This is a genomic window from Halomonas sp. EF61, assembly GCF_040147045.1.
GTDB lineage: Bacteria > Pseudomonadota > Gammaproteobacteria > Pseudomonadales > Halomonadaceae > Halomonas > Halomonas litopenaei.
The window spans coordinates 1-230,686 of record NZ_JAMSHM010000003.1; the positions used below are offsets into that span (position 1 = coordinate 1).

Annotated in this window: 186 protein-coding genes; 129 read left to right on the plus strand and 57 right to left on the minus strand. The window is 63.4% G+C overall.

All coding sequences use genetic code 11. From position 1 onward, the window contains the following. Positions 1–94: 94 nt before the first annotated feature. The 7 genes from purH to dsbD all read right to left on the minus strand — a co-directional run bounded on the left by purH (position 95) and on the right by dsbD (position 8,257). A complete protein-coding gene (purH, locus tag NFI08_RS14945; protein ID WP_045993972.1) occupies positions 95–1,675 on the minus strand; it encodes a bifunctional phosphoribosylaminoimidazolecarboxamide formyltransferase/IMP cyclohydrolase in 1,581 nt (526 codons plus the stop codon). A gap of 78 nt (positions 1,676–1,753) precedes the next feature. Then, a complete protein-coding gene (fis, locus tag NFI08_RS14950) occupies positions 1,754–2,086 on the minus strand; it encodes a DNA-binding transcriptional regulator Fis (RefSeq protein ID WP_045993973.1) in 333 nt (110 codons plus the stop codon). Continuing rightward, on the minus strand, positions 2,083–3,150 hold the full coding sequence (dusB, locus tag NFI08_RS14955; RefSeq protein ID WP_083970531.1) for a tRNA dihydrouridine synthase DusB: 1,068 nt from the start codon (positions 3,148–3,150) through the stop codon (positions 2,083–2,085). The genes fis and dusB overlap by 4 nt, the downstream gene beginning before the upstream one ends. A 145-nt stretch (positions 3,151–3,295) precedes the next feature. Next, positions 3,296–4,213, minus strand: coding sequence for a 50S ribosomal protein L11 methyltransferase (gene prmA, locus NFI08_RS14960; RefSeq protein ID WP_045993974.1), 918 nt, complete (start codon positions 4,211–4,213; stop codon positions 3,296–3,298). An 86-nt stretch (positions 4,214–4,299) separates the two neighbouring features. Further along, positions 4,300–5,640: an acetyl-CoA carboxylase biotin carboxylase subunit gene (accC, locus tag NFI08_RS14965; protein ID WP_349590361.1), complete on the minus strand. Its 1,341-nt coding sequence runs from the start codon at positions 5,638–5,640 to the stop codon at positions 4,300–4,302. 46 nt (positions 5,641–5,686) lie between these two features. Then, the gene (gene accB / locus NFI08_RS14970; protein WP_045993976.1) at positions 5,687–6,157 is read right to left on the minus strand and encodes an acetyl-CoA carboxylase biotin carboxyl carrier protein; all 471 of its coding nucleotides are present in this window, start codon (positions 6,155–6,157) and stop codon (positions 5,687–5,689) included. Positions 6,158–6,337: 180 nt separating this feature from the next. After that, positions 6,338–8,257 (minus strand): protein-disulfide reductase DsbD, encoded by a 1,920-nt coding sequence (gene dsbD, locus NFI08_RS14975; RefSeq protein ID WP_045993977.1) that lies wholly within the window; start codon positions 8,255–8,257, stop codon positions 6,338–6,340. 217 nt (positions 8,258–8,474) lie between these two features. On the opposite strand from dsbD, the gene NFI08_RS14980 reads away from it, so the two are divergent. The 26 genes from NFI08_RS14980 (at position 8,475) to NFI08_RS15105 (ending at position 37,830) form a co-directional block, all read left to right on the plus strand. Beyond that, positions 8,475–9,719, plus strand: coding sequence for a DUF2333 family protein (locus tag NFI08_RS14980; RefSeq protein ID WP_045993978.1), 1,245 nt, complete (start codon positions 8,475–8,477; stop codon positions 9,717–9,719). A gap of 588 nt (positions 9,720–10,307) precedes the next feature. Continuing rightward, positions 10,308–10,490 carry a hypothetical protein gene (locus NFI08_RS14985; protein WP_349590366.1) on the plus strand — a complete coding sequence of 61 codons (183 nt, stop codon included), beginning with the start codon at positions 10,308–10,310 and terminating at the stop codon, positions 10,488–10,490. Between the two features lie 25 nt (positions 10,491–10,515). Then, on the plus strand, positions 10,516–11,688 hold the full coding sequence (locus tag NFI08_RS14990) for a polysaccharide export protein (RefSeq protein ID WP_052704453.1): 1,173 nt from the start codon (positions 10,516–10,518) through the stop codon (positions 11,686–11,688). 3 nt (positions 11,689–11,691) lie between these two features. Continuing rightward, the gene (locus NFI08_RS14995) at positions 11,692–12,132 is read left to right on the plus strand and encodes a low molecular weight protein-tyrosine-phosphatase (RefSeq protein WP_045993980.1); all 441 of its coding nucleotides are present in this window, start codon (positions 11,692–11,694) and stop codon (positions 12,130–12,132) included. Positions 12,133–12,175: 43 nt separating this feature from the next. Then, positions 12,176–14,440 (plus strand): polysaccharide biosynthesis tyrosine autokinase, encoded by a 2,265-nt coding sequence (locus tag NFI08_RS15000; protein WP_124803738.1) that lies wholly within the window; start codon positions 12,176–12,178, stop codon positions 14,438–14,440. A gap of 32 nt (positions 14,441–14,472) precedes the next feature. Next, complete coding sequence (locus tag NFI08_RS15005; RefSeq protein WP_045993982.1) at positions 14,473–16,290, plus strand: ABC transporter ATP-binding protein; 1,818 nt, start codon at positions 14,473–14,475, stop codon at positions 16,288–16,290. A gap of 122 nt (positions 16,291–16,412) precedes the next feature. After that, a complete protein-coding gene (locus NFI08_RS15010) occupies positions 16,413–17,036 on the plus strand; it encodes a NeuD/PglB/VioB family sugar acetyltransferase (protein ID WP_045993983.1) in 624 nt (207 codons plus the stop codon). A 147-nt stretch (positions 17,037–17,183) separates the two neighbouring features. Next, a complete protein-coding gene (gene neuB / locus NFI08_RS15015) occupies positions 17,184–18,248 on the plus strand; it encodes an N-acetylneuraminate synthase (RefSeq protein WP_253028628.1) in 1,065 nt (354 codons plus the stop codon). A gap of 25 nt (positions 18,249–18,273) precedes the next feature. Continuing rightward, positions 18,274–19,491, plus strand: a complete 1,218-nt coding sequence (gene neuC / locus NFI08_RS15020) for a UDP-N-acetylglucosamine 2-epimerase (RefSeq protein ID WP_045993984.1) — start codon at positions 18,274–18,276, stop codon at positions 19,489–19,491. 47 nt (positions 19,492–19,538) lie between these two features. Continuing rightward, positions 19,539–20,252 (plus strand): acylneuraminate cytidylyltransferase family protein, encoded by a 714-nt coding sequence (locus NFI08_RS15025; protein ID WP_204248976.1) that lies wholly within the window; start codon positions 19,539–19,541, stop codon positions 20,250–20,252. A gap of 34 nt (positions 20,253–20,286) precedes the next feature. Further along, on the plus strand, positions 20,287–21,135 hold the full coding sequence (locus NFI08_RS15030) for an SDR family NAD(P)-dependent oxidoreductase (protein WP_349590375.1): 849 nt from the start codon (positions 20,287–20,289) through the stop codon (positions 21,133–21,135). Further along, complete coding sequence (locus NFI08_RS15035; RefSeq protein ID WP_349590378.1) at positions 21,132–22,046, plus strand: Gfo/Idh/MocA family oxidoreductase; 915 nt, start codon at positions 21,132–21,134, stop codon at positions 22,044–22,046. Before NFI08_RS15030 ends, NFI08_RS15035 begins: the two co-directional genes overlap by 4 nt. Then, the gene (locus tag NFI08_RS15040; RefSeq protein ID WP_349590381.1) at positions 22,036–22,899 is read left to right on the plus strand and encodes an SDR family oxidoreductase; all 864 of its coding nucleotides are present in this window, start codon (positions 22,036–22,038) and stop codon (positions 22,897–22,899) included. Before NFI08_RS15035 ends, NFI08_RS15040 begins: the two co-directional genes overlap by 11 nt. A gap of 138 nt (positions 22,900–23,037) precedes the next feature. Then, a complete protein-coding gene (locus NFI08_RS15045) occupies positions 23,038–24,018 on the plus strand; it encodes a polysaccharide deacetylase family protein (protein WP_287165528.1) in 981 nt (326 codons plus the stop codon). Positions 24,019–24,126: 108 nt separating this feature from the next. After that, entirely contained in the window at positions 24,127–25,458 is a 1,332-nt protein-coding gene (locus NFI08_RS15050) for a DUF4910 domain-containing protein (protein WP_287165530.1), read from the plus strand. A gap of 92 nt (positions 25,459–25,550) precedes the next feature. Further along, on the plus strand, positions 25,551–26,549 hold the full coding sequence (locus NFI08_RS15055; RefSeq protein WP_108449008.1) for a hypothetical protein: 999 nt from the start codon (positions 25,551–25,553) through the stop codon (positions 26,547–26,549). An 82-nt stretch (positions 26,550–26,631) separates the two neighbouring features. Further along, complete coding sequence (locus NFI08_RS15060) at positions 26,632–27,840, plus strand: hypothetical protein (RefSeq protein WP_205254675.1); 1,209 nt, start codon at positions 26,632–26,634, stop codon at positions 27,838–27,840. Further along, the gene (locus NFI08_RS15065) at positions 27,837–29,090 is read left to right on the plus strand and encodes a glycosyltransferase family 4 protein (RefSeq protein ID WP_108449009.1); all 1,254 of its coding nucleotides are present in this window, start codon (positions 27,837–27,839) and stop codon (positions 29,088–29,090) included. The genes NFI08_RS15060 and NFI08_RS15065 overlap by 4 nt, the downstream gene beginning before the upstream one ends. Before the next feature lie 2 nt (positions 29,091–29,092). Next, positions 29,093–29,686, plus strand: a complete 594-nt coding sequence (locus tag NFI08_RS15070) for a sugar transferase (protein ID WP_108449026.1) — start codon at positions 29,093–29,095, stop codon at positions 29,684–29,686. Beyond that, on the plus strand, positions 29,683–31,017 hold the full coding sequence (locus NFI08_RS15075) for a lipopolysaccharide biosynthesis protein (protein ID WP_287165532.1): 1,335 nt from the start codon (positions 29,683–29,685) through the stop codon (positions 31,015–31,017). The genes NFI08_RS15070 and NFI08_RS15075 overlap by 4 nt, the downstream gene beginning before the upstream one ends. A 27-nt stretch (positions 31,018–31,044) precedes the next feature. Then, positions 31,045–32,031: an ATP-grasp fold amidoligase family protein gene (locus NFI08_RS15080; protein WP_287165533.1), complete on the plus strand. Its 987-nt coding sequence runs from the start codon at positions 31,045–31,047 to the stop codon at positions 32,029–32,031. After that, positions 32,015–32,962, plus strand: coding sequence for an ATP-grasp fold amidoligase family protein (locus NFI08_RS15085; RefSeq protein WP_287165534.1), 948 nt, complete (start codon positions 32,015–32,017; stop codon positions 32,960–32,962). The genes NFI08_RS15080 and NFI08_RS15085 overlap by 17 nt, the downstream gene beginning before the upstream one ends. A gap of 30 nt (positions 32,963–32,992) precedes the next feature. Further along, entirely contained in the window at positions 32,993–33,916 is a 924-nt protein-coding gene (locus NFI08_RS15090) for a glycosyltransferase family 2 protein (RefSeq protein WP_287165536.1), read from the plus strand. Between the two features lie 132 nt (positions 33,917–34,048). Next, positions 34,049–35,161 (plus strand): glycosyltransferase, encoded by a 1,113-nt coding sequence (locus NFI08_RS15095; protein WP_287165538.1) that lies wholly within the window; start codon positions 34,049–34,051, stop codon positions 35,159–35,161. A gap of 142 nt (positions 35,162–35,303) precedes the next feature. Beyond that, positions 35,304–36,539, plus strand: coding sequence for a glycosyltransferase (locus tag NFI08_RS15100; protein WP_162816465.1), 1,236 nt, complete (start codon positions 35,304–35,306; stop codon positions 36,537–36,539). A 97-nt stretch (positions 36,540–36,636) separates the two neighbouring features. Further along, positions 36,637–37,830, plus strand: coding sequence for a DegT/DnrJ/EryC1/StrS family aminotransferase (locus tag NFI08_RS15105; protein ID WP_287165541.1), 1,194 nt, complete (start codon positions 36,637–36,639; stop codon positions 37,828–37,830). 269 nt (positions 37,831–38,099) lie between these two features. On the opposite strand, the gene tviB is transcribed toward NFI08_RS15105, so the two are convergent. Further along, a complete protein-coding gene (gene tviB / locus NFI08_RS15110; RefSeq protein ID WP_045993356.1) occupies positions 38,100–39,386 on the minus strand; it encodes a Vi polysaccharide biosynthesis UDP-N-acetylglucosamine C-6 dehydrogenase TviB in 1,287 nt (428 codons plus the stop codon). Between the two features lie 36 nt (positions 39,387–39,422). Beyond that, positions 39,423–41,267, minus strand: coding sequence for a polysaccharide biosynthesis protein (locus NFI08_RS15115; RefSeq protein ID WP_287165543.1), 1,845 nt, complete (start codon positions 41,265–41,267; stop codon positions 39,423–39,425). A 735-nt stretch (positions 41,268–42,002) separates the two neighbouring features. Between NFI08_RS15115 and NFI08_RS15120 the strand changes: the two genes are divergently transcribed. Both NFI08_RS15120 and NFI08_RS15125 read left to right on the plus strand, forming a co-directional pair. Beyond that, positions 42,003–43,016: an NAD-dependent epimerase gene (locus NFI08_RS15120; protein ID WP_287165544.1), complete on the plus strand. Its 1,014-nt coding sequence runs from the start codon at positions 42,003–42,005 to the stop codon at positions 43,014–43,016. 3 nt (positions 43,017–43,019) lie between these two features. Further along, positions 43,020–44,294, plus strand: coding sequence for an O-antigen ligase family protein (locus NFI08_RS15125; RefSeq protein WP_287165545.1), 1,275 nt, complete (start codon positions 43,020–43,022; stop codon positions 44,292–44,294). Positions 44,295–44,488: 194 nt separating this feature from the next. Here the strand turns inward: NFI08_RS15125 and ppa are convergent, their stop codons facing one another. Beyond that, a complete protein-coding gene (gene ppa, locus NFI08_RS15130; RefSeq protein ID WP_045993354.1) occupies positions 44,489–45,019 on the minus strand; it encodes an inorganic diphosphatase in 531 nt (176 codons plus the stop codon). Between the two features lie 302 nt (positions 45,020–45,321). Between ppa and NFI08_RS15135 the strand changes: the two genes are divergently transcribed. Then, positions 45,322–47,043, plus strand: a complete 1,722-nt coding sequence (locus tag NFI08_RS15135) for a bifunctional protein-serine/threonine kinase/phosphatase (protein ID WP_045993353.1) — start codon at positions 45,322–45,324, stop codon at positions 47,041–47,043. A 400-nt stretch (positions 47,044–47,443) separates the two neighbouring features. Here NFI08_RS15135 and NFI08_RS15140 read toward each other — a convergent pair whose 3' ends face one another. Continuing rightward, positions 47,444–48,703 (minus strand): 6-phosphofructokinase, encoded by a 1,260-nt coding sequence (locus tag NFI08_RS15140; protein WP_124803704.1) that lies wholly within the window; start codon positions 48,701–48,703, stop codon positions 47,444–47,446. Positions 48,704–49,154: 451 nt separating this feature from the next. Between NFI08_RS15140 and mpl the strand changes: the two genes are divergently transcribed. The 3 genes from mpl to NFI08_RS15155 all read left to right on the plus strand — a co-directional run bounded on the left by mpl (position 49,155) and on the right by NFI08_RS15155 (position 51,915). After that, positions 49,155–50,537 carry a UDP-N-acetylmuramate:L-alanyl-gamma-D-glutamyl-meso-diaminopimelate ligase gene (gene mpl, locus NFI08_RS15145; RefSeq protein WP_349590396.1) on the plus strand — a complete coding sequence of 461 codons (1,383 nt, stop codon included), beginning with the start codon at positions 49,155–49,157 and terminating at the stop codon, positions 50,535–50,537. Beyond that, a complete protein-coding gene (locus NFI08_RS15150) occupies positions 50,530–51,171 on the plus strand; it encodes a flavin prenyltransferase UbiX (protein WP_045994174.1) in 642 nt (213 codons plus the stop codon). Before mpl ends, NFI08_RS15150 begins: the two co-directional genes overlap by 8 nt. A 120-nt stretch (positions 51,172–51,291) precedes the next feature. Next, positions 51,292–51,915, plus strand: a complete 624-nt coding sequence (locus tag NFI08_RS15155) for a LysE family translocator (RefSeq protein ID WP_045994175.1) — start codon at positions 51,292–51,294, stop codon at positions 51,913–51,915. 93 nt (positions 51,916–52,008) lie between these two features. Here the strand turns inward: NFI08_RS15155 and NFI08_RS15160 are convergent, their stop codons facing one another. From NFI08_RS15160 to NFI08_RS15170, 3 genes are read right to left on the minus strand one after another with little or no spacing between them, the layout of a single operon-like run. Beyond that, entirely contained in the window at positions 52,009–53,415 is a 1,407-nt protein-coding gene (locus NFI08_RS15160) for a bifunctional DedA family/phosphatase PAP2 family protein (protein ID WP_108132842.1), read from the minus strand. A gap of 60 nt (positions 53,416–53,475) precedes the next feature. Then, positions 53,476–54,426 carry a diguanylate cyclase domain-containing protein gene (locus tag NFI08_RS15165; protein WP_045994177.1) on the minus strand — a complete coding sequence of 317 codons (951 nt, stop codon included), beginning with the start codon at positions 54,424–54,426 and terminating at the stop codon, positions 53,476–53,478. Next, a complete protein-coding gene (locus NFI08_RS15170; protein WP_045994178.1) occupies positions 54,423–55,286 on the minus strand; it encodes a hypothetical protein in 864 nt (287 codons plus the stop codon). The genes NFI08_RS15165 and NFI08_RS15170 overlap by 4 nt, the downstream gene beginning before the upstream one ends. A 176-nt stretch (positions 55,287–55,462) precedes the next feature. Between NFI08_RS15170 and NFI08_RS15175 the strand changes: the two genes are divergently transcribed. The 17 genes from NFI08_RS15175 to NFI08_RS15255 all read left to right on the plus strand — a co-directional run bounded on the left by NFI08_RS15175 (position 55,463) and on the right by NFI08_RS15255 (position 74,914). Then, entirely contained in the window at positions 55,463–56,701 is a 1,239-nt protein-coding gene (locus NFI08_RS15175; RefSeq protein ID WP_349591292.1) for a glutamate-5-semialdehyde dehydrogenase, read from the plus strand. Positions 56,702–56,748: 47 nt separating this feature from the next. Beyond that, positions 56,749–57,378, plus strand: coding sequence for a nicotinate-nucleotide adenylyltransferase (gene nadD / locus NFI08_RS15180; RefSeq protein ID WP_108448871.1), 630 nt, complete (start codon positions 56,749–56,751; stop codon positions 57,376–57,378). 117 nt (positions 57,379–57,495) lie between these two features. Further along, positions 57,496–57,858 (plus strand): ribosome silencing factor, encoded by a 363-nt coding sequence (rsfS, locus tag NFI08_RS15185; RefSeq protein ID WP_108132840.1) that lies wholly within the window; start codon positions 57,496–57,498, stop codon positions 57,856–57,858. Further along, positions 57,855–58,322: a 23S rRNA (pseudouridine(1915)-N(3))-methyltransferase RlmH gene (gene rlmH / locus NFI08_RS15190; RefSeq protein WP_349590404.1), complete on the plus strand. Its 468-nt coding sequence runs from the start codon at positions 57,855–57,857 to the stop codon at positions 58,320–58,322. The genes rsfS and rlmH overlap by 4 nt, the downstream gene beginning before the upstream one ends. Positions 58,323–58,355: 33 nt before the next feature. Beyond that, entirely contained in the window at positions 58,356–60,242 is a 1,887-nt protein-coding gene (gene mrdA / locus NFI08_RS15195; protein ID WP_108448861.1) for a penicillin-binding protein 2, read from the plus strand. Next, positions 60,242–61,399, plus strand: a complete 1,158-nt coding sequence (rodA, locus tag NFI08_RS15200; protein WP_213227184.1) for a rod shape-determining protein RodA — start codon at positions 60,242–60,244, stop codon at positions 61,397–61,399. Before mrdA ends, rodA begins: the two co-directional genes overlap by 1 nt. A gap of 273 nt (positions 61,400–61,672) precedes the next feature. Further along, positions 61,673–62,725: a lytic murein transglycosylase B gene (gene mltB / locus NFI08_RS15205; protein WP_222569835.1), complete on the plus strand. Its 1,053-nt coding sequence runs from the start codon at positions 61,673–61,675 to the stop codon at positions 62,723–62,725. Then, on the plus strand, positions 62,722–63,750 hold the full coding sequence (locus NFI08_RS15210) for a septal ring lytic transglycosylase RlpA family protein (RefSeq protein WP_502881140.1): 1,029 nt from the start codon (positions 62,722–62,724) through the stop codon (positions 63,748–63,750). The genes mltB and NFI08_RS15210 overlap by 4 nt, the downstream gene beginning before the upstream one ends. Positions 63,751–63,890: 140 nt before the next feature. Next, positions 63,891–65,111, plus strand: a complete 1,221-nt coding sequence (locus NFI08_RS15215) for a D-alanyl-D-alanine carboxypeptidase family protein (RefSeq protein WP_083970391.1) — start codon at positions 63,891–63,893, stop codon at positions 65,109–65,111. A gap of 144 nt (positions 65,112–65,255) precedes the next feature. After that, the gene (locus tag NFI08_RS15220; RefSeq protein ID WP_045992676.1) at positions 65,256–65,564 is read left to right on the plus strand and encodes an HP0495 family protein; all 309 of its coding nucleotides are present in this window, start codon (positions 65,256–65,258) and stop codon (positions 65,562–65,564) included. Further along, entirely contained in the window at positions 65,564–66,235 is a 672-nt protein-coding gene (lipB, locus tag NFI08_RS15225) for a lipoyl(octanoyl) transferase LipB (RefSeq protein ID WP_045992675.1), read from the plus strand. Before NFI08_RS15220 ends, lipB begins: the two co-directional genes overlap by 1 nt. Positions 66,236–66,302: 67 nt before the next feature. Continuing rightward, the gene (gene lipA / locus NFI08_RS15230; protein WP_045992674.1) at positions 66,303–67,304 is read left to right on the plus strand and encodes a lipoyl synthase; all 1,002 of its coding nucleotides are present in this window, start codon (positions 66,303–66,305) and stop codon (positions 67,302–67,304) included. A 212-nt stretch (positions 67,305–67,516) separates the two neighbouring features. Then, positions 67,517–70,240 carry a DUF3141 domain-containing protein gene (locus NFI08_RS15235; RefSeq protein ID WP_502881102.1) on the plus strand — a complete coding sequence of 908 codons (2,724 nt, stop codon included), beginning with the start codon at positions 67,517–67,519 and terminating at the stop codon, positions 70,238–70,240. A gap of 331 nt (positions 70,241–70,571) precedes the next feature. Continuing rightward, complete coding sequence (gene topA / locus NFI08_RS15240) at positions 70,572–73,205, plus strand: type I DNA topoisomerase (protein WP_045992673.1); 2,634 nt, start codon at positions 70,572–70,574, stop codon at positions 73,203–73,205. After that, complete coding sequence (locus tag NFI08_RS15245; protein WP_045992672.1) at positions 73,202–73,669, plus strand: DUF6586 family protein; 468 nt, start codon at positions 73,202–73,204, stop codon at positions 73,667–73,669. The genes topA and NFI08_RS15245 overlap by 4 nt, the downstream gene beginning before the upstream one ends. A gap of 216 nt (positions 73,670–73,885) precedes the next feature. Beyond that, positions 73,886–74,452, plus strand: a complete 567-nt coding sequence (locus tag NFI08_RS15250) for a L,D-transpeptidase family protein (protein WP_349590415.1) — start codon at positions 73,886–73,888, stop codon at positions 74,450–74,452. Between the two features lie 198 nt (positions 74,453–74,650). Next, positions 74,651–74,914 carry an Lpp/OprI family alanine-zipper lipoprotein gene (locus NFI08_RS15255; RefSeq protein WP_045992670.1) on the plus strand — a complete coding sequence of 88 codons (264 nt, stop codon included), beginning with the start codon at positions 74,651–74,653 and terminating at the stop codon, positions 74,912–74,914. Between the two features lie 467 nt (positions 74,915–75,381). Here the strand turns inward: NFI08_RS15255 and NFI08_RS15260 are convergent, their stop codons facing one another. Beyond that, positions 75,382–76,437, minus strand: coding sequence for a L,D-transpeptidase family protein (locus NFI08_RS15260; RefSeq protein WP_045992669.1), 1,056 nt, complete (start codon positions 76,435–76,437; stop codon positions 75,382–75,384). 117 nt (positions 76,438–76,554) lie between these two features. Then, the gene (mfd, locus tag NFI08_RS15265) at positions 76,555–80,004 is read right to left on the minus strand and encodes a transcription-repair coupling factor (protein WP_108448860.1); all 3,450 of its coding nucleotides are present in this window, start codon (positions 80,002–80,004) and stop codon (positions 76,555–76,557) included. A gap of 183 nt (positions 80,005–80,187) precedes the next feature. On the opposite strand from mfd, the gene NFI08_RS15270 reads away from it, so the two are divergent. The 9 genes from NFI08_RS15270 (at position 80,188) to sthA (ending at position 90,023) form a co-directional block, all read left to right on the plus strand. Next, positions 80,188–81,645: a glyceraldehyde-3-phosphate dehydrogenase gene (locus NFI08_RS15270; protein WP_045992667.1), complete on the plus strand. Its 1,458-nt coding sequence runs from the start codon at positions 80,188–80,190 to the stop codon at positions 81,643–81,645. Between the two features lie 294 nt (positions 81,646–81,939). Continuing rightward, a complete protein-coding gene (locus NFI08_RS15275) occupies positions 81,940–83,289 on the plus strand; it encodes a Na(+)-translocating NADH-quinone reductase subunit A (protein ID WP_045992666.1) in 1,350 nt (449 codons plus the stop codon). After that, positions 83,289–84,515, plus strand: a complete 1,227-nt coding sequence (locus NFI08_RS15280) for an NADH:ubiquinone reductase (Na(+)-transporting) subunit B (RefSeq protein WP_045992665.1) — start codon at positions 83,289–83,291, stop codon at positions 84,513–84,515. The genes NFI08_RS15275 and NFI08_RS15280 overlap by 1 nt, the downstream gene beginning before the upstream one ends. Next, the gene (locus NFI08_RS15285; protein ID WP_045992664.1) at positions 84,515–85,333 is read left to right on the plus strand and encodes a Na(+)-translocating NADH-quinone reductase subunit C; all 819 of its coding nucleotides are present in this window, start codon (positions 84,515–84,517) and stop codon (positions 85,331–85,333) included. The genes NFI08_RS15280 and NFI08_RS15285 overlap by 1 nt, the downstream gene beginning before the upstream one ends. A 2-nt stretch (positions 85,334–85,335) precedes the next feature. Further along, complete coding sequence (locus NFI08_RS15290) at positions 85,336–86,004, plus strand: NADH:ubiquinone reductase (Na(+)-transporting) subunit D (protein WP_045992663.1); 669 nt, start codon at positions 85,336–85,338, stop codon at positions 86,002–86,004. Between the two features lies 1 nt (position 86,005). Next, positions 86,006–86,623 (plus strand): NADH:ubiquinone reductase (Na(+)-transporting) subunit E, encoded by a 618-nt coding sequence (gene nqrE, locus NFI08_RS15295; RefSeq protein WP_045992662.1) that lies wholly within the window; start codon positions 86,006–86,008, stop codon positions 86,621–86,623. Positions 86,624–86,686: 63 nt separating this feature from the next. Next, entirely contained in the window at positions 86,687–87,919 is a 1,233-nt protein-coding gene (nqrF, locus tag NFI08_RS15300; RefSeq protein ID WP_045992661.1) for an NADH:ubiquinone reductase (Na(+)-transporting) subunit F, read from the plus strand. Between the two features lie 341 nt (positions 87,920–88,260). Continuing rightward, positions 88,261–88,518, plus strand: a complete 258-nt coding sequence (nqrM, locus tag NFI08_RS15305) for a (Na+)-NQR maturation NqrM (protein WP_045992660.1) — start codon at positions 88,261–88,263, stop codon at positions 88,516–88,518. Positions 88,519–88,631: 113 nt separating this feature from the next. Continuing rightward, positions 88,632–90,023, plus strand: coding sequence for a Si-specific NAD(P)(+) transhydrogenase (gene sthA / locus NFI08_RS15310; protein ID WP_108448859.1), 1,392 nt, complete (start codon positions 88,632–88,634; stop codon positions 90,021–90,023). Positions 90,024–90,116: 93 nt separating this feature from the next. Here the strand turns inward: sthA and NFI08_RS15315 are convergent, their stop codons facing one another. The 7 genes from NFI08_RS15315 to leuS form a co-directional block, all read right to left on the minus strand. After that, positions 90,117–90,539: a DUF488 domain-containing protein gene (locus NFI08_RS15315; protein WP_108132829.1), complete on the minus strand. Its 423-nt coding sequence runs from the start codon at positions 90,537–90,539 to the stop codon at positions 90,117–90,119. Continuing rightward, on the minus strand, positions 90,536–91,480 hold the full coding sequence (locus NFI08_RS15320) for a PA2778 family cysteine peptidase (RefSeq protein WP_240184229.1): 945 nt from the start codon (positions 91,478–91,480) through the stop codon (positions 90,536–90,538). The genes NFI08_RS15315 and NFI08_RS15320 overlap by 4 nt, the downstream gene beginning before the upstream one ends. Positions 91,481–91,493: 13 nt before the next feature. Then, a complete protein-coding gene (locus NFI08_RS15325; protein ID WP_349590427.1) occupies positions 91,494–91,883 on the minus strand; it encodes a PA2779 family protein in 390 nt (129 codons plus the stop codon). A gap of 148 nt (positions 91,884–92,031) precedes the next feature. Continuing rightward, the gene (locus tag NFI08_RS15330) at positions 92,032–93,108 is read right to left on the minus strand and encodes a GGDEF domain-containing protein (RefSeq protein WP_108448857.1); all 1,077 of its coding nucleotides are present in this window, start codon (positions 93,106–93,108) and stop codon (positions 92,032–92,034) included. A 201-nt stretch (positions 93,109–93,309) separates the two neighbouring features. Then, positions 93,310–94,371, minus strand: coding sequence for a DNA polymerase III subunit delta (gene holA, locus NFI08_RS15335; protein WP_045992656.1), 1,062 nt, complete (start codon positions 94,369–94,371; stop codon positions 93,310–93,312). 7 nt (positions 94,372–94,378) lie between these two features. Further along, entirely contained in the window at positions 94,379–94,870 is a 492-nt protein-coding gene (locus tag NFI08_RS15340; RefSeq protein WP_124803682.1) for an LPS-assembly lipoprotein LptE, read from the minus strand. Between the two features lie 109 nt (positions 94,871–94,979). Continuing rightward, positions 94,980–97,556 (minus strand): leucine--tRNA ligase, encoded by a 2,577-nt coding sequence (gene leuS, locus NFI08_RS15345; protein ID WP_349590431.1) that lies wholly within the window; start codon positions 97,554–97,556, stop codon positions 94,980–94,982. 231 nt (positions 97,557–97,787) lie between these two features. Between leuS and NFI08_RS15350 the strand changes: the two genes are divergently transcribed. Next, a complete protein-coding gene (locus NFI08_RS15350) occupies positions 97,788–98,300 on the plus strand; it encodes a zinc ribbon-containing protein (RefSeq protein WP_045992653.1) in 513 nt (170 codons plus the stop codon). Between the two features lie 56 nt (positions 98,301–98,356). Here the strand turns inward: NFI08_RS15350 and NFI08_RS15355 are convergent, their stop codons facing one another. Together NFI08_RS15355 and NFI08_RS15360 are read right to left on the minus strand one after the other, a co-directional pair. Next, positions 98,357–99,673: a hypothetical protein gene (locus tag NFI08_RS15355; RefSeq protein WP_502881141.1), complete on the minus strand. Its 1,317-nt coding sequence runs from the start codon at positions 99,671–99,673 to the stop codon at positions 98,357–98,359. A 39-nt stretch (positions 99,674–99,712) separates the two neighbouring features. After that, on the minus strand, positions 99,713–100,612 hold the full coding sequence (locus tag NFI08_RS15360; protein WP_349590437.1) for a LysR family transcriptional regulator: 900 nt from the start codon (positions 100,610–100,612) through the stop codon (positions 99,713–99,715). A gap of 265 nt (positions 100,613–100,877) precedes the next feature. Between NFI08_RS15360 and leuC the strand changes: the two genes are divergently transcribed. The 5 genes from leuC (at position 100,878) to NFI08_RS15385 (ending at position 106,180) form a co-directional block, all read left to right on the plus strand. Continuing rightward, a complete protein-coding gene (gene leuC, locus NFI08_RS15365) occupies positions 100,878–102,323 on the plus strand; it encodes a 3-isopropylmalate dehydratase large subunit (RefSeq protein WP_349590440.1) in 1,446 nt (481 codons plus the stop codon). Positions 102,324–102,326: 3 nt separating this feature from the next. After that, a complete protein-coding gene (gene leuD / locus NFI08_RS15370) occupies positions 102,327–102,980 on the plus strand; it encodes a 3-isopropylmalate dehydratase small subunit (RefSeq protein ID WP_349590442.1) in 654 nt (217 codons plus the stop codon). A 94-nt stretch (positions 102,981–103,074) separates the two neighbouring features. Next, positions 103,075–104,145, plus strand: a complete 1,071-nt coding sequence (gene leuB, locus NFI08_RS15375; protein ID WP_108132823.1) for a 3-isopropylmalate dehydrogenase — start codon at positions 103,075–103,077, stop codon at positions 104,143–104,145. 127 nt (positions 104,146–104,272) lie between these two features. After that, positions 104,273–105,385, plus strand: coding sequence for an aspartate-semialdehyde dehydrogenase (asd, locus tag NFI08_RS15380; protein ID WP_253028619.1), 1,113 nt, complete (start codon positions 104,273–104,275; stop codon positions 105,383–105,385). A 117-nt stretch (positions 105,386–105,502) separates the two neighbouring features. Further along, positions 105,503–106,180 carry a uracil-DNA glycosylase gene (locus NFI08_RS15385; protein ID WP_349590447.1) on the plus strand — a complete coding sequence of 226 codons (678 nt, stop codon included), beginning with the start codon at positions 105,503–105,505 and terminating at the stop codon, positions 106,178–106,180. 267 nt (positions 106,181–106,447) lie between these two features. Here the strand turns inward: NFI08_RS15385 and NFI08_RS15390 are convergent, their stop codons facing one another. From NFI08_RS15390 to NFI08_RS15400, 3 genes are all read right to left on the minus strand, one after another. Then, positions 106,448–107,998, minus strand: a complete 1,551-nt coding sequence (locus NFI08_RS15390; RefSeq protein ID WP_349590450.1) for a hypothetical protein — start codon at positions 107,996–107,998, stop codon at positions 106,448–106,450. Between the two features lie 761 nt (positions 107,999–108,759). Beyond that, positions 108,760–113,871: an Ig-like domain-containing protein gene (locus NFI08_RS15395; RefSeq protein ID WP_349590453.1), complete on the minus strand. Its 5,112-nt coding sequence runs from the start codon at positions 113,869–113,871 to the stop codon at positions 108,760–108,762. 869 nt (positions 113,872–114,740) lie between these two features. Then, on the minus strand, positions 114,741–122,087 hold the full coding sequence (locus tag NFI08_RS15400; protein WP_349590456.1) for an Ig-like domain-containing protein: 7,347 nt from the start codon (positions 122,085–122,087) through the stop codon (positions 114,741–114,743). Positions 122,088–122,472: 385 nt separating this feature from the next. Here NFI08_RS15400 and NFI08_RS15405 point away from each other — a divergent pair, with 385 nt between their 5' ends. Beyond that, positions 122,473–123,492, plus strand: a complete 1,020-nt coding sequence (locus NFI08_RS15405) for an IS30 family transposase (RefSeq protein WP_349589945.1) — start codon at positions 122,473–122,475, stop codon at positions 123,490–123,492. Between the two features lie 324 nt (positions 123,493–123,816). Here NFI08_RS15405 and NFI08_RS15410 read toward each other — a convergent pair whose 3' ends face one another. Continuing rightward, complete coding sequence (locus NFI08_RS15410; protein ID WP_349590459.1) at positions 123,817–129,135, minus strand: Ig-like domain-containing protein; 5,319 nt, start codon at positions 129,133–129,135, stop codon at positions 123,817–123,819. A gap of 675 nt (positions 129,136–129,810) precedes the next feature. On the opposite strand from NFI08_RS15410, the gene truA reads away from it, so the two are divergent. The 14 genes from truA (at position 129,811) to NFI08_RS15480 (ending at position 144,927) form a co-directional block, all read left to right on the plus strand. Further along, on the plus strand, positions 129,811–130,833 hold the full coding sequence (gene truA, locus NFI08_RS15415; protein WP_108448849.1) for a tRNA pseudouridine(38-40) synthase TruA: 1,023 nt from the start codon (positions 129,811–129,813) through the stop codon (positions 130,831–130,833). Then, positions 130,833–131,471 (plus strand): phosphoribosylanthranilate isomerase, encoded by a 639-nt coding sequence (locus tag NFI08_RS15420; RefSeq protein WP_108448848.1) that lies wholly within the window; start codon positions 130,833–130,835, stop codon positions 131,469–131,471. The genes truA and NFI08_RS15420 overlap by 1 nt, the downstream gene beginning before the upstream one ends. An 81-nt stretch (positions 131,472–131,552) precedes the next feature. Beyond that, complete coding sequence (gene trpB, locus NFI08_RS15425; RefSeq protein ID WP_181248630.1) at positions 131,553–132,767, plus strand: tryptophan synthase subunit beta; 1,215 nt, start codon at positions 131,553–131,555, stop codon at positions 132,765–132,767. Positions 132,768–132,782: 15 nt separating this feature from the next. Beyond that, entirely contained in the window at positions 132,783–133,586 is an 804-nt protein-coding gene (gene trpA / locus NFI08_RS15430; RefSeq protein WP_108448847.1) for a tryptophan synthase subunit alpha, read from the plus strand. Positions 133,587–133,659: 73 nt separating this feature from the next. Beyond that, entirely contained in the window at positions 133,660–134,727 is a 1,068-nt protein-coding gene (accD, locus tag NFI08_RS15435; RefSeq protein ID WP_349590466.1) for an acetyl-CoA carboxylase, carboxyltransferase subunit beta, read from the plus strand. Positions 134,728–134,730: 3 nt separating this feature from the next. Continuing rightward, positions 134,731–136,116, plus strand: a complete 1,386-nt coding sequence (gene folC / locus NFI08_RS15440; protein ID WP_349590469.1) for a bifunctional tetrahydrofolate synthase/dihydrofolate synthase — start codon at positions 134,731–134,733, stop codon at positions 136,114–136,116. Continuing rightward, the gene (locus NFI08_RS15445) at positions 136,113–136,790 is read left to right on the plus strand and encodes an SPOR domain-containing protein (protein WP_108448844.1); all 678 of its coding nucleotides are present in this window, start codon (positions 136,113–136,115) and stop codon (positions 136,788–136,790) included. Before folC ends, NFI08_RS15445 begins: the two co-directional genes overlap by 4 nt. Further along, positions 136,790–137,392, plus strand: a complete 603-nt coding sequence (locus NFI08_RS15450) for a CvpA family protein (protein WP_349590473.1) — start codon at positions 136,790–136,792, stop codon at positions 137,390–137,392. The genes NFI08_RS15445 and NFI08_RS15450 overlap by 1 nt, the downstream gene beginning before the upstream one ends. Before the next feature lie 69 nt (positions 137,393–137,461). Further along, positions 137,462–138,979, plus strand: coding sequence for an amidophosphoribosyltransferase (purF, locus tag NFI08_RS15455; RefSeq protein WP_349590476.1), 1,518 nt, complete (start codon positions 137,462–137,464; stop codon positions 138,977–138,979). Between the two features lie 110 nt (positions 138,980–139,089). Beyond that, positions 139,090–140,280 (plus strand): O-succinylhomoserine sulfhydrylase, encoded by a 1,191-nt coding sequence (locus NFI08_RS15460; RefSeq protein ID WP_239452535.1) that lies wholly within the window; start codon positions 139,090–139,092, stop codon positions 140,278–140,280. A 378-nt stretch (positions 140,281–140,658) separates the two neighbouring features. After that, a complete protein-coding gene (locus NFI08_RS15465; protein WP_045992461.1) occupies positions 140,659–141,243 on the plus strand; it encodes a cytochrome b in 585 nt (194 codons plus the stop codon). A gap of 142 nt (positions 141,244–141,385) precedes the next feature. Further along, on the plus strand, positions 141,386–141,967 hold the full coding sequence (locus NFI08_RS15470; RefSeq protein WP_108448841.1) for a YceI family protein: 582 nt from the start codon (positions 141,386–141,388) through the stop codon (positions 141,965–141,967). Between the two features lie 183 nt (positions 141,968–142,150). Continuing rightward, positions 142,151–143,449, plus strand: a complete 1,299-nt coding sequence (locus NFI08_RS15475) for an MATE family efflux transporter (protein WP_213227284.1) — start codon at positions 142,151–142,153, stop codon at positions 143,447–143,449. 218 nt (positions 143,450–143,667) lie between these two features. After that, entirely contained in the window at positions 143,668–144,927 is a 1,260-nt protein-coding gene (locus tag NFI08_RS15480) for a D-amino acid dehydrogenase (RefSeq protein WP_349590481.1), read from the plus strand. A gap of 513 nt (positions 144,928–145,440) precedes the next feature. Here the strand turns inward: NFI08_RS15480 and NFI08_RS15485 are convergent. Continuing rightward, positions 145,441–146,400: an integron integrase gene (locus tag NFI08_RS15485; RefSeq protein WP_349590484.1), complete on the minus strand. Its 960-nt coding sequence runs from the start codon at positions 146,398–146,400 to the stop codon at positions 145,441–145,443. Between the two features lie 660 nt (positions 146,401–147,060). On the opposite strand from NFI08_RS15485, the gene NFI08_RS15490 reads away from it, so the two are divergent. From NFI08_RS15490 to NFI08_RS15515, 6 genes are all read left to right on the plus strand, one after another. Next, positions 147,061–147,513, plus strand: coding sequence for a hypothetical protein (locus NFI08_RS15490; RefSeq protein ID WP_349590487.1), 453 nt, complete (start codon positions 147,061–147,063; stop codon positions 147,511–147,513). Positions 147,514–147,694: 181 nt separating this feature from the next. Beyond that, positions 147,695–148,069 carry a hypothetical protein gene (locus NFI08_RS15495; RefSeq protein WP_349590490.1) on the plus strand — a complete coding sequence of 125 codons (375 nt, stop codon included), beginning with the start codon at positions 147,695–147,697 and terminating at the stop codon, positions 148,067–148,069. A 125-nt stretch (positions 148,070–148,194) separates the two neighbouring features. Then, positions 148,195–148,560 carry a cupin domain-containing protein gene (locus NFI08_RS15500; protein WP_349590493.1) on the plus strand — a complete coding sequence of 122 codons (366 nt, stop codon included), beginning with the start codon at positions 148,195–148,197 and terminating at the stop codon, positions 148,558–148,560. 117 nt (positions 148,561–148,677) lie between these two features. Then, complete coding sequence (locus NFI08_RS15505) at positions 148,678–149,346, plus strand: hypothetical protein (protein ID WP_349590496.1); 669 nt, start codon at positions 148,678–148,680, stop codon at positions 149,344–149,346. Between the two features lie 111 nt (positions 149,347–149,457). After that, positions 149,458–149,940, plus strand: coding sequence for a DUF6998 domain-containing protein (locus NFI08_RS15510; RefSeq protein WP_349590499.1), 483 nt, complete (start codon positions 149,458–149,460; stop codon positions 149,938–149,940). A 28-nt stretch (positions 149,941–149,968) separates the two neighbouring features. After that, positions 149,969–150,388 carry a GNAT family N-acetyltransferase gene (locus NFI08_RS15515; RefSeq protein ID WP_349590502.1) on the plus strand — a complete coding sequence of 140 codons (420 nt, stop codon included), beginning with the start codon at positions 149,969–149,971 and terminating at the stop codon, positions 150,386–150,388. Between the two features lie 228 nt (positions 150,389–150,616). Here NFI08_RS15515 and NFI08_RS15520 read toward each other — a convergent pair whose 3' ends face one another. Continuing rightward, positions 150,617–151,621 carry an IS481 family transposase gene (locus NFI08_RS15520; protein WP_349590505.1) on the minus strand — a complete coding sequence of 335 codons (1,005 nt, stop codon included), beginning with the start codon at positions 151,619–151,621 and terminating at the stop codon, positions 150,617–150,619. On the opposite strand from NFI08_RS15520, the gene NFI08_RS15525 reads away from it, so the two are divergent. From NFI08_RS15525 to NFI08_RS15560, 8 genes are all read left to right on the plus strand, one after another. Further along, on the plus strand, positions 151,620–152,315 hold the full coding sequence (locus tag NFI08_RS15525; RefSeq protein WP_349590508.1) for a GNAT family N-acetyltransferase: 696 nt from the start codon (positions 151,620–151,622) through the stop codon (positions 152,313–152,315). The two genes, NFI08_RS15520 and NFI08_RS15525, sit on opposite strands and share 2 nt — an antisense overlap. Positions 152,316–152,736: 421 nt before the next feature. Further along, positions 152,737–153,858 carry a Vgb family protein gene (locus NFI08_RS15530; RefSeq protein WP_349590511.1) on the plus strand — a complete coding sequence of 374 codons (1,122 nt, stop codon included), beginning with the start codon at positions 152,737–152,739 and terminating at the stop codon, positions 153,856–153,858. Positions 153,859–154,459: 601 nt separating this feature from the next. Further along, positions 154,460–154,999, plus strand: coding sequence for a macro domain-containing protein (locus NFI08_RS15535; RefSeq protein ID WP_287165622.1), 540 nt, complete (start codon positions 154,460–154,462; stop codon positions 154,997–154,999). Between the two features lie 2 nt (positions 155,000–155,001). Next, positions 155,002–157,182 carry a hypothetical protein gene (locus NFI08_RS15540; RefSeq protein ID WP_349590515.1) on the plus strand — a complete coding sequence of 727 codons (2,181 nt, stop codon included), beginning with the start codon at positions 155,002–155,004 and terminating at the stop codon, positions 157,180–157,182. A 252-nt stretch (positions 157,183–157,434) separates the two neighbouring features. Then, positions 157,435–157,848, plus strand: a complete 414-nt coding sequence (locus NFI08_RS15545) for a hypothetical protein (protein ID WP_349590518.1) — start codon at positions 157,435–157,437, stop codon at positions 157,846–157,848. 257 nt (positions 157,849–158,105) lie between these two features. Beyond that, positions 158,106–161,012, plus strand: coding sequence for an amidohydrolase family protein (locus tag NFI08_RS15550; RefSeq protein ID WP_240184231.1), 2,907 nt, complete (start codon positions 158,106–158,108; stop codon positions 161,010–161,012). Positions 161,013–161,158: 146 nt separating this feature from the next. Beyond that, positions 161,159–161,512: a hypothetical protein gene (locus tag NFI08_RS15555; RefSeq protein ID WP_287165619.1), complete on the plus strand. Its 354-nt coding sequence runs from the start codon at positions 161,159–161,161 to the stop codon at positions 161,510–161,512. 199 nt (positions 161,513–161,711) lie between these two features. Beyond that, complete coding sequence (locus NFI08_RS15560) at positions 161,712–162,062, plus strand: antibiotic biosynthesis monooxygenase family protein (protein ID WP_349590521.1); 351 nt, start codon at positions 161,712–161,714, stop codon at positions 162,060–162,062. A 170-nt stretch (positions 162,063–162,232) separates the two neighbouring features. Here the strand turns inward: NFI08_RS15560 and NFI08_RS15565 are convergent, their stop codons facing one another. From NFI08_RS15565 to NFI08_RS15605, 9 genes are all read right to left on the minus strand, one after another. Continuing rightward, positions 162,233–162,658 (minus strand): putative zinc-binding protein, encoded by a 426-nt coding sequence (locus tag NFI08_RS15565; protein ID WP_108448827.1) that lies wholly within the window; start codon positions 162,656–162,658, stop codon positions 162,233–162,235. Positions 162,659–162,716: 58 nt separating this feature from the next. Further along, complete coding sequence (locus NFI08_RS15570; RefSeq protein ID WP_349590525.1) at positions 162,717–163,979, minus strand: molybdopterin molybdotransferase MoeA; 1,263 nt, start codon at positions 163,977–163,979, stop codon at positions 162,717–162,719. After that, positions 163,976–164,587, minus strand: a complete 612-nt coding sequence (gene moaB / locus NFI08_RS15575) for a molybdenum cofactor biosynthesis protein B (RefSeq protein ID WP_108448825.1) — start codon at positions 164,585–164,587, stop codon at positions 163,976–163,978. Before moaB ends, NFI08_RS15570 begins: the two co-directional genes overlap by 4 nt. A 173-nt stretch (positions 164,588–164,760) precedes the next feature. After that, entirely contained in the window at positions 164,761–165,576 is an 816-nt protein-coding gene (locus NFI08_RS15580; RefSeq protein WP_108448824.1) for a peptidylprolyl isomerase, read from the minus strand. A gap of 11 nt (positions 165,577–165,587) precedes the next feature. Beyond that, positions 165,588–166,265: a respiratory nitrate reductase subunit gamma gene (gene narI, locus NFI08_RS15585; RefSeq protein ID WP_108448823.1), complete on the minus strand. Its 678-nt coding sequence runs from the start codon at positions 166,263–166,265 to the stop codon at positions 165,588–165,590. Next, the gene (gene narJ, locus NFI08_RS15590; RefSeq protein ID WP_045994027.1) at positions 166,262–167,017 is read right to left on the minus strand and encodes a nitrate reductase molybdenum cofactor assembly chaperone; all 756 of its coding nucleotides are present in this window, start codon (positions 167,015–167,017) and stop codon (positions 166,262–166,264) included. Before narJ ends, narI begins: the two co-directional genes overlap by 4 nt. Further along, positions 167,010–168,566 carry a nitrate reductase subunit beta gene (narH, locus tag NFI08_RS15595; RefSeq protein ID WP_108133051.1) on the minus strand — a complete coding sequence of 519 codons (1,557 nt, stop codon included), beginning with the start codon at positions 168,564–168,566 and terminating at the stop codon, positions 167,010–167,012. Before narH ends, narJ begins: the two co-directional genes overlap by 8 nt. Further along, a complete protein-coding gene (locus NFI08_RS15600; RefSeq protein ID WP_286985860.1) occupies positions 168,563–172,330 on the minus strand; it encodes a nitrate reductase subunit alpha in 3,768 nt (1,255 codons plus the stop codon). The genes narH and NFI08_RS15600 overlap by 4 nt, the downstream gene beginning before the upstream one ends. 82 nt (positions 172,331–172,412) lie before the next feature. Further along, positions 172,413–175,124 carry a nitrate/nitrite transporter gene (locus NFI08_RS15605; protein WP_108133053.1) on the minus strand — a complete coding sequence of 904 codons (2,712 nt, stop codon included), beginning with the start codon at positions 175,122–175,124 and terminating at the stop codon, positions 172,413–172,415. Positions 175,125–175,373: 249 nt separating this feature from the next. Between NFI08_RS15605 and NFI08_RS15610 the strand changes: the two genes are divergently transcribed. Both NFI08_RS15610 and narL read left to right on the plus strand, forming a co-directional pair. Beyond that, positions 175,374–177,215, plus strand: coding sequence for a histidine kinase (locus NFI08_RS15610; RefSeq protein ID WP_108448820.1), 1,842 nt, complete (start codon positions 175,374–175,376; stop codon positions 177,213–177,215). Between the two features lie 92 nt (positions 177,216–177,307). Further along, the gene (gene narL / locus NFI08_RS15615; protein ID WP_045994022.1) at positions 177,308–177,952 is read left to right on the plus strand and encodes a two-component system response regulator NarL; all 645 of its coding nucleotides are present in this window, start codon (positions 177,308–177,310) and stop codon (positions 177,950–177,952) included. A 322-nt stretch (positions 177,953–178,274) separates the two neighbouring features. Here narL and NFI08_RS15620 read toward each other — a convergent pair whose 3' ends face one another. Genes NFI08_RS15620 through phhA form a run of 3 tightly spaced genes read right to left on the minus strand, consistent with a single transcriptional unit; the run spans position 178,275 to position 180,776 of the window. Beyond that, entirely contained in the window at positions 178,275–179,465 is a 1,191-nt protein-coding gene (locus tag NFI08_RS15620) for an amino acid aminotransferase (RefSeq protein WP_124804877.1), read from the minus strand. 1 nt (position 179,466) lies between these two features. Continuing rightward, a complete protein-coding gene (locus tag NFI08_RS15625; RefSeq protein ID WP_045994020.1) occupies positions 179,467–179,817 on the minus strand; it encodes a 4a-hydroxytetrahydrobiopterin dehydratase in 351 nt (116 codons plus the stop codon). Positions 179,818–179,855: 38 nt separating this feature from the next. Continuing rightward, on the minus strand, positions 179,856–180,776 hold the full coding sequence (phhA, locus tag NFI08_RS15630; protein WP_124804876.1) for a phenylalanine 4-monooxygenase: 921 nt from the start codon (positions 180,774–180,776) through the stop codon (positions 179,856–179,858). A gap of 284 nt (positions 180,777–181,060) precedes the next feature. Here phhA and NFI08_RS15635 point away from each other — a divergent pair, with 284 nt between their 5' ends. Next, positions 181,061–182,623, plus strand: a complete 1,563-nt coding sequence (locus tag NFI08_RS15635; protein WP_045994019.1) for a sigma-54-dependent transcriptional regulator — start codon at positions 181,061–181,063, stop codon at positions 182,621–182,623. 113 nt (positions 182,624–182,736) lie between these two features. Here NFI08_RS15635 and NFI08_RS15640 read toward each other — a convergent pair whose 3' ends face one another. The 3 genes from NFI08_RS15640 to cfa form a co-directional block, all read right to left on the minus strand. Beyond that, the gene (locus NFI08_RS15640) at positions 182,737–184,695 is read right to left on the minus strand and encodes a RecQ family ATP-dependent DNA helicase (RefSeq protein ID WP_124804875.1); all 1,959 of its coding nucleotides are present in this window, start codon (positions 184,693–184,695) and stop codon (positions 182,737–182,739) included. Positions 184,696–184,801: 106 nt separating this feature from the next. Then, positions 184,802–185,734, minus strand: coding sequence for a GGDEF domain-containing protein (locus tag NFI08_RS15645; protein WP_108448816.1), 933 nt, complete (start codon positions 185,732–185,734; stop codon positions 184,802–184,804). Between the two features lie 332 nt (positions 185,735–186,066). Continuing rightward, on the minus strand, positions 186,067–187,233 hold the full coding sequence (cfa, locus tag NFI08_RS15650) for a cyclopropane fatty acyl phospholipid synthase (protein ID WP_108448815.1): 1,167 nt from the start codon (positions 187,231–187,233) through the stop codon (positions 186,067–186,069). Between the two features lie 215 nt (positions 187,234–187,448). Here cfa and NFI08_RS15655 point away from each other — a divergent pair, with 215 nt between their 5' ends. Beyond that, on the plus strand, positions 187,449–187,751 hold the full coding sequence (locus tag NFI08_RS15655; protein ID WP_045994015.1) for an MTH1187 family thiamine-binding protein: 303 nt from the start codon (positions 187,449–187,451) through the stop codon (positions 187,749–187,751). 91 nt (positions 187,752–187,842) lie between these two features. Here the strand turns inward: NFI08_RS15655 and NFI08_RS15660 are convergent, their stop codons facing one another. Further along, a complete protein-coding gene (locus NFI08_RS15660) occupies positions 187,843–188,733 on the minus strand; it encodes a LysR family transcriptional regulator ArgP (RefSeq protein WP_045994014.1) in 891 nt (296 codons plus the stop codon). Positions 188,734–188,886: 153 nt separating this feature from the next. Between NFI08_RS15660 and NFI08_RS15665 the strand changes: the two genes are divergently transcribed. The 5 genes from NFI08_RS15665 to NFI08_RS15685 all read left to right on the plus strand — a co-directional run bounded on the left by NFI08_RS15665 (position 188,887) and on the right by NFI08_RS15685 (position 194,044). Further along, positions 188,887–189,492: a LysE/ArgO family amino acid transporter gene (locus NFI08_RS15665; RefSeq protein ID WP_108133064.1), complete on the plus strand. Its 606-nt coding sequence runs from the start codon at positions 188,887–188,889 to the stop codon at positions 189,490–189,492. A 216-nt stretch (positions 189,493–189,708) separates the two neighbouring features. Next, positions 189,709–190,797: a 4-hydroxyphenylpyruvate dioxygenase gene (hppD, locus tag NFI08_RS15670; protein ID WP_108448814.1), complete on the plus strand. Its 1,089-nt coding sequence runs from the start codon at positions 189,709–189,711 to the stop codon at positions 190,795–190,797. Between the two features lie 236 nt (positions 190,798–191,033). After that, positions 191,034–192,500, plus strand: a complete 1,467-nt coding sequence (locus tag NFI08_RS15675) for a sodium-dependent transporter (protein WP_108448813.1) — start codon at positions 191,034–191,036, stop codon at positions 192,498–192,500. 201 nt (positions 192,501–192,701) lie between these two features. Continuing rightward, the gene (gene cobA, locus NFI08_RS15680; protein ID WP_108448812.1) at positions 192,702–193,544 is read left to right on the plus strand and encodes a uroporphyrinogen-III C-methyltransferase; all 843 of its coding nucleotides are present in this window, start codon (positions 192,702–192,704) and stop codon (positions 193,542–193,544) included. Positions 193,545–193,723: 179 nt separating this feature from the next. Beyond that, entirely contained in the window at positions 193,724–194,044 is a 321-nt protein-coding gene (locus tag NFI08_RS15685) for a septal ring lytic transglycosylase RlpA family protein (RefSeq protein WP_409360217.1), read from the plus strand. A 134-nt stretch (positions 194,045–194,178) separates the two neighbouring features. Here the strand turns inward: NFI08_RS15685 and NFI08_RS15690 are convergent, their stop codons facing one another. Genes NFI08_RS15690 through NFI08_RS15705 form a run of 4 tightly spaced genes read right to left on the minus strand, consistent with a single transcriptional unit; the run spans position 194,179 to position 198,048 of the window. After that, positions 194,179–195,384 (minus strand): ABC transporter substrate-binding protein, encoded by a 1,206-nt coding sequence (locus tag NFI08_RS15690; RefSeq protein ID WP_253028828.1) that lies wholly within the window; start codon positions 195,382–195,384, stop codon positions 194,179–194,181. Continuing rightward, positions 195,381–196,790, minus strand: coding sequence for a sensor histidine kinase (locus tag NFI08_RS15695; RefSeq protein WP_108448811.1), 1,410 nt, complete (start codon positions 196,788–196,790; stop codon positions 195,381–195,383). Before NFI08_RS15695 ends, NFI08_RS15690 begins: the two co-directional genes overlap by 4 nt. Continuing rightward, a complete protein-coding gene (locus NFI08_RS15700; protein WP_045994009.1) occupies positions 196,787–197,446 on the minus strand; it encodes a response regulator transcription factor in 660 nt (219 codons plus the stop codon). Before NFI08_RS15700 ends, NFI08_RS15695 begins: the two co-directional genes overlap by 4 nt. Beyond that, on the minus strand, positions 197,443–198,048 hold the full coding sequence (locus NFI08_RS15705; RefSeq protein WP_045994008.1) for a helix-turn-helix domain-containing protein: 606 nt from the start codon (positions 198,046–198,048) through the stop codon (positions 197,443–197,445). Before NFI08_RS15705 ends, NFI08_RS15700 begins: the two co-directional genes overlap by 4 nt. Before the next feature lie 252 nt (positions 198,049–198,300). On the opposite strand from NFI08_RS15705, the gene NFI08_RS15710 reads away from it, so the two are divergent. From NFI08_RS15710 to NFI08_RS15720, 3 genes are read left to right on the plus strand one after another with little or no spacing between them, the layout of a single operon-like run. Further along, positions 198,301–199,290 carry a Bug family tripartite tricarboxylate transporter substrate binding protein gene (locus NFI08_RS15710; protein ID WP_045994007.1) on the plus strand — a complete coding sequence of 330 codons (990 nt, stop codon included), beginning with the start codon at positions 198,301–198,303 and terminating at the stop codon, positions 199,288–199,290. Then, on the plus strand, positions 199,287–199,742 hold the full coding sequence (locus tag NFI08_RS15715; protein WP_045994006.1) for a tripartite tricarboxylate transporter TctB family protein: 456 nt from the start codon (positions 199,287–199,289) through the stop codon (positions 199,740–199,742). Before NFI08_RS15710 ends, NFI08_RS15715 begins: the two co-directional genes overlap by 4 nt. Further along, complete coding sequence (locus NFI08_RS15720) at positions 199,742–201,265, plus strand: tripartite tricarboxylate transporter permease (RefSeq protein WP_045994005.1); 1,524 nt, start codon at positions 199,742–199,744, stop codon at positions 201,263–201,265. The genes NFI08_RS15715 and NFI08_RS15720 overlap by 1 nt, the downstream gene beginning before the upstream one ends. Before the next feature lie 154 nt (positions 201,266–201,419). Here the strand turns inward: NFI08_RS15720 and betC are convergent, their stop codons facing one another. From betC to NFI08_RS15740, 4 genes are all read right to left on the minus strand, one after another. Then, on the minus strand, positions 201,420–202,994 hold the full coding sequence (gene betC, locus NFI08_RS15725; RefSeq protein WP_045994004.1) for a choline-sulfatase: 1,575 nt from the start codon (positions 202,992–202,994) through the stop codon (positions 201,420–201,422). A 72-nt stretch (positions 202,995–203,066) separates the two neighbouring features. After that, positions 203,067–204,044, minus strand: coding sequence for a TAXI family TRAP transporter solute-binding subunit (locus NFI08_RS15730; RefSeq protein ID WP_349590547.1), 978 nt, complete (start codon positions 204,042–204,044; stop codon positions 203,067–203,069). Then, positions 204,028–205,983 (minus strand): TRAP transporter permease, encoded by a 1,956-nt coding sequence (locus NFI08_RS15735; protein WP_083970539.1) that lies wholly within the window; start codon positions 205,981–205,983, stop codon positions 204,028–204,030. Before NFI08_RS15735 ends, NFI08_RS15730 begins: the two co-directional genes overlap by 17 nt. Before the next feature lie 29 nt (positions 205,984–206,012). Continuing rightward, the gene (locus tag NFI08_RS15740; RefSeq protein ID WP_045994002.1) at positions 206,013–207,221 is read right to left on the minus strand and encodes an ROK family transcriptional regulator; all 1,209 of its coding nucleotides are present in this window, start codon (positions 207,219–207,221) and stop codon (positions 206,013–206,015) included. Between the two features lie 209 nt (positions 207,222–207,430). Between NFI08_RS15740 and NFI08_RS15745 the strand changes: the two genes are divergently transcribed. Continuing rightward, positions 207,431–208,396 carry a formylglycine-generating enzyme family protein gene (locus NFI08_RS15745; protein ID WP_124804873.1) on the plus strand — a complete coding sequence of 322 codons (966 nt, stop codon included), beginning with the start codon at positions 207,431–207,433 and terminating at the stop codon, positions 208,394–208,396. A 232-nt stretch (positions 208,397–208,628) separates the two neighbouring features. On the opposite strand, the gene pdxR is transcribed toward NFI08_RS15745, so the two are convergent. After that, positions 208,629–210,092: a MocR-like pyridoxine biosynthesis transcription factor PdxR gene (pdxR, locus tag NFI08_RS15750; protein ID WP_045992512.1), complete on the minus strand. Its 1,464-nt coding sequence runs from the start codon at positions 210,090–210,092 to the stop codon at positions 208,629–208,631. A 183-nt stretch (positions 210,093–210,275) separates the two neighbouring features. On the opposite strand from pdxR, the gene NFI08_RS15755 reads away from it, so the two are divergent. From NFI08_RS15755 to NFI08_RS15855, 22 genes are all read left to right on the plus strand, one after another. After that, positions 210,276–210,737 (plus strand): GNAT family N-acetyltransferase, encoded by a 462-nt coding sequence (locus NFI08_RS15755; protein ID WP_045992505.1) that lies wholly within the window; start codon positions 210,276–210,278, stop codon positions 210,735–210,737. A 61-nt stretch (positions 210,738–210,798) separates the two neighbouring features. Next, the gene (locus tag NFI08_RS15760; protein WP_045992504.1) at positions 210,799–211,467 is read left to right on the plus strand and encodes an FMN-binding negative transcriptional regulator; all 669 of its coding nucleotides are present in this window, start codon (positions 210,799–210,801) and stop codon (positions 211,465–211,467) included. A gap of 214 nt (positions 211,468–211,681) precedes the next feature. Next, a complete protein-coding gene (locus NFI08_RS15765; protein WP_286985832.1) occupies positions 211,682–211,942 on the plus strand; it encodes a hypothetical protein in 261 nt (86 codons plus the stop codon). Continuing rightward, positions 211,864–212,250 (plus strand): GNAT family N-acetyltransferase, encoded by a 387-nt coding sequence (locus NFI08_RS15770; protein WP_286985837.1) that lies wholly within the window; start codon positions 211,864–211,866, stop codon positions 212,248–212,250. The genes NFI08_RS15765 and NFI08_RS15770 overlap by 79 nt, the downstream gene beginning before the upstream one ends. Positions 212,251–212,360: 110 nt before the next feature. After that, entirely contained in the window at positions 212,361–213,446 is a 1,086-nt protein-coding gene (locus tag NFI08_RS15775; RefSeq protein ID WP_197037131.1) for an isocitrate/isopropylmalate dehydrogenase family protein, read from the plus strand. A gap of 225 nt (positions 213,447–213,671) precedes the next feature. Beyond that, positions 213,672–213,941, plus strand: coding sequence for a type II toxin-antitoxin system ParD family antitoxin (locus NFI08_RS15780; RefSeq protein WP_083970374.1), 270 nt, complete (start codon positions 213,672–213,674; stop codon positions 213,939–213,941). 5 nt (positions 213,942–213,946) lie between these two features. Next, on the plus strand, positions 213,947–214,264 hold the full coding sequence (locus NFI08_RS22905) for a type II toxin-antitoxin system RelE/ParE family toxin (RefSeq protein WP_083970373.1): 318 nt from the start codon (positions 213,947–213,949) through the stop codon (positions 214,262–214,264). 489 nt (positions 214,265–214,753) lie between these two features. Beyond that, a complete protein-coding gene (gene urtA, locus NFI08_RS15785) occupies positions 214,754–216,109 on the plus strand; it encodes an urea ABC transporter substrate-binding protein (RefSeq protein ID WP_083970372.1) in 1,356 nt (451 codons plus the stop codon). A 101-nt stretch (positions 216,110–216,210) separates the two neighbouring features. Further along, entirely contained in the window at positions 216,211–217,845 is a 1,635-nt protein-coding gene (urtB, locus tag NFI08_RS15790; RefSeq protein WP_286985828.1) for an urea ABC transporter permease subunit UrtB, read from the plus strand. Positions 217,846–217,848: 3 nt separating this feature from the next. Further along, entirely contained in the window at positions 217,849–219,024 is a 1,176-nt protein-coding gene (gene urtC, locus NFI08_RS15795; RefSeq protein WP_286985827.1) for an urea ABC transporter permease subunit UrtC, read from the plus strand. Beyond that, positions 219,021–219,854, plus strand: coding sequence for an urea ABC transporter ATP-binding protein UrtD (urtD, locus tag NFI08_RS15800; RefSeq protein ID WP_045992499.1), 834 nt, complete (start codon positions 219,021–219,023; stop codon positions 219,852–219,854). The genes urtC and urtD overlap by 4 nt, the downstream gene beginning before the upstream one ends. A gap of 139 nt (positions 219,855–219,993) precedes the next feature. Beyond that, entirely contained in the window at positions 219,994–220,692 is a 699-nt protein-coding gene (gene urtE, locus NFI08_RS15805; protein WP_349590558.1) for an urea ABC transporter ATP-binding subunit UrtE, read from the plus strand. Positions 220,693–220,948: 256 nt separating this feature from the next. After that, positions 220,949–221,872 carry an urease accessory protein UreD gene (locus NFI08_RS15810; RefSeq protein WP_286985826.1) on the plus strand — a complete coding sequence of 308 codons (924 nt, stop codon included), beginning with the start codon at positions 220,949–220,951 and terminating at the stop codon, positions 221,870–221,872. Between the two features lie 61 nt (positions 221,873–221,933). Further along, complete coding sequence (ureA, locus tag NFI08_RS15815) at positions 221,934–222,236, plus strand: urease subunit gamma (RefSeq protein WP_045992496.1); 303 nt, start codon at positions 221,934–221,936, stop codon at positions 222,234–222,236. A 74-nt stretch (positions 222,237–222,310) separates the two neighbouring features. After that, positions 222,311–222,664 (plus strand): urease subunit beta, encoded by a 354-nt coding sequence (locus NFI08_RS15820; RefSeq protein ID WP_286985825.1) that lies wholly within the window; start codon positions 222,311–222,313, stop codon positions 222,662–222,664. Then, positions 222,661–224,364 (plus strand): urease subunit alpha, encoded by a 1,704-nt coding sequence (gene ureC, locus NFI08_RS15825; protein ID WP_349590564.1) that lies wholly within the window; start codon positions 222,661–222,663, stop codon positions 224,362–224,364. The genes NFI08_RS15820 and ureC overlap by 4 nt, the downstream gene beginning before the upstream one ends. Positions 224,365–224,419: 55 nt before the next feature. Beyond that, the gene (ureE, locus tag NFI08_RS15830) at positions 224,420–225,067 is read left to right on the plus strand and encodes an urease accessory protein UreE (RefSeq protein ID WP_108448797.1); all 648 of its coding nucleotides are present in this window, start codon (positions 224,420–224,422) and stop codon (positions 225,065–225,067) included. Continuing rightward, on the plus strand, positions 225,067–225,762 hold the full coding sequence (locus NFI08_RS15835) for an urease accessory protein UreF (RefSeq protein ID WP_108448796.1): 696 nt from the start codon (positions 225,067–225,069) through the stop codon (positions 225,760–225,762). Before ureE ends, NFI08_RS15835 begins: the two co-directional genes overlap by 1 nt. Positions 225,763–225,863: 101 nt before the next feature. Beyond that, positions 225,864–226,514, plus strand: coding sequence for an urease accessory protein UreG (gene ureG / locus NFI08_RS15840; RefSeq protein WP_045992492.1), 651 nt, complete (start codon positions 225,864–225,866; stop codon positions 226,512–226,514). A gap of 56 nt (positions 226,515–226,570) precedes the next feature. Beyond that, positions 226,571–227,185 (plus strand): HupE/UreJ family protein, encoded by a 615-nt coding sequence (locus tag NFI08_RS15845; RefSeq protein ID WP_108448795.1) that lies wholly within the window; start codon positions 226,571–226,573, stop codon positions 227,183–227,185. A 169-nt stretch (positions 227,186–227,354) separates the two neighbouring features. After that, complete coding sequence (locus NFI08_RS15850; protein WP_108448794.1) at positions 227,355–228,797, plus strand: phospholipase D-like domain-containing protein; 1,443 nt, start codon at positions 227,355–227,357, stop codon at positions 228,795–228,797. A 189-nt stretch (positions 228,798–228,986) separates the two neighbouring features. Continuing rightward, complete coding sequence (locus NFI08_RS15855) at positions 228,987–229,208, plus strand: LapA family protein (RefSeq protein WP_045992490.1); 222 nt, start codon at positions 228,987–228,989, stop codon at positions 229,206–229,208. Here NFI08_RS15855 and NFI08_RS15860 read toward each other — a convergent pair. After that, the gene (locus NFI08_RS15860; RefSeq protein WP_083970369.1) at positions 229,144–230,127 is read right to left on the minus strand and encodes a YihY/virulence factor BrkB family protein; all 984 of its coding nucleotides are present in this window, start codon (positions 230,125–230,127) and stop codon (positions 229,144–229,146) included. The two genes, NFI08_RS15855 and NFI08_RS15860, sit on opposite strands and share 65 nt — an antisense overlap. 111 nt (positions 230,128–230,238) lie before the next feature. Here NFI08_RS15860 and NFI08_RS15865 point away from each other — a divergent pair, with 111 nt between their 5' ends. After that, positions 230,239–230,637: a DCC1-like thiol-disulfide oxidoreductase family protein gene (locus tag NFI08_RS15865; protein ID WP_286985823.1), complete on the plus strand. Its 399-nt coding sequence runs from the start codon at positions 230,239–230,241 to the stop codon at positions 230,635–230,637. The last annotated feature ends 49 nt before the right edge of the window (positions 230,638–230,686 follow it).

The following is a 230,686-nucleotide window of genomic DNA, read 5'->3' on the forward strand; positions in this document are numbered from 1 at the left end:
TGGCGGGTAGATTGGCGCGTAGATTGGCGGGCGGCTCCTGGATGGGCCAGAACCGGCGGGGCCTGGGGCCCCGCCGTGCCGCCAAGCGACCGCGTCAGTGGCGGAAGTGGCGCATACCGGTAAACACCATGGCGATGCCGGCCTCGTTGGCGGCGTCGATGACCTCCTGGTCACGCATGGAGCCGCCGGGCTGGATCACCGCGGTGATGCCGGCGCTGGCGGCGGCGTCGATGCCGTCACGGAAGGGGAAGAAGGCGTCGCTGGCCATCACCGAGCCGGGCACCGAGAGGCCTTCGTCTGCGGCCTTGATGCCGGCGATGCGGGCCGAGTAGACACGGCTCATCTGGCCGGCGCCGACGCCGATGGTCTGGCCTTCCTTGACGTAGACGATGGCGTTGGACTTGACGAACTTGGCGACCTTCCAGGCGAAGGCCAGGTCACGCATCTCCTGCTCCGAGGGCACGCGCTCGGAGACCACTGTCAGGTCGTCGCGGGTGACCGTGCCCAGGTCGCGGTCCTGGACCAGCAGACCGCCGGTGACGCGCTTGAGGTCGTGGGCCGGTGCCATCTGACCGGGCCAGTTGGCGCTGACGTCGAGCAGGCGCACGTTCTTCTTCTCGGCGACGATGGCCTGGGCCTCGTCGCTGACCCCGGGGGCGATGATCACCTCGACGAACTGACGATCGATGATGGCGCGGGCGGTGTCGGCGTCCAGCGGCACGTTGAAGGCGATGATGCCGCCAAAGGCGCTGGTGGGATCGGTGGCGAAGGCCTTGTCGTAGGCCGCAAGAGCGCTCTCGCCCACGGCCACGCCGCAGGGGTTGGCGTGCTTGACGATGACACAGGCGGTGTCGTCGAAGCTCTTGACGCACTCGAGCGCGGCGTCGGTGTCGGCCACGTTGTTGAACGACAGCGGCTTGCCCTGCAGGGTGACGGCGGTGGAGACGCTGGGTTCGCTGGCGCCTTCTTCCACGTAGAACGCCGCCTGCTGGTGGGGGTTCTCGCCGTAACGCATGGACTGCTTCTTGGTCAGCTGCAGGTTGTAGGTGCGCGGGAAACCGTCCTCTGCGCCCTCGACCCGACGGCCAAGATAGTCGGCGATGGCACCGTCGTAGCCGGCGGTGTGTTCAAAGGCCTTGACCGCCAGGTCGAAGCGGGTGGCCTGGGCCAGCGCGCCGCCGTTGTCACGCATCTCTGCGATCACCCGGTCGTAGTCGTCGGCGTTGACCACGATGCTGGTGTAGGCATGATTCTTGGCGCAGGCGCGCACCATGGTGGGGCCGCCGATGTCGATGTTCTCGATGGCGTCTTCCAGGCTGCAGTCAGGACGCGCCACGGTGGCGGCAAAGGGGTAGAGGTTGACCACCACCATGTCGATGGGCGAGATGTCATGCTCGGCCATGACCTCGTCGTCCTGGCCGCGACGCCCGAGGATGCCGCCGTGGATCCTGGGGTGCAGGGTCTTGACACGGCCATCCATGATCTCGGGAAACCCGGTGTGCTCGGACACCTCGGTGACGGCGATGGCGTTGTCGGCCAGCAGGCGGTAGGTGCCGCCGGTGGACAGCAATTCGACGCCCATGTCGGCGAGGGCGCGGGCGAAGTCGACGATACCGGTCTTGTCCGACACGCTGATCAGGGCGCGACGAACGGCGAGAGAGGAGGGCTGGGCCATGGGGATGTCTCTGTTGCGAAGGGAAGCGAAGGGCGCCTTGGCGCAGAAAAGGGAGCCGTGGGCTCCCTTGGAGTCGGGTCAGATCAGTTCGTAGTGCTTGAGCTTCTTGCGCAGGGTGCCACGGTTGAGTCCGAGCATCTCTGCGGCACGGGTCTGGTTGCCATTGGTGTAGACGAGTACCGACGACAGCAGAGGCGCCTCGACCTCGGCCATCACCATGGCGTGGAGGTCGGTGACGGTGCCGCCGTCGAGATGGTCGAAGTAGCGTTCCATGGCGGCGAACACGGCCTCGCGCAGGGGACGTTCGTCACTGGCCTGCGGTGCGGAGGGTGCCAGGCCGTCGAGGCCACGCTGAGAGGTGTCGAGTTTGGAGGCGGACACCGACTGGTCGATGGGTTGCTGGCTGGTCATGCGGCACGGGTTCCATGGTGTGCCACGGCCCTGGCCACGCGCTCGGGGGCGCTGGCGGGGTCGTGACGAAAGAGTTCGTCGATAAAGTCGCGCTGGGCCTGGGTCGAGGTCAGGCCGTTGAAGGTGGCCTTGAGCTGGCGACGGCCATCATCGTCGAGGCGTCGATCGCTGGACAGGTACCAACCCAGATGCTTGCGCGCGATGCGCACGCCCATATGGTCACCGTAGAAGGCGTGCAGGGCATCGAGATGAGAGCCGAGGACGTCGCGTCGTTCCGCGTCGGAAGGCGCCGGCAGGATTTCGCCATGGCGCAGATAGTGGCTGATCTCGCGGAATATCCAGGGGTTGCCCTGGGCGCCTCGACCCACCATCACCGCATCCGCACCAGTATAGTCGAGTACGCGCCGAGCCTTTTCGGGAGACGTGATATCGCCGTTGGCAAAGACCGGGATGCTGACCCTTGATGCCACCTCGGCGATGGTCTCGTACTCGGCTTCGCCCTGATAGCGTTGCTGGCGATGACGGCCGTGGACGGCCAGCGCCTGGATACCGGCATCTTCTGCCAGCCGGGCGATGCGCACCGCGTTGTTGGACTCGGCGCACCAGCCGGTGCGGATCTTCAGGGTCACCGGCACGTCGACGGCGGCCACCACCGCATCGAGGATCTCCGCCACCAGCGCCTCGTCCCGCAGCAGGGCAGAGCCCGCGGCCTTGTTGCAGACCTTCTTGGCCGGGCAGCCCATGTTGATGTCGATGATCTCGGCGCCCTGTTCGGCGTTGAGTCGGGCGGCGGTGGCCAGCATCTCGGCGTCGCCGCCGGCGATCTGCACCGCCCTGGGGCCGGGTTCGCCCCGGTGGTCCATGCGCAGGCGCGACTTGCGGGTGTGCCACAGGCTGGGATCGGAGGTGACCATCTCGCCCACCACCAGTCCCGCGCCCAGGCGACGACAGAGCGCGCGGAAGGGGCGGTCGGTGACCCCGGCCATGGGCGCAAGGATCACCGGGCCGGCCAGCTGATGCGGGCCAATGCAGGTGGTGATGCCTGAATCTTGCTGTTGCACCATGGGGGATCTGGGATCGTGGTCTGACATGGGAGCTGCCGTCGTTCCGGGCTGCATATCATACGCCTCGAAGCACCGTTGGTGAAGGCGTGTTCGAGACGTTTTAATGCGAAAGGCTGCCCGGTGACAGCCTCTCGTGGCGCGATGTTCAGTCCTTGGCGGGGCGCCGACCGCTAAGCCGCACCCAGCCTTCGCGGACTTCCGGCTCGTCCATGAAAAGTCCCTCGTGGCGGTAGGCGTCGATCACCTCGTCGGCCTGGGCCTCGAGGATGCCAGACAGCGCCAGGCGACCACCGTCGGCGACATGGCCGGCGATGGTCGGGGCCAGTTCCACCAGCGGGCCGGCCAGGATATTGGCCACCACCAGGGCGAAGCGCTCCTCGCCCATCTGCTCCGGGTAGCGCAACGTCAGGCGCGACTCGTCGATGGCGTTGCGCTCGGCGTTGTCACGACTGGCGCTGAGCGCCTGCGGGTCGATGTCGGTGCCGATGGCTCGGGCGGCGCCGAGCTTGAGTGCGGCGATGGCAAGGATGCCGGAGCCACAGCCGACGTCGAGCAGTTCGATGCCGTCGAGTTCGCCGTCGAGCGCCAGCCCATCGAGCCACTCGAGACACAGCGCGGTGGTGGGATGGGTGCCGGTACCGAAGGCCAGGCCCGGGTCCAGATGCAGATTGACCGCGTCATCCTCGGGCGGCTGGTGCCAGCTCGGCACGATCCACAGTCGCTGACCCATGCGCAGGGGCTCGAAGCTGTCCATCCACTCGCGCTCCCAGTCGCGGTCATCGATAAGCTCGTGCTCGATGACCGGGCAGGGCTCGCCGGGCAGGGATTCGGCCCAGGCGGCGGACAGCCGCTCGAGCATGTCCGCCAGGCCGTCGAGGTCATCGTAGAGACCGGTGAGAATGGTCTGGTCCCACAGTGGGGTGGTGCCCCGGTCCGGCTCGAACACCGGATCGTCGTGGGCGTCCTGCAGGGTGATCGCGGTGGCGCCTTCGGCCAGCAGCAGTTCCTCCAGCAGTTCCGCCTGCTGTGGTGGGACCTCGGCCTTGAGTTGAAGCCAGGGCATGGCGGTATTCCTCTTCGGTCTGGTGCAACGTCAACGGGGCGGCCTGGGCCGCCCCGTTGTCACGCTCTTGGTGCAAAGCCGCCGTGCTACTGCGCGAGCTTCTTCTCGAGGTAGTGAATATTGACGCCACCCTGCTGGAAGTAGCCGTCGCGCACCAGGTCCTTGTGCAGGTCGGTGTTGGTCTTGATGCCTTCCACCAGCAGCTCGTCCAGGGCGTTGCGCATGCGCGTCAGCGAGGTCTCGCGGTCGGCGCCCCAGGTGATCAGCTTGCCGATCAGCGAGTCGTAGTGGGGCGGCACCGTGTAGCCGGTGTACAGGTGGGAGTCCATGCGCACGCCGAGACCACCCGGAGGATGGTACAGCGTGACCTTGCCCGGAGAAGGCATGAAGGTGCGAGGATCCTCGGCGTTGATGCGGCACTCGAAGGCGTGGCCGTTGAGCTCGACATCTTCCTGGCGGATCGACAGCGGCAGGCCGGAAGCGATGCGCAGCTGCTCGCGCACGATATCCACGCCGGTGACCATCTCGGTGACCGGGTGCTCCACCTGGACGCGGGTGTTCATCTCGATGAAGAAGAACTCACCGTCCTCGTAGAGGAACTCGAAGGTGCCGGCGCCGCGATAGCCGATTTCCACGCAGGCTTCGCGACAGGCTTCCAGCACCTTGGCGCGGGCGTCCGGATCCAGGCCCGGCGCGGGTGCTTCTTCCAGCACCTTCTGGTGGCGGCGCTGCAGCGAGCAGTCGCGGTCATACAGGTGGATGGTATTGCCCTGGCCGTCGGCCAGCACCTGAACCTCGACGTGACGCGGCTTCTCGAGGAACTTCTCCATGTACACGGTGCCGTCGCCGAAGGCCGAGTGGGCCTCGGTACGGGTCACGGTGACCGCGGAGATCAGGTGGGCTTCGGTGTGCACCACGCGCATGCCACGTCCGCCGCCGCCGGCGGCGGCCTTGATGATCACCGGGTAGCCGATGCGCCGGGCGGTGGCCAGCAGCTCGCCTTCATCGTCGCCCAGCGGCCCGTCGGAGCCTGGCACCGTGGGCACGCCGGCCTTCTTCATCGCTTCGATGGCGCTGACCTTGTCGCCCATCAGGCGAATGGTCTCGGCGCGCGGGCCGATGAAGGTGAAGCCGGAGCGCTCGACCTGCTCGGCAAAGTCGGCATTCTCGGAGAGGAAGCCGTAGCCGGGGTGGATGGCGCTGGCGTCGGTCACCTCGGCCGCGCTGATCAGCGAGGGGATATTGAGGTAGGACTGGGCCGAGGAAGCGGGGCCGATGCACACCGCCTCATCGGCGAGCCGCACGTGCATCAGTTCGCGGTCGGCCTTGGAGTGGACCGCAACCGTCTTGATCCCGAGCTCCTTGCAGGCCCGCAGGATGCGAAGAGCGATCTCGCCGCGGTTGGCGATAAGAACCTTGTCCAACATGGTGGTGTCCGCCGAAAGTGAATGATCAGGGAAGACGCAAGTCTTCTCAGGAGATGACAACCAGGGGCTGGTCGAACTCGACGGGCTCGCCGTCCTCGACCATGAAGGCCTCGATCACGCCGTCACGATCGGCTTCGATCTGGTTCATCATCTTCATCGCTTCGACGATGCAGATGGTGTCACCCTTGCGCACGCTGGCGCCGACTTCCACGAAAGGCTTGGCGCCGGGTGCCGGGGAGCGGTAGAAGGTGCCGACCATCGGCGAGACCACGGCCTGGCCCTGGTAGCTCGGGCCGCTGTCGGCGCTGGGTGCGGGAGCTTCGGCCGGGGCCTGGGCAGGTGCGGCCGCCGGTGCAGCGGGTGCGCCCCAGGGTTGGGCGGCGGGTGCCGGCTGCCAGCTGCCACCCTGCGGATGACGGCTGATGCGGACCGATTCTTCACCTTCCTGGATCTCGATTTCGCTGATGTTGGACTCTTCCAGCAGTTCAATCAGCTTCTTGACCTTACGAATATCCATGACGTTGTCTCGATCGTGTGAAGTGTCTACCGGGCGCTGTAAACCCGGTCCAAGTCGTTAGAGATCGCGGCAAGATGGCGGCTCTTGGCGTCTCTATCGTGTCAGAATTCAGAGTAGTGCGGAGTTTGCCGAAAATTGCGAAGGTTGTCCAGCGAGGCCGAACGCTGTTCGCTGTCACCTTCACCCGCTGGTGGTAGCCGCCTGGGCGCCGTCGAGGGCGCGGCTGACTGCGGCGATATGGCCGGCCAGGGCAGCGGCATCGAGTTCGCCCTGGATACGTGCCTGACGAAGCTCCTGGTCCCCGTCGAAGAACAGAAGACTCGGTGGGCCGAACAGACCCAGATGGTCGAGCACCTCACGACTCACGGCGTTGGTGTCGGTCACATCGACGTCGATCCAGCGGAAGCCGGCGAGGGCCTCGCGTACCCGGGGGTCGGGAAACACCTCGCGCTCCATCACCTTGCAGGAAATGCACCATTCGGCGGTGACGTTGACGAAGGCGGGGGTCGTGGACTCGGCCAGGGCCGCCTGAAGCTGGCCCAGGCTCTCGACGATGCGATCGGGATGGGCCGCCTCGATAGAGCTGCTCGTCGCGCTCATGGGGCCGGCGGCCAGGGGGCGAAGGGGATCGCCACCGCCACGGGCGGCGCCGATGACCAGCGCGATGCCCCACACCAGCAGCACGATACCGGCGCCCTGGCGGACCCGCGGCCAGCCCGGCGTACTCGCCAGATCGAGGGCGCCGAGGGCCAGCGCCGTGCCGATGGCCAGACCCGCCCACAAGAGCAGGGTGAGCGGGGCCGGGATCAAACGCTCGATCAGCCAGACTGCGACGCCCAGCAGCAGCACACCGAAGGCGATCTTGACCCCGTTCATCCAGGTGCCCGAGCGCGGCAGCAGGGTGGTGCCGAAGCCGCCGACCAGCAACAGCGGGACGCCCATGCCCAGCGCCAGGGCCAGCAGCGCCGCGCCACCGATGACGGCGTCACCGGTGGAGGAAATGAATACCAGGGCGCCGGCCAGCGGTGCCGACACGCAGGGCGAGACCACCAGCACCGACAGCGCGCCGGCCAGCGCCAGACCCAGGGGGCCGCTGCGCTGGGCGCGTGCCTGCCAGGCATCGATGCGTGAGCCAAGCCCCGAGGACAGGCGTAGATTGAAGACCCCGAACATGGCCAGTGCGAACAGGGTGAAGAGGGCGGCGAACACGATCAGTACCGGGGCCGACTGCAGGCGCGCCTGAAGGTTCAGCCCCGCGCCGAACAGCCCCATCAGCACGCCGACCAGGGCGTAGGTGGCGGCCATGCCGGCGACGTAGCTTGCCGAGAGCGCAAAGGCGCGGGGGCGGCTGGGGTTCTGACCGACGATGATCGACGACAGGATCGGAATCATCGGCAGCACGCAGGGGGTAAAGGTCAGCCCGAGGCCGGCCACAAAGAACAGTCCGAGCATCAACGGCAGGCTGGCGTCCTGCATCAGGGCGCGGAAGCGGCCGTCTTCGCTGAGCGGAGCTGCATCGACAGAGGCGGTAGGGAGGCTGCCCGCTTGCTGGCTCGTGGGCGGCTGTCCGGCGAGGTCCGCTGCGGTAGCCTGGGCTGTGTTGTCGTTGGCCGTCTGGCCGTCCTCCAGAGCGTCGGCAAAGGCGGCGGGGGGCTCACTCTGGGCGGCGGCCAGCTCAAGGCGTTCCGGGGGGTAGCACAGACCGGCGTCGGCGCAGCCCTGGAACGTCAGGGCGATGTCCAGTGGCCCCTGACGGGTGTCGGCCAGCGGGGCACTGAACACCACCTGATCGTAGAAGACGTTGACGTCGCCGAGAAATTCGTCGGTCTTGGCCTCCCCGGGCGGTAGCGACAGCTCACCCAGGGCGTCCGGTTCGCCTGGCAGTTCCAACGAGAAGCGGTGACGATAGAGATAGTAGCCGTCGGCATTCTGCATGCCGATATAGAGCCGATCGCCGTCGTGCCAGGCGCTGGCGGTAAAGGCCTCGTTCACCGGCAGAAACTCGGCGCTGCTCGACGACGAGGAAAAGAACTGGGCCTGGGCCACCCAGGGGGACAGCAGCAGACAGACGAACAGCAAGAGGCGTGTGGCGAAGAACACGTCGAATCCTTGTTGACGATGGGTGTGGAAGACGGGGCAAGGCGTGGCGGGATTCGCCTGCCGTGTCAGACCCCACTGTGTGACCGTGGAAGCGGGGCGGGGTTCCCGCGGACCCTGCGCTATGATCAGATGCAAGCGTATTCTACCACTGGCGCCGGCGCTTTCCCTCATTGGAGGCAGGGCTGGCCGGCCTTTGATGAACGACAAGGAGAGCGAAATGAGCAGTCGTCGACAGCGCGCCGAAAGGCGTCGTCAGGAGCTCGAGAACCCGCAGTACGGATGGATCTGGAAACCGCTCGCCGTGCTGCTGGTGCTTGCCGTGATGGTGGCGGTGGGGCTGGGGATCTGGTGGAGCCTGGCGCCGTCGCGCTTCGACGTGGAGACTGCCACCCAGGAGCAGCGCATCTCCGCGGCGCCGGCGGCCAGAGGCACCGTTACGGTCGCGACCCTGGCCACCCTGATCGATACCTTGCAGGACAAGCCCGGCGGGTACCTGCGAAATGACCTGATGCCGCCGGGACTGCTGCTCGACAATATGCCGTCCTGGGAAACTGGTGTGCTGGTTCAGGCGAGGCTGATGGCCGCCAGCCTGGCGGACTTCGACCCCGGCGCCGGTGAGTCGGTGAATACTCTGATCGCTGCCCTCGAACAGGACGCCGACGATTGGCTGGCCCCGTCCATGGAGGATCACCTGGCCCAGGCGGGGAACTCGGCCCGCGCCTATCTGGCGCGTTTCGACGATGGGGTCGGCGCGTCCTTCGTCGATCAGGGCCAGGGCCTGGCGCTCTATCTGGACGCGGTGCGCCAGCAGTTGGCCTCGTTGCGGGAGCGGCTGTCATCCACGGTCAGCGACAGCGAGCGCTTGAAGGAACTGGGTATCGAAGTGGCACAGGACAGTCGAGTGCCCTGGTACCGCGTCGACAACGTGTTCCACGAGACCCGCGGTCAGACCTGGGCGCTGGGACACCTGCTCGAGGCGCTCGAGCGTGACCAGGCGGATCTGATCGCAAGCGCGGGCCTCGGCGACAGCTACGCCCGTGCGCTGGCCGAGATCGAGCGTATGCAACGTCAGTTCTGGAGCCCGGTGGTGCTGCGCGGCAGTGGCCTCGGCATCTTCGCCAACTATCCGCTGACCATGGCCCATCATCTGAGCCGGCTCGACGGCGCCCTGGCGTCCCTGATCGATGGCCTGGGTGGCGCCGAAGCGGCCCCGGAAGCCGCGACGCCACCGGTGACCGAGGTGACCCGTAGCACCGACGATGAGGAGGCGGCGGAGTCAGCCGGCGTTGAGCAGAGTGATGAGAAGAGTGATGAGCAGGATGGCCAGCAGAGCGACGAGCAGAGTGACCAGCACAGCGACGAGCAGGGCGCTGAAGCCAATAGTGACGAGCAGGACGCCGACGCCAATAGCGGCGAGCAAGGATCCAACCAGCAGCAGCCTGGCGAGCAAAGCGCCGAGTAGCAAGAGCCGAGTCAAGAGCCCCGAGCCGTGAACGGGGCCCAATGACGGGGTGAGAGAGACCGGTTGCCGATTTTCTCCCTCGTCCTTGCCTGAATTTTCGCAAGCTACCATGCCCTCGTTGCCGGGGGCATTTTTTTCTCAGTTTGCTTCGTTCGCCCGGATACTTTTTGCCGCTCCGCGCTTTGGTAATTGGAGGCCTGGCGTCCCCCTGGCTGACGCGCCATGTCGCCAATGACTAGATGCGTCATCTCGGCGCATGAACCGAGGTTGCTGCAGCGATCACCTCGTCGTATCAGGAATCAGTGATCTGTCGCACTGCAATGGTGCGTCTGCGAAGGGCCCATGGTCGCGCTCTTTGCCCACATTCTCGATCCTGGTTTCTCAGTGCTTTTTTCGCACATTTCCAACCTTATGATTTGGCTAAAGAAACACTTTCTCCACGGTAACTGTCCGCTGGCGCCCCCGACGTGTCCTCAAGGAACACGCAATTACAAGCGGAAACAGTCGCTCTCATGCTTCCGGGATACCGATATGGGGTTTGTCAGCCTGTGTACGCCAGGAATTTCGGACTGCCAGGACGGCGCGGCTATGCAATCGTACTGGCATAAATCGCAGTACCTGGCGGCCATCGAGTCTTCGAGCGTCGACGGGTGCTGCGGGCTGTCGGTGGTCGATCGTCTCGCAGAAGACGCAGCCTCGACGGTGACAATAACCATCTGTCTACGCGCAGGGCTTCAGGGATATGCCATCGATATCACCCTGGGGCGGTAGCGTGTCACACGCTCAGGGGGACGATATGGATAAGGTGAATCAGGCACACCAGTGGACAAGGGTCGTGGACGAGTCGCAACGATCGCCCGGCTGGCTGGCGGGTGCCGTCTTCGCAGTGCTGCTTGCGCTGACCGTGAGTGGTTGTGCCTATGCCCCTGGCGGGCATATCGACTACGAGACCGAGGCGCCGGACATCGATCATCTGGTCGACATCCAGGCCATCACCCCGGCATTGGTGGCGAACTTCCGCCAGAACGTCACCGGCGATATCGCCAGCACCATGCCTTCCTACCTCAAGGCCCAGTTGACGGACTACGAGTACCGTGTCGGGCCGGGTGATGTGCTCAACATCACCGTCTATGACCACCCCGAGCTGACCATCCCGGGGGGCGCCGAGCGCAGCCCCGAAGAGACCGGCAAGACGGTACAGCCCGATGGTCGCATCTATTTCCCCTATGTCGGACGTTTCCGAGTGGCCGGGCGGACGGTGGACCAGATACGCCGAACCCTCACCGGCATGTTGTCGAACTACATCACCGAGCCCCAGGTGGACGTCAACGTCGCCGCCTACCATTCCAAGAAGATCTACGTCAGTGGAGCGGTTGCCACCCCCGGCGCCCAGCCGATCACCACGGTCCCGCTGACCCTGGTCGATGCGGTCAGCCAGGCCGGGGGGCCATCGGAGACGGCCAACTGGCACGAGGTGGTACTCAATCGTGATGGCACCAGGGAGGTGCTGTCGCTGTACGCGCTGATGCGCCATGGTGACCAGACCCAGAACCGCCTGCTGCGCGATGGCGACGTGGTGCATATCCCGACCCTGGAGTCCGAGAACGTCGCGGTGCTGGGGCAGGTCAGGAATCCCGGCAATCTGGTGCTGGGCAACGAACGTATCACCCTGACCACCGCCCTGGCGCGAGCCGGCGGCGTCATCGAGACCACCGCCGAACCGTCGGGGATCTTCGTGATTCGTCCCAAGCCGCCGGGCGATGCCAAGCTTGCCACCGTCTATCAGCTTGATATCAGCAACGCCACCTCGCTGACCATGGGCACCCACTTCCCGCTGCAGCCCCAGGACGTGGTCTACGTGACGGCGGCCCCGCTGGCACGCTGGAACAACGTGATCAGTCTGCTGCTGCCGTCGGCACTGCTGCCCGGCACCATCGCCGACACCACTACCCGCATCGGCGAGATCTGATCGGTGCGTTTTGCCAGTGCGCTGGTGCTGTGTCGAGCGAACCTGTGTCGTAGTCCGCTCGGTGCGGCGCTGCTGCAGAGGCGGCTGCCCGCCATGGAGATTCAGTCTGCCGGGCTTTCTGCGGTGCGCGAAGGTGAAGCCGCGCCCGCAGAGGTGCAAGCGCTGGCCAGGGAAGCCGGGCTCGAGTTGAGCGCCCACCGCGCTCGGGTGGCAACGCCCGAGATGATCGCCAATCACGATCTGGTGCTGGTGATGAGTGCGTCCCAGCGCCAGGCGGTCAGCGAACTTGCGCCCTTTGCCACCGGCAAGACCCTGCTGTTTGCCCACTGGCTCGACGGGATCGATATCCCCGACCCCTACCGCAAGAGCCTGGACGCACACCGTCAGGTATTCGTGATGCTTTCCGATGCCGCCGACGCCTGGCACCGAAGGCTCGCGCCATGACCTCGTATCGCCGCGCTCGAGGCCACCGACAGGACCTGCCGTCATGACCCAAATGTCACGCTTGCCTTCCGCTCCCGGCCGCGAGGATATCGACCTCGGGCGCATCCTGGGGCTATTGCTCCGGCACAAGTGGTGGATCCTCGCCGTCACCCTGCTGTTCGGAGCGGCAGGTTATGTGTCCGCCTTGCTCAAGCCACCCATCTACGAGGGCGACGCCCTGGTGCACGTGGAGCGTCGGGCCTCGGTCAGTCCGCTGGGGGACCTGGCCACGGTGATGGGAGAAGAGGAGAACACCTCGGCAGAGGTGCAGATACTGCGGTCTCGCATGGTGCTGGGGCGGGTGGTTGACCGCCTCGCCCTCGACACCCAGGTGTCGCCACGCCGTCTGCCGCTGGTCGGTGACTATCTGGTGCGTGAAGGGGTGACCCGAGAGGACCTGGCTGAGCTGGGCTGGATGACTGCTCCGCTTGGATGGCTCGAGCGGTTGATGCCCGAGGCATGGGATCTGAGCCATCTGGTGTGGGCAGGGGAGTCGCTGCAACTGGCGCGCCTCGAGGTCGCTGACTCCTATCGCGGCGCGGCCTTCCGCCTGGTGGCAGGCCGCGATGCCGGCTATCAGCTATTTGGTCCTGACGGTGATCTGTTGGGTGTCGGTCGTGTCGGCGATACCGCAAGATTCGACGGAGGCGATGTGGTGTTGAGCGTTCGCGAGATGACCGCAGCGCCAGGTGCAGAGTTCAGCCTGTCCAAGCGCCCCCAGGTGTCGGCCATCGATTCGCTGCTGGCTCGCTTGACGGTCACCGAGCAGGGCAGCGGCTCGAGCGCCAGCACCGGCATGTTGCGCCTGACCCTGACCGGCACCGACATCGATCGGGTGCGCGAGTCGCTGGATGTCCTGGCGGAAACCTTCCTGATGCAGAATGTCGAGCGGCAGTCGGCCCAGGCCGACCAGAGCCTGGCCTTTCTCGATGAGCAGGCGGTGGCATTGAAGGCCTCGCTGTCATCGGCGGAAGATCGGCTCAATGCCTATCGCGTCGAGGTGGACAGTATCGACCTGGACTCCGAGGCGGCCTCGGTGGTCGAGCAGTTGATCTCGGTGGAGGAACAGCTCAACACCCTGGATTTCCAGGAAGCCGAACTGGTCCAGAGGTTCACCCGCAATCACCCCACCTATCAGGCGTTGATGCGCCAGCGCGGCATCCTCAACCAGGAGAAGGCCCGACTGGAGGAGCGTGTCAGCGAGATGCCCGAGTCCCAGCAGGAAATCGTGCGCCTGACCCGGGACGTGGAGGTGACCCAGGCGATCTATGTCAATGTGCTTAATCGTGCGCAAGAGGTGGCGGTCGCCAAGGCCGGCACCATCGGCAATGTGCGGGTCATCGACGATGCGTACGTGGATGACGATCCGGTGGCACCCAACGCCGGCCTGATGATGGCCCTGGCCACCGTTATCGGTGCCTTTCTGGCGGTGGCGGTGGTACTGGTGCGTGGCATGCTCAATCGCGGCATCGAGAGCCCGGACCAGCTCGAGGACCTGGGGCTGCCGGTGTACGCCACGGTGCCGCTTTCCGAGTTTCAGCAGCGCCTGGTCAAGCGGGTCAAGTATCGCAGCGACCGGCGCAGTCAGCCGGTGATCAAGGGCCTGCTGGCCCTGACTCAACCGACCGACATGGCCATCGAGGCGTTGCGTGGCCTGCGCACCAGTCTGCACTTCGCGATGATGGAAGCGCCCAACAACTGCCTGATGATCACCGGCCCCAGCCCCGAGATCGGCAAGAGCTTCATCTCGCTGAATCTGGGCGTGATCTGTGCCCAGGCCGGTCAACGGGTCCTGGTCATCGACGCCGACATGCGCAAGGGACACCTGCACAGCGCCTTCGGCGCCAAGGCCGAAAGTGGCCTGTCGGACCTGTTGTCGGACAAGAGCGAGGTGGCCGAGGTCATCCGCCAGACCGAGGTGGAAGGCCTCGACTATCTGTCGCGAGGCGCATGCCCGCCCAATCCTTCGGAACTGCTGATGCGCGAGCGTTTCACCACGCTGATGGAGCAGTTCAGTCGCGACTACGATCTGGTGATCGTCGATACCCCGCCTGTGCTGGCGGTGACCGACGCCGCCATCGTCGGTAACCGGGTGGGCACCAGCCTGCTGGTGACGCGCTTCAAGCTCAACCCGGTCAAGGAGGTCAGGGTGGCGCTCAGGCGCCTGGAGACCTCCAACGTCAGGGTCAAGGGCTGCATCCTCAACGCCATGGACCCCAGCGCCAGGCATGGTTACGGCTATGGTCACTATGTCTATGCCTACCAGTAAGTACGGCAGCGGCGACAACCAGGGACGGTGAGATGCTGACTGATCTGCGCGAACTCTACGGCCTGCTGACTCACCACCAGCGCCGGCAACTGCTGCGGCTGCAGGTGCTGGTGGTGGCGATGGCGCTGTGCGAGCTGCTCAGCGTCGCCTCCATCGCGCCCTTCATGGCGGTAGTGGGCGATCTGGAGCGTCTTGGCGGGGACGGCGTGATGGGCGAGCTCTATCGGGCCAGCGGTGCCGACTCGCCGGAGCGCTTTCTTCTATGGCTTGGGCTGGGGGTGCTGGGCGCGTTGTCGGTCGCCGCGGTGGTGTCGATGGTGACGGTGTGGCGGCTGGCGGTCTACGGCGCCACCGTCGGGGCGGAGCTGGGTTCCCGACTGTTCGCCCACTACATGCACAAGGACTGGCTGTTCCACGCCGGAGGCAGCAGCAGCTATCTGACCAAGCAGATCGCTCAGGAGTGCCAGCGAGTCATGCTGGGCGTCATCGATCCGTTGATGCAGATGAATGCCAAGGTGGTGCTGGCGCTGTTCATGTCGCTGGCCATCCTGATCTACAACCCCGCGGTGGCGCTGTGCGCCATGGCGTTGTTCTCACTGGCCTACCTGCTGCTCTATCACACCGCCCGGCGTCGCCTGATGAGCAACGGCGAGGCGCTGTCGGCGGCCCAGGGCCAGCGCTTTCGGCTGATGGCCGAGGGATTCGGAGGGATCAAGGATCTGTTGCTGCTGGGGCGTCAGACCCAGCTGACCGAGCGTTTCGACCGGGCCAGTCGACGCTTTGCCCGGGCCCAGGGCACCAATCAGGCGCTCAAGCAGGCGCCGCGCTATGCGATGGAGGTGGTGGCCTTCGCCTCGGTGATCCTGCTGTTGTTCTACCTGCTCAAGACCCACCAGGGCGAGATGGCGTCGATGCTGCCGGTACTGGCGGTGTATGCCCTGGCGGGTTTCAAGCTGCTGCCGGCTTTTCAGCATATCTACGCCAGCGTCTCGAGCATCCGCGGGAACCTGCATGCGCTCGAGGAAATTCGCAATGACCTGCGGGCCAGCCATGCCCATGACCAGGCATGCGCCCTTGAGCATGGCGGTGACCCGGCCCAGGGCGGCTCAGCCTTCAAGGCCCGGCGCGAGATTCGCCTCGAGGGGGTCAGCTTTCGCTATCCCGGCGCACGCTCTCCCGCGGTGGACGACGTCAGCCTGGTGATACCGGCCAATAGCGTGATTGGCCTGGTCGGCGCCTCCGGTTCCGGCAAGTCCACCCTGATCGATCTATTGCTGGGACTGATGCAGCCACAGCGAGGGCGCATCAGCGTGGACGGAAAGGTCATCGATGAGGCCAATCGTCGCCAGTGGCAGGACGCGCTGGGTTTCGTCTCCCAACAGCTCTATCTATGCGATGGCAGCATTCGCGACAACGTGGCCTTCGGTCTGGCCCCCGAGTGCATCGACGACGACCGCGTCGAAAGGGCGCTTCGGCTCGCCCACCTGGCCGAGTTCGTGGCCGAGCTGCCTCAGGGCATCGAGACCCTGGTCGGCGAGCGCGGTGTCCAGCTCTCCGGGGGACAGCGCCAGCGCATCGGCATCGCTCGGGCGCTCTATCACGAGGCCGAGGTGCTGGTGCTGGATGAGGCGACCAGTGCCCTGGACGGCATCACCGAGCGGCTGATCATGGATGCGATCCACGACTTCGCCGGTCGCAAGACCATCGTGCTGGTCGCCCATCGACTGACCACCGTCATGGCCTGCGAGTGCATCTACATGATGGAGCGTGGACGCCTGGTGGATCAGGGCAGCTACCGGGAGCTGATGTCGCGCAACGAGGTGTTCAAGCGAATGGCGCAGAGCGCCTGAGACGGGACTCCGGTAAAGCGCGCAAATGAGGGCACGGGTAAAGCGACGGACGAACCGCTGGCGAAGTGACGGACGGAGCGCTGGTAAAGCGAACGCGCATCGATGAAGGGAGGCGGGCACCGATGAAGCAGTGCTTCGTGATCGGCGGCGGTGGCCATGCGCGGGTGCTGCTGCATGGACTGCGCGGGCTTGGCTGGCAGGTGGCCGGCTACGTGGCACAGGAGCCCTCGTCGGCCATGCCGGTCCCCTGGCTGGGGCAGGACCGTTGTCGACTGGCGTCGCCGGAAGGCCTGCCAGGCGTCGCCTTCCTGGGGGTCGGCATGGTCACCAGCGCGCCCTGGCGGCGCGCTCTGCTCGAGGCCTTCCTGGCGCAGGGATTCGACCTTCCGCCGTTGATCACGCACAACGCCATGGTGCATGACGACGTGAAGCTGGGAGACGGCAGCGTGATACTGGATGGTTCCGTGGTGGTCACCGGCAGTCGTCTGGGACGAGGCTGTCTGATCAACACCCGGGCGGTGGTCGACCATGACTGCGTGTTGGGTGACAACGTCCACGTCGCCTGCGGTGCCACGCTCAGTGGGGGCGTCAGGCTAGGGGCGGACGTGATGATCGGCACCGGAGCCAACCTGATCCAGGGGGTCGAAGTGTGTGCGGGGGCGGTGATCGGCGCCGGCGCCACCGTGGTAGGGGACGTGACGCGCCCTGGAGTGTATCTCGGGACGCCCGCGCGACGACGGCAATGAATGCGCCTGGCCGACACGCATCACCACAAGACGTCACAGCGAAAAGCGCCAGAAGGCGAAAAAATAATTAAAGCAGGTCTACGCAAAAAGCAGGTCTACGCAAACAGGGAAGGCGCTTCTGCCAAGAGGCGCAAGCAGGGGACACGAATGAGTCATTCTGAGGTTGTCGAGACCAGGAGGGTGGCATCGAGCCGCGCCGAGTCACCAGGCGTACAGGTGATCGCCGAAGCCGGCGTCAATCACAATGGGTGCCTGGATACCGCCATGGCGCTGGTGGACGCGGCACGTGAGTGCGGCGCCGATGCCGTCAAGTTTCAGTGGTTCAAGGCGGAGCAACTGGTGACCGCCGACGCCGCCCAGGCAAGCTACCAGCGAAAGGCCTGCCCGGAGGACGGCTCCCAGTACGCCATGCTCAAGCGCCTGGAGCTTGGCCTTGACGATTTTCGGCGATTGGCCCAGTACAGCCGTGACAGTGGCATCGAGTTCCTGGCCAGCCCCTTCGACGAGGACAGCGTCGAGTGGCTGGCTGCGCTGGACGTCGGTTGCTTCAAGGTGGCCTCCGGGGAGTTGACCAATCTGCCGCTGCTTACACGTATCGGCGCCCAGGGCAAACCGGTGCTGTTGTCCACGGGCATGAGTTTCCTGGGGGAAATCGAAGCCGCCTTGGCGACCCTTTCGGCGGCGGGAGCCGGCGACGTTACGGTACTGCACTGCGTCAGTGAATACCCGGCGCCGGTGGATCAGATCAACCTCGCCGCCATGGACACCCTGGCCCAGGCCTTCGGATGCCCGGTCGGCTACTCCGATCATAGCGATGGCATCGATATCGCGCTGGCGGCGGTGGCGCGTGGGGCCGTGGTCATCGAAAAACACCTGACCCTGGATACCTCCATGGCGGGGCCGGACCATGCTGCCTCGCTGGATCCTCAGGCCTTCCTGGCGATGGTGACCGCCATTCGTCGTATCGAGCAGGCCCTCGGCGATGGTCGCAAGCGCCCGGCGCCCTGTGAGCAGCCCCAGCGGGAACTGGTGCGTCGCAGCGTGGTGGCCGGGCGTGACATCGACGCCGGCGAGGTGCTGGCGCACGCCGATTTGCTGCTCAAGCGGCCTGGCAGCGGTCTGCCGGCCGCCGCCCTGCCTCAGTTGATCGGTCGGGTGGCCAGACGCCGTATCGGTCGCGACGCCCTGCTGGACTGGGCGGATCTGACATGATGGCCTGGGCATGAGGGGGACTGGCATGACACCGAGAAAGATCTGGGTCCTGACCAGTTCTCGAGCGGACTATGGGCTGCTCTACTGGTTGCTTCGGGAAATCGACGAAGACCCTGCGCTGGAACTGATGCTGGTGGCCAGCGGATCGCACCTGTCCACCGAGTTCGGCTCCACGGTCAGCGAGATCGAGCGCGACGGCTTTCGTCTGCATCGACGCCTCGAGATCCTGCTGGCGTCGGACTCACGCAACGCCATGACCAAGGCCATGGGGCTGGCGCTGTTGAGCGTCGGCGATGCCCTGGTCGAGGACCGGCCCGACCTGGTGGTCCTGCTGGGCGACCGTTTCGAAATCGTGCCGGTGGCGTTGGCGGCGGTCACCCACGGTATCACCCTGGCCCACCTCCACGGGGGCGAGACCAGTCGTGGCGCCCTGGACGAGTACTATCGTCATGCGGTGACCAAGCTGGCCAACCTGCACTTTCCCGCTACCGAGGTCTACCGTCGGCGGATTCTGCAGATGGGGGAAGACCCCGGCCGAGTGTTTGTCCACGGCGCGCCGGGCATCGATCACCTGTACCGCAGCCGCACGCCGACCAGGGCAGTGCTTGCAAGGGCCCTGGACATGCCACTGGACCGGCCCACCGCGCTGGTCACCTATCACCCGGTGACCGCGGGTACGGGCGAGGACGAGGAAGCGCTGATCGCGGCCTTGTCGCGTTTCGAGGATCTGGACGTGCTGGTGTGCAAGGCCAACGCCGACTGTCATGGACGCAGCATCAACGCGCGGCTGGCGCGCTGGTGTGCCGAGCGCCCCGAGGCCAGGCGTCTGGTCGACAGTCTGGGGCAGCGTCTCTATCACGGCTGTCTCGAGCACATGGATGTGCTGGTGGGCAATTCCTCCAGCGGTCTGATCGAGGCGCCATCCTTCCGTCGGCCGGTGGTCAATGTCGGCAAGCGTCAGGACGGCCGCCTCAAAGCGGGAAACGTGATCAATGTCGAGGCCTCGGAGGAGGCCATCGCCAAGGGCATCGAGACCGCCCTGAGCGAGACCTTCAAGCGTTCGCTGGGCGCCCTGAGCAATCCCTATGACCCCTTCGAGGATGGAGCCGCCTCGCGGCGAATCAAGAACACCTTGAAACGGGTCAATCTGGATGCCGGCATCCGTGAGAAGTGGTTCTTCGACATCGACGAGGTGTCCCCTCTGGGCGGCACCTCTTCTCCGACCAAAGGCCTGATGGGCTGACCTTCTTCCCTTCGACGACGACCCCATCAACCGTTCAGGAAATGATGATGACACCAGTGTCCGAGGCGGCAATGTCGGTGACGGCGGTGATACCGGCGCGGGGCGCCAGCAAGTCGGTGCCGAGAAAGAACCTGAGGCCGCTCGGCGGACGCCCGCTGCTGGTCTGGTCGATCGAGGTGGCACGGCAGGTGATGGCGATCGATCGGGTGATCGTGAGTACCGATGATGACGAGATTGCCCAGGTGGCCCGCCGGCATGGCGCCGAGGTGCATCGTCGGTCGGCGCAACTGGCCACCGACGAGGCGCTGGTGATCGACGCCATCCGCGAACTGTTCGATGAGCTGAACCAGGGCGGCGAGGCTCCCGAGGTGATGGTGCTGCTGGAGCCCACCTGCCCCTTGCGCAGTGCCCAGGATGTGGCCGAGTGCCTGTCGCGTCTGGTGGTGCAGGGGCTGGATTCGGTGGCCACCTTCAAGGCTGCCGAGGTCAATCCTCACCGTACCTGGCGGCTGGATGCGCGGGGCCGGCCCACCGCCTTTATCGACGGCAGCGATCCCTGGCTGCCGCGACAGGCGTTACCCATGGCCTATCAGCTCAATGGTGCCGTCTACGCCTTCCGTCCCGATCGTCTTCCCGAGGATGGCAAGGCGTTGCTGTTCGGGCGTAGTGGCGCGGTGATCATGCCGGCGGAACGTTCGGTCGACATCGACCGCGAGCACGACTTCGTCATCGTCGAAAGCCTGTTGAGGAGAGCCCGTTGAGGACAGCCCGTTGTACAGCCCGTTGGAGAGCCCGTTGAGCCACCCTGTCGAAGCCTTAGTGACTCCCGCAGCCACCGATGTGCGCCCGGCGATCATGATCACCGGGGCTACCGGTGGGGTCGGCATGGCCCTGTGCCGCCACCTGAACCGCCGCTTTCGGGTGATCGCTCTGGGGCGTGACGCCAACGCCCTGGCAGCACTGGCCGCAAGCCTTCCCGGTGTCGAGGTCCACTGCCTGGATCTCGCCGGCGGTGAGATCGCAAGTGATATCGCGTCACTACTGGAGCAATGCGGCGACGTCGGCTATCTGATCAACAATGCCGGCTTCAATCGGCCTGCGCCAGTGGACGCCGACATCGAAGCCGTGCTTCGGCGCTCGCTCGAGGTCAACACCATCGCGCCGGCCATGCTCATGGCGGCGGTGCTGCCCGGCATGCGCCGTCGTGGCTTTGGCCGCATCATCAATATCACCTCCGGCGCACCGCTCAACTGTTTTGCCGGGCATGCCGCCTACAGCGCCTCCAAGGCGGCGCTGAATGCGCTGACGGTGACCGCCGCCAGAGAGCATCAGGACGTGGATATCAAGATCAACCTGATGAGCCCCGGCCCGGTGCGCAGCAAGATGGCCCCCGAGGCACCGATGGCGCCAGAGGTCTGTCTACCGACCCTGGACCATCTACTGGAACTGCCCGCGGATGGCGCCAGCGGGCGCTTCTTCTGGCTGGGTCACGAGATACCGCTGACGCCGTCCCTCGATGGCATCGACTGGCTGGCGGGGACCGCGCCGGCAGGTTTTGCCCGGCTTTGGCCAGAGGCAGACGAGAGCAGCGGTCTCGACAGCAGTGGCGCGGACGTAAGCAGCAGTGACAGGGCGTGCCGATGAGGCGTATTGGCATGCTGGGCATGAGTCCCGGCAACGGTCACCCGTTTTCGTTTTCCGCCATCCTCAATGGCTACCACGATGAGGCCATGGCCGAGGCGGGCTGGCCGGTGATCCATGACTATCTGGCACGGCGACATCGCTCGGAATTCGGCGTCGGTGATCTGCGTGTCACCCACGCCTGGACCCAGGATCGAGACGTCACCGAGCGGCTATGTCGCGCCTGCCATATCGACGAGGCCGTGGCCGAGCCTGGTGACATGCTGGGGCAGGTGGATGCGGTCATCATCGCCCGTGACGATCCGGCGAGCCACCGCGAACTGGCGGCACCCTTTCTCGAGGCGGGCCTGGCGGTGTTCATCGACAAGCCGCTGACCCTGGATCCGCAGGATCTGGCCTATTTTTCCCCCTACCTGGCAGCAGGGCGCCTGATGTCATGTTCCGGCATGCGCTTTGCCAGCGAACTCGACGCCCTGCGTGCGGCGCCGGGGGCGCTGGGCAACTGGCGCCTGGCCAGGGGCGCCATCGTCAAGGACTGGGAGCGCTACGGGGTGCACCTGCTCGACGCCATCCTGCCGTTGACGGCGGCGACGCCGGTGTCCGTCAGAGCGCTTGGGGCAGGCCACCAGTCCTTCGCCATCACCATGAGTGACGGCAGCCTTTTGAGCATCGATACGCTCGGCGAGGTGCCGCCGGTATTTCGCATCGAGGTGTTTGGTGATGCCGGCCAGACCAGTGCCGACATCCGCGACAACTTCGGCATGTTTCGTCGCACCCTGTGGGAGTTCTGGCGGATGCTCGAGCAGGGGCCGGATCGTCATCAATGCCAGACCACACTCGCGGTGATCAAGACGTTGATCGCCGGGCGCCTCGCGGCCGAGCGGGGAGAGGAGGTACGTCTCGATGCGCTCTGACAACGAGGGTGCCGGCCTCGTACCCGCACAGGCGCGCGTCGTGTCGGCGCTGTTCGATCTGAGCGGTCGGGTAGCACTGGTCACCGGGGCCCTGGGCATCCTGGGGCGGCACTTCTGTCGAGGTCTCGCCGAATGCGGCGCCTCGCTGGTGGTTGCGGATCTCGACGCTGCCGAGGCCGAGCGCTTCGCCGCCGAGCTTCAGACCGACCACGGTCAGCCTTGCCTCGGACTTGGCTGTGACGTCAGCGACGAGGCCTCGGTCGAGGCCATGGTGGCGCATGCGGTCAAGACGCTGGGAGGCATCGACATCCTGCACAACAATGCGGCGACCAAGGCGCGAGACCTGGAGGCCTTCTTCGCCCCGGCCGAAGACTACACCCTGGCCCAGTGGCGTGACGTCATGGCGGTCAATCTCGACGGTGTCTTTCTGGTGTCGCGAGCGGTAGGCCGGCAGATGATCGAGCAGGGTCGAGGCGGCAGCATCATCCATACCGGTTCCATCTACGGCGAGATGGGCTGCGATCCGCGTATCTACGAGGGCTCGCAGTACCTGGGGGTGGCCATCAACACGCCTCCGGTCTACGCCGCCTCCAAGGCCGGGGTGTCTGGACTGGCGCGTTATCTCGCCACGCTCTGGGCAGGCCACGGTATCCGCGTCAATACCCTGGTACCGGGCGGCATCGAGAGTGGCCAGAACTCAGCCTTCGTCGAGCGCTATTCGGCCAGGGTGCCGCTGGGGCGCATGGGAACGCCGACCGATCTGGTCGGCGCGCTGATCTTTCTGGCCTCGGATGCCTCCGGCTACGTGACGGGGCAGACGCTTCACGTGGATGGTGGCTTGAGTGCCTGGTAGCACGGCGCCGATGCACGCTGGCCGATGCACGGCATCCGATCAACGCAACCAGCTGAACGGCAGCGAAGGGATTGCCGGAGGTGTGGCAAGGCGGGCCCCATGGCCGCTGCAATATGCGCAGGGAAGGAGTTTCGCTCGATGTTGACCATCGTGATGTACCACTATGTCCGACCGCTGGCCGGGTCGCGCTATCCGCGCCTCAAGGCGCTGGAGCTTGCTGCCTTTCGCGCTCAGCTCGACCATCTCGAGCGGCACTATCGGCCGGTGACGATGGAACAGGTGATCGCCGCCTGGCGCGGCCAGCAGACATTGCCCGAGCAGGCGGTGCTGTTGAGCTTCGACGACGGCTATCGTGATCACCTCGAACATGTGCTGCCGGAACTCGAGCGACGCGGCCTTCAGGGTAGCTTCTTTCCCTGCACCGGTACCCTGCGCGACGGCCTGATCCTCGACGTCAACAAGATCCAGTTCGTGCTGGCCAGCGTCGCTTCCACCGCAGAGTTGCTGCCGGCCCTGGCCAGGGCACTGGACAAGCGTCGCGAGCGTCATGGCCTGGGGACCTACGAGGATATCCATCGCAGGGTCTATCATCGGCTGTCGCGCCAGGGACGCTTCGATGACCCCGATACCCTGTTCTTCAAGCGCCTGCTGCAACGGGAGTTGCCCTTCGCGGTTCGCCATGACGTCATCGATGAGCTGTTTGCGCGCTTCGTCAGCACGGACCAGCGAGCCTTCGCCGAAATGCTCTATCTGAGCGATGCCGAGGTCCGCCAGCTGCACGAGGCCGGCATGCATATCGGCTGCCACGGGGATCAGCACTTCTGGTTCGACAGCCTGACGCCCGAACAACAGGGCAGGGACCTCGAGGTCAGTCTCGCTCATCTTCGAAACCTGGGGGTGCTCGGCGACGACTGGGTGATGTGCTATCCCTACGGTGGCGTCGACGAAGCGCTGCTGGGTCGTCTACGCCAGCTTGGCTGCGCCGCCGGGCTGACCGTGGCTTCGCGACAGGCCGACCCGGCCCGGGACGACCCCTTGCTGCTGCCGCGCCTGGACACCAATGATCTGCCCAGCCAGGCCGCTGCCTGCCCTGGCGACCCGGCGACCGTCCAGGTTTGATAGCTGACCACATCCTCGTCCACCTCCACGTCTTCCCCATTTGCGCCGAGCTTGGCGCGGCCCCGGCGGTTTGCCGCCAGCCTACCTACCATGCACAGGGATCTTGTCATGACAGCGTGCACGCAGAGCACGACGACAGCGTCTGTCGCCGCCGGCGACGCCATGATGGCCATGTTGGCCGACCTCACTCCGCTGAATCGGGTGATCTGCTCGAGCGACTACGACGCCACGGTGGCCTACCTGGCCGAGCGCTGGCCGCTCAGGGAGCATCGTTTCGAGGCCTCTGACGTCCACAATGGCTGGGTGATTCCGCCCAGGTGGGACGTACTGGAGGCGGCCATCTACAAGGATGGCGAGTGTATCTATGATGGTCGCTGGCATCCCATGGCGGTGATGGCGCTGTCACTGCCGTTCCGAGGCACGGTCTCGCGAGAAGAACTCAAGTCCCACCTGCATTTTGATCACCGCTACGACGAGCGCATCCCGTTCCATTTTCGCCAGCTATTTACCAGCTGGCAGCGTGACTGGGGGTTCTGCGTGCCACGTCGTCTTGTCGAGAGTCTTGCGCCTGGTGACTACGAGGTGGTGATCGAGACCCGTGAGGCGCCGGGGTATCTGCGCTGCCTGGACTATCACCTGCCGGGTCAGCTCGAGCAGACCATCGTGCTGGGGGCCAACCTGGATCATCCTGGTGTCGCCAACGATGGTCTGTCCGGTGTGGCGGTGGGGCTCGCCGTGTTCGAGGCGCTTGCCGCGCGACCCAGGCGCTTCAGCTATCGACTGGTGCTGGCCCCCGGCATCATGGGCACCGAGTACTACCTGGGGCGGCTTCCCGCCGCAGAGCGCGCTCGACTGTTCGAGGGTGTGATGCTCGAGATGCTGGGCTCGCCCACCATACTCAATCTGCAGCGCTCACGAGGTGCCGGATCGAACATCGAGCAGGCGTTGTCGCGCGTGCTCAGCGAGGGTGGGCACGACTACCGCGAGGGCGCCTTCGAGAGCCTGCTGCTCAATGACGAGTACCTGTGGGAAGCCTACGGCATCCCCATGGCCTCGCTATCGCGCTATCCCTATCCCGAGTATCACACCGACGCCGATAACCTTGGCTTGATGTCGCCGCAGCGCCTGCTCGAGGCGCGTGACGTGGTGCTCGCCGCCATCGACGATATCGAGTCCTCGCCGCTGATCAAGAAGCGCTTCGAGGGCAACGTCTGCCTGTCGCATCCCCGCCATGACCTCTATGTGGATCCTGGCCAGGTCGCCTTCGGTGACGTGCCGGACGAGTCACGCCGGCGGATGCGCCTGTTGATGGACTCCATCCCGACCTTGACGCGTCCGACCACCGTGCGCCAGCTGGCCAGGGAGGTCGGCCTCGAGGAGAGCGTGGTCCACGACTATCTCAAGCGCTGGCGCGACTGTGGCCTGGTGGAGCTGGTATGAACCGGGCGAGGGAGGAGGTGAGTGGCGAGCGCGCGCATCCGTCGGGTGGGGCAGGAATACCGCTTCAGGAAGGGATCGACACAGGGGGGGCAGTGCCGGCGACGAGCACGCAGGCGTCGTTTGGCCGAAGCGTCTTTATCTGCTGCAAGCCGCTGCAGTTTCTGACCTGTGCCTCGATCGTTCGTCACTATCGAATCGAGCAGGCGCTGGTGCTGCTGGTGGCCGAAAGCATCGCCGAGTATGACGCCTTCTACGCCTTTGTCGAAGCAAGCCACCATCGATCTCTCTTTGACGAGATACGCCGCGTGCCGACCCAGGCCGCGGCACGCGAGGCGCTGGGCGCCTTGCACTACGACAGTCTGTTCATCGACAACGATCGCACCAGCAAGTACCTGCTGCTGGCGCCGCTGAAGACAGGCTGTCTGTGCCTTTACGAGGAGGGGGTCAGCACCTACTTCAGCTCCTATCTCTACGAGATGCCTCTGTCCAGGCGGTTGAAGTGGAGCCTGGTGGCCCTGGTGCGCGGTTGCGGACTGCGTTTCGGAGGCGGCCGCAGGACCGACCTGGTGTTCGTTTCGCGGCCGCGGACCTACGCCCGATTGAATCCACGCCTGGCGCACAAGGCGCGCTATTGCCCGGGGCTCGTCGGCGAGCTGGAGCAAGGCTGGGAGGACTGGCAGGCACTGCTGTCGCCCTGGCTCGACCGGCTGACGTCGGCAACGCCGGCGCTGGTACTGGGTACCTGGGGGGGCGGCGATATCTCCGCCGAGAAGCTTGCCGAGCTCAAGCGACGTCATCCCCTGTTGCTGTTCAAGCCCCATCCCCACGACGGCTGCGCCTGGCTCGATGCTGATATCCAGGTGCTGGAGCAGCCGTGGATTCCCGCCGAGGTGTGGATTCGTCTACTGGCTAGCCGGGTCGACGAACTGGTGGTGTATCACTATTCCTCGTCTTCTGAACTCTACTGCCTGGATCTGCTCGACAGGGTGACCTTCGTCGACCTCAAGGGCGACGTTCATATCCGAAGAGTCTGCGATCTGGCCGTGGGCGATCCCGGTCACGACGACATCGACCATGTGGCGATTGCCTGAGAAGGACGCTGTCCGTCCAGCGCCTGGCCCCCGTGGTAGTCGAACGGCATGCCTGCACGTCAAATGAGTGAGCTTACCGCCGATGGTTCCCATCCCTTATGTCACCTCCGCCTGGGACGTGTACTCCGCCCTGGCGGTGTTCGTGCTCGGTCTGTGGCTTGCCAGAGCGGTGGGGCGAGCCTTCGGGCTGTCTTACATGCTGTGTCTGCCGCTCTATCTCTGGCACACGGCCTTCTGCGTGCTCTACGCCTGGTTCGTCAACGGCGACGGCGGAGATTCCTTGATGTACTACCGGGCGTCGTTGAACGACGGCGTCGAGTTCTCCTTTGGCACCGCCGGGGTGATCGTGTTCACCTCGCTGTTCACCCAGGGGCTGGGGCTGTCGTTTCTGGGGACCTTTCTGGTGTTCAATCTGGCCGGCTATGTCGGGCTGCTGGCCTTCGCCGGCAGTCTCCATCAGGCCATTGCCGAGCGTGCCCTGGGTATTCGTCTGCTGGCGCTGGCCGTACTCTTTCTGCCCTCGATGCACTACTGGGGCTCCGCCATCGGCAAGGATGCGCTGTCGTTTCTGTCCATGGGGCTTTCGCTGTGGGCGGCGCTTGATCTCAGACGCCGTCACCTGCTGATGGTGGTGGCGGTCATGATCATGCTGGTGGTGCGACCGCACATGGCCGGTATACAGCTGATCGCCTTGGCGGCTGCCTTCTGTCTGCAGCCCGGCGTCGTGCTGTGGCAGCGGCTTTTGCTGGGGACTGCGGCGCTTGCCGGGGCGGCGATCATCGTACCCCTGGCGCTGGATTACGCCGGGGTCGGCAGCGGCTCCGATGCCGATCAGGTGATGAGTTACATCGAATTGCGGCAGAGCTACAACCAGACCGGCGGCGGTGCGGTGGACATCGCCTCCATGAGTCTGCCGATGCAGCTTTTCACCTATATGTTCAGGCCTCTGCCCATGGAAGCCAGCAGTGTGTTCCAGCTGGCGTCCTCGGTGGATAACGTCATCCTGCTGTATCTGATGGTGGTCGGTGGCATCGCCGCCATCACCGGGCGCAATGCGCCTCCCGCCAATCGACTGTTTCTGTGGTTTTACCTGCTGCTGGCCTGGACCATCCTGGCGATGACCACTGCCAATCTGGGCATCGCTGCGCGTCAGAAGTGGATGTTTACCCCGGTGCTTATCTATCTGTTGATGTCCGTCATGGGGCGCCCGCGACAGACAACCACCGACGCCGAATCGTCCGGGGGCGCTACGCCGTCTGTCGAAAGCACGCCAAATGGAGTGGCGAGATGATCAAGCGACTGTTGATGGTAGCGAGCTACCCCGAGTCCATCGTCGGGTTTCGCGGTGAGCTGATCAGGGAGATGGTCGCTCGCGGAATCGAGGTCCATGTCGCCGCGCCCGTGGGGGGGAGGGGCGCTACCGGTGACGCCGGCGGTGAGGGTGACGCCGAGCGTTCGGCTGCTTCGTCGCGTCTTAAAGCCAGTCTCGAGGCCCTCGGCGCGACGCTGCACGATATCCCGCTTTCGCGCACCGGCATGAATCCGCTGGCCGATCTGAAGACCCTGGTGGCTCTGATGAGATTGATGCTGCGGGTACGCCCCGATGGGCTTTTTGCCTACACGATCAAGCCGGTGGTCTACGGGGCACTGGCTGCCTGGGTGTTGGGGGTGCGCCAGCGCACCCTGCTGGTCACCGGGCTGGGGTACGCCTTTACCGGCACCCAGGAGGGCGCCCAGGGTGGCGCCCAGGGTGGCAACAAGCGCCGCTTGATCAAGGCGCTGGTGCGGCGGTTGTACCGCGTTGCTCTGGGGCGGGCTCATATGGTGCTGTTCCAGAACCCGGATGATCGTCGCCTGTTCATCGAGGAGGGGATTCTCCTTGATACCACGGCGTCCCGGGTGATCAACGGTTCCGGAGTGGATCTGGCGCATTTTTCGCCGGTGGCTCCAGCGACAGAGCCGGTCAGCTTCCTGCTGATCGCTCGGTTGCTGGGTGACAAGGGGGTGCGCGAGTACGCCGAGGCGGCGACGCGTATCCGCCAGCGCCATCCCCAGGTGCGCTTTCGCCTGGCGGGTTGGCTGGACGACAACCCCGACAGCATCGCGGCGCACGAGCTTCAGACGTGGATCGATGACGGCGCCATCGAGTACCTCGGTCGACTCGATGATGTCCGTCCGGCCATCGCCGAATGCAGCGTCTATGTGCTGCCGTCCTATCGCGAGGGGACCCCGAGAACGGTGCTCGAGGCCATGGCCCTGGGGCGTGCGGTGGTGACCACCGACGCGCCGGGATGCCGCGAGACCGTCGCGCCCGGGGTCAACGGTTATCTGGTGGAGGTGAAAGACGTCGACGCCCTGTGCCTGGCGTTGCAACGCTATCTGGAAACGCCGGCGTTGATCGTCCAGCACGGCCAGGCCTCCCGCGCTCGCGCCGAGGAGCGCTACGACGTGCACCGCGTCAATCACAGCATCCTCGACGCCATGGGGGTCGAGACGGCGTCGTCCTGCCCGGCAGGGCTCGACCCCAGCGTGGTGAGATGATGATGGCCAAGCGTTGTCTGGATGTGCTGGTGGCCGCCTCGTTGCTGGTCCTGCTATTCCCCTTGATGCTCGGCATCTGGGGACTCGTCCGGCTGAGGCTTGGCAAGCCGGCCTTCTTCTTTCAGTGGCGCCCTGGGCTGCATGGCCGTCCCTACCGCTTGATCAAGTTCAGGACCCTCGCCCAGCGCTGTGACGAGCAGGGACGCACGCTGCCCGACGAGCAGCGCATGACGACGCTCGGGGGTTGGCTGCGGGCGTCCAGCCTGGACGAGCTGCCCGAGCTCTGGAACGTGCTGAAAGGCGAGATGAGTCTGGTCGGGCCACGCCCGCTGCTGATGGAGTACCTGCCGCTGTATGACCGGTACCAGGCCCGTCGCCACGAGGTACGACCGGGGATCACCGGATGGGCTCAAGTCAACGGCAGGAATGCGCTTTCCTGGCGCGAGCGCTTCCAGCTTGACGTCTGGTACGTGGACCACCACAGCCTGGCGCTCGATATCAGGATACTGGCCATGACGGTCGTCAAGGTGCTGCGCCGCGAGGGTATCAGTGGCCAAGGAAGCGTCACCATGAAGCCCTTTCGAGGCAATGAATGACGCCCCGGGATACCGACTCGGTGGCCGCGGTCTTGCCGCAACGGGGCTGGCTGACAGCGCTCAGACGTCATCGCTTGCTGTCCCAGGTGTTGCTGGTAGCCGGTGGCACGGCGGGGGCACAGGCGCTGAGTCTGGCCTTTGCGCCACTCATCACCCGTCTGTTCAGCCCTGACGCCTTCGGCCTGGCCGGCTCCTTCAGCGCCCTGGTCAGTGTCGTCGCGCCGCTGGCGGCCCTGACCTACCCGGTCGCCATGGTGTTGCCGCCGCGCGACGAAGACGCCCGGGGGCTGGCCCGACTCAGCATGGGGTTGGCGGTGCTGCTGGCGCTGGCTGCCGTGGCGGCGCTCACTGTGCTGCAACCACTACTGGATCGGCATCTCGATCCGAGGCTTGCCGCCATGCTGATCTGGCTGCTGCCTGTGGCCATGCTGCTGGCGGCCATGCAACAGGTCATGCAGCAGTGGCTGATTCGGCGCCAGCGATTCGGGGTGACGGCCAAGGTGGCGATGATCCATGCCCTGGTCCTCAACCTGGCCAAGGCGACCGGCGGAGTGCTGCATCCGGTCGGGGTGACGCTGGTGCTTGTCACCGCCGCCGCCAGTGGGCTTAACGCCTTGCTGCTGTGGTGGGCAGACCGGCGACTCGGTGATGGTCTGGTCGGCGGGGGCCGGGGCGCCCCATGGCGGGAACTGGCGCGTCGCCACCGTGACTTTCCCTTGTATCGCGCACCCCAGGTGACGCTCAACGCCTTGTCGCAGTCGTTGCCGGTGTTGTTGCTGGCGGCATTCTTCGGTACCGCAGCCGCCGGGCACTACAGCCTGGCGGCCTCGGTACTGGCCGCGCCCATGGTGCTGCTGGCGAAGTCGGTCAACGACGTCTTCTATCCCCATGTGGCCTCGGCGGTCAACCGCGGCGAGCCGATTACCGCGTCACTGGCGAAGACCACCCTGGTGATGGCGGCGGTGGGGCTCGTCCCCTTTGGCGCCATGGTGGTGCTGGGGCCCTGGCTGTTTGCTCTGCTGTTCGGTGACCCCTGGTGGCAGGCGGGCGAGTACGCACGCTGGATGGCGGTCTGGCTGTACTTTGCCTTTCTCAACAAGCCCAGTGTGGCCTCCATCGCCAGTCTGGGCCTGCAGCGTGGTTTTCTGATTTACGAGGTACTCAGCGTGCTCGGCCGTGTGGCCGCGCTGTATGTGGGGTTTCGGGTGTATCACAGCGATCTCGTTGCGGTGGTGGCCTTCTCTCTGGTGGGCGCCATGCTCAATCTGGCGCTGGTCGGTGTGACCCTGTTGCGGGCAAGACGGCGTGACCAGGGATTGATCAAGACGTGAGAGCGCTTCTGTACAAGGGATTATCGTATGACAGGATTTCAGCGAGCCTTCGACAGGACGGAGAAGCTGGGGTGGCGATGCGCTCTGGGGGTGGTCGACCGCCTGTCGCCGCGTCTGGCGACAAGACTGGTGCACCGGCGAGAGTACGGGCAGCGGCTCGAACTCGACGATCCCAGGGATTTCAATGACAAGCTGCAGTGGCTCAAGCTTTACGGTGATCGTCGAGGGCTTTCGCGCTGCGCCGACAAGTACGCCGTCCGACAGTTCGCCGCCGAGCGAGGCTGCGCCGTTGCCCTCAGTCGACTGATCGGCCTCTACGAGAGCGTCGATGCGATCGTCTGGGAGGAACTGCCGGCGCGCTTCGCGCTGAAGTGCACCCACGGTTGCGGCTACAACGTGATCATCGACGACAAGCGCAAGGCGGACGAGCGAGCGGTGAAGCGACGGCTGCAGCGTTGGCTGAAGGAGCGCTACGCCCGACGTTATCTGGAGTATCACTACGACGCCATTCCCCCGAGAGTGCTGGCCGAGGAGTACATCGAGACCGCTACCGGGGGCGTGCCCGTGGACTACAAGGTCTACTGCTTTCATGGCCGCCCTCGCGTGGTGCTGGTATGCACCGACAGGGGAGGCGACATGCGTTTCGACTTCCATGATCCGGCTTGGCATCGGCTCGAGCTGAATGACCGGCAGCATCAGAGCGCCGCTGGCGTGGCCCGTCCTCGAGCGCTCGACGAGATGCTCGAACTGGCCGAGCGGCTGTCGCGGGGTTTTGTCTTCGTCCGGGTCGACTTCTACGAGCGGGAAGGGCAGGCGGTGCTCGGTGAGATGACGTTCACACCCGGGGCGAACGTATCACGGCGCTACAACGCCTACGGACAGCGCTACCTGGGCGACCTGATCGATCTGACGCAGGTGGGCCGGCGCTGCCGACACGACCGCGAAGTAACGGCAGGGCGGTCATTGAGCTTCAATGGAACCGTGCAAGGAGCGGACAATGGCGGTCATGAATGAGTGGATGGGCGCAGCCAAGTCCCGGCTGTGGACGTTGGGGATGTTGGGGCTGGATGCCTTCTCCAACGAGCAGGCGACGCGACTGATGCACCAACGCAAGACCCGGCGTCGCCTTGACCTTCGAACCCCCAGGCGCTTCGACGAGAAGCTTCAGTGGCTCAAGCTGTTTCATCGTGACCCGCTGATGGCCAGGTGCGCCGACAAGCTCGGGCTGCACGATTACGCGAGATCCAGAGGCCAGGGTGCGATTCTCAATGATCTGCTGGGCGTCTATCGCAGTGTCGACGAGATCGACTGGGAAGCCCTGCCAGACGCCTTCGTGCTGAAGTGCAATCACGGCTGCGGCTACAACATCCTGGTGCACGACAAGTCGACCCTGGAAAGGCGCAAGGCCAGCCAGGATCTGTCGCGCTGGATGACCGAACGCTATGGGCGTCGCAAGCTCGAGTATCACTACGATCAGATCGTGCCGCGGATCTTTGCCGAGCGCCTGCTGGACAGCGGGGGGAGGGACGCGCCCCTGGACTACAAGGTCTACTGCTTCAACGGCGAGCCGTTGGTGGTGCTGCTGTGCGCCTCGGACAAGGGGCAGACTCGCTACGCCTATTTCGATCGAGACTGGGGACCGCTTGAGCTGATGGCAGCCAAGGTGCCGATCATTACCGACACCGCTGATCTGGCCCGTCCAGCTTGTCTTGAACCACTGCTCGAGTCCGCCCGCGCCTTGGCCGAGCCTTTTGCGTTCGTGCGTGTGGACTTCTACATCGAGCACGGCCTTCCCGTTCTCGGTGAGATGACCTTTACGCCCTCGGCCAACATGGATAATGGCTACAGCGATGAAGGGCTCGATTATCTTGGCTCGCTGATTCGGCTTCCGCAGGAGCGCTCATCAAGGCGATCCGACGGTGGCAAGGTCGCGGCTCCCAGGTAAGTCAGGGCCGAACCGTCAGGAGGGAAACCTATGCAGGTCTCGGTGGTGATACCGACCTATAATAGCGCCGCTTTCGTCGAGCGAGCCCTGCTGTCCGTGGTAAGCCAGACCGAAGGGTTGAGCCACGAGATCCTGCTGGTGGACGACTGTTCGGATGATCGTGAGGCGCTCTCGCGGCTGGTGCAGCGATACGAAGCCGTCAGGCTGATCGAGAAGCCTGCCAGGTCCAACGCCGCCGTGTCCCGCAACCGGGGACTCGAGGAGAGCCGTGGGGCTTTCGTCTTCTTTCTGGACTCCGATGATGCACTGGCACCAGGGGCACTCAAGCGCCGCATGGCCATGCACCGCGATAGCGGCGCCGGCGTCATCTTTGGTAACTATCTCGCGCGCCTCGCCGACGCCTCCCGCCTGAGCGCGTCGCGACTTCCGGCCTACCGCGGCGGCGACATGCGTCACTACCTGTTCGTGGAGCGTGGAGACGTGCGTTCTTCCACCCTGTCGCTGTGCAAGGCCTTTTGGCAGGGGACGCGCTTCGATGACGCGACGCGCAAGCACCAGGACTGGGTCTTCGCCATTCGTGCCTTTCACCAGGGCGAGCGTCTACTGTTCGACCCGCAGCCGACCGCAGTCATGGACGTGACGCGCCAGGGCCGCATGAGCTCCAGCGCCAATCTGGATGCCAGTCGTTACGTGGTCAAGCGCTACCTGTGTCAGGACCATCATCGCAACGCCTTTTCCCGACGCCAGTGGTTGTCCAGCCTGAGCAGACGAGACCTTACCGCCTGCCGCTTTCAGGTGGAGATATTCACCCCCGGTAACTGGCGCGAGCGGCGGGATCTCGCGCTATTTCGATTGGTCAGTCACCCAGTGCTGATCGGAGCTGCCTCCGCGCTGTTGACGTTGGCGCTGAGGTTGCGACGCCTGGGCTCCAGATCGGGCGCGATGCAGCGTTAAGTCTCCCCTGAGACGCCATCGTGCTCGTTCAAGCCCGCCCGACCATTGGTCATGCTCGAACGAAGAGCAAAGGAAAAGGACGCCATGCAAAGCCCTGTTCGCAGCCCTGTTCGAAGCGCTATTCGAAGTCCTATGCAAAAGATTGCCTTGTTTCTGCCGTCGCTGCGGGGCGGCGGCGCGGAGCGGGTCATGGTGCTGCTCGCCAATGGCTTCGTCGCGGCCGGTCATGAGGTCGACCTGGTGACCGCCAGCGACGAGAACGTCTACCAGGCGGAAATCGCCCCCGGCATTCGCCATTTCAGCTTGGGCGCCTCCAGGGTCGCCAGCAGTCTGTCTGCGCTGGTGCGCTATCTGAAGCGCGAACGGCCCGCCGCCCTGTTGTCGGCGATGGGCCACGCCAACGTGGTGGCGGTAGCGGCGCGGGTGATGGCCCGCCTCGACTGTCGACTGGTGGTGACCGAGCACACCAACTATTTTGCAGTGACCGCCAGAAACACCGGCTTCAATGCCCGGGTGATGCGGCGGCTGATGCGCCATGCCTATCTGCGAGCCGACGCCGTGGTGGCGGTCTCCCAAGGTGTCGCCGATGACCTGGCCAGAGGCCTGGCGCTGGACCCCTCTCGGATCGAGGTCATCTTCAATCCCATCGTCGACAAGCGGCTGGTGCAGCTCGCCGAGTCGTCGGTGGAGGATATCGGCGAAGTCGGCATCGTCGCGGTGGGACGCTTGATCGAACAGAAGGGTTTCGACGTGCTGCTCGATGCTCTGGCACGCCTGCGTCAGCGCCATGAGCACCGAGAGGTGCGACTGACGATTCTCGGCGAAGGACCGCTGCGAGACACGCTGCTTGACCAGGCGCATCGTCTCGGGGTGGCCGACGCCGTATCGCTGCCCGGGTTCGTCGACAATCCTTTTGTGTATATGCGCAAGGCCCGGGTCTTCGCGTTGTCGTCCTACGCAGAGGGGTTGCCTAGCGTGCTGATCCAGGCGATGGCCTGCGGCACTCCGGTGGTAGCGACTGACTGCCCCTCGGGCCCTCAGGAAATTCTCGAGGGCGGGCGCTGGGGGCGGCTGATTCCCATGGGCGACAGCGAAGCGCTTGCAGACGCGCTCGACGAAGTACTGGCGCGTGACGAGCATCCACCGGTTCACCAGCGCGCCGCCGATTTTGGCGCCGAACTGGCCGTCGAGCGCTACCTTGTTCGCCTGAACAGCGGCGTATCGTCGATGGCGTCGCAGGGCTGAGTTCTGGTGCGCCTGCGCAAGGCTCTGTGCTCGGGCCATCCGCGGCAAATCTCGGCCACCGCCATTTCCGTGGCACCTCTGCGTTTTCCCTGAGCGACTGCGTTGTTGTCGCTTTCTTGCCCATCACAGGATGTGTCTGCCCATGTCTGTGCGCGTACTTCATGTCATCACCGGACTCGGTACCGGTGGCGCGGAGCGAAATCTCTACAATCTGCTGGCCGCAGGCGTCAGTGCCCCGGACGAGGTCGCAGTGATCGCCCTGATGGACGAGGGTAGCTACGGGCCACGTATTCGCGAGCTGGGCATCGAGGTCCATGCCCTTGGCATGCGCCAGGGAATTCCCGCGCCCTGGACCCTGCCTCGTCTGGGTGCTCTGGTGCGACGTTTCGCCCCTGACGTCATTCAGGGCTGGATGTACCACGGCAACCTCATGGCCAGCATGGCGGCTCGCCTGTGCCGCCAGCGGCCGGCGGTGAGCTGGAACGTGCGCCAGTGCCTCTACCAGATCGAGCGCCACAAACCATTGACCCGGTGGGCCATTCGCGCCAACCGACGGCTCTCGGGCGGGCCCGGGGCGATCGTCTTCAACAGTCGCCTGTCTCGGCGGCAACATCGCGACTTCGGCTTCCGCGATGACGCAGCACTGGTCATTCCCAACGGCTTCGATACCGCCGCCGTGGCGCCGGATTCGGCCAGCCGGCAACAGGTGCGGAAGCGTCTGGGGTTCACCGATGAACAACGGGTGGTGGGGCATGTGGCCCGATGCCACCCGATCAAGGATCATCCCAATCTGTTGCGGGCCTGCGTCACCGTCGCCGAACGAATGCCTCTGGCACGCTTTCTGGTGGTCGGTCGTGGCGTCGATTTCGATGCGCCGGAGCTGGCCGGCATCGTGCCGGACGAGTACCGCTCGCGCTTCTTGCTGACGGGTGAGCGAGACGACGTGGGTGAGCTGATGCAGGCGATGGATGTGTTCTGTCAGAGTTCATGGCTCGAGGCCTTCCCCAATGCCCTGGCGGAGGCCATGGCCTGCGAACTGAGCTGTGTGGCGACCGATGTCGGTGACAGCGACTACATCCTCGGTACCAGCGGACGCATCGTGCCACCACGAGATAGCCAGGCCCTCGCCCGGGCCTTGCTGGAAGCCTTGAACGAACCTGCCGACAGGCGCCGGGAACGGGGACGAGAGGCAAGAGAGCGCATCGTGAGCGAGTTCGGACTTGATCAGGTGGTTGAGCAGTATCGGCAGTTGTACCAGCGGATCGGCCTTCCGGCGCAGATCGGTAGCCTGCCGTCTGCACCGTCCTCTGAAGCATCGACCGAAACAGTTTCCGAAACAGCTTCCGAACCAGCTTCTGGACCATCGACTCGACCATGAGTCACGCCACGTGCGCTGAGTGGGAGCGAGTTTACGACAGCGTCCCATCTTCGTATCCGGGGATGCCCCGACAAGACCTCCGTAGAGAGAACCCCCTATGCTCAATGGCCCCTTCGCACCCTGGCCCTGCTTCGATGAAGGCGACGCCGAGGCGGTATCGCGCGTGCTGCTGAGTCAACGCGTCAATTACTGGACCGGCGACGAGGGCCGCGAGTTCGAACGCGAATTCGCCGCCTGGACAGGCGCCCACCACGGTGTCGCCGTAGCCAACGGCACCCTGGCGCTGGATCTGGCGCTGCATGCCCTGGATATCGGACCAGGGCACGAGGTGATCGTGACCCCCAGAACCTTCCTGGCGTCGGTGTCGGCCATCGTCAATGCGGGCGCTACCCCGGTGTTTGCCGACATCGAGCGTGACTCTCAGAACCTGTCGGTCGCCAGCGTCGAGGAGTGCCTGAGCCCACGCACCCGCGCCATCGTCGCCGTCCATCTGGCGGGCTGGCCCTGTGACATGGATGCCCTCGGTGAACTGGCGCAGACCTTTGGTCTTTCGATCATCGAGGACTGCGCCCAGGCACACGGTGCGCGCTATCGTGGCCGCAGCGTCGGCACCTTCGGTGATGTGGCGGCCTGGTCATTCTGTCAGGACAAAATCATGACCACCGGCGGGGAAGGGGGCATGGTCACCACCGACGACCCTGGGCTGCACCGGCGTATGTGGGCCTACAAGGACCACGGCAAGAGCTGGGAAGCGGTCCATGAGCGGGCCCACCCGCCGGGGTTCCGCTGGCTGCACGACAGTTTCGGTACCAATTGGCGGATGACCGAGATGCAGGCGGTGCTGGGAAGACGCCAGCTCGCGCGCATGGCACAGTGGAGTCAGCGCCGCCGCGCCAATCTTTACGCCATTCTCGACGCCGCCGATCGCTGTCCGGGACTGCGGGCTCCGCGTCCGCCCGCACACATCGTCCATGCCGGCTACAAGGCCTATGTGTTTGTCCGTCCCGAACGCCTGGCCGAGGGCTGGAGCCGCGACGCCATCATGCAGTGTCTCAATGCCCAGGGGGTGCCCTGTTTCAGTGGTAGCTGCTCCGAGGTCTACCGGGAACGCGCCTTCGACAACACTCCCTGGCGCCCGGCGCGGCCGTTGCCGGTGGCCAGGGAACTGGGAGAGACCAGCCTGATGCTGCTGATCCATCCGACCCTGACCGAGGAACAGATGGACAAGACCTGTCGGGTGCTCGAGGAGGTCATGGCGCGGGCAACGCAGCCTGCACTCTGTCCCGAGTGACGTTGTCGCTGTGGGGCTGTCGACGTCAGTCTGTTGAGCCTGTGGAACGCTGTTGAGCGTGGCCGCGGCTACGCCTCAGGAAAAACCGCAATGGGCAGGGCCTTCGGGTCTTGCCCATTGCGTTTCTGGGGCACCATTTTGGCTGTCTGCCGGGCACCTCTTGCACCTGCGCCGCCTCAGCGATTGGCCAGGCGGCAGCGGAAGGAAGGAAGGAAGGAAGGGAGGCAAGGCGATGGCCGCTGCAGATGTCCCTGGCGTAGTGACAAAGGTTAGAGGCGCAGATCCGCCGCGCCCTTGGGCAGCAGATACTTGAGGTCATACAACACGTGTTCCGGCTTGCCCCAGCCGCGGATTCGCTCGACCCCGATATCACGGAATTCGTGGTGAGCGACGGCGATGATGACGGCGTCGTAGGCGCCGGGTTCCGGTTCGTCGACAGGGCGAAGGCCAAAGGCGGCCACCGCCTCGTCACGGTCCACGTGGGGGTCGAGCACGTCCACCGCCACGTTGAACTCGCGCAGCTCGTCGATGATATCGATGACACGGGTATTGCGCAGGTCCGGGCAGTTCTCCTTGAACGTCAGGCCCATGATCAGTACCCGGGCATCCTGCACATGGATGCGTCGCTTGGCCAGGCACTTGATCAACTGATTGGCCACGTAGGCGCCCATGCCGTCATTGATACGGCGGCCGGACAGGATGACCTCGGGATGGTAGCCAACCTGCTGCGCCTTGTGGGTCAGATAGTAGGGGTCCACGCCGATGCAGTGCCCGCCCACCAGGCCAGGACGGAAGGGCAGGAAGTTCCATTTGGTGCCGGCCGCTTCCAGCACCTCTTCGGTGTCGATGCCCAGACGCTCGAAGATGATGGACAGTTCGTTGATCAAGGCGATGTTGACGTCGCGCTGGGTATTCTCGATGACCTTGGCGGCCTCGGCCACGGTAATCGAGCTGGCTCGGAAGGTGCCGGCGGTGATGACCGAGGCGTATAGCTCATCGACGAAGTTGGCGCTGGCCGGCGTCGAGCCGGAGGTCACCTTGCGGATGTTGGTGACCCGATGCTCGCGATCACCGGGATTGATGCGCTCCGGGCTGTAGCCGGCGAAGAAGTCGCGGTTGTAGCGCAACCCGGACAGCTTCTCGATGACCGGGATGCACTCGTCTTCGGTGGCGCCAGGATAGACCGTCGACTCGAAGATCACGATATCACCTTTGGCAATCACCCTGCCCACCGTGGCACTGGCCCCCAGCAACGGTGTCAGGTCGGGATTGTGCTGGGCGTCGATCGGGGTGGGGACCGTGACGATGTAGACATTGGCGTCGGCCAGCCTGGCCGGCTGATAGGTGAAACTCAGCAGCGGCGCCAGGTTCAGCTCGCCTGGTGTCACTTCTCGTGTGGTATCGATACCGTCGTGCAACTGAGCGATACGCTCGGCACTGATATCGAAGCCCAGAGTGGGGTAGCGCTTGCCGAATTCGACCGCCAGCGGCAGGCCGACATAGCCAAGCCCGATGACCGCGATGCGTGCCTTGTCCAGCGTCAGTGAATGTTCCATGGGGGCCTCGTGTCAGCAGAACCTGGGGGATCGGCGCTAGAGTGGCTTTGCCGCAAGCGCAAGGGGGGCGGGGCTGGGGTCTGCGGCGCCAGCGAGTCGTCGTGTCGGAGAGGGCGGCTGGGCCATGTGCTGGCGCCAGACAAGATCGGCGATACCCCCAGTGGGGCTGTAACCGGTGGGCGGCAGGCGCAGCAGTTCCCTCACGCGCTCGAGTTCAGCGCTGTCCAGTGCCGAGCGCAGCTGCTCCAGATAGGGGGCCAGTTGCGACCAGGACCAGTAGCCTTCGTTGGCGGTCATGATCCGTGGGTGCTCCGAGGGCTGGTCGTTCTGCCCGATCAGCAACTCCTCGTAGAGCTTTTCGCCGGGACGTAGTTGGGTGAAGACGATGTCGATCTCGCCGTTGGGGTTGTCGGCCGTGCGAGGCTCCAGTCCCGACAGCCGAATCATCTGCCTGGCGAGATCGAGAATCTTCACCGGTTGCCCCATGTCTAGCACGAATACGTCTCCCCCCCGGCCCATGGCGCCTGCCTGGATGACCAGTTGCGCCGCCTCGGGGATGGTCATGAAGTAGCGGGTGATCTCGGGATGGGTCACGGTGACCGGGCCACCTTGTTGAATCTGGCGCCGGAACAGGGGAATCACCGAGCCAGAGGAACCCAGCACGTTGCCGAAGCGCACCATGCAGAAGCGGGTGGTCGACGATTGCTCGGCCAGCGCCTGACAGACCAGCTCGGCGAGGCGCTTGCTGGTGCCCATGACGTTGGTGGGGCGCACCGCCTTGTCGCTGGAAATCAGCACAAAGGTCGATACCCCACTGTCGATCGCCGCTCGCGCAGCGGCCAGGGTGCCAAAGGTATTGTTCTTGAGGCTTTCGACCATGTTGTGCTCGACCATGGGCACATGCTTGTAGGCGGCGGCATGGTAGATGGTGTCCACCTTGAAGCCCTGCAGGATGATGCGAAGACGCTTTTGATCCTGAATCGTGCCGAGAAATGGCTTCAGCTCAACAGCAAGGCTCAGGCTATCCAGGAACCCCAGAAGCTCCTGTTCGATCTGGTACAGCGAGTACTCGCAGCTATCGAAGAGCAGCAGTTGGCGTGGACGTTGAGCCAGTATCTGTCGGCACAGTTCCGACCCGATCGAGCCGCCGGCACCGGTCACCATGACCACCTGGTCGCGGATATTGGCGTCCATCAGATCCTGTCGCGGGGGGACCGGGTCACGGCCCAGAAGTTCTTCGACACTGACGTCACGAATATCTTCGATCTTCGCTCTGCCCTGCACCACATCATCCAGGCGTGGAATGGTCTGAATCGTGATATTGAGGGGTTCCAGTGATGCCACTATCTCCTGGCGACGTCTGCGTCTGGCACTGGGAATGGCGAGCAGGATCTTTTCGATGTTGAGGCGCTCGACCAGCTCCGCAATATGACGAGGAGAGTGGACCTCGAGACCTTCGACATGGGTGCCTTCCATGCCGCGCCAGTCATCGACGAAGGCCACCGGAAGGTAGTCACTTCCCTGGCGAAGAGAGGCCACCAGCTTGCAGCCTGCAGAGCCCGCACCATAGATAAGCACCCTGGGCTTGTCCTTCATCAGACGATGCTGGTAGAGGCTTCTCAGCGCAAAACGCGTGCCGCCGGTCAGCAGCAGGCTGAGCAGGAAATAGTCGAACAGGACGCCTGCAGGAAGCGGGGAGAATATCGCGCGGCCAAGCAGGTCAAGCACCAGCGTCGAGGTGGCAACGCCAATGAACAGGGTCACGATAGCGCGGCTTCCGACGTATCTGAGTACGGCGCGATAGAGGCCTAGCTTGATAAAGACGACCAGGGAAATCGCCGTGACAAGTACGTTCAAGGCGTAGGCGGAAGGGGCGCGCATAAAGGCGCCAAAAAGCCCGTTTATGGCCATGGATACGACGAGGCTGGTCTCGATAAGCATGATATCGGCGACGAGCTGAAATATCCTTTTCTTGCGACGAGGGAGTCGCAAGGCGGCTTCGATCATGTTGCCCATGGTAGGGATCCCCTGCTTGGAAAATCGTCCATATTTTAGGAATTTGTTTGGACGACTATGCTGTTTCCTCGTTGTCTGGATTGGCTTTACGATGTGCTATTCCTTTCCTGCATCATATCTACATTGGAATATTTCACCAGCGTCAAAAAACTCCCATTGGTTGATGGTTTTGATAATTGGTCAGCTAGATTTAGAGAAGTCATTTCCATGCGTGAAATTAGTGGTGTGTGTATGGTTTGATGGTATGAAGCGATTCACGTCATGGTGGCGAAATTTTTAGATGCCCAAGGGAAATGTGCTCCTCCTCCATTGAAGTCAATGCAAAGGTGTTGATAATGGCGGGTATGCAGGGGTTTCGTAAGATTTACTGTGCAGGAAGTTAAAAGGTGTGCAGTTGTAGTCTGGTGAAGGGAGGAGAAACGCGGTTGATTGATACGGCAAATGTTATTAGAGACTTTGCCGTAGAGTATTAGATATTGACCAATCGTCGGACTAGTGAAGCCCTGTTGGTGCTCGGTTCAGGGCGTCTCCAGTACGGCGGTCAAACGTGGCGAGAGTGCCGTGGACGGATCTTGCCAGCACCATGGGAGTAGGGAACAGATGAAGGTGCTTGTTACCGGGATGGCAGGGTTCATCGGCTCGACGCTGGCCGTACGTCTGGCCCGTGACGGGCTTGAGGTGGTCGGTGTGGACAACCTCAATGACTACTACGACGTGTCCTTGAAGAAAGCGCGGCTGGCACGTCTCGAAAAGCTGCAGAACGTACGTTTCGTGCGGCTGGATCTGGCCGATCGCGAGGGTGTCGACCGGCTGTTTGCCGACGAGCGGTTCGATCGTGTCGTGCACCTGGCGGCACAGGCGGGGGTAAGGTACTCCTTGACCCATCCCCACGCCTACGTGGATGCCAACCTGGTGGGGCATCTCAATGTGCTCGAAGGATGCCGGCACCAGCAGGTAGAGCACCTGCTCTATGCCTCGTCCAGCTCTGTCTACGGCATGAATCAGGTGGTGCCCTTCGCCACACGCGACAATGTCGACCATCCTGTCAGCCTCTACGCCGCGACCAAGAAGGCCAACGAGCTGATGGCGCACACCTACTCCCACCTCTACGGATTGCCGACCACCGGACTCAGGTTCTTCACCGTCTACGGCCCCTGGGGGCGACCGGACATGGCGATGTTCCTGTTCACCAAGGCGATCCTCGAAGGTCGTCCGATCGACGTCTACAACCACGGGGAGATGTCGCGGGACTTTACCTATGTGGACGACATCGTCGAGGGCATCGTGCGCTTGCTGGAAGTGGTCCCCAGCGCGGACCCCGACGTCGGCGTGGTCGACGACTCACCGGATCGCAGCAGTGCACCCTACGCACTTTACAACATCGGACACGGTAGCCCGGTGGGGCTGATGGACTTTATCCATGCCATCGAGGCGGCACTGGGGCGCAAGGCCGAGTACAACTTCCTGCCGATGCAACCGGGCGATGTTCCTCGGACCTGGGCCGACACCACTGCACTGTATCGCGCTACCGGCTATCAGCCGCGCATCGGGGTCGAGGAGGGCGCGGCTCGATTCGTCGACTGGTATCGCTCCTATCATGGCATCGTCGCCTGAGCCATGCGCACGCCGCCGGGTGTGGCAAGGCACTATCGGGGATGGCCGGCGCAGTCCTCGTCGGCCATCCAGGGGCTGGCACTGTTCGTCTTCCTGTCCAGTCTGCTGACGCTACCCTGGGCGTATCGGTTCACCGGAATGCTGCTGGTGTCACTGGCGGCGATGGCGGTGCTGGTGCGGCGCAGTCTTCCCCGGGACGCCGAGTCCCTTGCATGGGTGGCAATGCTGGCGCTTTTCGGTTGTCAGCTGGTGTTGGACGCGGGGCGTAGCGGGCCGCCCCTGGCGCGTTATAGCGTGCCGTCACTGCCCTGGTGGCCCTGGCTTGGGCTGCTTTTGTTATTGGCATGGCGTGCCAGGCCTCCCTCGCTTTACTGGTGGTGGCGCGGGATTACCCTGGGGGCGGTGCTATCCGGGCTGAAGGCGCTGTATGACCGACTGATCGAGGATGAGCGTCGGGCTGGAGATCTGATCAACGCCATTCCCTTTGGTAATCTCAGCCTGGTGCTCGGGGTGCTCAGCCTGGTGTGGTGGCTCGACAACGTCAGTGAAGGGCGGCGCGGCCTGTTCCTCTGGTGGGCGGCGCTGGGAGCGGTGATGGGTCTGCTTGGCTCGCTGCTGTCCGGCACCCGGGGCGGCTGGCTGACCCTGCCGCTGGTGATGCTGGTGCTGGTCCTGCGTCACGGCCGGCGGGCGCGCCTCTATTGGTCGACGCTTACACCCCGCCGGCGCTTCGCCATCCAGCTGACCGTCACCCTGGCGATCGGCGTGGCGACCCTGGTGGCACTGCCTCGGCTGTGGGCACTGGCCGAGGATATCGTCCTGCTATGGCGCCAGGGGGCCGTCGACACCAACGCGGGCTTGCGCTGGCATCTGTGGGGCATCGCTGGCGATGCGTTCGCTGCCCGCCCCCTCTGGGGCTGGGGAGAGGATGGTCTGGTCGCCTGGCTCGAGACACTGGTCGCGGCGGGCCGGCTGCCGGAAGGCATGGCCGGAATCGGGTTCCAGCTTCACAGTGACGTGCTGGACACCGCCGCTCGACGTGGCCTTGCGGGGGTGGCGCTGCTGCTGCTGTTCTATGGGATTCCGTTGGCGAGTTTTTTGCGTCGCCTCGATCATGGCGATGGCCAGTGTCGTGTGCTCGCCCTGTCCGGCGCGCTGATCGTGGTGATGTATGCGGGGTTCGGCCTGACCCAGACGATGTTTCGTGACCCCCATACCTTCAGCGCCTATCTGGTGATGTGCACCGCCTGCTTTGCCCTGCTGAGATCGCGAGGCTGAACTCCCGGGCGCTCGAGGACCGCAGCAGCAGCCGTTGACACGCAGGCGGAAGAGCGCAGCGTCCAGCCCGCCAGACAGGCACAGCAACAGGCACAGCAAAAAGCCGCCCGAATCCGGGCGGCTTTTTTTGACGCTTCCCCAGGACCAGGCGTGGCCTGGGGAAGCAACCGTCGCTGGCGCGTCTGCGCCGAGGCTCAGGCCTTGGTGTAGGCGGCGGCGGACTTTTCGATGGCCTTGCGGGCGGCCTCGACACCTTCCCAGGATTCCACCTTGACCCACTTGCCCTTCTCGAGATCCTTGTAGTTCTCGAAGAAGTGGGCGATCTGCTGACGCAGCAGCTCGGGCAGATCGGTGACCTCCTGAACATCGTCGTAGAGGCTGGACAGCTTGGGGTGCGGGACGCACACCAGCTTGGCGTCTTCGCCGGCTTCGTCGGTCATGTTGAGGATGCCCACCGGACGGGCGCGGATGACACTGCCGGGTGCGACGGGGTAGGGGGTGACCACCAGGGCGTCCAGGGGGTCGCCGTCGTCTGCCAGGGTGTGCGGAATGAAGCCGTAGTTGGCCGGGTAGAACATCGGCGTCGCCATGAAGCGGTCGACGAGCAGGGCACCCATGTCCTTGTCAATTTCGTACTTCACCGGGGCGTGATTGGCGGGAATCTCGATGGCGACGAAGAGGTCGTTGGGGAGTTCCTTGCCGGCGGGGATGTTGTCGAAGTTCATGCTCGCGTCCTTCGTTGGGCGGATGTCCGCCTGGGCGGCGGAAAAAAATCCGTCGGATTATACGAACCCCGTGACGGGATTACCAATATGGTGGGCGTATCTTGACGCGCTGCAACAAGGCGCGCAAGACAACCATGGGACGAGACGCCGGGGTGAGGTGCCACTAAAGCACAGTAAACAAAGCCAAAGGCGACTTGTCAGGCATATCAGGGATTCGGTGTGTATCATACCGCCGGTGAAGGCGTCGGCCCCCTGGCCCACGTCTTGTCGCGTCATCAACGCTGGAGTCACAGGAGGTGATCTTGGCCACCGCACGTCTCGCTCTGAGTTATGGGCAAGCCTTTGTGGCGCCCGAACGCCATCGGCAGCGCAGTTCGATGTCGGTGCGCCTGCCGGAAGAGGGCGAGCCCAAGGGCGCCTGCGCGCTGATCAGCGATTCAGCCTCAGGCCATGCCCTGGCCAAGCAGGCGGGAGATCTCAGCGTGCGTGGATTTCTCAACGACTACTACGCGACTCCGGCGCACTGGACCATCAAGGCGTCGGCCCAGCGAGTGATGCGTGCGCTCAACGCCTGGTGTCATGGCATGACCCGCCAGATGGAGGACGGCAGCTATGTGTCGTCGTTGTCGACGGTGGTGTTCAAGGACCGTTGTGCGCACCTCTTTCATGTAGGTGACACCCTAGTGTTTCGGCTTCGGGGAGCCGAGTTCGAGCAGTTGAGCCGCGACCACGTCACCGACCTGGGGGGCTATCGCTACCCGGCCAGGGCGCTGGGCATGGATGTCGGCATCGACATCGACTATTCGGAGTGGCCGCTGAAGCAGGGGGACATCTTTCTGTTCACCACCCAGGGGGTGCGTGGGACCCTGATGCCCTCCGACTATGTGCGGCTGATTCGCGAAGATGCCAGTGACCTGGACGCGGCCTGTGAGCGCCTGGCCGAGGCGGCAAGCTCCAGGGCTCGTGAGCGGGGCTACGGCAGTGACCCCTTCTGCTTTCAACTGGTCAGGGTGGATGAACTGCCTGATGCGGCCAGCGACGCTCCCAGTCGGCTGTACGGGGATCTGCCGATTCCCCCCGAGCTTGCGGTGGGTGACCAGATCGACGGACTGGTGGTGGAAGCGGTGATGTCACGCACCGCCCACTCACGGGTCTACCGGGTGCGCGATGTGGATACCGAGCGGGTCTGTGTGCTCAAGGCGCCAAGTCCTGAGCTGTCGAATCGAAACGCCTACCTGGAGCACTTCCTGCTGCAACAGTGGGTGGTGGAGAGGGTTCACTCGCCCTTCGTGGTCAGCGTGGTCGAGCCTTCCCGGTCCCGCCGTCATCTCTATTACCTGATGCGTTACGTCGATGGCATGACCTTGAGCGAGTGGGTCGCGCGCTATCCGCGTGCCAGTCTCGGTCAACGACTCGACATCGCGCTGCAGCTGGGCAAGGCGCTGCAGGCGTTGCATCACCGTGACCTGATTCACCAGCAGGTCCATCCAGACAACGTCTTGATCGATGATCAGGGGCGCGTGGTACTGACCGACTTCAGCGCCTGCCATCTGCGCGATGTCGACGGGCACCGCCGCTCCCGCCGGCTGGTGGCCCAGGTGGGGCTCAATGAACACAGTGCGCCTGAGTATGCCCTTGATGACGAGGTCGGCCGGCGCAGTGACCAGTACGCCCTGGCGTCCACGGTGTACTGGTTGATCAGCGGACGTCTGCCCTACGCGGTGCCGACCCATCAGCTGCGCAGTCATACCGATCTCGAGCAGCTGAGCTATCGCAGCGTGCGTCATTACCGGCCAGACGTCAGCGCGGAGCTCGACGAGGCCTTAAAACGCGCCCTGGACCCGCAGCGATCGCTGCGTTTTCGGCGCCTGTCGGAATTTCTCTATAGCGTGCGGCCCGGTCGCCAGCAGGTGTCTGAAGCCCCCAGTCGTTCGATCCGTGCCTGGAAGGAACCCGCCAACCTGTGGCAGGCCATCGCCGGGTTGTTGCTGGTGTTGTTGATCCTGTCCTGGTGGCTACGCTAGGGCTTGTCTGAAAAGTGCCTGCGCTCGGTAATACGGCGTTAAAAATCGGCTGGTGCGCCAGCCCGGTCAAAATGCTCATTTACACCCTGTAAACTGCGCTGTCTCACCGATTTTTGCCTTGTCTAACCTTCGCTCGTCGACTTTTCGGACAGCGCCTAGGGCTTGTCTGAAAAGTGCCTGCGCTCGTCGGTGTATCGGAGAAGGCCTGGGGCTTTGGTGATCCGTGGCGGGGCCAGCCGGTCTTCCTGACACATCCTGCGGCGTCAAACGAAAAGCCCCGAGGCCAGGCCTCGGGGCTTTTTTAATGCCAGCGTCGCGTCGGCTGCGTCTCGGTCGCGGGGCGTGCGTGATGCAGCGCCGGGCCGCAGCGAGCTGTGGTGCGTCTATGCTACAGACTGAGTTACAGGCTGAATTCCGGCAGACGCTTTTCCACCCGCGCGAGCTTGAGGCGCGCCATCTTCGGCAGGCCGTTCTCGAAGGGAGGGAAGTCCTCGCCCTGGATCAGCGGTGCCAGGTAGGCACGGCCGGCGTCGCTGATGCCGAAGCCATCCTCGCGGATGTACTCGCGCGGCATGAACTTCTCACGGTTGGCCACATCGGCCAGCGGTGCCGCCTCGATCTCCCAGCGGTAGGGGTTGTCGCTGACGCGCTTGATCGCCGGCATCTGGGCGTTGTGCCCCTCGAGCGCCAGTTCCACCGCCTTGACGCCGACCGCGTAGGCCTGCTCGACGTCGGTCTTGGCGCCAAGGTGGCGCGCGGCGCGCTGCAGGTAGTCGGCAACCGCCCAGTGGTACTTGTAGCCCAGGTCCTGCTTGACCATGCCGGCCAGGGTCGGGGCCACGCCGCCGAGCTGGCGGTGTCCGAAGGCGTCGGTGTTACCCGAGTCGGCGAGGAAGGTGCCGTCCTCGTAGCGTGCGCCCTCGGAAACCACGATCACGCAGTAGCCGTAGTTCTTGACCGCGTATTCCACACGCTCCATCACCTGGCGACGGTCGAAGGGAATCTCGGGGAAGATCACCAGGTGGGGTGGCTCACCCTCGCCCTGGCCGGCCAGGCCACCGGCACCGGCGATCCAGCCGGCGTGGCGACCCATGACCTCGAGCACGAACACCTTGGTGGAGGTGGCGCACATGGAGGCGATGTCCATGGAGGCCTCGAGGGTCGAGGTGGCGATGTACTTGGCCACGCTGCCGAAACCGGGGCTGTTGTCGGTGATCGGCAGGTCGTTGTCCACGGTCTTGGGCACGTGGATGGCGGTCAGCGGGTAGCCCATCTTCTCGGACAGCTGCGAGACCTTGAGGCAGGTGTCGGCGCTGTCGCCGCCGCCGTTGTAGAAGAAGTAGCGGATATCGTGAGCCTTGAACACCTCGATCAGGCGCTCGTACTGGGTGCGATGGCTCTCGATGTCCTTGAGCTTGTAGCGACAGGAACCGAAGGCACCGCCGGGCGTGTGGCGCAGGGCGGCGATGGTGTCATCGGACTCCTGGCTTACGTCGATCAGGTCCTCGGTCAGGGCGCCGATGATACCGTTGTGGCCGGCGTAGACCTTGCCGATGCGATCACTGTTCTGGCGGCAGGTCTCGATGACGCCGCAGGCGCTGGCGTTGATCACGGCGGTGACGCCGCCGGACTGGGCGTAGAAGGCGTTGTGCTGGGCCATGGGGCGTGGGGCTCCTGGTTCTGGATCGTGAATACGGTGAAACGAACAACGTCCCCACGCGGCGTGGCGAAGGGAAAGGATCGGTGGGCGCGTCGCGGTCGGCCAGGCCTTCGTCGGGAAGGGCTTCGCGGACTAAAGCCTTCGCGGACTAAAGCCATCGTGTGGCAAGCCATCGCGTGGCAACCATCGCCGGGACAGCGCCGGAACATGGTCGGCGATTCTAGCCCATCGGCCTGGTGCCTGCATCCGACCGGCATGCCCCGGCGCAGCCGAGCGCCGACGTCGAAGTAAAACAGTGGGCGATCGGCAACAGCGACGAGGGCGTGACGCCGCCTCTGGAGGCCTTTGTCGGGGCATGCTAGGCTGCCGCCAACCTTGAGTGCCGTTGTCTGCCGGGGGCGCCGTGCGCGTCGACTCGGGGACGGGGCAGCAGCAGCGCACCGGAGGCGCCATGCATCTTCATATCGTCGGTATCTGCGGCACCTTCATGGGCAGCCTGGCGCTGTTGGCGCGGGAGCTTGGCCACCAGGTCAGCGGCTCGGATGCCAGCGTCTATCCCCCCATGAGCACCCAGCTGGAAACGGCCGGCATCGCCCTGATGCGCGGTTACGCCGCCGACAATCTGACGACGACACCGGACCTGGTGGTGATCGGCAACGCCCTGTCGCGGGGCAACCCTGAAGTCGAGGCGGTGCTCGATCGTGGCCTGCCCTACGTGTCCGGTGCCCAGTGGCTGGCCGAGCACGTGCTGCCGGGGCGCCCGGTGATCGCGGTGGCGGGCACCCACGGCAAGACCACCACGGCCAGCCTGACCGCCTGGCTGCTCGAAAGCGCCGGGCTGGCCCCTGGCTTTCTGATCGGCGGGGTGCCGAGGAACTTTGGCGTATCGGCGCGACTGGGCGGCGAGCAGGCGCCCTTTGTGGTGGAGGCCGACGAGTACGACACCGCCTTCTTCGACAAGCGCTCCAAGTTCGTGCACTACCGCCCGCTGGTCGCCATCCTCAACAACCTCGAGTATGACCACGCGGACATCTTTCCCGACCTGGCTGCCATCGAACGCCAGTTTCATCACCTGGTACGTACGGTGCCCGGGCGTGGCCAGTTGCTGGTGGCGGACGACGCGCCGGCGCTGGACCGGGTGCTGGCCCAGGGCGCATGGACACCGGTGTCGCGCATGGGGCAGCAGCAGGACTCGGCCTGGCGCATCGAGCTAGAGCGTGACGATGCCAGTCGTTTCAGGGTGATCCAGCAGCGGCCGGACGGGGTCGACGAGGACGCAGTGGTCGACTGGGGGTTGACCGGTGACTACAACGCCCGCAATGCCCTGGCCGCCCTGGCCGCCGCCAGCGTGTTCGGCGTGGATCTGGCGCGCGGCGCCGCTGCGCTGTCGCGCTTCGAGACGCCCAAGCGTCGCCAGGAGGTGCGCGGCGAGGTCGGCGGCGTCCAGGTGATCGACGACTTTGCCCATCATCCCACCGCCATCGCGGCGACGCTGTCCGGGCTGCGCGCTTCGACCCAGCGCGGTCGCCTGCTGGCGGTGATCGAGCCGCGTTCCAACACCATGCGTCTGGGTACCCTGCGCGATCGCCTGGCGGACAGCGTGGCCCAGGCCGACCAGGTCTGGTGGTACCAGCCCGAGGGGCTGGACTGGTCGGTGGAGGCGCTGGTCGAGGCCTCGCCGATACCGGCGCACCGTCGTGGTGACATCGATGCGCTGGTCGCCGATCTGGTGGCACAGGCGCGCCCTTATGATCGTATCGTGGTGATGTCCAACGGCGGCTTCGGCGGCATCCATGAGCGCCTGCTCAAGGCGCTGGAGGCCGCTCATGGCTGAAGGCTTCAACCCCCCGGTGACCGTGGCCCTGACCGGCGCCTCCGGTGCCCAGTACGGACTCAGGCTGATCGAGGCGCTGGTGTCGGCGGGACACGAGGTGTGGGTGATGATCTCCAAGGCCGCCCATCTAGTCATCGCCACCGAGACCGAGGTGTCGTTGCCGCCACGCCCGGCGCTGCTGGCCGAGGCGCTCAGCGAGCGGTTCTCGGCGGCCGAGGGCCAGATCCGCTGCTTTGGCCGTGAGGACTGGATGGCCCCGGTGGCGTCGGGCTCCGGCGCCAGCAGTGCCATGGTGATCTGCCCGTGCTCGACGGGAACGCTGTCGGCGGTGGCCTGTGGCGCCAGCAACAATCTGATCGAGCGCGCCGCCGATGTGGCGCTCAAGGAGCGCCGCCGCCTGGTGCTGGTACCCCGGGAGACGCCGTTCTCGGCGATCCATCTGGAGCACATGCTCAGTCTGACCCGCATGGGTGCGGTGGTGTTGCCCGCAGCACCCGGCTTCTATCACCAGCCGCAGAGCATCGATGATCTGATCGACTTCATCGTGGCGCGCATCCTCAATCAGCTGGGTATCGATCATCAGCTGATGCCAAGGTGGGGCGAGGGTTCCTCCGGGTCCACCGTCGGCGACTGAGTGCGTTCCTAGCATCGTCATCACAAGACACCGTCACCACAAGACACCACCATCACATGGCACCATCATCACCTCGCGCCGTCAGACACCTCTCCAGCGCTGCTCGGGATAAGGAAATCCATGCCCAGTCTGTCCGTTCTCTCTGTGTTCGTTCCGACCTTCTTTCTGGTCTCGCTGACGCCAGGCATGTGCATGACCCTGGCCATGGTGCTGGGCATGACCCAGGGGGTGAAGCGGGCGCTGTGGATGATGCTGGGGGAGCTGGTTGGCGTGGGGCTGGTGGCCTTCTCCGCCGGTGCGGGGGTGGCGGCACTGATGCTCAAGCTGCCGGCGCTGTTTGCCTTGTTCAAGTGGCTGGGCGGGGCCTACCTGGTCTATCTGGGGTGGCTGATGTGGCGCTCACGGGGGCGCATGGCGATCCCTGACAATCTTGAGGATACCGCGCCGCCGAAGCGACGGGAGCTGGCCATGCAGGGCTTTGTCACTGCGGTCGCCAACCCCAAGGGCTGGGCCTTTTTCGTGGCATTGCTGCCGCCCTTTATCGATCCGGCGCGGCCGGTGCTGACCCAGTTGGCGGGGTTGATTCTGGTGATCCTGAGTCTCGAGTTCACCTGCCTTCTGCTGTACGCCAGCGGCGGCAAGAGTCTGCGTCACCTGCTCGCACGTGGGGGCAGTGTACGGTTGCTCAACCGCATCGCCGGGACCTTGATGATTGGTGTGGGCCTGTGGCTGGCGCTGGGCTAGGGCCTGGCTGGAAAGTGCCGGCACTCATCGCTGTCTGGACAAGGCCCCGGGCCCGCCTTGCCAGAGGTGTCGGTTCGGGGGCGTGTCACTGTCCTATACCGGCGGCAGCCACAGGATGCGTGCGCTGACCAGGGCCAGCGAGGCAAGCAGCAGCGCCGGTAATGGACACGGCGTCAGGGCCGTCCGGTCCCGCCTGAGCCAGGCCAGTTGAACCATGGCGCAGACCACCAGGCCAAGCAGGGCTCCCCCGACGAGATCGCTCAGCCAGTGCACGCCCAGCACGATGCGTGACAATGCCATGGGCACGACGATGGCGATCGCCACCCAGTAGGGCCAGAAGCGTTGGCGGCGTGGCAGCGTCTGGGCGATAAAGGCGGCCGCCATGCCGTACAGGACCACCGCCGTCGAGGTGTGGGCGCTGGGATAGGACAGAGAGTGGGCGAGATAGTCAGGGGCATCCGGACGAAGGCGGCCGATCACCTCCTTGCCCAGGGTGTTGAGCGTGGCGATGGCCATCAGTCCAGCGCTCACGTGGCCCAGTGCCGCCCAGTGACGGCGGCTGGCCAGCCACACCAGCCAGGGCAGTGCCAATGCCGCCACGCCGAGGGTATCTCCCGCCTCGGCCAGTGTCTCGGACAGCGCCAGAAGTCCGGGTAGCTCGAGCCCGCCGATCAAGGCGTGAAGCCGCGTATCCATCATCAGCGGTCCGTCTGCCTGGAGCACGACCAGCGTCCAGGCGCTCAGCGCGGTCAGTGCACCCAGGAGCAACAGCCAACTGGCCAGGGGAGGCTCTTCCTCGTGGTGGGGGGCCAGGGCCTGCCACAGGCGCCTCCCGCCGGGCAGGTGATGGCTGACCCAGGCGAAGCTACGGTAGAGCAGGCCCTGAGGCGAGGCGTGGTGGCGGACCAGCGAGAACAGCAGCGCCAGCACCGCCACGGTGACGCCGAGCGCTGTCAGCCAGGGGTGCAGGTCGTCCGGCAATGCCAGCCACTGTTGCCAGGTTCGACCCAGCAGATAGCCGGGCAGGATGTAGGCCGGTGCCCACAGCAGGGCGGAGCCAAGATTGGCCCAGGTGAAGGTCGTCGGCGGCATGCGCAGAATGCCCGCCACCAGCGGCACGATGGGGCGGACCGGTCCGACGAATCGCCCCAGCAGCACCGAAAGAGGACCATGACGCTGGAAGAATCGTGCACCCCGGGCCAGCCACTCCGGGTGATGCGACAGCGGCCACATGGCGGTGACCTGCTCACGGTAGCGATAGCCGATGGCGTAGCTGGCGCCGTCTCCCACCACGGCACCGGCAAAGGCACAGGCGATGACCCAGCCAACCGCGATGTCGTAGTGGCCGGCCAGGGAGGCGGCGGCGGTGATCAGAACGACGCCGGGCACCACCACGCCGATCAGGGCAAGCGACTCCACCAGCGCGATGGTAAAGATCAGCAACAGCAGCAGTCCGGGCGAAGGCGCCCACTGAATCAACCAGTCCCCGGCATTTCCCACCCTGTTCTCCTTTGCGTTGGGCCGTCGTGATGTTTCGGCATTCTGCCACAGTCAGGGTGGTCAGGAGCGACCGGGTGGGAGGGGAGTGACGGCCAGTGCCTCGCTGCGGCGAGCCAGTCGCTGCTCGAAATGCTGCCAGGGTTCCTTGGCGTTCAGGGCGCAGAGCCGTGAGCGTAGGGTCAAGGGGCCGATGTCCGACAGGCGAACCTCGGACAGCGCCTGTTCCAGTCGCTTGATCACCAGCATGGCACCGCTTTCGGTGGTGTTGGGCAGTACCAGCCAGAAGGTGTCATGGGATTCTCGTCCCAGAATATCGTGGTCACGGCAGTGAAGGCGTACCGCCTGGCACAGTTGGTCGAGTTGCGTTAGCTGAGTGCGAGAGCCGTACTGCTCACTGGCGATTTCCAGTTGTGGCAGGTGCAGGATCACCACCGCCAGCCGCTGGTCCAGGTGCTGGGCGCGCTCGAACTCCCCGTTCAGGCGCTCGTGCAGGGTGGCGCGATTGATCGCATCGCAGTCGACGTCGCTGGGGTCGGTGGCCCGGTTCAGGTCGCGCTGACGCAGGTATTCCCAGCCGGCCAGGGAGGTGACCGCAAGGAAGGTCAGCAGAAACTTGATTTGATCGAGGCTTGGCGAAGACTGGCCGACCACCATGAGCCAGATAGGCATGACGGCCAGCGCCAGCACCAGAGCAGGGCCGAAGGGCAGTACCAGCAGGATCAGGGTGATAGGTACGCTGATCCAGAAGGCGTCGAACGATGCCTGCAGCACCGTCTGGTCATAAAGGGCGAGGCAGCCGCACAGCAGCAGCAGATAGTTCGAGACGCGCGAGGCTCTTCTGGTATCGAAGACCGTGATCACGGCCATCAGGCAACTCAGGGACGCCGGCAGCAGGATGCTCTCGTATTGCCCCAGCAGATAGTGCCACAGGGCCAGTGACGCCAACAGCAAGGTCCCCATGACATCGGCACAGACACGCCAGGAACGGACCCACTGGGGTGGCTCGATCATGCGTCGTCCTCCACCACCTGGGTGACAGGGCACTGCTTGTCCAGGGCCGCCAGCACCATGGGCAGGTTGTCCAGATTGGCAATCGATACGGTGCGTACCGTGATCGGCACGGCGATGTCTTCCAGCAGTTCCTGGCGTCGTTGCCTGGCCTGCACGGCGTCTCGACTGGTCAGCATCACGGCGACGGTACGTCCGTTGAGACGATAGGCGTTCTCGAACCGCTTGATGCGTGTGCAGATGTCCTGGGCGACCCGCCACAGAGAACGTCCATGGATCTGGATCACCACCAGTTCGGCGTGGACGCCGTCACGGGTGGCGCGGCTGTTTTCCCGAGCCAGGTCGCGTTCCAGCTGGCTGGCCGACCACAGCGGCAGTCCGGGCGCCAGACGGGCTCTCCTGCGCATCAGGCGTTGCGAATGTCCGCCCGGCAGCGCACGTCCGATCGCAAGAAAGCACAGGCACAGCAAGAGCGCGCCAGCCAGGCCCCAATGGTGAAGGCTCATCTGGGTGATCAGGCTCCACCAGCTTATCCCGGCAAGGCTGGCGTTGAGTATCAGCATCCACTGGGGTTGGGGCAGGATCAACAGGAAAGGCCAGGCCCACAGCCAGGCACCGTTGGCGTCGGGCGAGAGTATCACCAGGGCGGCAAGCAGCACGCTGGCCACCACCAGCCAGGCGCGGTAGGCATGGCGGCGGTGGCTGAACTCGATGACGATGCCGGTGATCCCGAGCCATAGCGCGGCCAGACCAAGCAGCGTGGTGTCCAGCGCCCGCGCCGAGGTCGCCGCGCAAAGGGCCAGCAGTGCGGCCGCGGCGAACAGGTTCAGCTTGAACAGGCCGACTTTGTACTTGTTCCGCATGCTGTCTTAATATGATCCTTTCTGTGGTTCACGATCCGCATCACGTCCGCGTTGTCATCCCGGTGCAAGCCTTCTTTCTTTGCCCGGAGACCTCGTTCTACCAGGAGACTCGTTTCACCGTGTCCGACTCATCCGCCAATGCCACCGCCGAGCGCGTCGCCGATATCGACGCCTACATGACCGCCATGGGCCAGGCGGCCCGTGTTGCTGCCACCGATATGCGTCGCCTGCCACCCGCGCGCAAGAACCAGGCGCTCAAGGCGATGGCTCAGGCGCTGGACGCGTCTCGTCAAGAGATCCTGTCGGCCAATCGGCAGGATCTGGCGCGCGGTCGCGACAAGGGGCTCGACGAGGCTCTGCTTGATCGCCTTGCCCTGGATGACGGCCGCATCGACGCCATGATCGAGGGCCTGACCCAGGTCGCTGCCTTGCCCGACCCTGTCGGTGAGATCGATGGCCTGAGCACTCGGCCCAGCGGCATCCAGGTCGGCATGATGCGCGTGCCCCTGGGTGTCATCGGTATCATCTACGAATCTCGCCCCAACGTCACCATGGAAGCCGCCAGCCTGTGCCTGAAATCGGGCAATGCCTGCATTCTGCGCGGGGGCTCCGAGGCCAGCGCGTCCAACCAGGCGCTGGCCCGCTGCATTGCCTCTGGGCTGGCCGAAGCCGGACTGCCCCAGGGCGCCGTGCAACTGGTGGCGACCACCGACCGTGCCGCCGTGGGTCGCTTGATCAGCATGGACGAATTTGTCGATGTGATCATTCCCCGTGGTGGTAAATCGTTGATCGAGCGTATTTCGCGTGAGGCCAGGGTGCCAGTGATCAAGCATCTGGACGGCATCTGTCACGTCTACGTGGACGCCGCCGCCGACCTGGACAAGGCCCGTGCCATCGCGGTCAACGCCAAGACCCATCGCTACGGCGTGTGCAACGCCATGGAAACGCTGTTGGTGAACGCACAGGTGGCGCAGGCCCTGCTGCCGACCCTGGCCGCTGACTACGCGGAAAAGGGCGTCGAGGTGAGGGGGTGTGCCCGCGCCCGGGCGATCGTCGATCACTGGCTCACGGCGAGTGACGAGGACTGGGCCACCGAGTACCTTGCGCCGGTGCTGTCGGTCAGGGTAGTCGATGACATCGACGAGGCCATGGCGCATATCGAGCGCTACAGCTCGCGTCACACCGAGTCCATCGTCACCGAGAACTACAGCCTGGCACACCGCTTTCTGGCAGAGGTCGACTCGAGTTCGGTCATGGTCAACGCCTCGACCCGGTTTGCCGATGGCTTCGAATACGGGCTCGGTGCGGAGATCGGCATCTCCACCGACCGACTGCATGCCCGGGGGCCGGTGGGGCTCGAGGGGCTGACCACGCGCAAGTATGTGGTCTTCGGCGATGGCCAGATTCGACAGTGAGTGGCGCCGTTCGCTTTGACGTCGAGGGCCGTCCTGCGCACATCGGCATGCTTGGCGGCACCTTCGATCCCGTCCATCTAGGCCACCTGCGCACCGCGCTTGAGCTTCGCGCTGCGCTGTCGCTCGATGGCGTGCACATGATCCCCGCGGCTCAGCCTCCGTTGCGCGATCGGCCCCAGGTCACCGCCGAAAAACGGCTCGAGCTGTTGCGCCTGGGAATCGGCGATACCCCGGGGCTGGCGGCGGACCCCTGCGAGCTGGAACGGGAGGGCCCGTCGTTCAGCGTGCAGACGCTCGAGTCCCTGCGTGAGCGCTACGGCCACGAGGCGCGCATCGTCATGGCCCTTGGTCACGACGCCTTTCTCAAGCTGGCGAACTGGCACAACCCGGAAAGGATCTTCGCGCTTGCCCATCTGGTGGTGGTCGAACGCCCCGATCACGAAGCGCCCTTGCCCGAAGCGCTTCAGGCGCTGATCGAGGGGCGCGAGGTCGAGCATGGCGATGCCCTGATGGCCAAGCCCCAGGGCCGACTGCTGCGCCTGTCGCTGCCGTCGCGGATGGCGATCTCGGCCACCTTCGTCAGGCATAGCCTGATGCAGGGAAAGAGCGTGCGCTACCTGCTGCCGCCGGCAGTGGAAGAGCGCATCCAGGCGCAACGCCTGTACCGCGCGGTCTGAGCGCGGCAGCCAAGGCAACACGGTCCGAGAAATTCGATCAGGCGCTGGATTGGCGCTGCCACTCGGCTTCCCAACAGGTACAATGGGAGGTCGATGACTACCCAGTGATGAGGGGCTATGCAGATTGAAGCATTGAAGGCGCTCGTGATCGAGTCGCTTGACGATATCAAGGCCAAGGACGTCGAGGTGCTCGACGTGTCTCGGCTGACCAGCGTGACCGATTGGATGGTGGTGGCGAGCGGGACCTCGACACGACATGTGTCGGCGCTGGCCAACAGCGTCATTACCAACGCCAAGGACAATGGCGTTCAGCCGTTGGGCGTCGAGGGTGAAAACGGGTCGGACTGGGTGCTGGTCGATCTCGGCGGCGTGGTGGTCCACGTGATGATGCCGGACACCCGTGCGCTGTACGACCTGGAGCGACTGTGGTCGGACCTTCCCAGCGATGCACCGGCATCAGAGGAAGAGGCCAAGGCATGAAGGTCCGCCTGTTGGCGGTGGGAACACGCATGCCAGGCTGGGTGACCGACGGTGTCGAAGAGTACCGCAAGCGTCTGCCGCGGGATTTTCGCCTGGAGGTCGAAGAGATCGCCCCGGGCCATCGCGGCAAGAACGCGGATACCGCGCGTGCCGTGGCCCAGGAAGCCGAGCGCATCGAGGCACGCCTCAAGGGTGATGAGCATCTGGTGGCGCTGGAGGTGCTCGGCAAGCCCTGGACCACCGAGCGGCTGGCCGATGAGGCCGATCAGTGGCGTCATGCCGGGCGTGATGTGGTGCTGCTGGTGGGCGGCCCGGATGGCCTGGCCGCGACGCTGTCGGCCCGCGCCCACCAGCGCTGGTCGCTGTCACCCTTGACCCTTCCCCATCCACTGGTGCGGCTGGTGCTGGCCGAGCAGCTCTACCGTGCCTGGACCCTGATGGTGGGACACCCCTACCACCGATGATGGCTCCTGCGTCAGACAAGGATTGCCTCTCGCATGCGTAAGCGTCGCGAAACCCTCAAGAACCCCGAGAACGCGCTGCGCATCTTTCGTGTGCGTGCGACGCTTGCCGGGGTGGTCGTGGTACTGCTGTCCGGCCTGCTGGTGGGGCGGTTGTGCTATCTGCAGATCGTCCAGCACGAGGTCTACAGCACCCGATCCGAGAAGAACCGGGTGAGGGTGGAGCCGCTGCCCCCGACCCGCGGGCTGATCTACGACCGCAACGGCCAATTGCTGGCCGAAAATCGTCCCACCTACAACCTGACCCTGGTGCGTGAGCGGGTCGATGATCTCGATGCCACCCTGGAGCTGCTGGTCGAGCTGCTGGATCTGCCGGACGAAGAGGTGGACGCCTTCAAGGTGCGTTCACGCCAGCGTCAGCGTCCCTACCAGCCGGCTCTGTTGATGAGTGATCTGACCGAGTCGCAGATCGCAAGGCTCGCGGTCAATCGCCACCGCTTGCCGGGAGTGGAGGTGCAGGCCCAGCTGCTGCGCTTCTATCCCGACGCCGAGATCATGTCCCATGCGCTTGGCTACGTGGGCAGGATCAACGCCGAAGAGCTCGAGAGCCTGGATCCGGGCAACTACGCCGGTACCCACTTTATCGGCAAGACCGGGGTGGAACGCTTCTACGAGGATCAGTTGCACGGTCGTGCGGGGCTGAGAAAGGTCGAGACCAACGCCCGGGGGCGGGTGCTGCGTGAGCTGGGGCACACCGACCCCGAGCCGGGGCAGGACCTGACCCTGACCCTGGACATGGACATGCAGCAGCTCGCTGTGGATCTGCTCGATGGCCGGCGTGGCGCCATCGTCGCCATCGCGCCCCAGACCGGCGAAATTCTGGCGATGGCCTCGGTGCCTGGATTCGATACCAACCAGTTTGTCACCGGCATCGACGTCAAGTCCTACCGCGGGCTGCAGAGCGATATCGATCTGCCGCTGTTCGATCGGGCGACCCGGGGCAGCTATCCGGCGGGGTCGACGATCAAGCCGTTCATGGCCATGGCCGGGTTGATCGAAGGGGCCGTTACCCCGGACGAGGTCATCTACGACCCGGGCTACTATCAGCTGCCCAATGACGACCGGCGCTACCGCAACTGGCTGCGCTGGGGGCATGGGCGGGTGAATCTCGAACGCGCCCTGGCGGTGTCCAACAACACCTATTTCTATTCATTGGCCCACGAGCTCGGCATCGATCGTATCGACGAGAACCTGGGGGCCTTTGGCTTCGGCACCCGGGTCGCTGCCGACGTGGCCGGGCAGGGGGATGGTCTGCTGCCATCCAGAGACTGGAAGAAGGCACGCTTCAATCAGCCCTGGTATCCCGGCGAGACGCTGTCGGTGGGTATCGGCCAGGGGTATCTGCAGATCACTCCGCTGCAGTTGGCGGCCGCGACCGCCGTGCTCGCCAATCGCGGCCACTGGGTGCGCCCGCGGCTGGCCAAACGTATCGGCGACCAGCCGGTGCCGGTGGATCTGCCCGACACGCCGCCGGATATCGAGGCCCCCGAGAACTACTGGACCCGGGTCTTCAACGGCATGGAAAAGGTGTTGTCCGGGCGCGAGGGCACGGCACGGCGCACCGGGGCAGGCCTTCAGTATCGCATGGCCGGCAAGTCGGGTACCGCCCAGGTGTTCTCGCTGGGGCAGAACCAGAAGTACAACGCCGCCGAACTGCGCGAGCGTCTGCGCGACCATGCGCTGTTCATGGCCTTTGCGCCGGTGGAGGACCCTCAAATCGCCATTTCGGTCATCGTCGAGAACGCCGGTGGCGGGTCGACCCACGCGGCTGGGCTGGCTCGGGCCATGGCCGATGCCTGGATTCTCGACCACAACGCCGGTCGTCCGCGCACCGACGAGACTGCCGCCGAGGAGGAAGACTGATGGCCATCGATTTTGTGCGCTCGTTGCGCGGCCACCCGGTGCGTCCCCCGGCCAGCGGTATCGCCCGACGCACCTCGTTCTGGCAACGGATGCACGTCGATCCCTGGTTGCTCGGCATGCTGCTGGTGCTGATGGGCAGTGGCCTGGCGGTGCTCTACAGCGCCAGTGGCGAGAACGTTCACGTGGTCACCGCCCAGGCGATTCGCTTCGGCGTGGCCTGGGCGGTCATGCTGGTGCTGGCGCAGTTTTCACCGGCGACGCTGATGCGCTGGGCGTTGCCGGCCTACCTGGCCGGCCTGGTGATGCTGGTGGCGGTGGAGATCCTCGGTGACGTCGGCATGGGCGCTCAGCGCTGGCTGGTGATTCCCGGCGTGGTGCGCTTTCAGCCTTCCGAGATGATGAAGATCGCCATGCCGATGATGGTGGCGGCCTGGCTCAGTCGCCACGAGCTGCCACCCAATTGGCGCGCGCTGGCCGGTTGCGCGCTGCTGATCGCTCTGCCGGTAGGCCTGATCGCGCGCCAGCCGGACCTTGGCACCTCGCTGCTGGTGGCGGCAGCGGCGGTCTTTGTGATCCTGCTGGCGGGGCTGTCCTGGCGCTTTATCGGTGTCATGGTGGCGCTGGCGGGGGCGGCGCTGCCGCTGTTGTGGATGAACATGCACAACTATCAGCGTCAGCGCGTGCTGACCTTTCTCGATCCCGAAAGCGACCCGCTGGGCGCCGGCTGGAACATTATTCAGTCGACCACCGCCATCGGCAGCGGGGGCGTCTGGGGCAAGGGCTGGCTCGAGGGCACCCAGTCGCAGCTCGAGTTCCTGCCGGAGCGGCATACCGACTTTATCGTGGCGGTGCTGGGCGAGGAATTCGGGCTGGTCGGCATGCTGGCTTTCCTGCTGCTGTACCTGCTGATCGTCGCGCGTGGACTGTGGCTGGCGGGCGCCGCCCAGGATACCTTCGGCAGATTGCTGGGAGGCGGCATCATGCTGACCTTCTTTATCTACGTCTTCGTCAATATCGGCATGGTCAGCGGCATTCTGCCGGTGGTCGGCGTACCGCTGCCCCTGGTGAGCTACGGGGGGACGTCCAGCGTGACCTTGATGGCCGGTTTCGGTATTCTCATGGCGGTCAATGCACATCGCCGGTTGCTGCCACGCTAGGCGCTGTCCGAAAAGTCGACGAGCGAAGGTTAGACAAGGCAAAAATCGGTGAGAAAGCGCAGTTTACGGGGTGTAAATGAGCATTTTGATCCGATTTTTAACGCCGTATTGCCGAGCGCAGGCACTTTTCAGACAAGCCCTAGGGGCTGGCGACCAGGCTAACGGGGGCCCGGAGAGAGGCGGCGACAGTGTCCACGGTGGGGCCGGCGAGCGAAGCGCTTGCCGGCTTTGCAGGGGCGGCGGCGCCTGCGGGTTCCCCAAGGGAGAAGATCGATGACAGTACCCCTGGTCCAGGGAAGGAAAGGCCTCGGCGCGGCGTTGTGTGGGCTTCTGGCCTCGCTGTCGCTGGCGGCCCAGGCGCAGGATTTCGCCTCGCCGGAGGTCGACGCGATGATGGATCGGCTCGAGCGCCAGGGCGTCTCGCGCCAGTGGCTGGAGCGCGCCATGGCCAGGGCAGAGTTCCAGCCGTCGGTGCTCGAGGCCATGAGCGGTGCCGCCGAGCATCACCTGACCTGGGAGCGCTATCGTGGCATCTTCCTCGGTGAAGAGCGCATCAACGAGGGCGCGGCCTTTATCGAGGCCCATCGTGACGCCTTCGATCGCGCTGAAGCGCGTTATGGTGTGCCGCCAGAGGTGATCGCCGCGATTATCGGCGTCGAGACCCGTTACGGGCGTATCACCGGTGATCATCGGGTGCTCGATTCGCTGTCCACGCTGGCCTTTCATCATCCCCGGCGCGGTGAGTTCTTCGAGGGGGAGCTCGAGGCCTTTCTCGACATTGCCTACCAGCAGAACGTCGATCCCGGAGCCTTGAAGGGCTCCTACGCCGGTGCCATGGGCTATCCCCAGTTCATTCCCACCAGCTACCAGGCCTATGCGGTCGACTTCAACGACGACGGCCAGCGCAACCTGTGGACCGATCCGGTGGATGCCATCGGCAGCGTGGCCAACTATTTCGCCGAGCACCGCTGGCAGGCGGGTGGCACCCTGTACTGGGAGGCCGAAGGCCCCAGCTCGGTGCCGTCCTCGATTCGCTTCAACCGCACCGATCCGCCCTACGCCCGTGTTGCCGAACTGGAAGCCCAGGGCATCCAGCCGGTGGAGCCGCTGCCGGGGGATGCCAAGGTGGTGCCGCTGGCTTTGGACATGGAAGACGGCAGCACCCACTACCGCCTGGGTGGGGGCAACTTCTACGTGATCACCCGCTACAACCATAGCCACCTCTACGCCATGGCGGTCACGGAACTGTCGGAGGCCATCGCCGAGGTGCGCTCGCTGGGAAAGCCCCAGTGGTGGCATGCCCTGGACACGGAGGTGAGTTCATGACCCTGCGCGCGCCCTTGTTGCCGACCCTGTCGCTGCTGGTGGCCCTGACCGGTTGTGCCGGCGGTGGCGGGACCGCCCCGGAGACCACTCAGCAGGCGGCCGCGACGCCTCAGGATTCGCGGGCGACGGCGGGTGGGCGCTATGCCATGAGCGGCGACGCCTATCCCGAGACGCCGCCGGACGTCAGTCAGGTGCCGGACGCGGTGCCGCGCGACGAGCCACGCTCACGCGCCGGCAACCGCTCGACCTATGAGGTGTGGGGCAAGACCTACCATGTGCTGGATGACCCGAGCGGTTATCAGCGCGAGGGTACCGCTTCCTGGTACGGTCAGAAGTTCCACGGCTACGCGACCTCCAACGGCGAGATCTATGACATGTACAAGATGACGGCGGCGCACAAGTCGCTGCCGTTGCCGACCTTCGCCCGGGTGACCAACCTGGACAACGGGCGGTCGGTGATCGTGCGAGTCAACGATCGTGGTCCCTTCCACGACGACCGCGAGATCGATCTGTCCTACGCAGCGGCCGCACGGCTCGATATTCTCGACCATGGCACGGGCCGGGTGCGGGTCAGCGTGATCGATCCCGATCAGTGGCAGGCCAGTCGCGGCGCGGGTGCGTCGAGCGACTCGGTCAGCGGGGGTGTGGGCGCCGCGCCAGCCAGCGCTGCGGCCAGTACTGGGACCAGAACTACAGCCAGTACTACAGCCCGTACTGCAGCCAATGCGGCGCCCAGCGCGCCGTCCGCCGCGTCGCCGGCAGCAGGCCAGAGCGCCCCGCAGGCGCCCGCGGCCGGGACTCCCGGCATCTATATTCAAGTGGCAGCCCTGGGGTCGGCGGACAGCGCGCAAGACCTCAAGGCGGATCTGGAGACGCGGTTGAATCAGCAGGTGCGTGTGGCCAGCGCCGCCGGTCTGCACAAGGTGCAGGTCGGGCCGCTGGCGAGCCGTGGGCAGGCGGAGCCGGTCCGCGAACGCTTGCGCCAGGCGGGATTCGCGCAGACCTTTGTCGTCGATGCTCGCTAGGTATCGACGAAGTGCAGCCGACGCCTCGCTGATCGCCCGGCCGGTCGATGCCGGCGGTTCCAGTGAGGCCGGCTGTTGGAAGCATTGTGCGGTGGCCCTGATCACCGCTTTCCCTGATTGTTGTAATGAGACATTTCACCATGATCGCTAAGTCATCCTTTACTCGCCGCTGGTTGCCCGTGGCCTTTGTATGTGCGGCCCTGGTGGCGCCCCTGACGAGTGCTCAGCAGCCCGACTCGCCGACACCGGACGTGCCAGAGCCCCAGGTCATGATCCCGGCACCGCCTCAGCTGGCGGCCAAGTCGTGGATCCTGATCGACGCCAACAGCGGACGAGTCCTGGCCGAGCACAATTCTGACCAGCGCCTGCCGCCGGCCAGCCTGACCAAGCTGATGACGGCGTACCTGGTCGAGCGTGAGCTTGATCGGGGCAACATCCAGCCCGACGACATGGTGCCGATCAGCGAGAAGGCCTGGCGTACCGGCGGCTCGAAGATGTTTGTCGAGGTCGGTACTCGTGTCTCCGTCGAGGAACTGCTCCACGGTATCGTCATCGTCTCCGGCAATGACGCCAGCGTCGCCATGTCCGAGTATCTGGCCGGCGGCGAGGACCCCTTTGCCGACCTGATGAACCAGCACGCCACCCAGCTGGGCATGGAGAACACCCACTACGAGAACGCCACCGGGCTGCCGTCGGAGAATCACTACTCCTCGGCTCGGGACCTGATGCGTCTTGCCAGGCACATCATTCTGGACTACCCGGAACACTACGCCATCTACAGCCAGAAGCACTTCACCTACAACGGGATCGAACAGGCCAACCGCAACCGTCTGTTGTGGCGCGACCCCAGCGTCGACGGCCTCAAGACCGGCTGGACCGAAGAGGCCGGCTACTGCCTGGTGTCCTCGGGCCAGCGTGATGACATGCGGTTGATCTCGGTGGTGATGGGGACCAGCTCCGAAGAAGCCCGCGCCCAGGAAACCCAGAAGCTTCTGAGCTATGGCTTCCGCTACTACGAGACGCTGAAACTGTATGACCGTGGCGCCGTACTCAATACGCCGCGGGTGTGGGAAGGCAGCACCAACGAGCTCAAGGTGGGCGTCGACAATGGCGTCTACATGACCGTGCCGCGCAACCGCAATGACGAGCTCACCGCGCGCCTGGACATCGACAGTGGCTTGACCGCGCCCATCGCCGCCGGCCAGCGGGTCGGCACCATGGAGGTGCGCCTCGGGGACGAGGTGGTCGGCGAGCGTGACCTGGTAGCGCTGGAAGCGGTAGAGCAGGGTGGGCTGTTCAAGCGCATGATCGACAAGGTCCAGCGCTTCTTCAGCGACCTGGTCGGCGGCTGGTTCGACTGATCGTCCCTGTGGTGCGGCCCTGGCGTCAATGCGCGCCCTGTGGTCGCCGTGACGCCGGCCGAGGTGAGCCGCCTCGGCCGGCGTCCTTGGTCGTGATGCCAAGGTTGAGTAGAATACTCGGGTATCCATTGTAAGGGGCATCGGATGAACGACAGGACCTTTCGCGATCTGCGCACCCAGGCAGGGCCGGATCCGGCGGATGTCACCATCACCTTTCCCTGCGACTATCCGATCAAGGTGGTCGGAGATGCTGCCGAGGACTTCGCCGCCACCGTCAGCCAGATCGTGCATCGCCATGATCCGACCTTCGAAGGCAGCAGCCTCGAGGTGGTCGACAGTCGCAATGGGCGTTTCCAGTCGGTGCGATTGACCATGCGCGCCACAGGTGAAGCCCAACTCAAGGCGCTGTTCGACGAACTCAAGGCCACAGGCCGCGTGCACATGGTGGTGTGATGGAGGCGATCGACGTCTATCATCTGGGGCTCAAGCCCTATCGGCCAGTGTGGCAGGCGATGCGCGAACTGACCGACACCCGAGATGGCGATACGCCTGACCAGATCTGGGTGGTCCAGCACCCGCCGGTGTTCACCCAGGGCCAGGCAGGCAAGCCCGAGCATCTGTTGATGCCGGGCGAGATCCCGGTGGTGGAGACCGATCGCGGTGGGCAGGTGACCTACCACGGGCCGGGTCAGCTTGTGCTGTACCCGCTGATCGATGTCAAGCGTGCCAGACTGGGGGTCCGAGACCTCGTCAGTGCGCTGGAAGACAGCGTGGTCGATGCCCTGGGCGAGCATGGCATCGAGGCAAGCGCCCGGCCTGACGCGCCTGGCGTGTACGTCGGTGAACGCAAGATTGCCTCACTGGGGTTGAGGATTCGACGGGGTGCCAGTTTTCATGGCATCGCGGTCAATCTCGAGGTCGATCTCACGCCATTTTCGTTTATCAACCCATGTGGCTACGCTGGACTCGAGATGACCCGGCTGGCCGATCTGGTCTCTTCGAGGCTGGACATGGAAGCTGAAGCGCGTCGGCTATTGCGCACGCTGGCGACGCGACTGGGACAACGCGAACTGATCGAGCGCCCCGGCTTGCCGGGAGTGCTCGACGCCCACAATTTTGACTGATCGCACAGGGCACGCCGAAGGCCGTCACAGCAACGTGTCTCCCGAGCGATCCTCACAGGACAGTGAAATGACAGACAGTTCCGCCATCCAGGCGGCGGCCGCCGCCGCCAAGGCCAAGAAGAACGCCCGCAGCGAAAGGGGAGTGAAGCTTCGCGGCGCCGACAAGGTGGCGCGGATCCCGGTCAAGGTGATCCCCACGGAGGAGATTCCGCGCAAGCCGGACTGGCTCAGGGTACGCATGCCGGTGTCCAAGGAAGTCACCCGCATCAAGGAGACCCTGCGACGTCATGGCCTGCACACCGTCTGCGAGGAAGCCTCATGCCCCAACCTGGGCGAGTGCTTCAACGGCGGTACCGCCACCTTCATGATCATGGGCGATATCTGTACCCGCCGCTGCCCGTTCTGTGATGTGGCTCACGGGCGTCCCAACGCCCTGAACGAGCGCGAGCCGCGCGAACTGGCCGAGGCCATCGCCGAGATGCGCCTGAACTATGTGGTGGTGACCTCCGTCGACCGTGACGATCTGCGTGACGGCGGTGCCCAGCACTTCGTCGACTGCATCCGGGAGATTCGTCGTGATAGCCCGAGCATCGAGATCGAGGTGCTGGTGCCGGACTTCCGTGGTCGCATGGAGGTGGCGCTGGACATCCTCGAGACCACGCCGCCCGACGTCTTCAACCACAACCTGGAGACGGTGCCGAGTCTGTATCGCAAGGTGCGGCCGGGGGCCGACTATCAGTGGTCGCTGGACCTGCTCAAGGGCTACAAGGCGCGCCGTCCCGAAGTGATGACCAAGTCTGGCTTGATGCTGGGTGTCGGTGAGACCGACGAGCAGGTCATCGAGGTGATGCGCGACCTGCGTGCCCACGATGTGGACATGCTGACCCTGGGGCAGTACATGCAGCCGTCTCGCAATCACCTGCCGGTGGATCGCTGGGTGCCGCCGTCCACGTTCGACTGGTTCGCCGAGCAGGGGCGTGCCATGGGCTTCACCCACGTGGCTTCCGGCCCGTTGGTGCGTTCGTCCTACCATGCCGATCAGCAGGCACACGGCATCGAAGTGAAGTAGAGCGAAAGCGGTATTTCAGCTACCCACAACGCCCGGCATTGCCGGGCGTTGTGTTTTTGAGCGTACCCGCTCTACAGTGAATCTCCTACGCGATGTGCAGCTCCGAAAGGAGGGGGCTTCGCAGTACCTGCATTATTGCGCTATATTGCACTGCAACAAGTGCGCAGACGCAAGGATCGCCTGCTGCGCATCACGCAACCCTGGGAGCCTATATGAATGCGTTGATGCCAAGCGCCACCGCGCCCCTGTTCGCGCTGGCGGAACCCTTTGCTCCACTGTTCGACCCCTTCGGCTTCGGCCGTGCCGCGGCCGACTACTGGCGTGACAGCGTCGAGCGCAGCATCCTCTACTGGGATGTCATGCGCCAGCGCGGCAACGAATACCTCGAACATATCGAGAAGACCCGCCCCACCGTACTTGGCTTCGATACCGACATCGTGATGGAAGGCGAGACCCTGCCTCGCCCCGTCAACTATGAGCTTTTGCGCGTGCACCCGCCCGAGGGTGTCGAGACCGATGAACTGGCACGCCCCTTCGTGGTGGTCGACCCGCGCGCCGGGCATGGCCCGGGTATCGGTGGCTTCAAGCCCGACAGCGAGATCGGTATCGCACTGCGCGCCGGCCATCCCTGCTACTTCATCGCCTTCATGCCCTATCCCGTCCCGGGGCAGCGGGTCGAGGACGTGGTTGAAGCCGAGGTCACCTTCCTGCGCCACGTCGCGGAGCTGCATCCCGATAGCGAAAAACCGATGGTCGTGGGCAACTGTCAGGCGGGCTGGCAGATCATGATGGCGGCAGCGCTCGAGCCCGAGCTGTTCGGACCGATCCTGATCGCCGGTGCACCGCTGTCCTACTGGGCTGGGGAGCGCGGCAAGGCGCCGATGCGCTATACCGGCGGCATGACCGGCGGCAGCTGGGCCACCCATATGCTCTCGGACATGGGCGATGGCCTGTTCGACGGAGCCTGGCTGGTGCAGAACTTCGAACGCCTCAATCCGGCCAACACCTGGTGGGACAAGCAGTACAACCTGTACGCCCATGTCGATACCGAAGCCGATCGCTATCTTCAGTTCGAGCGCTGGTGGGGCGGCCATGTGGTGCTGGGTGGAGAAGAGATCCAGTACATCGTCGACAACCTGTTTGTCGGCAATCGCCTGTCCACGGCCCAGCTGGTGACGTCCGACGGGCGCCGTATCGATCTTCGCAACGTGCGCTCCCCGGTGGTGGTGTTCTGCTCACAAGGTGATGACATCACGCCGCCGCCCCAGGCACTTGGCTGGGTGCGTGATCTCTACGACGGCGTCGACGACATCATCGCCAACGAGCAGACCATCGTCTACTGCGTCCATGACAAGACCGGCCACCTCGGCATCTTCGTTTCCGGCAGCGTCTCGCGCAAGGAACACGCCGAGTTCACCGCCAATATGGACTACATCGACGTGCTGCCACCGGGGCTCTACGAGACCACGGTGTCCAAGGCCAGCGAGCGGCCCGACGCCGAATTGATCGAGCGGGACTACCTGCTGGAGTTCTCCACCCGGGACCTCGACGACCTGAATCAGGTGGTCAAGCATAGCCCCGAGGACGAGCGGCGTTTCGCCACGGTGGCCAGGGTCTCGGAGATCAATCTGGGGCTCTATCGTCAGTTCCTGCAACCCTGGATTCGTGCCGTGTCGACACCCGAGTCGGCTCGTTGGATGCGCAAGATGCACCCCAATCGCATGGGGTATCGCCTGCTGTCCGATCGTAATCCGATGATGTCGTCGTTGCCGGTGATGGCGGAGTCGGTGCGCAAGCATCGTCATGAACTCGGTGATGACAACATCTTCCGAGTGTATGAGGACATCGGGTCGAGCCTGATCTCGCGGAGTCTGGATGCCTGGCGGGTACTGCGCGATCGCGCCCTCGAGAAGGCTTTCCTTGACCTCTACGGTCAGCCGCTGTTGCAGTCGCTGGTGGGGCTGAAAGGCGCCGTGGAGGGTGAGCGTCAGGTGCCTGGCTCCGAGCCGGAGCGTCGTCGCTTTATCCAGCGTCGCCAGCAGGAAGTGCGCGAGCAGGTGGCGCAAGGCGGCGCCCACGAGGCCGTGATGCGCTCGGTGATCTTCGTGCTGGGTGGTGCTCCTGCTACCGATGGCCGCAATTTCCGCCGCCTGCAGGCGTCGCGCAGCGAGCTTGAGCCGGAGCTGCGGCTGGAAGACTTCAAGCATCTGATGCGCGATCAGTTCTTTATCCTGAAGCAGGATCGTGAGGCTGCGCTGGAGGCCATTCCCGAGCTGCTCAAGGGGCTCGATGCCAGGACGATCGACGGCCATATCGAGCATATCGAGCATGTACTGGCGGCCAGCGGTGAGCTCAGCGAGCACGCCGCCGCTCGTTTCGAACGTATCAAGGCGCTGTTTGGCAAGGCCCGTCCGGCAACGCGTCGTACGGCCCGCCGCAGTAGTGGTGGGGCCAGTGGGGCCAGTGGTAACAGCAGCGCCAAGACGGCGCCGGCTAGCGGCACGTCAGCCAAGCGCGGCACTCGTCAATCTGCAAGCGAATCTTCCCGCGTCGAAGGGCAGGCCCAGGCCGCGCCCAAGGCCGACGCCGAGCCTGCTGATGCGCCTGCGGCAAAGGCTCAGGCGAGGACCGAGGCGAAGCCGGCTGCCGAAGCGAAGCCTGAAACTAAACCTGAGACCAAGCCCGAGTCCAAGCCGGCGGCTGAAACTAAACCTGAGGCCAAGTCCGAGACCAAGTCCGAGGCCAAACCGGCGGCTGACGCTCAAACTGAGGCCAAACCTGAGGTCGAGACCAAGCCTGTGGCTGAGGCCGAGCCCAAGGCTGCCCAGGCCGCCACGCCAGCCTCTCGCGAGGGAGGCAATGACGCCGAGAAGGCGCCTGCAGCGACCCGTCGGCGCAGCACTGGATCGCCCCGAGGGCAGCGGCGCAAGCGCTAGTCAAGCGCCTGACCGCCTTCGATGATCGAGTGTGAGACATCGACCATTCCGCTTGCCCCTGCTTCGTGCAGGGGCAAGTCGGTTCTGAGGGCGGCTTGTCGGCCGTCGAGGTAAGGGCTAGTCTCTTGGCGATGTCAGGTGGACGCCAGGGCGTCAGTCGTGGGGAAACGGCTGGGCATGCGTCTAGCCTGCCTGGGGCTCGAACCGATGTGACTGGCGCGACGTTCGGCGCTGGGTTAGGGTAAGCGCATTTTTCCCGTCCACCATCGGCGGGAGTGGCACATACTGGCGTTCGCCAAGGAGCGCGGCGCCCTGACTACTGTGGAGTACTATGGGCAAGTCTCTGGTCATCGTCGAGTCGCCCGCCAAGGCGAAGACGATCAACAAGTACCTCGGCAACGAGTTCATCGTGAAGTCGAGCGTGGGTCACATCCGTGATCTTCCGACCAGCGGCTCTGGCAAGGCGGCTTCCGATCCCAAGGAGCGGGCTCGCCAGGCGGCCGCGACGCGCAAGATGTCGGCTGAGGAAAAGGCGGTCTACAAGCAGCAGAAGGCGCATAGCCAGCTGATACGACGCATGGGTATCGACCCTGACCATGGCTGGCAGGCCAACTACGAGATCCTGCCGGGCAAGGAAAAGGTCGTGGCCGAGCTCAAGAAGCTGGCGGAGAAAGCCGACACCGTCTATCTCGCGACCGATCTGGACCGCGAAGGGGAAGCCATCGCCTGGCACCTTCGCGAGACCATCGGTGGGGACGAGCAACGCTATCGCCGGGTGGTGTTCAACGAGATCACCAAGAATGCCATCCAGGAAGCCTTCACCGACCCCGGTCAGCTGAACATGCCCAGGGTCGAGGCCCAGCAGGCTCGCCGCTTCCTCGATCGTGTGGTGGGCTTCATGCTGTCGCCGCTGCTGTGGGCCAAGGTAGCCCGCGGGCTCTCGGCCGGTCGTGTCCAGTCGGTGGCCATGCGCCTGATCAGCGAGCGCGAAAGCGAGATTCGCGCCTTCGTGCCCGAGGAATTCTGGGACGTTCATGCCGACCTGGTGACGCCGGACGGCGAGGCCATCCGCTTCGAGCTGGTACGTCAGGATGGCAAGACGTTCAGGCCCACCAGCGAGAGCGAGACCCTCGAGCGCATCGCTGCGCTGCGCAAGGCCAGTCTTGCGATCACCTCGCGGGAAGACAAGCCGACCCGGTCCAAGCCCAACGCCCCCTTCATCACCTCGACGCTGCAGCAGGCCGCCAGTGGCCGGCTGGGGTTCTCGGTGAAGAAGACCATGACCCTGGCCCAGCGGCTCTACGAGGCGGGCTACATCACCTATATGCGTACCGACTCGACCAACCTGTCCCGCGAGGCAGTGGAGAGCGTGCGTGACTATATCGGTGAGGAGTTCGGCGATCGCTACCTGCCCGAAGCCCCTAACCGCTATTCCAGCAAGGAAGGCGCCCAGGAGGCTCACGAAGCCATTCGGCCGTCCGAGGTGTCCCGTCGCTCGACCGACCTGGCGGGCATGGAGCGGGATGCCGAGCGCTTGTACGAACTGATCTGGCGGCAGTTTGTCGCCTGCCAGATGACCCCGGCGGAATACCTGTCGTCGACCCTGAGCGTGGTGGTGGACGGCTACGAGCTCAAGGCCAAGGGCCGGGTGCTCAAGTTCGATGGCTACACCCGAGTGATGACCCCCATGGGGCGCAAGGAAGAGGATCAGGCGCTGCCGGATCTGGGCGAGGGCACCCCGATGCACCTCGACGCGCTGGACCCCAGGCAGCACTTCACCAAGCCGCCGGCCCGTTACACCGAAGCCAGCCTGGTCAAGGAGCTGGAGAAGCGCGGCATCGGTCGCCCCTCGACCTACGCCGCCATCATCTCCACCATCCAGGATCGTGGTTACGTCAAGCTCGAGAACCGACGGTTCTACGCCGAGAAGCTGGGCGACATCGTCACCGAGCGACTCAAGGAGTCGTTCCCCGACCTGATGGACTACTCCTTCACCGCGCGCATGGAGGATAGCCTCGACGAGATCGCCGAGGGCGAGCGTAGCTGGCGTGAGCTGCTCGACGCTTTCTATCAGGAGTTTCGCGGGGAGCTGGCCAAGGCCGAGAGCGACGAGGGGATGCGGCCAAATCAGCCGGTACCCACCGATATCGACTGCCCCACCTGCGGGCGCAAGATGCAGATTCGTACCGCCTCGACCGGTGTCTTCCTCGGCTGCAGCGGCTACAACCTGCCGCCCAAGGAGCGCTGCAAGACCACCATCGACCTGCTGCCGGGTGAAGAAGCTGTCGCCGCCGATGCCGGCGAAGAAGCCGAGACCGATGCCCTGCGTGCCAAGGAACGCTGTCCGGTGTGTTCCACCGCCATGGACAGCTACCTGATCGATGAAGGGCGCAAGCTGCATATCTGCGGTAACAGCCCCGACTGTGACGGCTACAAGATCGAACAGGGCAAGTTCCGCATCAAGGGCTACGACGGCCCGGTCATCGAGTGTGACAAGTGCGGCTCCGAGATGCAGCTCAAGTCCGGGCGCTTCGGCAAGTACTTCGGCTGCACCAGTGACAGCTGCAAGAATACCCGCAAGCTGTTGCGCAACGGTGAAGTAGCTCCGCCCAAGATGGATCCGATTCCGATGCCGGAACTGGCCTGCCAGAAGGTGGAAGACCACTACGTGCTGCGCGATGGCGCCAGCGGGCTGTTCCTGGCCGCCAGCAAGTTTCCCAAGAACCGGGAGACCCGTCCGCCTCTGGTCAAGGAACTGAAGCCTCACGCCGCCGAGCTGCCGGAGAAGTACCACTACCTGCTCGATGCGCCGGACCAGGACCCGGATGGGCGCCCGGCTCAAATTCGTTTCTCGCGCAAGCTCAAGGAGCAGTTCGTGATGACCGACGGCGACAATGGCAAGGCCAGTGGCTGGAAGGCGAGCTGGGACGGTAACAAGTGGGTGGTGGAGGACAAGCGCAAGTGACACCGCGGGCCCGCACCAATCAGTTGTTGTATCAGGCGCAGTTGCTGCTGGACGTGGCGCCGGGTGATGACGAGCACCAGGGCGCCAGAAAGAGGGCCAGCGAGGAGGGCGCCCTGGCGTTGTTCGAGCTGGCGATCGACGCCCTGCTGCGCGACGTCTGCGAGCACGCTCATCTGGCGGAACATGACTGGCGAAGCCTGTTGCTGGGTGATGACCCACCCGCCGTGGCCGAGGTTCATCGGCTACGTGAGCTGGCCCGCGACGGCAGCAGTTGGCTATACCGTGTCATCGGTCATCTCGAGGCGCTGCATGGCGATGAAGGTGCGAGTCGACCTCGCTCGCCGGCATTGTCCGGGGTAATTGCCGTGGACCGGCAGGCGGATCTGGGGCAGGAATTGCAGCATTGCCTCGAGGCGGCCAAGGTCGAGATCGCCGCCTTACGCCAGACCAGTGAGGAATGGTAAAGGCAGAGTGTCGTCGGCCGGCGACGCTTCTGTGCGCCGTCGTTTGATAGCTGCGACAGAGCTCGTTTGCCTGCCGTGAAATCGGCCAGGTTCCGCGTGAAGTTCCGCAGAATCGGGATTACACTGCGTCACAGATGTTTTCGTTTATTCACAGTGAGTTTATCCATGTTCGCCCAGAGTCAACGTCGCCGTTTCATCCAAATGATACTTGGTGCCATGCTGCTACTCCCTCTGGGTGTCAGTGCCAGCATGGACATGGTGGAGGACCAGCTTCGCCGTGCCATTGTCCCGGACTCCTCCAGCGAGATCTGGGTCCTGATCGATAACCAGGAGTCTCGCCTGACGGTGTATCGCGGGGGGGGGGAGCTGGCTCGATACTCACCGATTTCGGTCGGTAGAGGGGGCGCCAAGTCCCAGCGGGTCATGGGCGACAAGACCACGCCAAGAGGCGAGTTCCACGTCAATCGCTTCAACTTCGACAGCAAGTTCGACATCTTCATCGGCCTGGACTATCCGACGCCCACCCACGCCAGGATGGCGCTGGAGACGGGGCTGTACAGTCAGCAGGATTACGACGACTATTTCGACTACTATCGCCGGCATCGTAGCCCGCCCCAGCAGACGATCCTGGGCGGTTATATCGGCATACACGGAGTCGGCGATGGAGACATGGACATCCATCGCAACTTTGACTGGACCAACGGATGTGTCGCCGTGACCAATCATGAAATTCGGGAACTTTCCGGCTTGATTGATGTTGGCACTCGCGTCGTCATCCGCTAGTCTTTAGGGGCGCAAGGGACGTTCAAGACTATGGACAAGCGCCGTTGTGTATTATAAAACAGCGTTTGACTCCTGTGCTTAGCAGCACAAGTCGCTGCAAGAAAGGCCTGCCTTTGCAGGAAGCCTGATGGATACATACCCTGATCGGGTATGTTACTGTCACCAACGCAGTACCAAGGAAGACTCAAGGAGAACACCATGACTCTGAAGACTACCCTGAAGCTGACCGCCGCCGCCGCTTCTCTGGCCGTTCTGGCTGGCTGTGCTTCTTCCAGCGCTCTGGAAGAAGTCCGCATGACCGCTGAGTCCGCTCAGGCCGACGCTGCAGAAGCTCGCAGCATCGCCACTCAGGCTCAGAACACTGCCAACCAGGCACAGCGTGACGCTCAAGCGGCCCTGCAGCTGTCTCAGCAGAACCGCGAAGAGATGAACCGCATGTTCGAGCGCTCCATGCGCAAGTAATCGTTTCGCATCCCGTTCGCGGGATTGACCGACAGGACGTCAGGGTTTCATCGAAATCAGGTCGTCCAGGTCATGAAACGATAGGCTGAGGCCCCACCGAAAGGTGGGGCCTCAGTCGTTTGTGGCGTGTGATCATGGCATGACGATTGATGGTGGGCGGGAGCTGCCAGTCAATCGTCTGACCGCTGCCTGTTCCTTCATCTGATGGCTGCCTGTCTGGCTGCCTGTCCTGTCGCTTGTCTCCTGACGGCTGCCTCTCCTCTGCCTGACGGCTGCCTCTCCTCTGCCTGACGGCTGCCTCTCCTCTGCCTGACCACTGACTGCTGCGGATGCGTCGTTTGAGCTGGATCATGGTGTCGCCACCATGCCGACAAGGCCTCCGCTGGAAATGATGGCGCCAAAAAAAGGCGCCCCTGTCGGGGCGCCGTGCACGTCACGTGCTTGATGTGATGCCTGTGGTCGCCGGTTCAGCCTTCGTGGCTGACCTGTCCCAGCAGGGCAGGCTCGTCGGCGATCAACTCGATATGGTCATAGAGGCTGCCAGGCAGCGGCTTGGGTTCTGCCGGGGTGGTGGTCTGCATGGCGACCGGAAGGCCGCTGGGCGTCTCCATGGCGCTACGCAGGCGCGCAAAGTCGACGTCGTAGTCCTTGTCCTTGACGGCGGCCTCGACCTCCTCGATAGCGGCGGTCATGTCCTCGATCGGCGCGCCTTCTTCCTCGTCGAGGTAGGGGTAGGCCTGGACATAGAGGTGCTCGTCGGACCAGCCGAGCTTGAGCGGTTCGTTGACCAGTCGGACAGGAGTGCCCACCGCGACTTGATCGAACAGATTCTCGACATCGTCGGGCAGCATGCGGATGCAGCCGTGGGTGACGCGCATGCCGACGCCCTCGGGCTTGTTGGTGCCGTGGATCAGGTAGCCGGGGATGCCCAGGCGCATCTTGCGCGTGCCCATGGGGTTGTCGGGTCCGGGCGGCACCACGCCGGGCAAGGGGTCGCCGGCCTCGGCGTGTTCGCGGCGAATGGAGGCAGGAGGATACCAGGACGGATTCTTGACCATCTGGGTGATGGTGGTGGAGCCCAGCGGCGTCTTCCAGTCCATGCGGCCCACGGCGATCGGGTAGGTCTGCACGGTACGCGGCTCGCCTTCCTTGGCCGGCGGGTAGTAGTAGAGGCGCATCTCGGCCACGTTGACCACGATGCCGTTGCGCGGTGCATCGGGCAGGATGAACTGGGCCGGGATGGTCACTTCGGTACCCTCGCCGGGATACCAGATGCTGATGTCGGGGTTGGCTCGGGTGATGGCGTTGAAGCCGATGCCGTGCTCGTGTCCGATATCAATGAGGGTGTCTTCCTCGTCGGCTTCGACGGTGTAGACCTCACCGATCAGGTCGCCTTCTTCGGGCAGCAGGTAGTGGCCCCGGGGCAGGTCGTCGGCCGCCGCCAGAGGTGCCGCCAGCGCGCCCACAACGCCACACAGGGTGGCGAGGCGGACGAGTGGCCGGCGAAGTGAAGTCGAAGTCATTGCAGCAGTCTCGATAATGGGTGAAAGCCGGGGATAACCCGGCCGGAATTTGCGGTGTCCTATGTACATAGATTGCCCGCTAATGCGGCGTTGCGCCAGTCCCTTGCAAGGGATGGCTCAGGCCGCCTGAGTCTTTCGATTGAGTTGGTCCAGCAGCGCCTCGACGGCCTCGAAGCGGGTCTCCTCGACGGCCATGTCGGCCTGGAAGCGCAGGGTCTCGGCGCCCTCCAGTCGATAGCGTTCCGGCGCCCCCTGGATCAGCCCCACCAGCGTCAGTGGATCCACCGCGGTCTGGCCGCCGAACAGCACGCGCCCGCGCTCGGCGCCCGCTTCCAGGCGCACGATACCGAGCCTTTCGGCACGCTGCCTGAGGCGGGTCTGGCGCAGCAGCGTCTTGACCGGGGCGGGCAGCAGTCCGAAGCGATCGATCATCTCCACACGCAGTTCCTTGAGCTCGGCCTCGTTGTCGGCGTTGGCGATGCGCTTGTACATCACCAGACGCTGCTGGACATCGGGGAGATAGTCGTCGGGAATCAGCGCTGGCAGATTTAGGCTGATCTCGACGCCTTCCTGCAGCGGTGCCTCGATATTCGGGGTGCGGCCTTCACGGATGGCCTTCACCGCCCGGTCGAGCATCTCCATATAGAGGCTGTAGCCCACCGCTTCCATCTGGCCGCTCTGTTCGTCGCCCAGCAGTTCGCCGGCGCCGCGGATTTCCATGTCGTGGCTGGCCAGGGTGAAACCAGCGCCCAGGTCCTCGGCCTGGCCGATCGCCTCGAGGCGCTTGACCGCGTCTCGGGTGATCGAGCGAGGCGGCGGCGCCAGCAGGTAGGCGTAGGCCTGGTGGTGGCTGCGGCCTACCCGGCCGCGCAGCTGGTGGAGCTGGGCCAGTCCGAACTTGTCGGCACGCTCGATGATGATGGTGTTGGCGCTGGGCACGTCGATGCCGGTCTCGATGATGGTCGAGCACACCAGCACGTTGAAGCGCTTGTGATAGAAGTCGGACATCACCCGTTCCAGCGAGCGCTCGGGCAGCTGCCCATGGGCCACCGCGACGCGGGCGTCGGGCACCAGTTCGCGGACCTTCTCGGCGGCGCTCTCGATGGTCTTGACCTCGTTGTGCAGGTAGTAGACCTGGCCGCCACGCAGGATCTCGCGCAGGATCGCCTCCTTTATCACAGCTTCTTCCCGCTGCTGGACGAAGGTCTTCACCGACAGGCGTCTGGCCGGTGGGGTGGCGATGATCGACAGGTCGCGGATACCGCTCATGGCCATGTTGAGCGTGCGCGGGATCGGTGTGGCGGTCATGGTCAGTACGTCGACCTCGGCACGCAGCGTCTTGAGCCTTTCCTTCTGGGACACGCCGAAGCGATGTTCTTCATCGATGATGACCAGTCCCAATTCCGGAAAGTCGAGCTTCCGTGACAGCAGCTTGTGGGTGCCGATGACGATATCGACCTTGCCCTCGCGAACGCGCTTGAGGGTGTCTGTCTGACTGCCGCTGCTGGTGAAGCGGGACAGCAGCTCGATATCCACCGCGGTGTCGGCGAAGCGGTCACGGAAGTTCTCGAAATGCTGGCGGGCGAGCAGGGTGGTCGGCACCAGCACCACCACCTGGCGACCGGACTGTACCGCAAGAAAGGCGGCACGCATGGCGACCTCGGTCTTGCCGAAGCCGACGTCGCCGCAGACGACACGGTCCATCGGGCGCGGTGCGGTCATGTCCTGGATCACCGCCTGGATGGTGACCCGCTGATCCGGCGTCTCCTCGAACGGGAAGTTGGCGACGAAGCGAGCGTACTCCTCATCCGGGGCGGCACAGGCGAAGCCTTCACGGGCCTCGCGGCGGGCATAGATGTCGAGCAGCTCGGCGGCGGTATCGCGGATCTTCTCGGCGGCCTTGCGCTTGGCCTTTTCCCACTGTTCCGAGCCCAGTCGATGCAGCGGTGCCAGTTCATCGTCGGCACCGGCGTAGCGGGAAATAAGGTGCAGGCTGTCCACCGGCACGTAGAGCTTGGCGCCGTCGGCGTACTCGAGGCTGACGAATTCGGCCGCCTGGCCGCCGGCTTCCAGCGTTTCCAGCCCGCGGTAGCGGCCGACGCCATGGGACTGGTGGACCACCGGGGCGCCGACCTTGAGTTCGGAAAGATGGCGTACGGCGAGTTCGTTGTCGTCGGTGGCCTTGGCCTGGCGGCGGGTCTGGCGCACGATCTCGCCGAACAGTTCCGTCTCGGTGATCACACTGACCGCGGGGGAGCCGAGCGACAGGCCGCTGGAGAGCTGCCCCTCGGCGATGGCCAGGCGAGAGCTGCCGGCGAGGAAGTCGGAAAATCCGTCCGCGGCGTCCAGTGCACCGGTAGCGGGGGCCAGGGTCTCCTCCAGCGCTTCCCGACGCCCACGGGACTCGGCCACGAACAGCACCCGGCGCTCTGCGTGCTCGTTCAGAAAGCCCCTGAGCGCCGCCAGCGGATCCTTTGCCCTGGCATTGATCGCCACCTGGGGGGCGTCGCTGGCATCCGAGGGATGGGCGTGGGGATGCTCGCTGTCTGCTGTCAGCTCGACCCTGGGGTGGGTCTTGATCAGCCCGAACAGTTCCGCTTCCGGGATGAAGGCACGGTGGGGCGGCAGCAGGGGGCGGGTCGGATCGACGCCGAGATTTTCGTAGCGGCTGGTGATCGCCTGCCAGTGGTGCTCGGCGGCTTCGCGGCAGCCGGACATCAGGGCGACGCGGGTGTCCGCGGGCAGATGGTCGAACAGTGAAGCGGTGGCCTCGAAGAACAACGGCAGATACTGCTCGAGTCCGGGTGAGGGGATGCCCTTCAGCGCATCGACATAAAGCGGGCACTGGCGTGGGTCGACGTCGAACAGGGTCTCGAAGCCTTCACGAAAGCAGGCGATGGCCGAGCGTGACAGCGAATACTCGTGCGCCGGCAGCAGGTCGATCCGCTCGACCTTGTCTAGGCTGCGCTGGGTGTCGGGGTCGAAGCTCCTGAGGGTGTCGATCTCGTCGTCGAACAGGTCGATGCGAAGCGGATGGTCGCTGCCCATGGGAAAGAGATCGATCAGGGCGCCACGCAGGGCGTATTCACCCGGCTCGAAGACGGTCTCCACCGCCCGGTAGCCCGCCCGTGACAGCTGTTCGCGGAAGGTCTCCCGTTGCAGGGTGGCGCCGACCTCCAGGGTCAGCACCCGTCCGGCGATATAGTCCACGGGCGGCAGACGCTGCATCAGGGTATTGATCGGTACCAGCACGATGCCGTGCACACCATCCTGCAGATGCCGGAGGGTGCGCAGCCGCGACGAGACGATGTCCTGATGGGGCGAAAAGCTGTCGTAGGGCAGCGTCTCCCAGTCGGGGAAGGGCAGTACCGGCACGTCGGCATAGAAGGCCAGTTCGTTCTCGAGCCTCAGTGCCTCGGCGGTATCCTGGGTAATCACCAGCAGTGGCGCGTCGGCAGCCAGGCGCGAAAGCGCCAGGGCGCTGGCGCTGCCGGCGGGCGTGGTGAGGTACAGGGTGTCACGGGCGCCCTGGGGATGCGGCGGATCGAGCGGCGAAAAGGTAGGCATAGAGGATGTCGTTTCGCTGGCGTTCAGAGGTCGAGCAGGCATCATACCAGCCCGATCTCGCTCATGTAGTCAAACCGCGATTTGTGTAACGGGCCTACAGGAGGTGCGACCATACAGTCATTGCCCCTTTCAAGGGGGGGGCTGATAATACGCTCGTTTCCCCATCAGACTTAGAGGTCTCTCGTGAGCCAGCAACCCGATATCGTCTTCCAGCAATGGCACGACAACCAGGCCGTGGCCGAGCAGATGATCCCGCTGATCGGCAGCCTGTATCGTCGCAATAACGTGGTCACCACCATGTTCGGACGTTCGCTGTTCAACCGCAGCGTCATCCGCATCCTCAAGGACCATCGTTTCGTCAGGAAGATCGAAGGTACCGAGTTGTCGGTGCAGGATACCTTCCCGCTGGTGCAGGCGATGACCCAGCTGAATCTGGGGCCGGCTCACGTCGATGTGGGCAAGCTGGGTGTGGCATTCAAGAAGCAGGGCGGTGGCGATGCGCTGGCGTTCATGCGCGAGCAGCTGGCCGAAATCGTCGACTGTCACGATCCTGACGCCGGCAATGGCGAGCCCAAGGACGTTGTGCTCTACGGCTTCGGCCGGATCGGCCGGATCCTGGCCCGCGTGCTGATCGAGAAGGCCGGTGGCGGCAACCTGCTGCGCCTCAAGGCCATCGTGGTGCGCGGTCGTGGCGATATCGCCAAGGATCTGGAAAAGCGCGCCAGCCTGCTGCGTCGTGACAGCGTTCACGGTCCCTTCGACGGCACCATCAGCGTGTGCCCGGAGACCCGCACCCTGACCGCCAACGGCAACGTGATCCAGGTCATCTACGCCGATTCGCCGAGCGATGTCGACTACACCGCCTACGGCATCAACAACGCCGTGGTGGTCGACAACACCGGTATCTGGCGCGACGAGGCTGGCCTCGGTCAGCACCTGGAGTGCAAGGGCGTGTCCAAGGCGCTGCTGACCGCCCCGGGCAAGGGCGACCTGAAAAACATCGTCTATGGCATCAATCATGGCGACATCACCCAGGATGATCGCATCATCTCCGCGGCGTCCTGCACCACCAACGCCATCGTGCCGGTATTGAAGGTGATGAACGACGAATACGGCATCGAGCATGGCCACGTCGAGACCGTTCACTCCTACACCAACGATCAGAACCTGATCGACAACTACCACAAGGGTGACCGTCGCGGACGCAGCGCACCGCTGAACATGGTGCTGACCGAGACCGGTGCCGCCAAGGCGGTTTCCAAGGCACTGCCGGAGCTGGGTGGCAAGCTGACCGGCAACGCCATCCGCGTGCCGACGCCCAATGTGTCGATGGCGATCCTCAACCTGTCGCTCGAGCGCGAGACCGACGCCGAGTCGCTCAACGACTACCTGCGCCGCATGTCCATCGACTCGGCCTTCCAGAAGCAGATCGACTTCGTCGACTCGCCGGAGGTGGTCTCCACCGACTTCGTCGGCAACCGTCACGCCGGCATCGTCGACGCCAAGGCGACCATCGCCCAGGGCCGCCACGCGGTGGTCTATGTGTGGTACGACAACGAGTTCGGCTACAGCTGCCAGGTGATTCGTATCCTGCAGCAGATCTCCAACGTGGCCTTCTGTAAGCTGCCGCGTCACGCCTAGTCCGTGCCGAGCGGGGCGAGAGTCTCGCGTTGAGGTAGTTCGAATACCCCTTGCCAACCTTGTTTGGCAAGGGGTTTTTCTGTTTGGGATGGAAGCGGTTTTGCAGAATCACGCAGTTCTGCGACGTTCGATCATGTGGTCAATCCACTGGCTTGTCTTTATAATGCTGGGGATTTTTCGGGGTGGTTCGATGTCGCCTCGGCGTGACTGGTGATGCGTGGCTTATAACAAGAATTCCTCTCATTTCCACCGAACCTCCGTCCATTATCTACGATCCATCAACTGGGCGAGTCTATGATCGAAGTCAAGAAAGGCCTGGATCTCCCCATCACGGGAGCGCCGGAGCAGCGTATCGAGGATGCGCGACCGGTGCGCCACGTGGCGCTCCTGGGGACCGACTATATCGGCATGAAGCCGACCATGGAGGTCAAGGAGGGGGACAAGGTCAAGCTGGGCCAATTACTGTTCACCGACAAGAAGATCGAGGGCGTGCGCTTTACCTCGCCGGCCTCGGGTGAAGTAGTGGCGATCAATCGCGGGGAAAAGCGCAGGCTCCTGTCGGTGGTGATCGAGGTCGACGACAGCGCCGAGGCCGAGTCCTTCACGGCTCATGGCCGCGATGCGCTCGAGTCCCTCGAACGTCAGACCGTGGTCGACCAACTGGTGGAGTCTGGTCTGTGGACCGCGCTGCGCACTCGCCCGTTCTCGCGTACCCCGGCGCCCGACGCCGTACCCACCGACATCTTCGTCACCGCCATCGACACCCAGCCGCTGGCCGCCGATCCGTCGCTGGTCATCAACGAGCAGGCCGAGGCGTTCGAGGACGGCCTCAAGGTGCTGGGACGACTGACCGAGGGCAAGGTGTTCCTGTGCACCGCCACCGATGCCCAGATTCCGGGCACCAAGGTCAAGGGCGTCCACCACGAGAGCTTCGCCGGTCCCCATCCTGCGGGCCTGGTCGGTACCCACATTCACTTCCTGTCCCCGGTGTCGCTGCAGCGTCGCGTCTGGCACATCGGCTATCAGGACGTGATCGCCTTTGGCAAGCTGTTCAGTGAAGGCAAGCTGGATCTGAGCCGAGTGGTCGCCGTTGGCGGCCCGCGTGCCGAGCGTCCGCGTCTGGTGCGTACCCGTGTGGGTGCCAGCACTGACGAGCTGCTGGATCACGAGATCAAGTCTGCCGATGACACCCGCGTCATCAGCGGAGGCGTGTTCTCCGGCTTCACCGCCGAAGGCAGCCTGCGCTACCTGGGCCGCTTCCACAACCAGATCACCCTGCTGGAAGAGGGCAACAAGCGTGCCTTCATGGGCTGGTTGTCGCCGGGTGCCAATCGTCACTCGGTACTGGGTATCTACCTGTCGAGCCTGAAGGGCCTGCGCGACTATGCGCCGACCACCTCGACCAATGGCTCCGAGCGCGCCATGGTGCCGGTGGGTGCGTATGAAAAGGTGATGCCGCTGGACATCATGCCCACGCAGCTCTTGCGTTCGCTGATCGTCGGCGACATCGAGTCGGCGATGGAACTCGGCTGCCTCGAGCTGGATGAAGAAGACCTGGCGCTGTGCACCTACGTGTGCCCCGGCAAGTATGAGTACGGTCCCATCCTGCGTGACAACCTCACCATGATCGAGAAAGAGGCCTGATGATGGGTATTCGACAGACACTCGACAATCTCGAGCCGCACTTTCACAAGGGTGGCAAGTACGAGAAGTTCTATCCGCTGTACGAGGCGGTGGACACTATCTTCTATGCGCCTCCCAGCGTGACCAAGACCACGGCTCACGTGCGTGACGGCATCGACCTCAAGCGCATGATGATCACGGTGTGGTTCTGCACCTTCCCGGCCATGTTCTTCGGCATGTGGAACGCTGGCTGGCAGGCCAACGAGGCCATCGCCGCGGGTTACGACTCCATGGGCGGCTGGCGCGAGATGATCCTGCTGACCTTCGCCGGTGGCCACGATGCCGGCAGCCTGTGGTCCAACTTCGTGCTGGGCGCTACCTACTTCCTCCCGATCTACCTGGTGACCTTCGTCATCGGTGGCTTCTGGGAAGTGCTGTTCGCGATCAAGCGCGGCCACGAGGTCAATGAAGGCTTCTTCGTCACCTCGGTGCTCTACGCCCTGATCCTGCCGGCTACCATCCCGCTGTGGCAGGTGGCGCTCGGCATCACCTTCGGTGTGGTGATCGGCAAGGAAATCTTTGGTGGTACCGGCAAGAACTTCCTCAACCCGGCGCTGACCGGTCGTGCCTTCCTGTACTTCGCCTATCCGGCGCAGATCTCCGGTGATGCCGTGTGGGTCGCCGCCGATGGCTTCACCGGCGCGACGCCGCTGTCTACCGCCTACCAGAGCGGTATGGCCGCACTGCAGGACCAGTACAGCTGGTGGGACGCCTTCCTTGGCTTCATTCCCGGCTCCGTGGGTGAGACCTCGACACTTGCCATCCTGATCGGGGCGGTGGTGCTGATCGGCATGAAGATCGCCTCGTGGCGGATCGTCGCCGGCGTGTTCCTCGGCATGGTAGCGATGAGCTCCATTCTCAACCTGATCGGCTCCGACACCAACGCCATGTTCGCCATGCCCTGGTACTGGCACCTGGTGGTGGGTGGCTTCGCCTTCGGCATGGTGTTCATGGCCACCGATCCCGTATCGGCATCCATGACCAACCCGGGTCGCTTCATCTTCGGCGCCCTGATCGGTGTGATGACGGTACTGATCCGTGTGGTCAACCCGGCCTTCCCCGAGGGCATCATGCTGGCGATCCTGTTCGCCAACCTGTTCGCGCCGCTCATCGATCACTTCTTTGTTCAGGCCAACATCAAGCGTCGCGCCAAGCGCACCGCTGTCGTGGCCGAGGAGACCGCCTGATGGCACAAGGTAACAACTCCATCAAGAAGATCCTGACGGTCGCCTTCTCCCTGTGTATCGTCTGCTCGATCATCGTGTCGACGGCGGCGGTGGGACTCAAGGCGCGCCAGGAGCGCAACCAGGAGCTGGACCGCAAGTCCAACATCCTGGCCGTGGCCGACCTGTACGAACCGGGCATGGACGTCGGCAAGGAGTTCTCCCAGGCGGTGACCGCCAAGGTCGTCGATCTCGACACCGGGGAGTACACCGATGAGGTCGATCCCGAGACCTATGACGGCTTCCAGGCCGCCAAGGATCCGGCCCAGTCGCGCACCCTGTCCGGGGAGAAGGACATCGCCGGTCTCGGCCGTCAGGAGCAGTACTCCACCATCTATCTGGTCGGTGACGAGAACAACCCCGAGCAGATCGTGCTGCCGATTCGTGGCCAGGGCCTGTGGGGCCTGATGCGCGGCTACCTGTCTGTGCAGGGTGACGGCAATACCATCGGCGGGATCACCTTCTATTCCCACGCCGAGACACCTGGCCTGGGTGGCGAGGTCGACAACCCGCGCTGGAAGGCGCAGTGGGAAGGCAAGGAAATCTACGCCTCGAGCGACACCATGGAGCCGGCCATCCAGCTGGTGAAGGGTGGTGCCAGCGAGTCCACCGAGGTCGACGCCCTGTCCGGCGCGTCTCTGACCAGCCGCGGCGTGACCAAGCTGGTGCAATTCTGGCTGAGCGAGGAAGGCTTCGGTCACTACCTGGCGCGCTTCCGCGATGGCGTGGACAGCCAGGCCAGCGCCGACGCCAGCCCCTCTGACGACAGCGAAGGAGCCTGACGATGTCTGCACCGACTCCCAAGGGCGTCATCCTGACGCCGATCTTCAAGAACAACCCCATCGCCCTGCAGATCCTCGGTATCTGTTCGGCGCTGGCGGTGACCTCGAGCCTCAGCGTCTCGCTGGTCATGAGTCTGGCCGTGATCTTCGTGACGGCGTTCTCGAGCATGTTCGTCTCGCTGATCCGCAATCACATTCCGTCCTCCATCCGTATCATCGTGCAGATGACCATTATCGCCTCGTTGGTGATCGTGGTGGACCAGATCCTCAAGGCCTTTGCCTATGAGATGTCCAAGCAGCTGTCGGTATTTGTCGGTCTGATCATCACCAACTGCATCGTGATGGGCCGCGCCGAAGGCTTCGCCATGACCAACACCCCGACGCTGTCGTTCCTCGACGGTGTCGGCAACGGTCTGGGCTACGGCTTCATCCTGATGACCGTCGGCTTCTTCCGCGAGCTGTTCGGCTCCGGCAGCCTGTTCGGCGTGACCATCCTGGAAACCGTGCAGAACGGTGGCTGGTACGTGCCCAACGGCCTGCTGCTGCTGCCGCCGTCCGCCTTCTTCATCATCGGTCTGATCATCTGGGTGCTGCGCAGCCTCAACCCGGAGCAGGTCGAGGACAACGAGTTCGTGATGAAGGAAAACACCCAGCCGAAGGAGGCCGTGTAACATGGAACACTATCTGAGCCTTTTCGTTGCCTCGGTGTTCGTGGAGAACATGGCACTGGCGTTCTTCCTGGGCATGTGTACCTTCATGGCCGTGTCCAAGAAGGTATCCTCGGCCATCGGTCTGGGCATCGCGGTGGTAGCGGTACTGACCATCACCGTGCCGGTGAACAACCTGATCCTCGAGTATCTGCTGGCGGAAGGCGCGCTGTCCTGGACCGGCATCGCCGGTGCCGAGAACATCGACCTGTCGTTCCTGGGTCTGCTGTCCTACATCGGCGTCATCGCCGCACTGGTGCAGATCCTCGAGATGTTCCTCGACAAGTTCGTGCCGGCGCTCTACAACGCCCTCGGCGTGTTCCTGCCGCTGATCACCGTGAACTGCGCCATCCTCGGTGGCACCCTGTTCATGGTCGAGCGCAGCTACAACTTCGGTGAGTCCGTGGTCTATGGCCTGGGCGCCGGTGTCGGCTGGGCGCTGGCGATCACCGCCCTGGCCGGTATCCGCGAGAAACTGAAGTACAGCGATGTGCCCGCTTCCCTGCAGGGACTGGGCATCACCTTCATCACCGTGGGTCTGATGTCCCTGGGCTTCATGTCCTTCTCCGGCATCCAGCTCTGAGTGCCCTGCACCGGGGGCGCTAGCCCTCGGTGCAGGCCCTAACCCTAGCAATAGGAAACCGACATGGTTGATACAACAGTCATCGTGCTCGGCGTCGTCATGTTCACCATCATCGTCATCAGTCTGACGGCGGTGATCCTGGCGGCCCGCTCCAAGCTCGTGAGCTCGGGCGATGTGACCATCGAGATCAATGACGATCCCGAGAACACCCTGACCACCCAGGCCGGCGGCAAGCTGCTCAACACCCTGGCGGCCAATGGCATCTTCCTGTCCTCCGCCTGTGGCGGCGGCGGCTCCTGCGCCCAGTGCAAGTGCCGGGTCGAGGAGGGCGGCGGCTCGATCCTGCCCACCGAGGAAAGCCACTTCACCCTGCGCGAGAAGAAGGTCGGCTGGCGTCTGTCCTGTCAGGTACCGGTCAAGCAGGACATGAAGATCCAGGTCCCCGAGGAAGTGTTCGGCGTCAAGAAGTGGGAATGCGAGGTCATCGAGAACCCCAACGTCGCCACCTTCATCAAGGAGCTGAACCTGAAGCTGCCGGAAGGCGAGGAAGTGGCCTTCCGTGCCGGCGGCTACGTGCAGCTGGTGGCACCTGCCTACGACATCAAGTTCTCCGACTTCGATATCGAGGAAGAGTACCGCGGCGACTGGGAAAAATTCGGTCTGTTCGACGTCTCGCACAAGAACACCGAAGAGGTCATTCGTGCCTACTCCATGGCCAACTATCCGGAAGAGAAGGGTATTCTCAAGTTCAACATCCGGATCGCGACACCTCCGCCCAACTCCAGCCACCCGCCTGGCCTGATGTCCACCTACGTCTTCAGCCTGAAGCCGGGTGACAAGGTCACGGTGATGGGGCCCTTCGGTGAGTTCTTCGCCAAGGACACCGACGCCGAGATGGTCTTCATCGGTGGTGGTGCCGGCATGGCGCCGATGCGCAGCCACATCTTCGACCAGCTGAAGCGTCTGAACAGCGAGCGCAAGATGACCTTCTGGTACGGCGCACGCTCCTGGCGCGAGACCTTCTACAACGAAGAGTACGACAAGCTGGCCGAGGAGCATGAGAACTTCGACTGGCACCTGGCGCTGTCCGACCCCCAGCCGGAAGACAACTGGGAAGGGCCGACCGGGTTCATCCACAACGTGCTCTACGACATGTACCTCAAGGACCATCCGGCTCCCGAGGACTGCGAGTACTACATGTGCGGGCCGCCCATGATGAACGCCTCCGTCATCAAGATGCTGCTGGATCTCGGCGTCGAGCCCGAGAACATCATGCTGGATGACTTCGGCGGCTGATCACGCGCCTGTCCGTGTGCCCAAGGGCACCTTGCGAGCCCCGCCCCGTGCGGGGCTCGTTGGTTTGTACGCCTTGTGATTTTGCCGCGAGAGGAGATCTGGCATAATTGTCGCGCCGACTCGAGAATGCCCCGCTGACTGTCCTGGGAGGACACGGGACCTTGTCGAGTCGGTACCTTCAACGCCTCGGGCGTATGGCGACGGCCATTCGTTGTTCCGCCCAGGGATATCTCTTGTCCAACCGCTGTCCAATGGGAGAAAGGCAGGCGATGGTGTTCGCGACAAAGTGTTCGCGAGAAAGTGACCAGAGCCATCCTGCCCCATCCAGCGAGGAGTCCATCATGACCATCTACCTTATCGTTTTCGGTGCCATGCTGCTGATCATCGGCGCCATGGCGATCGGTGTCATTCTTGGCCGCAAGCCCATCGCCGGCTCCTGCGGCGGGCTCAACCAGCTTGGCCTGAAGGATGGCTGCGAGATCTGCGGCGGCAAGGATGAGGTGTGCGAGGAAGAATCGAAGAAGCGTGCCACCAGTCAGCGCCGCCAATCCGACGAGAATCGCGGACTGGACCTGGGCTACGACGCGACTCGTCGCTGAGCGGCAGCATCGACGCCCCCTGACCATGACGGCGCCTCTCGAGGCGCCGTCCTCATGATAAGCAGTGCCCGGCATCTCACATCCGGGTCGGTTTCCAGGAGAAGGAAGACACGATGGCAGTCCACAACTATGACGTGGTGGTGATCGGCACCGGGCCCGCCGGCGAGAGCGCAGCGATCAATGCGGCCAAGCATGGCAAGCGGGTCGCGGTGGTCGAAAAGCAGGCGCGGGTCGGCGGCAATTGCACCCACTGGGGCACCATCCCTTCCAAGGCGCTGCGTCATCAGGTCCGCCAGATCATGTCGTTCAACACCAACAGCATGTTCCGGGATATCGGCGAGCCGCGCTGGTTCTCGTTCCCCAAGGTGCGTGAACGCTCCCGGGTGACCATCGATCAGCAGGTGTCCATGCGCACCAACTTCTACGCCCGTAATCGCATCGACCTGTATCACGGGATCGCACGCTTCAAGGACGAACACACCCTGATGGTAAGGGGCAGTGGTGAAAACCAGGAAGAACTGGTAGCCGACAAGGTGATCATCGCCACGGGGTCACGGCCCTATCGTCCAGCGGACATCGATTTTCGCCACCCTCGCATTTACTGCTCCGATACCATTCTTGGTCTGCAGCACACCCCGCGTACTCTGATCATCTTCGGCGCCGGCGTCATCGGCTGCGAGTACGCCTCGATCTTCTCCGGGCTCGGACTCAAGGTGGATCTGATCAACAACCGCGGCAGCCTCTTGTCCTTCCTCGATGACGAGATCAGCGATGCGCTGTCCTACCATCTGCGCAAGCATGGTGTGTTGATCCGCCACAACGAGGAGTACGATCGCGTCGAGGGCGATGAGAACGGCGTCACGGTGCATCTGAAGTCGGGCAAGCGGCTGCGTGCCGACGCCTTCCTGTGGGCCAACGGCCGCACCGGCAATACCGACCAGCTGGGCCTCGAGAACATCGGTCTCACCGCCAACGGCCGCGGGCAGCTGCAGGTCGACGAGCACTATCGCACGGCGCTGCCCCACATTTACGCCGCCGGAGACGTGGTCGGCTGGCCGAGCCTCGCCAGCGCCGCCTACGATCAGGGACTGAACGCCTGCGACGAGCTGCTGGACCGGGAATTCCGCTACGTCACCGAGGTGCCCACCGGGATCTACACCATCCCCGAGATCAGCTCCTTTGGTCGCACCGAGCGCGAGTTGACCGAGGCCAAGGTGCCTTACGAGGTCGGCCATGCCTTCTTCAAGGACACCGCCCGCGCCCAGATCACCGGCGATACCGTCGGCATGCTCAAGATCCTGTTCGATCAGGATACTCTGGAGATCTACGGCATCCACTGCTTCGGCGACCAGGCCTCGGAGATCGTCCATATCGGCCAGGCGATCATGCAGCAGGAAGGGGAGGCGAATACGCTGAAGTACTTCGTCAACACCACCTTCAACTATCCGACCATGGCCGAGGCCTACCGGGTGGCCGCCCAGAATGGCCTCAACCGGGTGTTCTGAGCCGGCCAGTACGACCGACAAGAAAGGTGCCCTTGGGCACCTTTCTTGTCTGGGGTCGGACTATTGGCGCCTGCTGGATCCGGTGCCTGAGCTCTAGTGGCCGCTCTCGTGGGCAAAGCAAGGCGGCGAGGAGGGCAGGGCGTCTTCCTGATCTTCCTGGTGCAATGCCTCGAGCAGGCGCTGGCGCAGCTCGGGCAGATGGGTGCTGTCGACATCGCGTGCCGCGGTCACCAGCGTCAAGCGGCCACGCCGGGCCAGGCGCATCAGCGGATACAGCCGGTCGGGGTGGTCGCGTAGCTCGCCGCGATAGCGAATCTCGAAGACCCTGGAACTGATCTCCTCGAGCTGATACTGGCGTCGCAGGGCATTGCTGGGTGAGGCCTCCCGGTACCACTCGGTAAGCGCCAGGGACTCGCGGCTGCGTCCTCTGGGCCACAGGCGGTCGACCAGTACTCGGGCGCCGTCGTCGGGCTCGGGCGCCTGGTAGACGCCCTTGAACACGATGTCGTAGCTCATCGAGCTCCTCCTTGCTGTTCGTTCAGCGCCTCCCTGGCGCTTTGCTGCCAGGGCCCGTCAAGCGAAGCCGCACGCCTGAGCGCTTCTCGAGCCCCTTCGTCATCTCCTTGGGACGCCAGGGTGAGACCCAGGTTCAACCAGGCCGGCGCCAGCGACGGATCCTTGGCGACAGCGCTGCGCCAGGCGTCGATGGCCGCGTCAGGCTGGCCCGCCGCATGGTAGGCGTTGGCCAGCGCGAAGTGCCCCATGGCCTCCTCGGGAAAGCGATCGACCAGGGCTTGCCAGGCCGGCAGGCTTTGCTCTGGCCCCTGGACCCGTTCGAAGTCCGAGGTGGCCTGGATGGCCGCCTCAGGTGCAATCGTCACCGGCAGCTCTCCTGGCGTCAGTGCCACGAAGGCCCAGCGCTCGGAACGTTGCCAGGTGGCGTCGAAACGCCCGAAATCGGTGGCATCCTGACGGGTGACGCCGGTGCGCAGCAATACCTCTTCGCTCTCGAGATCGTAGCCATTGACCACCGCGAAGTGCCACAGCGGGAAGGCCGGCAGCGACAGGTTCTGCAGTACCACCACCGCGCGGCCGGCATCGACCTCTTCGAGCAGCGAGGCGAAGCGTGGCGCCAGAGTAAACGGGATTCGCCCGTGCCGGCGACTGGCGGCCAGCATCTCGGGCTGGAAGCTGCCCTTGCGACTGGGCACGTAGATTTCGGGGATCAGTTGATCGACGCCGACGTCGACCCCTGCATGGTTGAGCACCATGGCCAGTGTGGCCGGGCCGCACTGGTAGTCACGCTGGGGGTGAAAGGGGACGTCTTCGAGGAGCTGGCGTTGGGGCAGCGTAGCGGTGACGCTGTGGTCCAGTTCGGGGGCGCTGGCACAGGCCGTGAGCCACATCACCAACGAAAGAGCGCCCGCCAGGCGGGCGCTCGAGACGAATGAGCGCATCACGCGCATGTCCTTAGCGGGTGAACGGGTAGACGTCGGTCAGACCCAGGATGTCGGTGACCAGCAGGATGACGAAGACCGCGAACAGCACGCCAATGACGCTGGCGCCGGCGGGCATCTGGTCGAGCTGGTCGGCCATCTGCTGAGCTTCGGCGTCGGACAGGGCGGCTACGCGGTCCTCGACCTCACCGGGATCGACGCCCTGGAGTTCGAGTTGCTGGCGTACGTCATCGCGGGCCAGTACCTGATGGATGCGTTCTCGGGCGTTCTGGCTCTGCTGGGAGGCCAGCACGTCGTTGGTCGAGGCCAGCGGGACCGAGGTGGCGGCCCCGGCGCTGGCGGCACCCAGGGTCAGGCACAGCATCAGAACAGTACACAGCAAGCGGCGCAGTCGTGAAGTCATGGGGGCTTCCTTGTTGATGGTGTCGGGAATTGTTCGATCCTTGGTGATGGCGACATGCATCCAGTGGCATCCTGCCCGCCGGATGCGTTGGCGACAACAGGAGTATAACGAAGGTGGTACAGGAATTTCATGCAGGTTGTTGGTTTCTCTAGCCCAGGCGGATGCAATTGCGTCCTTGATGCTTGGCCTGGTAGAGCGCCTGGTCGGCCCGCCGGTACAGGGTGGAGAAGTCGTCATCGGCGTGGCTTGAGACGGCGATGCCGATACTGACCGTAAGGTTGGCGCCGGCCGCCGGTTGGGTCAGGTCGAAGTGCTCGGTTTCGTGGCGAATTCGCTCGCCGACGGTTTCGGCGTTGCGGGCGTCCGCCTGGGGCATCAGCAGGGCGAACTCGTCGCCCCCCAGACGCGCCGCTAGATCGCTGCGCCTGGCCACGCGCTTGAGCATCTCGCCGAAGGACTTCAATACCTTGTCGCCGGTGGGGTGGCCGTAGCCGTCATTGATGCGTTTGAAGTTGTCCAGATCCAGCAGCATCAGCGCCACTGGACTATCCGCCGGGCGCCGAAGGGCCAGCAGGTGGGGGGCCTGGTCGAGCCACTGGCGACGATTGTAGAGCTGGGTGAGGTCGTCGGTCATCGCCAGATAGCGCAGCGCGTTGCTGTGGCGTTCCAGGCGCAGCAGGGCGACAAACAGCACCGTGCCGACCATCAGTACCAGTGCCGTCAGGATGGTGGCCACCAATGCCAGGCGTCGATCGAGCTTGCGCTGGTGCGACTCGGTCTCCATCAGATAGATGGCCAGCTCATCGATGGTCGAAGCGAGCCCCGGCAAGGTGTCGGCGATGTCTGCGGTGGTGTCGGAGAGAGGTGACGGAGCGATCAGGTTGATCGAGTGCTCGGCACGTTGCAGGTAGCCGACCACGCTGTCCCTCTGGGAGGTGGGCAGCCGCGTGGCGGTGCCCGCCAGCGTCCGCAGACGGTGTTGGAGGGTATCGGCCACTTGCGTGAGCTCGTGAGCCCGGGGCGAGTTGTCGATGCCGGCAAACTGCTTGAGTGAAGCGATGCTCGCCACATTTTCCTGAGACCGTGCCGTTTCGATGATGAGGGCGTCGCGGACAACGCCCATGGGCTGGCGCACCTGGCTCAGGTAGCCGAGCAACAGCAGGGCGCTGGCGGTCGAAAGCAAGGTGACGCCGGCGGCCAGAACCAGCGGGAAGACACGGGGCATGATGGGGGCACTCGCGGTCGCTGGCGACCAGACGCGCTGGGCGCCCAAGGGGTAATGATGCAGGTGCTTGCCCTATTCTATGCGCAGAGTACCCGCAGTGCGGGGTCATACCCCCATTGGCCGGGCTGACCTATCCCATCCTGGCGTCACAGGGGTGACGCCAGGCCACATCACGCGAGAGCAAGGAAGACGAATCGTCGGCTACGGCGCCACGCGATAGGACCAGGCCATTTCTGCCAGCAGTCCACGACCGCCAGCGAGGGTCAGCGCCAGGTCCTGAATGCCCTGTTCCAGCGGCAGGTCCGCTGCGCCCTTGATCGACAGGTCCAGGCGTTGGGCGAACATCAGAAGCTTGTGCAGACGCTTGAGTGGCAGGCGACGGATGGCTTCCTGGTAGGCGGGGCGCCGACGGTCGAAGATCGGAGGCTTCTGGGCCTTGCAGGCGTGCTCGAAGCTCTGGCCCTGGTCCAGGTGCTGATGCAGCGACAGCAGGGTGCGAATCTCGCGGGTCAGGGCCCACAGGATGATCGGTGGCTCGGTACCCTCGGCGGCCAGTCCCGCGAGGATACGCAGGACGCGCTCGCGCTCGGCTTTCAGGCAGGCATCGACCAGAGTGAAGACGTCGTAGCGGGCACTGTTCTCGACCCCTCCGGCGACGTCACGGGGGGATACCTGAGCGCCGGGAGGAAGCATCAAGGCCAGCTTCTGCAGTTCCTGGTCGGCGGCCAGAAGGTTGCCCTCGGTGCGTTCACCCAGCAGCCGGGCGGCGTCCAGCGACATCGACAGACCGTGGCGCTGGGCGCGGTCCCTCAGCCAGAAACCCAGGCGGGAAGGGTCGACCGGCCACACCGGAACGAACAGCCCCAGCTTGTCGAGCGCCTTGAACCAGGCGCTCTTCTGCTCGCGGGCGTCGAGCTTGGCGCAGCTGACCAGCAGGATGTTGTCGCTGCCCTGTGCCTGTTCGGCGTACTCCTTGAGTGCCTTGCCGCCTTCCTGCCCCGGCTTGGCGCTGCCCAGACGCAGCTCGATCAACTTGCGCGAGGCGAACAGCGACAGGCTCGCCGCGGACTCGGTGAGGCGGCCCCAGGCGAAGTTGGCCTCGACGTGGAGCACCTCACGTTCCTCGACGCCCGACTCGCGCGCACGTGCCCGGACCTGGTCGCAGGCCTCCATGTGCTGCAGAGGCTCATCACCGGCGACGATGATGACAGGGGGCACGGACTTCGAAAGCGCGTCCGGCAGCTTGTCGGCAAAGACCTTCATGGGTGAATCAGACTTCCTCGATGGCGCGCAGTCGGTCGATCATCTGGCGTACGGCCTCGCGGCGGGCGTTTTCCAGGGCATCGGCGCGTAGCTCATCCTGGGACAGCAGGTTGTCGTCGGTGATCGAGAACTCTTCGAGCACCTCCACCGCCTGGCGATCGGCCAGGTAGGCGCCATCGCTTGCGCGCTGGATCGAGTAGGGAATCCGCAGCACCAGTTGCTGGTCCTGAGAGCCGGTGTCGAGCACGCCGACCTGACGGATGCTGACGTCTTCGCCACCCAGGTTGAGACGCAGCGACGCGGTCTCGTCGACGCGGGTGCCGAGGCTTTCCAGACGCTTGGTCAACTGCTCGGCGAAGGGGGTGTCGGCACCGTCGAGCGCCAGGCTGTCCAGGGACAGCACCTCGCCGCCGACGCCGCGCAGGTGGAAGCCGCAGCCCGCGAGCAGCAGGGCGGCGCCGGAGGCCAGGGTCAGACCAAGGAAGTGACGACGCTGCATGGGAACTCCTTGTCCAGCGTGAGGGAAAAACCGAAGGCACAGCCTTCGGCATCATGTCCTGGTATCACCGACAGTCTGACGCGGCGGGCGAGACGCCCGCCGCGAGCTGTCAGTTGGCGACGATGTTGACCAGCTTGCCCGGCACAACGATCACCTTGCGCAGGGTCTTGCCGTCGGTATGGCGCTGGACGTTGTCGTTGGCCAATGCCAGCGCTTCGACGGCGGCCTTGTCGGCGTCGGCGGGCACCTCGAGGCGCGCGCGCAGCTTGCCGTTGACCTGCACCACCAGCTCGATGCTGTCGCGCGCCAGGGCGCTTTCGTCGAACGCCGGCCAGGTGGCATCGATGACCGCGCCGTCATGGCCCAGTGAGCGCCACAGTGCGTGGCAGGCGTGGGGCGTGATCGGTGCCAGCAGCAGCACGCAGGCCTCGATCGCCTCGCGGCTGACTGCCAGGCCCTGAGGGCTGGTATCGCCGAACTTGGCGATGGCGTTGGTCAGCTCCATCACCGCGGCGATGGCGGTATTGAAGGTGGTGCGGCGGCCGATGTCGTCGCCGGCCTTCTTGATCGTCTCGTGGGTCTTGCGGCGCAGTTCGCGCTGGGCGTCGTCGAGCGAGGCGATGGCGGCGGCATCCAGCGCTGTCGGCGTACCGGCCTCCAGATGCTCGGCGACCAGACGCCACAGCCGCTTGAGGAAGCGGTGGGCGCCCTCGACGCCGGAGTCGGACCACTCCAGTGACTGCTCCGGGGGGGCGGCGAACATCATGAACAGGCGCACGGTGTCGGCACCGAAGCGATCGATCATGGCCTGGGGGTCGACGCCGTTGTTCTTGGACTTCGACATCTTCTCGATGCCGCCCATCTCCACCGGCTGGCCATCGCTGATCAGGGTGGCGCTGAGCGGGCGTCCCTTGTCGTCACGCTTGACCTCGACGTCGGCGGGGTTGAACCACTCCTTGCCGCCGTTGGCCTCGGGGCGGTAGAAGGTCTCGGCGATCACCATGCCCTGGGTCAGCAGGCGCTGGAACGGCTCGTCGGAGTCGACCAGACCGAAGTCGCGCATCAGCTTGTGGAAGAAGCGGGCGTAGAGCAGGTGGAGGATGGCGTGCTCGATGCCACCGATGTACAGATCCACCGGCAGCCAGTAGTTGGCGCGCTCGTCCAGCATGGCCTCCGGGTTGTCGGCGCAGCAGAAGCGCGCGTAGTACCAGGAGGACTCCATGAAGGTGTCGAAGGTGTCGGTCTCGCGGGTCCAGCCATCGCCCAGATCGCTGAACTCCGGCATCTTCTTGAGCGGCGAGCCGGAAGCGTCCACGGTGACCTCCAGCGGCAGCGCCACCGGCAGCTCGTCGTCGGTGAGCGGCACGGTCTGGCCCTCGGGGCCGTACTTGACCGGAATCGGCGCGCCCCAGTAGCGCTGGCGGGCCACGCCCCAGTCGCGCAGGCGGTAGTTGGTCTTGACCTCGCCGTGGCCGTCGCGCTCGAGGCGGCTGGCGATGGCGTCGAAGGCCGCCTGGAAGTCGAGGCCGTCAAACTCGCCGGAGTTGATCAGGCTGCCGTGCTCGACCCAGGCGCCCTGGGACAGGTCCGGGGCCTGGCCATCGGCGTCGGCGATCACCGCGCGGATCGGAAGGTCATACTTGGTGGCGAACTCCCAGTCACGCTGGTCGTGGCCGGGCACCGCCATCACCGCACCGGTGCCGTATTCCATCAGCACGAAGTTGGCGACATATACCGGCACACGGTCGCCGGTCAGCGGGTGGATGGCCTCGAAGCCGGTGGCCATGCCGCGTTTTTCCATGGTCGCAAGCTCGGCTTCCGAGGTGCCGCCGTGGGAGCACTCCTCGAGGAAGGCGGCGAGTTCGGGCTTGTCCTCGGCGGCCTTGATCGCCAGCGGGTGGCCGGCGGCCACCGCCACGTAGGTCACCCCCATCAGGGTGTCGGGACGGGTGGTGTAGACCCTGAGCGGCTCGTCGCCATCGACGTCGAAGGCCAGCTCGACCCCCTTGGACTTGCCGATCCAGTTGCGCTGCATGGTCTTGACCTGCTCGGGCCACTCGACCTTGTCCAGATCCGCCAGCAGCTCATCGGCGTAGTCGGTGATCTTCAAGAACCACAACGGGATTTCCTTGCGCTCCACCGGCGCACCGGAGCGCCAGCCACAGCCGTCGATGACCTGCTCGTTGGCCAGCACGGTCTGATCCACCGGGTCCCAGTTGACGGTGGACATCTTCTTGTAGACCAGGCCTTTTTCCACCAGCTTGGTGAAGAACCACTGTTCCCAGCGGTAATAGTCGCTGTCGCAGGTGGCGAACTCACGATCCCAGTCATAGGCGAAGCCCAGCGCCTTGAGCTGGGCACGCATGTAGTCGATGTTCTCGTAGGTCCACTTGGCCGGCGGTACCTGGTTCTTGATCGCGGCGTTCTCGGCCGGCATGCCGAAGGCGTCCCAGCCCATCGGCTGCATCACGTTCTTGCCCTGCATGCGCTGGAAGCGGCTGACCACGTCGCCGATGGTGTAGTTGCGTACATGCCCCATGTGCAGCTTGCCGCTGGGGTAGGGGAACATCGACAGGCAGTAGAATTTCTCGCGATCCTGATCCTCGATCGCCTTGAAACACTGGTTTTCATTCCAGAACTGCTGGGCGTCGTGTTCGATTTCGTGGGGCTTGTACTGGGCGTCCATCGCGGTCTTCGAGTACCTTGCAATCAAGGCGCGCCCAAGGCGGCGCGCAGGGTATGGGTATCGTCCGGCGGCAGGGTTGTGCAGAATCAAGGTTGATGCGGCCCTGTCACCGGCGCGGCAATGATGCCCGCAAGGATACCCCAGCAGCCCGGGGTCCGGCTATGGTGGGCCGCCAGTGTTCCGTTCGGGTTACCCCGAGCGGTCCTTGTCTGCATCAAGGAGGACACCGTCATGAGTGATCAACATTCTTCGTCCGGCGAACATCGTCTGCGCGACGGCTATGAGCGGGTACTGGCCCGGCTCAAGGAAGGGGCCGAGGACCTCACCTGGGACAATCTGCAGAAGGATCTCGATGACGCCGTGGAGTTCGAGGCGGAGCTCGAGGAGTACACCAAGGACGAACTGGCGCTGCTCAGGGCCTGGGTCGAACGTGATCTCAAGGACATGCGGCGCTACCTGGCTGCCGGCGGCGAGGGCGTGGCCAGCTGGCTCGGCATCGACCTGACCATCCTGTCGCGCAAGGTGGTCGACTCACTTTTGTCGATCGCCGATCGCAGCGTGATCGAGCGCGAGCAGCTCGAGGACGACCTTGAGGCCTCCCGTGCCGACTACACCGCCGGCGAACTGGCGGCGCCGGGACGCATGTCCTGCGTGCACTGCGACGCCGTGGTCGAACTGCACGGGGTCAAGCGCATCGAGCCCTGCCATCAATGCGGCCATCGCTACTTTGGGCGCGTCGGCTGACGTCCGCCGAACGCGCCGTCGGCGCAATATCAGGTGGCTATCGTCTGGCGTGCGGCTCAGGCCGAGACGGCCTGGGCCAGGCAGGCGATCGCCACCAGGACCAGCGCCGACATGACCAGAGCGTAGTGTAGATTGTGCTTCATCATGCGATAGCCACTGATCCCGTAGCGCCCCTGCAGTGACAGGTTAATGCCCGACAGCGGGCCGACGGCGGTGCCCACACCCCAGGATGCCAGGGCGACGAAACCGAACAGGGTCTGGTGGGGGCCATCCAGATCCAGCATCGAGGCCAGCACCGAGATGCCGATGATCGGGTGCAACCCGGCGATGGCGCTGGCAACGATGGCGACATAACTCAGCATGGCGGGCCCCACGCCAAAGTCGGCAAACAGCGTCCAGTCACCGTTGGTGGCGGCGGCGACCAGGATCGAGAGTCCCTTGGTCAGAAGTCCCGCACACAGAAACAGGGTGATTTCGCCGCGCATGCCCGGCAGTCGGTAGTGAAGGTGGCGAATAAGGCGTTCTCGGGTCGCTGTAGCGCCCCTGGCCAGGTTGGCGGCCAGCGCCAGTGTCGGCATCAGGAAGGTGATGATGCTGACGATGGTCAGAGACGGTGTGATGACGTAGTGAAACACCATCACCAGTCCGGCCACGCTGGCCGGCATCAGCAGACTGCGGGGGGACAGTGAAAAGCCGGGGACCTCGCTGACGTCGAAGCGGCGTGACAGTTCGAACACGCTGTAGAGTCCGCCGGCAAAGGCCAGCGGCAGTCCGGCGGCCAGCACCGTGGTGTATTCAAGCGATGGAGCCAGGGAGACCGCCACGCCCATGGCGGCGAAGAACGGCGACCACATGGCGGCGCTGGAAAGCCCTCGGTTGAGCCCCAGTAGCTGAACCTCGAGCAGACGACCGCGGCGCTCCAGGCGATCGCCGACCATGAAGACCGCGGACAGGTTGAGGATGGCCCCGAGCAGCTGCACCCCCAGCCAGGTCCCGGCCAGACCTCGGCGCCCGGTCACCGGTTCGCTGTTCGGTGGCCCCTCCGAGGGGCGCCCGATCAAGGCGATAAAGCTCACCCCTACCAGCATGGCCACCACGAAGGCGTTGCCATCGAGCAAGGTGGTGATGTCGGGGGTGGCGTCGAAGCCCACCACCGCCAACGCCAGAAAGGCAAGCCCCAGCACCGCCAGCACGCCGGCCTGCCACTGATTGCGCCGGGGAATGTCCGGCCACATCAGCAGGCTGGCGGCCCACAAGGGCAGGCTGACGCTCCAGCTCGGCAGCCCGTCGAGGCCCAGGCCCGCGATCTGCGTCAGCAGGCCCGCCAACGTCAGTGCGCCGGCCAGGCGGTGTCGCGGTGGAGGGGGAGGCATGCGAGTCATACAGACGTCCCTGTGGTGGTGCGCTCAAGGCTAGGCGGGGTTTGCCACGGCTTCCTGGTCGAGGCATTCGAGCAGCGAGCGGGCGGCGTTGGACAGGGTGCGGTCGCGGTGCACCAGGTAGCCGAGCGGGCGCTGTATCGCAGGCTCCTCGAGGGCCAGCCGGACCAGTCTTTCGCTGGCGATGTCCCGCTCGACCATGGGGTCGGGCAGTAGACTCCAGCCAAGCCCGGCCGAGGCCATCATCTTGAGGGTTTCCAAATAGTTGGTCGATTGTCCCACCCGCGGCGCCAGACCGTGCCTGGCCAGCCGCTCGAGGATCAGCTGGCGGGTGAAGGTCAGTGGCCCCGGCAACAGGGCGTCATGCTCGCACAGGGTCGCCAGGGTTACGCGGCTCTCCCGCGCGAGCGGATGCTCCGGGGCGGCAACGAAGGTCATGTCGTCGACCCACACTCTGGTGGCGCGAAGCTGAGGGTCGGGGTGGGCCGACAGGGTCACCAGGGCCACCTCGATATCGCCGTCCAGCACGCCCTGGTAGGCCTGCTCGGAGTCGAGAAAGCGCAGGTCGAGGCGCACCTCCGGGTAGCGCTTGACGTAGCTGCCCAGCACCGGCGGCAGCCGGTGCAGGCCGATATGATGGCTGGTGGCCAGGGTCAACTCGCCGCTGACCTCGTCGCTCAGGTTGCTCAGGGCCCGGCGGCTGTCATCGACCATGACCAGGATCTGGCGTGCCCGCGGCAGCAGCAGCCGTCCGGCTTCGGTCAGACTGACGCGGCGGCCGATACGGTCGAACAGGCGGGCGCGCGTCAGCGCCTCCAGGCTGGCGATACGCTTGCTGACGGCCGGCTGGGTGAGGTGCAGCTGCTCCGCCGCGCGGGAGAAGCTGCCGCTGTCGGCCACGGCGAGAAAGGCCTGCAGGCTCTGGGTATCCATGGCAGTGCTCCCGGGGCGGATGACGAGGGAAAGTGGCGACGATTTGCCGGGTAATGATGTATTCCACTTGGGAATCGTTTGAATAAATAACATGAATTGATTTTATTGGCGAGTGGCGCGACACTCGACCTATCCCATCCCCGGGCAAGGCCCGCGGGACCGGCAAACGACCGTTTTCGATCAATCGAGAGGGGCGGCTTCAGAACGACCGACAGGCCCACCGCCAGCGTGGCGCCTGGAGCCAAGCCCCCGGAGGAGACACCGCATGGCAGGCCAGACACTCTACGACAAGTTGTGGCGGCAGCACCTGGTCAAGGAGCGCGATGATGGCACCGCGCTGATCTATATCGATCGTCAACTGCTGCACGAGGTGACCTCGCCCCAGGCCTTTGAAGGTCTGCGTCTGGCCGGGCGCAAGCCGTGGCGGTTGGACGCCAACCTGGCGACCCCGGACCACAACGTGCCGACCACCGTGAAGGAGCGTTCCGAGGGCAACAGCGGGATCAAGGATCCGGTATCACTGATCCAGGTGCAGACGCTTGACGACAACTGCGAGGCCTTCGGTATCGAGGAGTTTCGCATCAATGACCCGCGCCAGGGCATCGTCCACGTGGTCGGCCCCGAGCAGGGTGCGACGCTGCCGGGCATGACCGTGGTGTGTGGCGACTCCCATACCGCTACCCACGGCGCCTTTGCCGCCTTGGCCCATGGCATCGGCACCTCCGAGGTCGAGCACGTGCTGGCCACCCAGTGTCTGCTGGCGCAGAAGATGAAGAACATGCAGGTTCGCGTCGAAGGCGAGCTGGGCGAGGGCGTCACCGCCAAGGACGTTGTATTGGCGATCATCGGCGAGATCGGTACCGCCGGTGGCACCGGCTACGCCATCGAGTTTGGCGGCAGCGCCATCGAGAGCCTGTCGATGGAAGGTCGCATGACGGTGTGCAACATGGCCATCGAGGCCGGAGCCCGGGTCGGCCTGATCGCGGTGGACGACACCACCATCGAGTATCTGGCCGAGCGCCCCTTCGCCCCCAGCGGCGAGCAGTGGGACGCCGCCGTGGCCGACTGGCGCGAGCTGGTCTCCGATGCCGACGCCGTGTTCGACAAGGTGGTGACGCTGGACGCCGCGTCCATCGAGCCTCAGGTCAGCTGGGGCACCAGCCCCGAGATGGTCACCGGTGTCAGCGGTGAGGTCCCGGATCCCGCCGAGGCCGATGACGACACCGCGCGCACCGGCATCACCCGGGCGCTTGAGTACATGGGGCTGTCACCGCGCCAGAAGATCACCGATATCCGCCTCGACAAGGTGTTCATCGGGTCCTGCACCAACTCACGCATCGAGGATCTGCGTGAGGCGGCCAAGGTGGCCCGTGGTCGCAAGGTCGCCGACAGCATCCAGCTGGCGATGGTCGTCCCGGGCTCCGGTCTGGTGAAGCGTCAGGCCGAGGAGGAAGGGCTCCACAAGGTGTTCATCGAGGCCGGCTTCGAGTGGCGTGAGCCCGGCTGCTCCATGTGTCTGGCGATGAACGCCGACAAGCTCGGTGCCGGCGAGCACTGCGCCTCCACCTCCAACCGCAACTTCGAGGGGCGTCAGGGTTACGGTGGTCGCACCCACCTGGTCAGCCCTGCCATGGCCGCCGCTGCCGCCATCGCCGGCCACTTCGTCGATGTGCGCCAGTTTGATTCCACCACCGCTCGCCAGGAGGCCTGAGCCATGCAAAAGTTCGAACGCCTCGAGGGTCTGGTCGCGCCGATGGATCGGGCCAACGTCGACACCGACCTGATCATCCCCAAGCAGTTTCTGAAGTCGATCAAGCGTACCGGTTTCGGCGTCAACCTGTTCGATGAACTGCGCTACCTCGACGAGGGCCAGCCCGGTCAGGACGTCAGTCAGCGCCCGCTGAACACGGATTTCGTACTCAATCAGCCGCGTTATCAGGGGGCCCAGGTGCTGCTGGCACGGCGCAACTTCGGCTGCGGCAGTTCCCGTGAGCACGCGCCCTGGGCGCTGGAGGACTTCGGCTTCCGCGCGGTCATCGCGCCGAGTTTCGCCGATATCTTCTACAACAATGCCTTCAAGAACGGCATCCTGCTGATTACTCTGCCTGAAGAGCAGGTCGACCGGCTGTTCGCCGAGGTCGAGGCCAACGAGGGCTACCGTCTCGATATCGACCTCGAGCACCAGCGTGTGGTGACCCCTGGCGGCGAGATCCTCGAGTTCGAGGTGGACGCCTTCCGCAAGCACTGCCTGCTTGAAGGCCTCGACGATATCGGCATCACCCTCAAGGACGAGGCCGCCATCGCCGATTTCGAGGCGCGTCATCGCACCGCTCGCCCCTGGCTGTTCCGCGAGCCGGCCAAGGCGTAGACCTGTCTCTCATCGACAGCTGGCCCCGCCCGATGGCGGGGCCTACGATTCTCTCGATCTTCATCTTTCTGCCAGCTTTCAGGAACCCCATCTCATGACCCGCAAGATTCTTGTCCTTCCCGGTGACGGCATCGGCCCCGAGATCACCGCCCAGGCCAGCCGCGTGCTCGAGGCGCTCAAGGCCAAGGGGCTCGACGTGGACGTGGAGGAAGCGCTGGTAGGCGGCGGCGCCTATGACGTCCACGGCGAGCCCTTGCCCGAGGAGACCCTGGCCAAGGCGCGTGCGGCGGACGCCATCCTGCTGGGGGCCGTAGGCGGCCCCCAGTGGGACACCATCGAGGACCTTTCCAAGCGACCCGAGAAGGGGCTTCTGGGGCTGCGCAAGGAGCTGGGGCTGTTCGGCAACCTGCGCCCGGCCATCCTGTATCCGCAGCTGGCCGAGGCCTCGACCCTCAAGCCCGAGGTGGTGTCCGGGCTCGATATCATGATCGTGCGCGAGCTGACCGGCGGTATCTACTTCGGCCAGCCCCGCGGCGTCGAGGAGCGTGACGGTGAGCGCGTCGGCTTCAACACCTACGTCTACAGCGAGAGCGAGATCGAGCGCATCGGCCGGGTGGCCTTCGAGATGGCGCGCAAGCGTGACAAGAAGCTTTGCAGCGTCGACAAGGCCAACGTGCTGGAGGTCACCATCCTGTGGCGCGAGGTGATGGAGCGCCTGTCCGCCGAGTACCCGGACGTGGAACTGTCGCACATGTACGTGGACAACGCCGCCATGCAGCTGGTGCGCGCGCCCAAGCAGTTCGACGTGGTGGTGACCGGCAACATGTTCGGCGACATCCTGTCCGACGCCGCCGCCATGTTGACTGGCTCCATCGGTATGCTGCCGTCGGCCTCGCTCAACGAAAGCGGCCAGGGCATGTACGAGCCTTGCCACGGCAGCGCCCCGGATATCGCTGGCCAGGGTGTCGCCAATCCGCTGGCCACCATCCTCTCGGTGGCGATGATGCTGCGCTATTCGCTCAACGAGCCTGCCATGGCCGAGCGCATCGAGGCTGCGGTGGGCAAGGTGCTGGATCAGGGCCTGCGCACCGCCGACATCGCCTATCCGGGCACCCGCCAGGTGTCCACCAGTGAGATGGGGGATGCGGTGCTGGCGGCGCTTTAACGCCTTTGTTAGTGGTGCTGGCGCCCGGCAATCGGGCGTCGCCCATCCTGACTGTGCCGGTGGCATCTGAAAGGTGCTGCCGGTTTCTGTATAATGATTGCCTCACTCGATTTCTGGAGGACTTCACATGTTGAAAGTCGGTTTCGTCGGTTGGCGTGGCATGGTGGGTTCCGTGCTCATGCAGCGGATGGTGGAAGATGGAGATTTCAACGGCATCGAGCCGGTCTTCTTCACCACCTCCCAGGTCGGTCAGGCCGGCCCCGACGTGGGTGTGGACGTGCCTCCGCTGAAGGACGCCTTCGACATCGAGGCGCTCACGGCGCTGGACGTGATCATCACCTGCCAGGGCGGCGACTACACCAAGAAGGTCTATGAAGACCTGCGCGGTGCCGGCTGGAAGGGCTACTGGATCGACGCTGCCAGCACCCTGCGCATGAGCGATGACGCCACCATCGTGCTCGACCCGGTCAACCGCAAGGTGATCGACGCCCAGCTCGACGCCGGTGCGCGCACCTTCGTCGGCGGCAACTGCACCGTCAGCCTGATGCTGATGGGCCTCGGCGGGTTGTTCGAGGCGGACATGATCGAGTGGATGACCTCCATGACGTATCAGGCCGCATCCGGCTCTGGCGCCAAGCACATGCGCGAGCTGCTCAACCAGATGGGCGGCCTGCGTGACAGCGTGGCAAGCGAGCTCAAGGATCCGGCCAGTGCCATCCTCGACATCGACCGCAAGGTCACCGAGGCGATGCGTACTGGCGCCATCCCCACCGACAACTTCGGTGCGCCGCTCGCCGGCAGCCTGCTGCCGTGGATCGATTCCAAGCTGGATAACGGTCAGAGCCGCGAGGAATGGAAGGGCTACGTCGAGACCAACAAGATTCTCGGTCGCCAGGACAGCCCGGTCCCCATCGACGGTCTGTGCGTGCGTATCGGCGCCATGCGCTCTCACAGTCAGGCGTTCACCATCAAGCTCAAGCAGGATGTGCCGCTCGACGAGATCGAGGAGCGTATCGCGAGCCACAATGAGTGGGTCAAGGTCATCCCCAATGACAAGGACGCCACCATCGATGGGCTGACGCCGACCGCTGCCACCGGCACCCTGAGCATCCCGGTGGGTCGTCTGCGCAAGCTGAACATGGGCGGTGAGTACCTCAGCGCCTTCAGCGTCGGTGACCAGCTTTTGTGGGGCGCCGCAGAGCCGCTCAAGCGCATGCTCAAGGTACTGCGCGAGCGCTAAGGCAAAGCACTATCGGATCGTCGGGGCGCCTTTTGGGCGCCCCGACGTCGTTCAGGGCCTCTGATGTGCGGGCCCATCGCGTTCTTTACATGATCGATCAGCAGCGGAGCAGGGCGCTTGGGCCAGACCACCGTTCGTTCATTCGTCAGGCGATTGCGCAGGCGGCCAGATGGGCCGGACGTTGCCAATCCCTGGCGCAAGAAGCCATTGGCCGACAACCTGACGGCCTATCTCGAGCTGATGCTGGAACACACCAGGGAAACGACCACCGCTGGCCCGCCCAGACTGCTGCTGGTGGCCGAAGCACTGGGCTTCAAGGGCGGTGGCGAGACGGGAATCCCGTTGTCGAGCCCGGCACTACTGCGTTCTTGTAAGCATCCCTTTATCGAGACGCTGAGACCGCACCTCGCCCTGGTACCGGAGGGCGGCAGCGAAGCCACCGCCACCATCGCCTGGGAGTGCTTCGCACGTCTTGGGATGACCCCGCTGGTGTGGAACGCCTTTCCCTTTCACCCCCATCAGATAGCGCGGACGCACAGCAACCGCGCGCCACGCGCAGCAGAGCTGAGCGAAGGCATCGACTGGCTCAGGCGGCTGGATCAGCTGGTCACTACTCACTCGACGCCGACGATGGTGGCCGGGGTTGGGCGAAAGGGCACCCTGGCGGCCCAGGCCGCCTTTCCCGAGCGAGAGGTCGTCGCCCTGCGCCACCCTTCCTACGGCGGCAAGGCCGAGTTCGAGCGCGGCCTCAGGCTGCTGATGAGTCGGCTGGATACTGCCGACCCTGCTCGCTAGGCGCTGTCCGAAAAGTCGACGAGCGAAGGTTAGACAAGGCAAAAATCGGTGAGAAAGCGCAGTTTACGGGGTGTAAATGAGCATTTTGATCCGATTTTTAACGCCGTATTACCGAGCGCAGGCACTTTTCAGACAAGCCGTAGGAAGCGTTCCCGACAGCATTACTCGGTCGAGACCGCTCGATTGATCTGCTTGCAGGGCGCGGTCTGACTGCGTGTCAGTCACAATTCGAAAGGTCGATGAGCCTAAGCACCTTTGGTGCACGCCTTAGATATCGGCAGGGATCGTCGTATCCTCCAGCAGAGTGCGCAAATCGTCGTTGATCGCTGGAGCCATCACGCTATCGAGAGAGGCCTGCGCCGCTGTCGGCGAGGGATTCGCATCATCGTCCAAAAAGGGAGTGATGGCGCGGTCAGTGAGTTTGCCAGCGCTCTCGTTGTCATCGAGAAGCTCGGCGATATCGAGTGGCTCGGCTGCGGGAGTGTCCTGGTTTGATCGTCCCTTCACCGGCGAGTCATCGTTGATGCGCACTAGCAGCTCACCCAGGGCGCTGTCGCCGTCGCTGTCGGTGATCCGGTAGCCAAAACTCAGATCCAGATTGTCCTCGATGTTGACTCCACCATGGTCCAGCGGGCGTGACAGGGTGACGCGGTAGGTGCCGTCCTCCACGTCCAGCAGCTCGACGTGAAGTGCTGTCCTGCCATCGGCGTCGAGTCCGGTCAGCTGCTTGCCCTCAGCGCCTGGCTGCCAGTCGATCCTTGTGCCACCGGAACGGATATCAGGAAGGTTGTGGGTTTCCCAGACCACGTCTCCGGCGCCGTCGTCTCCAAAGTCGTAGCCGAGGTTGCCCATGGCGACGGTTGCCTCGCCGGGTATGTCACCGATTCCACCGGGCTCGCCCCCTGGCAGGCCATCCTCATCGAGCAAGGCAAGTGGCGATGCGGTTGCAATGTCGTCATCACTCAAGGGCGTCGTTGGGCGATCGTCAGGTAGCAGTGATGCATTGACGCTGATGCGACCCTCGCTTGCGACGCTATCGCCATCACCATCGGTGGTGACAATCTGAAAGACCAGCTCTGCGTCTGAGGTGACGCTGGGACTGGCGTCCAGGGTGAAACTGCCGTCCGAGTGGACCGTCAGGCTTCCCTTCGGGGTAAAGATGCTTTGATCCAGATCGAACTCGGTGGTGCTGCCGACCAGGATCACCTTGGTGGATTCGACGCCATCGGCGCCACCGCGCTGGCGCCAGAAGCCGGTCACGCTGTCGCCAGCGTCCACGGCGACGGGTGAATCGATGGTAGTTGTCGGGGAGTCATCGTCAACCACGATGCCTACCCGTGCCGAAGCCTGATTGTTCTGCTTGTCGCGAATGGTGTACTGGACCGAAAAGGCCAGATCATCCTCGCTGCCCGTGATGGGATGATCCAGCGGTGCGCGCAAGGCAAGGCGATAGGTCCCGGCATCGATATCGGTAACGGTAAGGTGCAAGACGGTTTGCCCCTCGAGGGTCTTGGCTGCCAGGGTCCTGCCGCTGGGGGAAACGGTGTATTTCAGTGCCTCGCCCCGGGATGTCAGGCTTGGCAAGCCGCTGGATGACCACGAGAAAGGCGCGAAACTTGCCGGCCCCAGGCTGCCAAAGCTGTAGGGGATGGTGCCGGTGACCACCGTCTCGGACCCGCCAAGGTCGCTCGGGCCTTCGAGATTACCGCCGGGAAGCCCATCTTCATCCACCTTGGCGACCGTACTGATATCGTTTTCTTCCTCGAATTGGGGCGACAGGATGGTCGCGACAACGAGACTGTCCAAGCCAGATCGCATGGTAAAAGTCCTTGACGGTAGGTTCTGTAGAGGTTGTTTGCCGGGAAGTCGGTGCTCTGGCGAGTATGGAGGGTATGCTGAAGGAAGGGACCCCGCACCCAGGCATCCATTCTTGTCCTCACAGAGAGGGTAAGGCTATTGATAGAGGAGAGGGATTTAAGCTTACGTGTAATCAATGGCTTGGGATTTTTTTAGTGGAAAAAAAGAAAAAGATGAGTGATTTTCTGCCGATATTGTAAGCGGTTTAAGTAATGGTTGATGTGACAATGTATCAGGAAAAATAGCGTTGATTGCGTACATAGAGTCACGAGTAGAGCAGCAATGAGGGGCTTTAGGTCGCATGCGACCCGGTGCGCTGGCTATTTGCCTTCCACCAGTGAGATCACCAGGCCGACGGGCTCTGCATCAAGGCGCAGTACTGTCTGTCGTCGTTGTCGATGCCGCGCCAGTGTGGCTAGAAAGCTGTCGGGTTGGCGGCATGGCCGGATTCGACGGTTGCCATATGTCGCTCCATTTTACCTGAAGCCTTGCCGGCAGCATTACCGAGAATCCGACGATGGTCTGCATCGTTCAGCCTTCACGCATCGGCAGAAAGGGGGTAGTTCTACAGAACAAGAGGTTCCCGGCATTGCGGAGGCAATGATCGACGGTGGCCAGGTTGTGATAAAGAGAGCAGTGGATCGATAAGCAGAGACGCACCACTCGATGTCGAACCGAGTGGCACGTAGTGATTGCTGGGCTAGTTCATGAACCTGTCTGGTTTACTCCATGTTGAGCTGTCCGTCCTGAATTAGCTGGTTGAGGAAGTTGTCGCTGGACGATCCTGACATGCTGACGTTGGTCAGAGTGATAACCTGGTCGGCACCTGCACCGGAGGCCCCGATGCCACCGTCCGACTTTACCGACAGAACGGTGTTGTCTTCGTCCTGGCTTGCATGCAGGTAGTCAGACACATCCTCCTCGCTGGCGTCGTGGAGCAGATCGGATAGATCCAGAGTATCCGCATCAGCATTTGTCGCGGTATCTCCAAGGGTGAAGTTATTCACCACATCCATGGAGGGATTGGCTGATGTTCCCTCATCTCCCGACTGGAACACGATGGTGTCTGCACCGGCAGCCGCCCAGATTTCACTATCACCATCATCTGTGTTGCTGGTATCAAGGCTACGAGCCGATGCTGTTCTCGTGCTCGATCCGGAAGACGGCAACGCCAACTCAAGGTTTCCGTTGACCCTGTCTCCATCCCCATCGGCCCCTTCAACCGGCAGTGTCAGGGCTCCGCCATTGCCTCCTCCCTGGTCTCCCTTCTCAAGCCAGGAATATTCAAAGTCACCGCTCAGCGAGAATGCATACCAGTCATGTAGCCCCTTGAACTCCAGGGTTTCGAACGGCTCGTCAGTGGTTATCTCGAAGCGAGCAGTACTCGGGATGTTCATGATGCGCAGCGAGCCGTCGTCCAACTCGGTAATATCCAGGCGCGAGGTGATATCGCGGCCTGCTGTGTCGAAGAAGCGAATATCACCTCTGCTCAGGGACAGCACGTTTTCCTGGCCAGCTTCGTAGGGATGCCCACTGGTGGCGTTGCCATCCGGCGCCAGGCCAAAGGCCTTGATCGCGACCATGGGGAATTCCATTCTCTCGGCGCGCATCATGACGTCGCTGAAGAAGGTAACCCCACGATGATCTTCCCAGTTGGGACGATTGCTGGAGAAGGCTAGATCGTCGACAAAATCGATACGAATGATTTCGTTCTCGCCGGTCAGGATGTCGCTACCCACCGCCACGACGCCGTTCGCCTCGGACCTCAGGTAAGAAGCACTGCTCTGACCATCGTCTACCGACCACGCGGATACCACCACGTCCGGCGCGACGTCGCCATTTTCGTAGGCGAGGTAGCGAGACCCGAATCCGGATCCGCCCTGGAACTGGTACGGGACAAGGACCTCTTTGGTAGCGTCGCTAAGGTTGAGACTTGACTGCCCGATGGGGCCGATGCCGTCATCGAAGACGTTGACGGAGTAGCTGGAACCGTCCGCCGCCAGCGTGACCTCGAATGCCACGAAACCACCAGCGGTGGTCGCCTTGAGTGTCAGCCCATTACCACTCAGCTGATAGGTGAGGGTGTCGCCGTTGGAGGTCCTGACCGGCAAGCCACTCGGACTGGTTACCTGGGTACCCGCCACTGCTGAACCGAAGGTCAGCGAGCCGGCACCGTCGGCGCCAAAGAAGTTGATGTCGGCGGTGGCCCCATCGGTCATCTGACCGACCTGAACCGCTGAAGTCCTGGGTGAGTCGTCGTTGACCACGACGACCAGGTTGCCTTGTGCCGTGTCACCGTCGCTGTCCGTGATGGTGTAACTGACGTTGAAGCGCAGGTCGTCCTCGGTGCCTGCGATCGGGTGGTCGAGCGGCTGAGAAAGCACGGCTCGGTACTGACCCGTAGCGGTATTGAGGATGTCGATGGCGATGACGCGGTTGCCGGCTTCATCAAGACCCACCAGGGACAGGGCATTGCTGCTCAGGAAGTAGCGAATATCCTGACCGTCGGATGTCTGCGCAGGCAGACCTGAAGTGTCGGAGCCCCAGGCGAAGCCACCGCCGGCTGCGGGGCCATCGTCGCCAAAGCTGTAACCCAGCAGCCCCGTCACCACTACCGCCGTGCCTGCAACATCGCCATTGCCGCCTGCGTTTCCGCCTGGCAGCCCATCTTCATCGACCACGGCCACCACTGGAGCCGAGCCTTCGGTTTCTGGCGTGGAGGGCTCGGTGCCACCATCGGCGACCGAAACATTGAGGCTGCCGCCGACAGCGCTACCGTCACCGTCAGTGGCGGTGTAGTCGATGGTGGCGTTGCCGACGAAGCCGGGGTTGGGCGTAAAGGTCAGGGTGCCGTCGGGGTTCACCGCGACGGTACCGACACCCGCACCACCCTGGACGGTGGCTTTGGTGATGTCGCCGGGACCATCGGCGCCGAACCGGTCGTTGCCGAGCACATCGACGGTGACGGAACCGTCGTTGTCGGTAATGGCGATGTCGGGGTTGGCCACCGGCGTGTCGTCATCGACGGTAATGCGGATAGTGCCCGAGGCACTGTCACCGACCCTGTCGGTGATGGTGTAGCCGACGCTGAAGTTGATGTCGCTCTCGACACTGGGGTTGGAGTGATCCAGCGGCTTGGCCAGCACCACCTTGTAGTTGCCGTTGGCAACGTCGGTGAGCTGGACGGAGATGACACGGTTACCTGTGTTGTCAAAGCCAACCAGCGAACGCCCATTGCCGCTCAACGACCAGATGACTGGGCTGCCGCCGGAGGTCAGGACGGGGAGGCCGGCGGTGTTCCAGCTAAAGCTGCCGGGGCCGTCGCTGCCAAAGTCATAGCCCAGCGAGCCGGTGGCCGCGATCCGTTCGCCAGCCACGTCACTGATGCCACCGGCGATGCCGCCAGGCAGGCCGTCTTCGTCGAGCACCGCCTTGGGTGGCACGGTATGCGGATCTCCATCGGTTTCTGGCGTAGTGGGGCCGGAGCCACCATCTGTGACCGAAACATTGAGGCTGCCGCCGACAGCGCTGCCGTCACCGTCAGTGGCGGTATAGTCGATGGTGGCGTTGCCGACGAAGCCCGGGTTGGGCGTGAAGGTCAGGGAGCCGTCAGGGTTGACGGTGACAGTACCGACACCCGCGCCACCCTGGACGGTGGCATTGGTGATGCCGCCGGGGCCGTCGGCGCCGAACCGGTCGTTGCCGAGAACGTCGACGGTGACGCTGCCGTCATTGTCGGTGGTGGCGTTGTCGGCGTTGGCCACCGGCGTATCGTCATCGACGGTGATACCGATAGTGCCCGAGGCGCTGTCGCCGACGCTGTCGGTGATGGTGTAGCCGACGCTGAAGTTGATGTCGCTCTCGACACTGGGGTTGGAATGATCCAGCGGCTTGGCCAGCACCACCTTGTAGATGCCGTTGGCAACGTCGGTGAGCTGGACGGAAATGACACGTTCACCCGCGTTGTTGAAGCCGACCAGCGAACGACCATTGCCGCTTAGCGACCAGGTGACCGGGCTGCCGCCGGAGGTGAGGACGGGGAGGCCGGCGGTATTCCAGGTAAAGCTGCCGCGGCCGTCGCTGCCAAAGTCGTAGCCCAGCGAGCCGGTCGCCGCGATCCGTTCGCCAGCCACGTCATTGACGCCACCGGCGATGCCGCCAGGTAAGCCGTCCTCGTCGAGAACCGCTTTTGGCGGGGTGGTGTCGGGATTGCTATCGGTTTCCGGCGTGGTGGGGCCTGTGCCGCCGCCGCCGCCGTCGGCGACCTCGACGCTGAGGTTGCCGGTAACGGTGCTGCCATCGCCATCTGTGGCGGTGTAGTCAATCGTGGCGTTTCCGGTAAAGCCAGGGTGGGGAACAAAGGTCAGGGTGCCGTCAGGGTTGATGGTGGCGGTACCAACATCCGGGCCGCCCTGGACGGTGACACTGGTGAGCTCGCCGGGGCCATCGGCGCCAAAGTCATCGTTGTCCAGTACGTCAACCGTGATGGGCCCGCTGTTGTCGCCTGCGGCGGTATCGTCGCCCGGCACTGGCATGTCGTCATCCACGGTAACGCGGAGGATGCCCTGCGCACTGTCGCCGTCGGCGTCGGTGATGGTGTAGCCGACGCTGAAGTTGATGTCGCTCTCGACATCGGCTCGGGGGTGATCCAGCGGCTTGAACAGGTCGACCCGGTAGGTGCCGGCGGCAAGATCGCTCAGTTGAATCGAGAGGACCTGCTGTCCGCTGGCGCTGGTGCCAAGAAGTGAGCGTCCGTCTGCGCTGAGTGCCCAGCTGACCAGGCTTCCCTGGGAGGTCAGTACAGGCAGGCCGGCGGTGCTCCAGGTGAAGCCCCCTGGGCCGTCATCGCCGAAGTCATAGCGCAGCCGGCCGGTGGCGATGATGCGTTCGCCCGGGAAATCATTGATGCCGCCGGCGATACCGCCGGGAAGGCCATCTTCATCGACCACCGCCTTGGGCGATACGGTGGCAGAATTGCCATCCGTCTCGGGGGTGGTGGGGCCTATACCATTGCCGCCGGAGATGACGATGTGGGCACTTGAACTGAAGCTGTCACCGTCGCCATCCTTGGTGGTGATGTTGAAGTCGAGTGCGCCGCTGGCATCGTTGTCTGCGCTGAAACGCCAGGTACCGTTGGGGTTGACGATCAGGATGCCCTTGCCGGTATCGATCGGTGTGCCGAGCGGATACTCGTTGTCGTCGGCCTGGAGGTTGACGACGGTGTCGGCGACGCCGTCGGCTCCGCCTTGCTGTGACCAGGTGCCGGAGACGGTATCGCCGGCTTCCAGGCTCGAGGGAGCGATAACGGTCGTGGTCGGCGAGTCATCGTCGATATCCAGGCCCAGGCGTGCGGTGGCGCTATCACCATCACCATCGGTGATGGTGTAGTAGACCGAAAAGATCAGGTTGTTTTCGATGGTTTCGTCGGGATGGTCGAGCGGGTGGAGCAGCGAGACGCTGTAGCTGCCTGAGACAAGATCAGTCAGCCTGACTTGAAGTACGGTTGTGCCATCACTGCTGGAGGCGGATAGGATTCGGCCGCTTGGTGAAACCTGGTAGGAAAGAGGGGCACCGCCAGACGTCAATGCGGGGAGGTCGGTGGTTTCCCAGCGAAAGGGGTGGGTCGCGGCTGGGCCGTTGGCGCCGAAATTATAGCCCAGGGTACCGGTTGCCACGGTGTCCTGACCCGCCGCATCCTGGGGGCCGCCTGGAATCCCGTCGGGCAAGCCATCCTCATCCAGCAATGCCAGGGCGGTGACCTGGGTGGTGCTATCTTGCGCAAACAGAGTGGCAGCGGTGGACTGATTCAATGACGAATCGATGTTGAAATTCATTTGGCGATTCCTTGCATGGATTATCGTCAGTTCAGGCGAGGGATCGTTAAACGTATGCAAGAAGAATAGGTGGTGAAACTGTACTCATGGACGGGAGCGAATGTCTCAAAGTTTAGTGCGATACATGTGATAATAAATCGAATTGATGGGTTATTTGAGGGAGGGTTTATCGTATTTTATACTAAAATAATTTTTTTCTTCCTCGGACCTGCCCTGCTGTTTCCATTGAAGCCGATATCTGGGATGGTGCTGCCTGGATTGAGAGTGATCGTAGTGGCGGGCCGGCCTTGTCTTTCGCTTACAAAGCGACAGTTTTGTGCATCGCAGGCTGTTGCGGCGAGGATAGGCGAACGTGCTCAGTGAACGCTAGATGTGATGATTTAGTCGTGGTGCACGGTTCTGATTGCCTCTGTTGGTTTTCTTGTATAGCGAAGCCCTATCCGATAAGTTTAGAAGATATTGTTTTCCGCATGTTCGATATTATGACGAACAAGAATAGCATTGCGAGGCAATATATTTTGAATTTTTTATCTTGTTATTTTCTGAATTGGTGTGAAAGTGTTCCGGTTTTTTATGGGGGTTGGTTGTTCTGTGATCATTGATATGGGGTTGTTTCGAGGGTGTTTGTAAGAAGTTTTATGGTACTTAAGAAAGGGGTTTTTTGAGGTTTTAGTGTCAACTAGTCAGGTGAGTTGATATGGATTTTTTATATGAGTCGTTGGGACGAATGACGAATGACGAACGGCGAAGATATCAGTGAGTGCAGGGATAGCACTTGGTAAAGGCAGGTAGCGTATCGCGCTAGATAAGGCTTCACCCGGACAAGTCCGGGTGAAGACCTCGCGTTCCACCTCGAGAGGTGTTGCAGCTTACTCGACGTCTAACTGACCGTTATTGATCAACTGGTTGATGAAGTCATCGCTGGAGGCTCCCCCCATGCTGGTGTTGGACAGGGTGATAACCTGGTCTGCACCTGCACCGGAGGCCCCGATGCCACCGTTCGACTTTACCGACAGAACGATGTTTTCCCCGTCCTGGCTTGCATGCAGGTAGTCAGACACATCCTCCTCGCTGGCGTCGTGGAGCAGATCGGATAGATCCAGAGTATCCGCATCGGTATTTTTCGCGGTATCTCCAAGGGTGAAGTTATTCACCACATCCATGGATGGATTGGTGGACGTTCCCTCATCTCCCGACTGGAACACGATGGTGTCTGCACCGAAAGCCGCCCAGATTTGCCCATCGCCGCTGTCATCATCGTTGGCAGTAACGTTGCGAGCCGATGCTGCTCTCGCGCTAGCTCCGGAAGTCGGCAGCGCCAACTCAAGGCTTCCATTTACCGGATCTCCATCACCGTCGGTGCCTTCAACCGCAAGTGAAAGATTCTCATCACTTTTTTCCAGCCAAGTAAAGTCGAACTCGCCACTCTGCGTGAACTGGAGTTTGTCACCGAGTCCTTCGAATTCCAACGCCTCGAAAGGCTTATCGGTGGTTAGAACAAGTCTGGCTTCGTGCTGAATTCCGTTGATGGTGAGCGATCCATCCGCGTTCTCTGTAACTGATATATGAGAAGTAATGTCGTTGCCTGAAGAATCCAGGAAGCGCACATCAAAAGCGTCAAGGTCGAGCTTCTCATCTCTGTTCAGTTGATAGGGGTTTCCGCTTGTGTCGTCTCCATCCGGAGCCAACGTGAAAGCCGAAAGCTGGAACTTTGGGCTGTCGGGTTTTACCTGGTAAATCATCTGTTCGAAATGTGTGGCGCCACGGTGATTATCCCAGCTGGCCTCGGTGCCAGAGATTGCCAGGTTGTCGACAAAATCGAAACGAATAATTTCGTCGTCGCCAGTGATGAAGTTGGGGCCTTGGCCGATATGGCCCAGACCATCTATTTGAATGGCGCCAGCCTCACCGTTAGGGCCGGCGTTAGTCCGGAACGTCCAGTTAGACATTAGAACATCGGGGCTACCGTTCTCACCGTCGAAAGTGATGAATCTATGCCCTTGCCCATTTTGAGACTGCTTGTTGCCGTCCACATCAACCGACAAAGAAGAGTCACTTGTTGCCTTGATACCTTCGTCGTTAAGTGTCACCTCATAGCGGGATCCGTCTGCCGTCAGGCTAACTTCGAAAGCCACGAAACCTCTAGTGGTGACAGCCTGTAGCGTCAGACCATCGCCGCTCACTTGATAGGTGAGGGTTTCACCGTTCGAAGTGCGTAAAGGTAGTCCTCCCGGGCTCGTCACCTGGGTGCCCGCCAAGGCTGAACCGAAGGTCAGCGAGCCGGCACCGTCGGCGCCAAAGAAGCTGATGTCGGCGGTGGCCCCATCGGTCAACTCACCGACCTGGACCACTGATGCCTTGGGAGAGTCGTCATCGACAACGACGACCAGGTTGCCTGGCGCCGTGTCACCATCGCTGTCCGTCACGGTGTAGCTGACGCTGAAGCGCAGGTCATCCTCGATACCCGCGATCGGGTGGTCGAGCGGCTGAGAAAGCACGACTCGGTACTGACCCGTCGCGGTATTGAGGATGTCGATGGCGATGACGCGGTTGCCGGCTTCATCAAGACCTACCAGGGACAGGGCATTGCTGCTCAGGAAGTAGCGAATATCCTGACCGTCGGATGTCTGTGCAGGCAGACCCGAAGTGTCGGAGCCCCAGGCGAAGCCACCGCTGGCTGCGGGGCCGTCGTCGCCAAAGCTGTAACCCAGTAGCCCCGTCACCACTACCGCCGTGCCTGCGACATCACCATTGCCACCCGCGTTGCCGCCTGGCAGACCATCCTCATCGACCACGGCGACCACTGGAGCCGAGCCTTCGGTTTCTGGCGTGGTGGGCTCAGTGCCACCGTCGGCGACCGCGACGCTAAGGTTGCCGCTGACAGCGCTGCCGTCGCCATCGGTTGCGGTATAGGCGATGGTGGCGTTGCCGACGAAGCCGGGGTTGGGCGTGAAGGTCAGGGTGCCGTCCGTATTCACTGCGACGGTGCCGACTGCCGCGCCGCCCTGGACGGTGGCGTTGGTAATGCCGCCGGAGCCGTCGGCGCCAAGCTGGTCATTACCGAGCACATCGACGGTGACGGTAACGTCGTTGTCGGTGGTGGCGCTGTCAGCGTTGGCTACCGGCATGTCGTCATCGACCGTGATGTCGATGCTCCCCGAGGCGCTCTTGCCAACGCTGTCGGTGATGGTGTAGCCGACGCTGAAGTTGATGTCGCTCTCGATGTTGGGACTGGAGTGATCCAGCGGTCGGCTCAGTACTACCCGGTAGCTACCGCTGGCGACGTTGGTCAGTTGCACCGAAATGACACTATTGCCGTTGATGTCCGTGCCGAACAGGGAAAGCCTGTTGGCGCTTATCGACCAGTTGACCGGGCTGCCGCCGGAGGTCAGGGCAGGCAGTCCGGCGGTGCTCCAGGCAAAGCTGCCTGGGCCGTCGCTGCCAAAGCTGTAGCCCAGTGAGCCAGTCGCCACGGTACGCTCCCCCGGGACATCACCGACGCCACCGGCAATGCCGCCAGGCAAGCCGTCTTCGTCGACGACAGCATTAGGGGCGTTGGTATTGGGGTCGCCATCGCTATCGGGGGTGGTGGGGTCAGTGCCGCCGTCAGCGACCGACACATTGAGGTTACCGCCGACCGTGCTGCCGTCGCCGTCGGTGGCGATATAGTCGATGGTGGCGTTGCCGACGAAGCCGGGATTGGGCGTGAAGGTCAGGCTGCCGTCCGGGTTGACTGCGACGGTACCGACTGTCGCGCCACCCTGAACGGTGGCACCGGTTAACGCGCCTTGACCATCGGCGCCGAACTGGTCGTTGCCGAGAACGTCGACGGTGACGCTGCCGTCGTTGTCGGTGGTGGCGCTGTCAGTGTTGGCCACTGGCGTGTCGTCATCGACGGTAATGCCGATACTGCCCGAGGCAGTGTCACCGACGCTGTCGGTGATGGTGTAGCCGACGCTGAACTTGATGTCGCTCTCGACACCGGGGTTGGAATGATCCAGCGGCTTGGCCAGTACCACCTTGTAGTTGCCGTTGGCAACGTCGGTGAGCTGGACGGAGATGACACGGTTACCCGTGTTGTCAAAGCCGACCAGAGAACGCCCATTGCCGCTCAGCGACCAGGTGACCGGGCTGCCGCCGGAGGTCAGGGAGGGGAGGCCGGTGGTGTTCCAGCTAAAGCTGCCAGGGCCATCGCTGCCAAAATCGTAGCCCAGTGAGCCGGTGGCTGTAGTCCGTTCGCCGGCCACGTCGTTGATGCCACCGGCGATACCGCCAGGCAGGCCGTCTTCGTCGAGTACCGCCTTGGGGGGGGCAGTATTCGGATCTCCGTCGGTCTCAGGCGTGGTGGGGCCGGTGCCGCCGTCGCCGACCGCCACACTGAGGCTACCGCCGGCCGTGCTGCCGTCACCGTCAGTGGCGGTATAGTCGATGGTGGCGTTGCCGACGAAGCCGGGGTTGGGCGTGAAGGTCAGGGTACCGTCGGGGTTCACCACTACGGTGCCGACAGCCGCGCCGCCCTGGACTGTTGCGTTGCTGATGCCGTCGGAGCCATCGGCGCCGAACTGGTCGTTGCCGAGCACGTCGACAGTGACGGAACCGTCATTGTCGGTGGTAGCGACGTCGGCGTTGGCCACCGGCATGTCGTCATCGACCGTGATATCGATGCTGCCTGAGGCGCTGTCACCTGCACTGTCGGTGATGGTGTAGCCGACGCTGAAGTCGATGTCGCTCTCGATATTGGGGTTGGAGTGATCCAGCGGCTTGGCCAGTATCACCTTGTAGGAGCCGCTGGCGATGTTGGTCAGTTGCACCGAAATGACACTATTGCCGTTGCCATCCAGGCCGAACAGGGAAAGCCCGTTGGCGCTTAGCGACCAGTTGACCGGGCTGCCGCCGGAGGTCAGGGCAGGCAGACCAGTGGTGCTCCAGGCAAAGCTGCCGGGGCCGTCGCTGCCAAAGCTGTAACCCAGTGAGCCAGTCGCCACGGTACGCTCCCCCGGGACGTCACCTATGCCACCGGCGATACCGCCAGGCAGGCCATCTTCGTCGACCACAGCCGTGGGCGCGGAAGTACTGGGGTCGCCATCGCTATCGGGTGTGGTGGGGCCGGTGCCGCCGTCGGCGACTGCGACATTGAGGGTACCGCCGACCGCGCTGCCATCACCGTCGGTGGCGGTATAGTCGATGGTGGCGTTGCCGGCGAAGCCGGGATTGGGGGTGAAAGTCAGGGTGCCGTCGGGGTTGACGGTGACAGTACCGACACCCGCGCCTCCCTGGACGGTGGCTTTGGTGATGTCGCCGGGACCATCGGCGCCGAACCGGTCGTTGCCGAGCACATCGACGGTGACGGAACCGTCGTTGTCGGTAATGGCGATGTCGGGGTTGGCCACCGGCGTGTCGTCATCGACGGTAATGCGGATAGTGCCCGAGGCACTGTCACCGACCCTGTCGGTGATGGTGTAGCCGACGCTGAAGTTGATGTCGCTCTCGACACTGGGGTTGGAGTGATCCAGCGGCTTGGCCAGCACCACCTTGTAGTTGCCGTTGGCAACGTCGGTGAGCTGGACGGAGATGACACGGTTACCTGTGTTGTCAAAGCCAACCAGCGAACGCCCATTGCCGCTCAACGACCAGATGACTGGGCTGCCGCCGGAGGTCAGGACGGGGAGGCCGGCGGTGTTCCAGCTAAAGCTGCCGGGGCCGTCGCTGCCAAAGTCATAGCCCAGCGAGCCGGTGGCCGCGATCCGTTCGCCAGCCACGTCACTGATGCCACCGGCGATGCCGCCAGGCAGGCCGTCTTCGTCGAGCACCGCCTTGGGTGGCACGGTATGCGGATCTCCATCGGTTTCTGGCGTAGTGGGGCCGGAGCCACCATCTGTGACCGAAACATTGAGGCTGCCGCCGACAGCGCTGCCGTCACCGTCAGTGGCGGTATAGTCGATGGTGGCGTTGCCGACGAAGCCCGGGTTGGGCGTGAAGGTCAGGGAGCCGTCAGGGTTGACGGTGACAGTACCGACACCCGCGCCACCCTGGACGGTGGCATTGGTGATGCCGCCGGGGCCGTCGGCGCCGAACCGGTCGTTGCCGAGAACGTCGACGGTGACGCTGCCGTCATTGTCGGTGGTGGCGTTGTCGGCGTTGGCCACCGGCGTATCGTCATCGACGGTGATACCGATAGTGCCCGAGGCGCTGTCGCCGACGCTGTCGGTGATGGTGTAGCCGACGCTGAAGTTGATGTCGCTCTCGACACTGGGGTTGGAATGATCCAGCGGCTTGGCCAGCACCACCTTGTAGATGCCGTTGGCAACGTCGGTGAGCTGGACGGAAATGACACGTTCACCCGCGTTGTTGAAGCCGACCAGCGAACGACCATTGCCGCTTAGCGACCAGGTGACCGGGCTGCCGCCGGAGGTGAGGACGGGGAGGCCGGCGGTATTCCAGGTAAAGCTGCCGCGGCCGTCGCTGCCAAAGTCGTAGCCCAGCGAGCCGGTCGCCGCGATCCGTTCGCCAGCCACGTCATTGACGCCACCGGCGATGCCGCCAGGTAAGCCGTCCTCGTCGAGAACCGCTTTTGGCGGGGTGGTGTCGGGATTGCTATCGGTTTCCGGCGTGGTGGGGCCTGTGCCGCCGCCGCCGCCGTCGGCGACCTCGACGCTGAGGTTGCCGGTAACGGTGCTGCCATCGCCATCTGTGGCGGTGTAGTCAATCGTGGCGTTTCCGGTAAAGCCAGGGTGGGGAACAAAGGTCAGGGTGCCGTCAGGGTTGATGGTGGCGGTACCAACATCCGGGCCGCCCTGGACGGTGACACTGGTGAGCTCGCCGGGGCCATCGGCGCCAAAGTCATCGTTGTCCAGTACGTCAACCGTGATGGGCCCGCTGTTGTCGCCTGCGGCGGTATCGTCGCCCGGCACTGGCATGTCGTCATCCACGGTAACGCGGAGGATGCCCTGCGCACTGTCGCCGTCGGCGTCGGTGATGGTGTAGCCGACGCTGAAGTTGATGTCGCTCTCGACATCGGCTCGGGGGTGATCCAGCGGCTTGAACAGGTCGACCCGGTAGGTGCCGGCGGCAAGATCGCTCAGTTGAATCGAGAGGACCTGCTGTCCGCTGGCGCTGGTGCCAAGAAGTGAGCGTCCGTCTGCGCTGAGTGCCCAGCTGACCAGGCTTCCCTGGGAGGTCAGTACAGGCAGGCCGGCGGTGCTCCAGGTGAAGCCCCCTGGGCCGTCATCGCCGAAGTCATAGCGCAGCCGGCCGGTGGCGATGATGCGTTCGCCCGGGAAATCATTGATGCCGCCGGCGATACCGCCGGGAAGGCCATCTTCATCGACCACCGCCTTGGGCGATACGGTGGCAGAATTGCCATCCGTCTCGGGGGTGGTGGGGCCTATACCATTGCCGCCGGAGATGACGATGTGGGCACTTGAACTGAAGCTGTCACCGTCGCCATCCTTGGTGGTGATGTTGAAGTCGAGTGCGCCGCTGGCATCGTTGTCTGCGCTGAAACGCCAGGTACCGTTGGGGTTGACGATCAGGATGCCCTTGCCGGTATCGATCGGTGTGCCGAGCGGATACTCGTTGTCGTCGGCCTGGAGGTTGACGACGGTGTCGGCGACGCCGTCGGCTCCGCCTTGCTGTGACCAGGTGCCGGAGACGGTATCGCCGGCTTCCAGGCTCGAGGGAGCGATAACGGTCGTGGTCGGCGAGTCATCGTCGATATCCAGGCCCAGGCGTGCGGTGGCGCTATCACCATCACCATCGGTGATGGTGTAGTAGACCGAAAAGATCAGGTTGTTTTCGATGGTTGCGTCGGGATGATCGATCGGGCCGAGCAGCGAGACGCTGTAGCTGCCTGAGGCAAGATCGGTCAGCCTGACCTGAAGAAGGGTGGTGCCATCGCTGGTAGAGGCGGACAGTGTCCGGCCGTTTGCGGAAACCTGATAGGAAAGGGCCTCGCCGCCAGATGTCAATGAAGGAAGGCCGGTGGATTCCCAGCGAAAGGGGTGGGTCGCGGCTGGGCCGTTGGCGCCAAAATTGTAGCCCAGGGTGCCGGTTGCCACGGTGTCCTGACCCGCCGCATCCTGTGGGCCGCCAGGAATGCCATTGGGCAAGCCATCCTCATCCAGCAGCGCCAGGGCGGTGACCTGAGTGATGCTGTCCTGCGCCAGCAGTGTGGCAACGGTGGACTGATTCAATGATGAATCGGTGTTGAAATTCATGAGGTTATTCCTTGCGTGACTGCCGTTGGTGTAGGCGGGGGCTCGTTAAACGTATGCAAGAAGAATGGATGGTGACATTGTCCTCATGGACGAGTGCAAGGAATTTAGGATATAGCGAGTAATAAGAGGAGCTGATGTCAGAAATTTGGGACAATTTATAAAGGAAATATTGTCTCTTTTTTGCTTTAAAGGGTTTTTCCTTACATGGATGTTTTCCAGGTCTGGTGCCGAGGTCGCGATGCGGGATTTTGCTGCCGCTGCTGGGGGCAAGAATAGTGGGAAGCTGGTCCTGAGGCGTACGCGACAAGTGACAGTCATGCGCACCGATGGCTGGGCGGTCTCAATGAGCAAGTGCAACACCTGATCGATCAGGTACGCTATCGCTATGACTCATTGCTACCACCACCTTACTGCTGAAGAACGTGCCACCATCATGCTGATGCGTGAAGGTCACTCGATACGCTCCATCGCCAAGTTCCTTGGGAGAGCTGCCAGCACGATTTCTCGAGAACTGGCTCGGCATGCGGTACCTTCTCATGCTGGCTATGACGCCAGTCTGGCGGGTTTCAGGGCCACGCTGACGCGACATCGAGCACGACGACAATCTAAGTTGCGCCTTGGTACGCCTCTCTTCGATCTGGTGACCTACCTGTTGCGCAAGTACTGGTCTCCTAGGCAGATAGCCATCACACTGAAGCGCATGTATCCAAATGACCCTACACGTCAGGTCTCCCACGAGGCCATCTACAACGCGCTCTATGTGATGCCCCGAGGCTCGCTGAAAAAAGAGCTCATTGCTTGCCTTCGGCAGGGGAAGGGAAAGCGGCGTCCACGCAGTCGTGGCAAGGATCGTCGCCGCCAAATTCCTGACTTGGTCAGTATTCATCTCCGGCCGCCTGAGATCGAAGATCGGTTGATGCCCGGGCATTGGGAAGGCGACCTCATCATGGGGGCCAGCAACCGTTCTGCCGTAGGCACGTTGGTTGAGCGCACGACACGCTTCGTCATCCTGGTGAAAATGGACGGTACGACCGCGACGGATGCGATGGTCGGCTTTAGTGACAAATTGAACCGTGTTCCACGCTCACTACGGCTGTCGATGACCTACGACCAAGGGAGCGAGATGGTCAAGCATGCCGAAATAACCCAACGTACCGGGACAGCCATCTACTTCGCCGATCCACACAGCCCGTGGCAACGTGGGTCTAACGAGAATACCAATGGTCTGCTTCGACAGTATCTGTCCAAAGGAACAGACCTATCGACCTACACCCAGGAGGAGCTCGATGAGATCGCAGACTCACTCAATACCAGGCCTAGAGAGACGTTGAACGCCAAGACGCCTCTGGAGGTATACGCGGAGGTTCTCCAGAAGTCAGTGCCCGGATCTCCGGCACTCCAATAGTGTTGCGCTTGTAGGTTGAGACCGCCCTGCCACCGCGCGCATAGATGAAAATGACCGTTTTGTGTTGGCGGTGAAGGTTAGGTTGTGGAATGCGGGTCTGGTCACCTTTCTCGATTATCTTGTATCCGCCAAGTCGTATGTCCTTCTTTCACCATCTCGACGAACGTACTCCACCAATTTTAGCAGATAGGTGTTTTTAATAAGGCGCGCGGTCGTAGAGGGGGCGACAATAATCAAGTTTGGTAGTAGTTCATGGTGGTAAGAGCTTCACCCGGCCAAGGCCGGGTGAAGTTTCTGCACTACCTAATAGTGAAACGTTGTAGGTTACTCGATATCCAACTGCCCATCCTTGATCAACTGGTTGATGAAGTCATCGCTGGATGCTCCGCCCATGCTGATGTTGGACAGGGTAATGACTTGATCAGCGCCTTCACCAGAGGTGCCGATGCCTCCGTCTGATTTCACTGAAATGACGGTGTTACTTCCCTCCTGGCTGGCGTAGAGGTAGTCGGATATATCGGCTTCGCTGGCATTTTCCAGCAGATCGGATACATCGATCTTGTCGGCTGCTGTGTTGCTGGCAGTGTTGCCCAGCGTAAAGTCCTTGATTTCGTCCTTGGCCGGGGAACCAGAGGTTCCTTCATCACCTGACTGGAAGGCAACTGTGTCAGCGCCAAGTCCAGTCCAGATCTCATCATCCCCTGCGCCACCGACCAGGACGTCGTTACCACCTCCGCCGATGAGTACGTCATTGTTGGCTGCGCCGTTCAGGACATCGTCGCCACCATCCGCTTCATTGGCCCCTGTTAGTGCTGCATAGTTGCCTTGGATGTACTCGATAATTTGCTGCTCGGAAGGGTCCTGGCCAGCGTTTTCGCTCCATTTGAGGAAGTCGAGAAGTCCTTGGTAACTTAGTCCGTCATGTTCGCCGGCAGCAAACTCCTCTCCGGTGTCGCCATTGGTCCACGCCAGTTGGTCGGAGTTGATCCTGTCCCCGAAGATCACGTCTTTGCCTGAGGTGCCATTCAGGATATCGTCGCCGACAGGGATGTTGGTATCAAGATACGATCCAGTCTGAAGCGCGATTTCAAATTCGCTTTGATTGGTTATGTTGACCGGCTGCCCGACTTCGCTGGTAACGCTGCCTCCTTGGAGGTTGACGGTGGCTGTGCCAGTGACGCCGGAGCTGTCGAGCATGGCATTGATCACGTCGCCCTGTGGATTCTGCGTCAGCGCATGAGGATCGATGCCGATGGTTTCCACCGCACTGAACTCTGATAGTTCCTTGAAGGCGTTGACCGCCTCCTGGACCGTCCAGAAATTCGCCTTGTTTTGTGGGCCGCCAATCGATCCGTCGTCTCGGGTAAATACGGTAGGCTCACCGTCAGTCAGCAGGTAGGTCAGGTTTTCAAAGCCATCGGTGGGCTGGTTCTGGAAGAAGCTGATGGCTTTTCTTAGCCCTGCTTCGGTATTGGTGTCATGGGCCAAGGTGATGCTGTCGAGATACTGCCCCCACGGGCCAAGGTCGTCGGCGTCGAAGTCCTGGAAGTCCCGCTTGTCGGCGGTACGGTTGAAATCGATGAGGGTGAGATGGACAGTGCCGTCATGGTCGGCTAGTTTTTCCGCGAAGCTCTTCAGGGCAGCACGGGCGACATTGATGCGTATCTCTCCGGAAGCCATGGGGTACATGCCGCCCATTGACTGAGAGGAATCCAGCACAATGGCGATGTTATAGTCCTGACCATCCTTGACGATCTGACGTATTCCTCCCTGGTCCCCTATCTGGACGTCGTTCCCTGCGCCTGTGGTGTTGATGTCGTTATCATTGTCCCCGACAAACAGTTCATTGATGGTGACGGTGACCTGGCTGGTGGCAACATCGTTGTCACCATCTGTCAGGGTGTAGTCGATGACCGCTTCACCGGAAAAGTCCTTGTTAGGGGTGAACGTCAGGGTGCCATCTGGATTGATGACGACGGTTCCTGTATTGGCCCCACCCTCCACCGTGGCCGAGGTTACGTCGGCACCGTCCGCTCCAGTGCCATCGTTGGCCTTCACGTCGATGACGACAGGTGATTCGGTGGCTGTGAACGCCGAGTCCGGTGCGGCGATGGGTGTATCGTCGTCGATGACGACCTTCAGCACGCCAGCGGCGCTGTCACCGTCGCTGTCGGTAACCGTGTAGCCCACATCAAAGGCGAGGTCATCTTCGCTGCCTGCAACATTGTGTTGAAGAGCCTGCGATAACGTGACCTTGTAGTCGCCGGTTGCCGGATCCAGCATGGCAATGGTGATCACTCGGTTGCCGTCTTCGTCAAGACCCAGAATGGAGCGTCCGTTGCTGCTCAGGAAATAGACCACGTCCTGGCCTTCGGCGGTGGTCGTGGGAAAGCCTGAGGTGTCGGAGCTCCAGCTGAATCCACCGTTGGCAGCAGCACCGTCGACACCGAAGTCGTAGCCCAGGGTGCCGGTAGCAGTGGTCTTTTCTCCCGCCACATCCTGCGGGCCGCCAGCAACGCCGTTGGGCAGGCCGTCTTCATCGACAATGGCCTTGGCTGGATTGGTATTGGGGTCGCCGTCGGTTTCCGGGGTGGTGGGGGTGTCGTCGACATCGTCACTGTCGACCGCCACGGTGAGTTGGCCGTCGGTGGTGTCGCCGTCACCGTCGGTGCCGGTATAGTCGATCACCGCGTTGCCGGTAAAGTCGGGATTAGGCACGAAAGTCAAGGTGCCGTCCGGATTGATGGTGACCGTACCCACGTCTGAACCGCCATCGACGGTGGCGTCGGTGATTGAGCCCGGGCCATCGGCGCCATTGTTATCGTTGCCGAGGACGTCTACGGTCACCGGAGTATCACTGTCTGTGCTGGCGGCGTCGTTGCTGGCGACCGGCATGTCGTCGTCGATGGTCACCTTGAGCACGCCGGAGGCGCTATCGCCGTCGCTGTCAGTGATGGTATAGCCGACGTCGAAATTGATGTCATCCTCGACATCCGGGTTGGAGTGATCCAGCGGCTTGGCCAGTACGACCTTGTAGCTGCCATTGGCGACGTTGGTGAGCTGGACCGAGATCACACGATCGCCATTGCCGTCGAAGCCCACCAGCGAGCGACCGTTACCACTCAGGGTCCAGGTCACCGGGCTGCCGTTGGAGGTGAGGCTCGGCAGATTGGTAGTGCTCCAGCTAAAGCTTCCCTGGCCGTCGTCACCGAAGTCGTAGCCTAGCGAGCCGGTAGCGGCAGTATTTTCGCCGGCCACATCGTTGATGCCGCCAGCAATGCCTCCGGGCAGGCCGTCTTCATCGACAATGGCCACGGCTGGATGGGTATTGGGGTCGCCGTCGGTTTCCGGGGTAGTGGGAGTGTCGTCGACATCACCACTTTCGACGGTCACGGTGAGCTGACCATCGGTGGTGTCGCCGTCACCGTCGGTGCCGGTGTAGTCGATCACCGCGTTGCCGGTAAAGTCGGGATTAGGCACGAAAGTCAGGGTGCCATCCGGGTTGACGGTCACCGTGCCTACTCCTGGACCACCAGTGACGGTGGCGTCGGTGATGGAGCCCGGGCCATCGGCGCCGTTATTGTCGTTGCCGAGGACGTCTACGGTCACCGGAGTATTACTGTCGGTGCTGGCCGCGTCGTCGTTGGCGACCGGCATGTCGTCGTCGACGGTTACCTTGAGTACGCCGGAGGCGCTATCGCCGTCGCTATCGGTGATGGTATAGCCGACGTTGAAGTTGATGTCGTCCTCGACATCAGGGTTGGAGTGATCCAGCGGCTTGGCCAGTACGACCTTGTAGGTGCCATTGGTAACGTCGGTGAGTTGAACCGAGATCACGCGATCGCCATTGCCGTCGAAGCCCACCAGCGAGCGACCGTTACCACTCAGGGTCCAGGTCACCGGGCTGCCGTTGGAGGTGAGGCTCGGCAGATTGGCTGTACTCCAGCTAAAGCTTCCCTGGCCGTCGTCACCGAAGTCATAACCCAGCGAGCCAGTGGCAGCAATTCGTTCTCCGGCCACATCGTTGATGCCGCCGGCAATGCCGCCAGGAAGCCCGTCTTCATCGACAATGGCCTTGGCTGGATTGGTAGTGGGGTCGCCGTCGGTTTCCGGGGTAGTGGGGGTATCGTCTGCATCACCACTTTCTACCGTGACGGTGAGCTTACCATCGGTGGTGTCGCCGTCACCGTCGGTGCCGGTGTAGTCGATCACCGCGTTGCCGGTAAAGTCGGGATTAGGCGCGAAGGTCAGGGTGCCATCCGGGTTGACGGTCACCGTGCCCACTCCTGGGCCACCGTCGACGGTGGCGTCGGTGACAGTGCCCGGGCCATCGGCGCCGTTGTTGTCGTTGCCGAGAACATCGACGGTCACCGGAGTATCGCTGTCGGTGCTGGCGGTATCGCTGTTGGCGACCGGCATATCGTCGTCGACGGTCACCTTGAGTACGCCGAAGGCGCTGTCGCCGTCGCTGTCGGTAATGGTGTAGCCGACGTTGAAGTTGATATCGTCCTCGACATCAGGGTTGGAGTGATCGAGCGGCTTGGCCAGCACGACCTTGTAGGTGCCATTGTCGACGTCGGTGAGCTGAACCGAGATCACGCGATCACCGTTGCCGTCGAAGCCCACCAGCGAGCGACCATTACCACTCAGGGTCCAGGTCACCGGGCTGCCGTTGGAGGTGAGGCTCGGCAGGTTGGCGGTGCTCCAGCTAAAGCCGCCCTGACCGTCGTCACCAAAGTCGTAACCCAGCGAGCCAGTAGCAACGATTCGTTCTCCGGCCACATCGTTGATTCCGCCGGCAATGCCGCCAGGAAGCCCGTCTTCATCGACGATCGCCTTGGCCGGATTGGTGTTGGGGTCACCATCTGTCTCAGGAGTCGTGGGAACGCCGTTGCCACCGCTGCCGCCGCCACCGATGTCGATGTGTCCGTTGCAGCTGGTGCTGTCTCCGTCGCCGTCGGTAGTGACAATCTGGAAGTCCAGCGTACCCTCCGCATCCGGGGCGGCAGTAAAGCTCCAATTACCGTTGGGCTTGACTGTCAGGGTACCGTTGCCGGTATCGATGGGGGAGCCGAGGGGGTAGTCGGTGGTGTCGCCGGGCAGTTTTACAGTGGTACCGGTGACCCCATCGGCGCCTCCATCCTGTGTCCAGGTCCCGGTCACGGTGTCACCGGGTTCAATCGATGAGGGAGTGTCGATGCTATTGGTAGGGGTGTCGTCGTCAATATCCAGGGCCAGTCTAGCGGAGGCCTCGTCTCCATCACTGTCGGTAATGGTGTAACGGATCGAAAAGACCAGGTTGTCTTCGGTACCTTGTTGCGGGTGGTCCAGGGGGCCCAGCAGGGAAACCTTGTAGCTGCCAGTGTCGAGATCCGTCAACTTGATGTGGAGGATCGGTGTGCCGTCAGGAGTCCGTGCGGTCAGGGTCTCACCGCTGGGTGATAGCTGGTAGCTCAGCACCTCGCCACCCGAAGTCAGTTCAGGCAGGCTGGCCGGGTCCCAGCGAAAGGCGCCTGATGCAGCGGGGCCACTCGCACCGAAGCTGTAGCCAAGTGTGCCGGTGCCCGTAATGGCCTGGCCGGGGGCATCTCCTGGGCCTCCTGCGATGCCATCGGGGAGTCCGTCCTCGTCGAGTGCCGTCAAGGCGCTTACTTCACAATCGCATTCCACTGCTAGTAAGGCGGCGAGAGTTGCATGGGTCTGTGTCGTGTTGGTGTCGGAATTCATTGCGATTTCCTTGCATATTTTAGGTTAAATGCTACAGACGTCGCCCAAACATATTCGAGTGAAACTGTCGCAAGTATTGTACTGATGGGCTAGGACGAGATTGCGAATATATAGATGAATGTGTAGGGCTTTTTTTCACCAAACAAAAAGATAGATATCTCTTTTTTAACTTGTTTTTTTGCCTTTATTTTTCAGCGTATTTCTCATTAAGTGTGCAGTCTTGATTTGGCGGGTGGCGGCGAGTCATTGCACATCTGAACTTGATAGAAAAGCTGGATGGGCAAAAGTAAGTGATTCCAGGGAGAAGAAAGTGAGAAAAATTACGCTAAGAGAGCTGGAGGGGGGCACCACAGAAGTCGATAGAGCGTAGTTGGAGTGTCGTCGTTGGCTTCCAGGTCGCTGAAATACGATGTGAGGCAGTCGGAGGCGTAATGGCCAATCGTTCCCCGAACATGGTGATCCCCATTGTGGGAATAGGCGCAGGAGGACGTGTGCAACGACTTGAGAAGCGCCGCTACTGGCCGCATGGCCGGTGATAAGGGATAATGCGTCCCTCGTTGTCTCCACCGCTTTCTTTGCTCAGCAGGTCGTATGTCCTTCTTTCACCATCTTGATGAACGTACCCCCCTCAAGGGTCGTCTGGCGCTCAGCGTCGAGTACGACGGTACCCACTATTGCGGTTGGCAGCGGCTCAAGCACGCCCCGTCGGTGCAGGGGGCGGTGGAGAAGGCGCTGGCCAAGGTGGCGGGTGTGCCGATCACGTTGCATTGCAGCGGACGCACCGACTCAGGCGTGCACGCGACCCGCCAGATCGCCCACTTCGACCCGCCGGTGGAGCGTTCCGAGAAGGCCTGGGTGTTCGGCGGCAACGCCAACCTTCCCCGAGACGTGGCGATCCGCTGGATTCGCGAGGTGCCCGACGAATTCCACGCCCGCTTCAAGGCGTTGGGCCGGCGCTATCGCTACGTCATCCTCAATCAGCCGAGTCGCCCGGTGCTGGAGCGTGCCAACGCCACCTGGTGCCGCGACCCGCTGAATGCCGACGCCATGCACGAGGCCGCCCAGGCGCTGGTCGGCGAGCACGATTTCTCGAGTTTTCGTGCGGCTGGCTGTCAGTCGAAGACGCCCTGGCGCCACCTGCACTTTATCGAGGTGCATCGCCACGGCCCGCTGGTGGTGGTGGACCTTCAGGCCAACGCCTTCCTGCACCACATGGTGCGCAACATCGTCGGCGCGCTGGTGACGGTGGGACGGGGTGAGCAGGGCACCGACTACATCGCGCGACTGATGGCACTCAAGGATCGCAAGCAGAGCGATGTGACGGCGCCAGGCTGTGGGTTGCACTTCGTCGACACCCTGTACGACCCCGAGTGGCAACTGCCCGCCGAACCCTTGGGGCCGAATCTGCTGGCCTTCCTGGGGGAGTGGACAGGAGAGCGCCCGCTGCCGGACTGCCCCATGGTGGAGTTTCGCCGCGGACGTCCGATCGCCGAGACGCGCAGGGCGGTACGTGCCGAAGAGCTCGCCGACGGGCTCGCCGACGGGCTCGGCGACGGTTTCGCTGAAGGACCTGCCGGCGCTTCGGCGGCGCACGCCGCGGACAAGGAGTCCTGATGATTGCTTCCGCGCACCGTACCCGCGTCAAGTTCTGCGGCTTTACCCGCGAAGAGGATATCGACGCCGCCGTGGCGTTGGGCGCCGATGCCTTGGGCTTTGTGCTGTGGCCCGGCAGCAAGCGGGCGGTCAGCCTGGAGCGGCTGGCCGAACTCGCGGCGCGGGTGCCGGCCTTCGTCACCCGGGTGGGGCTGTTCGTCGATGCCGACGACGAGACCATCGAAAGGGCACTGCCGTGTCTCGACCTGCTGCAGTTTCACGGTAGCGAGAGCGCCGAGGCCTGCGAGCGCTTTGCGCGCCCTTATATAAAGGCGCTGAGAATGCGCGACGGCCTCGATCTGCACGAGGCCGAACGCACCTACGCCGGCGCCCAGGCACTGCTGCTGGACGCCTATCGCCCAGGCGTGCCCGGCGGCACCGGTGACACTTTCGACTGGTCGCGCATCCCGTCGTCGCTGGCAAAACCTGTTATCCTCGCCGGTGGCCTGTCGGCGGACAACGCCGCCGAGGCGATTGACCGGGTGAGGCCCTTTGCCCTCGACGTCTCCGGGGGCATCGAAAGCGCGCCGGGCGCCAAGGATCCAGAGCGCATGCAGGCCTTTATGCGCGCCGTGGGGCAGGGCGACGCCCGCCGCTGACGCGGCAGCAGGCCCCACGCCCGGTAGCGAGCGACCATCACCGACTTTTTATTCAGCCAGTTTATCCGCAAGGAGTCCGACGTGAGCAAGTTCAGTGAACTGACCCAATGGCCTGACGCTCGGGGGCACTATGGGGCCTACGGAGGTCGCTTTGTCTCGGAAACCTTGAGCTTTGCGCTGGACGATCTGAGCCGCACCTACGAAAGCCTCAAGGACGATCCCGACTTTCAGGCCGAATTTGACCATGACCTCGCGCACTACGTCGGTCGGCCGTCGCCGCTCTATCACGCCCGGCGCTGGTCTGCACAGCTTGGCGGTGCCCAGATATGGCTGAAGCGCGAGGATCTCAATCACACCGGCGCCCACAAGGTGAACAACACCATCGGCCAGGCGCTGCTGGCCAAGAAGAGTGGCAAGCCCCGGGTGATCGCCGAAACCGGCGCCGGTCAGCATGGCGTGGCGACCGCCACCGTGGCGGCGCGGCTGGGCCTGCGCTGCGACGTCTACATGGGCGAGGCCGATACCGAGCGTCAGAAGCTCAACGTCTATCGCATGCGCCTGCTGGGGGCCAACGTCATTCCGGTGACTTCCGGCACCCGTACGCTCAAGGATGCCATGAACGAGGCGCTGCGCGACTGGGTCACCAACGTCGACGATACCTTCTACATCATCGGCACCGTGGCGGGGCCGCATCCCTACCCGCAACTGGTGCGTGACTTCAACGCGGTGGTCGGCCGTGAAGCGCGGCGCCAGTCGCTCGAGCAGTTCGGCAAGCTGCCTGACGCGCTGATCGCCTGCGTCGGCGGTGGCTCCAACGCCATGGGGCTGTTCTATCCCTTCGTCGAGGACGACGGCGTCGAGATGTATGGCGTCGAAGCCGGTGGCGACGGGGTCGAGACCGGCCGTCACGCTGCGCCCCTGGCCTCCGGCGCGCCCCGCGGCGTGCTTCACGGCAACCGCACCTACCTGATGTCCGACGAGGGCGGCCAGGTCAGCGATACCCACTCGATCTCGGCGGGCCTCGACTACCCCGGTGTCGGGCCCGAACACGCGCTGTGGAAGGACGTCGGCCGGGTCAACTATGTGGCCGCCAACGACGACGCCGTGCTTGAGGCCTTCCGTGAGCTGACCCACGTCGAGGGCATCATGCCGGCGCTGGAATCGGCCCACGCCCTGGCCCACGCCAAGGTGCTGGCGCCGACCCTGTCCCCGGACCAGAACATCGTGGTCAACCTGTCCGGACGTGGCGACAAGGACATCCTCACCGTTGCCAAGATCGACGGAATCGACCTGTAGGAGCTAGAGAATTCCATGTCTCGTATCGATAAACGTTTTCGTTCTCTCGCCGATCAGGGTCGCAAGGCGCTGGTTCCCTACATCACCGGGGGCGATCCCACCCCGGAGGTGACCGTCGACTACATGCACGCACTGGTCGAGTCCGGCGCCGACATCATCGAACTCGGGGTCCCCTTCAGCGACCCCATGGCCGACGGCCCGGTCATCCAGAAGGCCTGTGAGCGTGCCTTGAAGCACGGCACCCGCCTGACCGACCTGCTGGCCATGGTGGCCGAGTTTCGGCGTCAGGACGACGACACCCCGGTGGTGTTGATGGGCTATCTCAATCCCATCGAGCGCATGGGTATCGAGCGCTTCGCCCGCGAGGCGAGGGCGGCCGGCGTCGATGGCGTGCTGGTGGTGGACATGCCGCCGGAAGAGGCCGATGAACTGGGGCCCTTGCTGGAAGCCGAGGATTTGGCGCCAATCTTTCTTGTCGCCCCTACCACTTCCCCAGAGCGTGCCGCTACAATATGCGCCCACGCGCATGGCTATCTCTACTATGTGTCGCTCAAGGGAGTGACCGGCTCGGCGAGCCTCAACGCCGACGATGTGGCGGCCCATCTGGCGCCGCTGCGCGAGCTGACCGATCTGCCCCTGTGTGTCGGTTTCGGTATCCGCGACGGCGCCTCCGCCGCGGAAGTGGCTAAGGTTGCCGATGGCGTCATCGTCGGCAGTGCCCTGGTCTCACGCATCGCCGAGCACTGTGACGCTCCCCGCGAGGCCATCGCCGAATTGAAGGCGGTGATGACAGAGATACGCCAGGCCCTGGACGCCTGAGAGGCGATCGGGGAAGAGATTCGACCCTGTCGTCGGCCACCGCCGGCGACCGTAGCAACGGAAGACTTCTGACATGAGCTGGCTAGACAAGATTGTGCCCTCGGTGGGCCGCATTCAGCGCAAGGACCGCCGGGCGAGCGTTCCGGACGGTCTCTGGCGTAAGTGCCCCAAGTGCGAGTCGGTGCTTTACCTGCCCGAACTCGAAAAGCACCACAACGTGTGTCCCAAGTGTGATCACCATCTGCGCCTGACCGCGCGCAAGCGCCTTGACTGGTTCCTCGACAAGGAAGGTCGCGAAGAGATCGCCGCCGACCTCGAGCCGGTGGATCGTCTCAAGTTTCGTGACTCCAAGAAGTACAAGGACCGCCTGGCCGCGGCCCAGAAGGACACCGGCGAGAACGACGCCCTGATCGCCATGCGCGGTTCGCTGGATGGCCTGCCGGTGGTCGCGGTGGCCTTCGAGTTCACCTTCATGGGTGGCTCCATGGGGGCCGTGGTCGGCGAGAAGTTCGTGCGTGCCGCCACTATCGCTCTCGAAGAGGGCCAGCCGCTGGTGTGTTTCTCGGCATCCGGCGGTGCGCGCATGCAGGAAGCGCTGTTCTCGCTGATGCAGATGGCCAAGACCTCCGCCGCGCTTGAGCGCCTCAAGCAGGCCGGCGTGCCCTATATCTCGGTGTTGACCGATCCGGTGTTCGGTGGCGTGTCGGCGTCGCTGGCCATGCTCGGCGATCTCAACGTGGCCGAGCCCAACGCCCTGATCGGCTTTGCCGGTCCTCGGGTCATCGAACAGACGGTGCGCGAGAAGCTGCCTGAAGGCTTCCAGCGCAGCGAGTTCCTGCTCGAACACGGCACCGTCGACATGATCGTGCATCGCCACGAGATGCGTTCGCGGCTGGGTGGGGTGCTGCGCAAGCTGACCCATCAACCTGCGATAGGTATCGCCGACGACAGTGAGCCCGACCTGGTGGACGCCGCCGAAGCCGCCGAGCGTGACCTGGCGGTGGCCATGGCAGACAGTGAAGGCGCCCAGGCCGAGCACGCGCCGGAGACGGCCGAGCAGCAGACGCAAAGCGATGAAGCCGATGCTGTCCAAGGCGAGGAGCCGAAGGACGGCGAACGCACCCAGGACACACCGCGCTAGCCCATGGATAACGACGGTCTGCCCACCACGCTGGATAGCTGGCTCGCCCGACTCGAGGCCGCCCACCCCGTCGGCATCGATCTGGGCCTCGAGCGGGTCGCCTGTGTGGCACAGCGTCTCGGTCTGACCGAGAGGCCGATTGCACGCCGGGTGATCACCGTCGCCGGCACCAACGGCAAGGGGTCCACGGTGGCCATGCTCGAGGCGCTGGGACGGGCCCATGGGTTGTCCACGGCGGCCTACACCTCGCCCCATCTGGTGCGTTACAACGAGCGCCTTCGGCTGGACGCCAGCGAGGCCAGCGACGAGGTGCTGATCGAAGGCTTCGTCGCGGTGGAGCAGGCCAGGCTCGCGCCATCCCCGGTCAGCCTCACCTACTTCGAGGTCGGTACCCTGGCGGCGCTGTGGACCATCGCCAGGCGCCAGCCCGACCTGGCGGTGCTGGAGGTCGGCCTCGGTGGTCGCCTGGACGCGGTCAATGTGGTGGATCCGGATGTCGCCGTGGTGACCACCGTGGCTCAGGACCACGCCGCCTTCCTGGGCAACGATATTGCCATCATCGGCCGCGAGAAGGCCGGGATCATGCGTACCGGGCGCCCGGCGGTGCTGGGCAGTCGTGACCTGCCCTCGAGCGTTGCCGACCATGCCCGTTCGCTGGGTGCGCCGATCTTTGCGCTCGGTGAGGCCTTCGCCCATTCGGGCAGCCATGCAGGCTCTCAAGCAGCACCTTGTGCAGCACCTTGTGCAGGACCTGATGGCGAACAGGGCGGCTGGTCGTGGCGCGGAAGCGACGCGCAAGGCCAGCCGGTCGGCCTGGAACGACTAAGCGATCCCGGGCTGCCGCTGGATAACGCCGCTTCTGCGCTGCAGGCACTGTGGCTGGCCCTTGGTGAACTCGATCCAGACGCCTGTCGCCAGGCACTGGCCGAGGTGCATCTTCCCGGGCGGATGCAGTGGCGCGGTAACTGGTGCCTTGACGTGGGTCACAACCCTCACGCCGCCAACTACCTGGCCGGGCGACTGGTCGAACGGCGTGAAGTGCAACGGGAGGTCCAGGGGCGGACCCTGTGTCTGATCGGCATGCTCGAGGACAAGGACGCCGAGGGGGTCATCGCCGCGCTGTCGCCGGTGGTGGACGCCTGGCTGCCGGTGACGCTCGAAGGCGACCGCGGACGTAGCGCAGCCGACCTCGCGGCACGTATCGAACATCAAGGTGGCACCATCCTTCACCACGCCGATAGCGTCGATGACGGCGCCGACTGGCTCGAATCGTGCGTCGAGTCGGCAGATCGTGTACTGGTGACGGGATCCTTCTTCACCGTGGCTGCCATACTGGCGAGATGGAGCCGCCAGTCCAGTGGCGGTGGCGTCATCGAGGGAGCGACATGAAATACGGAATGCGTGAGCGAATCAGCGGGATCATTATCGTGGTGGCGCTGGGCGTCATCTTCGTGCCGATGTTGTTTGATGAGCCCGAATCCCCCGAGCAGCGGCCGGACCCGGTGCTGACCATCGACCCGCCGGTGGATGTGGAGCGCCGCGACGTGCCTGAGCCCACCCCGCCGGAAGGGCTTGGGCAGATTCAGGCACCGGTTGCCCCTGGCGAGGGCAATGCTTCGCAGGCCGACCAGGGCCAGAGCGAACCCTCCGAGTCCAGCCAGCCACAGCAGGTGGATCCTGAACCGGCGCAGCAGGTGGCCGAACAGGCGTCCTCCGAGCGCCAGGCCGAGCCCGAACCGGCACCCGAGGCCAGCCAGCCGCGGGAAGATCCTATCGCCGCCCTGGCGCGCCAGGCCGAGCAGCGCACGACGAGCGCCCCCACCGCGGTGGAAGGCGGTGAGTGGGCGGTGCAGGTGGGCAGCTTCGGCGAGGCCGGCAACGCCCAGCGCCTGATGCAGAAGCTGCGTGACCAGGGTTACCCCGCCTACTCGCGTGAGCGCAACAACTCGCTGACCACGGTCTACGTGGGCCCCTTCGGCGCGTCCGAGGACGCCGAGGGCGTGATGAGCGAGCTCAAGTCCCGGGAAAATCTGCAGGGGCTTCTGGTCAAGGTGGATAGCTGATGCTGGTGACATGGGTGGACTGGGTCTTCGTCGCCGTGCTGGCGGTGGCCGTGGCGGCGGGGTTCGTCCGTGGCCTGGTGCGTGAGGCGCTAGGCCTGGCCAGCTGGATCGTGGCGCTTTTGGCGGCACGCATGTTCGCCGAGCCGGTGGCCGAGGTGCTGGGCAACTGGATCGACAGTCCGGATGGCCGGCTTATCGTGGCCTTTATCCTGATCATCGTGATCACGATCCTGCTCGGCGGCATCCTGATACGGATGATCCAGGCGGCGGTGGAGTGGGCCGGCGCAGGCTTTCTCAATCGCCTGACCGGAGCCTTGTTCGGTGGGGTGAAGGCGGCAGCGGTGCTGACCCTGGTCACGCTGCTGATCGGCTTTACCCCGCTGGATCAACTGACGGCCTGGCAGGATGCCAGCGTGCGCCCCCACTTCGAGCAACTGCGCGACTGGGGCCTTGGCCAACTGAGTGATTTCGAGGGCAGCCTGCCGGACTTTCCCGAGTCCCTGCGCGAGCTGCCCCAGGCAGAACCATCGCCGCCGACCGGTGGCGAGGCAGAGGGATCTGCCATCGACGATGCGAAGCAAGGTGCCACAAGCACGCTCTGACTTCGCCAGTGACAGACGACTCTTGCGCTGGCCCCCGGGCGGCGTTTCACGGTAAATGAGGTAAGTTGAATGTGCGGTATCGTCGGCCTGATGGCCAAGCAGGCGGTTAACCAGGCAATCTACGACGCCCTGACGGTGCTACAGCACCGGGGTCAGGACGCGGCGGGCATGATGACCTGGAACGAGGGCCGTTTCCTGCTGCGCAAGAGCAACGGTCTGGTACGTGACGTCTTCCACACACGCCACATGGCGCGCCTGAAGGGCAGCCTGGGCATCGGCCACGTGCGCTATCCCACCGCCGGCTCGTCCAGCGAGGCCGAGTCGCAGCCGTTCTATGTGAACTCCCCGTACGGTCTGGCGCTGGCGCACAACGGCAACCTGACCAATTCCGAGCAGCTCAAGAAGGAACTGTTCTCCTCGGATCTCCGTCACATCAACACAAGCTCGGACTCCGAGGTGCTCCTCAACGTCTTCGCCCATGAGCTGGGCAAGCAGGGGCCCCATCTGCTGCCGGGCGACATCTTCGACGCCGTACGTCGGGTGCACCGTCGTTGCCGCGGCGGCTACGCCGCGGTGGCGGTGATCAACGGCGTGGGCCTGGTCGCCTTCCGTGATCCCCAGGGCATCCGTCCGGTGGTCTTCGGCACCCGCGATCAGGGCGAGGGGCAGGAAGTGATGATCGCCTCCGAGTCGGTGGCGCTGGACGTCGGTGGTTTCGAGCTGGTGCGCGACCTGGCGCCGGGCGAGGCCATCTTCGTCGATATGGATGGCAACTACCACACTCAGTCCTGTGCCGATCGTCCGCTGCTTGCCCCCTGCATCTTCGAGCACGTCTACCTGGCGCGCCCCGATTCGCTGCTGGACGGTGCCTACGTCTACGGCACCCGCCTGCAGATGGGCCGCAAGCTCGCCGATCGCATCAAGAGCGAATGGCCGGATCACGATATCGATGTGGTCATCCCGATTCCCGACACCTCGCGCACCTCGGCACTCGAGATGGCCCAGCACCTGGGGGTCACCTATCGCGAAGGCTTCATGAAGAACCGCTACATCGGGCGGACCTTCATCATGCCCGGGCAGACCCAGCGCAAGAAATCCGTGCGCCAGAAGCTCAACGCCATCGATATCGAGTTCAAGGGCAAGAACGTGCTTCTGGTGGACGACTCCATCGTGCGCGGCACCACCTGCAAGCAGATCATCCAGATGGCCCGCGACGCCGGCGCCAACAAGGTATACTTTGCCTCTGCCGCGCCGCCCGTGCGTTATCCCAACGTCTACGGCATCGACATGCCCGCCGCCAGCGAGCTGATCGCTCACGGCCGCAGCGAGGCCGAGGTGGGTGAGCTGATCGGCGCCGATCGTATCGTCTACCAGGACCTTGAGGACCTGAAGGCGGCCTGTCGTGAGGTCAATCCGGCGCTGGCCGAGTTCGACTGTTCGGTGTTTGATGGCAAGTACATCACCGGCGACATCGACGAGGCCTACCTGTCCGATCTCGAGGCTTCGCGCAACGATGGCGCCAAGCAGGATCAGAGCGCTGGTGATCACGCCCTGGTCGGCATGCACAATCAGGACGATATCGACTGATACCCAACAGCTAACCGCAGGGCGTCGTCGGTCGGCAGGGGGAGTGCCCGAAGGCGCGCTCTCTCTACCCGTCCGAGTCGACGGCACCCTGGCGAGTGATGGAGACGGATATGCTGGACCCGACGCAGGACGAATGGAACCTCGAGACCCTGGCCATCCGGGCGGGGCACGATCGCACCCAGGAGCAGGAACACTCCGAGCCGATCTTTCCGACCTCGAGCTTTGTCTACGGCAGCGCAGCCGAAGCGGCGCGCAAGTTTTCCGGTGATGAGCCGGGCAACGTCTACTCGCGCTTCACCAACCCCACGGTACGTACCTTCGAGCGTCGCCTGGCGGCGATGGAAGGGGGCGAGCGCTGTGTGGCCACCAGTTCCGGCATGGCCGCCATCCTGTCCACCGCGCTGGCACTGCTTCAGGCCGGTGACGAGATCGTCGCCTCGCGCTCGTTGTTCGGCTCCACCGTCAGCCTGTTCGACAAGTATCTCGGCAAGTTCGGTATCACCACACGCTATGTGGAGCTTTCCGATCTGGACGCCTGGGAAGCGGCGATGACCCCGGCGACTCGGCTGCTGTTCGCCGAGACGCCTTCCAACCCGCTGTCCGAGGTCGTCGATATCGAAGCGCTGGCCGAACTGGCCCATCGCCACGATGCCTTGCTCGCCATCGACAACTGCTTCTTGACGCCGGCGCTGCAGCGGCCGCTGTCACTGGGCGCCGATCTGGTGATCCATTCGGCCACCAAGTACCTGGATGGCCAGGGGCGCGCCATCGGCGGGGCCGTGGTCGGGCGTGACAAGGAGCTCGAGGAAGTCTTCGGAGTGGTGCGGACCTGCGGCCCATGCCTCAGTCCCTTCAATGCCTGGATCTTCACCAAGGGACTGGAGACGCTGAACCTGCGGATGAAGGCTCACGCCGCCTCGGCGCTGGAACTGGCGCGCTGGCTTGACGCTCACCCGGCGGTAGAGAAGGTTCACTACAGCGGACTCGAGAGTCATCCCCAGCACCAGGTGGCGAGCCGCCAGCAGCAGGGCTTCGGCGCCGTGGTCGGGGTCGAGGTCAAGGGCGGGCGCGAGCAGGCCTGGTCAGTAGTCGATGCCACCCGCATGCTGTCGATCACCGGCAACCTGGGGGATGCCAAGACCACCATTACCCACCCGGCGACCACCACCCACGGGCGCCTGTCGGACGAACAGAAGGCGACCGCCGGCATTTCCGAGAACCTGCTGCGCATCGCCGTGGGGCTCGAGAATCTCGACGACATCAAGGCTGACCTGGCCAGGGGGCTCGACGCCCTGGTCTAGGGCTTGTCTGAAAAGTGCCTGCGCTCGGTAATACGGCGTTAAAAATCGGATCAAAATGCTCATTTACACCCCGTAAACTGCGCTTTCTCACCGATTTTTGCCTTGTCTAACCTTCGCTCGTCGACTTTTCGGACAGCGCCTAGAGGTTCGCCCGAGGCTGCCATGCTGGAGCCTCCCCATAGTGATGTGTTGAAGCGCTGCTTTACCACGACCGCCGCACGAGTCCGCTCGTCGGCGGTCGTTGCGTTACGGGGGAAGGGCAGCAGCCAGGCACGCCATATCGCGGTTTTATCGTATCTATCGTTCGAAATTTTTCCACGGTTTGCCGTCTAAAGATGCGTTAAGCTCGATTTCATCGATTAATCAAAGGGCGTTGGCATGTGGCGAAATTCACGCCAGGGGTGGGGCCTGTTCGCCATCCTGCTGCACTGGACAAGTGCGCTGGCGATTCTCGGTCTGTTCGCCCTGGGCTGGTGGATGACCGGTCTCGACTACTACAGCAACTGGTACAACCTGGCACCCTGGTGGCATCGTGGCGTCGGCATGTTGCTGCTGTTCGTGGTGGCTGGCCGTATTCTCTGGCGGCTGGTGCAGCCATCCCCCGAGGCCCACGGTTCAGCGCTTGAGCGTCGCGGAGCGGCGCTCGGCCATCTGGCGCTGTATCTACTGATGACCACGGTGCTGATCAGCGGGTATCTCATCTCCACCGCCGACGGCAAGGGCATCGCCGTGCTCGACCTGTTTACCGTGCCCGCGCTGATCAGCGACCTGCCGGAGCAGGCCTCCCGCGCCGGCGTGGTGCACTGGTACAGTGCGCTGGCGTTGATCATCCTGTCGGCGGGCCACGCCCTGGCGGCTTTCAAGCATCACTACCTGGACCGTCAGGACACCCTGGTTCGCATGGTCGACCCGCGCCTGGCGCGTCGGGCCAAGCCTGACAAGACCACCGGGGAGCAGGCCTGAGCACGCCAACGTTACCCTGCGACCGCCGGCAAGTGTTGTCCGGACGTCAAGAATCGACCGGCCCGGGGCCGATGCATGACCCAAGGTCGGTATAGAGAAAGAGCGCTGACGCAATCACCGCGTAACCATCAAGGAGAGTGACATGTTCAAGAAGACCGCCATCGCCGCCCTGACCGCCGCCTCGCTGCTGCCGCTGGCCCAGGCCCAGGCCGCCGACTACGCCATCGATTCTGAAGGCCAGCACGCCTTTATCCAGTTCAAGATCAGCCACCTTGGCTATTCCTACATTCTGGGTAGCTTCGAGTCCTTCGACGGTACCTTCAGCTACGACCCGGAAAACGTCGAGGCGGCGTCCGCCGAGGTTGAGGTCGATGTCACCAGTCTGAACACCAACCACGCCGAGCGCGACAAGCACATCCTGAGCGGTGACTTCCTCGACGCCGGTGAGTACCCGACCGCCACCTTTACCTCCACCGGCTTTGAATCTACCGGCGATGGTGAAGGTGTGCTGAGCGGTGACCTGACCCTGCACGGTGTGACCAACAGCATCGAGATGCCGGTGACCCTGCTGGGCGAGGGTGACGACCCCTGGGGCGGCTATCGCGCAGGCTTCGAAGGTTCCACCGAGCTGGCGCTGTCCGACTACGACATCGACATGAGCAAGTTCCCCGAGCCGATGCACAACCTTGAGCTCTACGTGACCTTCGAAGGCATTCGTCAGTAACACGCCTTGGTCAACATGACGAAAGCCCCGGGACAGGTGCCCGGGGCTTTTGCCGTTGAAGGAGGCTGAGCGAGGGTTCGTTATGGCTTACCATAAGCGGCCTATCTACCATCCGGAGACACCGTGCACCTAAGTTCCGACTCTACCTCCCTGGGGCGCACCCTGTGGCAAAAGACCTGGCCGATGGCGATCGGAGTGTTGTCGCTGCTCGGCTTCCAGCTGGTCGACTCTGCCTTCGTCGCGCGCCTGGGCACCGCTCCCCTGGCGGCCCAGTCCTACACCTTCCCGCTGTCGTTTCTGATCATCGGCGTACAGGTGGGCATGGGGATCGCCATTGCCGCCTTGATTTCCCGGGCGCTGGGCGGAGGCGAAGACGACCGCGCCCGGCGTCTGGGCAGTCTGTCGCTGATGATGGGGACAGTCGCCATCGGCCTGCTGGCGCTGGTGTTATGGGCCCTGCAGAGTCCCATCTTCGGGGCCCTTGGGGCCGACGCTCACGCGCGGGAGTTGATACGCGCCTACTGGGCACCCCAGCTGGTCGCCGCCTGGCTGGGGGCGGTGGTGTACTTCGGCTACAGCCTGTTTCGTGCCCACGGCAACACCAGCTTTCCCGGCAGCATGATGGTGCTCACCAGCCTGGTGAACCTGTGTCTCGATCCGATTCTGATCTTTGGTATCGGCAACTGGGACGGGATGGGCCTGCCCGGGGCCGCCTGGGCCACGGTGCTTGCCTTTGGCAGCGGCCTTGCCTTGCTCGGCTGGCAGTTGAAGGGGCGCCACTGGCTCGCGTTCGAAGGCCTCCGGGAGGAATGGCGGCTATCGGGGCGGTCGTTTGCGGGGGTCGCCTGTCCCGCCATGGTCAGCCAATTGATGCCTCCACTGGCGGCGATGCTGGCGATTTCCACGGTGTCACGCCTGGGCGAATCCGCCGTGGCGGCCTGGGGACTGGCCAGCCGTCTGGAGACGGTGTCGCTGATGGTGGTGCTGGCGCTGACCATGTCGCTGCCACCCTGGCTCGGCCGCTGCTACGGCGCCGGCGACTGGGCCCAGGTGCACCGCCTGATGCGCCTTGCCCTCAAGGTGGTGGTGGTGTGGCAGTTGATGCTGGGTGTGTCGCTGGCACTGGCTTCGCCCTGGGTCGCCCGTGCCCTGGCCGGCACGCCAGAGGTCAGCGAATCGCTGATGGTGCTGATGCGCTTCATGTTGCCGAGCTATGCCGCGCTCGGGGTGTGCATGCTGGTGGTGTCGGCCGGCAATGCCCTCGGCTGGCCGATGCGCGCCATGCTGCTGTCTGCCGCGCGGTTGTTCGTGTTCTACCTGCCGTGCCTGTGGCTCGGTGTAACGCTGATGGGAGGTGTTACCGGCCTTGGGCTTGGAGCGGGGGTGGGCAACCTGCTGGCGGGGCTTGGCGCCTACCTGTTGCTGCGGCGAACATTGTCGCGCCCCAAGCGTAGCGGCAGGGGTGAAATTCAGGGTAGTTGAATCAACTGTTTTAAGAAGCTTGAAAGAAAGTAAAGCCTGCGACTCGTAATAACTTCGATATCACCGTTCGCGTAAGGTGGGTAAAAAAGAATAAAACACTTCGGACTCGACCCTATACTCCTCTCATTGCAGGCCGTGGCCATTGGCCACGGCCTATCTCATGCTCAACGCCCGGGATCGGGACGGGCCATCGACAACGAGAACAGAGGAGTGGCGACATGAAGGTACTGGTACTGGGAGCGGGTGTCGTAGGGGTCACCACCGCCTATTATCTGGCCCGTCAGGGACACGAGGTAAAGGTGGTCGATCGTCAGCCCTCCGTGGCGATGGAGACCAGCTACGGCAACGCTGGCCAGGTATCCTTCGGCTTCTCTTCCCCCTGGGCTGCCCCGGGCATCCCCCAGAAGGCGGTCAAGTGGATGTTCCAGGAACACGCGCCACTCAAGATCCAGCCCAAGATGGACTCGAACATGGGTCGCTTCATGATGCAGATGCTCAGCAACTGCAATCCCGACAGCTACGCCCTCAACAAGGAGCGCATGGTCCGCGTCGCCGAGCACAGCCGCGCCTGCATCAATGCGCTGCGTGACGAGACCGGGCTGCGCTACGAAGATCGCCAGCGTGGCCTGCTGCAGCTTTTCCGTACCGAAAAGCAGGTCGAAGCGGTGGGCAAGGACATGAAGGTCCTCGAGCAGTGCGGCGTGCGTCATGAACTGCTGGACGCCAGCCGCATCGCCCAGGTGGAGCCGGCGCTTGCCCGTGTGCCCGGCAAGTTTGTCGGTGGCCTGCATCTGCCCGACGATCAGACCGGTGACTGCCACCTGTTCACCAATCGCCTGGCCGACTACTGCCGCGAGAAGCTCGGTGTCGAGTTCATGTTCAACACCACCATCGAGCGGCTGACGCGGGTCTCCGGCAAGGTAGAGGCGGTGCACACCAGCGCCGGCACCCTGTCCGCTGACGCCTACGTGATGGCGCTGGGCAGCTACTCGCCGTTCCTCGCCCGTGACCTGGACATCCGCCTGCCGATCTACCCGGTCAAGGGCTACAGCCTGACCCTGCCGGTGGTCGACGACGGCGGCGCGCCCCAGTCCACCGTCATGGACGAAACCTTCAAGGTGGCGATTTCGCGCTTCGACGACCGTATCCGTGTCGGCGGCACTGCGGAGCTGGCATCCTACGACCTCAGCCTGGCCGAGAAGCGTCGTGCCACCATTTCCATGGTCGTGCGCGATGTGTTCCCGGAAGGCGGCGATCTGGCCAAGGCCGAGTTCTGGACCGGCCTGCGCCCGATGACCCCGGACTCCACACCGATCATCGGCGCCACCAAGTACGACAACCTGTGGCTCAACACCGGCCACGGCACCCTGGGCTGGACCATGAGCTGTGGCAGTGCTCAGCTGTTGTCCGACCTGATCGACGGTCGCACGCCCGCCATCAACCCCGATGGTCTGGCTGTATCCCGCTACGCCGCCTGAAGCCTGAGGCTGTAGAGGCAAGACAAGGCATAACGTCAAGGGCACAGCGACAAGGCATAACGCCAAGACACAGCGCCTACCGATAGATAGCCAGAGCAGGGTGGTGCAGTAGCACCACCAGCGACTCAACCAGCACAACGACACCCCGACGGGCCTTGCCCGCCGGGGTGTCGTTGTTTGTGGTATTCGACCACGGCGCGTCGTCTAATCGTGGCCAAACCAGGAAAAGGGTGGGGCGCACTCAGCGACGTCGAGGCAAAGCTCGAATCCCCGGATATGTCGGTATATGCTGAAAGGCAACAACTAAATTTAGCCAGAATGACAGACAGTCCAGATCCATCAGGGCGTGGAAGCCTGGACGCCTTATTCAAGCCTGGTGGGGTAGTGCTGATTTCAGGGAAGGAAGTGGCAGCAATCGCCATGGAAGGGGCGTGTCTATGTGACATTCTCCCGCGGTAGCCTGCCTGTAGGGTAATCGGCAACCGGAATATCCACGCCGGGCCGGTGTCGATGCTATAACAGATCCAATGGGCTGGATGTGCCAGCAAACCGTTTGCCGATGACGTGGGTATAGATCTGCGTGGTTCGAACATCGGTGTGGCCCAGCAACTCCTGTACCGTGCGAATGTCCTGACCGGCCTCAAGCAGGTGGGTGGCAAAGGAATGGCGGAAGGTATGACAGCCGACCCGTTTATCCACGATACCTGCTTGTTTCACCGCCACCTTCAGCGCCTTGCGAGGGACTGAGTCGTGCAGGTGATGCCGACACAGAACTCCCGAAACAGGATGGGCACATAGGCCAGTGGAAGGAAACACGAACATCCAGGCCGGTTGGCGGTAGGCTCCTGGGTATTTCTTACCCAGCGCAAAGGGCAGCGAAGGGCCTACCCCCCGTGCGACGTCCTCGCGTTGCAGGGACAAGGCAGTATCCATCTGCCGAGTCAGTTCAGACATCAGGGTTGTACTCAGCAAGGTCTTGCGATCCTTGCCTCCCTTGCCGCTGACGATGGTCAAGGCCCTTGTATCGAAATCGATGTCTTTGACACGAAGCCGAAGACATTCCGCGATACGTAGCCCACTGCCATAAAGTAAAGAGAAGATCAGCCAGTTTCGTCCCGACATGCACGACAGGATTGCCGCGACCTCGGCACGGGTCAGTACGGTGGGAAGCCTACGATGTTGGCGAGCATGCTTGAAGTCGAGGAGTCCCAACTCGACACCAAGAAACTTGGGGTACAGAAAGGCGAGAGCATTCAACGCAATCTTTTGCGTATTGACCGAGACACCGTTGTCGTTGGCGAGCGATGTCAGGAAGACGCGCACCTCGGGTGCACCCATCTCAGCAGGATGTCGGCGTTGGTGAAACAAGATGAATCGCTTGATCCAGTGCAGGTAGGTTTTTTCTGTTCGAATACTGTAGCCACGCAAGCGTAGATCTCGGCGGATGGACTCCAGGAACGGGCTCTTGCTCATGTGTAGCCTCGCGAATACGCTTTCTGTAAATTTGTACAGCATATTGAGAGGCGTCCAGGCAGCGCGCCTGGAAAGCAACAGAAGAACGCATGTTTTCTCCGCACAAATTCTAGAAAAAAGGCAGAACATCAGAGAGATGTGAGCAGAGTTCGGTGGAATGTCGCGCACACTTTCGCAGGAATTCGAGCATGCGCGTGTTGGCGACTAAGGGCGAAGAAGGCATAGGATGAATTTCTTGGTAGTATCAAGAAGATGTGACGCATTTTACGCAGATCCGGGCGGCGTAAATTTAAGCACGCATATGATTAAAAATGTTATGTGTCTACAAAGATACAAAGGGTTGTCATGTTAAAGAGAATAAAAGACTGGTACGACGGAGAGATTAAAACGTACGACGAACCGAAGATTATTGGAATTTATACCGATAGGCACTGGACTTCGGATATTGCTCATTCAATCGTTGAATTTTATTTTGCTCATTGGAAATGGCTGTGGGGGCTCAGTGTATCACTACTAGGCTTATACATTGCATATCTGGGGTTAAGCAAAGGTGCGTAGGCTTCAACACATAACAAGTCAATCAACTTCGCGCCTGCGGCGCCGGACGCAGCAAAGCTGCGCCGGTTATTGAGGCGTTATACGTAAGGAGAGTACGTCATCGTGGATTTTCTTAAAGAGTTTGCTTTTCTTGCGCCGTATGGGACAACTCTCGGCGTTGCTGTGGCGGTATGGCAAATCTTCAGAAATAGTATACAGCAACGAACTAGCTTTGAAGATTCTTTGACAAAAGAGTACCGAGAAATAACTCGACGAATTCCTTATAAGGCACTCGTAGACGAAGAAGTATGCGAAGATGACCAATTGCTGGCATATAATGAAATATATAATTACATGGACTTATGCAATGAACAGATATTTCTTCGTATGTCAGGACGAGTTAGTAAGAAAACATGGAATAACTGGCAAGAAGGCATGTCCACCAATTTTTCTCTAAAAGTTTTTGATCGTGCATCAAAAGAAGTTTTCAGGAAACTCGATCAAAACTTTAAAGAACTGAAAAGAGTTCAAGAGTCAGAGTATAAAACAGACCCGAGAAAATGGAAGAACGTATAACAAGGTCGTGCAATCTGGCCTCCGGTTACTGTCCCCTATTGTGCAAAACCTGCACATTAGGGGATAGTAGCCTCCGGTAGTTGACGACGGCGTTATGTGTATTGTGCTCAGACTTACTTATTTATTTTCAAACGTTTGTACGTAATCTATTAAAATGTTTTTGTCAGTGTGGGGATTCATTGTGGTAAAGAAATTTTATCCGAATAATTTTCCTAAGTTTATTCGTGTTGAGGGAAAAGATGTAAACCTGAAGTTCGTGTTTGATAACATTAGAAATATTGGTATTGCTGCTTTACTCTTTGCTATCGGAGTTGCTGTAGCTAAAGGTGAGCCTCTAAATAGTTTATCATTTATGCCTTATTCTGAAGTGGTACTGGGGATTGTAATAGCTATTATTGGTTTTGTTTTAATGATACTTAATTTGGTTCAAGGCATTTTGGCAGTTCTAGCAACCGAAAAATTTAATATAGTGCTGTATTCATTAGTTTCCATTTTTCTACAAATAGCAGTAGGTGAAATATTTTTTAATCAAGTGTTCAAGTTTCTTGGTAAATGATTCACATAACAACGGCATTGAAGACGGATTCGCAAACGTGTGCCGAACTCGCTTCGCTCAGACATAGCACACGTTGCTCACCGCTTAATGGCGGCGTTAGCTGTCTTTGAAACTCTGGAGTCAATATGAAATTTGAATCTATTAATTTCCAAGATAAATACACAAAGTTTTCTGAGCATTGGTCGCCGCGTATTATTGCAGAAATGAATGACTATCAATTTAAGTTGGTGAAAGTTGAGGGAGAGTTTGTTTGGCATGATCATCCTGATACAGATGAAGTTTTCATCGTTATGGAAGGTGTGCTTAACATTGAGTTCCGAGATGGCATGGTCACGCTTAATGCAGGTGAAATGTTTGTAATCCCTAAAGGCGTAGAACACAAGCCAAGCTCTATCACCGAATGTAAGATCATGATTGTTGAGCCTAAAGGTGTCGTTAATACTGGTGATGAAAGTAGTGAACTAACTGCAGAAAATGACGTCTGGGTGTGAACTACAGCTAACAAAGCGTTTAAGAGTGACTCCCAATGTGTGCCGGTTTCGCTTCGCTCAAGTATGGCACACGTAGCTGCGCACCTTAACGCGGCGTTAGCTTTCAAGGGGAGATAAGTGCAATTGGCAAAATTGGATTCAATTTTTAGAGAAATATGGGAGCATGACGGGAGTCCGAAGGAGAAGGGGAAAGCGTACCTGAATCCATTTCAAAAATGGACATTCCGGTTGATGTTTTCCTTCTTTGGTCTGGCTATGATTGTAGCGCTTTCAACAAAAATTGAGATTTACGATTGGCAAAAACCAATAGCGTTGATCCTTGTTCTGTTGGCTCAAATAACCGGGATCCTGTATCAGATTTCTTTTGCCTTTGAGGCTTTCAAGATTTTTAAAGCACCTGCTAGGCACTTTTTGGAGCCGGTAACAGAATCTTCAGTAAGAGACTTCGAGCTGGCCGAATCATTTTCTAGGTTTACTGAGTCACAACTATATTACGCAAAAGAAAGGCTTTCCTTAGAAAGTGTTCATATGCGGTCACGTGTCAGCTTGCTCGTTGGAGCATTGGATAAGGTTGGGATAATTCCAGTTCTTGTGGCATGGATTTTAGCATCGTATAAATACATAGATAATGGCTCGATTGTTTTTGAGCAAATTGACTGGCTGGTATATGGCTTACTAGGGCTATATCTAGTAACTCTACCAATTTTATTCTTTGTTCATAAACTCGAAAGATATCTTCTATTGGTAAATACAGCTATCGAGATTAAAGCTAACAAATCAAGGTAAGGGACGCAGCAAAGCTGCGCCCCTGCTTGAAGCGTTGTGCCTTGGAAGGTGCACCGTATGACGAAGAGAGTCGACGATAGATCGTCCAGCCATCTAGGTATCAGGTCCCGAATGATCGATCACGATAAGTTACGCGCCTTGGTCAAACAACTTTATGCAACGGTTAGCGAATTGGAAGCCATGTTTCCTGGAAGGCACTTTACTCCGGATGGGCATATGGTTGGTAGTTTGGGGGAATGTCTCGTCGCGGAAGCCTATAATCTGGAGCTGATGGCAGCGTCCAACGAAGGCTATGACGCGGTCACTGAGTCCGGCCTGGAAGTCGAGATAAAAGCAACGCAGTCAAATTCAGTGGCGTTTCGAAGTAAACCGCAGCATACGATCATCATCAAAATCTTGCGCGATGGTACTTTCGAGGAAATCTACAATGGACCAGGAGACCTTGTATGGAGCCATTTCAGAGGCAAACGTCTGCCGAGTAATGGTCAGTTTCAAATCTCTGTCAATACACTCCGGAAGCTTAATGAAACCGTCGAGGAAGTAAGTCGTGTGCCAAGAAAAACACAGTCAGAATTTGGAAGTAAGGAGGGCTGAACGATCAGACATAGACGCACTTCTACGCTTGAGTCATCAGCTTGGTTTAACACACTTTGACAATGCGCCAGAGGCATTTGTACAGCCTTCTGACGCGGAAAAGGACTTCCTTCTAAGCGCTTTATATGAAACGGCTAGAGTTTTCCTGGTGGCAGAGATTGACGGCGATATTGTCGGCTTTGTAACAGCGAAAATCACTCGAAATGAGTCGATTCCGTTTCTGATAAGTAGCCCGATATGTCGAGTCGGATCCATAGTCGTAGATGAAGCCTCAAAAGGATCTGGTATTGGTCGTATGTTGATGTCCCATTGCGATGATTGGGCTAAAGCACAAGGCGCGGAGCAAATTAGGCTGGAGGTCATGTCCTTTAATGAAGATGCGGAGAGGTTTTATAAAGAGCTAGGCTACAAAGATCAATCTAAGACTCGGTGGAAGCCTGTAGAGTAGAAATACGTTGGAGTTTCTTCATGTTATACAAGTCTATAGTGCGTCTGCGTTTCATGAGTCCACGTTTGAAGGCCTAGTGTATGTCTGTAGTGCACGTTTGGATTGAGCACCTTTAGTTGACTCAATCTTATCGTTATTTCGAGTTAAATTTGTGGAAGTTTGAGAGATCTTTATTCTTTTGTATAAGTGTTATAGCACATATGTGTAGTGCTTTGGTATGGGCTGTAGTCAGAGAATATGCAAAGGATAGATGTCAGGTCCCGGATGATTAATTACACGCTTGGTGAATAGCTCAGGACGCCTGTTCTGCCAGTCTTTCATCGCTGAAATGGGGGCTTGGTGCTTCAATGCCTTCTGCGGGATGTGATGATTGTACAGCCAGCAGTATCGTTTTAGCGTTTGCTCCAGGTCTTCTCCGGAGACATAGCGACGCGTCGCCAAGACGTCACTGATACGGCCATTGAAGCGTTCGACCATTCCGTTGGTTTGAGGGTGGCCCGGTCGAATCAGGCGGTGCTCCACGTGGTGCTCTGCACATGCCTGGTCAAACGGATGCTGTCCGGTGGGCTTGCGCTCTCCACCAGAGGTGAAGCGATCCGTGAAGCTCTTGCCATTGTCCGTCAGCACCTTTTGGACCTTGAACGGGGCCTTCTCAACGACCCGATGGAAAAACGCTTCAGCATCGCTTGCCGCCTGGCTGGAGCGCAGCTCCAGATAGACCCAGCGCGTAGCTCGGTCGATGGCAACGTACAGATAGCGGCGCTGCGTCTCATCAGGCATCTGCGGCAGATATTTGATATCGATATGGAGGTAGCCCGGTTCGTAGTCTCGAAAGGGCTTGGGCGTTTCCTTCTTGCCCTCCTGATCCCTCTTAGCCAATTGGGCCAAGGTGGGCACCTGGCGGCGTTTCAACATCCGGTGGAGCGCCGCTCTGGATAGCGTGGGATGCAAGAACTCCCGGGCGACGACGAGCAGGTCGTCGAGCCCGAGACGAAGGAATTCGCGTGCCGCAATCAGCACCTCTTCCTGCTCGTGGTTGAGCGTTGCCTTGAGGTTGTGACGGGTGTGGGGGCGATCATAGACGTCATCGCGGTGCCGCCACCGACGTATCGTCATGTCACTGACACCAAAACGCTCCGCCAGCGCCGTATCGGTAATGTGAGCAGGAGCCGCCTGGATCTCAGCGCGAATCTTCGGGGTTGTAGTGGCTTGCTTATGAAGCTTGATCTCCATGGCAATGCTCCTGGATGAACTGACGGAGAAGCCCTCGGGCGGCTATCAAAGGATAGCTCCTTTTGGTCAATTGAACATCCGAGACACCACAGATAGAAAGGTGGTGGTGCTTGTGGGGCGATATAGTTACAGGAATAGGATATTTTCGCTGATGTTACCAATGGAGGGATTGGCCAACATGGACGTCGAGATTAGAAGAGCTGAGCCATCCGATGCTCGTGGTGTTAAAGATATATACGACTGCAGAAGCGCTTATGAGGGTACGCTCCAGCTTCCTCACCCATCTATTGCCTTGTGGGAGAAGCGCTTAGCCAGCACACCAGACAATGTGTATATGTACGTTGCTCTACTGGATGGAGAAATCGTCGGAACCCTTGGCCTGGAGGTTTGTCAAAACCCGCGTCGACGACACGTCGGCTCCTTGGGTATGGGCGTAAAGGATAAGGCTCAAGGTTCAGGCGTGGGCACAGCCTTGCTTTCTACAGCGATCGACCTGGCCGACAATTGGCTTGCTCTTCGGCGGTTGGAACTCACCGTCTATGTCGATAATAAACGCGCCATTGATTTATACAAACGATTCGGTTTTGACATCGAGGGAGAGGCTAAGGATTTTGCCTTTCGAGGTGGTGAGTACGTGGGAGCATTTTATATGGCGCGGCTTGGTGATGAACAACATCGGGCTACGGAGCAATAAGAAGTCGGTGGTCTCAATGAGCAAGTGCGTGCGGCATCGAACGGGACCTGCAGGGCCGCGCCATTTTTCCTACGCTTGATAGGCATCGGCGTGGGCGATCGTCATATGGCTCAGGACGGACGGTGCTTAGCGGGACGGCGACGTCTCGGTGGTATCTGGTATCGAATCGGTGAGTGGGTGGCTGAGGATGGATCAGGCCAACTGAGGCCGGCGATCAAATAGTGCGGTACACCCAATTGTGCACTCGGTGCACTCGATGCGTTCAGGTTCAGGCTCAAGTTTGGGTCCAGGCTCGGGGAGATGGCGTATGACCAGGCACGTTGGGTTTCGGAGGCTATGTCTCTCGATTTGGCTGCTCGCTGGTTCGTCGGCGGCCCTGGGCGCCGGCCTGCCATCGGGGGAGGGCAGGGAGGCTGTCGAAGTGCAGTGCTCGGTGTGCCATCCGGTCAGTCGCATCAGCCAGAGCCTTGGCTACAGCCGTGAGGGGTGGCTCGAGTTGATGGGCACCATGGTGGATCTCTCGAGTGATCCTGCCCGCCGCGGGGCTATCGCCGACTATCTGGCGGAGCATTTTCCTCCCAATGAGCGACGGGCACCGACGTTGCTTGAGGGAGATACCGATATCAGCTTCCACGAATGGGTAGTGCCGACGCTCGGGCAACGCTCGCGGGATCCGGCCGAGGCGCCAGATGGCGGGATCTGGTGGGCGGGCCAATGGGGTAATCTGGTGGGGCGCATTGATCCCATGTCCGGTGAGATGCGCGAATACCCGCTGCCGCCCGGCAGCATGCCTCACTCGGTGACGCTGGATCGTGACGGTGGCGTGTGGTTTACCGGCAACAAGAACGGGACGCTGGGGCGTCTCGACCCGGCCAGTGGGGATATCGAGGTGGTCGACATGCCTGACCCCTCGGTGCGTGATCCCCATACGGCGGTGTTCGATGATGACGGTCTTCTCTGGTTTACGGCGCAGCACGCCAATCGCGTCGGACGCCTCGATCCGCAAACCGGTGAGGTCGAACTCGTTGCCATGCCTAGCTCGGGGTCACGCCCCTACGGCATCAAGATCGATGCAGAGGGCACACCCTGGGTGGCCTGCAATGGCAGCAACTGCCTGGTACGGGTCGATCCCGACACCATGGCGCTTACCGAAATCGAACTTCCCCATCAGGCAACCACTGTGCGCAGGCTCGATATCGCCGATGACGGCATGATCTGGTACGTCAATTCGGGCAGGGGCCGGCTTGGGAGTTATGACCCTCGCAGCGGTGAGGTGCAAGAGTGGCCGTCGCCAAGCGGCGCGAAGTCTCATCCCTACGCGATCGCGGTACTCGATGGCGTGGTCTGGTACAACGAATCCGGGATGCGCCCCGATGCCCTGGTGCGCTTTGATCCTGCCACCGAGACCTTCCAGAGCTGGGCGATCCCGTCCGGCGGTGTTTACGCCGGTATCGTGCGGCATATGCGACCGACCCGGAATGGCGAGCTGCTGATTCATCAGAGCGGCACCAATCGCATCATTCGTGTCGAGATCAATCGCTAGGGGCCTCCGGTTGTTCCGGTGTCCGTAGCTCCCCTTCAGGCACCCCGTCGAGAAAGCCTCTCGGCGGGGTGCCTTCGTTTGTTGACCTGATGGCTGATTGGACATCGTCACATTGACGAAGACAGTCTATGCTTCAAAGGCCAAGTTTACTTAGGAAGAGTGTTCTACGGGGGTAGTCATTCTGATTGAATCCATCAGGAATACTTGGTAAGTACTTGATAAATTAGCCGAGATGTTTGGTGTCCTGCGGTCGTGGCCCCGGTGCCTTTTTAAGCACATTTTATTCAGGGCTGCGCCGCCAGAAGCGCTTTCCTTTCCGTGTCAGATGAAAGAGGTCAGCGCGGGGACGCTGTCGGGGCGCCTTGCCCGTTATCCAAAGCTCCGGTGTCCGAGCATGTTTCCCTCCTTCCTCGCATAGCACCAGATTCCGGTCGCCTGCCTCCTGTTTCGGTGGGCTGACGTCCCGGAAGTCGACTACCCCCGCGCGTTCATCGTTTCGATGACCCGGGTAGCGTTATTTCTCGCCGAGCTTCTTGTTGACGACCTGTACTGCGCTGCCCTGCGAAGTTGCAAACGTCATTCAACGTCAAGGATCCAACACATGAACACGTCAAAAGACCCCGATCCCTGCCCATGCCGCTCTCAGGTGGGGCTGGGCAAGGACCGGGCGGAAGAGCTCGTGGTGGCCAAGGTGCCCCAGGGCTTTGAGGCCAACATCAATGTGCGCCTCGTGCCTGGAGGAGACTTCGCGCTCCCCAAGCGTCCTCTGCGCTGCCGTCCTCGCAAGGGAGCGCCCCGTCGGGATGCCGAGCCGCTGGCGTTACCAGAGGAGGTGATGAAGAAACTCAAGGAGGCCGACAAGTTGATGATGGAGTGGTTGGCCAAGGACGAGGCGAACGCGAACCTATACATGGCGCATCCTGTAGAGGCCTTGCTCAAGGCCGGTGTCAAATTGTCAAGGCAGGAGCTGAAGGCCGTCGAGCGGGCCCATGGGGAGGTCGAACAGACAGCAGTGGTAGGTCCCGGAGTGAAGGTGGCGGGTTTCAAGGCTGCGGCCTTCCCGCGTGGTCGTATCGGCGAGATCAAGCCGGGTGCGAAGCCGCAGGATGATGATGGCTTTGCTGTTCACAAGGAGGGCTAGTCATGGCACTGGATCGAACAGCCGGTTTTGACATGCTCGTTCAGATTTCCGAGAACGAACTCAACAATCAACTTGCCACGGCCTTCCTCGCCGGAGGGATCTTTCCACCCAGTATCAGCGTGCCGGTCAATGCAGGCGGTGTCAGCGGGAGCGCCGATCTGAATTTCGATACCCCCGTCGCCGACCTGGACCGCCCTCGGCCGAGAATGGGGCTGACCGTTCCCTTTTCCAATTCTCAGCTCCAGATCACCGCGCCCCTGGCGTTGACGGTGGCCCCGATCGGTGGCGCCATCACGGTGGTGGACAGTATCGCCATGGTGACCGAGGGCAGCAATCAGTTCGCCACCATGGACTTCAATGCCGGTGCGCCCACGGTCAATGTGGCCTTCGATCCTGCGTCGGTGTCACTGCTTGAGCCGCTTCTGGATGTTGCGGGGCTGAGCCTCACGCAGGCGCAGAACATGATGGCGGGAGTCGTGCTCGACCAGCTTCAGTCCAGCATCGGTCGAATCGATCTGACGCCAGCGATCCCGGTCGTCGACGATACGGATGCGACAACCGTCTTCGACATCGATGTCACCACCGTGAACGATACCACGGCACTGGATCGTGATTGCCTTGCGTTCGGTGTGCGCATGTCCAGCGACGGCGGGGGTAATATCAATAACGTCACCTCCAGCTTGATCCCTGCCGGGAGCCAGTCGCTGGTGACGATGAGCAACTTCTGGTTGCTGGCCAGGGTAATGCGCCCACGTATCGCAAGCTCCATGGGCAGACCTGTCACCGATTTCGACACCCCCTTGAGGCTAAACCGCAGTATCCCCGCACCGGGTGGTCAGGGGACGCTTCGAAGTCTTGAGGCTCGCGTTGTCGCCAATCGCATTTCCGTCACGGGACGTGCCACCGACTCGGGTAGTGGTTGGTCGGCGGAGTCGAATTTCTCGTTCTTCATCGATATCGGTCTGGATGCCGGGGCCATCACGGTGACTGCGACCACGCCGGTGGTGGATACCGATGTGGACCTGGCCTGGTGGGTGTGGCTTGCCTCACTCGGTCTGGGAGGTCTGTTCGGCGGTATCGTCGGAGTTATCATTGCCGCCGTGGTGCTGGCGATTGTCGAGGCGGTGGCAGAAGGCATCGCCGATGGTCTGATTTCGGATGGCATCAGCGGGGCCATTGGTGGCCTGCCGGCGATCCCGCTCGGGCCGATCGGTGGTGGTCTGACGCTGTCCAGTATCGTCCTCGATGATCTCGAATTGCGCTCGAGCATCGTGCGGTCGGTCTCGGTGCCGGTAAAACACCAGGGCGGAAACGTCGGTCTCGAAGGGTTCTCGGTGGATCTGGACAGTGGCGCCCTCAGTGCGGGGGTGCTGCCCGGAACCGATCTCGCCTGGAATCCCGCAAGTGGCTTGAATGCCGTCGGTGGCAGTGGGCTGACGGTGACGGGGACCTCCTTCGGCGCGCTGACACCGGTGCAGATATCGCGCCTGCCGCTGGCAACGAGCCAGATGTCTCTGGGCCTGATACCCCTCACGTGGCCACGATGGTTCCTGTTCATGCCTCACCATGAGGTGGTCTTCGGGATGCGCACGTCCGAAGGGCGCCTGGCCAAGTTACGTGCCTGGCGCCAGATCGATCAGCAGGGGGCACTGCATCTGGACTGGATCACCTTCGACACCCCGACGCCATCGCTGGATATTGCGGCACGATGGAGCGTGACAGAGCGCGGAGAGGTGACGCACTACGTTGCGAAGGACTGTTCTCGTTGTCGTTCCAGCCCGGTGCGATGGTGCGGCGTGTTTGAAGCCTGGCCCAGGCTCACCGCCTTCCCGGTGGACTACGAGTGGTGCCTGTGTGGGCAGACCCTGGAACAGGGCGATGGCAAGGTGAAGAGCGCGGCAGGCATCATTACCTATCGACTGGAGGGACGACGCCTCAAGATCGCGACCGAAATGGGCCAGTCGTTCAAGTGCGAGCTGTGTGTCAGCGCCATCGATGCCCGTGGCCTGGAGCTGTACACCTGTATTCAGCTCAATCAGCCCGGTATAGAGCGACGCTGCCGCCCGTGCAAACCGACTCGCAAGGATGTGTCGGTCAATCTGTTGCCAGTGGCCGCTGAGCTTGCCTACTGGCGACCCTTGCTGCCGCGGGAGCCGCTGGTCGAGGTAGATCCCATCGGCTAGGCTCGAGCCCACAAGAGACGCAAGAAAGTAGAAGGAAAAGAGTTGGCAGGAAGGGGCCGGTACCCGTGCAGGGTTCCGGCCCTTTACTGGCTGGTGGGCACTCCGTCTCGGTGCATCGCCACCTGATCACGGAATTCCCCGCCTGCTGGCGAGGCAGCCTGTCGAGGGAGGCTTGACGAGCGCTTCGCTCGTCGACTTTTCGGACAGCGCCTAGTGGCCGTGCGCTGAACGGCCAATGGAGGAGGGCGAGTAATGAAAGCGGTTGTTCAGGAAGAGATATCCGGTTGCGGTATCGCGACGTGCGCGGTTCTGGCCGGCGTAAGCTACGCCGAGGCCAGGAGCAGGGCCAAGGCGTTGGGCATCCACGCACAGGACCAGGCGCTCTGGTCGGACACCGCATACGTCAGGCGGCTGGCAACTGAACTGGGGGGCGAGCTGGGCGCCAGGGAGTTGCCGTTCGAGTCCTGGGAGGGGCTTCCCGATCTGGCTGTGCTGGCCATTAAATGGCGACGGGAGAGAGGGCAGCCGTTCTGGCATTGGGTCGTCTTTCGTCGAGACGAAGGGGGAGAGCGGGTACTGGATTCGAAGAAATCATTGAAGCGTAATGTTCGACGAGACTTCGGTCGAATGAAACCAAGATGGTTTATCGAGGCCTCCGTTATTTGAGCAGAAGGAAAGAAATTTAAACTCTCTTTTTGTGGGTTGGATATCTGCGAACGTTGCATTTTTCTGATGTTGAAATATTTCGCAAGATTGTAGGTGATCGGAGCAAGACGAAAGTCGTTGCTACTAAAAAACATGACGACTCTTTAATCGTGGAATCTATCTTTCTTACGTCAGCATGCCCTCTTTATTGCGCTTTGACGTAGGAGAAAGCCATGTTTTTCTCAAGACCAATAAGGTGCATTGCATTGGTGCCTTTTATGGTGGGAGGAACGGCGGTAGCGGAACCCGTCGACATCGACTTCCAGGAAGTGACGAACCTTGCCGCCACTGTTTCTCCAGACGGCAGCCAGGCCGTCCTCGATATTCAAGGTGTGCTCTGGCGCCTGGACATGGCGTCGGGGGAGACGGTGAAGCTAACAGAGCCTGGTCTCGATCCGGCCAGGCCGCACTGGGGGCCGTCCGGTGACCTTATCGTCATGCAGGCCTACCAGCAGGGAACCTTCGATATCTGGATGATGGACAGCGATGGCGAAGGCTTGAAACCGCTCACGGGTGCGCCCTGGGACGAGCGCGAGCCGGAGCTTTCGCCTGATGGCCGTGAAATCGCCTTTGTGTCCGACCGGGGCGGTAGCTATGACGTCTGGACGATGACGCTGGAAACGGGGGCCCTTACCCAGTGGACTGATACGCCTGAAGAAGAGGCGTACCCCACCTGGGCAGCAGACGGCAATCGTATCGCCTACGTCGCCGATCGCACGAGTATCAAGGAGGTAAGCCGCGCAGGAGACATCCAGGCATTGGTCTCCGATATTCAGGGGGTTGCCTACGCCCCTTCCTGGTCGGCGGGGGACAATGAGCCGATATCCTGGATTCGTTCGACACCAGGCAAGACCGAATTGATGCTGGGCGACGAGGTACGCCTCGATGGACACGACGTGTTCCCGTTCCGCGTGGACTGGCAGGCCGACGGCAGTGCGGTATTGGCGGCCGATGGCCAACTGATGCGCCTGGAAGCCGAGTCTGATGAGCTGGTCCCGATTCCCTTTGCCGCCAGCCTATCGATCGACAGACCGAACTTCAGCCGCGAGAACGATCTTGTCGGGTTCGGGCGGCACCAGGTGAAGGGGATCGTGACGCCAGCGTTGCACCCCGACGGCAATCAGGTCGCCTTTGCCGCGCTCAATGACCTGTGGCTCATGACGCTCGGCGAGGCTCCGCAACGCTTGACCAACGATGTCTACTACGAGTCCGACCCTGCTTGGTCGCCTGATGGGGAGCGACTGGCCTACGTCAGTGATCGCCATGGCGCTCTGGACATCTGGATTCGCGAGATGGCGAGCGGGAAGACGTGGGCCCTGACGAACACCGATGCGACAGAGCTTTATCCTGCCTGGTCGCCGGATGGCTCGAGGCTGGTCTATCAGAATGCCTCGGGCGATACCAAGGTGATCGATATCGCGTCAGGTGAAAGTCGCGCTATCGTCGAAGGCATGTTTCAGCCTGGCCGCGCCAGTTGGTCGGCCGATGGCAAGCACGTCGCGCTTGCCGGTGTCGTGCCCTACACCAGCCGTTTCAGGGAGGGCACCAATCAGGTGCTGGTGGTCGATGTCGCGTCGGGTGAGCAGCGCTTCTATCCGGTTGCCGAGCATGCCTCGATCACCACTCGCTCCGACAATGGCCCCGTCTGGTCGCCTGATGGCGGCAAGATGAGTTTTGTACTGGATGGTGCGCTCTACGTGATGGATGTCTCCGCCGAAGGCCGCCCCACAGGCGAGCCGAGGCGAGTCGCAGAGGGCATCGCCGATTCTCCTTCCTGGAGCGGGGATGCATCCCGCTTGCTGTTTCTGAAAGATGGTCAACTCAAGATGGTGAGCCTCGACGATGGCGAGGTCCAGAACATCGACGTGAGGCTCGAGTGGTCGCTACAGGAGCTGCCTGAGAGCACGGTTGTGCACGTTGGCCGCTTGTGGAACGGCGCAAGTGACGAGGTGCTCACCGATGTCGATATCACGGTGGTGAACGGTCGAATTGCCGCCATCGGTTCGCACGACGACAGCAGGCCACAGGGCAATGTCATCGACGCCAGTGAGCTGACCGCGGTACCGGGGCTGATCGAAGGCCACACCCACCAGACCTGGGGCAATCACACCTTCGGCTATGGCGCCCGGCAGGGCCGCCTTTTGTTGTCCATGGGGATCACCAGCACGGTCTCGGTGGGGGATCTTGCCTACCGAGCGGTGGGCGACCACGAGGCTATCGCGTCAGGGAAGCGTGTCGGTCCGCGCTTCTTCTACACGGGTGGCCCGCTCGATGGTTCGCGCATCTACTACAATGCCATGCGCCCGGTAGCCGACGAAGGCCAGCTAGCGGCAGAGCTGGAGCGCGCCGAGGCCCTGGACTTCGATGTGATGAAGACCTATGTGCGGATGAACCCGGCCTTCATGAAAGCGGTATCCGATGAAGCGGGTCAGCGAGGGGTGCCGACCTATTCGCATTTTCTCGCCCCGGGCGTCTATCTGGACCAGAGCGGCACGACCCATCTGGGCGCCACCGAGCGGCTGGATTACTCGCGCATCGGCTCGCTGACGGGCAGGACCTATCAGGATGTGATCGATCTTTTTTCCCGGGCAAACATGTCGGTGGTGTCGACCTTCTTCGCGGTGGAGCCATCGCTGTTTGGCGACAACGACATTCGTGACGATGTCAGGGTCAAGGCGTTGGTTCCTCGCGCCGAGCGAGATGCCCTTCAGGAGGCCTTCGACAGCGACAGCTCCCCCGACAACTCCCACTTCCTGGCACAGTACGCGGATAACCCCGAAACGTTTGCTCGGATCGTCGAAGCGGGAGGGCGGCTGATCGCCGGCAGCGACTCCCCTCTGGACTTTGTCGGTTTCGGACTCCACAGCAATCTGCGTTGGCTGGAAAGCGGCCCCTTGACGCCGTTTCAGGCGCTGAGGTCTGCCACAGCAGTTCCCGCCATGGAGCTTGGCCTGCATGAGCAACTGGGCACGCTGGAAGTCGGCAAGATGGCGGATATCGCCTTTGTCCGGGGGAAGCCGGACGAGGACATCCGTGACCTCATCAAGGTGGAAATGGTGATGAAGGGCGGTCATGCCTATCGCGTGGAGGACCTGGTGGCGCCTTTCTCCATGAATCTTGAATAGGTGCCTCGTCGCCAGGAACAAGGGCCGTCAATTGACGGCCCTTGTTTCAGGATGCGGGTCAGCATGGCATCGGATGGGACCCTGTATCCTGACATTTTGCCGACATGGGGTATGTCATGAGGTATGGCGTCTGTGGACTTTTCCTGATGCTGGCGCTGTTGCCGGGAGGCGCCGTGGCCCATGATGATCCCTGGACCAGGGACATCAACGAAGCCGCGGTGGGTTCCGGCTTTGATGATCCTTTTTCGCAAGGCATCAACGAAGCGGCGGTAGGAACTGGTTTCGATGATGCGTTCACGGAAGACGTCAACGAAGGCGTGATCGGCGCGGGCATCGATGATCCGTTCACCGACGATATCAACGAAGGCGCAGTCGGATCAGGGCGCGACGATCCTTTTACCCCGGGTATCAATGAAGGCGCGGTAGGCTCGGGGTTCGATGATCCGTTTACTGAACAGATCAATGAGGGGGCGATTGGCTCGGGTAGCGGTGGTTTCTGATCCGCTCTTGTCACTGCGGGTCTCTAGCGCAGGTCTCTGGCGCAGGTCTCTGGCGCAGGTCTCTGGCGTCAGCGCAGGTCTCTGTAGACCGGGAAGGCCGTTGATATCGTCTCGTGCTACATTGCCAAGTTCGCCGTGGCGGATTGCAGTTTCCGTGACGGCCGCTGAGTGTCCAGTCCATCGTCACTGAGGAAAACCGTTGAGCGCCATCACGACCACACCGACACCGCCGTACTACGCGGTGATCTTCACCTCCACGAGAACGCAGGGGGATGACGGCTACGGCGAGATGGCCGAGCGCATGGTCGAACTGGCGGCACAGCAGCCGGGGTTTCTGGGGGTGGAGTCGGCGCGCTCGCCGGGTGAATATGCCGCCGGCATCACGGTGTCCTACTGGTCTGATCTGGCATCCATTCGCGCCTGGAAGGCCAACCTGGATCATCGCGAGGCCCAGGCCAGGGGCCGCGAGCGCTGGTATGCAAGCTACCGCGTCAGGGTGGCACTGGTGGAGCGGGAGTATGGACTCGACGAGACAGCGGGTATGAGCTGAGCAGCGACGTCGCTGTCATGACGCACCGCTAATATGACATGGCCAATAACAAGGCCCCGCCGGGCAGCTGCTGCACTGCAGCCCGGCGGGGCCTTGTCGTTCTTGCGTAGTGCTCTCACGTGCCACGCCACTTTCACCCGACGGGGCTGGCGTTATCGCGTCGCCCTTGCTCAGTGGCGAGCGGTGAGTCTGACAGGGGTGTCCCGCTGCTCGTGGCTCGCCTCACCACCAGAGAGCGCATCGACGACGGGAATCAGCTGTTTGATGACAGCTTCCACGCAATCGTCATCGTAGTGGCGGCCGCGTCGCTTCTTGAAGCCCTGCTCGTACAGTCGCATATGGTGGGTGGCGCTGACGCCGGCCTTGTCCAGGCAGTGGGCGGTGCAGTGCATCTGGCAGCCGTCGAGTGCCACGATCGGTCGCCCGGATTGTGCCTTGCGCACCAGCCCGGGCACGCCGCCACCAACGCCCGAGATGCAGGACATCTCGGCGATGCCGCGATGGTCGAGCGCAACAGCAACGCTGTTGGCGAGCTGGGCCACATCGGAGCAGCCGGAGCAGGCGTAGACCAGGGGAAGGGGTGAGGGGGTGGCCATGGTGGGCTCTCCTTGTCGGAACATTCTGGGGTGTGCTGTCGGTGTTCAGGTCGTCGCACTAGCGGGCGAACTGGCTTAGCGGCAGGTAGGGATAGCGCTGGCCGGGCACCACCTGCTGGCCAGGGGGGACCTGGAGGTAGCCGTCGGCTTGTGCCGCACTCTTGAGCATATTGGAGCCCTGGTCGCCGGCGATCCTGGCCACCGGGGCAATGTCGCTGTGATCCAGGCGGACGCGCAGCCACTGGGTGCGGGTGCGGTTGGCGCGGTAGGTGAAGCCTGCATGCACTGCAAAGCTCGCCAGCGGGGCGATGGTTCGACCCTGTCGGCGATGCAGTACCGCCAGGCCCAGCAGGTGCCAGGCGACCAGGGCAGCGGTGGGGTTGCCGGGAAGTCCCAGCAACGGGGTGCCGGTGGACGGGGACTGGCCGATGTAGCCCAGGGTGAAGGGCTTGCCGGGCTTCATCGCCACGCCGCTGAGGCAGATGCCGCCAAGGCGCTCGAGACAGGGCCTGACGTAGTCTTCCTCACCCACCGAGACGCCGCCGGTACAGACGATCAGATCGGCCTGGCGGGCGGCGAAGGTCAGCGCTTCTTCGAGTGCCGTGGCGCTGTCGCTGATGTTGCCAAGGTCGACAAGCTCGGCGTTGTGATCCTGCAGCAGGGCGTGCAGCATGCCGGCGTTCGAGTTGTAGATCTGGCCCGGGGCTAGCGGTTTGCCGGGCGTGACCAGCTCCGAGCCGGTACTGATGACGGCGACGCGCACCCGACGCCGGCAGGGCACCTCGGTGATGCCCTGGGCCGCCAGCAGCGCCAGGCGGATGGCATCGAGGGGCTCACCTGGCTCGAGCAGAGCCGCTCCCTGGGTGAGCTCTTCGCCGCGTCGCCGGATATGGTCTCCCAGGTGCAAGTCAGTGGGAAAGTGGATCTGGCCGGCGTCGTCGATCCGTACCTGTTCCTGGGGCACCACCACGTCGGCACCGCGGGGAATCGGTGCGCCGGTGAAGATGCGCGCACAGCCGTCGAAGGGCAGGGTGATCGGGGCGGCGCCGGCGGGCACCCGGGCCACCACCGGCAGGGCAAGCCGGTGCTTGAGGTCGGCCAGACGCAGGGCGTAGCCGTCCATGGCGCTGTTGTCGATGCCGGGAACGTCGTGCAGCGCCTTGAGCGGCGCGGCCAGGATGCGGCCACGGGCGTGGGTCGTTCTCAGCGTCTCGGTGTCCTCCAGCGGGCGGGTCAAGGCGATGACCTGCTCGCGGGCCTGCCAGGGATCGATCAGGGTGTGGCCCCTGGTCGGTGTGTCACAGCCGCAGGTCTCGCTCATGGGGTGACCTCCAGGGCTTCGTGTCGAGCCGTCGTCCCGGTGACGGAAGCGACGTGGTGATCCGCGCTGCGGCTGGTGCAGCGCTGGCTGTCCTTCACCACCATGGCGACGAAGTTGCAGGGCCGGGTGCGGGCGTCGAGCTGGGCTGCAAGAATGTCGTCCCAGGCCATGGCGCAGGCCTTGGGCGAGCCGGGCATGGAGAACACCAGGGTGCGATCGATCACCCCGGCCACAGCGCGGGACTGGATGGTGGAGGTGCCGATGGCCTCGAAGGAACGCAGACGAAACAGCTCGCCGTAGCCTTCGACGACCTTGTCGAACAGTACCGTCAGTGCCTCCGGGGTGTTGTCACGGGCGGTGAAGCCGGTGCCGCCGTTGACCAGCACTACCTGGATGTCGGAACGGATCACCCAGGCGCTGACCTGGGCGCGAATGCGATAGATGTCGTCGGGGACCAGGGCGCGCTCGGTCAGGCGGTGTCCGGCGCCGGCTAACCGGTCCGCCAGCAGGTTGCCGCTGCCGTCCTCGTCCAGGCCTCGGGTATCGGACACGGTGAGGATGGCGATATCCAGCGGGGTGAACACAGCGCACGTGGACGTATGAGACATGCAAGGACTCCGGTGGAGAGAACGTGAAGGGAGCCCGCCGGACCCTGAGGTCTGGCGGGGGTGTCAGGTGGGAGGGAAGGGGGAGTCGGCACGCGTCATTCGCTAGTGGCGCCTGGTCGGCGCTCTGTCTGTGCTCTTTCAACGCCCTTGATGGCGACCTTTCAGCGCCCTCGTCAGCGCATCAGGGGACCGTCGACGTCATCGTCGGCCAGGGTGAAACCCTCGACGCCGATCTCGCTTTCCAGCGCCAGCAGGTAGTGGCGCAGGGCGACGCGTGTGGCCTGTTCGGTCAGCTCGTGGGCGACCCTGTCCTTGACCTCGGCGTAGGGCAGTGGCTGGCGCTCCAGACGGGCGTCGATGACGACCACGTGCCAACCGTAGCGTGACGGCAGCGGACGCTCGTGCAGGCCTTCGGGCAGGGGTTCCAGCGCGCGGTCGAGCTCGCTGACGGTCTGGCCGCGGCTGACCCAGCCAAGGCTCCCGCCTTCGTCCTTCGATGGGCACTGCGAAAACCGCTGAGCCATCTCGTCGAAGCGTTCGGGATGCTGCTTGAGGGTGTCGATCAGCCCTTCGGCCTTCTTGAACTGCTCGTCGCGGGCGTCCAGGTCGTCGGGGGCCGCCGCCAGCAGGATATGCCGGACCTTGAGACGAGTGGGCTCGCAGAAGCGTTCGGGGTGAGCCGCGTGAAAGCGCACGCAGGCCTCTTCATCGGGCGGGGGGACTTGCAGTTCCTGATCCAGCATCACGGCGATCGCACGTTCGTCGGGCTCGTGCAACGAGCCCGTCTCGATGCCCAGGATCTCGGCGCGCTGGCGCAAGAGTTCCTGGATGACCAGGGCGCGGGCCGCCGCCTTGGCGGCGGCCTCGCGATCCGTTGACGGATGGAACTGCATCTCCCCGGCGATGGCTTCCTCGCCGATCACGCTGTCACCAACACGAATGCTGGGAACCGTTGTGTGCGGCAGGGTTTCCACGGGGATGGTTTGCATGACATGCCTCCTCAGGCACGGCGCCGGACGATCTGGTAGCGACGGCCCAAGTAACCCAGGGGAGCGCTCCAGGCGTGAACCAGACGAGTGAACGGGAACACCAGCACGATGGTCAGACCGACCAGAATGTGCAGGTGGTAGATAAAGCCAATGCCTTCGAGGTGGGTGGCGGCGCCGCCCTGGAAGAAGACGATGGCCTGGGCCCATTCGGCAAGCTTGATCATCACGCCGCCGTCCAGGTGATGCAGGGCGGCGGGAATGGTCAGCAGGCCCAGGGTGACCTGAACCACCAGCAGCACGATGATCAGGTTGTCCATGAAGCTGGAGGACGCCTTGACCCGTGGGTCGGTGAAGCGGCGATGCAGCAGCATGGCGCCACCGATCAGACAGGCGATACCGGCAACGCCACCGACCAGGATGGCGAACACCTGCTTGGTGCCGGCGCTGATGAAGGGGGCGTAGACCCAATGCGGTGTCAGCAGGCCGACCAGGTGACCGAAGAAGATCACCAGGATGCCGACGTGGAACAGCGGACTGGCCAGGCGCATGCGCCTGGACGACAGCATCTGGCTCGAGCCGGTCTTCCAGGTGTATTGGCCGTGGTCGAAGCGCAACAGGCTACCGATCAGGAAGACGCTGCCCGCCAGGTAGGGATAGAGGCCGAACAGCAGGGTGTGCAGGTAGTTCATGACAGACCTCCAGTGGGTCGAGAGGGCATGGCATCGGGGAGGCGAACGGTGTCGGGCTGGATACTGCCCCGGCGTTCGGCGAGGCGCTTGCCCTCGGCGGAGGTCAGCGCGCAGTCCTGGTCGGATTCGGCCGAGAAACGCACGGCCTCCTCCTCCCACACGGCGTCGAGGGCGGCAGGGGTGTTGTCGGCCGGTTCTTCCTTGACCGCCTCGCGGTGGAGGTCCACCTGATCCTCGGCGCCGATCAGCGACAGCAGGGTCAGGGTCACCAGCGCCTGGTCGCACTGCTTGGCCTCCAGGCGGGCGGTGATGAGCGCCAGGATATGGCTGACGTCACCGATCCAGCGGGCGACCTCGTCGCCCTCGCGAGTGGAGAGGAACTCCAGCAGCAGCGGCAGGTGGTCGGGCAGCTCGCGGCTGTCGAGGGCAAAGCCGGCGTCCTCGTACTCGCCGAGCAGGTCGACCATGGCCTGGCCACGGTCGCGGGACTCGCCATGGACGTGCTCGAACAGCAGAAGCGAGGTGGCGCGGCCACGATCGAACTGGGCGACGTAGGCCGCCTGAACGTCCAGCAGGCGGGCATCCGCCAGGCGATCACACCAGTCGAGCAGTGCCTGCCGGGGGGCTCCCCCCGGCAGTGGCATGGCGGCGATCGCCGCCTTGACCTCGGCAAGCCCCTCGATCAGTTCCCGGTCGGGATAGTCGAGCAGCCGGGCCAGGGCGCGCAGACCCTGGGCGAGTGGATTAGTCATGCTCGACCTCCGGATGGCTGGGGTCGTACTGCTCGACGTTGACCAGGGTGGTGGTCTGCTTGCGTCCACCGAACAGGCTGGTCTTGTCGCTGCCACCCTGGCAGCCGTTGCCGAAGGTGAAGCCGCAGCCGCCACGCTCCGGGAAGGCCTCGCGAGCCTGCTCGCGGTGGCTGGTCGGGATGACGAAGCGGTCCTCGTAGTTGGCGATGGCCAGGTAGCGGTACATCTCCTCGACCTGGGCCTCGCTCAGCTCGACCTCGTCGAGCACGTCGTGGCGCAACTCGCCGTCCACGTGCTTGCCGCGCATGTACTCACGCATCGCCATCATGCGCTTGAGCGCGCGAACCACCGGCGCCTCGTCACCGGCGGTGAGCATGTTGGCCAGGTACTTCACCGGGATACGCAGTGATTCGACCTTGGGCAGCACGCCGTCGGTTTCCACGTGGCCACCGTCCACCGCCGACTGGATCGGCGACAGCGGCGGCACGTACCAGACCATCGGCAGGGTGCGGTACTCCGGGTGCAGCGGCAGCGCCAGCTGCCAGTCCATGGCCATCTTGTAGACCGGGGACTCCTGGGCCGCCTTGATCACGTTGTCATCGATGCCGTCACGCTTGGCCTGGGCGATGACCTCGGGATCATTGGGGTCGAGGAAGATCTCGCACTGGCGCTTGTACAGGTCGCGCTCGTCCTGGGAGGCGGCGACCTCTTCGATGCGATCGGCGTCGTAGAGCAGCACGCCAAGGTAGCGGATGCGACCGACGCAGGTCTCGGAGCACACCGTCGGCTGGCCCGACTCGATACGCGGGTAGCAGAAGATGCACTTCTCGGACTTGCCGGACTTCCAGTTGTAGTAGATCTTCTTGTACGGACAGCCGGACACGCACATCCGCCAGCCGCGGCACTTGTCCTGGTCGATCAGGACGATGCCATCCTCTTCACGCTTGTAGATCGCACCGCTCGGGCAGCTGGCCACACAGGCCGGGTTGAGGCAGTGCTCGCACAGGCGCGGCAGGTACATCATGAAGGTGTTTTCGAACTGGCCGTAGATGTCCGCCTGGATCTTGTCGAAGTTGGCGTCCTTGCGGCGCTTGGCGAACTCGGTGCCGAGAATCTCTTCCCAGTTCGGGCCCCACTCGATCTTCTCCATGCGCTGACCGGAGATCAGCGAACGGGGGCGCGCCACCGGCTGGTGGCGGCCCTTCTTGGCCTGGTGCAGGTGCTGGTAGTCGAAGGTGAACGGCTCGTAGTAGTCGTCGATCTCCGGCAGGTCGGGGTTGGCGAAGATGTTCGCCAGCACCCGCCACTTGCCGCCGATGCGCGGCTCGATGGTGCCATCCTCGCGCCTCAGCCAGCCGCCTTTCCAGCGCGCCTGGTTCTCCCACTCCTTGGGATAGCCGATGCCCGGCTTGGTCTCGACGTTGTTGAACCAGGCGTACTCGACGCCTTCACGACTGGTCCAGACGTTCTTGCAGGTCACCGAACAGGTGTGACAGCCGATGCACTTGTCGAGGTTGAGCACCATGCCCACTTGGGAACGGATCTTCATTTCACTGCCTCCTGGGCGCTGTCCTGTCCTTCGCCGTCCAACCAGTTGACGTGCTTCATCTTGCGCACCATGACGAACTCATCGCGGTTGGAGCCGACGGTGCCGTAGTAGTTGAAGCCGTAGGAGAGCTGTCCGTAGCCGCCGATCATGTGGGTCGGCTTGGGGCAGACGCGGGTGACAGAGTTGTGGATACCGCCGCGGGTACCGGTGACCTCGGAGCCGGGCACGTTCACGATGCGCTCCTGGGCGTGGTACATCATCGCCATGCCGGTCTTGACCCGCTGACTGACCACCGCGCGGGCGGCGATGGCGCCGTTGGCGTTGTACAGCTCGATCCAGTCGTTGTCCTCGACACCGATGGCGACCGCGTCCTCCTCGGACAGCCAGACGATGGGGCCGCCACGCGACAGGGTCAGCATCAACAGGTTGTCGGAGTAGGTGGAGTGGATGCCCCACTTCTGGTGCGGGGTGATCCAGTTCAGCGCGATCTCCGGGTTACCGTTGGGCCGCGGCATCGCCATGGCCTTGGTGGCCTTGGTGTCGATGGGCGGACGGTAGACCAGCAGGCTCTCGCCGAAGTCACGCATCCAGGCGTGATCCTGGTAGAACTGCTGGCGGCCGCTGACGGTACGCCAGGGAATCAGCTCGTGGACGTTGGTGTAGCCGGCGTTGTAGGACACGTGCTCGTCCTCCAGGCCAGACCAGGTCGGGCTGGAGATGATCTTGCGCGGCTGGGCCACCACGTCGCGGAAGCGGATCTTCTCCTCTTCCTTGGGAATCGCCAGGTGGGTGTGGTCGCGTCCGGTGATCTTCGACAGCGCGTCCCAGGCCTTCACCGCCACCTGACCGTTGGTCTCCGGTGCCAGCGCCAGGATCATCTCGGCGGCGTCGATGGCGCTTTCGAGTCTTGGCTGACCCTTGGCCGGACCCTCGAGCTTGACGTGGTTGAGGCCACGCAACAGCTCGACTTCCTTGTCGGTGTTCCAGCCGATGCCCTTGCCACCGTTGCCGATGCTCTCGAGCAGCGGGCCCACCGAGGTGAAGCGCTCGTAGGTCTCGGGGTAGTTGCGCTTGACCTCGATCAGGCTCGGCATGGTCTTGCCGGGGATCGGCTCGCACTCACCGCGCTTCCAGTCGAGCACTTCGGGCTGGGCCAGCTCGCCGGGGCTGTCATGCTGCAGCGGCAAGGTGACCAGGTCGGTTTCCTCGCCCAGGTGGCCGGGACAGACCTGGGAGAACCTCTTGGCGATGCCCTTGTAGATGTCCCAGTCGCTGCGCGCTTCCCAGGCCGGATCGGTGGCGGCGGTCAGCGGGTGGATGAAGGGGTGCATGTCCGAGGTGTTGAGATCGTCCTTCTCGTACCAGGTCGCGGTGGGCAGCACCACGTCGGAGTACAGGCAGGTGGTCGACATGCGGAAGTCCAGGGTGGTGAACAGGTCCACCTTGCCCTCGGGGGCCTCGTCGTGCCAGGTGACTTCCCGGGGCATGGCGCCGCCGGATTCGCCCAGGTCCTTGCCCTGCAGCCCATGGCGGGTGCCCAGCAGGTACTTGAGCATGTACTCGTGACCCTTGCCCGAGGAGCCCAGCAGGTTGGAGCGCCACACGAACATGTTGCGGGGGAAGTTCTGGGGGTTGTCCGGGTCCTCGGCGGCGAAGCCAAGACGGCCCTGCTTGAGCTGGCTGACCACGTAGTCGGCGGTGGTCATGCCGGCCTCGGCAGCGGGGCCGGCCAGGCGCAGCGGGTTGATCCCGAGCTGCGGCGCCGACGGCAGCCAGCCCATACGCTCGGCGCGCACGTTGAAGTCGATCAGGCTGCCGTCGTACTTGTCGGCCTTGGCCAGCGGCGACAGCAGTTCCTTGACCTCGAGCTTCTCGTAGCGCCACTGGCTCGAGTGGTTGTAGAAGAACGAGGTGCCGTTCATGTGGCGCGGCGGACGCTGCCAGTCCAGGCCGAAGGCCAGCGGGGTCCAGCCGGTCTGGGGACGCAGCTTTTCCTGGCCCACGTAGTGGGACCAGCCGCCGCCGGACTGACCGATACAGCCGCACAGCACCAGCATGTTGATCAGGCCACGGTAGTTCATGTCCATGTGGTACCAGTGGTTCATCCCGGCACCGACGATGATCATGGACCGACCCTGGGTCTTGTCGGCGTTGTGGGCGAACTCGCGGGCGATGCGGATGCACTGGTTGGCGGGTACGCCGGTGATCTTTTCCTGCCACGCCGGGGTGTAGGGGCGCAGCTGGTCCAGTGTGGTGGCGCCGTCGTCCTCGCCCTCGCCGCCGAGGCCACGGTCGATACCGTAGTTGGCGCACATCAGGTCGAACACGGTGACCGCCAGCACTTCCTTGCCATCGGCCAGGGTCAGCTTCTTGGCCGGCAGGCAGTGGTGCAGCACCTCGTTGCCTTCGACGTGGTCGAAGTGCTCGTGGGCGATGCCACCGAAATAGGGGAAGGCCACCTTGGCGACGCTGTCGTGGGCGTCGGCCAGCGACAGTCGCAGGTCGATCTCCTGGCCGTCGGCGTCCAGTGACTCAAGGCTCCACTTGCCCTTTTCGTCGTCGCCGTTCTCGCCCCAGCGGAAGCCGATGGAACCGCGCGGCACCACCAGCTGGTCACGCGTCTCGTCCCAGGCGACGGTCTTCCACTCGGGGTTGTTGTCCTGGCCGAGCGAGGCGTCGAAGTCGGCCGCACGCAGCTGCTTGCCCGGGGCGTAGGTGCCGTCCTCGCGGGGCTCCAGCGCCACCAGGAAGGGCATGTCGGTGTAGCGCTTGACGTAGTCGGTGAAGTAGACGCTGGGCGAGGCGAGGTGGAATTCCTTCAGGATGACGTGGCCCATGGCCATGGCCAGGGCGGCGTCGGTGCCCTGCTTGGCGGACAGCCATTCGTCGGTGAGCTTCGAGACCTCGGCGTAGTCCGGGGTGATCGATACCGTCTTGGTGCCCTTGTAGCGTACCTCGGTGAAGAAGTGGGCGTCCGGGGTACGTGTCTGCGGCACGTTGGAGCCCCAGGCGATGATGTAGCCGGAGTTGTACCAGTCGGCGGATTCCGGCACGTCGGTCTGCTCGCCCCAGGTCTGGGGGGAGGCCGGCGGCAGGTCGCAGTACCAGTCATAGAACGACAGGCAGACGCCACCGATCAGCGACAGGTAGCGGGCGCCGGCGGCGTAGGAGACCATCGACATGGCAGGGATCGGCGAGAAGCCGATGATGCGGTCGGGACCGTAGGTCTTGGCGGTGTAGACGTTGGCCGCCGCGATCAGGGTCTGCGCCTCGTCCCAGTCGGCGCGGACGAAGCCGCCCATGCCGCGGGCACGCTTGTACTGATTGGCCAGGACCGGGTCCTCGACGATGGAGGCCCAGGCATCCACCGGGTCGGCGTGCTTGTCCAGCGCGCGTCGCCACAGGCTGACCAGCTCCTGGCGAATCAGCGGGTACTTGAGGCGGTTGGCACTGTACAGGTACCAGGAGTAGCTGGCGCCACGTGGGCAACCGCGGGGCTCGTGGTTGGGCAGATCGGCGCGGGTGCGCGGATAGTCGGTCTGCTGGGTTTCCCAGGTGACCAGGCCATTCTTGACGTAGATCTTCCAGCTGCACGAGCCGGTGCAGTTCACCCCGTGGGTGGAGCGCACGATCTTGTCGTGCTGCCAGCGGGCGCGATAGCCGTCTTCCCAGTCACGTGTCTCTTCGCGGGTTTCGCCGTGTCCGTTGGCGAATTCCGGAGGACGTTTGGTCAGGTATCTCAGGCGATCGAGAAAATGACTCATGGAGGTCTCCTCAAAGGCCCCCCGAAGGGGGCCTGGCTAGACGGTCCTTGTGGACTCGAATGTCACGGTCTTGACGGGAACGTCAGTGCTGGGTCTGAGCCGCACCGGCGCTTGGCTTGCGGGTGGGCCCCGCATCCAGGTTCAGTTCGATCTCCGCGCCCTTGCGGCTGTAGTAGAACCAGGTCAGGGCGGTGCAGAACACGTAGAACACGATGAAGCCGATCAGCGCCGCTTCGGCGCCGCCGGTCAGCGAGATCGAGGTACCGAAGGACTTCGGAATCAGGAAGGCGCCGTAGGCGGCGATGGCCGAGGTGAAGCCGATGGTGGCAGCGGATTCGCGCTCGGCGTGGACCAGCTGCTCGGCGGCGGTCAGGTTCGGCATCAGCCGCGGCACTTCCTTGCGGAAGATCGACGGGATCATCTGGAAGGTGCTGGCATTGCCGACGCCGGTGGCGAAGAACAGCAGCATGAAGGAGGCGAAGAAGCCGTAGAAGGCGATCGACATGTCCTTGTTCATCAGGAAGAACAACACGCCGATCACGCCGCCGATCATGGTCAGGAAGGTCCAGAAGGTGACCCGGGCACCACCGAAGCGGTCGGCCAGTCCACCGGTCCAGGCACGGCTCAGGGCGCCGACGAACGGGCCGAGGAAGGCGTACTGGAGGGCATCGATGGCCGGGAACTGGGTCTTGGTCAATAGCGGGAAGCCGGCGGAGAAGCCGATGAAGCTGCCAAAGGTGCCGGTATACAGGATGCACATCAGCCAGTTGTGCTTGCGCTTGAAGATGACCGACTGCTCCTTGAAGGAGGACTTGGCGCTGGCGATGTCGTTCATGCCGAACCAGGCGGCAACGGTGGCGATGGCGATGAACGGCACCCACACGAAGCCGGCGTTCTGCAGCCACAGAAGATCAGTGTCGGACATCGGCTGGCCACTGCCGGTGAACATCACGAAGCTGCCGGTGGAGATGACCACGGGCACCAGGAACTGCATCACCGACACGCCGAGGTTGCCGAGGCCGGCGTTCATGGCCAGGGCCTTGCCCTTTTCACGCTTGGGATAGAAGAAGGCGATGTTGGCCATGGAGGAGGCAAAGTTGCCGCCACCGAAACCACACAGCAGGGCGATGATCGCCATCACCAGGTAGGGCGTTTCGGGATTCTGGACGGCGAAGCCGATCCACAGAGCAGGCAGCAGCAGCGAGGCGGTGGAAATCGCGGTGAAGCGACGGCCGCCGAAGATCGGCACGGTAAAGCTGTAGAAGATCCGCAGGGTGGCACCGGAAAGACCCGGCAGGGCCGCCAGCCAGAACAGCTGGTTCGGGGTGTACTCGAAGCCTACCTGGGGCAGCTTGGCCACGACCATGGACCACACCATCCAGATGCAGAAGGCCAGCAGCAGACAGGGGATGGAGATCCACAGGTTACGCGTGGCGATCTTGCGACCGGTGGACTGCCAGAAGGACTCGTCCTCGGGGCGCCAGTCCTCGAGCACGAAACGGCTCGGGGTGGACAGCTCGGGCAGGTCGGTGGACTCGCAGCGATCGCGGGCCTCGATACGCTCGGCCTTGCGGATGGCGAAGTGCATCCACATGAGCGCGGCGGCAACCACGACGAACATCAGCATGAAGCAGCTCTGCCAGATGCCGATGACATCGTTGAGCATGCCGAAGGTCAGCGGCAGGAAGAAGCCACCCAGGCCACCGACCATGCCGACGGCGCCACCGACCAGGCCGACGCTCTTGGGATAGTAGACCGGGATGTGCTTGTACACGGCGGCCTTGCCCAGCGACATGAAGAAGCCCAGCACCATGGTCAACAGGATGAAGCCGACCAGCGGCATGGCGAAGGTGAACTCGACCGGACCACGGACGCCATCGACGACGTACTGGGTGGGCGGATAGCTCAGCAGGAAGGTGCAGATGACCGAGGCCAGGAAGGTCCAGTACATCACGCGACGTGCGCCGTAGCGGTCGGACATCCAACCGCCGAGAATACGGAACAGCGAGGCCGGGATGGTGTACAGCGCCGCCACGATACCCGCCGCGGAGAGGCTCAGGCCGTAGACCTCGATCAGGTAGTGGGGCAGCCAAAGGGCGAGGGCGACGAAGCCACCGAAGACGAAGAAGTAGTAGAGCGAGAAGCGCCACACGCGCAGGTCGGCCAGGGGCGCGAACTGCTCGGACAGCGGCAGGCGCACGGCATTGCGCGACTGATTCTGGGGGTCTTCCTTGGCCAGCAGGATAAAGGCCACGCCCATGATCGCCATGATGGTGGCGTAGACCAGGGCGGTGCTTTTCCAGCCCATTGCCATCAGCAGGAAGGGCGCGCCGAAGTTGGTGACGGCGGCACCGACGTTACCGGCCCCGAAGATGCCCAGCGCCGTACCCTGGCGTTCCTTCTCGAACCAGGCCGAGGTGTAGGCCACGCCGACGATGAAGGAGCCACCGGCCAGGCCGATACCCAGTGCGCCGACCAGCAGCATCACGTAGCTGTTGGCGAAGGTCAGCAGGTAGACACAGGTAGCGGTGACCAGCATGAGCAGACCGAAGACCCAGCGGCCCCCGAAGCGGTCAGTCAGTACACCGAGAAAGAGTCGGCTGATCGAACCCGTCAGCACGGGAGTGGCCATCAGCAGGCCAAGTTGGGTGTCGGAGAGCGCGAAGTCCTCCTTGATCTGGATACCGAGAATCGAGAACAGGGTCCAGACGGCGAAGCAGAGAGTGAAGGCGAGTGTGGATAGGCCTAGCGCTCTGTTCTGCTGACGCCGGGGTACGGTGTCATGTTGGAGCATGTGCTTTCCTCTTTAGGGGTGCCGGTTCGGCCCCTAAACCTTGCTACAATGTATCTGTATGGCACTTGATTGTGGTCAAGAGAATTGCGTGCTATATCCAGCGCTTTTGCTTAATTACCTCCATGGAGGTATCCGGGTGTTTTTGAGGTGTTCGTCACGTATTATCTGCCCTCTCAGATGGATGCGACATTCCGGAAAATTCTAGATGATGAAACCCTTGATCTGGGTCAAAAAGGGAAGGTGTAGTAGATGAACGGCGCCTTTTACCTGCGCCGATCACTGATGCTGCGCATGCTGGTCGCCATGGCGGCGATATCCTGTCTGGCCCTGGTCAGCCTGCTGGGCTCCATCGTCATCGCAAAGAGCGCGGGAGGTTACGCCGACGCCATCAACCAGGCGGGCTCGCTGCGAATGCAGGCCTATCGACTGCTGGCGACGTCGGAGTTGCTGCCGGCGGATCACCCCAGGCGACGCTGGCAGCACGAACAGATGGAGGCCACGCTGGCTGCGGGGGCGATCATCGCGCTGATTCCGGTGGACGCCGATGATCCGCTCAGAGAGGCCTACGACAGGGTGGTGGAGTGCTGGCACGAAACCCTGCGTCCCAACACGGTGGATTTCGAAGGTGGTGACGTCTTTCGGCTGGATGACAAGGTCGCAGAGTTCGTCGACAAGGTCGATATTCTGGTGGGAAGGCTTCAAGAATATGCCGAGTCAAAGGTCGTATTTCTTGAGGTTTTTCAGGGGGCATCACTCGCCGTTCTCGTGATATTTATGGTGATGGTTGTCTATCGAATAGTCTGCGGTGTCATGCCGCCATTTCGTGACCTTATTCGCGTTGTAAATGGCGTGATGGTCGGTGACTTTTCGGGGAGAACCATCTACCGAGGTAACGACGAGTTAGGCTTGTTATCCAGAACAATCAACAAGATGAATGCCAGCCTGTCGGAAATGTACGGTCAGCTGGAAAAGCGTGTCGCGGCGAAGACCCATGAACTGAAGCGCAGCAATGATGCGTTGCGTATGCTTTATCTGACCGCGCGGCGTCTCAATGGGGTCACTCCGCTGACCCGGGAAGAGCTCGAGGAAGTGCTGCGCCAGCTGGAGGCGGTGACCGACGAAGGCCCCTTCGAGCTGCGCCTGTCCATGGGAGGCAATGGCAAGGATATTGTCAGACTCAGCTCTCGCCCCGGCGCGGAAAGCGCTTTCGTTCAGGAACCATCGCGCGGCCGTGAAATATCAGACAAGGCGGCTGCCGGACTGTATGCCAACGGCAATGAATATGCGGTCAGGGTGCGCGAAGCGGGTCGGGATTTTGGCGAGTTGCGTGTCCATCAGCCTCCCGGCCATATGCTTGCCCAGTGGAAGATCGAGCTGGTGGAGACGGTGGCCGGGCTGATTGCCGCGGCCTTGTCGCTGTCCGAGAAGGCCGACGAACAGCGTCGGCTGGCGCTGATGGATGAGCGCGCGGTGATTGCGCGAGAGCTTCACGACTCGCTGGCGCAGTCGCTGTCCTACCTGAAGATCCAGGTCACCCGTCTACAGATGCAGCTCGATCAGCAACGCCACGAGCAGGTGGCGCAGGTGGTCGCGGAACTCCGGCACGGTCTCAATTCGTCCTACCGCCAGCTCAGGGAGCTGCTCAACACCTTTCGTCTGCGCATCCATGAGTCGGGTCTGGAAGCGGCGTTGGAGGAAACGGTGCTGGAGTACTCCAAGCGGGGCGACTTCGAGCTGACCCTGAAAGGCCAGTGGAGCGGGCTGTCGCTGACCCCCAACGAGGAAATTCATGTGCTGCAGATCGTGCGCGAGTCGCTGTCCAACGTGGCCCGCCATGCACGTGCTCGGCACTGCACCATCAGCCTCGCCGTCGACGACACGGGGCACTATCAACTTTCGGTCACGGACGACGGTGTAGGCATCGGACCGCAATCCGATCCTTCCATGTCCCACGGGATGGCGATCATGGAGGAGCGGGCACGAAGCCTGAGTGGAAAGCTCACGGTCAGGGGCATCAAGCCCTGCGGTACCGTGGTGACCGTCCGCTTTCTGCCGCGTCTGTTGGCGCAGTTACCTGTGGCGTCCGAGTGATGGGCTTTCACGGGCGCGAGGTCGCGACGACGTGGCCTGCTGAACGTGTTGCCCGGCAGCGGGTCGGGTGAAACCACTCTGGAGATAGCACTATGAGCATGCTTCGATTGATGATCGTGGACGATCACCCCCTGTTCCGGCGTGGGGTGCGTCAACTGGTGGACATGGATCCTAGCCTGGTGGTGGTCGGTGAAGCCTCGGATGGCGCCGAGGCGGTGCGCAAGGCCGTCGATCTGCAACCCAACCTGATCCTGCTCGACCTCAACATGCAGCCCATCGACGGCATCGAGGTGCTCCGGCGGATGCGTGACGCCCGGGTCAAGAGCCGTATCGTGATCCTGACCGTGTCCGACTCCGACGACGACGTGGTGCGCGCGCTCAAGGAAGGCGCCGATGGCTATCTGCTCAAGGACATGGACCCCGAGGAGGTGCTGCGGCTGATTCGCGAGGCGGCCCAGGGTCAGGTGGTGCTGGGGCCACAGATGGCGTCGCTGCTGGCCAGCGTGGTCAAGGGCGAGCTGCCGGCAGGGGGCGACGACGGCATGTCGTGCCTGACCGCTCGAGAGAGGGACATCCTGCGGACCCTGGCTCGCGGCCTGTCCAACAAGATGATCGCCCGTGAGCTGGACATCGCCGAGGGCACCGTCAAGGTCCACGTCAAGCATCTGTTCAAGAAGCTGGACCTGCGCTCACGGGTGGAAGCAGCGGTGTGGGCCACCAAGCATGGCCTGGGCTAGGGCTTGTCTGAAAAGTGCCTGCGCTCGGTAATACGGCGTTAAAAATCGGATCAAAATGCTCATTTACACCCCGTAAACTGCGCTTTCTCACCGATTTTTGCCTTGTCTAACCTTCGCTCGTCGACTTTTCGGACTGCGCCTAGGGCTTTTGCGAAACCTGCCTACGCTCGTCGGCTTTTCGGACAGAGCCCAGGGCTTGCAGAAACAGGCTTGCAGGAATGGTGGTTGCGCTCGGTGGCGCCGGGAAGTTCGTCCAGATACGACAACGCCCGGGGCAGGCCCGGGCGTCGTTTGCTGGCTGGCAGAGCCAGCAGGCAGGGCGTCAGTCGTTGACGGCGGCCACCGCCTTGGCCAGGTACGGCAGGTTCTCCTGGGAGAAGCCGGCGACGTTGGCGCGGCCCGAGCGCACCATGTAGATGCCGTACTCGTCACGCAGGCGGTCCACCTGTTCCGGCGTCAGGCCGGTGTAGGAGAACATGCCACGCTGCTCGGCGATGTGGGCGTACTTCTGGTCCAGCCCGTAGGGCTTCAAGGCCTCGACGAAGTCACGACGCAGGGTGTTGATGCGATCGCGCATTTCGGTGAGTTCCTCGCGCCACACCGCGGCGAGTTCCGCAGAGTTGAGGATCTCGGCCACGATGCTGCCGCCGTGGGCCGGCGGGTTGGAGTAGTTCTCACGGGCGACGATGGCGATCTGCGAGCGGACGTTCTCCATCTCGTCGCTGTTCTTCGCCACCACGATCAGGGCGCCGGTACGCTCGTTGTAGATGCCGAAGTTCTTCGAGCAGGAGCTGGTGATCAGCACGTTGTCGAGGTTCTCGGCCAGCAGGCGAACGGCGTAGGCGTCCTCGTCGAGGCCCTCGGCGAAGCCCTGGTAGGCGAAGTCGACCAGTGGCAGCAGGTCGCGCTGCTGGACCACTTCAAGCACCTGTTGCCACTGCTGGTGGTTCAGGTCGAAGCCGGTGGGGTTGTGGCAGCAGGCGTGCAGCACCACCACGTCGCCCTGGGGGATCTGCTTGAGGGCTTCCAGCATGCCGTCGAAGTCGAGACGGTTGTCGGCGTCCACGTAGGGATACTTGTGCAGTTCGATGCCGGCGGCGGTGAAGATGCCGTGGTGGTTCGGCCAGGTCGGGTCGCTGACCCAGATGCCCTTGCCAGGCAGTTGGGTCGCGACGAAGTCCGCCGCCAGGCGCAGGGCGCCGGTACCACCGGGGGACTGGGTGACGCTGGCGCGGCCGGCCTCGAGCACGGGGGAGTCCTGGCCCAGCACCATCGGCAGCACCACGGCACCGTACTGGGCGGCGCCGTGTGAGCCGATGTAGGTCTTGGTGGTCTCGTTGTTGAGCAGCAGGGCTTCGGCCTCCTTGACCGCACGCATCACCGGAGTGTTGCCCTTTGCATCGCGGTAGACGCCGACGCCAAGATCGACCTTCTGGGGATTGGTGTCCTTCTTGAAGGCCTCGATGAGCCCGAGGATGGCATCCCCGGGAACCCGCTCAATCTTCTCGAACATTTTAGCTTGCTACCTCGTCGGTTCTGGCCGCTAGGATGAAATCGTTCTTGTGCAGGCCCTTCATCTCGTGGGACCACCAGGTCACGGTGACCTTGCCCCACTCGGTCAACAGGGCCGGGTGATGGCCGGCTTCCTCGGCGATCTCGCCGACGCTGTTGGTAAAGGCAAGGGCCTGCCGAAAGTTGCGGAACTTGTAGCTCCGCTCCAGTTGCATGATGCCATCGCGCTCGACGATCCGCCACTCGGGGATCTGCGCGTGCCACTGTTCGATCTCGTCCTCGGTGGCGTGGGGGGCGTCCCAGCTGCAGGCTTCGCAGGACTGCTCGGTGAGGGTCTGGGTGGTGTCGTTCATGCTGTCTCCTGGTGGTGTCGGTGAGGGAATGTGGATGTTCAGGCGTGTTCGCTGCGTCGGTCGTTGTCGGCACCGTCGTGGGCGATGGGGCCGGTCTCGCCGGTCTCGCCGTTCTCGCCGGGCGTTGGCTTGGGCTTGGTCGTTGAATTGGGCTTGGGCGGAAAGCGCGGTTCGAATAACCCCAGCGCCTTGGCTTCCTCGACCAGTGCCATCAGGTCGCGCCGGGACAGTTCCTGAAGCCGGTCGAGGCTGTCCAGAACGTAGTAAAGGGGCTGCAGGATGTCGATGCGATAGGGGGTGCGCAGGGCGTCGAGGGCGTCGAAGGGCGCATGTGCAGGGGTGTCGGACAGGGCGTGCAGGGTCTCCTTGGGCGAGGAGATGATACCGCCGCCATAGATGCGCCGGCCTTGTGGGGTGTCCACCAGGCCGAATTCCACGGTCATCCAGTAGAGCCTGGCCAGGTAGACCCGGTCCTTGGGTTCGGCGGCGAGGCCGATGCGGCCGTAGGTGGCGGTGAACTCGGCGAAGGCCTCGTTGGTCAGCATCGGGCAGTGGCCGAAGATCTCGTGGAAGATGTCCGGTTCCTTGAGGTAGTCCAGCTCCTCGGGGGTACGGATGAAGGTCGCGACCGGAAAACGACGGTTGGCCAGCAGTTGAAAGAAGGTGTCGAAGGGGATCAGGGCCGGTACCTGGGCGGTCTGCCAGCCGGTGGCTTGCTGTAGCACCCGATCGACGTCGCCCAGTTGCGGAATACGATCGCTGGGCAGGCCGAGGCGCTCGAGGCCGTCCAGATACTGCTGGCACACGCGCCCTTCGATCAACGTCAGCTGGCGTTCCATCAGCGTCTGCCAGGTTCGGTTCTCGACCTCGCTCCAATGGATGATGCCGTCGGCATCCGGCTCACGGGCCTGATAGGCGGTGCCCTTGGTGGACGGGGTGGACGAAGAAGGTGCGTGCATGGTGTCTCCCGGCGATTGTCGACTGTTGTGGTATCGAGACTGAGTCGAGTCTAGGCATGGGGGCTTTCGTCACGCAGCCGTGCATCGGGGGGATAGGCACCAGAAGGCGGCCCTTTTCTGTCAGGAAATCTTTACAGCTGGTGCTCGAGATGGTGTCTATCGACCAAAGATGCAGGACGCGCTCCTCTGTCTTCGATAGGCTGTAACGAAATCTTGACATACGAGTCAGACCAGCCTGACGGAAACTTCAGATGGTGTGACCCTTTTGCGGAGCCATTCCCTTCATGCGCCTGAGAGTTCACTGCCAGAATCGTGTCGGCATCCTTCGCGACATTGTGGCCCTGCTGGCCGACTACGGGGTCAACGTCGCCCGGGGCGAGGTGGGCGGAGAGCATGGCAACGCCATCTATCTGCACGTGCCGCAGCTGTTGCACGCCCAGCTGGCGACGCTGAAGCCCAGTCTCGAGCAGGTGTCCGGCGTATTCGGGGTGCGCCGGGTCAGCCTGATGCCCAGCGAGCGCCACCAGCTCGAGCTGGAGGCGCTGCTGTCGTCACTCTCCGACCCGGTGATGTCCATCGACATGGAGGGGCACCTGGTGGCGGCCAACCGGGCGGCGAGCCAGCTGCTCGGCGTGCGCGTCGACGAGGTGCCCGGGCTGTCGCTGAATCGCTACCTGCCGGAGCTCGACCTGCCGGAAGTGATTCGTCGCAACAATGCTCGGGTCAACGGGCTCAGGATCCGGCTCAAGGACGCCACCTACCTGGCCGATATCGCGCCGCTGCATCGCGAACACCACGACGACGTGGCCTCGCTGGCCGGTGCTGTGGTCACGCTGCATAGCGCCGATCGCATCGGCGAGCGTATCTATCAGGTGCAGCGCCAGGAGATGCGCGGCTTCGAGGCGATGTTCGCGGCCAGCCCCCGACTCGCCTCCCTGATCCACGAGGCGCGGCGCATGGCGCCGTTGGACGCGCCGCTGTTGATCTTTGGCGAGACCGGCACCGGCAAGGAGGTACTGGCGCGGGCCTGTCACCTGGCCAGCCAGCGCGGCCAGGCGCCGTTCATGGCGCTGAACTGCGCCGGCCTGCCGGAGTCCATGGCCGAGACCGAACTGTTTGGCTATGCCCCGGGCGCCTTCGATGGCGCTCGCCCCGAGGGCAAGCTGGGTCTGCTGGAGCTGACCGCCGGTGGCACCATCTTCCTCGATGAGGTCGGCGAGATGAGTCCGCGGCTGCAGGCCAAGCTGTTGCGCTTTCTGCAGGACGGAGGCTTTCGCCGGGTCGGCGCCGATGACGAGACCTACCTGGACGTGCGGGTGATCTGTGCCACCCAGCAGGATCTGCTGGCCCTGTGCGGCCAGGGGCTGTTTCGTCAGGATCTCTATCATCGCCTCAACGTGCTGTCGTTGAGCGTTCCGCCGCTGAGGGATTGCCTGGATGGCATCGAGGCCCTGGCCGGGCACTTTGTCGACCGAGCCGCGCGCCAGATCGGCTGCGCGCTGCCTGCGCTTTCCCCCGCGGCACTGGCGCGCATGGCCAGCTATCACTGGCCCGGCAATGTGCGGCAACTCGAGAACGTGCTGTTCCAGGCGGTGTCGCTGTGCGAGACCGGGCTCATCGAGCCGGCCCATCTGCGGCTGCCGGCCTCGGGGGCGCCGGCGGGTCTTGCCGGTATCGACCTGGACGGCTCGCTCAACGACATCCTGGGCGAGGTCGAGCGGCGCGTATTGGCCTCGCTGTACCCCCAGCATCCGTCCAGTCGCCAGTTGGCGCGGCGCCTTGGCGTATCCCACACCACCATCGCCAACAAGCTGAATCGCTATGGCATCACCGGCAGCGAAGGCTGACGGTGAGTGTGAGAGTGAAAGTGAGACTGAGGGGGCTCGAGGCACCGACGGGGCATCGAGGCCCACTGCTCACGGTCGAATAGCTGGCGGTCGAATAGCTCGCGGTCGCAAGGCTAGCCTTCGAATAGTGGTGCGAGGGCCTGCCTGACGTCGGTATAGCGGGCGCTTTCCTGGCTGGCGAATCCCGGCAGGCGTCGCGCCTTGGCCTGACTCAGGCGCGGGCTGATGACGCCACACAGGAAGCGGGTAGCAAGCTCCAGGTCCAGCGGCTTGCCTGGCTCGACACTTTCCAGTGCCTGGGCCAGGCCCGTCAGCCAGGTTCGCAGTTCGCCCTCGTCCGGGAGCGCCGGAGCCGGGGCGGGCGGCAGGATGGCGGTCTCGCCGCGACAGGCCGAACAGTGGCCACAGCGTCGGGGGGCGTTGGGGTCACCGAACCAGTCGGCGAGTCGCGCGCTGATGCAGTCGTCGGCCTCGAACAGCGCCAGCATGGCGTCGAGCCGCTCGAGTTCGACCCCCGCGCGCTCGACGAACTGCTGATGCAGTTCGGGAGCCAGCCGTCCGGGGTCCACGGCCGCGAGTTTGTGGTAGACCTCGGTCATCTGCTTGCTTTCCAGGCGCATCAGCCCCTGTTCCGCCAGGTAGTCGAGCGCTTTGAGCACCCGTGGGCGGGAGGTGTCGAGGCCGCGTTGCTGGCCCAGCTGGTCGAGGCGTTCGAAGTCCAGCCGATACCAGGTACGGGCCTTGTGCGAGGCATCGAGCAGTGCGCCGAGAAAGGCGCCGCGCTCGCCGGGGAAGCGGGCGAGCAGGGCGTCTGGTTCGATCGCCAGGCTGAAGCGATACTCGGCAAAGTAGCTGTGGCTGGCGCGTACCACGCCGGCCAGTTCCAGCTTGACCAGCAGCGTCTTCAGCGGCAGCTCGCGGATGTCCGAGAGGCGTGACAGGGCGTTGAGTGACAGCTCCCAGGTCTCGGAGGCATCCGCCAGATCGGTCAATACCGCTTCGATGCCCGACAGCGGTGGAACGTCACCATGGATAAAGTTCTCGAGCACTGGCAGGTGTTCACGTCCGGCCAGCATCAGGCACTCCGACGGCTTGCCGTCGCGCCCGGCGCGTCCGATCTCCTGGCTGTAATTCTCGATGGACTTGGGCAGGTCGAAGTGCACCACCTGGCGGATATCGGCCTTGTCGATGCCCATGCCGAAGGCGATGGTGGCGACGATGCCGGGCAGGCGTCCGCTCATGAAGTCGGCCTGCAGTCGCTGGCGGGTCTCACTGTCGAGCCCTGCGTGGTAGGCGGCGACCTCGAGCCCGGCGGCCTTGAGGTAGGCCGCCAGGCGTTCGGCGCTTTGCTGCAGGGTGACGTAGACGATGGTGCCGCCGTTGCCGAGTCTTGGCGCCAGCCAACTGGCCAGATGGCGAGCCCTGTTGTCGGCGGGCAGCGGGGTGACGGCAAGGTCCAGATTTGCGCGGTAGAAGCCGGTGGTGATGACATCGTCAGGCGCGATATCGAAGCCTCGACGCATGTCATCGATGACCTTGGGCGTGGCGGTGGCGGTCAGCAGCAGCACCTGGTCGATGCCGAACTCCCGGCGATAGTCGGGCAGTTTCTGGTAGTCCGGGCGAAAATTATGTCCCCATTCCGACAGGCAGTGGGCCTCGTCGATCACCATCAAGGAGACCCGCACGTCGCGCAGAAAGGCGCGAAAGCGTTCATTGCGCAGGCGTTCGACCGATACCATCAGCACCTTGAGCTGGCCGTTGCGGGCCGCTGCCATGACCTCCCGAGCCTGATCGCGATCCTGACTCGAATCGATGCTGGCGGCGGCGATACCGCGCGAGGTCAGCGTCGCCAGCTGGTCCTGCATCAGCGCCAGTAGAGGAGATACCACCAGGGTGAGGTAGGGCAGGTGCAATGCCGGTAGCTGATAGCACAGCGACTTGCCCGAGCCGGTCGGGAAGATCGCCGCTGCGCTGCGGCCTTCTGCGATGGCGTTGATGGTCTCCCGCTGTCCTGGCCTGAAGTCGCGGTGGCCGAAGACGTTCTCGAGGGTCTGGTCGATGGTGGTGGACATGCTGGCTCCCTGATGGCGGGCCCTGTGACAGCGGCAGGATCGGGGGCAAGGGTACCCAAAACAGTCACCGGCATGAAGCGACGACGTGCCAGCTCAGGTGGCGGTGTCAGGATGATCCCTGGGGCAGCCAGCGCTGGATCACGCGATCGCGGCCCTGCTGCTTGGCTTCCATCAGGTTGGTGTGGACCTGCTGCATCAGTTGCGCGCTGCTCAAGCCGCGAACGAAGTCGGAGACGCCGATACTGACGGTGACCTTGTGGCGACCGATGCCGAAATCCTGACGAGAGATGCTCTCGCGCAGGCGTTCCGCCAGCTCGCGCGCTCTGCCAGCGGGTGTCATCGGCAGCAGCAGGGCGAATTCGTCGCTGCCCATGCGTGCCAGCATGTCCTCCTGGCGCAACTGGCTGGATGCCAGGGCGGCGATCTGACAGAGCACCCGATCACCGAGTCCGCGCCCCCAGGTGTCGTTGATCAGGGCAAAGTGGTCCAGGTCGATCAGCAACAGCGATAGCGGCGTGCCATGGCGGTTGGACATGGAGGCGATCTTGTCGATGTGTCCCATCATCGAACGTCGGTTGGTCAGCCCGGTGAGTTCGTCGGTGCCGGACAGGTAGCGAAGACGTTGCTCTTCGGCGACCTGATCCTCGATGTCCACCAGCAGGCCGTGCCACAGGATGCCCTCTTCGGAGCGTTCCGGCAGGGCCTCCAGCGAGTACCAGTGCGGGGTGAGTTCGCCGATCGGCAGGCGCAGTCGCGTGGAGACCGGCGACAGCCAGTGGGCAGAGTGCTCGATGGCCCGGATGAATTCGCCATAGGCGTCACCCAGCAGATCGCCGAGCCGCTGACGCACGTCGTTGATCGCCAGCAGTGGCTCAAGGCGAGGCGTCATCGGGTCTTCACCGGTCACTGCAGGTAGCTGCAGGCGACCGCGCGCGTCTCGCTTCAGGGTGAACAGCACCCCAGGGACACGCTTGAGGCAAACAAGACTCGCGTTTTCGTCGCAGGTCGGGGAGGGTGACGGCGGGTCACGATCTTCCATAGCAGGCAGTCCTTGGCCACGGGATGGCGGGTCAACCCGAGGTATCGGGCCTTCATCACCATCTTAAAGGCAGGGTATTGCGGGTATATCAGTCCAAGGGACTAAGAAATATCAGACAAAACTCTGCATTTGTGGATTACGCCATAGGGAGGAAAGGCTTGAATGTTTACGCAGGGCCGCTGGTGGCGGGCGTTGTGGCCGTGAAGCCGGTCGCTGATCGATCGGCAGACATCGGCGTGAGGGCTTGATCAAGGATATGCCGCAGCGAGAGTGACTAGGCAGGTTCCCGTCATGATTCACCGAAAGCGCGCGCATTTCCGGCGACCTCGTGGCTACCGGGGTGCGTCATAGCGAAGCTCTCGCCCCCTGGAGAATACCACCTGCCACAGTTGCAGGTAGCGCGCTCTGAAGGCTCCGGCACAGATCGCCAGGTAGTAGCGCAGCATCCGATAGGTGCGTTCATTGCAGTGCCGTGTGTTGTAGTGACGTGCAATGTCATGCCAGCAGGCGTCAAGGTTGGCTAGCCACGCCAGCAGGGTGAGATCGTAGTCGGAGCCGAAGTTCTGCCAGTCTTCCACCATCAACGTCTCCTCGCTGTGCTGGCAGATCTGGCGGGCGGACGGCAACACGCCGTTGGGAAAGATGTAGCGATGGATCCAGGGGTCTGCGGTGATGCGAGAAGTATTGGAGCCAATGGTATGCAGCAGGAAGAGTCCGTCATCCGGCAACAGGTCGGCCACCGTCCGAAAGAAGGTCGTGTAGTTGCGCTGTCCTACGTGTTCGAACATGCCGATCGAGGCGATCCGGTCGTACTGGCCTTGCAGGTCGCGGTAGTCGGCCAACTGGATATCGACGGGCAAGCCCTGGCAGCGCTCCCTGGCCAGTGCCACCTGCTCCCGGGAAATGGTGATACCGGTCACGCTGACGCCGTAGTGACGTGCGGCGTGCTCGGCCAGGCTGCCCCAGCCGCAGCCGATGTCGAGAAGGTGCATGCCAGGGCGCAGCGCCAGCTTTCGACAGACCAGGTCGAGCTTGGCGAGCTGGGCCTGATGCAGCGTCGTTGCCTGGCGCCAGTAGCCACAGGAGTAGCACATGGTGTCGTCCAGCATATACCGAAACAGGTCATTGCCGAGGTCGTAGTGAGCCTCGCCGACCTGATAGGCTCGGGCGCGACTCTGGAGGTTGAAGAAGCCCGCCTGCAGGCGATAGAAGAGGTGGCTCGCGGCGCTACGCGAGCGTTGGCCCAGACCGTGGCGCAGCAGCCGATGGGCAAGCTGGTCGATACGCCGCGCCTCCCACCAGCCATCCATGTAGGCTTCCCCGAGCCCCAGCGTGCCCTGGTGCAGGATGCGGGCGAACAGATCGGGATGATAGATTTGGATATCGTGGGGTTCAGGTCCGTTGAGGCGAATGCCCGAGCCCTCGAGCAACTGCTCGATGATCCGTCGAGGGCGATTGTTCGGCAGTGCGATGGGATGGGGGCGGGCGTCGCTGGTCATGTGGCCTCCTGGTGTCTGTGCAGGCGGCATGTCCGAAGAAACGAGAAGCGGGCAGGAGAGTCGCCCGCTCCGAAGTGAGGCCAGGACCGCCACCTCGGCAGGGGCCTGAATCACCTTCGGCTATCTTTATTGTTGCAAAACAGCATAGTTCAGCTGGCATGCCTTTCCAGCGAAGAACGCGGGCGGGTTGGCACAGAATCAAGGAGGCTTAAGTTATGCACGTTATCGTCGATCTTTGCGTGGTCCCCCTGGGTGTGGGCGTTTCGGTCTCCGACCACGTGGCCGCTTGCCAGCGGGAGATCCAGGCGTCCGGTCTCAGCCACCAGATGCACGCCTATGGCACCAATATCGAAGGCCCCTGGGACGAGGTCATGGCGGTGGTCAAGCGCTGCCATGAGGTGGTGCACGAGATGGGGGCGCCACGCATCACCACCACCTTGAAACTCGGTACCCGGACCGACCGCGATCAGAGCATGGCAGACAAGGTCGAGAGCGTGGCACGACGCCTGGGTGACTGACGGCACACTTCGAAAGCACACTTTACCGCCTGCCCCGACCTCGCGACGCTGATCGCTGCATGAGACGGGGCGGGTACCTTGCCGGGCCCGGTCAATCCGCAGGTGGCAACAGATGGTGTCCGGCCTGGTCGGCCAGGTGGCGGCCGAGTCGCTCCAGCGGCTCGCCGCCGTGGCGCCAGTAGTGCCAGTACAGCGGTACGTCCAGATGCCAGCCCGGCACCACGTCCTCAAGCTCCCCCGTCGAGAGCTCCCGATACGCCTGGATTTCGGGAATGAGCCCGAAGCCGAGGCCCGCGTGGGCCAGGCGCAGAAATCCCTCGACGCTGGCGCAGCGGTGGTGCGGGAAGGGGCCGTTGACGCCATGGGCCGCCATGAAGCGGTGTTGCAGTTGATCGTTGGGCCCGAAGATGATGGCCGGCGCCTGGGCCAGAGAACCGGCGTCCGCGCCCTGGGGGCAGTGTCGGGCCATGAAGTCGGGACTCGCCAGTGCGCGGTAGCGCATCACGCCCAGGGCGATGACCCTGGCGCCCTGGACCGGCATGTCGCTTGCGCACAGGCACGCAGCCACTTCTCCCAGGCGCATGCGTTCAAGTCCGACCTCCTGATCCTCGATGACCAGATCCAGGGTAATCGCCTGATGCTTGAGGTAGCCGGCGATGGCGCCCGGCCACCAGGTGGCGAGGCTATCGGCATTGATGGCGATACGTAGCTGACGGTGGCCCAGTGCCAGCTGCGGTGCATCCTGGATCAACTCGCCCTCCAGCAGTTGTACCTGCTGCACGTGGTTCAACAGCCGTTGACCCAGTTCGGTCGGTGTCGGCGGGGAGCCCCTCACCAGCACCGGCTGTCCCAGGCGAGCCTCCAGCAGCTTGATGCGCTGGGATACCGCCGATTGGGTCAGCCCCAGCGCACGGGCCGCGCGCTCGAAGCCCTGGTGGGTCAGCACGGCGGCCAGTGCATCGAGCAGTTTGTAGTCCAGCATGGGCGTCTATCTATTTCCTTGAGTATAAGAAATGGTAATGAGGTAGTGGGAGAAGTGATTTCTCTTATTTACCAGCTTGCCCTAGTCTCTGCCACATCCAGCAGCGCCCAACATCGGCGCAGCGTCGACAATCATCGTGAGGAAGGACAGACCATGTGGCTTTCACTGATCCAGGGCGTGGGCACCGGAGCGGGACTGATCATTGCCATCGGCGCGCAGAACGCCTTTGTGTTGTCCAAGGGACTGAGGCGACAACACGTCTGGTGGGTGGCGGGGATCTGCGCCCTGTGCGATGCCGTGCTGATCGGCCTGGGGGTGATGGGCCTCGGCGCCCTGATCGCCCAGAGTGAAGGGGCCATGCTGTTGGCGCGCTACGGCGGCGCCGCCTTCCTTGCCTGGCAGGCCTGGCTGGCCATTGGTCGGGTTCGACGGCCCAGGGGCATGGACGTTGCATCGTCTGCCTCCAGTGCCAGCCTTGCCCAGGTGGTGCTGGCGACCCTGGCGGTGACGCTGCTCAACCCCCAGGTCTATCTGGACACCCTGGTGATGCTGGGCGCCATCGGTTCGCTGCAAGAGAGCCCGGTGGGGTTCTACGTGGGGGCGACCATTGCTTCCTTTGTCTGGTTCTTCGGTCTGGTCAGCGCCGCCGGCGCCCTGGCACCGCGGCTGAAGAGCCCGAGGGCATGGCAGTGGGTGGACGGGATCATCGCCGTGATCATGCTGCTGGTGGCGTGGCAGCTGGTGACGCTGACGCTGTAAAGGTCCCAGCGATAGGCAGCCTGTCATGCCAGCGTGACGTCGTGTAAGGATTTCGTGACGCCTGGGGTGCAGAGCGCACACGGGGTGTCACGCCAGCGCTACAGCTGGCCGATGCCGGGGCGTGTGCGCTACCACCTCAAGCCGCTCCGGGGGGATGGGGGGCGCGTGTCGAGGAGCCTAGGATGGGGAGTGACAATCACAATGACGGAGGCCCACATGACCGCAGTCGCTCCCATCGATACCCACAACCCCATCGGCACCAATGGCTTCGAGTTCGTCGAATACAGCGCCCCGGATCAGGCTGGCATCGACGCCCTGCGCGAGCTGTTTCTCGCCATGGGGTTTACCGAGACGCGCCGCCACCGCTCCAAGCGGGTCACCCTGTTTCAGCAGGAGGGGGTGAACTTCGTGCTCAACGCGGAACCCGGCAGTCACGCCGCCAAGTTCGCCGAGATTCACGGTCCGGGCGCCTGCGCCATGGCGTGGAAGGTAGCGGATGCTCGTCAGGCACTGTCCTACGCCATCGATCAGGGCGCCCGTCAGGTCGATAACCCTGTCGGTGCTGGCGAGGTCGGCATTCCGGCGGTGGAGGGCATTGGTGGTTCGTTGCTGTATTTCGTCGATGATCGGGTCGACGAACAGGGACGTACCATCTACGACATCGACTTCGAGCCCATCGCCGGCACCTCGGCTCAGGACAACAGCGTTGGTCTCAAGGTGCTGGATCACCTGACCCACAACGTGGCGAGGGGTCAGATGGATCCCTGGGCCGACTTCTATACCCGTATCGCCAACTTCCGTGAGAATCGCTATTTCGACATCGAGGGCAAGAAGACCGGGCTTCATTCCCGCGCCATGACCGCACCCTGCGGCAAGATGCATATCCCGATCAACGAGTCCGCCGACGACAACTCCCAGATCGCCGAGTTTATCCGCGAGTACAACGGCGAGGGCATCCAGCACCTGGCCATGGCCACCGACGACATCTACGCCACGGTGCGCGCGCTGAAGGCCAACGGCATTCGCTTCCTGTCCACCCCCGACACCTACTACGAGAAGGTCAATGTGCGAGTGCCCAACCACGAAGAGCGGGTCGAGGATCTGCGTGAGTTGAGCCTGCTGATCGATGGCGGTCCGGATCAGGGGGTGCTGCTGCAGATCTTCACCGAGACCGTGATCGGTCCGATCTTCTTCGAGATCATCCAGCGCAAGGGTAACGACGGCTTCGGCGAGGGCAACTTCAAGGCGCTGTTCGAATCCATCGAGGAAGATCAGATTCGCCGCGGTGTCCTCGACGCCGACTAACGTCGGTCGGCTACAGCCGCTGTCGTCACTGGCGTCTTGTCGGCCAGGTGAGCGGCAGCGGATCCTTCGCCAGGTAGGCCCTTGGCCGCGACTTTGCGTCGTCGGCCTGCCCAATCACAACAAAATCCGTCACAATGGCGCGCTGGATGCCCTGGGTCTGTGCTGTTTCAGGCTGTTTTCAGGGCGCCACCGCCATGGTGGACAAACAAAAGTGCGCAAGCGATCTCTGGTGAGTCATGACAACCAATGAACCCTCTCGCACCCAGTGGCTAGGCCGCTGGGGCTTCGTTCTGGCCGCGACCGGCTCCGCTGTGGGCCTGGGCAATATCTGGAAATTTCCGTACATGACCGGAGAGTACGGCGGCGGCGCCTTCGTGCTGGTCTACCTGGTCTGTATCCTGTCGGTCGGTGTGCCCATCATGATGACCGAGATCGCCCTGGGGCGGCGTGGTCGGGGCAGCCCTATCGACGCCATTCGCCGGGTAGTCAAGGAATCCGGAGGCAGTTCGCTGTGGTCGCTGTTCGGCTGGATGGCGATGCTCTGCGGCTTTTTGATCCTGAGTTTCTACGTGGTGGTCGCCGGCTGGTCCTTCGCCTACCTGTGGAAGATGATCTCCGGCGGACTGGTCGGTTCCAGCGTCGATGACATGGCGGCCATCTTCGGCGCCAACAATGCCAACCCCTTCAGCCTCGGCGGTTGGAGCACCCTGGTGACCGTGGCCACCATGGTGATCGTTGGCAAGGGGGTGCAGCAGGGCATCGAGAAGAGCGTCGGCTGGATGATGCCGGGCATGGTGATCATGCTGCTGATCATGATCGTCTACGGCATGTTCTCCGGTGGCTTCGGTCAGGCCGTCCACTTCCTGTTCGACTTCAAGGCTTCCAGCCTGTCCAGCGAAGGCATGCTGGCCGCCATGGGCCATGCCTTCTTTACCTTGTCACTGGCCTCCGGGGCCATCCTCACCTACGGCAGCTACCTGCCGAGACGTGCTTCCATCGGTCGTACCACCCTGACAGTCGCGGTGGCCGATACCCTGGTGGCGCTGATGGCGGGGCTGGCGATCTTCCCGGTGATCTTCGCCAACGGCATGGAGCCCAACAGCGGCCCCGGCCTGATCTTCATGAGCCTGCCGCTGGCGTTCCAGGCGATGCCGATGGGCACGCTGTTTGGCATCCTGTTCTTCATCATGCTGTCGATGGCGGCGCTGACCTCCTCGATCTCGATGGTCGAGGCCACGGTGTCCTGGCTCAACGACAACAAGGGCATCAGCCGCAAGGCGGCCGCCTGGGGCACCGGCATCGTGCTGTGGCTGATGAGCACCCTGGCGATGCTGTCGTTCAATATCGGTGCCGACTGGACACTGGCCGGCAAGCACTTCTTCGACTGGCTCGACTTCCTCACCTCGCGTCTGATGATGCCGCTGGGCGGACTCGGCATGGCGCTGCTGGCCGGCTTCTTCCTCAAGAGTGAGGCGGTACGCGATGAACTGGATCTGCCGGCGGGCATACACGCCCTGTGGCTGTTCATGGTGCGCTACGTCAGTCCCCTGGGCATCCTGGTGATCTTCGTCGATGCGCTGGGCATCGTCGCTGTGGATTTCGCCGCTCACTGGCTGTGGCTGGCACTGATCCTGGTCGTGATGACCGGTCTCGGTGAAACCCTCAGCCCGAGGCTGCGGCGGACGCTGAGCGCCAAGGGGTAAGACAGTCACCCCACTGACCCTGCCAAAGCCGCCAGAGCGCCGCTTTCTCCGTCGGGGAAGGCGGCGTTCTGGTTTGGGGTGACGACGCCTTGCAGCAGCAATGAAGTGTGTTTTTGGTAATAACGAAGTGGACGTTTAATTCCGACATGGCATAATGATGCCCGTTGTCATCGCTCGTTGTTCACTCTGGAGTCCACCGTCATGAGCCCTTCCCAGTTGCCTGCCCACAGTGGCTTTCCGGCCGGTAGCGTGAGTCTCGTCGGTGCCGGTCCCGGCGATCCTGAGCTTCTGACCCTGCGAGCCTGGCGGCGACTGTGCGAGGCCGAGGTGGTGCTGCACGATCGACTGGTCAGTGAGGAAATCCTGGCGCTGGTGCCGGCATCGGCGGATCGCTACTACGTCGGCAAGGCTCGCTCCGATCACAGCCTGCCCCAGGAGGACATCAATCGCTCGCTGGTCGACTGGGCCCGTCAGGGCAAGCGTGTGGTCAGGCTCAAGGGGGGCGACCCTTTCATCTTCGGTCGTGGCGGTGAGGAGCTTGAGACCCTGGTGGCCGAAGGCGTTCAGGTGGAAGTGGTACCGGGCATCACCGCGGCTTCCGGCTGCAGCGCCTACGCCGGCATTCCTTTGACCCATCGTGATCACGCCCAGTCGGTGCGCTTTATCACCGGGCACTTGAAGGAAGGGGGGTGCGAACTCGACTGGCGGGCGCTGGCAAGCCCCGGTCAGACGCTGGTGTTCTACATGGGGCTTGGCAGTCTCGACTACATCAGCCAGGGCTTGATCGGCGAGGGACTGAGCCCGGACACCCCGGTGGCGCTGGTCGAACAGGGAACTACCCAGCGCCAGCGCGTCCATCTATCCAACTTGGCTAATTTGCCGAAGTTGAATGATCGGGATATCATTCGACCGCCCACCTTGATCATCGTCGGCAGCGTGGTATCGCTGCACGAGCAACTGGCCTGGTTCGATCATGCGCAAGCGGGGAGTCGTGGGTGGATGCACGGCAAGCATCCGTCACCCCGAGAACGTTCTTCGGATTGAACGTGCGCCATCGCTGGAGACTTCGCACCAGGCTCTGAATCCCCGCGTCTCGCGGGTTACCTGAGGTGAAGATGATGTTGTCCATTTCTCTGCGTCGTATGTTGTCCGGTCGATCGACCATGGCCGCCTGGGCGGCCGCCGTTGTTCTGGCCATGGCGTCGCTTGCGAGCGCGCCGGCAATGGCCCGTGACGACGGAGAGGTTGCTTCCCAGCGCGGCCAGGCTTCCTACTACAGCGATCGCTTCCAGGGGCGTCGAACCGCCAGCGGCGAGTCCTTCGACCAGCAGGCGCTGACCGCCGCCCATCGCAGTCTGCCCTTCGGTACCAAGGTGCTGGTCACCCGTCGTGATACCGGCCAGAGCGTCGAGGTCGAGATCAATGACCGCGGCCCCTTCGTCCAGGGACGGGTCATCGACCTGTCCAAGCGTGCCGCCCGCGAGCTAGGCATGCTCAAGCGCGGCACCGCGCCGGTCCTTCTGACCTACCTGCCCGGAGCTTGACCCGGGGCACCAACAGGGGCCACAAGCATCGGTACGTCGAAACGAAGATGTGCGATCGCAGGTGATCGACCAAGGCCCGCCAGGCTTGCCTGGCGGGCCTTGTCGTGTCTGCGCAACGATAGCAGGGCGCATCGTCACCGCGAGAACTGCTCGATCGCCCGGGTATCGACCGGCTGATCGTGAAATTCGCGCTGCCAGCGGGCGAGCAGTGCGGTGCGCTTCAACTCATCGAGGGTCGCCAGCAAGCCGGGGCTCAGAGGAATCGGCCTCAGGCCGTCAGGGTAGTCGCGGCGCATGGCGGTGGCGGTGCCCGGGCCATCCAGCTGGGGGTGCAGGGCGCCGAGTTCGCCGGCCTCGGCGATGACCCTTTGGCCGTCGGCGCTCAGCAGGTAGTCGATAAAGCGGCGCGCCGCCCCCGCGTGCGGCGCCTGGCGAGGCACGAAGGCCAGACGTCGAATGACCAGGGCATAGTCGTCGGGAATCACCAGCCTGAGCTCGGGGTCATCGGCGATCCTTTCCCGGGCATAGCTGCCCAGCACGTTGTAGGCGATGTCGTAGCGACCCTGCCTGAGGCCTTCCAGCATGGCGCCGGTGGTATTCACCAGGGCGGTATCTGCCTTGCCCAGCGCCGCCACCAGATCCCAGTAGCGCGGGGACAGGCGCGACTCCTCGATGGCGTAGGTGTAGCCGGCGCCGCTGGAGGTGGGGTCGTAGGTGACCAGGCGTCCTTGCAGCGGCGAGCGCGCCTCGGCCAGCAGGCCGAGCAGATCGGCGCGGCTGTCGACGGGGCCGAGGCGCTGCTCGAGGCGGCGGCTGACCACCATCACGATGGGTTCGAAGGTAAAGGCAAACAGCTCCTGACGCCACTTGGCCGTGTCCGGCCAGCGCTGGGTGATGGCGGTGTCGATGCTCTGGGCGTGACCCTCGTTGACCAGCAGGTACTGCCAGGGCATGGCCGACGAGATGACCACATCGGCCTCTGCGGGGGCGTCGAGAAAGCGCTGATGCACGTCCAGCGTCGAGAAGTTGCGGTAGGTGATGGTGTAGCGCGGATGACGACGATGGAAGTCCTCGAGTAGCGGCAGGGCGTAGGGGATATCCAGGGCTGCGTGGATCACCAGCGCATCTGACGACTCTCCTGTCCCTTCGAAGGTGACCTCATCGTAGGCTGGCTGCTGCGAGGCGTTCCCCGGGTATGCCTCGAGGGGGGAGTCGGACCCGGCCTCGGGTATGGATTGCGCCAGGGACTCATCAGGCAGAAGCGACCACAGCGCTAGCGACGCCACCAGCGTGACAACGGCGGTCATCCAGGGGGGCAGCGCAAGGGTGCGGGATATCATGGCTGGCTCCGTGAAGGGGCGGACGTCGATCCCTTGTCGACGCCTTCGCCGAATTGCAGGCTGACTCGCAGGCCCGGCGGTGGTGCTTCCCGGGCGTCACCGAGGCTCAGTCGAGCGCCGTGGGTGCGGGCGATGCCGTCGACGATGGCCAGGCCCAGACCCGAGCCTTCGCTGGTGTGCTCACCGCGGTGGAAGGGGCGCAGTACCAGCAGTCGACGCTCGTGGGGGATGCCTGGGCCGTCATCGACGACCGCCAGAGCGATCGGGTCGGCGCTGACCTCGACGGTGATGTGCCTGGCACCGTAGTGGCAGGCGTTGTCGATCAGATTGGCCAGCGCCTCGCCCAGCTGCCAGTCGAGCCCCTGCACGTGCACCGGTGCCTCTGGCGCCTCCAGACCAAGGTCGACGCCGGCGCGCTGACAGCGTTGCCAATGGGCCATCACCGCCTCACGGGCGACCTGAACCAGATCGGTGGGGGCCAGTTCGGGCTGGAACTCGGGATTGTCCAGGCGGGTCAGTGACAGCAGTTGCATGGCCAGGCGCGAGGCGCTCTGGCTGGTGGTCTGCATGGCGCCCAGGGCCGAGCGCCAGGTGGCGGGGTCGTCCTGGCGCAGGGCCAGTTCGGCCCGGGCGGAAAGTCCCGCCAGGGGAGTTCGGAGCTGATGCGAGGCGTCGCCGATAAAGCGTTCCTGGTTGGCCTTGACCCGACGCATCCGTGCCAGCAGCTCGTTGACGGTGTCACGCAGCTCGGCCAGCTCTCGCGGCAGCGGCAATTCCAGCGGTGCCAGGGTGCGCGGATCACGGGTGCGTATCTGGCGTCGCAGTCGTGTCAGCGGTGCCAGCGCCAGGCGAATGGCGATCAGCAGGGCGGCCACCGACAGCACCGCCACCGCCAGCAGGTAGGCGAGGCTCTGGCGAAACAGCTCGCCGCTGAGCGCGTCGCGCCCCTCGCGCGTGTGGGCGACCCGGATCTCGAAGGGCTCGCGCAGGCGCCAGTCCTCAAGCCGAGAGCGGCGCACCCCGAGGCGCAGAGGCATATCGTGGTAGTCAACGTCGCCATAGACGACGTCGCTCGCGTCCTGGGCGGCGCCTTCGATACCGGGCAGGTCGGCGTTGCCGGTGACCCGCTCACCGCGAGCGTCCACCAAGGTATAGAACACCCGTTCGTCGTGGCGCGAGGCGAGCATTTCCAGGGCCGCCGGAGGCAGGTCGAGCCATAGTCGGTCGTCCTGCCACTGGGCCTGTTCGGCGATCGACAGACTGGCGGCGTCGAGCAGCCGGTCGAAGGCCCGGTCGGCGGTCTGGCGAGCGTCCAGCCAGGCCCGCCACAGCACCACCGAGCCGACGATCAGCATCGGCAGCAGCAGCCAGGTCAACAGTCGGCGATGCAGTGAATCCCCGCTCATGGTGCTTCCAGCAGGTAGCCGAGACCGCGCACCGTGCGCAGGTTCACTCGATGCCCCTGAAGGCGCTTGCGCAGACGATGCACGTAGACCTCGATGGCATTGTCGCCGAGTTCCTCCTCGCCGAAGGCTTCACGCACCAGGGTAGCCTTGTCCACCGGCTGGCCGGCGTGCCGCATCAGGCACCCCAGCAGGCGCTGCTCTCGCGGAGGCAGTGCCAACGCCTCGTCGCCCAGGCTGAAGCGCTGGGCCAGGCTATCGAAGCTGAGTTCGCCAACGGTGATCAGGCCGGAGGGGGCGCGGCGACGCATCAGGGCGCGTACCCGGGCCTCCAGCTCCTCCAGCGAGAAGGGCTTGGCCAGGTAGTCATCGGCACCCAGGTCGAGCCCTCGCACGCGATCTTCTACCGCGCCGCGAGCGGTGAGAATCAGCACCGGGGTCGAGCTGTCGTGGCGCCTCAACGCCTCCAGCACCTCCAGGCCGCCGAGCCCAGGAAGGTTCAGATCCAGAAGTACCATGTCCAGTCGGTGATTTCCCTGGAGGCGGTCGCGGGCGTCGATGCCGTTGTCGAGATGCACAACCTCGTGGCCTGCGATGCCGAGGGCATCGACCAGGGTCTCGGCCAGAAGCCGATCGTCTTCCACCAGCAGCAGTGTCATGCGCGCCTCCCTTGGGTGTCCCGCTGATCGATCAACTGTGTCACCGCCTCGTCGAGCCGTGTCGCGGCGATGTGTGTGTCCAACCGTCCCTCGGGCCCGGACAGGGCCAGCCAGAGTTCGTGGCGACCTTCCAGCGGCAGCCGCCGACACACCATGATGCCTCCCGCAAGGGCCGGCGCCGGAGCGTCGGTGTCTCGAAGGGGCCACTGGCTGCCGGGAACAAGGTCATGGCGCAGGCTCTGATCGGGCAGGGCGGCCAGGCGACAGTGAACCACGCCGGCGGTCACCTCGAGCAGGCTGGCGGTGTCGCCGAGTTGTCGCGCCAGGCCGTCGAGCAGCGGCTGGATCAGTGCCGCGAGATCGCGACTGGGGGCGTGGCGACGGGCGAGGCGCACCGGAGCACCGCCAATGCGCCAGCGGCCATCCTCTCCACGCTGGGTGTAGTCGAAGCGTTCCAGCGAGGCCAGAAGCCTGAGCAGGGTGCTCTTGTAGAAGCCGGTGGCGTCGGCCAGTTCTGCCAGACTGAAACTATCCTGAGGAGTATCGAAGACCTCCAGGACCGAGAGGGCCCGTTCGACCGCCTCGACGCGATCCTGTGCCATGTGAACCTTCCTGTCGGTGATAGCGAATGATGTCGCTGGCATTCAACTTTGGTCGGAATTACGCGATCGCGCGTTGACCCGGATGCTATCCGGGCTTAGCTTTCCATCCAAGGGAACGACGTTCTGCCTTACAGAATTGTAAGCCAGGTGTCAGTTTCCAACAAGTGGAAATCTCGGCGCCGTCTCGGCGTCAATCGCGACGGGATGTCGGCTCGTGCCTCCTGTCAGCAGACAACAACAGAGGACTTCGTCATGTCCATGAACACGCCAGTCAAACTGATCGCCATCGCTGCCATCACCGGTGCAGCCAGCACTGCCGTTGCCTTTGAGCCCGAAGGCAAGGTCGAGTGTCTGGCACCTGCCGACCCGGGCGGCGGCTGGGACTTCACCTGCCGCAGCGTCGGTACCGTGCTCGAAGAGCTGGACCTGGTGCCGCGCGGTGTTCAGACCGTCAACATGGCCGGTGCCGGTGGTGGCGTGGCTTACGCTCACACCGTCAGCAAGCGCGCCGGTGATGACCAGCTGCTGGTCGCGGCTTCCACCGCCACCACCACACGCCTGGCCCAGGGGCAGTTCCCGGGAATGACCGCCGACATGGTCAACTGGGTCGGCGCCCTGGGGGCGGACTATGGGGTCATCGCGGTCAGCGCCGACAGCGAGTACCAGGACCTCAACGCCATCATGGACGCCATCAAGGAAGACCCGCGTGCGGTGAAGTTCGCCGGTGGCAGCGCCAAGGGCGGCTGGGATCACCTCAAGGTGCTGATCGCGGCTCAGGCTGCCGGCGTCGAGAACCTGCCGAGGATCCCCTACCTGTCCTACAACAACGGCGGCGAGGCCATGACCCAGGTGGTCGGCGGCCACGTGGACGCCTTCACCGGTGACATCACCGAGGCCCAGGGTTTCATGGAGTCCGGTGACCTGCGCGTGGTGGCGGTGCTGTCCGAGGAGCGTCTGCCGGGCGAGTTCAGCGAGATCCCCACCGCCAAGGAGCAGGGCATCGACGCCGTGGGTCCGAACTGGCGCGGCTTCTACATGCCGGCGGATATTCCTGAAGACGCCAAGCAGTACTGGGTCGACGCCATGGACACCATCTACGAGAGCCAGGAGTGGAAGGACGTCATGGAAAGCAACGGCCTGATGCCGTTCCACATGAGCGCCGGTGAGTTCGAGACCTTCGTCAAGGAGCAGATCGCCGACATCAACCAGCTCTCCAAAGATATCGGACTGATCCAGCAATGAGCATGTTCAACGACCGCGTATTCGGGGTCTTGATGATCGTCCTGGCCGTCGCGTACGGCTGGGGCGCCACCCAGTTTCCCGAACCCTTTGGCGGGGCCGAGGCGGTAGGCCCCGAAACCTTCCCCTACCTGCTGGCCGTCGTGCTGGGGCTGTCCAGCCTGTACATGGTGGTGCGCCCGGATCCTGACAATGCCTGGCCCTGGAGCCGCACCGGCGTCGAGCTGATCATCGCCTTGGTGGTGCTGGTGCTCTACGCGGCCCTGCTGCAGCCGCTCGGCTTCATCCTGGCGACCCTGCTGGCGGTGGGCACCCTGTGCTGGCGCATGGGCGCGCCGCCGGTCAAGGCCTTCATCGTCGGCGGTATTTCCGGCGTGGTGGTATTTCTGATCTTCAACTTTGCGCTGGACCTGCCCCTGCCCCTGGGTGTGCTGTCCTTCCTGGAGGTGGGCTGATGGAAACCCTTGGCTACCTGATCGATGGCTTCGGGGTGGCGCTCGCCCCGCATAACCTGATGTTTGCGCTGCTGGGCGCCTTTCTCGGCACCCTGATCGGCGCGCTGCCCGGACTCGGCCCGGCCAACGGTGTGGCGATCCTGATCCCGCTGGCCTTTACCCTTGGGCTCAAGCCCGAGACCGCCCTGATCATGCTCACTGCGGTCTACGCTGGCGCCATGTACGGCGGGCGTATCTCGTCGATTCTGTTGAATATTCCCGGTGACGAGCCGGCCATGATGACCTGCCTCGACGGCTATCCGATGGCCCAGAAGGGCAAGGCCGCCGAGGCCCTGGCGATCTCCGCCATAGCTTCCTTCATGGGCAGCCTGATCGCCACCGTGGGCCTGATCCTGCTGGCGCCGATCCTGGCCGATTTCGCCCTGACCTTTGGTCCTGCGGAATACTTCGCGCTGTTCCTGCTGGCCTTCGCGACCCTTGGCGGTATCACCGGCAAGAACCCGATGAAGACCGTGGTGGCCGCCTGCATCGGTCTGATGATCGCGACCATCGGTATCGACAATACCGGGGTGCAGCGCTACACCTTCCAGGTGCTCGAACTTTACGAGGGTGTCGACTTCATCATCGCCATCGTCGGCCTGTTCGCCATCTCGGAGCTTCTGTTCTTTATCGAGGACCGTGCCGGCAAGGGCAAGAAGACCATCAAGGTCAACAAGCTCAAGCTTTCCTGGGCCGACATCAAGGGCATCATGCCCTCGAGCATCCGTGGCGGCATCCTCGGCTTTATCGCCGGCGTACTGCCGGGGGCCGGTGCTTCGCTGGGCAGCTTTATCGGCTATACCCTCGAGAAGAAGGTGATCGGCAAGAAGGGCTACTTCGGTGAAGGTGACCCGCGCGGCGTGGCTGGCCCCGAGGCCGGCAACAACGGCGCCTCCAGCGGTGCCCTGGTGCCCATGCTGACCCTGGGCGTCCCGGGCAGCGGCACCACCGCGGTGCTGCTGGCGCTGCTGATCTCGCTGAATATCACCCCTGGTCCGCTGATGTTCACCCAGAACGCGGACATCGTGTGGGGGGTGATCGCGGCGCTGTTGATCGGCAACTTCCTGCTGCTGGTGCTCAACATTCCGCTGGTCGGTATCTTCGTCAAGCTGCTGTCGGTGCCGCCGATGTACCTGTTGCCGATCGTCACCATGGTGGCCTTCGTCGGCATCTACTCGATCTCCAACACCACCTTTGATCTGTACTTCATGGTGGCCTTCGGGGTCGGTGGCTACATCCTCAGGAAGCTCGAGATCCCGCTGGTGCCGGTGATCCTGGGTCTGCTGCTTGGCCCGGAGATGGAGAAGAACCTGCGCCACGCCATGGACATCTCCGACGGCGACTGGACGATCCTGTGGGACAGCGGCCTGGCGATCGGCCTGTGGCTGTTCGCCGGTCTCGGCCTGATCCTGCCGTACATCGTCGGCCCGATCCTGAGAAAGCGCATGGAGGTTCAGACCGGCCACACCACACCGGGTGATTGAGCGACCCCGCTCCCGGTGGTTGACGAAGGCCTTCGGGCTCGACTCGACTAACGACCTTGGGCGCCCCGATGGGGCGCCCTTTTTTTCGTGTTTCTGGTCGTGCCTTGCCGTCTGACTGTATGACGGTCTGACCGTGCGGCGTGCGCCGTTGCTCTTATCCCTGGTTCGTGGACCTGGGGTGGCGGGGTTTCTCCGGAGGCGTCACCGGAACAAAGGGGAATCTGGCACGTTGCTTGGTGGCTGTGGTGCTGGGATCGGTGCCACCGCGCACATAGACCTTGGCGGGATCGTAGGCAGGGCCAAAGTCCCAGTAGGGGAAGCGGCCATGCTTCATCGCCTCCTGAACAAAGATCCGTTTGCGCTGGGATGCGCGGATGCGTCGGTCGAGATCGTCCTCGTCCCAGCGGGTCTGCATCTCGGCAAACATCTCCTCGATCACCTGCTGATAGGCCGGATCTTCTGCCAGATTGTTCAGCTCCTGTGGGTCGGCTGTCAGATCGTAGAGCATCTTGGGGTCGGTGCGGCTATGGACCAGCTTGAGGTGGCCCTTGATCATGATCAGCGCCGGGGCGTAGAGCCCTTCACCATTGAACTCGATGAAGATTCTGTCCTCGGCACTGCCGCGCTTTGGCAGGCGCAGCAGGCTGCGTCCGTCATAGGGCGCGACGAAATCGTCGAAGCCGCCACCGCTGGCGATATCGGTGAAGGTGGGCAGGAGGTCGACGAGCGAGGCGAGCGCCTCTTCGCGGTGACCCGCCTTGAACCCAGGACCCTGTGCGATCAGGGGGACACGGATCGATGCCTCAAAGGGATTGAACTTGTACCACATGCCGCGCTCGCCGAGCATTTCGCCGTGGTCGGAGGTGATGAAGATATAGGTGTTGTCGAGCTCCCCGATCCGCTCCAGGGTTTCCATCAACTCGCCGATCAAGGTGTCGAGATGGGTGACCATGGCGAAGTAGGCGCGGCGCGAGTTGTAGAGCTGCTGCGGGGTGATGTCGAATTCGTCCTGGCGGATGGTGAGGTAGTAGCGCTGCGACCAGGGGTCGCGCTGCTCGTAGGGGATGTGCGCCACCTCCGGCTCGGGAATGTCGACACCCTCGTACATGTCCCAGTATTTCTTGTCCGCGACGAAGGGGTTGTGGGGCTGGGTAAAGGACACATGCAGCAGGAAGGGGCGGTCATCCGTCGATCTGGCGTGATCGAACATTTCCTGCTTGGCGGCGTTGAACACCTCTTCGTCGTAGTCGATCTGCAGGTTGCGCTGGCAGTACCCGGCCTCGACCACACTGAGCAGGCTCATGTGCGACGGCGCGTAGGGTTCGTCGGTCTGATCCCAGTCGGCGGTCCAGGCAAAGTCGGAGGGATAGATGTCGGTGGTCAGTCGCTCTTCGAAGCCATGCAGCTGGTCTGGCCCGACGAAGTGCATCTTGCCCGCGAGGGTGGTCTTGTAGCCGAGCTTTCGCATGTAGTGCGCGTAGGTCGGTTCGGAGGCGAGGAATTCGGCGCCGTTATCGAACACTCCCACATCCGAGGGCAGACGTCCGGTCATCATCGAGGCGCGTGAAGGGCCGCAGACCGGGTTGTTGCAATAGCTGTTGGTGAAGGTCGTGCCCTTTCTGGCGATCTTGTCGATATTCGGGGTGATCGCGTAGGGCTTGCCGTAAGCGGAAAGACACAGCGCGGTCATCTGGTCCGCCTGGATGACCAGGATATTGGGTCGAGACATGATGTAGCTCCTGTTGCCGTCTGCCACCGGGGCACCCGGGTGGTGCCCCGCTGGTTCCTGTGTGGGGGTGGCTCAGTCGTCGCTGGTGCGGGCGACGAACTCCTCGATCCCGGGGATGCCGACTTCGCGGTAGTAGCGAAGGGCCCCCGGATGCAGCGGCGAGCCGAACCCGTTCAGCACCGTGTCTGCCGACATCGCGGCAAAGGCTGGATGCATGCCGGCCAGGTCATCGAGGTTCTCGAACACCGCCTTGGTCATCTGATAGACCTGCTCTTCGGGCACGTCTGACGAGATCACCAGGCCATTGGCCAGGCCATAGGTGCGCGTGTCCTCCGTCACGCCGTCATAGGTGTCGGCGGGGATCGACAGGCGGTAGTAGGGCGGGTAGTCCGCGTGCAGCGCTTCGAAGAAATCGTCTGCTACCGGGATCAGCTTGAGGTCGCGCTGGGCCGCGAGCTGGATGACCGGAGGCAACGGGAAGGAGCCGTTCCACAGGGCGGCGTCGATGTTGCCGTCGCTCAGCATGTCGGTCATGTCGCCAAGGCGCACACGGAAGGGCTCATAGTCCCCGCCGGCGATACGTTCCATCAGCAGGTCGGCATCCAGCATCGAGGTCCCGCCGGGCTGGCCCATGCCGACGCGTTTGCCCTTGAGGTCCTCGAGCGTATTCACGCTGTTGCCCTCGACGGTGAGGATGTGCATGGCGACCGGAGCGATCGACATCCAGGCCATGATCTTGCCGGGCTCCGTGCCCTCGTAGTTGCCGGTGGCGGTGTAGGCTTCATAGGCCGACAGTGAGGTCGCCAGCGAGGCTTCCATCTCTCCGTTCTGCATCAGCCGGATGTTGGCGATGTAGCCCTTGGTTTCCTCGGCGGTGGCCTGCACCCCTTCGACGTTCCTGTTGATGACGTCGGCGACGCCGGCGGCCCAGGTATAGGCGGTGCAGGGTACCGGGCAGGAACCGATGGACAGGTAGTCACTGGCCTTGGCCGCGACTGGAAGCACCAGTAGACAGGATGCGGCAAGCGCACCTTTAAGAGTGTTTTTCATGGGAGGTTTCCTTAGTTGTTGTTGAAGCCGGGGCGGTCCCGGTCGTGCTTTCTGTCTCCGTCGCCGGGAGGGTGCTGCGCATGAGCCAGACGACGAGTGCTGCAAGGAGGACCAGCGCGGCCAGGTCGAAGCGCCAGTCGGAGTTCATGAAAAGGGTGGCGGTCAAGGCAAATGCCAGGCGTTCGAACAGGCGCAGGCGCCGGCTGAAGTGGCCCAGCATAGCGGCGCTGGCGCAGATCCCGCCGGCGATGGCGGTGATGAACGACAGCACCACCTGGGGCACGGTCACATCGATGCCCAGGATTGCCGGGTCGTAGACGAAGAAGTAGGGCACGGCGAAGGCCGCCATGCCGAACTGGCAGGCCAGGACCGCGATCTTGAGAGGGTTGCCCTTGGCGATTGAGGCCGCCGCATAGGCAGCCAGTGCCACCGGTGGCGTGATCGACGACAGCATGGCCGAGTACAGCACGAACAGATGAGCCGCCAGCAGACCGACGCCCAGGTCGACCAGGGCGGGGGCGACCAGGGTGGCGACCAGGATATAGGCGGCGGCGGTCGGCAGGCCCATGCCGAGGATGATGCAGGTGAGCATCGTCAGTACCAGCGCCAGGGGCAGGGAGCCACCCGATAGCATCACCACCAGGCTCGAGAACTTCAGCCCGATGCCGGTCAGGGTGATGATGCCGATGATCACCCCCGCCACGGCGCAGGCCAGCGCCACCGGGATGACGGCCTGGGCCGCCGCCAGGCAGGTGTCGACGAGACGGCGAGGTGTCAGCGCCGTCGCCCGGTCAAGATAGCTGATCAGTGACGAGGCAATGATCGCCCAGAAGGACGAGAGCATGATGGAATAGCCGTTGAGCAGCATGCTCACGAAAACCGGCAGGGGAAGCAGCAGGTAGGAGTGCTTCAGGATCCTGCGCCAGTTGGTCACGGTGCCGGCCACGTGCTGCACCGGGATATTGCGCCGCGCCGCCTCGAAATGGACCATCGCCAGCAGCACCGCGTAGAAGATCACGGCGGGGAGGAAGGCGGCCTTGGCGATGACGAGGTAGGAGGTGTTGGTGAACTCCGCCATGATGAAGGCCGCCGCACCCATCACCGGCGGCATCAACTGGCCCCCGGTCGAGGCCACGGCCTCGATGGCGCCGGCGGCTTCCTTGCGATAGCCGCTCTTCTGCATCAAGGGGATCGAAATCGGTCCGGTTGTCAGGACGTTTGCCACGGCGGTGCCGGAGATCATGCCCATCAGGCTCGAGCCGACCACGGCGGCCTTGGCTGGCCCACCTCGCATCTTGCCGGTCAGTGCGGTGGCGAAGTCCATCATGACCTGACCCGCGCCGGTTTTCTCCAGCAAGGCGCCGAGCACCACGACACCGGTGACGAAGGTGGCGCTGACCCCGAGTGGCGTACTGAAGATGCCGCCACCACCCAGATAGATCTGCGAGATCACCCGTTTGACCGAATACCCCCGGTGGCCAAGCGGCTCCGGCAGATAGGCACCGAGCAAGCCATAGGCGAGAAAGACGGAAGCGAGAATGACGATCGGCCAGCCGATGGTGCGCCGGCAGGCATCGAACAGCGCAACGATGAGGATGACGCCGAACACGATCTCGTAGGAGGTGATCGCCCCATAGCGGCTGTTGATCGCGTCGAAATTGAAAAGCTGGTGGCCGGTGGCGAGGACTGCCCCTGCCAAGGCGGCCAGGATCCACAGGCGTGCCCCAATACCGACAGGCGCGCGCGCTCCCGCGTCAGACTCGGTGCCGATCAGGGCCATGGCGAACACCATCACCATGACCATCAGCAGATGCGCGCTGCGCTGGATGCCATCGGGGAAGACCCCGAAGTAGGCGGTATAGAGTGTCAGTCCGATCAGACCGACCGCCGCCATGGCGATCACGCTGGTCAAACACCTTTGTTGTACGCTGTCAGCCATGGGAAAGACCCTCCCGTTTCGGTGGCGCGCTAGGCAAAGCGCTGGTAGTCAAGCCGGTTGGAGTAGCAGAAGACATGCAGCGCCAGCAGCGCCGCTGCGTCGCCGGACGAGAAGGTGCCTTTGGTCAGTTCGAAGTCCGAATCCGTGCCGTAGTCGAAGTCGTTTCTCAGTGCCGTCTCGACCGCCGAGTAGTAGGTCTCGTTGGTGCCGAGATGGCCGCTCAGGATCACCCTTTGCGGGCCGAGCAATTTCACGATGCAGTCAAGCGCCGGTGCCAGTTGTGCCCCGGCCTGCTGGACCAGGGCATCGGCTTTGCCGTCTTCCAGCGCGGCCAGCAGTGAGGTGGCGTAGTAGGACAGCCTGGAGCGATCGAACCTTTGATGATCGAGCTTGCCCAACTGCGACAGCAGGCCGAAGCCGGTGGCCGACAGGTTGAGGCAATCGTTTCTGCCACAGACGCATTCGAGCGGACGCGTCTGGGCGCGAAAATGACCGATCAGCCCCGATACCTCGGATGCGCCTCGCACCAGGCGATGATCGGAAACCACGCTGGCGCCGACGAAGGTGGCGGCGTGGATGAGTGTGAAGTCCGAAATATCCCGGGCGGCGCCGAACCGCATCTCGGCGATCGCCAGTGAATTCGAGATATTCTCGACCTCGACCGGCAGGTTGGTCAGGGCTCGAATCTCACGGCAGAAGCGCCCGTCGTCTCCCCCCCAGCCAAAATATTCCGATTTGACGATTCGGCCTTCTTCCGGCTGGGTGCGGGCCGACAGAGAGACCCCGACACCGACCATGCGGTCCTGGTCGATCCCGGACGCGATGATCAGATCGTGCAACGCTCTGGCGTAGAACTTTGCGGTCTCTGCCACGTCGGCAAGGGGGGGATCGTCGAGATGGGCGCGGGCGACGGGGGAGCCGTTGGCATCGCAGATCGATACCTCGGAATGGTAGGCCGACACCGTGATGCCGCCGGCGAAGATGCCGTCCTTGACGATGCGCAGGCCGGTCTTGGGGCGGCCGACGGACTTCTTCGGGGTGTCGACGCTGAATTCCTCGACGATTCCTGCCGCCACCAGTTCCCGCACGATGCGGGTGGCAGCCATCTCGGAAAATCCCTGCCGACGTGCCAGCTCTGCCCGAGAGATGCCCGGACTCATCTGGATGTCGGACAGAAACAGGCCTCGGTGGGCCTTGCGCAGGCTGGCGGGTGTGTTGTCAGTGTTTTTGTTGATCATGATCAGGGTTTCTTTTAATAACTATCTGTTAGATATTAATTGGAGGAGCTGGTTTGTCAAACAGAAGTTCGGGGTGCTTTGTGCCTGGCCGGCTGTCTGTTTGGCGGCTTTCAAGGGTTGATGCACCATGAGTCCATGGCGGCAGTCCGCTGACCTGCGCCATGCCAATCTGCTGCGCATTGCGCCAACTGAGATCTGATCGTTTGCCCATGACTTCGATACATGACACTTCCCGCCGCAGCTGCTGTTCTCCTTCTGCCGACGCTGCTTCGCGTTCACCCGCGATCGAGGTCCCGTGGTCGGACACTCCGCGTGCCGATGAGGGGGCGGTCGAGATTCCTGGCGGCAAGGCCTACCTGGGCACCGCTACCCCGATCATTCTCGATGACGGCGAAGGCCCCCTGCGGCGCAAGCGGGTGGCCGCGTTCAGGATCGGCGCGACGGCGGTCACCAACGCGCAGTTTGCGGCGTTCGTCGAGGACACCGGCTTTGTGACCGAGGCCGAGCGCCTCGGCTGGAGCTTCGTGTTTCACCGCCAGGTAGCAGGCAATGTGCGTGACACCCTGGGTGTGGAATCACTGGAGTGGTGGCGCCGGGTGGACGGAGCCAACTGGCGTGATGTCGACGGCGCGGGCAATGATGCCGCGACCTGCCTTGCTGACCATCCGGTGGTGCATGTGTCATGGAATGATGCCAAGGCCTATGCGAACTGGGCAGGAGGGCGGCTGCCGACCGAGGTGGAATGGGAGCATGCCGCGCGCGGTGGGCAGGGTGATGTGCCCTTTCCCTGGGGGGATCGGCAGCCCGATGACGCCTCGTATTTTCCCTGCAATATCTGGCAGGGCCGGTTTCCCCACGAGAATCTCGGTCGCGATGGCTATCTGTTCACCGCTCCGGCGAAGGCCTTCGCCCCCAATGGCTACGGGCTCTTCAACATGGTGGGCAATGTCTGGGAGTGGACGGCCGAGCCTTTTGTCGTTCGCTCGCTGAGACGATCGGCCCAGGCGTTCGGCAAGTCGCGAAGGGGCTGTCGCTTGCTCAAGGGGGGCTCGCATCTGTGCCACGTCAGCTACTGTTTCCGCTATCGCATCGCCGCCCGCAGCAGCAATACGCCGGACTCCACCACCACCCACCAGGGATTCAGGGTGGTCTGGGATATCCAGAGATCGGCCTAGGGCTTGTCTGAAAAGTGCCTGCGCTCGGTAATACGGCGTTAAAAATCGGATCAAAATGCTCATTTACACCCCGTAAACTGCGCTTTTTCACCGATTTTTGCCTTGTCTAACCTTCGCTCGTCGACTTTTCGGACAGCGCCTAGTGGCGTCCAGGATGGCGTCGCGGCGAGGGTTCTCGCCGCTATCATCGTCGTTGCCCACTGTCTCGCGAGCTTGGTGCAGTGGCGTCGCGTCACGTCGGCGCGCCATCGCATCGTGCGTTGTCATCGATCCAGGCCCTGGCCAGCCAGCCGCCGGCCTCGGCGATCCGCTCCGGTGTCGAGCCGGCGTAGCCCAGCACCAGCCCAGGCATGGCGTCAGGTGCCAGGTAGTGACCGGATAGCGGTGACAGGGTGACGCCCTCGCGCCGTCCGCGCTCGATCAGGCGTTGCTCCTGTGCCCGCGAGGCGAGCCTTGCCACCAGGTGCATGCCGGCCTGGCCGGCCGACAGTTCCAGTCCTTGCTCCACGGCAGGCGCCAAGGCCTCCCTGAGACAGGCTTGACGCTGTCGATAGCAGTGGCGCATGCGCGCGATGTGGCGAGAGAAGTGTCCCTCGACGATAAAGTCTGCCAGCGCTGACTGGGATACGTACTGGCCTTCCCGATGCAGTCGCGCGTTGGCGCGGCGAAAGTCGTCCACCAGGGACTCGGGAAGTACCAGGTAGCCGAGCCTGAGGCCCGGGTAGAGCACCTTGCTGAAGGTGCCGACGTAGAGCACCGGACCGCCCCCGGCCAGCCCCTGGAGGGAGGCCACCGGCGCGGTGGTATAGCGAAATTCGCTGTCGTAGTCGTCCTCGATGATCAGCGCGCCGTGGTGGCGGGCGAAGTCGAGCAAGGCGAGGCGCCGTGCCACCGGCATCGTCACGCCGCAGGGGTACTGATGCGAGGGGGTGACATAGATCAGTCGCGGTGGCGGGCTATCCGGGGCGAGAGCCTCAGGCTGCATGCCCTGGGCGTCCACTGGTACCGGGACGGGCGTTAGCCCGGCCATGTTGAAGCAGGCCTTGGCCCCGGCGTAGCCGGGATCCTCGACCCAGACGCTGTCACCGGGGTCGGCCAGCAGGCGGGCGATCAGCTCGAAGCCCTGTTGGGCGCCCTGGGTGATCAGGATCTGCTGTGGTTGGCAATTGACCGAGCGCGATAGACGCAGGTAGTCACACAGTGCCGTCTTGAGGGCGTGATGCCCGCCGTTGGTGGCGTAGCCGAAGGCGTCGAGACTGGCCTGGTGACGATGGCGCCGTAGCAGGCGCTGCCATGCCTCGCGCGGGAACAGATCGAGGGCGGGGACGCCCGGGGCGAAGGCATCCCGGGAGCTCTCCATCTCGCCGCAGCTCTCCAGCAGGCGCTGACCTCGCCGAGAATGCCAGCGGCTCGCCTGGATGGGGGCGCCGGGCAACGGGCTGGGTTCGGGCAGCGCCAAAGACGCCACGAATAGCCCGGCCCCCGGGCGCGCCTCGACGAAGCCTTCCGCCACCAGGCGGTCCATGGCGGCAAGCACCGTGTTGCGGCCGATGCCGAGGTCCGCGGCCAGCCGTCGAGACGAGGGCAGGGCGCTGGCGGCGGGCAAGCTACCTTGCTGTATCCACTCGCGCAGGGCCGCGTACAGGCGCTGGGGCAGCGAACCCGACGGGGCGGCGGCGGGTGGCGCCAGGCGCATGGCCAGCGCTTCGGTGATCCATTCGGCGTGACGGTGAAGGCTGGGCACTGGTTCCCCTTTTCTGGACAGTATTGGTTCTTATGGTGGGACCACTATTGCGCAAGACTGGGTGCCTGTCATCCCGACGAGCCGGTGCGCCTCTGGCCAGCCGGCGCACACGACCGCCAATGTGAAAGGTGACTCATGAACCATGTTCGTCCTGCCTGTATCGCCGATCTACAACCCCTGAGTGAGCTGCTCGATGGCTACAGGGTGTTCTATTCACAGGAAAGCGACATCCAGGCTGCCCGCGACTTTCTCCAGACGCGCCTCGCGCTCGCCGACTCGCGCCTGCTGGTCAGCGACAACGAGGGTGTGCTCGAAGGCTTCGTTCAGCTCTATCCGACGCTATCCACGGTACGGGTGGGACCGCGCTGGACCCTGGCCGACCTATTCGTGGCGCCCGAGGCGCGTGGCAAGGGGATCGGCCGTGAGCTGATGGAGGCCGCCGCGAACCTGGCGAGGGAGCAGGGCGTGGGCCAGTTGACGCTCAATACCCAGACCCACAACCACACCGCCCAGGCGCTGTATGAGTCACTTAACTGGCAACGCAACGACGCCTTCTACGCCTATACCCTGAACCTGGATGACCCTGCGGGCACATAAACTTCTACTTCTCGCAGTCAACATTGATGGATGCCAACCACTCTGAAGGAGCGCGTGACCCTTGTATCAGCCAAGACACTTCGCCATGACCGACGAAGACGCCAGGATGGCGGTGGTCCGAGCCTATCCCTTTGCGACCCTGGTCACCGACGGTGACCAGGGGGTGTGTATCGACCACCTGCCGCTGATGGTCGAGCAGACGTCACAGGGCGCGCTGGTGCTGCGTGGACATATCGCCCGCGCCAACGCCCTCTGGCGGCTGGGTGAGGGTGAGCGAGCAGACGCGGCAGCGATCGAGGCGGTGGCGATCTTTCATGGCCCCGACGCCTATATTTCGCCTGGCTGGTATCCCGACAAGCGCCGCCATGGTCGCGTGGTGCCGACCTGGAACTACCAGGTGGTGCATGCCCATGGTCGGCTCGTCTTCCCGCGTGAAAGCGATTGGCTCACCTCGCACCTGACGTCGCTGGTCGATCGCTTCGAGGCGGGCCGGGAAGCGCCCTGGGCGGTGGACGACGCCCCCGAAGACTACCTGGAGGGGATGCGTCGTGGCATTGTGGGGGTAGAGCTCGAGGTGACGCGCCTGGTGGGCAAACACAAGGCCAGCCAGCACAAGCCGTTGGAAGAACGCGAGGGTATCCGCGAAGGCCTTCGAGAGGATGGGCGTTCGGCTCGTGACGCTGCCGTGCTGTGTGGAGATGATCCAGCGCCAAGGTACGAAGGCGATTGACCCCTTGGACTGGCATTCGAGATCGGGCGACTGGTGGGCAAGCACTTGGCTGACTAGTACAAGCCCGGCAGCACAAGCCCAAGAAGAACGAGAGGGTATCCGCGAAGGCCTTCGAGGGGATGGGTTTGCTGACCACGCCGCCGCCGTGCTCAGTGGCGACCCATGACGACGATCCTGCGTGCGGGTATGAACAACGATGGAGCAAGGACGCGAGATGAATGACTGCCTGAGACAGGCAACGCTGGAGGACGCCGAAACGCTGGCCGCCCTGGGGCGCCGCACCTTTTACCAGACCTTTGTCGACTTTTACTCCAAGGCGACCATGGAGCGCTATCTGAATGATGCCTTTGACCTTGGGCGGGTTCAGCGCGAGCTGGCCTGCCCGCAGTCGCGATTCTGGCTGCTGGAAGAGGCCGCCACCGCGAGACGGGTGAAGCGGGAAAGGAGCGCGAGGGCGTTGCCAAGGGGCCCGTAGCGGTCGGCTATCTCAAGCTCAACTGGGGTGAGGCCCAGACCGATCTGAGCGAGCACAATGGTCTCGAGATCGAGCGCATCTATCTGCTGGCCGAGGCCCAGGGCCGAGGGCTTGGCAAGATGCTGTACGACAAGGCCATCACCGAGGCGCGAGAACAGGCCAGGGCCTTCGTCTGGCTGGGCGTGTGGGAAAACAATCATCCCGCCATCGCCTTCTATCGCTCCCGGGGCTTTGTCGAGGTAGGCACCCACAGTTTTCAGATGGGCGATGTGGTGGACAGGGATCTGATCATGCGGCGTGATCTCTGACGTAGCCATCGCCATCGCCATCGACCATAAGGTCCCATGGATAGAACATCGCTGCACCACGATACTGCGAGGCCACCATCAATGGACAACAACAAGACGAGGGAATCTCTGTGAGTTATCGAATTGCCACTATCGCTGGTGACGGTATTGGCCCGGAGGTGGCGGGCGCCACGGTGCAGGTACTGCAAGCGCTGCTGGGTAGCGACGTGCTGCGTTTCGACTGGCTCGACGGTGGAGCGGGGCACTATGACAAGACCGGCGAGGTGCTGCCCCAGTCGACGCTGGACGCCTGTCGGGCCAGTCACGCCATCCTGCATGGAGCCGCCGGGCTGCCGGGGGTGACCTACGACGACGGTACCGAGGTGGGCAACGACCTGCACCTCAAGCTGCGCTTCGGACTGGACCTTTACGCTAACGTGCGTCCGATCCGCCTGCTGCCCGGGGTCGAGTCGCCGCTGAGACACCATCAGCCCGGTACCATCGACTATGTCATCGTGCGCGAGAACACCGAAGGCCTCTACGCCAGCCGCGGCGCCGGGGTGGTGCTGCGAGACGAGATGGCCAGCGACAGCCTGGTGATCACCCGCAAGGGCACCGAGCGAGTCGCGCGCTTCGCCCTGGAGCTGTCACGGCGACGTCAGGGCGCACCGAAGGACGGCAAGCGGCGGCTCACCGTCTGCGACAAGGCCAACATCCTCAGAAGCTACGCCTTCTTCCGTCGGGTATGCGACGAGGTAGGCGCCGAGTTCAACGACGTCGAACTCGACTATGCCTACGTTGACGCCATGACGGTGCACTTGGTCAAGCGCCCGGACTTCTATGACGTGATCGTCGCCGAGAATCTGTTCGGTGACATCATCTCGGACCTGGGGGCGGCCACCGTCGGCGGGATGGGGGTGTCGCCGTCTGCCGAACTGGGCGATCGCCACGGTCTGTTCCAGGGGGCCCACGGCAGCGCCCCGGATATCGCCGGGCAGGACGCCGCCAACCCCATCGCCACCCTGTTGTCCGGGGCCATGATGCTCGAATGGCTGGCGGTGGAGCACGCCGACGATCGTTTGTCTGACGCCGCCGGTCGGTTGCGTCAAGCGGTGGACGGCGTACTGTCCGATGGCCGGTATCGGCCCCGGGAATTCGGCGGCGATACCGGCTGCAGCGCCTTTACCGAACAGGTGCTCCGCCAGCTCGAGGGCTAAGCCTTGTCGATGAAACGGTCTGGTGCTTGGCCCTGTGTCGGGTCCCAAGGGGGCTCATGGCGGGATACCCAGTCCGGTTCAGGTTCGATGTCTTCAAGGCAGTGCGCGCCAAGTGCTGCGAGAGACTAAGTCGCGCAGACGGTCCTGGTCGGGTTCCAGGGGTGGCTAATCTGGCCACCCCTGGCCAATCTTGCACCAGATGTATTCTGGTCAATAGGAGGGCGTATGCCGGCCAATCATGCTCGAAACGTGGCGCTCACGCCTGAACTAGATGGTTTTATCGACGAACTGGTGGCCTCTGGGGATTACGCCAATGCCAGCGAAGTGCTACGAGCGGGGTTGCGTGCACTCAAGGAACTTCGTGAGATTGCGCTCATCGGCTCTCGAATAGGTGTCGCGCTTGAGCAGCTTGATCGTGGAGAAGGTGTAACCGGTGATCCACGAAAAGTTCTGGGTAGTGTTCTCGAGGCTGCTCGAACTGGCGATGCTTCTTGACGTGATTGATTTATGCGCCGGCGGCACTTGCAAGCCTGAAAGATATTCTTCGTTGGACCCTATCGGAATTCGGCGAGGCGAGAGCCGAGCGGTATACGGCACAACTTGTTCACCGCCTTGAATCCCTGGCGGCGGGACATCCGCCCCATCCCAGGCCATGCTCGACACTATCGAGCACCGCTGGCCATGAATCTAACCTTTGCTATTTCCGTGAAGGTCGACACTATCTGATCTTGCGCGAGACGGACGAGACACTCGAACTTGTCGAAGTATTCCACGAACGGATGAATGTGGACGCATGGCTACGTGCCTTGTCTCGGTGATGTTTTCATATCTACCCCCATTTGCCTCCCGAACAGACACCCCAGGTGTGTCGATGAATGGTGGCTGCGCTCGGAACACTTGTACTCGCCGCTGCCGTCATGCTGAGCCCTGCAAGTGAGGCGTCTCGATATAGGGCGCCTCTTTCTGGTGCCGGCCGTGGCGGGCTGCACCGGTGCTTGGCGCTGTGGTGGTGCAGAAGTAGGAGGCGGGGGAGCGAAGTGCACCATGCATGGTGCAATGGTGCGCCCCGGTGGCGCGAGATGCTCTCTTGTGGCGCAAGGCGGGGTGGGTAAGCCCCTGTCTTGGCCGACGTAATGTCGGAATTTATAAATGTTTTATATGGCTGGCATGGGACTTGCTTGAAGTGGTGATGGAGGTCGACGTCGCAAGACGTCAGGCCTGAGCGATACAGCGGTTTTACCTGAACCGCTTGGCTCTCTCTCGACGATGGTCCATCACAACGACAAGGCAACCCCTGGAGGTTTCCCATGCCCACCGCTTCGATCTCTTCTACGCAGGTTTGTGCCCACCGTTCCAAAGCGCTTTCTAAAAAGGCGCTGGCCAGCCTGGCCGTGTCCACGCTGTCGCTGGCCATCGCCGCACCGGCGCTGGCCCAGGAGGATCCGATCAAGGTCGGTATCCTGCACTCCCTGTCCGGCACCATGGCGATCAGCGAATCGACCCTGAAAGACACCATGCTGATGCTGATCGAGCAGCAGAACGAAGCGGGTGGCCTGCTCGGCCGCGAGCTCGAGCCGGTGGTGGTGGACCCGGCCTCCAACTGGCCGCTGTTTGCCGAGAAGGCCCGCGAGCTGCTGGCGCAGGAAGAGGTCGACGTGATCTTCGGCAACTGGACCTCGGTGTCGCGCAAGTCGGTGCTGCCGGTGGTCGAGGAGCTCAATGGTCTGCTGTTCTATCCGGTGCAGTACGAAGGCGAGGAATCCTCCGAAAACGTCTTCTACACCGGCGCTGCGCCCAACCAGCAGGCGATTCCTGCGGTGGACTACCTGATGAACGAGGTCGGTGTTGAGCGCTGGGTGCTGGCCGGTACCGACTATGTCTATCCGCGCACGACCAACAAGATCCTCGAAGCCTACCTGAAATCACAGGGCGTGGCCGACGAGGACATCATGGTCAACTACACCCCCTTCGGTCACTCCGACTGGCAGAACATCGTCTCCGAGATCAAGCAGTTCGGTGGTGCCGGCAAGAAGACGGCGGTGGTCTCCACCATCAATGGCGACGCCAACGTGCCCTTCTACCGGGAGCTGGCCAACCAGGGCGTCGAGGCCTCGGACATCCCGGTGGTGGCCTTCTCGGTGGGCGAGCAGGAGCTGTCCGGTCTCGACACCGCGCCGCTGGTCGGCCACCTGGCGGCCTGGAACTACTTCATGAGCGTGGATGAAGACGTCAACTACGACTTCATCGACGCTTGGTACGACTACACCGGCGACGACAACGCCGTCACCAACGACCCCATGGAAGCCCACTATATCGGCTTCAACATGTGGGCCGAGGCGGTGCGCAAGGCCGAGACCACCGATGTAGATGCGGTCAAGGAAGCGATCATCGGTGTGTCGGTGCCCAATCTCACCGGTGGCTACGCCACCATGATGCCCAACCACCACATCACCAAGCCGGTGCTGATCGGCGAGATCCAGGACAACGGCCAGTTCTCGGTGGTGTGGCAGACCCCGTCCACCGTGGCCGGCGACGCCTGGTCCGACTATCTGGAAGGCTCCCGCGATCTGATCAGCGACTGGCGTGCTCCGCTTGAGTGCGGCAACTACAACGTGGTGCAGGGTAGCTGCGGTGGTGGCTCAGACGTCGCCTCCAGCGAATAGAACATAACGACAAGGGGCCGGTGTGCACGGCGCACCGGCCCGGATCACGCCAACCCTGCCCGTGGTGCCGTCGGCACCCGGGTGTCTCAAGGGACCTCACCATGAATTTAATTGCAGGTCGTCACTGGCTGAGCGCGCTGGTGCTGCTTTGCCTCGTCGCCCTGGGGCTGGGCCAGGCTTGGGCTCAGGACGCCGGCGCTTCTAAGGCCGCTTCTTCCGACCAGGGGCCGGCGCTGTTGTCGGCGCTGGCCGAGTCCAGCTTCCGCGACAAGGAAGCGGCCATCGACGCCATCGCCGAGAGCGGTGACGAGCGCGCCCGGCGCTGGCTCGAGAGCTTCGCCGAGGGCAAGCTCGCCCGCGTCAAGGACAGCGGCGCTATCGTCGTGGTACTGGAAAATCGCGGTCGCAACTGGCCCGTGGCCGACGCCCTGACGCTGGAGCCGGCCGGCGAAATATCGCGCCGCGAGCTCGACCGCGTCTCCATCAACAACAGTCTCAGGGGCTATCTGGACAGCACCCTGGCGCTGATCGACCTGCGTGTCGACGACCCCGCCCAGCGGCTGGCGGCGGCGCGGGATCTGGTGGGCGAGGTCGAGGCCGAGGCCGTCGAGTCGCTGAGCGAGCTGGCCGCCGCCGAGAGCGACCCCGAGGTGGCCGCGACCCTGGAGCAGGCCATCGCCATCGCACGGGTCGAACAGGGGGACGTCGCGGCGGTCGAGGCGCTGTCCGGTAGCCTCAATGGCCAGGCCAGGGCCGCGCTGATGCAGGCCAGCCGCAGCGACGACGTGGCGCTGGCAGAAGCCGCCCAGGCCGCGCTGGCCGAGAGCGAGCAGGCGCTCAAGCTCAACCGCGCCGCCGAGACGCTCTACTTCGGCCTGTCGCTGGGCTCGGTGCTGGTACTGGCGGCGATCGGCCTGGCCATCACCTTCGGCGTCATGGGGGTGATCAACATGGCCCACGGCGAGCTGATCATGCTGGGGGCCTACACCACCTGGGCGATGCAGCAGCTGTTGCCGGGGCAGCCGGGGCTTGCGCTGCTGCTGGCGATTCCGGCGGGCTTTCTGGTGGCGGCGCTGGTGGGCGTGGCCATCGAGCGAGGCGTCATCCAGTTCCTCAAGGGGCGTCCGCTGGAAACCCTGCTGGCGACCTTCGGCGTCAGCCTGATCCTGCAGCAGCTGGTGCGCACCCTGATCTCACCGCTCAACCGTACCGTGGTGACGCCCGAGTGGATGAGCGGCTCGCTGGTGATCAACGAGGCGCTGTCGCTGACCCTCAATCGCCTCTATGTGCTCGGCTTCGCCATCCTGGTGTTTGCCGCCCTGATGCTGGTGATGCGCCGCACCCGGCTGGGACTGGAGGTACGCGCGGTAACCCAGAACCGTGCCATGGCACGCTCCATGGGCATTCGCGCGACCCGCGTCGACATCCTGACCTTCGCGCTGGGGTCGGGGGTGGCTGGCCTTGCCGGGGTGGCGCTGTCACAGCTCACCAACGTCGGTCCCAACCTCGGCCAGAACTACATCATCGACTCCTTCATGGTGGTGGTGTTCGGCGGGGTCGGCAATCTGTGGGGCACCCTGGTGGCGGGGCTCTCGCTGGGGGTGATCAATCAGGTGCTGGAGCCCTGGGCCGGGGCGGTACTGGCCAAGATCCTGGTGCTGGTGTTCATCATTCTGTTCATTCAAAAGCGCCCGAGGGGACTCTTTCCCCAGAAGGGCCGCGCGGCGGAGGGCTGAGCGATGCCATCATCCCGACTATGGCTGGCTCGCCCGTTCGGCGAGCGGTCGACTCTGATCTTCCTGGCGGTGCTCGGTGCCACCATGGCGCTGGTGGTGGCGGCGAATCTGCTGCTGGCGCCGGAGCACCCGCTGCACGTCTCTACTTATACCGTTACCTTGCTGGGCAAGTACCTGTGCTATGCGCTGCTGGCGGTGGCGGTGGATCTGGTCTGGGGTTACCTGGGGATTCTCAGCCTGGGCCACGGCGCCTTCTTCGCCCTCGGCGGCTACGCCATGGGCATGTACCTGATGCGCCAGATCGGCGACCGCGGTGTCTACGGCGATCCACTGCTGCCGGACTTCATGGTGTTCCTCGACTGGGACAGCCTGCCCTGGTACTGGCTTGGCTTCGACATGGCCGGTTTTGCCTTTGTGATGGTGCTGCTGGCGCCGGGCCTGCTGGCGCTGGTGTTCGGCTTCCTGGCGTTCCGTTCGCGGGTCACCGGGGTCTACCTGTCGATCATCACCCAGGCGCTGACCTTTGCGCTGATGCTGGCGTTCTTCCGCAACGAGATGGGCTTTGGCGGCAACAACGGCCTGACCGACTTCAAGGAACTGCTGGGCTTCGACCTGTCCGCCGACGCCACACGACTGGGGCTGTTTATCGCATCCGGCGTAGCGCTGGCGCTGGGTTTCCTGCTGTGTCGTGCCATCGTGGTCAGCAAGCTTGGGCGGGTCTGCGTGGCGGTGCGCGACGCCGAGTCCCGCACCCGCTTTCTCGGCTACCGGGTGGAGCGCTATCAGCTGTTCGTGTTCGTCGTCTCGGCCATGCTGGCCGGGGTAGCCGGCGCCCTCTATGTGCCCCAGGTGGGCATCATCAACCCCAGCGAGTTCTCGCCGCTGTTCTCCATCGAGGTGGTGGTGTGGGTGGCCCTGGGTGGTCGTGCCACCCTCTATGGCGCGGTGATCGGTGCGCTGGCGGTGAACTACGCCAAGAGCGTGTTTACCGGGGTGATGCCGGAGGCCTGGCTGTTCGCGCTCGGTGCGCTGTTCGTGCTGGTGACAGTGCTGCTGCCTCAGGGCATCGCCGGGCTTTTGTCACGCTCTCGCCAGCAAGGCAGCGACGATGACAGCGACACGCCAACCGACACGCCAACCGACACGCTGGATGCAACCCCCAGGGAGGCCACCTCATGAGCTTTCTTCAGAGCCTGGCCGATCGCGATCGGGTCTTCGACTTCCTGGTCCCGGAACAATCGCCGGTCGACGTACGCCACGGCCCGATCCTCTATCTCGAGGACGTGTCGGTGAGCTTCGACGGCTTCAAGGCCATCAATGATCTCAACCTGACCATCGACGACGGCGAACTGCGCTGCATCATTGGCCCCAACGGGGCCGGCAAGACCACCATGATGGACATCATCACCGGCAAGACGCGCCCGGATCAGGGTAGCGTGTGGTTCGGCAGCCGCCACAACCTGTTGACCAAGAACGAGCCGGAGATCGCCCGGCTCGGCATCGGGCGCAAGTTCCAGAAGCCCACGGTGTTCGAGGCGCTGACGGTGTTCGAGAACCTCGAGCTGGCGATGGCCATGGACAAGAGTCTGTGGCCGACGCTCAAGGCGCGCATGACCGGGGAGGTGCTGGCGCGAATCGAGGAGGTGCTCGAGACGGTGGGCCTGGCGTCGCTCAGTCGCCGCCAGGCGGGCATCCTGTCCCACGGACAGAAGCAGTGGCTCGAGATCGGCATGCTGTTGATGCAGCGCCCTCGGCTGTTGCTGGTCGACGAGCCGGTGGCGGGGATGACCGAGCAGGAGATGGAGCGTACCGCAGAGCTGTTGTTGAGCCTCGCCGGCAAGCACTCGGTGGTGGTGGTGGAGCACGACATGGGCTTTGTGCGTTCGATCGCCCGCACGGTGACGGTGCTGCATCAGGGTTCGGTACTGGCCGAGGGCAGTATGGACAAGGTGGCAAGCGACCCCAGGGTGATCGAGGTCTACCTGGGTGGCGACGAGGAGGCGGCATGATCGGAGTGGAGCGAGTACCTCAGCAGTCTTCGGTAAGGGCGCTGTACTGGGCGGACAGCGCATCCCGCGGCAGGTTGGCCACGCTGTGGGCGAAGGTCTGTGGCCGGTGGGTGCAGGAGATGGGCAAGGAGGTGGATCGATGCTGAGCATTCGCGGGCTCAATCAGTTCTATGGCGAGAGCCATACTCTGTGGGATCTCGATCTCGACGTGCCCAGGGCGGCCTGTACCTGTGTGCTGGGTCGCAATGGCGTCGGCAAGACCACCCTGATGAAGGCGATCATGGGCGAGGTGCCGATTACCGGCGGTGAGCTTCACTACGCCGACGGTGTCGCGCTGGAGAAGCGTCGCCTCGAGGATCGCTCACGCCTGGGCGTGGGCTATGTGCCCCAGGGACGCCAGATCTTTCCGCTGATGACGGTGGAGGAGAATCTGCGCACTGGCCTTGCCGCCCGTGGTGATGGCCTGCGCCAGGTGCCTGAACGCATCTATGAGCTGTTCCCGGTGCTCAAGGAGATGCGTCACCGGCGGGGCGGCGATCTGTCCGGCGGTCAGCAGCAGCAGCTGGCGATCGGGCGCGCCCTGGTGATCGAGCCGAAGCTGTTGATCCTCGACGAGCCGGGGGAGGGCATCCAGCCCAATATCGTCGCCCAGGTCGGCGAAGTCATCCGTCGGTTGATCGCCGATGATGGGCTGACCGTGCTGCTGGTGGAGCAGAAACTGCCCTTTGCCCGTCGCTTCGCCGACCACTTCGCCATCCTCGATCGCGGGCGGAGAGTCGCCGTCGGTGATATCGGTGAGCTCGACGACGCCGTGGTGAAGCGCTACCTGACCGTCTGAGCGGTAGCGCGTCAATCAGGATGAATCGCTGCACATCAATGGTGCGCAATCGTAAGGTTGCGCACTTTTTTTGTGCGCGACCAAAGGCGTGCTTTTCTCTGGTGCAATCGTTGGCTGTTTTATAAGAAATTGAAAAATAAGTAGAAAAATAGAGATTTGAGAAGCTGGTACGGGGCTTGCACCTTGATTGGGCAATGGTGGTGGCCTTTTTTACTTTCGCTTGCCACGCCGACTCGACGGACCGCCCGGGAGAGCCATGAGCGCGCAGACAACACAGGATTCGACCGATCGGCACGGCCATCGCTTCGACGCGGGACGGCGCTGGGAGGCCAGCCTCGATCTCGGCTTTCGCCATGATGGCCAGGCCACTCGCCTCTATCGAGTGGATCATCGCGGTCCCCTGCGGGTGCAGCGTCCCTTCTATCCCGAAGGCCGCGACGGCACCTGCCACGTCTATCTGCTGCATCCCCCGGGGGGGCTGGTCAGCGGCGATATCCTGGATATCCAGGCGCGGGTGGGCGCGGGGGCGCGGGCGCTGCTGACCACACCGGCGGCCAACAAGCTGTATCGGGCCGACCGCAACGCCGTGGCCTGGTCCCAGCGCACTCGTCTGGTGGTCGAGGAGGGCGGGCTGCTCGAGTGGTTGCCCCAGGAAACCATCGCCTTCGACGGCTCGCGAGGGGTGCAGGCCACCGAGATCGAGCTTTCCGGCAGCGCCCGCTGCCTGGGCTGGGAGGTGCTGGCGCTGGGCCGGCCGGCCAGTGACCTGCCGTTTGCCAGCGGCCACCTCGAACAGCGCTTCCGGCTGTCCCGGGACGGACGACCACTGTGGATCGAGCGCCAGCCCCTCGACCCTGACCATCGTCGTTTTCACGGCGCCTGGGGGCAGCGAGGGTGCAGCGTCCAGGCAACCCTGTGGGCGGTCGGGCTCGAAGACGAGTCCGCGGCGATCGAACGTCTGCGCCAAGGGTTGGGGCAGGGAGGGAGTGACCTTGCCGGCAGTCCCGGCGCTGATGAAGCCGAGCGCTGGGCCGTCACCGTGCGTGATGGCGTCCTGCTGCTGCGCTACCTCGGTCACTCGCGGCGCGAGGCCTGGTCGCTGTGCGAGGCGGCCTGGACGTTGCTGCGTCCGATGCTGATGGATCGCGAGGCCTGTGTGCCGCGCATCTGGTTTACCTGAATGTCATGCCGGGCGGGACAGGCGACCCCTGGCCACCCTGACCAACATCGAGGATGAAAGGATGGAGCTGACACCGCGTGACAAGGACAAGCTCTTGCTGTTTACCGCTGGCCTGGTGGCCGAGCGGCGACGCGCCAAGGGGCTCAAGCTGAACTATCCCGAGGCGGTGGCCTTGATCAGCTGCGAGATCATGGAGGGTGCCCGGGAAGGCTTGAGCGTCGCCGAAATGATGAGCCGAGGGCGCCAGATACTGGGGCGTGACGAGGTGATGGAAGGGGTGGCGGAAATGGTCGACGAGGTGCAGGTCGAGGCCACCTTTCCTGACGGCACCAAGCTGGTGACGGTGCACAACCCGATCTCGTGACGCTGCCAGCTCCCGGCTTGATCCGGGCGCGACACGACAGGCTCATACGCTGATACCAATAGGGAGGGCGCAGGATGATCCCCGGAGAATACCAACTGAAGGACGGTGACATCGCCCTGTGCGAGGGTCGCGACAGGGTCACGCTGGAGGTGGCCAATCGCGGAGATCGACCGATTCAGGTCGGATCCCACTATCACTTCGCCGAGACCAACCCGGCACTGGCGTTCGATCGCGTCAGGGCGCGGGGCTTTCGTCTGGACGTGGCCGCGGGCAGCGCAGTGCGCTTCGAGCCGGGGCAGAGCCGTGAGGTCACCCTGGTGAGCTTCGCCGGACGTCGTCATATCTACGGCTTTCGTGGTGAAGTCATGGGCGCGCTGGACGATGCCGGTGCACCCAGCGGCGACAGCGGCCAGGAGGACGCCCGATGAAGATCAGTCGTCAGGCTTATGCCGACATCTATGGCCCCACTGTCGGAGACCGGGTGCGCCTGGGAGACACCGAGCTGTGGATCGAGGTAGAAAAGGACGCCACCCACTACGGCGACGAGGTCAAGTTCGGTGGTGGCAAGGTCATTCGTGACGGTATGGGGCAGAGCCAGCGTCTCGACCAGACGGTGATGGACACCGTCATCACCAATGCCCTGATCCTTGACTGGTGGGGCATCGTCAAGGCCGACGTGGGCCTCCAGGCGGGGCGCATCGCCGCCATCGGCAAGGCCGGCAATCCAGACATCCAGCCGGACGTCACCATCGTGATCGGACCCGGCACCGAGGTCATAGCCGGCGAGGGCAAGATCCTCACCGCCGGCGCCATCGACGCCCACGTGCACTTCATCTGTCCGCAGCTGGTGGACGAGGCCCTGGCCAGCGGCATCACCACCATGCTGGGGGGCGGTACCGGGCCTGCCACCGGATCGAACGCCACCACCTGCACGCCGGGGGCCTGGCACATCCACCAGATGCTCAAGGCTTGCGACAGCCTGCCGATGAACATCGGTCTGCTCGGCAAGGGCAACGCCAGCCTGCCAGAGGCGCTGGAGGCCCAGATCGAAGCGGGCGCCATGGGGCTCAAGCTGCACGAGGACTGGGGTACGACCCCGGCCTCCATCGATACCTGCCTGAGCGTGGCCGAGCGCTACGACGTTCAGATCGCGATCCACACCGACACCCTCAACGAGTCCGGTTTCGTCGAGGACACCCTGGCGGCGTTCAAGCAGCGCGGCATCCATACCTACCATACCGAAGGCGCCGGGGGCGGCCACGCACCGGACATCATCACCGCCTGCTCGAAGGACTATGTGCTGCCGTCGTCGACCAACCCGACCCGGCCCTACACGGTGAACACCGTCGACGAGCACCTGGACATGCTGATGGTGTGTCATCACCTCGACCCCAATATTCCCGAGGACGTGGCTTTCGCCGATTCGCGCATTCGCCGCGAGACCATCGCCGCCGAGGACATCCTGCATGACCTCGGCGTCATCTCGATGATCGCCTCGGATTCCCAGGCCATGGGACGCGTCGGTGAGGTGGTGTGCAGGACCTGGCAGACCGCTCACAAGATGAAGGTGCAGCGTGGTTTACTGCCGGAAGATCAAGAACGTGGCGCCGACAACCTGCGTGCCCGCCGCTATGTGGCCAAGTACACCATCAACCCCGCCATCACCCACGGCCTGGCCGATGAGATCGGTTCAGTCGAGGTGGGCAAGCTGGCCGACCTGGTGCTGTGGGATCCGGCCTTCTTCGGCGTCAAGCCGGCGCTGGTGCTCAAGGGGGGAATGATCGCCATGGCCCCCATGGGCGACCCCAATGCCTCTATCCCGACACCCCAGCCGGTGCACTACCGTCCGATGTTCGGGGCGCTGGGCCAGGCCGCCGCGGCGACCCGGGTGAGCTTCGTGTCTCAGGCCGCGCTGGATGCGGGGCTCAAGGATCGGCTGGGGCTTCAAAGCCGCCTGGTGGCTTGCCGGGATGTGCGTGCGGTGCGCAAGGGCGACATGAAGCTCAATGACCGTTGCCCGGATCTCAAGGTCGACGCCCAGACCTACGAGGTCACCTGCGATGGCGAGCTTCTGACCTGTGAACCGCTGGACGTGCTGCCGTTGGCCCAGCGCTATCACCTTTTTTGAGTCAGCGATGATGACGGTTTTCGACAGTGCCGCTGACAGTACCAAGGAGTCATCCATGAGTTCGCTATTGTCGCTGACCCGCCGGCTCGGGCCGTTGCCCGTCGGCGATGGGCAAGACGGAGTCCAGGACACCCTGACCCTGAGCTACGACGATCGCATCAAGGGGCGCCTGCGGGTGACCCTGGACAGCGGGCGTGCGGCGGGTCTGTTTCTCGAACGCGGTCCGGTGCTGCGCCACGGCGACGGTCTTCAGGCCGAGGACGGCAGCCGCGTCCGGGTCATCGCTGCGCCGGAACCGGTGGTGACCGCCTGGGTAGCGCCGGGGCCGGACGCCGGCCTTGCGTTGGCTCGGTTGTGCTACCACCTGGGCAACCGCCACGTGACCCTCGGTATCGGCGAGGGCGAGTACCAGGGTGACGCCTGCTGCTACGTGCGCTTTGCGCCGGACCATGTGCTGGAAGAGCTGGCCGAGCGGCTTGGTGCGCGGCTCGAGCACCACCAGGCGCCGTTTGATCCCGAGCCGGGCGCCTACACCATGGGTGGGCATTCGCATGGTCATTCGCACAGCGATTCTCATGACCATGACCATGACCATGGGCACGGGCATTCGCACGGGCATGGCCATTCACACGGCTCGCCACATGGCTCTTCACATGGCTCCTCACATGGCTCCTCACACAGCCACGCTCAGGGGATCACCTGATGGCCGGGATCGAGTCTGCGTCACAGGCGCACGATGATCTGGCCCTGCTGGGGCTGCTGCAGCTGGTCAGCCCGGCGTTGCCGATCGGCGCCTTCGCCTGGTCCCAGGGGCTCGAGAGCGCCTTCGAACTGGGCTGGGTTCACGATGAAAAGAGTCTTGGCGACTGGCTCGAGGGCGTGCTGGAGGATGGCCTGGCGGTGGCGGAACTGCCTGCCCTGGCGCGACTCGTCGAGGCCTGGCAGCAGGGCGACGAGGATAGGGTGGCGCATTGGGACTGCTGGCTGGGGGCGGTACGCGAGACCCGAGAGCTGCGCGAGGAGGATCGCCAGCTGGGCGCGTCGCTGGTGCGCCTGATGCGCAGCCTGGGGCTGGCGCCCGAAGCCGGCTTGCCTGACGAGCCTGGCTATGTGACCGCCTTCAGCGCCCTGGCGGTAGCCCGCGGGTTGCCGCCGCGACAGGCCATGCTGGGCTTTGCCTGGGCCTGGCTCGAGAACCAGCTGGCGGCAGCCTGCAAGGCGCTGCCGCTCGGGCATACCGCGGCCCAGCGACTGGTCGAGCGGCTGCGTCCGGCGCTGGTCGAGGCGGTGGGGCGTGCCCTGATCATCGACGATGACGACATGGGGCCGGCGCTGCCGGGGCTCGCCCTGGCCAGCGGCCTGCACGAAACCCAGTACTCGCGGCTGTTTCGCAGCTGAGCGAGTGACAACGATGCCATCGATACCGGGGTATCGACGGCGCCATTTTCCGGTCTTCGACACGTCGGGGAATGGCCTTACATGACAGGCAGGAGAACACCATGACCACTTCAACCACTCCCTCCCAGTGCCTGCGCGTCGGCGTGGGCGGCCCGGTGGGCTCGGGCAAGACGGCGCTGCTCAAGCAGCTGTGTCGGGCCCTGCGTGATCACTACGATATCGCAGTGGTGACCAACGACATCTACACCAAGGAAGACGCCGACTTCCTGACCCGCAACGAGGCGCTGTCGCCGGATCGCATCCTCGGCGTCGAAACCGGCGGCTGTCCGCACACCGCGATCCGCGAGGACGCCTCGATGAACCTGGCGGCCATCGACGAGCTGCACCGCCGCCATCCTGGGCTCGAACTGGTGCTGGTGGAGTCCGGCGGCGACAACCTGTCGGCCACCTTCAGTCCTGAGCTGTCGGACCTGACGCTCTACGTCATCGACGTCTCCGCGGGTGACAAGATCCCGCGCAAGGGCGGGCCGGGCATCACCAAGTCGGATCTGTTGATCATCAACAAGATCGACATTGCCGAGCAGGTGCATGCTTCGCTGGAGGTGATGGACCGTGACTCGCGCAAGATGCGTGGCGAACGTCCTTTCGTCTTCACCAATCTGTATGACGGCGTCGGTCTCGACACCATCATCGGTTTCATTCTCGAGCGGGGCATGTTGCCCGACCGGCGAGCCGAGGCAGTGGAAGCCTGAATCGCCCGTTACCACGCAGCCGAAGCGTTGCGTTCTCAGTCAACAAGGAGTCTGTCATGACACAGCGTTCTCGTGTTTCTTCCCGTTCCCTGGCGATCGCCGGCGCCATGGCCGCTGGCCTTGTCGCACCGCTGGCGCTGGCGCACCCCGGCCACGGCGTCGAGCATGGCGGCCTTGCCGCCGGCCTGATGCATCCCTGGTTGGGGCTCGATCACCTGCTGGCGATGGGGGCCATCGGCCTGTGGAGTCTGGGGCAGGGGGCAGCCATGCGACGCTTTACCCCGCTGATGGCACTGGCTGGCATGCTGGCCGGGGCTGGTCTGGCGCTGGCCGGCGCGCTTCCCGCCGGCGCCTTGCCCGGTGTGGAAGGGGGAATTGCCCTGTCGGTGCTGATCGCCGGGGTCATGGTGGCGGCGCTGATGCGTCTGCCGGCAGCGCTTGGCGGAGGCCTGGTGATCGCCCTGATGACGATGCATGGCATCGCCCACGGCGCCGAGATGCCTGCAGCCGCCTCACTCGTCGCCTACGTGGTGGGCTTTTCGGCCTCGACGCTTGCCATCACCATGCTGGCGCGGGTGCTGGGTGGCTGGCTGGCCAGCCGCGAACAGCGCCTGGTGCGTGCCCTCGGCGCCGCCATCGCGGTCTGCGGTGGGGTGCTGGCGCTGAGCTGAGCGATCTCCCACTGACCGTCGATGGTCTCTCGCGCCCGGCCCTGTGCCGGGCGCGAGCGTTTGAGGCTGCTGCATCGCCCCGCCTGCGACGGCGGAGACGAGTACGTGTGTGGGTGAAACGTTTTGGGCTATGCTCGTGCGCCACGGATGAATTCGCCAAGAGGACGCTATGGCCAGGCTGGGACGCACGATCAAATGGAGCGGGGCAGTACTGCTGGTCGCCTGGGCGGGGATGGGGCTGTGGCAGAGTATCAAGCCACTACCGGAAAACGTCGGCAAGGCCTGGCCCGAGCGGCCAGTGGGCGAGGTCGAATTTCTCGCCGATCGAACCTGGTATGACGAGGGTGGCCGCCGCCATCTTGATCAGCACATCTTTGACGAAGCGGTGGCGATGATCGAGGGTGCCCGCCGGCTGATCGTCGTCGACATGTTCCTGTTCAATCGCCTCGAAGGCAGCGGCGGGGGCGAGTTTCTGCCCTTGGCCGAACGCCTTGCCGATGCGCTGATCGCCGCCCGCCAACGCCAGCCGTCGCCGCGAGTGGTGGTGATCACCGACCCCCTGAATACTCTCTATGGAGGCCAGCGGGTGCCACTCTATCAGCGGCTCGAGGCGGCGGGGGTCGAGCTTGCCATCACCCGTCTCGATCGCCTGCGCGCCTCCAACCCGCTGTGGTCAGGCCTTTGGCATCTGGGACTGGATCGGCTTGGCAACGATCCGGACGGCGGCTGGCTGCCCAATGCCTTCGGTGGCGAGCCGGTGACCCTGAGAAGCTACCTGGCGCTGCTCAATTTTCGCGCCAATCATCGCAAGACGCTGACGGTGGATCACGCCGAAGGGTGGTCGACACTGATCACCTCGGCCAATCCCCACGACGGCAGTAGCCTGCACTCCAACGTGGCGCTGAGGATCGACGGCCCCGTGGCCCATGACGTCATCGCCTCCGAGGCCGAGGTGGCGTCCTGGTCCGGCGTCGAGGTATCGCAGCCGCCAGCGCCCGAGGCCGAGACATCGGATGGCGCGATGGCGCAACTGCTGACCGAAGCCGCCATCCGTGACGCCGTGCTTGCTCAGGTCGATGACACCGTCGCCGGCGATCGGCTGGATGTCGCCGCTTTCTACGTCGCCCACCGCGGGGTGGTCCAGGCGCTGAAGGAGGCCAGCGGGCGAGGGGTGGCGGTTCGGGCGCTGCTCGACCCCAATCGTGAGGCCTTCGGTTTTGAAAAGGGAGGCCTGCCCAACCAGCCGGTGGCCGAAGAGCTGCTGGACGCGGGCGTTCAGGTGCGCTGGTGTGTCACCGACGGTGAGCAGTGCCACAGCAAGGTGGTGTTGGTGAGAAGGGGCTCGGCGAAGGACGAGCTGGCGGACGCCGTGATTCTGGGCTCGGCCAACCTGACCCGACGCAATCTCGACGACTTCAATCTTGAAAGCAGCGTCTTGCTAAAAGGGCGAGGGGTCGCCGCCATCGACGAAATCGGCGCCTGGTTCGACCAGCGCTGGGACTCGAGCGACGGACGTCGAACCAGCCGAGCCTGGGCGCCGCGGGACGAGGCTGGCTGGTTCGATGGCTGGCGCTATCGATTGATGGAGGCCAGCGGCCTGTCCACCTTCTGACCTCGCTGGTGGGCTGCGCAGGACGGTGGAGATACCGACGCGGGACCACGATGTGCCTCGACCGGCCAGCTTGACAGTCCGCCACCCCGCGACCATGTTTCACACGCTGGCCGACGCTCGCTTTGACACAATTTCGAGCTCGGCCTGGCGACATCGCAACGCCCGTGTCGGGCACAAGGAGAGTCTTCGATGGAAAAGTTCTGGTTGGTGGTAAAGGTCGTGATTCTGGCGCTGATCGCCATCCTGGTGGTGCAGAACATCGAGATGGTGCAAGTGAAACTGCTCGGCTGGACCATTGCCATGCCGATGGCCCTGCTGGTGGTGGTGATCTACCTGCTGGGCATGATCAGCGGTCGCGGCCTGATGGGGCTGATTCGTCGCCTGCAGGGCAAGGAGCCGCAGCGCCGCTGAGGGCATCGACCCGCGAGCGCTTTCGAGGGTCCTGGTGCCAGGGCAGGCCGAGGCGGCAGTTGTGCTCGAGCTCTGCGATGACCTGGGCGCCCAGCAGCAGGATCACGGCGCCGATCTCGAGGCTCAGAAGTACCACGATCAGGGTCGCCAGGGGGCCGTAGACCGCGCTTACCAGTGACAGGTTGGCGAAGTAGTAGACCAGGGCGATCCTGACCCCTTCCCACATCAGGGCGGCGGCAAAGCCCCCGGCCAAGGCGCGCCTCAGGGAAATGCGTACCACCGGCAGGACCTTGTAGATGGCGCTGAACAGCAGGAAGACGCCGACGAAGCTGGTCAGGTTGAGGGCCGGCTCCGACAGCGAGGCCATGGGCAGCTCACGGCCGTATAGCGCCATCCACAGTCCATTGAGGGTGCTGGCCAGGCTGACCGCCATGGCCAGCGCCAGCAGCGCCGCACTCAGCACCAGCATGAAGGCGTAGGGCAACAGGAAGGACACCCAGAGGCTGCGGGTGTCCTTGACGTCTGGCTTTCTGAAGATCAGCGCCAGGGCGTCTTCCAGCATGCGAAAGGCGAAGGAGCTGAAGATCAGCAGCACCGGGATGCCGTAGATGCCGATCGCGTCGCGGGAGTCCAGCAGTGCGCGCACCGACTCCAGCATCACCTCGGCGTGGGTCGGGGCGATGTGGCGTGCCTGCATGGCGATCACATTGAGCAGCTGCTGCTCGTCCACGACCTGAGCCATCGCCACCACCATCAGTGCGAACAGCGGAATGGTGGACAGCAGAATATTGAAGCCGACCCCGCCCGCCAGCAGCATTCCTCGATTATGCAGAAAGTGGGTCAGCACCCGCCACATGAAGAAGGCGAGCCGTGGCAGCAGAGTAAAGACGGCGTGTTGGTACCAGCGCGGTGCTGTCATGGGCCCGAATCGTCCTTGAGGGATAGGGCATGATACGCTGGGAGCCAGTGTCAGCGTCAAACCCTTGCCCAACCAGATGGTCTAAGGGCGGGGGTACGCCGGGAGGAACGAGTGGCATCTGCAGACCAGGAATCCCGCACCGATTCCGACGCCAGGCTGATCTACGATGGACAGTGTCCATTGTGTCGGAGCTTCGTGTCGCGCTACGGGCTGTCCGAAGGGCGGCTGGAGCTCGTCGATGCGCGCCATCACCCCGAAGAGGTCCGGCGTCTGGAGCGTCTGGGCTGTCGCCTGGACGAGGGTATGGTGCTGGAGCTCGGCGACGAGCGCTACCATGGTGATCAGGCGGTACGTATGGCGGCACTGGCCGGGCGAGGTCGAGGTCCGTTGTCGCGTGGGATGCTGTGGTGGCTGTCGTCGAGACGGCGAGCACGCCTCAGCTATCCGCTGCTCAAGGCCGTTCGTCGTGTCATGCTCAAGGGGCTCGGCGTCGGTCCGATCAGGCCTTGAATTGTGTCGCTCCCACCGGATGGGGCCGCCGACGGCCTGGCGTTGATCA

Bases quoted from the DNA above. Each gene is read 5' to 3' on its own strand.
- purH (WP_045993972.1), bottom strand. From the start codon at position 1,675: ATGGCCCAGCCCTCCTCTCTCGCCGTTCGTCGCGCCCTGATCAGCGTG.
- fis (WP_045993973.1), bottom strand. From the start codon at position 2,086: ATGACCAGCCAGCAACCCATCGACCAGTCGGTGTCCGCCTCCAAACTC.
- dusB (WP_083970531.1), bottom strand. From the start codon at position 3,150: ATGGTGCAACAGCAAGATTCAGGCATCACCACCTGCATTGGCCCGCAT.
- prmA (WP_045993974.1), bottom strand. From the start codon at position 4,213: ATGCCCTGGCTTCAACTCAAGGCCGAGGTCCCACCACAGCAGGCGGAA.
- accC (WP_349590361.1), bottom strand. From the start codon at position 5,640: ATGTTGGACAAGGTTCTTATCGCCAACCGCGGCGAGATCGCTCTTCGC.
- accB (WP_045993976.1), bottom strand. From the start codon at position 6,157: ATGGATATTCGTAAGGTCAAGAAGCTGATTGAACTGCTGGAAGAGTCC.
- NFI08_RS14980 (WP_045993978.1), top strand. From the start codon at position 8,475: ATGAGCAGTCGTCGACAGCGCGCCGAAAGGCGTCGTCAGGAGCTCGAG.
- NFI08_RS14985 (WP_349590366.1), top strand. From the start codon at position 10,308: ATGCAATCGTACTGGCATAAATCGCAGTACCTGGCGGCCATCGAGTCT.
- NFI08_RS14990 (WP_052704453.1), top strand. From the start codon at position 10,516: ATGGATAAGGTGAATCAGGCACACCAGTGGACAAGGGTCGTGGACGAG.
- NFI08_RS15000 (WP_124803738.1), top strand. From the start codon at position 12,176: ATGACCCAAATGTCACGCTTGCCTTCCGCTCCCGGCCGCGAGGATATC.
- NFI08_RS15005 (WP_045993982.1), top strand. From the start codon at position 14,473: ATGCTGACTGATCTGCGCGAACTCTACGGCCTGCTGACTCACCACCAG.
- NFI08_RS15010 (WP_045993983.1), top strand. From the start codon at position 16,413: ATGAAGCAGTGCTTCGTGATCGGCGGCGGTGGCCATGCGCGGGTGCTG.
- neuB (WP_253028628.1), top strand. From the start codon at position 17,184: ATGAGTCATTCTGAGGTTGTCGAGACCAGGAGGGTGGCATCGAGCCGC.
- neuC (WP_045993984.1), top strand. From the start codon at position 18,274: ATGACACCGAGAAAGATCTGGGTCCTGACCAGTTCTCGAGCGGACTAT.
- NFI08_RS15025 (WP_204248976.1), top strand. From the start codon at position 19,539: ATGACACCAGTGTCCGAGGCGGCAATGTCGGTGACGGCGGTGATACCG.
- NFI08_RS15035 (WP_349590378.1), top strand. From the start codon at position 21,132: ATGAGGCGTATTGGCATGCTGGGCATGAGTCCCGGCAACGGTCACCCG.
- NFI08_RS15040 (WP_349590381.1), top strand. From the start codon at position 22,036: ATGCGCTCTGACAACGAGGGTGCCGGCCTCGTACCCGCACAGGCGCGC.
- NFI08_RS15045 (WP_287165528.1), top strand. From the start codon at position 23,038: ATGTTGACCATCGTGATGTACCACTATGTCCGACCGCTGGCCGGGTCG.
- NFI08_RS15050 (WP_287165530.1), top strand. From the start codon at position 24,127: ATGACAGCGTGCACGCAGAGCACGACGACAGCGTCTGTCGCCGCCGGC.
- NFI08_RS15060 (WP_205254675.1), top strand. From the start codon at position 26,632: ATGGTTCCCATCCCTTATGTCACCTCCGCCTGGGACGTGTACTCCGCC.
- NFI08_RS15065 (WP_108449009.1), top strand. From the start codon at position 27,837: ATGATCAAGCGACTGTTGATGGTAGCGAGCTACCCCGAGTCCATCGTC.
- NFI08_RS15070 (WP_108449026.1), top strand. From the start codon at position 29,093: ATGGCCAAGCGTTGTCTGGATGTGCTGGTGGCCGCCTCGTTGCTGGTC.
- NFI08_RS15075 (WP_287165532.1), top strand. From the start codon at position 29,683: ATGACGCCCCGGGATACCGACTCGGTGGCCGCGGTCTTGCCGCAACGG.
- NFI08_RS15080 (WP_287165533.1), top strand. From the start codon at position 31,045: ATGACAGGATTTCAGCGAGCCTTCGACAGGACGGAGAAGCTGGGGTGG.
- NFI08_RS15085 (WP_287165534.1), top strand. From the start codon at position 32,015: ATGGCGGTCATGAATGAGTGGATGGGCGCAGCCAAGTCCCGGCTGTGG.
- NFI08_RS15090 (WP_287165536.1), top strand. From the start codon at position 32,993: ATGCAGGTCTCGGTGGTGATACCGACCTATAATAGCGCCGCTTTCGTC.
- NFI08_RS15095 (WP_287165538.1), top strand. From the start codon at position 34,049: ATGCAAAAGATTGCCTTGTTTCTGCCGTCGCTGCGGGGCGGCGGCGCG.
- NFI08_RS15100 (WP_162816465.1), top strand. From the start codon at position 35,304: ATGTCTGTGCGCGTACTTCATGTCATCACCGGACTCGGTACCGGTGGC.
- NFI08_RS15105 (WP_287165541.1), top strand. From the start codon at position 36,637: ATGCTCAATGGCCCCTTCGCACCCTGGCCCTGCTTCGATGAAGGCGAC.
- tviB (WP_045993356.1), bottom strand. From the start codon at position 39,386: ATGGAACATTCACTGACGCTGGACAAGGCACGCATCGCGGTCATCGGG.
- NFI08_RS15115 (WP_287165543.1), bottom strand. From the start codon at position 41,267: ATGCGCGCCCCTTCCGCCTACGCCTTGAACGTACTTGTCACGGCGATT.
- NFI08_RS15120 (WP_287165544.1), top strand. From the start codon at position 42,003: ATGAAGGTGCTTGTTACCGGGATGGCAGGGTTCATCGGCTCGACGCTG.
- NFI08_RS15125 (WP_287165545.1), top strand. From the start codon at position 43,020: ATGCGCACGCCGCCGGGTGTGGCAAGGCACTATCGGGGATGGCCGGCG.
- ppa (WP_045993354.1), bottom strand. From the start codon at position 45,019: ATGAACTTCGACAACATCCCCGCCGGCAAGGAACTCCCCAACGACCTC.
- NFI08_RS15140 (WP_124803704.1), bottom strand. From the start codon at position 48,703: ATGGCCCAGCACAACGCCTTCTACGCCCAGTCCGGCGGCGTCACCGCC.
- mpl (WP_349590396.1), top strand. From the start codon at position 49,155: ATGCATCTTCATATCGTCGGTATCTGCGGCACCTTCATGGGCAGCCTG.
- NFI08_RS15150 (WP_045994174.1), top strand. From the start codon at position 50,530: ATGGCTGAAGGCTTCAACCCCCCGGTGACCGTGGCCCTGACCGGCGCC.
- NFI08_RS15155 (WP_045994175.1), top strand. From the start codon at position 51,292: ATGCCCAGTCTGTCCGTTCTCTCTGTGTTCGTTCCGACCTTCTTTCTG.
- NFI08_RS15165 (WP_045994177.1), bottom strand. From the start codon at position 54,426: ATGATCGAGCCACCCCAGTGGGTCCGTTCCTGGCGTGTCTGTGCCGAT.
- NFI08_RS15170 (WP_045994178.1), bottom strand. From the start codon at position 55,286: ATGCGGAACAAGTACAAAGTCGGCCTGTTCAAGCTGAACCTGTTCGCC.
- NFI08_RS15175 (WP_349591292.1), top strand. From the start codon at position 55,463: ATGACCGCCATGGGCCAGGCGGCCCGTGTTGCTGCCACCGATATGCGT.
- nadD (WP_108448871.1), top strand. From the start codon at position 56,749: ATGCTTGGCGGCACCTTCGATCCCGTCCATCTAGGCCACCTGCGCACC.
- rsfS (WP_108132840.1), top strand. From the start codon at position 57,496: ATGCAGATTGAAGCATTGAAGGCGCTCGTGATCGAGTCGCTTGACGAT.
- rlmH (WP_349590404.1), top strand. From the start codon at position 57,855: ATGAAGGTCCGCCTGTTGGCGGTGGGAACACGCATGCCAGGCTGGGTG.
- mrdA (WP_108448861.1), top strand. From the start codon at position 58,356: ATGCGTAAGCGTCGCGAAACCCTCAAGAACCCCGAGAACGCGCTGCGC.
- rodA (WP_213227184.1), top strand. From the start codon at position 60,242: ATGGCCATCGATTTTGTGCGCTCGTTGCGCGGCCACCCGGTGCGTCCC.
- mltB (WP_222569835.1), top strand. From the start codon at position 61,673: ATGACAGTACCCCTGGTCCAGGGAAGGAAAGGCCTCGGCGCGGCGTTG.
- NFI08_RS15210 (WP_502881140.1), top strand. From the start codon at position 62,722: ATGACCCTGCGCGCGCCCTTGTTGCCGACCCTGTCGCTGCTGGTGGCC.
- NFI08_RS15215 (WP_083970391.1), top strand. From the start codon at position 63,891: ATGATCGCTAAGTCATCCTTTACTCGCCGCTGGTTGCCCGTGGCCTTT.
- NFI08_RS15220 (WP_045992676.1), top strand. From the start codon at position 65,256: ATGAACGACAGGACCTTTCGCGATCTGCGCACCCAGGCAGGGCCGGAT.
- lipB (WP_045992675.1), top strand. From the start codon at position 65,564: ATGGAGGCGATCGACGTCTATCATCTGGGGCTCAAGCCCTATCGGCCA.
- lipA (WP_045992674.1), top strand. From the start codon at position 66,303: ATGACAGACAGTTCCGCCATCCAGGCGGCGGCCGCCGCCGCCAAGGCC.
- NFI08_RS15235 (WP_502881102.1), top strand. From the start codon at position 67,517: ATGAATGCGTTGATGCCAAGCGCCACCGCGCCCCTGTTCGCGCTGGCG.
- topA (WP_045992673.1), top strand. From the start codon at position 70,572: ATGGGCAAGTCTCTGGTCATCGTCGAGTCGCCCGCCAAGGCGAAGACG.
- NFI08_RS15250 (WP_349590415.1), top strand. From the start codon at position 73,886: ATGCTGCTACTCCCTCTGGGTGTCAGTGCCAGCATGGACATGGTGGAG.
- NFI08_RS15255 (WP_045992670.1), top strand. From the start codon at position 74,651: ATGACTCTGAAGACTACCCTGAAGCTGACCGCCGCCGCCGCTTCTCTG.
- NFI08_RS15260 (WP_045992669.1), bottom strand. From the start codon at position 76,437: ATGACTTCGACTTCACTTCGCCGGCCACTCGTCCGCCTCGCCACCCTG.
- mfd (WP_108448860.1), bottom strand. From the start codon at position 80,004: ATGCCTACCTTTTCGCCGCTCGATCCGCCGCATCCCCAGGGCGCCCGT.
- NFI08_RS15275 (WP_045992666.1), top strand. From the start codon at position 81,940: ATGATCGAAGTCAAGAAAGGCCTGGATCTCCCCATCACGGGAGCGCCG.
- NFI08_RS15280 (WP_045992665.1), top strand. From the start codon at position 83,289: ATGATGGGTATTCGACAGACACTCGACAATCTCGAGCCGCACTTTCAC.
- NFI08_RS15285 (WP_045992664.1), top strand. From the start codon at position 84,515: ATGGCACAAGGTAACAACTCCATCAAGAAGATCCTGACGGTCGCCTTC.
- NFI08_RS15290 (WP_045992663.1), top strand. From the start codon at position 85,336: ATGTCTGCACCGACTCCCAAGGGCGTCATCCTGACGCCGATCTTCAAG.
- nqrE (WP_045992662.1), top strand. From the start codon at position 86,006: ATGGAACACTATCTGAGCCTTTTCGTTGCCTCGGTGTTCGTGGAGAAC.
- nqrF (WP_045992661.1), top strand. From the start codon at position 86,687: ATGGTTGATACAACAGTCATCGTGCTCGGCGTCGTCATGTTCACCATC.
- nqrM (WP_045992660.1), top strand. From the start codon at position 88,261: ATGACCATCTACCTTATCGTTTTCGGTGCCATGCTGCTGATCATCGGC.
- sthA (WP_108448859.1), top strand. From the start codon at position 88,632: ATGGCAGTCCACAACTATGACGTGGTGGTGATCGGCACCGGGCCCGCC.
- NFI08_RS15315 (WP_108132829.1), bottom strand. From the start codon at position 90,539: ATGAGCTACGACATCGTGTTCAAGGGCGTCTACCAGGCGCCCGAGCCC.
- NFI08_RS15320 (WP_240184229.1), bottom strand. From the start codon at position 91,480: ATGCGCTCATTCGTCTCGAGCGCCCGCCTGGCGGGCGCTCTTTCGTTG.
- NFI08_RS15325 (WP_349590427.1), bottom strand. From the start codon at position 91,883: ATGACTTCACGACTGCGCCGCTTGCTGTGTACTGTTCTGATGCTGTGC.
- NFI08_RS15330 (WP_108448857.1), bottom strand. From the start codon at position 93,108: ATGCCCCGTGTCTTCCCGCTGGTTCTGGCCGCCGGCGTCACCTTGCTT.
- holA (WP_045992656.1), bottom strand. From the start codon at position 94,371: ATGAAGGTCTTTGCCGACAAGCTGCCGGACGCGCTTTCGAAGTCCGTG.
- NFI08_RS15340 (WP_124803682.1), bottom strand. From the start codon at position 94,870: ATGCAGCGTCGTCACTTCCTTGGTCTGACCCTGGCCTCCGGCGCCGCC.
- leuS (WP_349590431.1), bottom strand. From the start codon at position 97,556: ATGGACGCCCAGTACAAGCCCCACGAAATCGAACACGACGCCCAGCAG.
- NFI08_RS15350 (WP_045992653.1), top strand. From the start codon at position 97,788: ATGAGTGATCAACATTCTTCGTCCGGCGAACATCGTCTGCGCGACGGC.
- NFI08_RS15355 (WP_502881141.1), bottom strand. From the start codon at position 99,673: ATGCCTCCCCCTCCACCGCGACACCGCCTGGCCGGCGCACTGACGTTG.
- NFI08_RS15360 (WP_349590437.1), bottom strand. From the start codon at position 100,612: ATGGATACCCAGAGCCTGCAGGCCTTTCTCGCCGTGGCCGACAGCGGC.
- leuC (WP_349590440.1), top strand. From the start codon at position 100,878: ATGGCAGGCCAGACACTCTACGACAAGTTGTGGCGGCAGCACCTGGTC.
- leuD (WP_349590442.1), top strand. From the start codon at position 102,327: ATGCAAAAGTTCGAACGCCTCGAGGGTCTGGTCGCGCCGATGGATCGG.
- leuB (WP_108132823.1), top strand. From the start codon at position 103,075: ATGACCCGCAAGATTCTTGTCCTTCCCGGTGACGGCATCGGCCCCGAG.
- asd (WP_253028619.1), top strand. From the start codon at position 104,273: ATGTTGAAAGTCGGTTTCGTCGGTTGGCGTGGCATGGTGGGTTCCGTG.
- NFI08_RS15390 (WP_349590450.1), bottom strand. From the start codon at position 107,998: ATGCGATCTGGCTTGGACAGTCTCGTTGTCGCGACCATCCTGTCGCCC.
- NFI08_RS15395 (WP_349590453.1), bottom strand. From the start codon at position 113,871: ATGAATTTCAACATCGATTCGTCATTGAATCAGTCCACCGCTGCCACT.
- NFI08_RS15400 (WP_349590456.1), bottom strand. From the start codon at position 122,087: ATGAATTTCAACACCGATTCATCATTGAATCAGTCCACCGTTGCCACA.
- NFI08_RS15405 (WP_349589945.1), top strand. From the start codon at position 122,473: ATGACTCATTGCTACCACCACCTTACTGCTGAAGAACGTGCCACCATC.
- truA (WP_108448849.1), top strand. From the start codon at position 129,811: ATGTCCTTCTTTCACCATCTTGATGAACGTACCCCCCTCAAGGGTCGT.
- NFI08_RS15420 (WP_108448848.1), top strand. From the start codon at position 130,833: ATGATTGCTTCCGCGCACCGTACCCGCGTCAAGTTCTGCGGCTTTACC.
- trpA (WP_108448847.1), top strand. From the start codon at position 132,783: ATGTCTCGTATCGATAAACGTTTTCGTTCTCTCGCCGATCAGGGTCGC.
- accD (WP_349590466.1), top strand. From the start codon at position 133,660: ATGAGCTGGCTAGACAAGATTGTGCCCTCGGTGGGCCGCATTCAGCGC.
- folC (WP_349590469.1), top strand. From the start codon at position 134,731: ATGGATAACGACGGTCTGCCCACCACGCTGGATAGCTGGCTCGCCCGA.
- NFI08_RS15445 (WP_108448844.1), top strand. From the start codon at position 136,113: ATGAAATACGGAATGCGTGAGCGAATCAGCGGGATCATTATCGTGGTG.
- NFI08_RS15450 (WP_349590473.1), top strand. From the start codon at position 136,790: ATGCTGGTGACATGGGTGGACTGGGTCTTCGTCGCCGTGCTGGCGGTG.
- purF (WP_349590476.1), top strand. From the start codon at position 137,462: ATGTGCGGTATCGTCGGCCTGATGGCCAAGCAGGCGGTTAACCAGGCA.
- NFI08_RS15460 (WP_239452535.1), top strand. From the start codon at position 139,090: ATGCTGGACCCGACGCAGGACGAATGGAACCTCGAGACCCTGGCCATC.
- NFI08_RS15465 (WP_045992461.1), top strand. From the start codon at position 140,659: ATGTGGCGAAATTCACGCCAGGGGTGGGGCCTGTTCGCCATCCTGCTG.
- NFI08_RS15470 (WP_108448841.1), top strand. From the start codon at position 141,386: ATGTTCAAGAAGACCGCCATCGCCGCCCTGACCGCCGCCTCGCTGCTG.
- NFI08_RS15475 (WP_213227284.1), top strand. From the start codon at position 142,151: ATGGCGATCGGAGTGTTGTCGCTGCTCGGCTTCCAGCTGGTCGACTCT.
- NFI08_RS15480 (WP_349590481.1), top strand. From the start codon at position 143,668: ATGAAGGTACTGGTACTGGGAGCGGGTGTCGTAGGGGTCACCACCGCC.
- NFI08_RS15485 (WP_349590484.1), bottom strand. From the start codon at position 146,400: ATGAGCAAGAGCCCGTTCCTGGAGTCCATCCGCCGAGATCTACGCTTG.
- NFI08_RS15500 (WP_349590493.1), top strand. From the start codon at position 148,195: ATGAAATTTGAATCTATTAATTTCCAAGATAAATACACAAAGTTTTCT.
- NFI08_RS15510 (WP_349590499.1), top strand. From the start codon at position 149,458: ATGATCGATCACGATAAGTTACGCGCCTTGGTCAAACAACTTTATGCA.
- NFI08_RS15525 (WP_349590508.1), top strand. From the start codon at position 151,620: ATGGCAATGCTCCTGGATGAACTGACGGAGAAGCCCTCGGGCGGCTAT.
- NFI08_RS15520 (WP_349590505.1), bottom strand. From the start codon at position 151,621: ATGGAGATCAAGCTTCATAAGCAAGCCACTACAACCCCGAAGATTCGC.
- NFI08_RS15535 (WP_287165622.1), top strand. From the start codon at position 154,460: ATGAACACGTCAAAAGACCCCGATCCCTGCCCATGCCGCTCTCAGGTG.
- NFI08_RS15540 (WP_349590515.1), top strand. From the start codon at position 155,002: ATGGCACTGGATCGAACAGCCGGTTTTGACATGCTCGTTCAGATTTCC.
- NFI08_RS15545 (WP_349590518.1), top strand. From the start codon at position 157,435: ATGAAAGCGGTTGTTCAGGAAGAGATATCCGGTTGCGGTATCGCGACG.
- NFI08_RS15550 (WP_240184231.1), top strand. From the start codon at position 158,106: ATGGTGGGAGGAACGGCGGTAGCGGAACCCGTCGACATCGACTTCCAG.
- NFI08_RS15555 (WP_287165619.1), top strand. From the start codon at position 161,159: ATGCTGGCGCTGTTGCCGGGAGGCGCCGTGGCCCATGATGATCCCTGG.
- NFI08_RS15565 (WP_108448827.1), bottom strand. From the start codon at position 162,658: ATGGCCACCCCCTCACCCCTTCCCCTGGTCTACGCCTGCTCCGGCTGC.
- NFI08_RS15570 (WP_349590525.1), bottom strand. From the start codon at position 163,979: ATGAGCGAGACCTGCGGCTGTGACACACCGACCAGGGGCCACACCCTG.
- moaB (WP_108448825.1), bottom strand. From the start codon at position 164,587: ATGTCTCATACGTCCACGTGCGCTGTGTTCACCCCGCTGGATATCGCC.
- NFI08_RS15580 (WP_108448824.1), bottom strand. From the start codon at position 165,576: ATGCAAACCATCCCCGTGGAAACCCTGCCGCACACAACGGTTCCCAGC.
- narI (WP_108448823.1), bottom strand. From the start codon at position 166,265: ATGAACTACCTGCACACCCTGCTGTTCGGCCTCTATCCCTACCTGGCG.
- narJ (WP_045994027.1), bottom strand. From the start codon at position 167,017: ATGACTAATCCACTCGCCCAGGGTCTGCGCGCCCTGGCCCGGCTGCTC.
- narH (WP_108133051.1), bottom strand. From the start codon at position 168,566: ATGAAGATCCGTTCCCAAGTGGGCATGGTGCTCAACCTCGACAAGTGC.
- NFI08_RS15600 (WP_286985860.1), bottom strand. From the start codon at position 172,330: ATGAGTCATTTTCTCGATCGCCTGAGATACCTGACCAAACGTCCTCCG.
- NFI08_RS15605 (WP_108133053.1), bottom strand. From the start codon at position 175,124: ATGCTCCAACATGACACCGTACCCCGGCGTCAGCAGAACAGAGCGCTA.
- NFI08_RS15610 (WP_108448820.1), top strand. From the start codon at position 175,374: ATGAACGGCGCCTTTTACCTGCGCCGATCACTGATGCTGCGCATGCTG.
- narL (WP_045994022.1), top strand. From the start codon at position 177,308: ATGAGCATGCTTCGATTGATGATCGTGGACGATCACCCCCTGTTCCGG.
- NFI08_RS15620 (WP_124804877.1), bottom strand. From the start codon at position 179,465: ATGTTCGAGAAGATTGAGCGGGTTCCCGGGGATGCCATCCTCGGGCTC.
- NFI08_RS15625 (WP_045994020.1), bottom strand. From the start codon at position 179,817: ATGAACGACACCACCCAGACCCTCACCGAGCAGTCCTGCGAAGCCTGC.
- phhA (WP_124804876.1), bottom strand. From the start codon at position 180,776: ATGCACGCACCTTCTTCGTCCACCCCGTCCACCAAGGGCACCGCCTAT.
- NFI08_RS15635 (WP_045994019.1), top strand. From the start codon at position 181,061: ATGCGCCTGAGAGTTCACTGCCAGAATCGTGTCGGCATCCTTCGCGAC.
- NFI08_RS15640 (WP_124804875.1), bottom strand. From the start codon at position 184,695: ATGTCCACCACCATCGACCAGACCCTCGAGAACGTCTTCGGCCACCGC.
- NFI08_RS15645 (WP_108448816.1), bottom strand. From the start codon at position 185,734: ATGGAAGATCGTGACCCGCCGTCACCCTCCCCGACCTGCGACGAAAAC.
- cfa (WP_108448815.1), bottom strand. From the start codon at position 187,233: ATGACCAGCGACGCCCGCCCCCATCCCATCGCACTGCCGAACAATCGC.
- NFI08_RS15655 (WP_045994015.1), top strand. From the start codon at position 187,449: ATGCACGTTATCGTCGATCTTTGCGTGGTCCCCCTGGGTGTGGGCGTT.
- NFI08_RS15660 (WP_045994014.1), bottom strand. From the start codon at position 188,733: ATGCTGGACTACAAACTGCTCGATGCACTGGCCGCCGTGCTGACCCAC.
- NFI08_RS15665 (WP_108133064.1), top strand. From the start codon at position 188,887: ATGTGGCTTTCACTGATCCAGGGCGTGGGCACCGGAGCGGGACTGATC.
- hppD (WP_108448814.1), top strand. From the start codon at position 189,709: ATGACCGCAGTCGCTCCCATCGATACCCACAACCCCATCGGCACCAAT.
- NFI08_RS15675 (WP_108448813.1), top strand. From the start codon at position 191,034: ATGACAACCAATGAACCCTCTCGCACCCAGTGGCTAGGCCGCTGGGGC.
- cobA (WP_108448812.1), top strand. From the start codon at position 192,702: ATGAGCCCTTCCCAGTTGCCTGCCCACAGTGGCTTTCCGGCCGGTAGC.
- NFI08_RS15685 (WP_409360217.1), top strand. From the start codon at position 193,724: ATGGCCCGTGACGACGGAGAGGTTGCTTCCCAGCGCGGCCAGGCTTCC.
- NFI08_RS15690 (WP_253028828.1), bottom strand. From the start codon at position 195,384: ATGATATCCCGCACCCTTGCGCTGCCCCCCTGGATGACCGCCGTTGTC.
- NFI08_RS15695 (WP_108448811.1), bottom strand. From the start codon at position 196,790: ATGAGCGGGGATTCACTGCATCGCCGACTGTTGACCTGGCTGCTGCTG.
- NFI08_RS15700 (WP_045994009.1), bottom strand. From the start codon at position 197,446: ATGACACTGCTGCTGGTGGAAGACGATCGGCTTCTGGCCGAGACCCTG.
- NFI08_RS15705 (WP_045994008.1), bottom strand. From the start codon at position 198,048: ATGGCACAGGATCGCGTCGAGGCGGTCGAACGGGCCCTCTCGGTCCTG.
- NFI08_RS15710 (WP_045994007.1), top strand. From the start codon at position 198,301: ATGTCCATGAACACGCCAGTCAAACTGATCGCCATCGCTGCCATCACC.
- NFI08_RS15715 (WP_045994006.1), top strand. From the start codon at position 199,287: ATGAGCATGTTCAACGACCGCGTATTCGGGGTCTTGATGATCGTCCTG.
- NFI08_RS15720 (WP_045994005.1), top strand. From the start codon at position 199,742: ATGGAAACCCTTGGCTACCTGATCGATGGCTTCGGGGTGGCGCTCGCC.
- betC (WP_045994004.1), bottom strand. From the start codon at position 202,994: ATGTCTCGACCCAATATCCTGGTCATCCAGGCGGACCAGATGACCGCG.
- NFI08_RS15730 (WP_349590547.1), bottom strand. From the start codon at position 204,044: ATGAAAAACACTCTTAAAGGTGCGCTTGCCGCATCCTGTCTACTGGTG.
- NFI08_RS15735 (WP_083970539.1), bottom strand. From the start codon at position 205,983: ATGGCTGACAGCGTACAACAAAGGTGTTTGACCAGCGTGATCGCCATG.
- NFI08_RS15740 (WP_045994002.1), bottom strand. From the start codon at position 207,221: ATGATCAACAAAAACACTGACAACACACCCGCCAGCCTGCGCAAGGCC.
- NFI08_RS15745 (WP_124804873.1), top strand. From the start codon at position 207,431: ATGACTTCGATACATGACACTTCCCGCCGCAGCTGCTGTTCTCCTTCT.
- pdxR (WP_045992512.1), bottom strand. From the start codon at position 210,092: ATGCGCCTGGCGCCACCCGCCGCCGCCCCGTCGGGTTCGCTGCCCCAG.
- NFI08_RS15755 (WP_045992505.1), top strand. From the start codon at position 210,276: ATGAACCATGTTCGTCCTGCCTGTATCGCCGATCTACAACCCCTGAGT.
- NFI08_RS15765 (WP_286985832.1), top strand. From the start codon at position 211,682: ATGAATGACTGCCTGAGACAGGCAACGCTGGAGGACGCCGAAACGCTG.
- NFI08_RS15780 (WP_083970374.1), top strand. From the start codon at position 213,672: ATGCCGGCCAATCATGCTCGAAACGTGGCGCTCACGCCTGAACTAGAT.
- urtA (WP_083970372.1), top strand. From the start codon at position 214,754: ATGCCCACCGCTTCGATCTCTTCTACGCAGGTTTGTGCCCACCGTTCC.
- urtB (WP_286985828.1), top strand. From the start codon at position 216,211: ATGAATTTAATTGCAGGTCGTCACTGGCTGAGCGCGCTGGTGCTGCTT.
- urtC (WP_286985827.1), top strand. From the start codon at position 217,849: ATGCCATCATCCCGACTATGGCTGGCTCGCCCGTTCGGCGAGCGGTCG.
- urtD (WP_045992499.1), top strand. From the start codon at position 219,021: ATGAGCTTTCTTCAGAGCCTGGCCGATCGCGATCGGGTCTTCGACTTC.
- urtE (WP_349590558.1), top strand. From the start codon at position 219,994: ATGCTGAGCATTCGCGGGCTCAATCAGTTCTATGGCGAGAGCCATACT.
- NFI08_RS15810 (WP_286985826.1), top strand. From the start codon at position 220,949: ATGAGCGCGCAGACAACACAGGATTCGACCGATCGGCACGGCCATCGC.
- ureA (WP_045992496.1), top strand. From the start codon at position 221,934: ATGGAGCTGACACCGCGTGACAAGGACAAGCTCTTGCTGTTTACCGCT.
- NFI08_RS15820 (WP_286985825.1), top strand. From the start codon at position 222,311: ATGATCCCCGGAGAATACCAACTGAAGGACGGTGACATCGCCCTGTGC.
- ureC (WP_349590564.1), top strand. From the start codon at position 222,661: ATGAAGATCAGTCGTCAGGCTTATGCCGACATCTATGGCCCCACTGTC.
- ureE (WP_108448797.1), top strand. From the start codon at position 224,420: ATGAGTTCGCTATTGTCGCTGACCCGCCGGCTCGGGCCGTTGCCCGTC.
- NFI08_RS15835 (WP_108448796.1), top strand. From the start codon at position 225,067: ATGGCCGGGATCGAGTCTGCGTCACAGGCGCACGATGATCTGGCCCTG.
- ureG (WP_045992492.1), top strand. From the start codon at position 225,864: ATGACCACTTCAACCACTCCCTCCCAGTGCCTGCGCGTCGGCGTGGGC.
- NFI08_RS15845 (WP_108448795.1), top strand. From the start codon at position 226,571: ATGACACAGCGTTCTCGTGTTTCTTCCCGTTCCCTGGCGATCGCCGGC.
- NFI08_RS15850 (WP_108448794.1), top strand. From the start codon at position 227,355: ATGGCCAGGCTGGGACGCACGATCAAATGGAGCGGGGCAGTACTGCTG.
- NFI08_RS15855 (WP_045992490.1), top strand. From the start codon at position 228,987: ATGGAAAAGTTCTGGTTGGTGGTAAAGGTCGTGATTCTGGCGCTGATC.
- NFI08_RS15860 (WP_083970369.1), bottom strand. From the start codon at position 230,127: ATGACAGCACCGCGCTGGTACCAACACGCCGTCTTTACTCTGCTGCCA.